The organism is Moraxella tetraodonis, assembly GCF_022359095.1.
GTDB lineage: Bacteria > Pseudomonadota > Gammaproteobacteria > Pseudomonadales > Moraxellaceae > Faucicola > Faucicola tetraodonis.
The window spans coordinates 1,614,802-1,845,487 of sequence record NZ_JACSYB010000001.1; the positions used below are offsets into that span (position 1 = coordinate 1,614,802).

184 protein-coding genes, 7 tRNA genes, 3 rRNA genes and 2 riboswitches (2 of these 196 running past the window's edge) are annotated in these 230,686 nt (G+C 44.2%); of the genes, 86 read left to right on the forward strand and 108 right to left on the reverse strand.

Translation table 11 applies throughout. The features are described 5' to 3' along the window. Positions 1 to 1,908: the 3' portion of a class 1a ribonucleoside-diphosphate reductase subunit alpha gene (gene nrdA / locus H9W84_RS07110; RefSeq protein ID WP_239742698.1), read on the forward strand. Its footprint begins 381 nt before the window's first position; 1,908 of the gene's 2,289 nt are visible here — the last part of the coding sequence; its start codon lies beyond the left edge, outside the window; it ends in the stop codon at positions 1,906 to 1,908. A gap of 181 nt (positions 1,909 to 2,089) precedes the next feature. Continuing rightward, positions 2,090 to 2,278, forward strand: a complete 189-nt coding sequence (locus H9W84_RS07115; RefSeq protein ID WP_239742700.1) for a hypothetical protein — start codon at positions 2,090 to 2,092, stop codon at positions 2,276 to 2,278. Here H9W84_RS07115 and H9W84_RS07120 read toward each other — a convergent pair. Continuing rightward, positions 2,275 to 4,038 carry a mechanosensitive ion channel family protein gene (locus H9W84_RS07120; protein ID WP_239742702.1) on the reverse strand — a complete coding sequence of 588 codons (1,764 nt, stop codon included), beginning with the start codon at positions 4,036 to 4,038 and terminating at the stop codon, positions 2,275 to 2,277. The genes H9W84_RS07115 and H9W84_RS07120 overlap by 4 nt on opposite strands. 202 nt (positions 4,039 to 4,240) lie before the next feature. Between H9W84_RS07120 and H9W84_RS07125 the strand changes: the two genes are divergently transcribed. Beyond that, complete coding sequence (locus tag H9W84_RS07125) at positions 4,241 to 4,678, forward strand: HIT domain-containing protein (RefSeq protein WP_036601311.1); 438 nt, start codon at positions 4,241 to 4,243, stop codon at positions 4,676 to 4,678. A 30-nt stretch (positions 4,679 to 4,708) separates the two neighbouring features. Further along, positions 4,709 to 6,061 (forward strand): adenylate/guanylate cyclase domain-containing protein, encoded by a 1,353-nt coding sequence (locus H9W84_RS07130; protein WP_239742704.1) that lies wholly within the window; start codon positions 4,709 to 4,711, stop codon positions 6,059 to 6,061. A gap of 139 nt (positions 6,062 to 6,200) precedes the next feature. Here the strand turns inward: H9W84_RS07130 and H9W84_RS07135 are convergent, their stop codons facing one another. The 4 genes from H9W84_RS07135 to recJ form a co-directional block, all read right to left on the reverse strand. Then, complete coding sequence (locus tag H9W84_RS07135) at positions 6,201 to 8,438, reverse strand: NADP-dependent isocitrate dehydrogenase (RefSeq protein WP_239742706.1); 2,238 nt, start codon at positions 8,436 to 8,438, stop codon at positions 6,201 to 6,203. Positions 8,439 to 8,819: 381 nt separating this feature from the next. Continuing rightward, positions 8,820 to 9,884 (reverse strand): TerD family protein, encoded by a 1,065-nt coding sequence (locus H9W84_RS07140; protein WP_239742709.1) that lies wholly within the window; start codon positions 9,882 to 9,884, stop codon positions 8,820 to 8,822. Positions 9,885 to 9,936: 52 nt separating this feature from the next. Beyond that, positions 9,937 to 11,022 carry a helix-turn-helix transcriptional regulator gene (locus H9W84_RS07145; RefSeq protein ID WP_239742711.1) on the reverse strand — a complete coding sequence of 362 codons (1,086 nt, stop codon included), beginning with the start codon at positions 11,020 to 11,022 and terminating at the stop codon, positions 9,937 to 9,939. Positions 11,023 to 11,307: 285 nt separating this feature from the next. Then, entirely contained in the window at positions 11,308 to 13,086 is a 1,779-nt protein-coding gene (recJ, locus tag H9W84_RS07150; protein WP_239742713.1) for a single-stranded-DNA-specific exonuclease RecJ, read from the reverse strand. Positions 13,087 to 13,428: 342 nt separating this feature from the next. Here recJ and H9W84_RS07155 point away from each other — a divergent pair, with 342 nt between their 5' ends. From H9W84_RS07155 to H9W84_RS07185, 7 genes are all read left to right on the forward strand, one after another. Continuing rightward, a complete protein-coding gene (locus H9W84_RS07155; RefSeq protein WP_239742716.1) occupies positions 13,429 to 13,917 on the forward strand; it encodes a hypothetical protein in 489 nt (162 codons plus the stop codon). Between the two features lie 260 nt (positions 13,918 to 14,177). After that, the gene (locus H9W84_RS07160) at positions 14,178 to 16,016 is read left to right on the forward strand and encodes a TonB-dependent receptor domain-containing protein (protein ID WP_239742718.1); all 1,839 of its coding nucleotides are present in this window, start codon (positions 14,178 to 14,180) and stop codon (positions 16,014 to 16,016) included. Between the two features lie 296 nt (positions 16,017 to 16,312). Next, complete coding sequence (locus tag H9W84_RS07165) at positions 16,313 to 17,569, forward strand: two-component system sensor histidine kinase NtrB (protein ID WP_239742721.1); 1,257 nt, start codon at positions 16,313 to 16,315, stop codon at positions 17,567 to 17,569. Positions 17,570 to 17,677: 108 nt separating this feature from the next. Then, the gene (locus H9W84_RS07170) at positions 17,678 to 19,456 is read left to right on the forward strand and encodes a sigma 54-interacting transcriptional regulator (RefSeq protein ID WP_239742723.1); all 1,779 of its coding nucleotides are present in this window, start codon (positions 17,678 to 17,680) and stop codon (positions 19,454 to 19,456) included. Further along, a complete protein-coding gene (locus H9W84_RS07175) occupies positions 19,453 to 20,451 on the forward strand; it encodes a serine/threonine-protein kinase (protein WP_239742725.1) in 999 nt (332 codons plus the stop codon). The genes H9W84_RS07170 and H9W84_RS07175 overlap by 4 nt, the downstream gene beginning before the upstream one ends. A 111-nt stretch (positions 20,452 to 20,562) precedes the next feature. Continuing rightward, a tRNA-Leu gene (locus H9W84_RS07180) sits at positions 20,563 to 20,647 on the forward strand. Between the two features lie 253 nt (positions 20,648 to 20,900). Further along, positions 20,901 to 22,052: an AAA family ATPase gene (locus H9W84_RS07185; RefSeq protein WP_239742727.1), complete on the forward strand. Its 1,152-nt coding sequence runs from the start codon at positions 20,901 to 20,903 to the stop codon at positions 22,050 to 22,052. 107 nt (positions 22,053 to 22,159) lie between these two features. Here H9W84_RS07185 and clpA read toward each other — a convergent pair whose 3' ends face one another. From clpA to proB, 6 genes are all read right to left on the reverse strand, one after another. After that, positions 22,160 to 24,619 (reverse strand): ATP-dependent Clp protease ATP-binding subunit ClpA, encoded by a 2,460-nt coding sequence (gene clpA / locus H9W84_RS07190; RefSeq protein ID WP_076774081.1) that lies wholly within the window; start codon positions 24,617 to 24,619, stop codon positions 22,160 to 22,162. A 393-nt stretch (positions 24,620 to 25,012) separates the two neighbouring features. Beyond that, positions 25,013 to 25,486 carry an ATP-dependent Clp protease adaptor ClpS gene (locus H9W84_RS07195; RefSeq protein ID WP_239742729.1) on the reverse strand — a complete coding sequence of 158 codons (474 nt, stop codon included), beginning with the start codon at positions 25,484 to 25,486 and terminating at the stop codon, positions 25,013 to 25,015. Positions 25,487 to 25,528: 42 nt separating this feature from the next. Beyond that, positions 25,529 to 26,389 (reverse strand): hypothetical protein, encoded by an 861-nt coding sequence (locus H9W84_RS07200; RefSeq protein ID WP_239742731.1) that lies wholly within the window; start codon positions 26,387 to 26,389, stop codon positions 25,529 to 25,531. A gap of 289 nt (positions 26,390 to 26,678) precedes the next feature. Continuing rightward, positions 26,679 to 27,746, reverse strand: a complete 1,068-nt coding sequence (argC, locus tag H9W84_RS07205) for an N-acetyl-gamma-glutamyl-phosphate reductase (protein ID WP_239742733.1) — start codon at positions 27,744 to 27,746, stop codon at positions 26,679 to 26,681. Positions 27,747 to 27,767: 21 nt separating this feature from the next. After that, on the reverse strand, positions 27,768 to 28,877 hold the full coding sequence (gene hemE, locus H9W84_RS07210; protein WP_239742735.1) for a uroporphyrinogen decarboxylase: 1,110 nt from the start codon (positions 28,875 to 28,877) through the stop codon (positions 27,768 to 27,770). A 102-nt stretch (positions 28,878 to 28,979) separates the two neighbouring features. Beyond that, positions 28,980 to 30,128, reverse strand: coding sequence for a glutamate 5-kinase (proB, locus tag H9W84_RS07215; protein ID WP_239742737.1), 1,149 nt, complete (start codon positions 30,126 to 30,128; stop codon positions 28,980 to 28,982). A 314-nt stretch (positions 30,129 to 30,442) separates the two neighbouring features. Here proB and H9W84_RS07220 point away from each other — a divergent pair, with 314 nt between their 5' ends. Next, positions 30,443 to 31,324 (forward strand): DegV family protein, encoded by an 882-nt coding sequence (locus H9W84_RS07220; protein ID WP_239742740.1) that lies wholly within the window; start codon positions 30,443 to 30,445, stop codon positions 31,322 to 31,324. A gap of 74 nt (positions 31,325 to 31,398) precedes the next feature. On the opposite strand, the gene obgE is transcribed toward H9W84_RS07220, so the two are convergent. From obgE to H9W84_RS07240, 4 genes are all read right to left on the reverse strand, one after another. Further along, positions 31,399 to 32,619, reverse strand: a complete 1,221-nt coding sequence (gene obgE, locus H9W84_RS07225; protein WP_050325079.1) for a GTPase ObgE — start codon at positions 32,617 to 32,619, stop codon at positions 31,399 to 31,401. 150 nt (positions 32,620 to 32,769) lie between these two features. Further along, complete coding sequence (locus H9W84_RS07230) at positions 32,770 to 34,122, reverse strand: glyceraldehyde-3-phosphate dehydrogenase (protein ID WP_239742741.1); 1,353 nt, start codon at positions 34,120 to 34,122, stop codon at positions 32,770 to 32,772. 126 nt (positions 34,123 to 34,248) lie between these two features. Further along, positions 34,249 to 34,842, reverse strand: a complete 594-nt coding sequence (locus H9W84_RS07235) for a lipocalin family protein (protein WP_007114965.1) — start codon at positions 34,840 to 34,842, stop codon at positions 34,249 to 34,251. Positions 34,843 to 35,170: 328 nt separating this feature from the next. After that, the gene (locus tag H9W84_RS07240) at positions 35,171 to 36,202 is read right to left on the reverse strand and encodes an NUDIX domain-containing protein (protein ID WP_239742743.1); all 1,032 of its coding nucleotides are present in this window, start codon (positions 36,200 to 36,202) and stop codon (positions 35,171 to 35,173) included. Positions 36,203 to 36,354: 152 nt separating this feature from the next. Between H9W84_RS07240 and hemP the strand changes: the two genes are divergently transcribed. Further along, complete coding sequence (gene hemP, locus H9W84_RS07245) at positions 36,355 to 36,519, forward strand: hemin uptake protein HemP (RefSeq protein WP_007114963.1); 165 nt, start codon at positions 36,355 to 36,357, stop codon at positions 36,517 to 36,519. 120 nt (positions 36,520 to 36,639) lie between these two features. Here the strand turns inward: hemP and H9W84_RS07250 are convergent, their stop codons facing one another. From H9W84_RS07250 to orn, 3 genes are all read right to left on the reverse strand, one after another. Next, complete coding sequence (locus H9W84_RS07250; RefSeq protein WP_239742745.1) at positions 36,640 to 37,404, reverse strand: SDR family NAD(P)-dependent oxidoreductase; 765 nt, start codon at positions 37,402 to 37,404, stop codon at positions 36,640 to 36,642. An 86-nt stretch (positions 37,405 to 37,490) separates the two neighbouring features. Then, a complete protein-coding gene (locus H9W84_RS07255; protein ID WP_239742747.1) occupies positions 37,491 to 39,200 on the reverse strand; it encodes an AMP-binding protein in 1,710 nt (569 codons plus the stop codon). A 318-nt stretch (positions 39,201 to 39,518) separates the two neighbouring features. Next, positions 39,519 to 40,070 (reverse strand): oligoribonuclease, encoded by a 552-nt coding sequence (gene orn / locus H9W84_RS07260; protein ID WP_065252875.1) that lies wholly within the window; start codon positions 40,068 to 40,070, stop codon positions 39,519 to 39,521. A gap of 183 nt (positions 40,071 to 40,253) precedes the next feature. Here orn and rsgA point away from each other — a divergent pair, with 183 nt between their 5' ends. From rsgA to H9W84_RS07285, 5 genes are all read left to right on the forward strand, one after another. Then, the gene (gene rsgA / locus H9W84_RS07265; protein ID WP_144917854.1) at positions 40,254 to 41,324 is read left to right on the forward strand and encodes a ribosome small subunit-dependent GTPase A; all 1,071 of its coding nucleotides are present in this window, start codon (positions 40,254 to 40,256) and stop codon (positions 41,322 to 41,324) included. A 131-nt stretch (positions 41,325 to 41,455) separates the two neighbouring features. Next, positions 41,456 to 41,884: a rhodanese-like domain-containing protein gene (locus tag H9W84_RS07270; RefSeq protein WP_007114958.1), complete on the forward strand. Its 429-nt coding sequence runs from the start codon at positions 41,456 to 41,458 to the stop codon at positions 41,882 to 41,884. A gap of 132 nt (positions 41,885 to 42,016) precedes the next feature. Then, positions 42,017 to 42,277: a glutaredoxin 3 gene (gene grxC / locus H9W84_RS07275; RefSeq protein ID WP_036589920.1), complete on the forward strand. Its 261-nt coding sequence runs from the start codon at positions 42,017 to 42,019 to the stop codon at positions 42,275 to 42,277. 152 nt (positions 42,278 to 42,429) lie between these two features. Beyond that, a complete protein-coding gene (secB, locus tag H9W84_RS07280; RefSeq protein WP_050325070.1) occupies positions 42,430 to 42,861 on the forward strand; it encodes a protein-export chaperone SecB in 432 nt (143 codons plus the stop codon). Positions 42,862 to 43,176: 315 nt separating this feature from the next. Continuing rightward, on the forward strand, positions 43,177 to 43,977 hold the full coding sequence (locus tag H9W84_RS07285) for a pteridine reductase (protein WP_239742749.1): 801 nt from the start codon (positions 43,177 to 43,179) through the stop codon (positions 43,975 to 43,977). Positions 43,978 to 44,053: 76 nt separating this feature from the next. Here the strand turns inward: H9W84_RS07285 and H9W84_RS07290 are convergent, their stop codons facing one another. From H9W84_RS07290 to folD, 6 genes are all read right to left on the reverse strand, one after another. Beyond that, the gene (locus tag H9W84_RS07290; protein WP_239742751.1) at positions 44,054 to 45,406 is read right to left on the reverse strand and encodes a S1C family serine protease; all 1,353 of its coding nucleotides are present in this window, start codon (positions 45,404 to 45,406) and stop codon (positions 44,054 to 44,056) included. 250 nt (positions 45,407 to 45,656) lie between these two features. After that, complete coding sequence (gene lysS, locus H9W84_RS07295) at positions 45,657 to 47,204, reverse strand: lysine--tRNA ligase (RefSeq protein WP_239742753.1); 1,548 nt, start codon at positions 47,202 to 47,204, stop codon at positions 45,657 to 45,659. 96 nt (positions 47,205 to 47,300) lie between these two features. Continuing rightward, on the reverse strand, positions 47,301 to 48,395 hold the full coding sequence (prfA, locus tag H9W84_RS07300) for a peptide chain release factor 1 (protein WP_060994394.1): 1,095 nt from the start codon (positions 48,393 to 48,395) through the stop codon (positions 47,301 to 47,303). Positions 48,396 to 48,540: 145 nt separating this feature from the next. Further along, complete coding sequence (locus H9W84_RS07305) at positions 48,541 to 49,686, reverse strand: beta-ketoacyl-ACP synthase III (RefSeq protein WP_239742756.1); 1,146 nt, start codon at positions 49,684 to 49,686, stop codon at positions 48,541 to 48,543. 249 nt (positions 49,687 to 49,935) lie between these two features. Beyond that, entirely contained in the window at positions 49,936 to 50,646 is a 711-nt protein-coding gene (locus tag H9W84_RS07310) for a class I SAM-dependent methyltransferase (protein ID WP_239742758.1), read from the reverse strand. 150 nt (positions 50,647 to 50,796) lie between these two features. Continuing rightward, entirely contained in the window at positions 50,797 to 51,666 is an 870-nt protein-coding gene (folD, locus tag H9W84_RS07315; RefSeq protein WP_036589930.1) for a bifunctional methylenetetrahydrofolate dehydrogenase/methenyltetrahydrofolate cyclohydrolase FolD, read from the reverse strand. Between the two features lie 223 nt (positions 51,667 to 51,889). Between folD and H9W84_RS07320 the strand changes: the two genes are divergently transcribed. Continuing rightward, positions 51,890 to 51,963: transfer RNA gene (locus H9W84_RS07320), tRNA-Cys, on the forward strand. 162 nt (positions 51,964 to 52,125) lie between these two features. Then, a tRNA-Leu gene (locus H9W84_RS07325) sits at positions 52,126 to 52,212 on the forward strand. A 91-nt stretch (positions 52,213 to 52,303) separates the two neighbouring features. Here the strand turns inward: H9W84_RS07325 and tfpB are convergent. The 3 genes from tfpB to H9W84_RS07340 all read right to left on the reverse strand — a co-directional run bounded on the left by tfpB (position 52,304) and on the right by H9W84_RS07340 (position 57,483). Next, on the reverse strand, positions 52,304 to 54,076 hold the full coding sequence (tfpB, locus tag H9W84_RS07330) for a type IV pilus assembly ATPase TfpB (RefSeq protein WP_239742760.1): 1,773 nt from the start codon (positions 54,074 to 54,076) through the stop codon (positions 52,304 to 52,306). A 107-nt stretch (positions 54,077 to 54,183) separates the two neighbouring features. After that, on the reverse strand, positions 54,184 to 55,653 hold the full coding sequence (locus H9W84_RS07335; RefSeq protein WP_239742762.1) for a DHA2 family efflux MFS transporter permease subunit: 1,470 nt from the start codon (positions 55,651 to 55,653) through the stop codon (positions 54,184 to 54,186). A 186-nt stretch (positions 55,654 to 55,839) separates the two neighbouring features. Next, positions 55,840 to 57,483, reverse strand: a complete 1,644-nt coding sequence (locus H9W84_RS07340; protein ID WP_239742764.1) for an ATP-binding cassette domain-containing protein — start codon at positions 57,481 to 57,483, stop codon at positions 55,840 to 55,842. Between the two features lie 141 nt (positions 57,484 to 57,624). Here H9W84_RS07340 and H9W84_RS07345 point away from each other — a divergent pair, with 141 nt between their 5' ends. Together H9W84_RS07345 and vapC are read left to right on the forward strand one after the other, a co-directional pair. Then, positions 57,625 to 57,828 carry a type II toxin-antitoxin system VapB family antitoxin gene (locus H9W84_RS07345; RefSeq protein ID WP_060994389.1) on the forward strand — a complete coding sequence of 68 codons (204 nt, stop codon included), beginning with the start codon at positions 57,625 to 57,627 and terminating at the stop codon, positions 57,826 to 57,828. Then, positions 57,825 to 58,235 (forward strand): type II toxin-antitoxin system VapC family toxin, encoded by a 411-nt coding sequence (gene vapC, locus H9W84_RS07350; RefSeq protein ID WP_007114941.1) that lies wholly within the window; start codon positions 57,825 to 57,827, stop codon positions 58,233 to 58,235. The genes H9W84_RS07345 and vapC overlap by 4 nt, the downstream gene beginning before the upstream one ends. Position 58,236: 1 nt before the next feature. Here vapC and H9W84_RS07355 read toward each other — a convergent pair whose 3' ends face one another. The 8 genes from H9W84_RS07355 to prmB form a co-directional block, all read right to left on the reverse strand. Further along, positions 58,237 to 59,259, reverse strand: coding sequence for an ABC transporter permease (locus tag H9W84_RS07355; RefSeq protein ID WP_239742766.1), 1,023 nt, complete (start codon positions 59,257 to 59,259; stop codon positions 58,237 to 58,239). Beyond that, entirely contained in the window at positions 59,259 to 60,308 is a 1,050-nt protein-coding gene (yejB, locus tag H9W84_RS07360) for a microcin C ABC transporter permease YejB (protein ID WP_239742769.1), read from the reverse strand. Before yejB ends, H9W84_RS07355 begins: the two co-directional genes overlap by 1 nt. 47 nt (positions 60,309 to 60,355) lie before the next feature. Beyond that, a complete protein-coding gene (gene gloB, locus H9W84_RS07365) occupies positions 60,356 to 61,156 on the reverse strand; it encodes a hydroxyacylglutathione hydrolase (RefSeq protein ID WP_239742770.1) in 801 nt (266 codons plus the stop codon). Positions 61,157 to 61,169: 13 nt separating this feature from the next. Continuing rightward, the gene (locus H9W84_RS07370) at positions 61,170 to 63,020 is read right to left on the reverse strand and encodes an extracellular solute-binding protein (RefSeq protein ID WP_239743717.1); all 1,851 of its coding nucleotides are present in this window, start codon (positions 63,018 to 63,020) and stop codon (positions 61,170 to 61,172) included. Between the two features lie 187 nt (positions 63,021 to 63,207). Beyond that, positions 63,208 to 64,311: a 3-phosphoserine/phosphohydroxythreonine transaminase gene (gene serC / locus H9W84_RS07375; protein WP_239742773.1), complete on the reverse strand. Its 1,104-nt coding sequence runs from the start codon at positions 64,309 to 64,311 to the stop codon at positions 63,208 to 63,210. Positions 64,312 to 64,432: 121 nt separating this feature from the next. After that, entirely contained in the window at positions 64,433 to 65,299 is an 867-nt protein-coding gene (locus H9W84_RS07380) for a hypothetical protein (protein WP_239742775.1), read from the reverse strand. Between the two features lie 75 nt (positions 65,300 to 65,374). Continuing rightward, positions 65,375 to 66,478, reverse strand: coding sequence for a chorismate synthase (gene aroC, locus H9W84_RS07385; RefSeq protein WP_239742777.1), 1,104 nt, complete (start codon positions 66,476 to 66,478; stop codon positions 65,375 to 65,377). 150 nt (positions 66,479 to 66,628) lie between these two features. Then, positions 66,629 to 67,651, reverse strand: coding sequence for a 50S ribosomal protein L3 N(5)-glutamine methyltransferase (gene prmB / locus H9W84_RS07390; RefSeq protein ID WP_409455453.1), 1,023 nt, complete (start codon positions 67,649 to 67,651; stop codon positions 66,629 to 66,631). A 685-nt stretch (positions 67,652 to 68,336) separates the two neighbouring features. On the opposite strand from prmB, the gene H9W84_RS07395 reads away from it, so the two are divergent. Beyond that, complete coding sequence (locus tag H9W84_RS07395) at positions 68,337 to 69,794, forward strand: L,D-transpeptidase family protein (RefSeq protein ID WP_239742779.1); 1,458 nt, start codon at positions 68,337 to 68,339, stop codon at positions 69,792 to 69,794. A 138-nt stretch (positions 69,795 to 69,932) separates the two neighbouring features. On the opposite strand, the gene H9W84_RS07400 is transcribed toward H9W84_RS07395, so the two are convergent. Continuing rightward, complete coding sequence (locus H9W84_RS07400; RefSeq protein WP_138017971.1) at positions 69,933 to 70,154, reverse strand: hypothetical protein; 222 nt, start codon at positions 70,152 to 70,154, stop codon at positions 69,933 to 69,935. Between the two features lie 424 nt (positions 70,155 to 70,578). Here H9W84_RS07400 and H9W84_RS07405 point away from each other — a divergent pair, with 424 nt between their 5' ends. The 8 genes from H9W84_RS07405 to yaaA all read left to right on the forward strand — a co-directional run bounded on the left by H9W84_RS07405 (position 70,579) and on the right by yaaA (position 77,089). Continuing rightward, positions 70,579 to 71,037, forward strand: a complete 459-nt coding sequence (locus tag H9W84_RS07405; protein ID WP_007114930.1) for a hypothetical protein — start codon at positions 70,579 to 70,581, stop codon at positions 71,035 to 71,037. A gap of 145 nt (positions 71,038 to 71,182) precedes the next feature. Further along, complete coding sequence (gene rpsF, locus H9W84_RS07410; RefSeq protein WP_007114929.1) at positions 71,183 to 71,611, forward strand: 30S ribosomal protein S6; 429 nt, start codon at positions 71,183 to 71,185, stop codon at positions 71,609 to 71,611. A gap of 15 nt (positions 71,612 to 71,626) precedes the next feature. Then, positions 71,627 to 71,854 (forward strand): 30S ribosomal protein S18, encoded by a 228-nt coding sequence (gene rpsR / locus H9W84_RS07415; RefSeq protein WP_036594162.1) that lies wholly within the window; start codon positions 71,627 to 71,629, stop codon positions 71,852 to 71,854. A gap of 15 nt (positions 71,855 to 71,869) precedes the next feature. Beyond that, positions 71,870 to 72,328, forward strand: coding sequence for a 50S ribosomal protein L9 (rplI, locus tag H9W84_RS07420; RefSeq protein ID WP_065252950.1), 459 nt, complete (start codon positions 71,870 to 71,872; stop codon positions 72,326 to 72,328). A gap of 274 nt (positions 72,329 to 72,602) precedes the next feature. Next, positions 72,603 to 74,024, forward strand: a complete 1,422-nt coding sequence (gene dnaB, locus H9W84_RS07425; protein WP_239742781.1) for a replicative DNA helicase — start codon at positions 72,603 to 72,605, stop codon at positions 74,022 to 74,024. Between the two features lie 27 nt (positions 74,025 to 74,051). Next, positions 74,052 to 75,137 (forward strand): alanine racemase, encoded by a 1,086-nt coding sequence (gene alr / locus H9W84_RS07430; RefSeq protein ID WP_239742785.1) that lies wholly within the window; start codon positions 74,052 to 74,054, stop codon positions 75,135 to 75,137. A 126-nt stretch (positions 75,138 to 75,263) separates the two neighbouring features. Then, positions 75,264 to 76,184: an ornithine carbamoyltransferase gene (argF, locus tag H9W84_RS07435; RefSeq protein WP_096489138.1), complete on the forward strand. Its 921-nt coding sequence runs from the start codon at positions 75,264 to 75,266 to the stop codon at positions 76,182 to 76,184. Between the two features lie 98 nt (positions 76,185 to 76,282). Further along, positions 76,283 to 77,089 (forward strand): peroxide stress protein YaaA, encoded by an 807-nt coding sequence (gene yaaA, locus H9W84_RS07440; protein WP_096489139.1) that lies wholly within the window; start codon positions 76,283 to 76,285, stop codon positions 77,087 to 77,089. Between the two features lie 236 nt (positions 77,090 to 77,325). Here yaaA and groL read toward each other — a convergent pair whose 3' ends face one another. Together groL and H9W84_RS07450 are read right to left on the reverse strand one after the other, a co-directional pair. Further along, entirely contained in the window at positions 77,326 to 78,966 is a 1,641-nt protein-coding gene (gene groL / locus H9W84_RS07445) for a chaperonin GroEL (protein WP_239742787.1), read from the reverse strand. Positions 78,967 to 79,137: 171 nt separating this feature from the next. After that, the gene (locus H9W84_RS07450; protein ID WP_198001374.1) at positions 79,138 to 79,431 is read right to left on the reverse strand and encodes a co-chaperone GroES; all 294 of its coding nucleotides are present in this window, start codon (positions 79,429 to 79,431) and stop codon (positions 79,138 to 79,140) included. Between the two features lie 402 nt (positions 79,432 to 79,833). On the opposite strand from H9W84_RS07450, the gene H9W84_RS07455 reads away from it, so the two are divergent. Continuing rightward, complete coding sequence (locus tag H9W84_RS07455; protein WP_007114917.1) at positions 79,834 to 80,529, forward strand: DUF3108 domain-containing protein; 696 nt, start codon at positions 79,834 to 79,836, stop codon at positions 80,527 to 80,529. Positions 80,530 to 80,801: 272 nt separating this feature from the next. Then, positions 80,802 to 82,205: an outer membrane protein transport protein gene (locus H9W84_RS07460; RefSeq protein ID WP_239742789.1), complete on the forward strand. Its 1,404-nt coding sequence runs from the start codon at positions 80,802 to 80,804 to the stop codon at positions 82,203 to 82,205. Between the two features lie 51 nt (positions 82,206 to 82,256). Here H9W84_RS07460 and H9W84_RS07465 read toward each other — a convergent pair whose 3' ends face one another. Further along, positions 82,257 to 83,147, reverse strand: a complete 891-nt coding sequence (locus H9W84_RS07465) for a LysR family transcriptional regulator (RefSeq protein WP_095356087.1) — start codon at positions 83,145 to 83,147, stop codon at positions 82,257 to 82,259. Between the two features lie 247 nt (positions 83,148 to 83,394). Here H9W84_RS07465 and leuC point away from each other — a divergent pair, with 247 nt between their 5' ends. From leuC to H9W84_RS07490, 5 genes are all read left to right on the forward strand, one after another. After that, positions 83,395 to 84,813, forward strand: coding sequence for a 3-isopropylmalate dehydratase large subunit (gene leuC / locus H9W84_RS07470; protein WP_065252956.1), 1,419 nt, complete (start codon positions 83,395 to 83,397; stop codon positions 84,811 to 84,813). A gap of 9 nt (positions 84,814 to 84,822) precedes the next feature. Then, positions 84,823 to 85,473, forward strand: coding sequence for a 3-isopropylmalate dehydratase small subunit (leuD, locus tag H9W84_RS07475; protein WP_239742791.1), 651 nt, complete (start codon positions 84,823 to 84,825; stop codon positions 85,471 to 85,473). Between the two features lie 285 nt (positions 85,474 to 85,758). Next, a complete protein-coding gene (locus tag H9W84_RS07480; protein WP_239742793.1) occupies positions 85,759 to 86,397 on the forward strand; it encodes a hypothetical protein in 639 nt (212 codons plus the stop codon). A gap of 146 nt (positions 86,398 to 86,543) precedes the next feature. Beyond that, positions 86,544 to 87,614 (forward strand): 3-isopropylmalate dehydrogenase, encoded by a 1,071-nt coding sequence (leuB, locus tag H9W84_RS07485; RefSeq protein ID WP_239742794.1) that lies wholly within the window; start codon positions 86,544 to 86,546, stop codon positions 87,612 to 87,614. Between the two features lie 221 nt (positions 87,615 to 87,835). Then, complete coding sequence (locus tag H9W84_RS07490; RefSeq protein ID WP_239742796.1) at positions 87,836 to 89,155, forward strand: L,D-transpeptidase family protein; 1,320 nt, start codon at positions 87,836 to 87,838, stop codon at positions 89,153 to 89,155. A 54-nt stretch (positions 89,156 to 89,209) separates the two neighbouring features. On the opposite strand, the gene H9W84_RS07495 is transcribed toward H9W84_RS07490, so the two are convergent. The 6 genes from H9W84_RS07495 to ruvC all read right to left on the reverse strand — a co-directional run bounded on the left by H9W84_RS07495 (position 89,210) and on the right by ruvC (position 94,632). Then, on the reverse strand, positions 89,210 to 89,434 hold the full coding sequence (locus H9W84_RS07495; RefSeq protein WP_099834211.1) for a hypothetical protein: 225 nt from the start codon (positions 89,432 to 89,434) through the stop codon (positions 89,210 to 89,212). Positions 89,435 to 89,537: 103 nt separating this feature from the next. Further along, positions 89,538 to 90,047 (reverse strand): peptidoglycan-binding protein LysM, encoded by a 510-nt coding sequence (gene lysM / locus H9W84_RS07500; protein WP_239742798.1) that lies wholly within the window; start codon positions 90,045 to 90,047, stop codon positions 89,538 to 89,540. A 282-nt stretch (positions 90,048 to 90,329) separates the two neighbouring features. Beyond that, complete coding sequence (locus H9W84_RS07505; protein ID WP_065252962.1) at positions 90,330 to 91,433, reverse strand: calcium:cation antiporter; 1,104 nt, start codon at positions 91,431 to 91,433, stop codon at positions 90,330 to 90,332. Positions 91,434 to 91,519: 86 nt separating this feature from the next. Then, positions 91,520 to 92,917 carry an MFS transporter gene (locus tag H9W84_RS07510; RefSeq protein WP_239742800.1) on the reverse strand — a complete coding sequence of 466 codons (1,398 nt, stop codon included), beginning with the start codon at positions 92,915 to 92,917 and terminating at the stop codon, positions 91,520 to 91,522. Positions 92,918 to 93,038: 121 nt separating this feature from the next. Then, positions 93,039 to 93,899 carry a formyltetrahydrofolate deformylase gene (gene purU, locus H9W84_RS07515; RefSeq protein WP_007114904.1) on the reverse strand — a complete coding sequence of 287 codons (861 nt, stop codon included), beginning with the start codon at positions 93,897 to 93,899 and terminating at the stop codon, positions 93,039 to 93,041. Between the two features lie 130 nt (positions 93,900 to 94,029). Beyond that, the gene (gene ruvC, locus H9W84_RS07520; RefSeq protein ID WP_060994366.1) at positions 94,030 to 94,632 is read right to left on the reverse strand and encodes a crossover junction endodeoxyribonuclease RuvC; all 603 of its coding nucleotides are present in this window, start codon (positions 94,630 to 94,632) and stop codon (positions 94,030 to 94,032) included. 222 nt (positions 94,633 to 94,854) lie between these two features. Here ruvC and H9W84_RS07525 point away from each other — a divergent pair, with 222 nt between their 5' ends. The 4 genes from H9W84_RS07525 (at position 94,855) to H9W84_RS07540 (ending at position 98,513) form a co-directional block, all read left to right on the forward strand. Then, positions 94,855 to 95,490 (forward strand): FxsA family protein, encoded by a 636-nt coding sequence (locus tag H9W84_RS07525; protein ID WP_060994365.1) that lies wholly within the window; start codon positions 94,855 to 94,857, stop codon positions 95,488 to 95,490. 280 nt (positions 95,491 to 95,770) lie between these two features. Continuing rightward, the gene (locus H9W84_RS07530; RefSeq protein ID WP_060994364.1) at positions 95,771 to 96,478 is read left to right on the forward strand and encodes a CoA transferase subunit A; all 708 of its coding nucleotides are present in this window, start codon (positions 95,771 to 95,773) and stop codon (positions 96,476 to 96,478) included. 17 nt (positions 96,479 to 96,495) lie between these two features. Next, on the forward strand, positions 96,496 to 97,125 hold the full coding sequence (locus H9W84_RS07535; protein WP_239742802.1) for a 3-oxoacid CoA-transferase subunit B: 630 nt from the start codon (positions 96,496 to 96,498) through the stop codon (positions 97,123 to 97,125). Between the two features lie 173 nt (positions 97,126 to 97,298). After that, entirely contained in the window at positions 97,299 to 98,513 is a 1,215-nt protein-coding gene (locus tag H9W84_RS07540; protein WP_239742804.1) for an SEL1-like repeat protein, read from the forward strand. A 71-nt stretch (positions 98,514 to 98,584) separates the two neighbouring features. Here the strand turns inward: H9W84_RS07540 and rnt are convergent, their stop codons facing one another. From rnt to H9W84_RS07555, 3 genes are all read right to left on the reverse strand, one after another. Continuing rightward, positions 98,585 to 99,313, reverse strand: coding sequence for a ribonuclease T (rnt, locus tag H9W84_RS07545; protein ID WP_239742806.1), 729 nt, complete (start codon positions 99,311 to 99,313; stop codon positions 98,585 to 98,587). Positions 99,314 to 99,357: 44 nt separating this feature from the next. Next, positions 99,358 to 100,440: a dihydroorotase gene (pyrC, locus tag H9W84_RS07550; protein ID WP_239742808.1), complete on the reverse strand. Its 1,083-nt coding sequence runs from the start codon at positions 100,438 to 100,440 to the stop codon at positions 99,358 to 99,360. 238 nt (positions 100,441 to 100,678) lie between these two features. After that, a complete protein-coding gene (locus H9W84_RS07555; protein WP_239742809.1) occupies positions 100,679 to 102,106 on the reverse strand; it encodes a hypothetical protein in 1,428 nt (475 codons plus the stop codon). Positions 102,107 to 102,581: 475 nt separating this feature from the next. On the opposite strand from H9W84_RS07555, the gene H9W84_RS07560 reads away from it, so the two are divergent. Next, complete coding sequence (locus H9W84_RS07560) at positions 102,582 to 110,621, forward strand: hypothetical protein (protein WP_239742811.1); 8,040 nt, start codon at positions 102,582 to 102,584, stop codon at positions 110,619 to 110,621. 70 nt (positions 110,622 to 110,691) lie between these two features. Here H9W84_RS07560 and ruvB read toward each other — a convergent pair whose 3' ends face one another. Both ruvB and H9W84_RS07570 read right to left on the reverse strand, forming a co-directional pair. Continuing rightward, complete coding sequence (gene ruvB / locus H9W84_RS07565; protein WP_062331309.1) at positions 110,692 to 111,675, reverse strand: Holliday junction branch migration DNA helicase RuvB; 984 nt, start codon at positions 111,673 to 111,675, stop codon at positions 110,692 to 110,694. Positions 111,676 to 111,769: 94 nt separating this feature from the next. Then, on the reverse strand, positions 111,770 to 112,222 hold the full coding sequence (locus H9W84_RS07570; protein WP_239742813.1) for a hypothetical protein: 453 nt from the start codon (positions 112,220 to 112,222) through the stop codon (positions 111,770 to 111,772). Positions 112,223 to 112,627: 405 nt separating this feature from the next. Continuing rightward, positions 112,628 to 112,744: riboswitch (glycine riboswitch) on the forward strand. A gap of 31 nt (positions 112,745 to 112,775) precedes the next feature. After that, positions 112,776 to 112,915, forward strand: a riboswitch (glycine riboswitch). A 139-nt stretch (positions 112,916 to 113,054) separates the two neighbouring features. Here H9W84_RS07570 and gcvT point away from each other — a divergent pair. The 6 genes from gcvT (at position 113,055) to H9W84_RS07600 (ending at position 120,725) form a co-directional block, all read left to right on the forward strand. Further along, positions 113,055 to 114,188 carry a glycine cleavage system aminomethyltransferase GcvT gene (gene gcvT, locus H9W84_RS07575; RefSeq protein WP_239742815.1) on the forward strand — a complete coding sequence of 378 codons (1,134 nt, stop codon included), beginning with the start codon at positions 113,055 to 113,057 and terminating at the stop codon, positions 114,186 to 114,188. Between the two features lie 114 nt (positions 114,189 to 114,302). Beyond that, positions 114,303 to 114,689 carry an MliC family protein gene (locus H9W84_RS07580; RefSeq protein WP_050325026.1) on the forward strand — a complete coding sequence of 129 codons (387 nt, stop codon included), beginning with the start codon at positions 114,303 to 114,305 and terminating at the stop codon, positions 114,687 to 114,689. 235 nt (positions 114,690 to 114,924) lie between these two features. Then, a complete protein-coding gene (gene gcvH / locus H9W84_RS07585) occupies positions 114,925 to 115,305 on the forward strand; it encodes a glycine cleavage system protein GcvH (protein WP_007115930.1) in 381 nt (126 codons plus the stop codon). A 134-nt stretch (positions 115,306 to 115,439) separates the two neighbouring features. Then, the gene (locus H9W84_RS07590) at positions 115,440 to 116,174 is read left to right on the forward strand and encodes a nitroreductase family protein (protein WP_239742817.1); all 735 of its coding nucleotides are present in this window, start codon (positions 115,440 to 115,442) and stop codon (positions 116,172 to 116,174) included. Between the two features lie 107 nt (positions 116,175 to 116,281). Further along, positions 116,282 to 119,164 carry an aminomethyl-transferring glycine dehydrogenase gene (gene gcvP / locus H9W84_RS07595; RefSeq protein ID WP_239742819.1) on the forward strand — a complete coding sequence of 961 codons (2,883 nt, stop codon included), beginning with the start codon at positions 116,282 to 116,284 and terminating at the stop codon, positions 119,162 to 119,164. Positions 119,165 to 119,333: 169 nt separating this feature from the next. Then, positions 119,334 to 120,725: a GntP family permease gene (locus H9W84_RS07600; RefSeq protein ID WP_239742821.1), complete on the forward strand. Its 1,392-nt coding sequence runs from the start codon at positions 119,334 to 119,336 to the stop codon at positions 120,723 to 120,725. A gap of 90 nt (positions 120,726 to 120,815) precedes the next feature. Here the strand turns inward: H9W84_RS07600 and H9W84_RS07605 are convergent, their stop codons facing one another. The 3 genes from H9W84_RS07605 to H9W84_RS07615 form a co-directional block, all read right to left on the reverse strand. Continuing rightward, positions 120,816 to 122,027, reverse strand: coding sequence for a ribonuclease D (locus tag H9W84_RS07605; protein WP_239742823.1), 1,212 nt, complete (start codon positions 122,025 to 122,027; stop codon positions 120,816 to 120,818). Between the two features lie 82 nt (positions 122,028 to 122,109). Further along, positions 122,110 to 122,718, reverse strand: a complete 609-nt coding sequence (recR, locus tag H9W84_RS07610; RefSeq protein ID WP_239742825.1) for a recombination mediator RecR — start codon at positions 122,716 to 122,718, stop codon at positions 122,110 to 122,112. 146 nt (positions 122,719 to 122,864) lie between these two features. After that, positions 122,865 to 123,194 carry a YbaB/EbfC family nucleoid-associated protein gene (locus tag H9W84_RS07615; protein ID WP_007115923.1) on the reverse strand — a complete coding sequence of 110 codons (330 nt, stop codon included), beginning with the start codon at positions 123,192 to 123,194 and terminating at the stop codon, positions 122,865 to 122,867. Between the two features lie 143 nt (positions 123,195 to 123,337). On the opposite strand from H9W84_RS07615, the gene H9W84_RS07620 reads away from it, so the two are divergent. Further along, positions 123,338 to 124,102 (forward strand): NAD-dependent deacylase, encoded by a 765-nt coding sequence (locus H9W84_RS07620; protein WP_239742827.1) that lies wholly within the window; start codon positions 123,338 to 123,340, stop codon positions 124,100 to 124,102. Between the two features lie 98 nt (positions 124,103 to 124,200). Here the strand turns inward: H9W84_RS07620 and H9W84_RS07625 are convergent, their stop codons facing one another. Further along, entirely contained in the window at positions 124,201 to 125,442 is a 1,242-nt protein-coding gene (locus H9W84_RS07625; protein WP_239742829.1) for an O-succinylhomoserine sulfhydrylase, read from the reverse strand. Positions 125,443 to 125,599: 157 nt separating this feature from the next. On the opposite strand from H9W84_RS07625, the gene H9W84_RS07630 reads away from it, so the two are divergent. The 3 genes from H9W84_RS07630 to dusA all read left to right on the forward strand — a co-directional run bounded on the left by H9W84_RS07630 (position 125,600) and on the right by dusA (position 130,023). Continuing rightward, a complete protein-coding gene (locus tag H9W84_RS07630) occupies positions 125,600 to 127,312 on the forward strand; it encodes a phospholipase D family protein (RefSeq protein WP_239742831.1) in 1,713 nt (570 codons plus the stop codon). Between the two features lie 299 nt (positions 127,313 to 127,611). Continuing rightward, complete coding sequence (locus H9W84_RS07635; protein ID WP_239742833.1) at positions 127,612 to 128,934, forward strand: MFS transporter; 1,323 nt, start codon at positions 127,612 to 127,614, stop codon at positions 128,932 to 128,934. Between the two features lie 120 nt (positions 128,935 to 129,054). Beyond that, entirely contained in the window at positions 129,055 to 130,023 is a 969-nt protein-coding gene (gene dusA, locus H9W84_RS07640) for a tRNA dihydrouridine(20/20a) synthase DusA (RefSeq protein ID WP_144917973.1), read from the forward strand. Between the two features lie 17 nt (positions 130,024 to 130,040). Here the strand turns inward: dusA and H9W84_RS07645 are convergent, their stop codons facing one another. The 4 genes from H9W84_RS07645 to H9W84_RS07660 form a co-directional block, all read right to left on the reverse strand. Beyond that, complete coding sequence (locus H9W84_RS07645) at positions 130,041 to 130,775, reverse strand: CPBP family intramembrane glutamic endopeptidase (RefSeq protein ID WP_227715593.1); 735 nt, start codon at positions 130,773 to 130,775, stop codon at positions 130,041 to 130,043. Between the two features lie 29 nt (positions 130,776 to 130,804). Continuing rightward, a complete protein-coding gene (locus tag H9W84_RS07650; RefSeq protein WP_201666041.1) occupies positions 130,805 to 131,728 on the reverse strand; it encodes an alpha/beta fold hydrolase in 924 nt (307 codons plus the stop codon). A 2-nt stretch (positions 131,729 to 131,730) separates the two neighbouring features. Next, positions 131,731 to 132,813: a signal peptide peptidase SppA gene (gene sppA / locus H9W84_RS07655; RefSeq protein WP_239742835.1), complete on the reverse strand. Its 1,083-nt coding sequence runs from the start codon at positions 132,811 to 132,813 to the stop codon at positions 131,731 to 131,733. A 91-nt stretch (positions 132,814 to 132,904) separates the two neighbouring features. Next, positions 132,905 to 135,763, reverse strand: a complete 2,859-nt coding sequence (locus H9W84_RS07660) for a ComEC/Rec2 family competence protein (RefSeq protein ID WP_239742837.1) — start codon at positions 135,761 to 135,763, stop codon at positions 132,905 to 132,907. Between the two features lie 102 nt (positions 135,764 to 135,865). On the opposite strand from H9W84_RS07660, the gene H9W84_RS07665 reads away from it, so the two are divergent. Beyond that, positions 135,866 to 136,690, forward strand: a complete 825-nt coding sequence (locus H9W84_RS07665; RefSeq protein ID WP_083102214.1) for a YdcF family protein — start codon at positions 135,866 to 135,868, stop codon at positions 136,688 to 136,690. Here the strand turns inward: H9W84_RS07665 and lolD are convergent. Both lolD and H9W84_RS07675 read right to left on the reverse strand, forming a co-directional pair. Further along, positions 136,687 to 137,364: a lipoprotein-releasing ABC transporter ATP-binding protein LolD gene (gene lolD, locus H9W84_RS07670; protein ID WP_007115912.1), complete on the reverse strand. Its 678-nt coding sequence runs from the start codon at positions 137,362 to 137,364 to the stop codon at positions 136,687 to 136,689. The genes H9W84_RS07665 and lolD overlap by 4 nt on opposite strands. Positions 137,365 to 137,373: 9 nt before the next feature. Next, a complete protein-coding gene (locus tag H9W84_RS07675; RefSeq protein ID WP_239742838.1) occupies positions 137,374 to 138,609 on the reverse strand; it encodes a lipoprotein-releasing ABC transporter permease subunit in 1,236 nt (411 codons plus the stop codon). 480 nt (positions 138,610 to 139,089) lie between these two features. Here H9W84_RS07675 and H9W84_RS07680 point away from each other — a divergent pair, with 480 nt between their 5' ends. Both H9W84_RS07680 and H9W84_RS07685 read left to right on the forward strand, forming a co-directional pair. Then, on the forward strand, positions 139,090 to 140,067 hold the full coding sequence (locus tag H9W84_RS07680; protein ID WP_239742840.1) for a hypothetical protein: 978 nt from the start codon (positions 139,090 to 139,092) through the stop codon (positions 140,065 to 140,067). A gap of 271 nt (positions 140,068 to 140,338) precedes the next feature. Next, complete coding sequence (locus tag H9W84_RS07685; RefSeq protein ID WP_239742842.1) at positions 140,339 to 140,620, forward strand: hypothetical protein; 282 nt, start codon at positions 140,339 to 140,341, stop codon at positions 140,618 to 140,620. 35 nt (positions 140,621 to 140,655) lie between these two features. On the opposite strand, the gene H9W84_RS07690 is transcribed toward H9W84_RS07685, so the two are convergent. After that, complete coding sequence (locus H9W84_RS07690) at positions 140,656 to 141,045, reverse strand: SCP2 sterol-binding domain-containing protein (protein WP_036597947.1); 390 nt, start codon at positions 141,043 to 141,045, stop codon at positions 140,656 to 140,658. A gap of 524 nt (positions 141,046 to 141,569) precedes the next feature. Here H9W84_RS07690 and ccoN point away from each other — a divergent pair. The 4 genes from ccoN to ccoP are packed head-to-tail and all read left to right on the forward strand — an operon-like array spanning position 141,570 to position 145,018. Continuing rightward, the gene (gene ccoN / locus H9W84_RS07695; protein WP_050325701.1) at positions 141,570 to 143,042 is read left to right on the forward strand and encodes a cytochrome-c oxidase, cbb3-type subunit I; all 1,473 of its coding nucleotides are present in this window, start codon (positions 141,570 to 141,572) and stop codon (positions 143,040 to 143,042) included. Between the two features lie 10 nt (positions 143,043 to 143,052). Further along, on the forward strand, positions 143,053 to 143,670 hold the full coding sequence (ccoO, locus tag H9W84_RS07700) for a cytochrome-c oxidase, cbb3-type subunit II (protein WP_050325700.1): 618 nt from the start codon (positions 143,053 to 143,055) through the stop codon (positions 143,668 to 143,670). Continuing rightward, entirely contained in the window at positions 143,670 to 143,843 is a 174-nt protein-coding gene (locus H9W84_RS07705) for a cbb3-type cytochrome oxidase subunit 3 (RefSeq protein ID WP_065252991.1), read from the forward strand. Before ccoO ends, H9W84_RS07705 begins: the two co-directional genes overlap by 1 nt. Then, entirely contained in the window at positions 143,840 to 145,018 is a 1,179-nt protein-coding gene (gene ccoP, locus H9W84_RS07710) for a cytochrome-c oxidase, cbb3-type subunit III (protein WP_239742843.1), read from the forward strand. The genes H9W84_RS07705 and ccoP overlap by 4 nt, the downstream gene beginning before the upstream one ends. A 90-nt stretch (positions 145,019 to 145,108) precedes the next feature. Here the strand turns inward: ccoP and H9W84_RS07715 are convergent, their stop codons facing one another. After that, on the reverse strand, positions 145,109 to 145,462 hold the full coding sequence (locus H9W84_RS07715) for a Spx/MgsR family RNA polymerase-binding regulatory protein (RefSeq protein ID WP_239742844.1): 354 nt from the start codon (positions 145,460 to 145,462) through the stop codon (positions 145,109 to 145,111). Positions 145,463 to 145,557: 95 nt separating this feature from the next. Between H9W84_RS07715 and leuS the strand changes: the two genes are divergently transcribed. The 7 genes from leuS (at position 145,558) to H9W84_RS07750 (ending at position 154,208) form a co-directional block, all read left to right on the forward strand. Next, on the forward strand, positions 145,558 to 148,218 hold the full coding sequence (leuS, locus tag H9W84_RS07720; protein ID WP_239742845.1) for a leucine--tRNA ligase: 2,661 nt from the start codon (positions 145,558 to 145,560) through the stop codon (positions 148,216 to 148,218). A gap of 131 nt (positions 148,219 to 148,349) precedes the next feature. Next, the gene (locus H9W84_RS07725) at positions 148,350 to 148,916 is read left to right on the forward strand and encodes an LPS-assembly lipoprotein LptE (RefSeq protein ID WP_239742846.1); all 567 of its coding nucleotides are present in this window, start codon (positions 148,350 to 148,352) and stop codon (positions 148,914 to 148,916) included. A 28-nt stretch (positions 148,917 to 148,944) separates the two neighbouring features. Continuing rightward, the gene (gene holA / locus H9W84_RS07730) at positions 148,945 to 149,964 is read left to right on the forward strand and encodes a DNA polymerase III subunit delta (protein ID WP_239742847.1); all 1,020 of its coding nucleotides are present in this window, start codon (positions 148,945 to 148,947) and stop codon (positions 149,962 to 149,964) included. Positions 149,965 to 150,271: 307 nt separating this feature from the next. Next, on the forward strand, positions 150,272 to 151,582 hold the full coding sequence (locus H9W84_RS07735) for an efflux RND transporter periplasmic adaptor subunit (RefSeq protein WP_239742848.1): 1,311 nt from the start codon (positions 150,272 to 150,274) through the stop codon (positions 151,580 to 151,582). Between the two features lie 78 nt (positions 151,583 to 151,660). Continuing rightward, entirely contained in the window at positions 151,661 to 153,643 is a 1,983-nt protein-coding gene (locus H9W84_RS07740; RefSeq protein WP_239742849.1) for a MacB family efflux pump subunit, read from the forward strand. 269 nt (positions 153,644 to 153,912) lie between these two features. Further along, positions 153,913 to 153,988 (forward strand) — tRNA-Lys (locus tag H9W84_RS07745). 144 nt (positions 153,989 to 154,132) lie between these two features. After that, positions 154,133 to 154,208 (forward strand) — tRNA-Lys (locus H9W84_RS07750). Between the two features lie 244 nt (positions 154,209 to 154,452). On the opposite strand, the gene H9W84_RS07755 is transcribed toward H9W84_RS07750, so the two are convergent. The 5 genes from H9W84_RS07755 to H9W84_RS07775 form a co-directional block, all read right to left on the reverse strand. Then, positions 154,453 to 154,731, reverse strand: a complete 279-nt coding sequence (locus H9W84_RS07755; RefSeq protein ID WP_239742850.1) for a hypothetical protein — start codon at positions 154,729 to 154,731, stop codon at positions 154,453 to 154,455. Positions 154,732 to 154,950: 219 nt separating this feature from the next. Then, positions 154,951 to 156,972: an NAD-dependent DNA ligase LigA gene (gene ligA, locus H9W84_RS07760; protein ID WP_239742851.1), complete on the reverse strand. Its 2,022-nt coding sequence runs from the start codon at positions 156,970 to 156,972 to the stop codon at positions 154,951 to 154,953. A 154-nt stretch (positions 156,973 to 157,126) separates the two neighbouring features. After that, positions 157,127 to 158,080 carry a cell division protein ZipA C-terminal FtsZ-binding domain-containing protein gene (locus tag H9W84_RS07765; RefSeq protein WP_239742852.1) on the reverse strand — a complete coding sequence of 318 codons (954 nt, stop codon included), beginning with the start codon at positions 158,078 to 158,080 and terminating at the stop codon, positions 157,127 to 157,129. A gap of 158 nt (positions 158,081 to 158,238) precedes the next feature. Then, the gene (gene smc, locus H9W84_RS07770; protein WP_239742853.1) at positions 158,239 to 161,886 is read right to left on the reverse strand and encodes a chromosome segregation protein SMC; all 3,648 of its coding nucleotides are present in this window, start codon (positions 161,884 to 161,886) and stop codon (positions 158,239 to 158,241) included. A gap of 230 nt (positions 161,887 to 162,116) precedes the next feature. After that, on the reverse strand, positions 162,117 to 162,296 hold the full coding sequence (locus H9W84_RS07775; protein WP_239742854.1) for a hypothetical protein: 180 nt from the start codon (positions 162,294 to 162,296) through the stop codon (positions 162,117 to 162,119). Positions 162,297 to 162,636: 340 nt separating this feature from the next. Between H9W84_RS07775 and hemF the strand changes: the two genes are divergently transcribed. Then, entirely contained in the window at positions 162,637 to 163,638 is a 1,002-nt protein-coding gene (gene hemF, locus H9W84_RS07780; protein ID WP_239742855.1) for an oxygen-dependent coproporphyrinogen oxidase, read from the forward strand. Between the two features lie 67 nt (positions 163,639 to 163,705). Here the strand turns inward: hemF and gloA are convergent, their stop codons facing one another. The 3 genes from gloA to H9W84_RS07795 all read right to left on the reverse strand — a co-directional run bounded on the left by gloA (position 163,706) and on the right by H9W84_RS07795 (position 166,819). Next, entirely contained in the window at positions 163,706 to 164,200 is a 495-nt protein-coding gene (gene gloA / locus H9W84_RS07785; RefSeq protein ID WP_007115888.1) for a lactoylglutathione lyase, read from the reverse strand. A 240-nt stretch (positions 164,201 to 164,440) separates the two neighbouring features. Beyond that, a complete protein-coding gene (locus H9W84_RS07790; RefSeq protein ID WP_060994471.1) occupies positions 164,441 to 165,082 on the reverse strand; it encodes a carbonic anhydrase in 642 nt (213 codons plus the stop codon). 120 nt (positions 165,083 to 165,202) lie between these two features. Next, a complete protein-coding gene (locus H9W84_RS07795) occupies positions 165,203 to 166,819 on the reverse strand; it encodes a DUF2252 domain-containing protein (protein ID WP_239742856.1) in 1,617 nt (538 codons plus the stop codon). A 365-nt stretch (positions 166,820 to 167,184) separates the two neighbouring features. Here H9W84_RS07795 and potA point away from each other — a divergent pair, with 365 nt between their 5' ends. From potA to H9W84_RS07815, 4 genes are read left to right on the forward strand one after another with little or no spacing between them, the layout of a single operon-like run. After that, complete coding sequence (gene potA / locus H9W84_RS07800; RefSeq protein WP_007115885.1) at positions 167,185 to 168,372, forward strand: spermidine/putrescine ABC transporter ATP-binding protein PotA; 1,188 nt, start codon at positions 167,185 to 167,187, stop codon at positions 168,370 to 168,372. After that, complete coding sequence (potB, locus tag H9W84_RS07805) at positions 168,365 to 169,297, forward strand: spermidine/putrescine ABC transporter permease PotB (protein ID WP_239742857.1); 933 nt, start codon at positions 168,365 to 168,367, stop codon at positions 169,295 to 169,297. The genes potA and potB overlap by 8 nt, the downstream gene beginning before the upstream one ends. Before the next feature lie 11 nt (positions 169,298 to 169,308). Then, positions 169,309 to 170,112, forward strand: a complete 804-nt coding sequence (gene potC, locus H9W84_RS07810) for a spermidine/putrescine ABC transporter permease PotC (RefSeq protein ID WP_239742858.1) — start codon at positions 169,309 to 169,311, stop codon at positions 170,110 to 170,112. A 10-nt stretch (positions 170,113 to 170,122) separates the two neighbouring features. Beyond that, positions 170,123 to 171,274 carry an ABC transporter substrate-binding protein gene (locus H9W84_RS07815; protein WP_239742859.1) on the forward strand — a complete coding sequence of 384 codons (1,152 nt, stop codon included), beginning with the start codon at positions 170,123 to 170,125 and terminating at the stop codon, positions 171,272 to 171,274. 80 nt (positions 171,275 to 171,354) lie between these two features. Here the strand turns inward: H9W84_RS07815 and gorA are convergent, their stop codons facing one another. The 3 genes from gorA to H9W84_RS07830 form a co-directional block, all read right to left on the reverse strand. Beyond that, positions 171,355 to 172,725: a glutathione-disulfide reductase gene (gene gorA, locus H9W84_RS07820; RefSeq protein WP_239742860.1), complete on the reverse strand. Its 1,371-nt coding sequence runs from the start codon at positions 172,723 to 172,725 to the stop codon at positions 171,355 to 171,357. Between the two features lie 134 nt (positions 172,726 to 172,859). Beyond that, positions 172,860 to 174,083, reverse strand: coding sequence for an McrC family protein (locus H9W84_RS07825; RefSeq protein ID WP_239742861.1), 1,224 nt, complete (start codon positions 174,081 to 174,083; stop codon positions 172,860 to 172,862). Continuing rightward, a complete protein-coding gene (locus H9W84_RS07830; protein ID WP_239742862.1) occupies positions 174,080 to 175,375 on the reverse strand; it encodes an McrB family protein in 1,296 nt (431 codons plus the stop codon). The genes H9W84_RS07825 and H9W84_RS07830 overlap by 4 nt, the downstream gene beginning before the upstream one ends. A gap of 208 nt (positions 175,376 to 175,583) precedes the next feature. Here H9W84_RS07830 and H9W84_RS07835 point away from each other — a divergent pair, with 208 nt between their 5' ends. Beyond that, complete coding sequence (locus H9W84_RS07835; RefSeq protein ID WP_420846668.1) at positions 175,584 to 176,933, forward strand: MFS transporter; 1,350 nt, start codon at positions 175,584 to 175,586, stop codon at positions 176,931 to 176,933. Between the two features lie 100 nt (positions 176,934 to 177,033). Next, the gene (locus tag H9W84_RS07840; protein WP_239742863.1) at positions 177,034 to 177,612 is read left to right on the forward strand and encodes a DNA-3-methyladenine glycosylase I; all 579 of its coding nucleotides are present in this window, start codon (positions 177,034 to 177,036) and stop codon (positions 177,610 to 177,612) included. A gap of 58 nt (positions 177,613 to 177,670) precedes the next feature. On the opposite strand, the gene H9W84_RS07845 is transcribed toward H9W84_RS07840, so the two are convergent. Both H9W84_RS07845 and rarD read right to left on the reverse strand, forming a co-directional pair. Further along, positions 177,671 to 178,249 (reverse strand): BLUF domain-containing protein, encoded by a 579-nt coding sequence (locus H9W84_RS07845; RefSeq protein ID WP_007115875.1) that lies wholly within the window; start codon positions 178,247 to 178,249, stop codon positions 177,671 to 177,673. A gap of 100 nt (positions 178,250 to 178,349) precedes the next feature. After that, positions 178,350 to 179,327, reverse strand: coding sequence for an EamA family transporter RarD (gene rarD, locus H9W84_RS07850; protein ID WP_239742864.1), 978 nt, complete (start codon positions 179,325 to 179,327; stop codon positions 178,350 to 178,352). A 174-nt stretch (positions 179,328 to 179,501) separates the two neighbouring features. Here rarD and H9W84_RS07855 point away from each other — a divergent pair, with 174 nt between their 5' ends. After that, the gene (locus H9W84_RS07855) at positions 179,502 to 179,969 is read left to right on the forward strand and encodes an Lrp/AsnC family transcriptional regulator (RefSeq protein ID WP_203172142.1); all 468 of its coding nucleotides are present in this window, start codon (positions 179,502 to 179,504) and stop codon (positions 179,967 to 179,969) included. A 29-nt stretch (positions 179,970 to 179,998) separates the two neighbouring features. On the opposite strand, the gene H9W84_RS07860 is transcribed toward H9W84_RS07855, so the two are convergent. Next, positions 179,999 to 180,466, reverse strand: a complete 468-nt coding sequence (locus H9W84_RS07860; RefSeq protein ID WP_239742865.1) for a threonine/serine exporter family protein — start codon at positions 180,464 to 180,466, stop codon at positions 179,999 to 180,001. 48 nt (positions 180,467 to 180,514) lie between these two features. Beyond that, a complete protein-coding gene (locus H9W84_RS07865; RefSeq protein WP_313062859.1) occupies positions 180,515 to 181,402 on the reverse strand; it encodes a threonine/serine exporter family protein in 888 nt (295 codons plus the stop codon). Positions 181,403 to 181,804: 402 nt separating this feature from the next. Between H9W84_RS07865 and H9W84_RS07870 the strand changes: the two genes are divergently transcribed. The 3 genes from H9W84_RS07870 (at position 181,805) to H9W84_RS07880 (ending at position 186,669) form a co-directional block, all read left to right on the forward strand. Continuing rightward, on the forward strand, positions 181,805 to 184,186 hold the full coding sequence (locus tag H9W84_RS07870) for a YgiQ family radical SAM protein (RefSeq protein WP_239742866.1): 2,382 nt from the start codon (positions 181,805 to 181,807) through the stop codon (positions 184,184 to 184,186). Positions 184,187 to 184,696: 510 nt separating this feature from the next. Next, the gene (locus H9W84_RS07875) at positions 184,697 to 184,909 is read left to right on the forward strand and encodes a DUF2905 domain-containing protein (RefSeq protein WP_239742867.1); all 213 of its coding nucleotides are present in this window, start codon (positions 184,697 to 184,699) and stop codon (positions 184,907 to 184,909) included. Between the two features lie 113 nt (positions 184,910 to 185,022). Continuing rightward, complete coding sequence (locus tag H9W84_RS07880; protein ID WP_239742868.1) at positions 185,023 to 186,669, forward strand: vWA domain-containing protein; 1,647 nt, start codon at positions 185,023 to 185,025, stop codon at positions 186,667 to 186,669. A 72-nt stretch (positions 186,670 to 186,741) separates the two neighbouring features. Here H9W84_RS07880 and upp read toward each other — a convergent pair whose 3' ends face one another. From upp to H9W84_RS07910, 6 genes are all read right to left on the reverse strand, one after another. After that, positions 186,742 to 187,377: a uracil phosphoribosyltransferase gene (upp, locus tag H9W84_RS07885; RefSeq protein ID WP_065263959.1), complete on the reverse strand. Its 636-nt coding sequence runs from the start codon at positions 187,375 to 187,377 to the stop codon at positions 186,742 to 186,744. A gap of 159 nt (positions 187,378 to 187,536) precedes the next feature. Beyond that, positions 187,537 to 187,650 (reverse strand): 5S ribosomal RNA (gene rrf, locus H9W84_RS07890). 96 nt (positions 187,651 to 187,746) lie between these two features. Next, positions 187,747 to 190,605, reverse strand: a 23S ribosomal RNA gene (locus tag H9W84_RS07895). A gap of 398 nt (positions 190,606 to 191,003) precedes the next feature. Continuing rightward, positions 191,004 to 191,079: transfer RNA gene (locus H9W84_RS07900), tRNA-Ala, on the reverse strand. Between the two features lie 85 nt (positions 191,080 to 191,164). Beyond that, a tRNA-Ile gene (locus H9W84_RS07905) sits at positions 191,165 to 191,241 on the reverse strand. A gap of 161 nt (positions 191,242 to 191,402) precedes the next feature. Then, positions 191,403 to 192,934, reverse strand: a 16S ribosomal RNA gene (locus H9W84_RS07910). The 16S, 23S and 5S rRNA genes sit together here with 2 tRNA genes alongside, the layout of an rRNA operon. 585 nt (positions 192,935 to 193,519) lie before the next feature. Here H9W84_RS07910 and ccoG point away from each other — a divergent pair. Both ccoG and H9W84_RS07920 read left to right on the forward strand, forming a co-directional pair. Continuing rightward, a complete protein-coding gene (gene ccoG / locus H9W84_RS07915; RefSeq protein WP_050325858.1) occupies positions 193,520 to 194,944 on the forward strand; it encodes a cytochrome c oxidase accessory protein CcoG in 1,425 nt (474 codons plus the stop codon). Between the two features lie 125 nt (positions 194,945 to 195,069). Next, the gene (locus H9W84_RS07920; RefSeq protein ID WP_239742869.1) at positions 195,070 to 195,636 is read left to right on the forward strand and encodes a FixH family protein; all 567 of its coding nucleotides are present in this window, start codon (positions 195,070 to 195,072) and stop codon (positions 195,634 to 195,636) included. A gap of 153 nt (positions 195,637 to 195,789) precedes the next feature. On the opposite strand, the gene H9W84_RS07925 is transcribed toward H9W84_RS07920, so the two are convergent. Next, positions 195,790 to 196,713: a PHP domain-containing protein gene (locus H9W84_RS07925; protein WP_420846652.1), complete on the reverse strand. Its 924-nt coding sequence runs from the start codon at positions 196,711 to 196,713 to the stop codon at positions 195,790 to 195,792. A gap of 191 nt (positions 196,714 to 196,904) precedes the next feature. On the opposite strand from H9W84_RS07925, the gene H9W84_RS07930 reads away from it, so the two are divergent. The 4 genes from H9W84_RS07930 (at position 196,905) to H9W84_RS07945 (ending at position 199,602) form a co-directional block, all read left to right on the forward strand. Beyond that, positions 196,905 to 197,468, forward strand: coding sequence for an inner membrane-spanning protein YciB (locus H9W84_RS07930; RefSeq protein WP_007115181.1), 564 nt, complete (start codon positions 196,905 to 196,907; stop codon positions 197,466 to 197,468). A 12-nt stretch (positions 197,469 to 197,480) separates the two neighbouring features. Further along, positions 197,481 to 197,783, forward strand: a complete 303-nt coding sequence (locus tag H9W84_RS07935; protein WP_076777104.1) for a YciI family protein — start codon at positions 197,481 to 197,483, stop codon at positions 197,781 to 197,783. Between the two features lie 65 nt (positions 197,784 to 197,848). Further along, complete coding sequence (locus H9W84_RS07940) at positions 197,849 to 198,277, forward strand: SH3 domain-containing protein (protein WP_239742870.1); 429 nt, start codon at positions 197,849 to 197,851, stop codon at positions 198,275 to 198,277. A gap of 44 nt (positions 198,278 to 198,321) precedes the next feature. Continuing rightward, entirely contained in the window at positions 198,322 to 199,602 is a 1,281-nt protein-coding gene (locus tag H9W84_RS07945) for a TIGR03862 family flavoprotein (protein ID WP_239742871.1), read from the forward strand. A gap of 24 nt (positions 199,603 to 199,626) precedes the next feature. On the opposite strand, the gene H9W84_RS07950 is transcribed toward H9W84_RS07945, so the two are convergent. Beyond that, positions 199,627 to 200,976 (reverse strand): APC family permease, encoded by a 1,350-nt coding sequence (locus tag H9W84_RS07950; RefSeq protein WP_239742872.1) that lies wholly within the window; start codon positions 200,974 to 200,976, stop codon positions 199,627 to 199,629. 146 nt (positions 200,977 to 201,122) lie between these two features. Between H9W84_RS07950 and mnmC1 the strand changes: the two genes are divergently transcribed. Beyond that, on the forward strand, positions 201,123 to 203,216 hold the full coding sequence (gene mnmC1, locus H9W84_RS07955) for an FAD-dependent 5-carboxymethylaminomethyl-2-thiouridine(34) oxidoreductase MnmC1 (RefSeq protein WP_239742874.1): 2,094 nt from the start codon (positions 201,123 to 201,125) through the stop codon (positions 203,214 to 203,216). A gap of 1 nt (position 203,217) precedes the next feature. Here mnmC1 and H9W84_RS07960 read toward each other — a convergent pair whose 3' ends face one another. From H9W84_RS07960 to H9W84_RS08010, 11 genes are all read right to left on the reverse strand, one after another. Beyond that, positions 203,218 to 204,027 (reverse strand): glycosyltransferase family 2 protein, encoded by an 810-nt coding sequence (locus tag H9W84_RS07960; protein ID WP_239742876.1) that lies wholly within the window; start codon positions 204,025 to 204,027, stop codon positions 203,218 to 203,220. Next, positions 204,024 to 204,848, reverse strand: coding sequence for a beta-1,6-N-acetylglucosaminyltransferase (locus H9W84_RS07965; protein ID WP_239742878.1), 825 nt, complete (start codon positions 204,846 to 204,848; stop codon positions 204,024 to 204,026). Before H9W84_RS07965 ends, H9W84_RS07960 begins: the two co-directional genes overlap by 4 nt. A 4-nt stretch (positions 204,849 to 204,852) precedes the next feature. Continuing rightward, entirely contained in the window at positions 204,853 to 205,854 is a 1,002-nt protein-coding gene (locus H9W84_RS07970; protein WP_239742880.1) for a glycosyltransferase family 52, read from the reverse strand. Then, positions 205,851 to 207,107: an oligosaccharide flippase family protein gene (locus tag H9W84_RS07975; RefSeq protein ID WP_239742881.1), complete on the reverse strand. Its 1,257-nt coding sequence runs from the start codon at positions 207,105 to 207,107 to the stop codon at positions 205,851 to 205,853. Before H9W84_RS07975 ends, H9W84_RS07970 begins: the two co-directional genes overlap by 4 nt. Further along, a complete protein-coding gene (gene pseI, locus H9W84_RS07980) occupies positions 207,107 to 208,159 on the reverse strand; it encodes a pseudaminic acid synthase (protein WP_239743731.1) in 1,053 nt (350 codons plus the stop codon). Before pseI ends, H9W84_RS07975 begins: the two co-directional genes overlap by 1 nt. A gap of 35 nt (positions 208,160 to 208,194) precedes the next feature. Beyond that, positions 208,195 to 209,877: a UDP-2,4-diacetamido-2,4,6-trideoxy-beta-L-altropyranose hydrolase gene (pseG, locus tag H9W84_RS07985; RefSeq protein ID WP_239742883.1), complete on the reverse strand. Its 1,683-nt coding sequence runs from the start codon at positions 209,875 to 209,877 to the stop codon at positions 208,195 to 208,197. Beyond that, on the reverse strand, positions 209,874 to 210,548 hold the full coding sequence (gene pseF / locus H9W84_RS07990) for a pseudaminic acid cytidylyltransferase (RefSeq protein WP_239742885.1): 675 nt from the start codon (positions 210,546 to 210,548) through the stop codon (positions 209,874 to 209,876). Before pseF ends, pseG begins: the two co-directional genes overlap by 4 nt. Beyond that, the gene (gene pseC, locus H9W84_RS07995; protein WP_239742887.1) at positions 210,548 to 211,741 is read right to left on the reverse strand and encodes a UDP-4-amino-4,6-dideoxy-N-acetyl-beta-L-altrosamine transaminase; all 1,194 of its coding nucleotides are present in this window, start codon (positions 211,739 to 211,741) and stop codon (positions 210,548 to 210,550) included. The genes pseF and pseC overlap by 1 nt, the downstream gene beginning before the upstream one ends. Positions 211,742 to 211,821: 80 nt before the next feature. Continuing rightward, positions 211,822 to 212,820 (reverse strand): UDP-N-acetylglucosamine 4,6-dehydratase (inverting), encoded by a 999-nt coding sequence (gene pseB / locus H9W84_RS08000; RefSeq protein WP_239742889.1) that lies wholly within the window; start codon positions 212,818 to 212,820, stop codon positions 211,822 to 211,824. 39 nt (positions 212,821 to 212,859) lie between these two features. Next, positions 212,860 to 214,125 carry an exopolysaccharide biosynthesis polyprenyl glycosylphosphotransferase gene (locus H9W84_RS08005; RefSeq protein ID WP_239742891.1) on the reverse strand — a complete coding sequence of 422 codons (1,266 nt, stop codon included), beginning with the start codon at positions 214,123 to 214,125 and terminating at the stop codon, positions 212,860 to 212,862. Continuing rightward, positions 214,125 to 215,924 (reverse strand): PglL family O-oligosaccharyltransferase, encoded by a 1,800-nt coding sequence (locus H9W84_RS08010; RefSeq protein WP_239742893.1) that lies wholly within the window; start codon positions 215,922 to 215,924, stop codon positions 214,125 to 214,127. Before H9W84_RS08010 ends, H9W84_RS08005 begins: the two co-directional genes overlap by 1 nt. Before the next feature lie 469 nt (positions 215,925 to 216,393). On the opposite strand from H9W84_RS08010, the gene H9W84_RS08015 reads away from it, so the two are divergent. Beyond that, the gene (locus H9W84_RS08015) at positions 216,394 to 216,867 is read left to right on the forward strand and encodes a pilin (protein ID WP_239742895.1); all 474 of its coding nucleotides are present in this window, start codon (positions 216,394 to 216,396) and stop codon (positions 216,865 to 216,867) included. 216 nt (positions 216,868 to 217,083) lie between these two features. Here the strand turns inward: H9W84_RS08015 and H9W84_RS08020 are convergent, their stop codons facing one another. From H9W84_RS08020 to gspG, 12 genes are all read right to left on the reverse strand, one after another. Then, positions 217,084 to 217,500 (reverse strand): type IV pilin protein, encoded by a 417-nt coding sequence (locus H9W84_RS08020; RefSeq protein WP_239742897.1) that lies wholly within the window; start codon positions 217,498 to 217,500, stop codon positions 217,084 to 217,086. Next, positions 217,500 to 218,093: a type IV pilin protein gene (locus H9W84_RS12120; protein WP_076774020.1), complete on the reverse strand. Its 594-nt coding sequence runs from the start codon at positions 218,091 to 218,093 to the stop codon at positions 217,500 to 217,502. Before H9W84_RS12120 ends, H9W84_RS08020 begins: the two co-directional genes overlap by 1 nt. A gap of 9 nt (positions 218,094 to 218,102) precedes the next feature. Beyond that, a complete protein-coding gene (locus H9W84_RS08030; RefSeq protein ID WP_239742899.1) occupies positions 218,103 to 222,131 on the reverse strand; it encodes a pilus assembly protein in 4,029 nt (1,342 codons plus the stop codon). 86 nt (positions 222,132 to 222,217) lie between these two features. Then, the gene (locus tag H9W84_RS08035; protein WP_239742901.1) at positions 222,218 to 223,075 is read right to left on the reverse strand and encodes a pilus assembly protein PilX; all 858 of its coding nucleotides are present in this window, start codon (positions 223,073 to 223,075) and stop codon (positions 222,218 to 222,220) included. A 21-nt stretch (positions 223,076 to 223,096) separates the two neighbouring features. Then, complete coding sequence (locus H9W84_RS08040; protein ID WP_239742903.1) at positions 223,097 to 224,026, reverse strand: PilW family protein; 930 nt, start codon at positions 224,024 to 224,026, stop codon at positions 223,097 to 223,099. Then, positions 224,026 to 224,589 carry a type IV pilus modification protein PilV gene (gene pilV, locus H9W84_RS08045; protein ID WP_239742905.1) on the reverse strand — a complete coding sequence of 188 codons (564 nt, stop codon included), beginning with the start codon at positions 224,587 to 224,589 and terminating at the stop codon, positions 224,026 to 224,028. The genes H9W84_RS08040 and pilV overlap by 1 nt, the downstream gene beginning before the upstream one ends. Next, positions 224,586 to 225,134, reverse strand: coding sequence for a pilus assembly FimT family protein (locus H9W84_RS08050; RefSeq protein WP_239742907.1), 549 nt, complete (start codon positions 225,132 to 225,134; stop codon positions 224,586 to 224,588). The genes pilV and H9W84_RS08050 overlap by 4 nt, the downstream gene beginning before the upstream one ends. A 326-nt stretch (positions 225,135 to 225,460) precedes the next feature. Then, positions 225,461 to 226,204, reverse strand: a complete 744-nt coding sequence (locus H9W84_RS08055) for a ComF family protein (RefSeq protein ID WP_239742909.1) — start codon at positions 226,202 to 226,204, stop codon at positions 225,461 to 225,463. A gap of 8 nt (positions 226,205 to 226,212) precedes the next feature. Beyond that, positions 226,213 to 227,478: a phospholipase A gene (locus tag H9W84_RS08060; RefSeq protein WP_239742912.1), complete on the reverse strand. Its 1,266-nt coding sequence runs from the start codon at positions 227,476 to 227,478 to the stop codon at positions 226,213 to 226,215. Between the two features lie 155 nt (positions 227,479 to 227,633). Then, positions 227,634 to 228,215, reverse strand: a complete 582-nt coding sequence (locus tag H9W84_RS08065; RefSeq protein ID WP_239742914.1) for a DUF3465 domain-containing protein — start codon at positions 228,213 to 228,215, stop codon at positions 227,634 to 227,636. 105 nt (positions 228,216 to 228,320) lie between these two features. Then, positions 228,321 to 230,492 (reverse strand): cytochrome c biogenesis protein CcdA, encoded by a 2,172-nt coding sequence (locus H9W84_RS08070; protein ID WP_239742916.1) that lies wholly within the window; start codon positions 230,490 to 230,492, stop codon positions 228,321 to 228,323. Positions 230,493 to 230,672: 180 nt separating this feature from the next. Beyond that, on the reverse strand, positions 230,673 to 230,686 hold the 3' end of the coding sequence (gene gspG / locus H9W84_RS08075) for a type II secretion system major pseudopilin GspG (protein ID WP_420846653.1). Its footprint extends 424 nt past the window's final position; only the last 14 of its 438 coding nucleotides appear in the window; its start codon lies off the right edge, out of view; it ends in the stop codon at positions 230,673 to 230,675.

Here is a 230,686-nt window from a genome sequence, read left to right on the forward strand (position 1 = left end):
GAAGAATTTGATATACTCAATGACTATATTGACCACAACCGTGATTTGAGCTTTGCGTATGCCGCCGTCAAACAAATGGAAGGCAAATATTTGGTGCAAGACCGCGTCACCAAACAAGTCTTTGAAAGCCCCCAATTTTTGTACATGCTCGTCGGTATGTGCCTGTTTGCCAGTTACGACAAACAATATGATAAGGCGGCGCGATTAGATTATATCAAGCGCTTTTATGACACCACGTCCACTTTCAAAATCTCACTACCAACGCCAATCATGTCGGGCGTGCGTACCCCATCGCGTCAGTTTAGCTCATGTGTACTAATTGAATGTGATGATAGCTTAGACAGTATCAATGCCACCACCAGTGCCATCGTGCGGTATGTGTCACAGCGTGCCGGTATTGGTGTCAATGCGGGTCGTATTCGCGCATTAGGTAGCCCAATTCGTGGCGGTGAAGCGCAGCACACCGGCTGTATTCCTTTTTACAAACTATTCCAAACTGCCGTCAAATGCTGTTCACAAGGCGGCGTGCGCGGTGGTGCAGCGACCTTGTTCTACCCGATTTGGCATTTAGAAGTGGAAAATCTGCTGGTGCTCAAAAACAACCGCGGCGTGGAAGACAACCGTGTTCGCCATATGGATTATGGCGTACAAATCAATAAAACCATCTATCAACGTTTGATTAAAAATCAAAACGTGACCCTGTTTTCACCATCGGATGTACCAGGTTTGTACGATGCTTTCTTTGCTGATCAGGCCGAGTTTGAGCGTTTGTATGAGCAATATGAGCAAGATGAATCTATTCGCAAACGCAGTGTGCCGGCGCAAGAGTTGTTTAGCCTGATGATGCAAGAGCGTGCCAGCACGGGTCGTATCTATGTGCAAAACGTTGACCATTGCAACACCCACAGTCCGTTTGACCCAAGTGTCGCGCCAATTCGCCAATCCAACCTATGTATGGAAATCGCGCTACCGACCCAACCGCTTGACAACATCAATGATGAAAGCGGTGAAATCGCCCTTTGTACGTTATCAGGCATTAATTTGGGTGAAATCAATCAATTAGAAGACATCAAAGAGCCAGCGGAACTGATCGTGCGTGCGCTAGATGCCTTGCTTGACTACCAAGACTACCCTGTCACCGCTGCTAAAAATGGCTCTATGAAACGCCGCACGCTGGGTATTGGTGTCATCAACTATGCCTATTATCTTGCCAAAAACGGTACCAAATATTCAGATCCTACGGCGCTGGGTTTAACCCATCGCACTTTTGAAGCCCTACAATATTATCTGTTGGTGGCGTCCAATAAACTGGCTAAAGAGCAAGGTGCTTGTCCTGCATTTGGCGATACCACGTATTCACAAGGTATTTTACCGATTGATACGTATAAAGCAGATATTGATGCGATTTGTAATGAGCCGCTTCAACTTGACTGGGAAGCACTGCGTCACGATATCAAAACCCACGGTCTTCGCAACTCAACCTTGACCGCCTTGATGCCATCAGAAACCTCTAGCCAGATTGCTAACGCAACTAATGGCATTGAGCCACCTCGCGGTCTGGTATCTGTCAAAGCATCAAAAGACGGTATTTTAAAACAAGTGGTACCTGAGATTGATAAGCTCAAAGATCAATACGAGCTATTATGGCAAATGCCAAATAACAAGGGTTATTTGAGCCTAGTAGCGATTATGCAAAAATTCATTGACCAAAGCATCTCAGCCAATACCAACTACGACCCAACCAAGTTTGAAGATAGCCGTGTACCGATGAAGGTGATGATTCAAGACTTGTTGATGGCGTACAAATTGGGCGTTAAGACGCTGTACTATCATAACACCCGTGATGGCGCAAATGATGCCCAAGACGACCTAGAAAATGGCTGTGCTGGCGGGGCTTGTACTTTATAAAAGAGTACTTAGGGATAATACTGATGGATTATCCCTAGTTTTTTATTCAGTGATTTATGTTCAGTAAATACAAACAAAAATGGCATAACCCATTAAATTGATTAATTAAATTATTTCAATGTAACATCTAGGCTTTTATTATTAAAAGCCTAGAAATTTTTCTTACATAGGATATTTGAACTTGAAAAACCCGTTGATTGTTTATGCCATTTTACTGATGAACCTTACCTCGTGTGCTTCTTTACCGCAAACATACGACAGTCCGATTCCTGTCTATGTTGACTTGGGTGATGCGATACCTGCCACCACCCTGCCCAATTCAAATTCAAACTCAGATTTAAAAACCAATGTCAAAACTATGAGTCACTAAGGCTTGGTATCAGGCTTGTCCGATTGTGCCAGTTTTTCTGACCCCGCCACTTTATCTTTCACAGGTACAGTATTAGCAAAATTTGAATAGGTAATATCAATCGGTTTGCCCATCATCACACGGCTGGTCGGTAACGCATTTTTGAGACCCACTTCTTTCATCATCTCCGCGATTTTTAAAATCATATCAGTTTGTTTTTGATTAAAATCCATCGCCCCTTTCACATTGAGATAGCATCGCACTTCAACCAGATAAGCGTCTTGCTGAGTGCCAGAGATACGCACTTGATTCCACACACTGTTGGTGTCCGGATGATTGGTGATATAAATTTGTGTTTGCTCCATAAATTCACGTAATTTATCGATGTCGCTATCGCGCGAGATATAGAACACTTGCGAAAAATGAAACATATCGCGCTGTGAGACATTTTCAATACTCATCGATGAGAAGTTACCATTGGGAATCGTTACCACCGTGCGATCGGTGGTGCGCAGACGGGTGGAGCGGATACCAATGTCTTCAACCGTACCTTCTTGCGTGCCAAAGCGGCAGTAGTCGCCCACATTGACAGGCTGGTCAGCAACGACCGATACACTGCCGACTAAATTTTCAACCGTTTTTTGTGCACCCAACGCCAACGCCACACCACCAATCCCCAATGCGGCAATACCTGTGGTTAAGTCGTAGCCTAGATTACCCAAAATCACAATGGTCGCAATCGCAATCAAAATCAATTTTACCACTTTTCGCAGCAGATTTAGGACAGATAGCCGCTCTGGATGATGGTTATTGCTGGCATAGTTTTCTGCACGTTTAAAAATCAAATCCAAAATACGTAAAATCAACCATACCATGGATACCCAAGATAAAATATCGGCAAGGTTGGACGCCATATTGCGCACAACCAAATTAATACCCACCAAAATCATGGCTTCTTTGATAATCACCGCTGTCAGCACCATTGCGGCAGGCACAACCACGCGTCCATCAATCGGAAATTGCTTTTCTTTATCTGGGTGGGTCGCTAGATAAATTCGCGTGATAATCATATATAAGATTTGGCTAATCAATAGACAGGCGAGATAAGTTGCTATCATGAGCGCAATCACTGCCGCAATGTGCCCAAGACTATAGCCTTTAATATCTTTCTCAATCCATTGTTTGGGAATATACTTTTCTACTAGTGTCGGCTGGGTAACGAGTGATAACGACGCAACTTCTTGCAAGGTTTGTTGTGAAATCAGCCAAATATTGGTGCCGTTAGATTGTTTGACACGCTGCATTAAGATATCGATACTCTTTTTGTCAGCGGTGGGATTGTTGATCTCCCCGACCTTATCGAGATTGGGCGCTAGTTTGTCATCGAGATTGCCGGTAGGGTCATTGCTAATTTGTAGCTGCTCGTTGATGCGTCCGCCGCTATCGAGTGCCGATTTTAAAGATTCGAGCGTGCCACTGGGGTCTTTGGTAGAACTTAAATCCACATAACGGCTCGCGAGCATCCAATCACTTTTTGCCAAGGCTTGAATAAAGCCTTGCACGCTGCCGCGCGGGGTGTCACGCCCAAAGGTATCTTGTGGGGTTGCCGTGCTGTTGGCACTACTGGCTGATTTGCTGCTATCAGCCGCCCATACCGTGGTGGGTTTGACACTGGTGATAACCATGAGCAAGGCAAACAATGCCATCATAAAACAACGGCGGTATAAAGATGGTGCATCAGCATGACGCTGACATTGGTTAAGAGACTTTGACAACTGCATAAACTTCCCAAAATTTTTAAAACGCTAAAACATAGTTAGGCTAAATAAACGGCCTTGATTTATGTTTTAAGAAATCCTAAATTGCAATGCGCTTATTCTGAATAAAGTATTTCGTCTTGTAGGTATAACTGCTAAAATACGCGCATTATTTGATTTTATCAGTTTTAAATTCCAAAAACACTTTTAAATGCATTGAGTTATTATGTTTAATTTACATCCACAACTAGCAAAAGATACTTTTTTGGTGGGCGAATTTCCGTTATCTACTTGCCGCTTGATGAACGACTGTCAATTTCCTTGGTTGATTCTAATTCCGCGTGTACCCGGTATCAAAGAATTATATGAACTGTCCGCCAGTGACCAAGCCCAATTTTTACGTGAATCTAGCTGGCTATCAAGTCAGCTTGCCAAAACTTTTCAAGCCGACAAAATGAACATCGCCGCGCTTGGCAACCAAGTACCGCAATTGCATTTTCATCATATCGTGCGCTACCAAAATGACATTGCTTGGCCCAATCCCGTATGGGGCAATCCAGCCATCCCCTATACCCCTGAGGTGCTCAGCCATATGCAGCAGACACTGATGATGGCACTGCGGGGTCATCGTGATATGCCATTTGATTGGCAAATGAACGTCTAAAAAAATTTACTATGAGGTAGACGAACTAAATTGCGTGAATCCATTCAAGGTCTTTCGACCAATCTAAAAATTCCGAAATTCATTGAACTGGCGGCATTTTTTATTTTATTGCTTACCTTAACCTCTCTTGATGTACCGCCTATTTATCATACGCTCAGTATTTTGCTGTTGGTAGCGGGCGTTATTGTCACTACGTTGAGTGTTATCCGTCCCCATCACTACATTACTTCGGCCAGTGTATTAACCCTGATGGCGTTGGCAACGGGTATGTTGCAGTTTAACTATATCCCAAGCCTTGCGTTATGGTTGTTGATTTTAATTCGCCTGATTTTTTCAGACACCAAACATACTGTTTCGTTGGTATTATTAACCGTAGCAGTAGGTCTACTTAGTCTGATATTCGCGCACTTTTTATTACCTGCCATTAGTTTGTCGGCCAAGCAAGAAGATATTTTAAATTTTGTCATCGTATTTACCGATATCTTGATTGTTGGTTATCATATTTGGTCCATGGTAGTTCGCTTACGCCAAAAAAATCAAATGCTTGCGCAGCAGCAGGCACGGATTGATACCTTAGTCAAGGTAACCAATAAATTAACCCGTTTTTTGCCGCCCCAGATTTGGCAGCCCATTGTCAAAAATAACACCAAGGTTGAAGTCATTAATCAACGTCGCAAGCTAACTATTTTGTTTTCGGACATTGTTGGCTTTACCGATTTGTCGGATCATATTAGCTCCGACCATTTAGCCAATATTTTAAATACTTACCTTGACCGTATGACCCAAGTGAGCCAAAAATATGGGGCGACCCTCGATAAGTTTTTGGGTGATGGGTTATTGTGCTATTTCGGCGATATGGGTGGTAATGACCGTGATAACGCGATTGCTTGTGCCAGTATGGCCATCGAGATGCGCCGTGAGATGGAAGTACTGCGCCACCAGTGGCGATTACTCGGTTTTGAAGGGCTGCATGTACGTATGGGTATCAATACAGGGTATTGTTATGTCGGTAATTTTGGCAGCCGCAATCGTATGACCTATACCGTGGTTGGAAAAGAGGCCAATTTTGCCTTTCGCCTTGAAACTGCCGCGCAAAACAATCAAATTTTGATCAGCGAAAGCACGTTTAATTTAATTGGTCATGTCCATCATTGCCAAGCCGTGGGGCAACTTAAGTTTAAGGGCTTTCAAGATGCCATGAATGTGTGGGAATTGCTCGAACCCAACAGCGAATCTATAGAGCAAACCGATTGGGTGGACTTTAGTTTACCTGGGTTTAATTTGCATTTAAATTTTCATGATATTCGTAATTATGATAAAAATGATATTACTAACCAGCTAAAATCTGCATTGGCGCTTGTTGAAGAAAAGCACAAACAATGATGTTGACGGTTTTGGCTTACCCATTTTTTAGCTCAGCTATACTCTTAGCTTAGCTATGTTCAACCATTTACAGATACTAAAAAAGCCAGGCACTAAAAAAGCCGAAGCATCCAGCTTCGGCTTTTTTTATACTATTGAATTAGGCATCAAACGAAGCCAATGCTTGGTTAAATGTCGCACTTGGGCGCATCACCTGGCTTAGTTTTTGTTGGTCTGGTTTATAGTAACCGCCAATATCTGCACCTTGACCTTGAACATCATTTAATTCAGCAACGATTTTGTCTTCATTTTCTGACAACGCTTGAGCAAGTGGCGCAAACTTGGTTTTAAGCTCGCTATCTTGGTCTTGGTTCGCCAATTCTTCTGCCCAATATTTGGCTAGATAATAATGGCTGCCACGGTTGTCGAGCTCACCGGTACGGCGTGACGGTGATTTGTCGTTATCCAACAGTTTACCCGTTGCCAAGTCTAGGGTTTTTGCCAGTAATTTTATCCGTGGGTTGTTTTCTTTAATGCCCAAGTCTTCTAAAGATACCGCAAGCGCCAGCATCTCGCCGAGTGAATCCCAGCGCAAGTGGTTTTCTTCAACCAACTGCTCGACATGTTTTGGGGCTGAACCGCCTGCCCCTGTCTCATAAAGACCACCGCCTTCCATCAATGGGACAATTGATAGCATTTTGGCTGACGTGCCTAATTCTAAAATTGGGAACAAGTCAGTTAGGTAGTCACGCAAGATGTTACCTGTGACTGAGATGGTGTCCAAACCACGCGCCACACGCTCAAGGGTGTAACGCATCGCACGAACTTGAGACATAATTTGGATATCTAGACCTGCGGTATCATGCTCTTGTAAGTATTTTTTAACTTTCTTGATAAGCTCATTTTCATGTGGGCGGTATGGGTCAAGCCAGAAGATAGCTGGCATGCCTGAATTACGTGCACGCGTCACTGCCAGTTTTACCCAGTCACGAATTGGCGCATCTTTGACTTGACACATACGCCAAATATCGCCTTCTTCAACATTTTGCGACATCAGTACTTCGCCTGTCTCAATGTCAGTGATATTGGCAACGCCTGCCTCTGGGATTTCAAAAGTTTTATCGTGAGAACCGTATTCTTCCGCTTTTTGTGCCATTAAACCTACGTTTGGTACGGTACCCATGGTCGCTGGGTCAAAGTTGCCATGCCATTTACAGAAGTTGATGACTTCTTGGTAAATACGGGCAAAGGTCGATTCTGGCATCACCGCTTTACAGTCGTAAGGCTTGCCATCCGCTGCCCACATTTTACCACCGTTACGAATCATCGCTGGCATTGAGGCATCTACAATGACATCATTTGGCGAATAGAAGTTATCGATTCCCTTCGCTGAGTCCACCATTGCCAACGCGGGGCGATGTTCTTGACAGGCATGCAGGTCACGGACGATTTCTTCACGGATAGTGGTCGGTAGGGTTTCGATTTTTTCGTATAGTCCTGCCATACCGTTGTTAACATTAATACCTAGTTCGTCAAAGGTTTTGTTCCATTTTTCGAATGCATCTTTGTAATATACTCTTACGCAGTGACCAAATACGATAGGATGTGATACCTTCATCATCGTGGCTTTGACGTGTAGAGAGAACAGGATTTTACCTTCGCGGCAATCTTCTAGCTCTTTTTCATAAAACTCGATTAAGGCTTTTTTGCTCATAAACATCGAGTCAATCACTTCACCGTCTTGTAGGGCAACTTCAGGTTTTAGCACCAAAGCTTTGCCACTGTTGGTGATGAGTTCCATTTTGACTTTACGCGCTTTATCAAGGGTCATTGATTTTTCGCCATGGTAAAAGTCCCCTTCTTCCATGTGAGAGACGTGGGTTTTTGACCATTGTTTCCATTCACCCATTGAATGCGGGTGTTTTTTGGCATAGTTTTTTACGGCAGCGGGTGCACGGCGATCGGAGTTACCTTCACGTAATACGGGATTTACCGCAGAACCTAAACATTTACCATAACGGGCTTTGATGGCTTTTTCTTCGTCTGTGGTTGGGTTTTCTGGGTAATTAGGAATGTTGTAGCCTTTGGCTTGTAACTCTTCAATACATTCTTGCAGCTGAGCCACTGAGGCACTGATATTAGGCAATTTGATGATGTTGGTGTCTGGGTCTTGGGTCAACCGACCAAGCTCAGCAAGATTGTCGGTCACTTGTTGTTCTGGGGTCAGATAGTCGGAGAACTCTGCCAATACACGCGCGGCAACGGAAATATCGGTTTTGGTGATTTCAACGCCAGCAGGCTTGGTAAATGTTTCAATGATAGGAAGTAGTGAATATGTCGCCAGTAGCGGTGCTTCGTCAGTTAAGGTATAGATAATATTTGACTTTCCACTAGCCATAGAGAACCTCTTTTATATGAATGTTAATTGAGACACTAGATGATGCATCTAGCAGCGTGAGAAATTTCACAGTAAGTATTACTAATTAGGGGATAAAATGTGATTGACCATTTTAAACGCAAAGTATACGGTTACCGCATAATGAGTCAATAATGTATCTAGGAATACCTATATTTAGGAGAAAAATAATGCAGATGCGATGTATCCCTATCGATTAAGACAATCCCTTTTGTTGCTCATAGTGTACCACAGTATCACGGTGGCGAATATATCCAATCACTGACAGACGCCATGGCAACGTCGTCAAATGTATAAATTTTTGGCTCTCAAAATACTTGGTGATTTTACTCAGGAGAATTAAAGAGTAAGCTTACATCCAAGTCATCTGGCCGTACGTACCAATTTTTCACTCACTTCTTTTTCAATTAGCGCCATCTTGTTATTATCTAAAGGTTGATGCTCGTTGTTGTAGCGCCAGCTATCGGCAGAACGGGTCAGGCTGGCAAACCATAAGGCCTTCGTATTACTTGGCAGTTTGGTAAAAGCCAACTCACTAATCACATTACCTTCATCATCACTGAGCTGACAAGACGCTTGTTTCGCTTTGCTAAGCGCATAGCCGTGATAAGATGACACAATCATCACCACATGAAATACTTGCGGCGGAAGCTTACTTAAAAAAAGCACCATACTTTCTTGGTTTAAGTTGGCATCATTGAGTTTTGTGCTTTGATTGTTGTACGGGTCTTCTTTGCGGTCATCGATAGCGCCTAATGGTTTTTTGCCCAATAATTCATCACCTTGATGACGCACTGATTGCGCTTTATCACGGACATTTTTGAACCAAACGGTTTCGATTACCTCGCCATATCGGTTACAAAGTAAGCAGGATAAGTCTAGGTCGATGGCTTGCGTGCGTTTTTTAAATTTATTGTAAAGCCCTGATTTTGGCATCTGTGTGTGCTGCCATTGCACGGTAAAATACCACTGCTTGAGTACCACATCCATATGTTCGATGGCTGTCCCTGTCGCCGTTTTATCATCTTCAAGCTGATCGTCTTGGGTGATTGCTAGCTGATGACTTTTTTGCAAAATCTTGTCATCAGTCATGGGGTTGATTTTTGGCACTTTGTGTAGCGAATGGTGCAGCGGTGAGGTGCTTGTCACTACCGCGTCATTGGTGTTTTTATCGGTCAAATTGGATGAGTTGGCAGGCGCTTTCACTTCAACCGATGGTGCTGGCATTGGGTCAGCAAACTGCGCCGAAATAATCTGGTACGTCTCTGTGGTAGTGCTGGGTGTCAGATTATCAGGCGATTTGGCAGCGGTAATAGGTGAATCGTCCGTCAAATCACTGTATAAAATCGTGGTTTTTGGCTTGCTAGGCTGCTGTGAACTGGTGTCGGTGGCAGTGGCCTCAAGGGTGTTATTATCAGTATGTTTCATAAGTTTCTCGAAAAATCGGACAAAGTAGTTAGTTTACTTGGGCGTTTGTTAGTTATTCACTTATTTTTTGAGCGGTGGGTTGTTGGTCGGGCGTTTGTCGATTAGGCGTTTGGGTTTCAAAGACGGCGATTGATAAAATCTCAGGCTCGATTTTTCGCAGTCCTTTACCAAAACCGCGTAGCCACCATACCAGTTGGGAGGTCATGTTCACTGTGGCTGTGATATGCAATCCTTCGTCGTCTTCCCAGCTTTGCTGATCAGTTGATAATGGGCTTTCAAGCAAACTTGCCCCCGATAACGGATGAAACAGTAACTGCACTTGCTGTATGGGGGGCTCGTGGTTGTTTTTTTCGCTCTCAGGCATGAGTTTTTGGAACAACGGGTAATTAAACCCCATCGCGCCTGTATTGATGTAATTGTCTAAATTAAAATCTTTCGGGGTTTGCGCATCGCTTGCGCTCACTTCTGCACTTTCAAAACGGTGCAAAGCAAATTGGCGCACATCGTCAGACGCTCTGTCATTTCGTGAGGCAATCAAGTAAATCACCACACCACGCTGCACAATGGCTAGCGGATTTAAGGTGTATTTTTGCGCTTCCTCTCGCCCACGCGCTTTATAACAGGCGATGAGTTTTTTATTTTGAAACAATGCATCATAGATGGCGTCTTTGGCAGCCGGATTGACCGATGGCGGGATGAGCGGCTGATTGGCTGACAGGATACGCACTCTATCAAGCCAAGTATTTGCCACTTTGCTTTCTTTTAGTTGCCGATTCGCTAGGTCAAACCACGGAATCAATTCATCTAAAATAGCGGGGGGTAATAGCTGGGTCAAATTATGGCGCATCATGCTAAACGCCACCGCTTGCGACAAATTCATATGTGGCAAGCTTTGCATCGGTGCATCTTCACGCCAGCGCCAACCTTGTGGATTGGTGTTATTTTTTTCAATCGGAAAACGCGTTGCCAAAGCGTTTAAATCTCGCTGAATGGTTCGCAAACTGATATCAAAACCCATCAAATCAAGCTGTTCTTTGATATGGGTTGTACCAAGCCAACGCTTGCGATCCAGCTGTGAGAGGATTTGCCATTGCCGAGCCGTCGTTGCGGTTGCATTGTTGGCAAGGGATTTACTCATGGCAATTCTCCATACGCAGGTAAAAGATAGATAATTAAAAAACAGCCAGTTAAAAGATATCTAGTTAAAAGACAAACGGTTAAATCATAGCCAGCTAAGCGCCAAAGTCTTACTAAAATTTAAAAAAATTAACGCTAAAAATTAACACCTTGATACCTGCATAATTTAGCAAAATTTAGCGCATTATAGGTAATAAATTATATTAACATGTCATTTTATGTCGTTTATCATCTTTATTGGGTGTTATGGTTATCAGATTGTGTATGAATGAGTAAAAACGCTTGTCTAGAGTAGCACACCCTTTTTTACCCTTAACTGCAATTTGGTTTGTCCATTAAATAAATTTTTCTCAAGCTCATAGAGTAAATGCACTTTTGACACACTGCGATTAATGGCAGACAAAGCTATCGCGTCAAAGTCAGCATTAAACCAAATCGCTTCGATAGTAAAAGGGACATCGGGATACGATAACCATAATTTTAAATGCCGCTCTTTTAACACCCGATAATCTTGCACCACAAACACCCCATCAAATATCGGTGGCACAAAACCATGTCCCCAAATAGCCAACGTCTGCAAGCTATCTACAAAATCGACCGTGAATTCACCAGCTGTCAACTCGCCATCGCTATATAACGTCTCTGCAAATACCTCATCAGCCACCGCTGCAATTACCTCATCAAACGCTTTACAAAACGGCTCAAAGTTTTTTCGTTTGATTGTCAGACCTGCCGCCATCGCATGCCCGCCGAAGTGGCTAATAAGTTCGGGATAGGTTTGCGCGACTGATTCAATGGCATCACGGATATGAATGCCTTCAATGGAGCGTGCGGAGCCTTTGATAGAATCATCATCTTCAATCAATGACGTATCCGCAGGGGCAAACACGATAGCAGGCACATGGTAGCTTTCTTTTAGCCTGCCTGCGACGATGCCAATCACCCCTTGGTGCCACTCATCTTGATACAAAATAATACTGCGTTTGCGGTGCGTTACTTGATTTACGGCGCTTTGCTCAGATGGATTCTCAAGCGTCCTCAACACACTATCGGCTTGTTGTCGCATGCCCTGCTCGACTTGGCGGCGCTCTTGATTGAGTTTATCGAGCTGATGCGCAAGCCGCTGTGCTTCCCCCCAATCATCGGTGAGTAAGCAGTCAATGCCAATCCGCATACTATCCATACGACCTGCGGCGTTGATGCGGGGTCCTAAAATAAAACCAAAATCTTGAGCCGTGATGTCGGCTGCCTGCCGACTCGCCTGTTCCAATAATGCCAAAATACCCACACAGCAACGACCTTGCTTGATGGCTTGGATACCTTGGTGCACCAAGATGCGATTATTTTGGTCTAATACGCCCACATCCGCCACCGTACCGAGTGCTACCAAATCAATATAGCGACTCACTTGGGTGGTGGATTTATTAGCTTGGCGCCTGACCTTGGCAAGATTGCCTAGCACATAAAATGCCACCCCAACCCCTACCAATGATTTACTAGCAAAATCACAGCCCAGCTGATTGGGATTGACCACGGCATCGGCGTTTGGTGTCGCCTGCGTCGTCAGGTGATGATCGGTAATAATCACCGTTAGCCCTTTGGCTTTGGCAAGCTCGATCCCCGCATGACTAGAGATACCATTATCAACCGTGACAATCACATCAGGATGATAGGTTTCAATACCTAGCGCAACAATTTCTGGCGTCAGTCCATAACCGTACTTAAAACGATCAGGCACCAAAAACTCAACCTGCGCACCCATTTCACGCAACACTCTTACCATCAGTGCAGTGCTGGTCGCGCCATCACAGTCAAAATCACCCACAATCAGTATTTTTTGCTGCGTATCAATCGCCTTGTCAAGTAGCGCCACTGCCTTGGTAATGCCAGTCAGCGAATTTGCAGGTAACATCTTATTAAAGGCGGTGTCTAAATTTGCCACATCTTGCACGCCTCGCCCAGCCAAAACGCGTGCTAATGTCATCGATGTCTGCGCCAACGGCTGTAAATCACGGGGAATATCGTCAATATGGGTGGCACTAAAACGGGGAGTCACAGTCAACATAAATTTATCATGGTTGTCAAATAAAGTATAGAGAACAAACTAGCATAATGAGAGTGAATAGGCAAAATTACAACAGCAAAACGGTGAAAAACATCCCATCAGCTTTCATAGTAATTCGTGCGTTTTGCATATCGTAATAATGCCACTACAAACCATTAGCATTTTTTTGCAAAAAGATGCTTATTCATACCTTTACACTCAGTTATAATCAAACCAAAGAGTCATCACTTACCATTAATGAAACAGTATCACCGACCATTAATGAATAATCACCTCTTGTTGCAAGTGTTTTGCAATACTACCTTTACTATTGATAATTGAAATTTTTTAGAAGGAAAAATTATGTCAGCAGAAAATTCGACCAAAACCATCGACCCAAAACTTGATTTAGAAAAAATCAAACGCGAATGCGAGGCGATGATTAAAAGTAAAGCCAAAATATCGGCAGCAGCCGCGGTTGTCCCAGTGCCGCTGCTAGACGTTGCGGTGGATGCCACGCTGTTATCAAAATTGCTACCTGAAATTTCTGCTAAATTTGGTTTAATTGAACCTGCTCAAGCAGCGGTAGATTTGAACAACGGCGCACAAATCAACCAATTAAAAGATAAAGCAGTGGATTTTGCAGGGCTAGTGGTGACGCGCAGTATTGCTAAAAAAACTTTCCAAGGTTTTGGTAGTCGTATTATCGCCAAGCAAGTCACCAAATTTGTACCATTTGGCGGTCAATTAGTGGCAGGGACGATTGGGTACTTGATGTTTAAAAAAATTGCTGAAAATCACATCAATGAATGCTACCAAAAAGCTAAAAAATTACAGCAACAAGCCAGCTAATTGTTGCTACGAAGGCTTTTATCAAAACCCCTTTAGTTGCTAAAGGGGTTTTTTATTGAAAAATCCTCAGGCTTTGATGAGCAATGACCAAGCAAAAGTAATAGCTTATGTAACGATATTTTTCTACAATGTGTCTTTAAACTATTTTTTTGGGTCAAGTTATGCGTTATACCTGTCAAACATCACCGCGTTTTATCAAAAAGCCATTTTTTAATATTCATCCAATAACGCAAAGCGTTTTGGTGATTATTGGCATGTCCATGACTGGTGTTAGCGCTCATGCAGCGACTAGCGAAGCTGCTAATGGCGAAGCTGAAACGACTTTGCCGAGCCTTACCTTTACTACCACGGCAACCAAAACGCCGACGCTTGTCAAGAATACCATCGCCCAAACCACCGTGATTGATGAAGAACAATTACAACGTTATCGCGGTCAAAGCGTGATTGATGTACTTCGTGGACAAGGTGGTATATATGTTACTCAAAATGGTGGGGATGGTGCGAGCAGTGGTGTCAGATTGCGTGGTTACTCCAATAGTCAAGTCTTAGTATTAATCGATGGGATTCGTTACAGCTCTGCAACCGCAGGTGGAGCAGCATTATCGCTGTTACCAGTCGACCAAATCGATAGAATAGAAATAGTTTATGGTGCTTCTGGCTCAAGTCTTTATGGCTCAGATGCGATGGGCGGCGTTATTCAAGTCTTTACCAAAGGTCAAAATGCTCAACAATCAAATATAGCCTTGACCTTGGGTGCAGGTTCAGAGGACAGCTATAAAGGGCAAATTACAGGACAACTGGTTAATTCTGCAACGACTTTAAGCCTTTCTACGGGTTATGAAAAGACCAATGGCATTGACGCGACGAAACCCTACGCTCAGTTCGGCATACATCATGCTGACAAAGACGTTTTTGAGTCCAAAAACGCAAGTTTGGTCGCCAAACATAAAGTCAATGACAATGTTGAAATTGGAGCAACAGGATTATTTGCAAAATCCACTACAGATATTGATAATGGTTCAGAAGTGCCAAACGCATATGCTGACCAAACAAACGCGGCTGTCTCAGCTTTTGCCGATTATCAACAAGATAAACTGTCTGCCAATATTAAATATGGTCAAAGTTATGATAAATCTACCACGTATGATGGTGCAGATTGGCAAACAGGTCGCCTAGACGATGTAATCAATACGACTCAGAAACAAGTAACCATACAGCTTGGCTATCAGTTGCCACTCGGTAAGCTTATCGGTGGTTATGAGAATTTAAAACAAGAAGTTGATAGCTCTAATGATTATGACGTGACTCACCGCACTATCAACAGTGAGTTTTTGGGATATCAGCTCGCTCAAGATAAATATGATGTGCAATTAAATGTGCGTCACGATGATAACTCACAATTTGATAGCAAAACCACCTACAATGTGGGCGGTGCGTATCGTCTTAGCCCCAACACTCGCATTGGTGCATCATACGCAACCAATTTTCGTGCCCCCACATTCAACGATTTGTATTGGCCAGGCTCAGAAAATCCCAACTTAAAACCTGAAACCAGCAAAAATGCAGAAATCTTTATTGAAAACAGCAATCATCATCAACACACACGCGTAACAGCCTATCAATCTAAATTTACCGATAAATTAGCTTGGGTAACCACCGACCCACTTACTTATGCAGGTCAAATGCAAAATATAGATAAAGCGGATATTAACGGTATTTCGTTAACCAGTGACTGGCAGTTAAATAATACTTTATTTGGTCTAGGTTATGATTATCTAGATACTGAAGATAAAAAAACGGGCAAAGAATTAATTTATCAACCCAAAAACAAAGGTATTGTTTACCTAGGCTATCAACAGCCAAAATATGACATTCGAACGGAGCTACAACACGTCGGAGAGCGTTATCGTGATGCCAACAATTCACAAACTCTAGACAGCTACACCTTGTTGAACCTGACTGGGAATTATTATGTCAGTCCCAACCTAACCATTAGCAGCCGACTTAACAATCTCACAGATAAAGATTATGAGACAGTTTATGGCTATCGACAAAAAGGCATTAATTCCTTCATCTCACTAACCTACCAATGGTTTTAATTTTTATATCTACAGTACATCAAAGGGCATATATTTTATGCCCTTTTTTTATATCCCTTTTTTATACTTCTTTTTTTAGCAATTACGTTTTAACTTTTGCACTATTTTGGTTCAAAATATATCATACTACGATTAGCACGTTGCTATAAATGAGTGATTTTTTTATATTCAATGACTGATTTGCTGCCCATCATTCTATTATTTATCTGTTGTGACAATGATCCAAATATTTTCCAATAAGTTGTTGGCATTTAAATTGCACTTTAACCATTGCTCAAATTTGTGGTAGTTATCCAATGACCCATCCTACTTTTTTACATAGTCTTGAATCCAACCAGAATCTGTTTGAGGACATGTTCAATAACCTACTATCGGGGTTAATTGTCGCTGACAGCAACTATGAGTGCGTCTATATCAATGCGACGGCTGAGCAGATTTTGTCAGTCAGTCAGCCCCATTTACTTCATAAAAATGTTATCGATATTTTAACCCCCGCAAACTATGAAAAATTACTAACGCAAGCACCAGAGCAATCATCCACGGATGATGACCCGATAACCCATAAAAAAACCAAAGCACAGGCCAAATTGGCGCTACAAAACCAATTTGAACATACCAAAAAAATGTACCAAGCCTTTATCCATCATGATTGCACCATTTTGGGGCTAAGCACCCAAGGGATTGGTGCACCATTATTGGTCGATTATGGGGTTTCCCCATTAGAAACCGAGGCGGGTTTTTTCTATTTGATCGAAATTTGGGCAAAAGATCGCGAAAGTCGTATTCAACAAGAACAATATCAAAATCACCAACATTTGATAACCCGTCAAATGATTCGCAGTATGGCACATGAGGTCAAAAACCCTTTAGCCGGCATCCTTGGGGCAAGCCAACTGCTTGAGAAGAATTTTAATCAAATCATGAAATCTGATGGGATTGTCCGCTATATTAACGACACCAAGGCGCAAAAGGTCGCCAATTATCTCAGTATCATCATGGATGAGACCAGACGACTCAATAACTTGGTGACCCAATTGCTGGGTGCGCCAAATTTGCCCAACTGGCAAGTAATCAACGTACATGAGCCCCTGCAGCATGTACTAACATTGGCAGAAATACAAAACCCCAATATTAGTCTAGTCAGAGACTTTGATTTATCGTTGCCAGAAATCACCGCTGATAAAGACCAGCTTGTACAAGTATTTATGAATATCGTCAATAATGCGATACAAGCGCTCAATGAAAACGACATTGTATCGCCTAGCATCACGGTAAAAACCCGTATTCAGCACCAACAAACCATTGGCGATATACGACATAAAAGCGTCTTGCGCGTCGATTTTATTGATAATGGCTTGGGCATTGATAGTGAGTTGTTACCGCAAATTTTTTATCCTTTGGTCACAGGACGCGCCAATGGTACGGGGTTGGGACTGGCACTTGCTCATGACATTATTCAGCGCCATCAAGGGCAAATCAGTGTGACCTCTCAGCCAGGTGAAACCCTATTTACGATTTTTTTACCTTGGCAAATTCGACAAATAACCAAATGACCAATGGATAGTTTAACCCTGATACACCACAGCATCATGACTGATCGGCTATGAATTTTTCAATCAATAATGTTTAAACCAATACAGTTTCCCATATAGGGTTTTTATATGACTTATACCAATAATAAAACGCCAACCACCGAGCCTATTGTTTGGGTCATCGATGACGACCAAGCGCTACGCATGATTTTGGAAGATACGCTGACAGATAGCGGGTTTCAAGTGCAAACCTTTGGCAATGCGCAATCGGCGTGGCGGCTGCTACAAGATAGCGGGCAAGACAGCCAACCGAAGAGTGACAATAGTGCCTCCCTGCCCAGCGTCATCGTTACCGATATTCGAATGCCGATGATGAACGGATTGGACTTTAGCAGTAAAATCAAACAAGCCTTTGCACAAATTCCTGTCATCATCATGACCGCGCATGCCGATGTGCAGTCTGCAGTGGATAGCTATCAATCAGGCGCGTTTGATTACTTACCCAAGCCGTTTGAGTTGGATGATGCCATTGCCATGGTGAAAAAAGCTTGCCTGCAAAGCCAGTCAAACCAAACACAAAAGCGCAGTAAGGCTGAGAACTACAACGACTCTCTGATTCGTGATTCACAGCAGCCGCCAACTGAACCCGTGGCAGCCGAGCCAGAAAAAACCACCACCAACCCATCGGGCATCATCGGGCAATCGATTGCCATGCAAAAAGTATTTCGTGCGATTGGTCGCTTGTCGCATATGCCGATGACAGTACTCATCACAGGCGAATCGGGTACGGGTAAAGAGCTGATTGCCAGTGCCTTACACGAACATTCGCCACGCAAATCCAAACCATTTATCGCCCTCAATATGGCGGCGATTCCGCATGATTTGATTGAAGCTGAACTATTTGGTCATGAAAAAGGCGCGTTTACGGGTGCGACTACCACGCGCCAAGGGCGTTTTGAGCAGGCGCATGGCGGCACTTTATTTTTGGATGAAATCGGCGACATGCCTTTACCGACCCAAACGCGTTTGCTGCGCGTCTTAGCAAATGGTGAGTTTTACCGTGTCGGTGGGCTCAAACCCATTAAAGTCGACGTACGTATCATCGCAGCGACCCATCAAAACCTAGAAACTCTGGTGCAGCAAGGCAAGTTTCGTGAAGATTTGTTTTATCGGCTCAATGTCATTCGACTGGCGCTACCTTCCCTACGTGAGCGCCGCGAAGACATTCCGCTGTTAATCGATTTTTTTATGCAAAATATCGCCAAAAGCATGCATACCTCGACCAAAACCATCACGCCGTCTGCGATGCATATTTTGCAAAGCTATCCTTGGCAAGGTAACGTGCGTCAACTTGAAAATACCTGCCGCTGGCTCAGTGTGATGACAACAGGGCAAACCATTCAGCCGAGTGATTTGCCACCCGAGATTTTACAAGCGTTTGAATTACAAGATAGCAAGCCTGTAACTACGCGTGAGCCCAATACACATACGACACATAACTATCAGCCTGACACTCAGTTTGAGGCACCTGCTAGCGAACATCCGTCATCTTTGCCAGCTCCGAGTAACAGCCCCAGTGCTAGTGCTAATCTGAATGTCCATTCGAGTGAGCTGCCAACGCCTTTATCCGCTACGACGGTCATACCGACCTTGCACGCACCACAAACTGGCGCAACCGCAGATTGGATCACGCCACTGCAAATTTGGGCACAACAAGCATTGGCTGAAGGACAGTATGACATATTGCAAACCGCTTATCCGATGTTTGAGAAATGTTTGCTTGAAGTGGCACTCGCCCATACTGCTCAACATAAAGGACAAGCGGCTGACCTACTGGGTTGGGGGCGCAATACTGTGACCCGAAAATACCAGCAGTTGATTGAAGGCAGACCCGTTAAGCCATCATGATTGAGACAAGGTCAACTCACCCAGCACTGGTTATCATAAAAAATGGCTGTCAGTCGCTCGTTACTGACTTACAGCCACTATCACCTTCAAATCCACTCAACCATACCGAGCTTTGGTATGGGGTATGGCATTCAACTCACTCCCCGCCTACTGCCGTTGTCGTTAAACAATTACTACCTCACTTTAATGCAACCAATCTCGCCCATTTTGAGCAGGAAATTAACGCCCTTCATCATTGCCAAAGTCTAGCGATTTACAGCACCCATGCGACAAGCGGCATTCCCACGCTGTATGCTTCAAACCTTCTACCTGATACCCTCATCTTTGACCAACAGCAGCCGCAGCAATCTGTTAGTCCGTGTCTAATCATGTCGTATCATCCAGGCGAGACGTTAAAATCCTTGATATATGCGCATGCTAAATTGCCAATACTTAATCTTCCGCAAAAAATGACCATTTTTTTACATAGTTGCCAAGTGGTCAACCGTCTACATCAATTTGGGCTGATGCATTTGGATCTCAAACCCGCTAACTTTATTGTAAAACCCAATCTTGAGGTGGTGTTAATTGATTTTGGTCTGAGTGATTTTAGTTTTAGTGATATTGATTTCAATAATATTGCTCTTAGCGATGCTATGGCAAAAAATACCTCACTCAACTGCAAAACTTACACTGCTGGTACGCCTGCCTATATGAGTCCTGAGCAATTCACAGGACAGCCTGTTGACAAGTTTAGCGACTACTATAGCTTGGGGGTGGTATGGTATGAATTATTGATGGGATATCTGCCTTTTATGGCAGATGATTATCCTGGTTGGGCAATCGCGCATTGCCAACAGCCCGTGCCTTTTTTAGGCCCAAATCATCAGCTATCAGAATTTGCTTGCCAAGCTTGCCAGCCTTTTATCGACAAGCTGCTGGCAAAACGCGTGGAAAACCGTATTAATGACTTATCGAATATTATCAATGCGCTAAAAATTTTACTTAACCAATAAAAAAATGCGATTTTTTTAAAAAACCCCTTGCCAAAGCGAAAATTTTCTATATAATAGCCAACCACAAAGACACTGATACAAATATTGAGTCAACACTTTGAGGCAACTCATGGGGCTGTGGCGAAATTGGTAGACGCACTGGATTTAGGTTCCAGCGCCGCGAGGTGTAAGAGTTCGAGTCTCTTCAGCCCCACCACTCAAATCGGTATTAGTTAAATTAACCTGCCTCTCGCAGGTTTTTTTATGCCTAAAATTCCTGTCCATCTTATCTCACCATTGCTTACTGTTAGCCAGTATGTTGCTCACTGTATTGCTAAAAATTTTTTAACTGATTGCCAACTAGCTACTTTTTAGCTTGCATCTAGTATTAACTGCCCCATCTCTATAGTTAGCTTGTTTATTGCTAACTATGTTAATTTTTCTACTGCCTTTTACAAGCCTATATTCCTATGAAAATTTTACAATCGCCCTATTACCAGCCGCGAAAGCTGCTCAGCGCCTCCTCTGAGCCGCCCTATACTGTTCAACTTATTGAAGACAACATCCAATACGCTAGCAAATATAACCCTTTTGAGTCGCTACTCGATGATATTTTCCCTGGGGTGCATGTTGGCAACCATGATATGGTGATTCGCAAAGAGCAGCTTAAAGATTTTGAGCGTTGCACCGATTTTACTACCGTCGCCTATTCGCATAAAAATAATACCTTGTATGAGCGTGAAGCTTGTTATTTTCATCCCAAATATGAAGTGTTCATGCTCACCAATGAAGATTTGTCAAATGACTATGACGAATACATCTTTGAGTCAGGCTTGTTAAAAGTCGTCAGTATTTACTATATTTCGACCAATCCGCATTCGGCGGCAAGTGTCAAAAACGTGTTTGATGAATACTTGCAAAAGTATGTCTCGCAAGAGGCTAAAGTATCGATTTTACTTAAAGAAGTCCATGGTTTTGTGTTTAAAACCCATCGTATCAAGCCATTTCCCATCAATTTAGATACCATGTATCACGAGGATTTTCTGCCTGTGCATCAGCATATCAAAGAGTCACTCAATCACGATGGTAAAGGCGTGGTACTGTTGCATGGCGTGGCGGGCTCAGGTAAAACCAACTATATCAAATGGCTAACCAGCCAAGTGCCTAATAAAAAATTCATCTTTGTGCCCACTACTATGATTGGGTATTTGACCAACCCTGAATTTATGTCACTATTGGTGGATAATAAAAACTCGGTATTAGTGCTTGAAGACTGTGAAAACTACATTGCCGAACGTAGCATTGATAACGCCAATACCGATGTGGTATCGGCGATTTTGAACATTGCTGATGGTATGCTGTCGGATGTGTTGGAGTGTCAGTTTATTTGTACCTTTAACTCCGATATCTCAAAAATTGACCCCGCGCTGCTGCGTAAAGGTCGATTGATAGCTGAGTATAAATTCAAAGAATTGTCCGTTAAAAAATCCAACGCGTTTTTGGCATCGATTGATAAAGCTATCACCGTCAATAAACCGCACTCATTGGCAGAGCTAACCAACATGGATCATCTGTCCTATCGAGAGAAACAAGCAGAAAAACCCAAATTTGGTTTTGTATAATCATTAATTATAATCATTAGCGATGGTCATTAAATATAGTCATTAAACATCATCAGTAGGCATAAAAAAAAGGAGCTCAGTGGCTCCTTTTTTTATACTAGACATTACTAAACATTATCGATTTGCTTTTCATCAATGGGCACAAGCTCAATCGCTGTTTTATCGGCATTCATACGAATCGACACCGTACCGCCATTGACCAGATCACCAAATAATATTTGCTCTGCCAATGGTTTTTTGATTTCATCTTGAATCAAGCGGTTCATTGGGCGTGCACCCATGAGACGATCGTAACCTTTTTCTGCCAGATAATTTCTGACCTCATCATCAATTTCAAGCACCACTTTTTTGTCATCGAGCTGGGCTTGCAGCTCAACCAAGAACTTATCAACCACAGATACAATGACATTTTGATCCAATGGGTTAAATTGAATGATGGCATCTAAACGATTGCGAAACTCTGGGGTAAACATCCGTTTCATCGCTTCACTATTGTCGCGGCTATGGTCTTGTTTGGTAAAGCCCATGCTGTTGCGACTGATGCTATCAGCACCGACATTGGTGGTCATGATCAGTATCACTTGTTTAAAGCTTGATGTACGGCCGTTATTGTCAGTGAGCGAGCCATGATCCATCACTTGAAGCAGTAAGTTAAATACATCAGGATGGGCTTTTTCAATCTCATCTAGCAATAGTACACAATGCGGGAATTGATTGATTTTCTCGGTTAATAAACCACCCTGATCAAAGCCCACATAGCCTGGCGGTGCCCCAATCAAGCGTGACGCCGTATGTGCTTCCATATACTCAGACATATCAAAACGAACCAGCTCAATGCCTAACAAATTCGCTAACTGACGACTGACTTCAGTTTTACCGACACCCGTAGGACCGGCAAACATAAACGAACCAATCGGTTTATCATCTGGTTTTAAGCCTGCACGTGACAACTTGATGGCATCTGCCAAGTTTTTGATGGCTTCATCTTGACCAAACACCAGATGTTTTAGGTTGCTTTCAAGATTTTGCAGCACCGATTTGTCATCCGTTGAGACTGATTTTGGCGGGATGCGCGCAATTTTTGAGATAATGTATTCAATTTGCGGGACATCAATCACCACTTCGCCATCTTGTTGTGCCGCATCAATTACTTTATTATCGGCTTCGCTTAACATAGCTTCAGGTTCGACAACACCATCTGCTGCATGGCTAGCATCCAAATCATCGACAAGTGCGTCTTCATCCACCACAGGCTGATTTGATAGCTTGTCATTTGCGACGGCATCAACGGATTGATTGCTGTCCACACTAGATTCAACCTGATTTTCAGCTTGTTTTTGCAGGCGAACAAATGCACCCGCTTCATCAATCACATCAATGGCTTTGTCAGGCAAAAAGCGTTCGTGAATGTGTTTTACCGCCAAATGCACAGCACTTTGTAGCGCCTGATCGGTATAACTTACGTTATGGAATTTCTCATATTGTTTTTTCAGACCGCGTAGAATATCAATCGTTTCATCAATCGATGGCTCGTTAACATCAACTTTTTGGAAACGACGACTTAAGGCATGGTCTTTTTCAAACACTTGGCGGTATTCGGTAAAGGTGGTTGAGCCGATACAACGCAGCTCACCTGATGCCAACGCAGGTTTGATTAAATTTGACACATCCATATTGCTGCTCATCGATGAGCCTGCGCCGATAATCATATGGATTTCATCAATAAATAAAATCGCATTGGGCTTAGCTTTTAAGGCATCTAATAGCGCTTTCATCCGTTTTTCAAAATCACCGCGGTATTTTGTACCGGCAATCAGGGCACCAATATCTAAACTATAAACCACACAGCCTGATAATGGTTTCGGTGCTTTGTCATTGACAATTAGCCATGCCAATCCTTCAGCAATCGACGTTTTACCCACCCCTGGGTCACCCACCAGTAGGGGATTATTTTTGCGGCGACGGCATAAAATCTGCGCGGTACGCTCGATTTCTGCTTGGCGACCAATTAACGGATCAGTGCCGCCCGTAGAGGCTTTTTGATTGAGATTAATGGTAAATTCAGTCAATGGGTCTTTATTAGCTTTTTCACCCGTTTCTTCAGTTTCAACACTAGTTAATTTGTCGCGTACTTTTTTGTCTTGGCCATGCGATAGGTACTGGGTTAACTCAAGCCGCGTAACCCCTTGTTTTTTAAGCAAGTATACCGCGTAGGTGTCATGCTCTGAGAACATCGACACTAGCAAATCTGAACCTTCTACCAAACGGCTGCTGGCAACCGATTGCACATGAAAAATCGCACGCTGCAAGATACGGTCAAAACTGCGCGTTGGTTGTGGCGAGTAATCTTCGTTGATATCGACCGTTGGGGTATGTTCATCAATATACTGGGTCAAATCTTTGCCAAGCTGATCCACATTGACTGCACAAGCCACCAAGGCTTCTACCGCATTTTCATTTTCTAACAGTGCCAATAGCAGATGCTCGACCGTTAAATATTCGTGTGCACGCTGTTTTGCGAGTGTCACTACCAACCGCAACGTGCTTTGTAATTCTAAACTTAACATAAGATGTCCTTAATACTTGTCACCGACGGTTTTTGATTTTGTCCTACTTGAAAAATCATGCGTTATCTAATTGATTGGTTTGACGTCGTTATTGCTATTGATGGTTATTTGCGTTGATGTTTTCTCAAGTTTCATTTGCCGTCACCTCAGCACCAAATATCTTATGGATATCTGGCTAATCATGCTAAGTTCGGTTAAAAGGAAGTAAAAATGAAAGATGACAAAATGGGAAAAATCAAAATCATTACGTTTAATATAATGACATTGCTAATAAATTCAAGTGATAAAACGTAGTTAATGGCGGGTTTTAAAATGGCAAAAAATTCAATGATGAATAAAAAATAGAAAGGAGGTGCCACCAAAAATAAAACGGGGTTAAATAGCAAACTGCCACTAACCTTGTGGTTCGATTTGACTCAGTAACGGATAGCCTGCCTGACGCGCTTCACGGTTGACGGCTTGGGCTTTGGTTTCTGCGATGTCCTTAGGGTATATACCGGCAATTCCTTTGCCTTGGTGATGAATGGCAAGCATAATACTGATAGCTGAATCTAGCGTATGTTTAAAATGATTTTGTAAAACATCCACCACAAATTCCATTGGCGTATAGTCATCGTTATACATGACCACCGCATACATCTGTGGTTTTTTAAGTTCAGGGTCAGCCAATAGCACATCTTCGACGGGGTCGGTATTTGGCTCGCCTTCTATGTCGGTCAAACGGGCTGGCAATGAATTTGGTGATTGGCTAAGTGGCTGTTTAGGGGACTGTGTTGGCAACCATGCCGGTAGATGCCAATCCATATTCGTGGTGGTTGGCTGTGATACGACTGATTGACGAGAAAAATTAAGCGTTTGAAGCATCATTAATTGAACATTTACCTAAGATTAGATTAAACATTGATTATACTACTTTGCAGCAGTCGTTGCGGCAGGTTTTTGCGTATTGGCTGTGCTTGCTACTGGCGTGCTGTCGGTCGAACTCACGGGTCGTTTATCCGCTTCAGGCGTTTCTTCAAGCGTATATGGCATGTTATCAATCGGTTGACCGAGTTGCCAATCATACACTTGCTCAGTTTTTTGGTTGCCGGCGGTTAATTCAAGTTTCACTTGTTTGGGTACAAAGTTTTTGGGCATCAAAAAACGCCCGCGAATTCTTGCAATCCCATGAATCGAATAACTATTGGGTTGCAATGGCACTTCGACCATATTAACTTCATCGAGCAAGGTCAATTTTGGTATCAAATTTTTTGGCTGATTTGACGGATCGACCATACCGACATCAAAGCGGTATTCATAGGCATTTTCTGGCAACGGTGCGATTTTTGCCCCGATGACTTGTAAACTCATACCGCCTTTTTTAGCAAGCGACGTGGTTAAGAATTGCTGACCTTGTTCAAGCTGTAAGTTGGTCACTTTTAGATCTTGAATATCGGTACGCAATGCTGATAGGTTCGCCAAGCTGATATCACGCTCTTGCTGCGCGGTGGTTAATTGGCTTTGCAACGTATCAGATTTTAGCTTTAATGATTTGATGTTTTCTGCTGAGATTTCAAGACCTGCGGCGGTTTTTTTCGCTTCTTCAGCAGCAAAGCTTAAGCCGCGATGATAACCAATGCGTTGACCTAATACCAGTGCAATGATGGCAACTAACAACAAACTAACCCCAAACGCAATCAACCACCCAGACACCTTGTTGGGTTGGGCAATATAATTGCGTTGTGCTTCTGGCAAAGATTGAGAAGAGTTATGATCTTCGGGCAAATCCATAGAGATACTCAAATTGAAAAACGATCAAAACATGGATAATCACAGTACTGATGATAGCTCAAAAAGGGTTGATGAATATGACATCCATTAAAGCGAATCCCATTATAAACAAAAATTATGATGAATTCAGCTAAATTTATTAACCGAAAAAATAATAAAGTTAGCCCATTTCATCATAGCGTCATATTTTTTTGACTAAAAAAAATAAAGCAATGCTTGTTATGGCATTAATATTTCTAAACAGGCTGACCATAAATAGCTTAAGAAAACAACTTATTAAAGAAATAATTTAAGGCACGACGGCGACCAATGCCAATCCTGTTTGCTCTGCAAGCCCAAACATCACGTTCATATTTTGCACGGCTTGTCCTGCCGCACCTTTGACCAAATTATCTTGTACCACCAAAATTGTCGCCATCGGGCTATTGTCTAGTGTTTGCACCGCAATTCTTAAATAATTGCTACCGCGTACACTACGGGTATCTGGGTACATCCCTTTTGGCATGACGTCTACAAAATATTCATTTTGATAGCTGGTTTCATATAAGGATTGTAAATCCAATGCTTGACCTGCCGCCGTCAAGCGAACATGAATCGTGGTAAACATACCGCGAATCATGGGTACTAAATGGGGTACAAAGCGGATATCATGCGGCTGAAAGCGCTTGCTTTGACCCAATATTTGGTCAATCCCTTGGGTAATCTCTGGAGCGTGACGGTGACCTGCCACGCCATAGGCGCTAAAACTATCCGATGTCTCGCTAAATAATAAATTCATTTTGGCTTGGCGACCTGCACCTGAGACGCCTGATTTGGCATCAATAATAATCCAAGGCTCAATCAATGCCTGCTGCTGGCTGTTTTGGGCATCGATTAGCGGTTTTAACCCCAAAATCGCCGTGGTGGGATAACAACCTGGGTTGCCAATGACCTTGGCTTTGGCAATGGCATCACGATTGACTTCGGGTAACCCATACACAGCGTCTTTTAAAATATCGGGGCAAGCATGTTCAAGTTTATACCAAGCTTCAAAATCTTGTAGCGACTGCAAACGAAAATCTGCCGCCAAATCGATGACTTTAGTACCATTTTCAGTTAAAAATCTGGCATGCTTCATCGCAACGCCGTGTGGCGTAGCAAAAAATACCACATCACATGCTGCTAATTTTTTTTCATCCAAATCCGAAAACGTTAAATCGGTCACGCCCCGCAAACTTGGAAACATATCATCGACGCGCCTGCCCGCTTCTGAGCGCGATGTCAGCATCGTAACTTGTGCCTGTGGATGACGACTCAATAGTCGAATTAGCTCTACGCCAGTGTAGCCTGTGCCACCGACAATACCTACTTTGATCATGGTCGTCTCCTGATATTATTATTAAAGTTTATATTCATGCACCGCATCAATAAAAGCTTTGGCATGGTCAGGATTAACCCATTGGTTAATGCCGTGACCTAAGTTTGCTATATAGCCTGTTTTATCACCGAGGCTGTAGGCGTCCTGTAGCATCAAATGCGTCTGCTGGCGAATATGCTCAGGCGATGCAAATAATGTCGCGGGGTCAAGATTACCTTGCAGCGCGATGCCTGTATGCAGCTTTTTGTGCAATTTGGTCAATGCTTTTTGCTGTTCAAAGACGATGCTGCGGGCTCTATCCAGTGGCATCGTCCAATCAAGCCCTAGCGCATCCGCGCCACTATGGCATTGGGTATCTAACCACAATCCGCCACCTTTGGTAAACAGTACTACAGGTACCTCTGGGTATGTTGCTTTGATTGCCGTCACAATTTTAGTGTTGTAATGGTGTGAGAATTCAACAAATTGGCGGTGTGCCAATGCCCCGCCCCAACTATCAAAAATTTGTACTAACTGTGCCCCTGCTGCTATTTGCGCTAGCAAATAATCAATCACGGCATCGGTGATTTTAGCGAGCAGCGCATGCAAGGTCTCAGGCTCGCCATACAACATGGCTTTGGCATAGCGGTATTCTTTAGAACTACCGCCTTCAATCATATAGGTCGCCAGCGTCCACGGACTACCTGAGAAGCCAAATAATGGCGCACGACCTGCCAGCGCATGACGAATACTGGTCACCGCTTTCATCACATAGTCGAGTGCATCTGCCATCACGACGTTTGGCAATGCTTCAACCTCTGCCATGCTTCTGACAGTTTTGTGAAATTTTGGACCTTCCCCTGCCTCAAAATACAGACCCAAACCGAGCGCATCAGGAATGGTTAAAATATCACTAAACAAAATCGCCGCATCCAACTCAAAACGGCGAAATGGCTGAATGGTGACTTCCGTCGCCAAATCGGTATTTTTGCAAAGCGATAGAAAATCACCGGCTTGGGCACGGGTTTGTTTATACTCAGGCAAATATCGACCGGCTTGTCGCATCATCCACACAGGGGTCACATCCACAGATTCAAAACGCATGGCTCTTAAAATGCGGTCATTTTTTAACATCGGAAAGTTATGGGTCATGTCATTGCCTTTAAAAATAATCTTGGATAAAAATACTATTGGGTAAAATTAATATTGTATCAGTCTAAAAGTAGTTAAATTTCAATCAAGAATTGTCGAAAATTATACGATAATCGCCATATTATCACGATGTACCATCACGTGCCGTTCCTCATTTTTACCCAAAATCGCTTCGATGTCGCTATTGCGTTTGCGAGCGATGCGCTTAGCTTCATTTGATGAGAAATCCACCTGACCGACCGCGATACGCACCCCTGTTTTATCAACGCACTCCACCACATCGCCCTCATCAAAATCACCTTGCACTTCAATCACCCCGACAGGCAATAAGCTTTTGTTATTTTTAATGATGGCATCCACTGCGCCATCGTCAATCACCAAGCGACCTGCCATACGCAGATGCGCGGCTAGCCATTGTTTTTTGGCAATGCGTTTATCATCGTCATTGGTGGTGAGCATCGTACCTAAGGATTCCCCTTTGACCACGCGATTAATCACGTTATCGATGCTGCCGCTGACAATCACGGTGGGACAACCACCCATTGCCGCAAGCCTTGCCGCACGAATTTTGGTCATCATCCCGCCACGACCCAATTTGCCGCCATCTCCCGCCACGTCAAACAAATAATCTGCCATTGCCCGTTCGCTCTTAATCAGCTTGGCATCCGGGTTGGTGCGAGGGTTATCGGTGAATACGCCTTGCTGGTCGGTCAATATAATGTATAAATCGGCTTTGACCATGGCTGCCACCATCGCACCTAGACTGTCATTATCACCAAATTTGATTTCATCGACACTGACGGTGTCATTTTCGTTAATGACCGGTAGCACTCGCCATTCAAGTAGCTGATTTAACGTATTGGCGGTATTGAGATAACGATTTCGATTGGCAAGATCGTCATGTGTCAGTAGCAACTGCGCGCTTTGTACACCATACTGAATCAACGCCGACCACCAAGTTTCAATCAAGCCCATCTGCCCAATGGCGGCGCAGGCTTGCAAGGCTTGTAGTTTTTTGGGGCGTTCTTCCAAATTCATCCGCACCACCCCTTCTGCCACTGCTCCTGAGGACACTAGCAATACTTGGTAGCCTTCATTATGCAGCTTGGCAATTTGCTTCGCCCATTCATAAATTGCGGTGCGATCCAAGCCTTTACCATTATTGGTCAGTAGCGATGAGCCAATTTTTACCACAATGGTGTTGGACTTAAGGGCTTTTTTAGTTGAGCTAGATGAGGCGGTGGCAGTCATAAGTTGGCAGTCATAATCAGTCAAGTGCAATTTTTTAATCAAATTAAATGCCATAATGGCTTGGCTGAGCATTGTAACAATTTTTACTGGCTTTATAAATGCTAATTCGATGCCGGTATCCGTTAAATATCACATGTTTTTATCATACGCATTTTTATCCCAATTAAGTAGCAACCATTGGAAAAACAAATTGACATTGTCAACTAAAAAATATCGACTTGAAGTTTTCTCAATTTAGATGAGGATAACTTGCTATCAACTTTGCTTTTATATAAATTTGCTCATCTTCATGGGCTACTGGGTTTATCAAATTTATGAAAAGAGCTGTTGTCACCACTTCCTCATCTTGTCTTGAAGCCCTCGGATTGTCGCAAGGCATGGACATTCTGCGCTTACACGTAAACATCAATAACGTTGATTTTATCGATGGTAAAAATATCACCAGTGAACGTCTAGCAAGCATTATGAAAACCAACCTCAAATCGGTGGCGAGGACATTTCCGCCATCCATCCATGAGATGCATCTGTTGTTTAATGATTTGATTGCTCGCGGGGTCACTGAGGTATTTGTTTGCGGCATCTCGTCCAAATTTAGCCAAACTTTGCCCATGCTCGAAGAACTCAAAGTACATTATGCCAATCGTCTGCACATCTTTGTGTATGACACCAAAACACTTAATATTGCTGAAGGGGCGCTGGCGTACGAGGCAAAAGTGTTGATTGAGCAAGGTGAATCGTTTGAAAACGTGGCAAAAAAACTTGACGATTTGCGACGTCGCAGTGAGTTTTTATTTACCCTCAGCGACTTGGACTATATTATTCGCAACAAAAAATTGTCCGCCCCTGCCGCCTTTGTCGCCAACTTATTTGATATCAAACCGATTATGCAAATTAATCAAATTGGCGAGATTGTCGCGGTAGAAAAAGTGCGTAAGCTTGAAAAAACCCTGACTACCATGGGAAAAACCGTCGAAAAATTTGCCGCAAATCAACCCGCGTTTATCTATTTGACAGATACGGGGCATCATGAAAGCACCGAGTATCTTAAATATTTATTGGCGACCCATTTTGGTTGGCATGATTTGCCTGTCATTCGCGTGTCGACTATTTCGCTTGCCAATCATGGCTTGATGGGAACAGGCATTGGGGTGTTTTATGGTGAATTACCCCACATTGTCAAAGCATTAAAAAAATGACCTGTCCTTATCTAAATTTATCTAATAAAAAAGGTTAGCCCGCGCTAACCTTTTTAAAGCTATTTCAATCACCGCTAAGGTGCGTAGACCACTTCCACGCCATCATCGTCATCGTAGTCGTCGTCATCAAAATCATCTTCATCCAATGCGCGACCTTCACGCTCAGCTTTACGTTTGGCACGATACGCTTCTTTTTGTTCTTCCGTATTGGCGCGCACTTCCGCTTCCAGTCGTTCAAAACGCAAACGCTGACTTTCAGCAAAGTCGGGATCGGTTTCTTCCATCTCGCGCTCTTGCTCGATTTCGTTCATCAAATGCCAAACCACGGCATCAACCCCTTCCCCGGTGAGCGTGGAAGTACGAAAAACCATCCCTGTCCAACCAAGCTCTGCCACGATGTGGGTGCAAAGTTGGTTTAATGCCTCTTCAGGCACTTGGTCGATTTTATTTAAAATCAAAATCTGTGGCAGTTTTGACAGCTCTGGCGAGAATTTTTCTAACTCATTAAAAATCACTTGGGCATTTGCCACAGGGTCGCTACCATCAATGGGCTGTACATCGACAAGATGCAATAATCGACGTGTACGAGCGACGTGTTTTAAAAAGCGGATACCCAGTCCTGCCCCTTCAGATGCGCCTTCAATCAGACCTGGGATATCTGCCATGACAAACGAGCGGTGTTTACCCACATCCACGACACCTAGATTGGGCACCAAAGTGGTAAACGGATAATTGGCAACTTTGGGTTTGGCAGCAGAGACTTGACGGATAAAGGTGGATTTACCCGCATTTGGCAGACCAATAAGACCCACGTCCGCCACCACTTTTAGCTCAAACTTCAAGACTTTTAATTCGCCTGGGAAACCTGGGGTGGCACGTCGTGGTGCTTGATTGGTGGAGGTTTTAAAATGGGTATTGCCTTGTCCGCCGTCACCGCCTTTGGCAATCCTCGCCGTTTGCCCTTTTTTGGTCAAGTCCGCTAACACTTCACCTGTTTCGGTATCAACCACGGTGGTACCGATGGGCACAGATAGATAGATATCATCCGCGCCACGACCTGAACAGTTTTTGGCACCACCATTTTCGCCGCGCTTGGCATCATAGCGACGCGTAAACCGGTAATCGACGAGGGTGTTGGTGTTGTCGTCGCACACCACGTACACATCACCGCCTTTGCCGCCATCACCGCCATCGGGGCCGCCTTTGGGGACGTATTTTTCTCGGCGAAAACTGACGATACCATTGCCGCCATCGCCTGCTTTGACTGTTACGATTGCTTCATCGATAAAACGCATTGAAGACTTTCCTTAAATTCTTGAATAACCAAATATTATAGCATGAATTTTAGCAAGAAAAATTTGAACAATCGATGTTTAAAATTTTATCCAATAAAAAACCGCCCAAAATTGAGCGGTTTTGTCATCGTCCTTAACGCTTAGGAACACTTAGGCATTTTTTGCCATGGTTTCAGCGACACGCAATACTTGGGTGCTATAGCCCATTTCGTTGTCATACCATAGGTACATCACGGCACGGTTGTCTTGCGCAAGCGTAGATTTGGCGTCCCAAATCGCCACTTTTTCGCAGCCCACAAAGTCGGTAGAAACCGCTTCATCCGAATCTGAATAAGCAATTTGCGCTTGCCATTGTTCGCTCTCAGTGGCTTCTTTGATAAAGGCATTGAGTTCATCGCTTGAATTGACTGGGTTTTTGAAATTCAAATTCAAAATCGCAAGGCTCACGTTTGGCGTTGGTACACGTACCGAGCTACCTGACAATTTGCCTTTTAGTTCTGGAATCGCTTTACTGACCGCTTTGGCAGCGCCTGTGCTAGTCATCACCATATTTAAGGTTGCAGCACGCCCACGACGCTCGGCTTTATGGTGGTTATCAACCAAGTTTTGGTCATTGGTGAACGCATGGATGGTTTCCATGTGACCGTTTTCAATGCCGTATTTATCGTTTAAGAGTTTGAGCGTAGGGGTAATCGCATTGGTGGTACAGCTTGCCGCTGACACGATGGTATCACTGCCGATGGTGTCATCATTGACATTATAAACGATGTTTTTGATATCACCCGACGCTGGCGCAGTCAATAGCACTTTTTTGGCACCTTTTGACTGTAAATGCTTGCCAAGACCTGCTTCATCTTTCCATTTACCGGTGTTGTCAATGATTAAGGCATTGTCGATACCATAAGACGTGTAGTCGATTTCGCTTGGGTCAGAAGCATAAATGACTTTGATGAAACGACCGTTGGCGATGATACCGCTGTTTGCTTTATCAACCACCACTGAGCCATCAAACCAGCCATGTACCGAGTCACGCTCAAGCAAGCTTGCACGTTTTTCCAAATCGGCTTCACCGGCTGGACGAACGACGATGGCTTTTAATTGTAAGCCTTTGTCTGAGGCAGGACGGCTCATCAGCAAACGAGCCAAGATACGACCGATACGACCAAAACCATACAACACGACATCTGTCGCAGGCACTTCCTCACCGCTAGTAAAGCTGCCGGCTTGTTTGCCTGATTTTAGCGCTTGACCCAAGTCCACCGTGGTATGGCTTAGATTTTGGTCGTTTAACGCGGTGGCAAAAGCGAGTGTATCAGCGATGTTAAGGGCGTTTTTGTCATGATGAGCGATGATATCAACAAGGTTTAGGGCAATGCGGTTGCCAAAAAACAACACATTGACGCCTTTATTGGCTAGGGTATTTAGCTCAACTAGTAACTGAACCGCTTGGGCTTCTTGATTTTTGCGAGTAGTGAGGTGGTCTTGGTAAAGATTGGCAGACATAGTATGACCTTTTTTTGTGAAGGAAAAATAAAATCTGTGGAAAATGCAGCAATAAATAAACGCCTAAATTGTAACGGAATTTAGGCGTTTTAGCAATTTTAAAGCAGGGTGTTTCAACTACCTAGCTTATCGGCTATTTTGTGCGGTTTTTTGCAATTTACTGACATCGTAGCCTTGAGATTTTGCGGTAGCGACCATTGTTTGATAAGTGTCTTCATCTATCGTGGGCGTGCGTGACAAAATCCACAAGTATTTTTGATTTGGCGTACCCACCAACGCATGGTTATAATTGGGGTCTAAAGCAAGCACCCAATAATCGGCTTTACCAACAGGCAACCAACGCAGTCCTTGCGGCAAGAAAGTAACTTTAAGTTTACTGCCACTGTCGCCATTTTTGGTGGCTTCACCAATGCTTTGCATGGGTTTGCCATCTTTGCCCATACATTGGTTATTGACTTCCACCTTGCCTGTCGGTTGTAGGGTGTAAGTGGCGGTGACATCACTGGCACAGTTACGCTGAAAAAACATCGGCAAACGGGCAATTTCGTACCATTTGCCCGCATAACGGTTTAAATCAACGCTTTGCACTGCCTGAGCTTTACCAACGCCTGTGGACTTGGCGGTGGTTTCGGTTGTCGGTGTAGTGGAACAAGCACTCATCGCAATTAATGTACCTGCAATACCTGCCGCTGCTAGCGTTTTTTTACTCATTATTTTCATTGTCTATATCACCTTATTTTACTCAGTGTTATTGCGCATTAAAGTAGTCATTTTAGCCCAAAATAAACGCTCAAACGGTGACTATTGGGGCATTTTTTGTCAGCCAGTTGTTACAACGAATGCGCTATTGTTAAATAGCAAACGCCCAAACGCTTATGGGCTTTTTTCATTAGGTTAAAGATTGTACACAGTTTCGCTAACAAACCAACTCAGTTAAAAAGCAAGTTAAAAAAGCAAGTTAAAAAAGTAAATTAATAAAGCAAATCGCTCTACCGCCCACAAAGTATGTCACCAAGTTGTAACAAAAAGTCAACCTGTTGGCTACTTTTTATACCTTGTCGACCAATAACCGAATACCCGCGATTCCCATCGCCCCATGCTCATAGGCGGTGGCTAAATCTGCCTGCCCCACCCCGCCCAGCGCAAACACCGGCACATCACAGATTTTTGCCAATTCACCCAAGGTTTGCCAGCCCATGCCCCCACTTTGAAAGGTTTCTGGATGTGTCGGTGTGGCTTTCACCGGGGATAAAAAACAGCCCATGACAGTATGCGAGGTTGCCAAGGCATTTAATCTGCTTAGGCTATGTTGGTCATGGCAACTGGCAAAATAGCGATAATTTTTTGATAAACTTGAGAAATCCAGCGTCATGAGTTGTTGGTGATTCAAATGTACCATGCCGTTTTTTAACCACGCATCTAAACGCTTAAATAAGCGCTCAGGTAAGCACTCAAATAAGCACGCTAGTGTTGCATATTGAATAATCGGGGTGATATCCGCCCTTATCGTTAGCAAGCCATCAATTATAGCGGTGGCATTTTCATCGCTGGTTTGCGGGCGAAGATAACAATGGGCATCGTCGGGCAGTTTTTGGCTATAAAAATCAACCCACTTATCCACACTAACAAAGCTATCTAAAGGCTGCGTGATATAAATCGCACGAGGCAATTTTAACCACTCTAAAATGCGGGCATTGGCATCGGGCAGCGGGTACTGATTGGCGACTAAGTCTGACTGGTGCACCCATGTGACCGCTTGACCCTCCTTGCCTATACCCTGTTGTAAACCATCAAACTGGGCTTGACTCACTTGAATTTTAAAAACGTGCAATGCCACGCTTTTATCAGCATAATCATGGCGTATCACCCCCATTTTGACTGCGGTATTTTGCGCGATATCCAAGCCAATCTCTTCATGGACTTCACGGACTAACCCTTGTTTTGGGGTTTCATCTGGCTCAATTTTCCCCCCAACAAATTCATAGCGATTGCCTTGGTGTTGATTGGTATGGCGAAATCCCAGTAGATATTGATTGTTAAAATGTATCACCGCGACTGCCACATTAACGACTTTTGACATATTTTTCTCAAACTGTTGATTGTTACCCATTATAAAGCATTAGATTTGATGAAAAAGTGAAAAAAGTCACTTGACGACCCATTAAATATAAATGATAATCATTATCAATTAAAAACACTATTCGCCCCACTTCCAGAGAAAAGGAGTATCCTATGCTACATTTATTAAATCGCGCCAATCTCATCCAACAAAGTTCCTTGCCTACGCTATATTCCAATCATTTATTTGCGCTGACCAAAGAGATTCGCATTCAGCATGACGGCGAAGAATACCGTCTTCGATTGACCCGTAATAACCGCCTAATACTCACCAAATAGTCCCGGTGAAATTGTTAATAAAAAAAAGCCAATCTTCCTCAGAGTGGCTTTTTTAAATGGTTAAGTTGATAGTCTCTGTTGCCAGTCACTGTGCCCAGTGACTGGCAACAATCGCCTGAATTAACCCATGCGAATAGCGCCGTCCAAACGAATGACGTCGCCATTGAGATAGCTATTTTCGATGATGTGTACCACCAATTTAGCAAATTCTTCTGGGTTGCCCAAACGTTTGGGAAAAGGCACGGCTTGCTCAAGACTGGTACGGGCAGCTTCTGGCAGGCTTGCCATCATCGGTGTGCCGAACACCCCTGGGGCGATGGTCATGATACGTATTTGATGGCGCTGCAGCTCACGCGCGAGTGGCAAGGTTAAGCCCACCACACCTGCTTTGGATGACGAGTAACTGCCCTGTCCGACCTGACCATCGAATGCGGCAATTGAAGCGGTGTTGATAATCACACCTTTATCTTCATTACTGTCTGCAGTATTTTTTGCCATCGCCGCCGCCGCCAGTCGCGCCACATTAAAAGTGCCGATGAGGTTAATCTGTATACCACGGGCAAAGGTGGTTAAATCGGCTGGATTGCCTTCTTTGTCCAGTAATTTTTGCACCACCACGATACCAGCACAGTTGATTGACCCTGATAATTTACCAAATTTGGTCACACCCACCTCAATCGCGTTTTTGACATCCGCTTCGCTGGTGACGTCACATTTTGCAAAAATCACGTTGTCGCCCAATTCAGCCACTAATTTATCACCGGCTTCTTGGTTCAGATCGGCGATGATGACATTTGCGCCATGCGCCACCAAATAACGGGTTGTCGCTTCACCTAGACCTGACGCGCCGCCTGTGACTAAAAATGTATTATTTTGTAATTGCATTGTTTTTCCGTTAATCTGTTATTTTTTGTTGATAAAAAAAGCCTAGCTAACGCTAGCTACTCTTTTGCATAGGGATAAAATTTTTGTTAGTGCGCCACGCTCATGCTACGCAGCATAAAACGCTGCACTTTACCGCTTGGGGTTTTTGGCAAGGCATCGATAAACTCAACGATACGTGGATACGCATGGGCAGATAACCGTGCATGCACCAAGCTTTGGATGTCTTTGGCTAACTGGTCATTAGCGCTATAGCCGTCTTTGAGTACAACATAGGATTTGATGATGTGACCGCGTATGTCATCTGGCACGCCAATCGCCGCGGTCTCGGCTACCGACGGGTGTTCCATTACCGTATTCTCGACATCTGTAGGACCCACGCGATACCCTGCGGTGGTAATAATATCGTCATCACGCCCGACAAACCAAAAAGTGCCATCATCATGCTGTTCGACCATATCGCCCGTCAGATAATAGCCATTTTCAAACGGATTCTTTTCGTTCCACGTATAGCCTTGGAAAAATAAGGATGGCGAGTTTGCCACATCAACAGCTAGCTGACCTTGTACGCCTGCGCCTACTTCATTAAAGTTTTCATCGAGTACCGCCAAGCGATAACCTGGCAATGGCATACCCATTGAGCCAATTGGCTGATCATGGGTTAACTTATGATGACAGCAGCACGCCATCCCCAATTCGGTTTGTCCATAATGGTCAAGAATAGATGCGCCAAGATGGTCATTAATCCACGTCACCACTTCGGTATTTAACGTCTCACCCGCTGAGCTAATACGCGTCAATAGCGGTAACTCATCAGCTTTATTGTCAAAAACACCACTTGATTTCATCATACGAAATGCGGTGGGCGATGATGCTAAATTAGTGATTTTATGATTTTTGATAAAATCTAATGTATGCTTGGCATCAAACCCTGACTCATTAAAGTGGGTAGTAGCACCCACTAGCAAAGGTCCTGTAATCGCATAATACAAGCCATAGGCCCAACCTGGGTCAGCCATATTCCAAAACTGATCATTATCGCTTAGACCCACTGCGTGTACCATATACAAATAAAATGCGGTTAGCGCTTTAACTGGTACTGCCACACCTTTTGACTTGCCCACGGTACCTGAAGTAAACATTTGCAAAAAAGGATCTTCCCCTGTTAGCATCACAGGTTCAAAGTCTTCCCCTTGCGCTGCCATTAGGCTATCAAAATGCCAATCCCCATATTGTTTGGCGGCTTGCTCGCTACCCACCATTACCATGTTTGGTAGTGGGTTTATGTCATTGAATTTTTCACGGTTATGGCTGTCGGTGAAAACCACTTTGGTAGCGGCTTTTTCAAGGCGATATTCAATCGCTTCGACACCAAATGCGGTAAACAATGGCTGATATACTGCACCAATGCGCCATGCACCCACAATCACTGCTAACAAAGTCGGTGTACGGGGCAGCATGGTTGATACCCGATCGCCTTTTTCCACCCCCAAAGAAGTCAGCAGATTTGCCATTTTACCGCTCAGTTTATCGAGCTGCGCATAAGTGATTTTATGGATATTACCTTGAGTGTCTTCATGCACTAGCGCGACTTTATTTGCCTTATCAGACTGGGCGTGACGACCAACACACTCCACATAGGCGTTGATACCATTGATGCGGCAACCTTGCAGGATTTGCTGTTCAAGTTCGTCGATATTAAATTGGTCAATGTAGCTTTGATACAGGTAGCTTTGATAGCGGTAGTTTTGATAATCAGGATGGGTAGATTGCGGGGTTTGGGTGTCAAGATTGTCCATGACAGGCTCCTAATGTCGTCCATGAGATAGGAATGAGTGCCAGTGTCAACGGTCACCCACTGGCTTAAAATAACGCTGACTTGAAATAGCGCTGACTTCAAATAAATTTGGCTTAAAATAAATTTGAGTTGATACAACCAGTTTTTTGACGATGGGCTCGCAACTATTACTGATTTACACTCGCTCTGATTTACTTTTATCTAGATTTACTTGTACCAAGTCAAGCTAACAAATTCCTTTTGTCAGCTTATGATGCCTAAAATTTTGGATAATTTCAAGTATTATGATATGAATTGTATCGTTTTAAAAATTTTACTGTTAACCAATAAATTTAAAAAAGTGCTCTTTATAATGGCGCAATTCACGAATCGAATCACGGATATCATCAAGTGCCAAATGATTTCCTTTTTTCTCAAAGCTTGACAAAATATCGGGGCGCCAGCGATAAGCCAACTCTTTGACCGTTGACACATCTAAATTGCGGTAATGAAAAAACCGTTCAAGCGTTGGCATTTGACGTGCCAAAAACCGTCTGTCTTGGCAAATCGAATTGCCACACATCGGTGAGCGTCCTGATTCGACATATTTACTCAAAAATGCAATGGTTTCGGTTTCTGCTTGAGCCATCGTCACGTTACTACGGCGAATACGGTCAATCAGTCCTGATTGCCCATGTTGGCGCGTGTTCCAATCATCCATGCTGTTGAGCACAATGTCAGGCGTATGGATGGCAAACACAGGACCTTCGGCTAAGATATTGAGTTCACTATCAGTCACTATCGTCGCTATCTCGATGATGGTATCGTTGAGGGTATCTAGACCTGTCATCTCAAGGTCAATCCAAATCAGATGTTTTTTATCAACCGCCATACTGTTGCCTTTTCATACTCTTTAACAAATAATCCGCCATCTTAGCAGATTTTACAGGTAAAATATCGGTTTTGTTGGCGATTGCTCATGCGTGCTCATGTAGCGAGTCTAAAGATATTGCAAAATTTTATAAGGTGTTAGTATGGTAAAAAACCCCCTAGTGGCTGATGTAGTAGATAGCGTATGGCGTTAATCCGTAAACGTAAACTCACTGACCAGCAAACCCGCCGCATCCAAAAACAACAAAAATCCCAGCAAGTGCTGGACGATGCCCAGCTGATGGATGGCATTGTTGTCGCAAACTTCGGCAAGCAGCTCGAAGTTCAAGCCACTAGCCTACCGCAAACCCTGCCTGAAAAACCGATTGTCGCCGCTGACGAGCCAGAACCGTTTTGGCAACCCATCACCCTGCACAGTGTTTGGCGTTGTCACACCCGTACCAACTTGCCACTGATTGCCACTGGGGATAAAGTCCGTTTTGTCGCTGACCCAAATACAGGGCTTGGACGCATTGAAGCGATTTATGATAGACAAAGCATCATCAACCGCCCCGATCGTTATCACAAGCTCAAGCCCATCGCCGCCAATGTTGATATTTTAGCAGTCGTATTTGCGCCGCTGCCGCTACCGTCTGCCCAGCTGATTGATAGGTATTTGGTGGCTTGCCATCACTCAGACATCACCCCATTGCTAATTTTAAATAAAGCCGATTTGTTGGCAGATGGTAGTCATAACGAAGTGTTAGAGCTACTGTCAGCCTATCAACAGCTTGGCTATGCCACCTTGGTGACCCAATCAAATGGTGATTTAACCGAACTAAAAAACACCGTTGCCGGCAAGAACGTAATTTTTGCTGGTCAATCAGGGGTTGGCAAAAGCAGCTTGGTCAACCAGTTATTGCCTGCTGCGGGACAATCAGTCAATGAAATTTCAACCATTTCACAGTTGGGTCAACATACTACCACCACTAGCCGATTTTTAGCGTTTGACCCGATGGCGCTCAGCAAAGGTGCCATTATTGATACGCCCGGTATTCGCGAATATGGGCTTTGGCATTTGACCCCTGATGATATTTTGCAAGGCTTTATCGAGCTTGCGCCGCTTGCCCTCTACTGCCGTTTTCGCGATTGCAAACACACCGAGTCCACGCCCAGTTGTGCGATGTGGCAGGCGGTGTCAGAGGGGCAAGTGCTAGCAAGGCGGGTGGAGAATTTGGTGCTTCTGCAACAAGAAGCGGCCTCGCAGGATTTTTAAGCTTGCGATTTTAGACTAAATATTAGACTAAATAAAAGTTTCTTAAAATTGACAACTACCGTTATAATACAGTCAATTTTTTATGGGCAATCGAACGATAATTTTGACGACATGCCCCTGTGGAGGATATCTTGGAACGTTGGTTTGAGTTTATGGGTCATCACCCATTTTTATTTGGCACCATGTTTGTGCTAATTGTGCTATTTTTTATGCTTGAGAACAAACGCGGCGGCAAAAAAATCAATCCAAATGCAGTGGGCTTGATGGTCAATAACCAAAACGCTCAGCTGATTGATATCCGCCCACGAAAAGATTTTGAAAAAGGCTATATCAAAGGCAGCCGCAATATCCCGTTTACTGAGCTAAAAGATCACGTTGACGCACTTCGCAGTGCTGACCATCCTATTATCATCGTTTGCCAAATGGGTATGACCGCGGGTACCGCAGTGGCAATGATTGGTAACGACAACGTTTATCGTCTCGATGGTGGTATTACCAATTGGCAAGCCGCAGGTTTACCTTTAGTGGTAGAAAAAACCGTGTCCGGCAAAACCAAATAAGATTGGTTGGCTGTTCACAATTTGAAATTTAAATCGCCAAGCCCCATAACCATCAATAACGCTTTTATCTCATCGGTATCTGATAATAAGCTTTTAACCCATTTTAAAAAATCTAGAAATAAGGAGATTGTTATGGCTATGGTGAAAATTTATACCACACCGACGTGCCCCTACTGTATGCAAGCTAAAATGCTATTAAAAAACAAAGGCCAAGCATTTGAAGAAGTTAACATGTATGATGTGACCACAGAGGAACGTCAGGCGTTGGCGCAAAAAACCAATAATTACCGTACAGTACCGCAAATTTTTATTGGCGATAATTTTATTGGTGGTTATGACCAACTCGCTGGTCTTGAGCGTCAAGGCAAACTTGATGGTCTATTAGCGGATTAACATTTCGCAGATTAAAAAATTTTACTAGACTTTACTAGATAAATAACCCCCATTATAAATACAGTTGATAGTTTTTAGACTAGTTTTTAGAAAAAGTTAAAGCTGTCATATTGTTATAATCAACGTAAAAACAGTTAATTGAGGACACTACCATGGCAGACGAACAAAACTTACCACAACTGGCGCTAGAACGTATCTATGTTAAAGATATGTCATTAGAAGTACCGGGTGCAGAGGTATTTACCCGTGAATGGCAACCAGAGCTTGATATCAACCTATCAAGTGCCGCTGAAAAATTGGACGATGACCACTACCAAGTAATATTAACCGTTAATGTGACTGCCAATAACGGTGGTGAAACCGCGTTTATCGCAGAGGTACACCAAGCGGGCATCTTTATGTTGCAAAATATCCCTGAAGAACAATTGGGCGCAATTTTAGGTGCGTATTGTCCAAACGTATTGTTCCCTTATGCCCGTGAAGTGGTCAGTGACATTGTGACCCGTGGTAGCTTCCCACAATTATTACTTGCGCCAGTCAATTTTGACCAAGCCTATCAACAAACGCTTGAGCAAGGTAACTAATTTTTTTTAAAGTTAACTATTTTAAAGCTAACTAATTTTTAAGTGTCAAAAATTAAGAGCAGGATAAGCCCTGCTCTTTTTTTATGTAAATTTAAGGTAAATCGTTAGGACTTGGTGCGCCATTTGGTGATGCTTTGGCTAAAAGCATGGGTGCTTTGCTGATAATCCTGCAGCGCTTGATAAAGTTGTGTCGCTCGTTTAAGGTGTGTGATAATCATGGGGTATTCCAAAAAACCCAACCCATTGGGCTTATATGAATTAAAGCATGAATGATTAAAACGACAAACCGCTTAATCAAATAGACATAGGTAGCAAATGATGTTAAATCCAGCCGCGATGAGCGGAGTATCCAATCCGTGCCGTGTGGCGTGTGTCACAGGTGGCGCCAAACGAATTGGTCGGGCGCTTGTGCTGGCACTGCACCAAGCCAATTATAATATCATCATCCATTACCACACCAGTGAATCAGAAGCCATAGAACTTGTTGATTACTGTAATGCCATTCGTCCCCAGTCAGCAAAAAGCGTGCAAGGGGATTTAGAGGATTTTGAAACGCTGCCACGATTGACTTGGCGAATAATCAACAGTTTTGGTCGATTGGATTGTCTGGTTCATAATGCCTCACGGTTTTATCCGACGCCCTTTGGTCAAATCTCTGAGCAAGACTGGCAAAATTTATTTTTGACCAATGCGCAAACCCCGTTATTTATCAGCCAATATTTATATCCTTATCTAAAAAAATCGCAAGGCTGCATTATCAGCATTTTGGACATTCACGCCAATGGCAAGCCATTTGGGGGTTATACGGTCTATAACATGGCAAAAGCCGCGCACCAAATGATGGTGCAGTCGCTAGCAATCGAACTAGCGCCCGATATCCGCGTCAATGGTATCGCGCCGGGTATTAACATTTTACCCATAGAGGGCTCTGAGCAAGCGCTCACCGCTGAAACGATTGACAAAATCTGCCGCGCCGTACCGTTAAAAAGAATTGGCACACCGCAAGATATCGCGCAAGTGGCGGTATTTTTGGCAGCTGCCCCGTATATCACAGGGCAGATTATTGCAGTGGATGGCGGTCGTGGTTTGACCTTAGCTGGTAATGAAAGCAGGTAATAACAGTAGGCAGCCAGAGCAGGTAAAGTACCCGGCTAGCCACAACGCATCAAACTTTTGAAGTTTTGAATAACGTTTAATGATGTTTTTTCAGTAATTCCATTAACTCTGCTCGAATATCATCCTCATTGGTGGTGCCATTTTGATTAGCACTATCATTGTTTTGGTCAAAGTTTTGTGACGTGGGTAGCTCGGTCAAAGCCTCTTGGGGTTGTCTTTCACCTAGGGTCACATTGACGCTGCTTTGTGCTTTATTACGCATCACTTGTAGATTGACCACACTGTTGGGTGCTTTACGTGCGACCAATTGAATCAGTGTATTGGCATCATTGACAGGTTTATTATCCATTGCGGTGATGATATCCCCTTTTTGCAAGCCCGCTTTGGCGGCAGGACCATCGGGCATCACGTTCATCACTTCAACGCCCTGGGTGTCATCACCTAGCTTGGTTGGGTCTTTCATCGAACTTTGTAATTCAATCCCAAGCCAGCCGCGATGCACTTTACCATCTTTAATAATGCCATTCATCACAAGCTTGACAATCTCGGTAGGAATGGCAAACCCAATGCCCATTGAGCCGCCCGAGCGTGAAAAAATCGCGGTGTTGATACCAACCAGCTGACCATACGCATCCACCAGCGCACCCCCTGAGTTACCGGGATTGATAGCGGCATCGGTTTGGATAAAATCTTCCACCGTGTTGATACCGAGTCCCGTGCGCCCCGTTGCCGAAATAATGCCTTGGGTGACGGTTTGACCGACCCCAAACGGGTTGCCAATTGCCAACACCACATCACCCACTTGGGTGGACTGTTCACGAAATCCTAAGGGTTTCAGCCCTGTCAAATCAACTTTAATCACCGCCAAATCACTTTCCACATCGTTGCCGATGACTTTTGCCGTTGCCTTACGACCATCATTGAGCATCACGATAATGTTATCGGCTTTGGAAATCACATGCGAGTTGGTGACGATATAGCCATCTTGCGAAATAATGACACCCGAGCCTAAATTGGTATTATCGCTTTCGCCATTGGGGATACCGTGATATTCAAAATAGCGGCGCATCATCGGGTCATTCATATAGGGATGCTCCTCGATTTTTTGCGTGGTATAGATATTGACGACTGACTGGGCAGCGACAGCGACAGCATTGTGATAAGAGGCCACCGCAGCATTTGGATTATCACCGAGTTTTTTAGTATCGACAGGCTCAGATTTGGGCGGCTGCCAACTGGGCTGACTGGCTACCACTGCTTGATTTTTTTGCCAAGGCAACTGTGGCTTGGTCATCATCCACAAGCCCGCCAACAGGACTAGTAGTAACAGAATCCAAGGGAGGATTACATTAAATTTGTTAGGTTTACGATACGTAGGCGGCAAAACAGGTGGGGTTTCCAAAGGCTTGTCTGAACGGGGGTCTGTCATAGTCAACGTTTCTCAACGATAGGTCAGAAAATAGACGGTTTTGAGCGAAAAATACAGTTTAGTCTAACACTGATTATTTGGTGAGTTGAGCCGATTTTTTATTAGTTTTGTTTCAAAAGATATCTTTGATATTACTGTCTTTAATGACGGCTGGCTTCGATGAGGACTGGATTATCATAAAAAAACCGCAGTCACCATAATGACTGCGGTTTTGAAAGCTATCGCTATATTAACGCTGTATTGGTATTTTTTAGACGTCTTTACGGCGCATATGCGGAAACAAAATCACATCACGAATACTCGGTGCATTGGTAAATAACATCACTAAACGGTCAATACCGATGCCCTCGCCTGCAGTCGGTGGCAAGCCATAGGACAATGCTTCGATAAACTCTGCATCATAATGCATCGCTTCATCATCGCCTGCGTCTTTCTCAGCCACTTGTTGTTTAAACCGCTCGGCTTGGTCGATTGGGTCATTAAGTTCGCTAAAGCCGTTGGCAATCTCACGCCCGCCGATAAACAGTTCAAAACGGTCAGTAATTTCACTATTGTCATCGTTACGGCGTGCTAGTGGGGAAGTTTCGGCAGGATATTCTGTGACGAAGGTTGGTTGACGCAGTTTGGTTTCTGCGGTTTCTTCAAAGATGATGGTTTGCAGTTTACCAATCCCAAATATGTCTTTAACGTCTTGTTTGAGTACGTTTTTGGCATAATCCGCTAGATAATCACGGTCTGCAATTTTGCTCATGTCAAAATTATCCGCGTATTTTTCAATCGCTTTGGTCATTGGTAAGCGTTCAAATGGGGCTTTAAAACTAATTGCTTCACCTTGATAATCAATCTCCGTGGTACCTAAAATATCGTTTGCCAGTTTTTCAAACATATTTTCGGTCAATTTCATCAAATCCTCGTAATCGGCATAGGCTTGATAAAACTCAATCATGGTAAATTCTGGGTTATGACGCGCCGATACCCCTTCGTTACGAAAATTACGGTTAATCTCAAACACACGCTCAAAACCACCGACGACTAGACGTTTTAAGTATAACTCTGGCGCAATGCGTAAAAAAAGCGGCATATCAAGCGCATTATGATGGGTGACAAATGGACGAGCCACAGCGCCCCCTGGAATGACATGCATCATCGGGGTTTCGACTTCCATGTAACGCTCATTTAGCATATACTCACGAATACCAGCAATGACTTTACTACGGATAATAAAGGCGTTACGGCTGTCTTCATTGGTCATCAGGTCAAGATGACGGCTACGATAGCGAGCCTCAGTATCGCTTAACCCATGGAATTTGTCTGGCAGTGGGCGTAGTGATTTGGTCAATAACTGTACTTCGGTGGCATGCACAGATAATTCACCGGTGTTGGTACGAAATACATAACCTGTCACGCCAATAATGTCACCGATATCCCATGTTTTAAAGTCATTATAAATCTCTTCGCCCAAGTCGTTTTTGCTGACATAGGCTTGGATACGCCCTGTCATGTCGGCAATGGTGACAAAGCTGGCTTTACCCATCACCCGTTTGAGCATGATACGACCGGCAACAGTCACCATCACTTTATCGCTGTTTGCTAATGCTTCTTTGTCTTTATCAGCAAATTGCTGTTGCAAGTCTTGGGCATATTCTTTGCGTTTGAATTGGTTTGGGTAAGGGTTTTTACCGGCTTGTTTGATTAAATCAAGTTTGCTGTGACGTTGTTTGATAAGTTCGTTGACGTCTTGGCTGTCTTCCACATGCGCTTCGGTTGCTGCATTTTCAGTTTGGTTTTGCTGTGACATGATGTTTTCCCACAATTTTAGTTACACTATCAAAAGTTAAAATTTTTATGCCAAATGGTAAAAATAAAGTTTTATCCTATTAATCCAACATACTCGTTATTCTTCCCCACTCACCGATGCCATCAAATCGGCTTGGTGCTCACGCAGTAGGCTGTCAAGTAACTCATCTAAGTCACCCTGCATAATGGCATCGAGTTTGTACAAGGTTAAATTAATACGGTGGTCGGTCATCCGCCCTTGGGGAAAATTATAAGTGCGAATGCGCTCCGAGCGGTCACCACTACCGACCAAATTGCGACGCATATCACTTGACGCATCGATTTGTTTTTGTACTTTTTCTTGCTGAATTTTGGATACTAGCATTTTCATGGCTTTATCGCGGTTGGCGTGTTGGCTACGCTCTTGCTGACACTCGACCACCGTGCCTGTTGGAATATGGGTAATACGCACCGCAGAGTCGGTTTTATTGATATGCTGACCACCTGCCCCACTGGCACGATAAGTATCGATACGCAAGTCGGCAGGGTTGATATCCACGGTATCATCAATCTCAACCTCTGGCATCACCGCGACCGTGCAAGCCGAAGTATGTACCCGTCCTTGGCTTTCAGTCTCTGGCACCCGTTGCACCCGGTGTGCACCCGACTCAAATTTTAAACGACCGTATACACCCGTGCCCGATACGCGGCTGATGATTTCTTTATAGCCGCCATGCTCACCTTCGTTCTCGGACAATACTTCCACTGTCCAACCTTGGGTTGCCGCATAACGCTCATACATACGGAACAAATCCCCACTAAAAATCGCCGCTTCATCGCCGCCCGTCCCTGCTCGAATCTCTAAGAAGGCAGGCACTTTATCATTCGGGTCTTTAGGCAGCATCATCACATTGAGCACGTCTTCAAGCTCATTGATGGTGTCTTTGGCGGCTTGGATTTCTTCCTGCGCCATTTCTTTCATGTCGCCATCGCCCGTTGAATCTGACAGCATCTCTTCAGCGGTTGCCAAATCTTCTTCCGCTTGGCGGTATTTGCCCCAGACATCGACCAGCGCTGATAAATCACTGTGCTCAACCGATAATTCACGGAATTTTTTGTTGTCATTCATGGTTTCTGGCTCAGACAGCATGGCGGTGACTTCTTCGAAACGGTCAGACATTTGGTCAAGGCGAAAACGTAAAGATTCTTTCATAATGATGGCTTAAAAGTTTTGGCTTAATTTAGGGCTTAAAAGTTTTGGCGCAATGTGCGCTTAAAAATAAAAATGGCAAAATAATCGGATATTTTGCCACATTTTGGGGGGATTTGCATGGGTTTCGTGAGAGGCAATAAAAAGCTTAGACTTTTTTGACCAACACACCCCCAATTGAGTAACCTGCGCCAAACGAGCAAATCACACCCAAATCACCCGATTGCATATTTTCTTGGTGCTTGTGAAACACAATCATAGGACTGGCTGAGCTGGTATTGGCATATTCTGCTAGCACCATAGGCGCGATTGATTTATCCGCATCTTTGCCCAACACGGTGCGTAAAATCAAATCAATCATGTTGGCATTGGCTTGGTGCAGCCACATTTTTTTGAGCTGTTGTGGCTCAACGTGGTTTTTATGGAGCAGCTCAAGGATTAAATTGGACACGGCAGGACACACTTCACGAAATACTTTGCGACCTTCTTGCAAGAACAATTTGTCGGTCACAGGCGCGTCGATATCAGGATACATCGGCGTGCCAGCGGCTAAGAATTCACTGCGGTCCAAAAAGCCGTATTCATTTTTAATATTGGTTGAAAACTGGGTAAACAGATGACTATCTAAAATTTCATAGCCTTTGGGTGTGGCGAGCTCTTCAATAATCGTCGCCGTTGCCACATCCCCAAAGATAAAGTGGCTGTCACGGTTGCGCCAGTTAAGGTGCGCTGAGGTAATTTCGATATTGACCATGGCGACACGTTTGGCAGTGCCAGATTTAATTAGACCGACCGCTTGGGCGATACCAAAGGTTGCTGCGCTACAGGCGACGTTCATATCAAAGCCAAAACCGCCTTGCATACCAATATATTGCTGAATTTCGATGGCGATGGCAGGATACACGCGCTGGAAATTTGAACAAGCAACAATAATACCGTCTAAGTCTTTACCTTGTAAACCTGCATTGTCCAGGGCTTGTTTCAGTGCATCTAGACCCATTTCTGCCATGATGGACATCTCTTCGCCAAGCTTGCGATAAGGAATCACAGGCGCCATGATATCTGGGTTTAAAATGCCGTCTTTTTCCACCACATAGCGGGATTTGATACCTGAGGCTTTTTCGATAAATTCAGCCGTCGAATGCACAAGCGCCGTCTTCTCACCACGGGCGATGGCATCGGCATTTTTGGCATTATAGTTATCAACGTATTGGTTGAAAGTAGCGACCAACTCTTCATTACTGATGCTGTAAGGCGGGGTATATAATCCTGTGGCAGTGATACAAATACTCATATTAGGATTCCTTTTCTAAACGTAAAACGGGGAGGCAATCATCTAGCTGTTATCATCAATAATGATGGGGATGATATTCAACTGCTAGATCATTAAAAATAAGGGGTGTGGCTTATTATGCCTTGAAAATAGCGATAATGCGATAACTATGTTACAAATTATTTCATAGCCTTAAAAATACAGAAAGCAAAGGCGAGGGTTTTTTGCGGGCATACACTCCATACTACTGTGTCCCTACTACTTTCTCAGTCAATCGGTGCTGCGATAAAGCACTACTTGGTTAAACTGCTTCGCTTCATCCATATCAGGCAAGGTGGTTGTGTTATCTAACGTCGTTACTTTGTGGTAGTGCGGGTGAGCAAAGTTTTTGACGCGGCTATCAGCCACCCAAACCTCATGCGCGTATTGTAAGAACACATCTAATAACGGCAGATTGGCTTTGTCATACAGCACATCCGCAACCAACAGCACATCGACTTTATCCATGCCCAATTGCTGTTTTAACTCAAATAAATTATCTAGCAGCTCAGCCGTTACCCCATTTAATTGCGCATTGGCTTGGCAGCTAGTTAGGCTCACGCTATCAATATCACAGCAAATGACTCGTTTGGCACCGGCCATTTTTGCGGCAATACCGACAATCCCCGACCCTGCGCCAAAATCCATCACCACTTTATTGCGCACCATCTGTGGCTGCTGCAAAATATACTGCGCCAACACTTGCCCTGACGCCCATGCAAACACCCAATATGGACAATTATTCCACAGATTTTCTATCACCGCTGGCGTCAAATCTTCATGACAAAAATCTGCATCAATAAGCCATAAATAAAAAGGTTGATTCGGCTTAGATAATAATGGCACGTATGTCTTGGCAAGATTAGCGCTAGGCAACACTTGCTGCAATGCGGTAATCAGTTGGTGAAAAACGGTTGATGGGTCAGAAGTATTTGATGGCATTGAAGTTTTATAGGGCGAATTTTTATAAGCGGAAGTTTTAACAACAGTCACGTAAAGATTTCCAGTCATAAGTCATGGTAAAAAAATGAATACAAAAAAAATGTACAAAAAAAGGAAGCTTTAACCACTCCCTTTTTTAATTCAAATCCATTATTTTGCTGCTGCTTTTTCTGCCGCTTCTACCGTTTGACGGATGAGTGTATTGATGGTCATTGGACCTACGCCACCTGGCACTGGGGTATAACTTGAGGCAATAGCTTCGATACCTGTCAGCTCAATATCACCCACGCCACCGCTCGTGCCATCCGCATGGGTGCGCGGATGAAACCCTGCATCGACCACCACGGCGCCCGATTTAATCCAATCTTTTTTGATAAGTTCTGGTTTGCCGACAGCACCCACCACGATATCCGCTTGTTTGACCAATTCTGCCAAGTTTTGGGTACGTGAGTGGCAAATGGTCACAGTACAGTTGGCATTTAATAGCATCATCGCCATCGGTTTACCCAAAATCGCGCTACGACCCACGACCACCGCATGCTTACCAGCAAGCTCAACGCCGTTTTTTTCTAATAAATACATAATGCCTTGCGGGGTGCAAGAACCATACGCAGGCTCACCCATCGCCATATTGCCAAAGCCTAAACAAGTCACGCCATCCACATCTTTTGCCAGTGCAATGGCATCAAAACAGGCACGCTCATCAATTTGGCTGGGCACAGGGTGTTGTAGCAAAATCCCATGTACGTCTGGATTGTTGTTAAGCTCGGCAATTTTTGCCAATAGTTGCTCGGTGGTGGTGGCTTGTGGCATGGCAACTTTTAAGGAATCCATACCCACACGTTGACAGGCATTGCCTTTCATTTTGACATAAGTTGCCGAGGCAGGGTCATCACCCACCAAAATCGTTGCCAAAATCGGCGTGCGTCCAGAGTCTTGTTTTAACTTGGCAACCCGCTCGGCAAGTTCAGCTTCCATTTGTTTGGCATACGCTTTGCCATCTAACACTGTCGCAGTCATGGTGGTTCCTCAATCAATAACGAATCGGTCAACAAAAAGTCGGTTAGCAAAAAATTTGCGTTATTTTAACCGATTTTGCGGTGTGATAACATCCATTGAAAATGTTTAACCGCTAAATTAGCGCTCAAATACCCTTCACAATCCTTCATTACATTGCTCAAATGGCTAAAAAAGTCCTTGCACTTTTAAAAATTTTTGCTATCATAGCAAACCTAAATGAAATGGCTGGGTAGCACAGTGGCCATGCATCGGATTGCAAATCCGCGGACGCCGGTTCGATTCCGGCCTCAGCCTCCATTTTCATTTTGCGGTACTATTGTTTTGTTATTATTGATGAGCGATAAACGCGAAAAAATATCGTAAAAAAATTGCTTGCAAAGTTAACAAAACTGATTATAATAGCACCCACTTCTGACACAGACACCACACGACGCCAATCGTCAGTGCTGTGACTACCCTGCCCGGGTGGTGAAATTGGTAGACACAAGGGATTTAAAATCCCTCGCTCTTACGAGCGTGCCGGTTCAAGTCCGGCCCCGGGCACCATTGATTAAGCCTAAACTTTTACGTTTAGGCTTTTTTGTTGCCGGTTATTTTTTAACTTTTACTTTTTGTCTTTCAAATAATGGGTAGCCGCCTAAGTTAACGGCACCACTCTCATCACTTCTTCAAACGTGGTAATACCTTCGGCAATCTTTTTTGCACCTGCCAGTCTTAACGGCTGCAATCCATCTTGGTAGGCTTTTTGCGCGATTTGCGACAAGTCAGCGCCTTCGCTAATCAATTTTTTAAGCGCATTACTAAGCACCATGATTTCATACACCCCTACTCGCCCAAGATACCCGGTATTACGGCAATGTTCACAGCCAACGGCATGATTGATGCTATCTGGGGCTGCGGCTTTCCAAGGACTGACTAACGCTTGCCAAGTCTGCTGCTCAATGTCATTCATGGGTTTATTGGATTTACAATGCGGGCAAAGGGTACGCACCAAACGCTGTGCCATGATGCCCAAGATAGTCGCTGAGGTTAAAAACGGCGCCACGCCCAAATCATGCAGCCTCGTCAACGAACTGGGTGCATCATTAGTATGTAAGGTCGATAACACCAAGTGTCCAGTCAGCGAGGCTTGTACCGCCATTTCTGCGGTTTCGGTATCGCGAATCTCGCCAATCATGATGATATCGGGGTCTTGACGCATCAACGAGCGAATACCGTCAGCAAAGGTCAAATCAATATTGTTTTGAATTTGCATTTGGTTAAACGACGGCTCCACCATCTCAATGGGGTCTTCGATGGTACAGACATTGACTTCTTCTGTCGCCAGTTTTTTGAGGGTACTGTACAGCGTCGTGGTTTTACCCGAGCCTGTCGGACCTGTGACCAAAATAATGCCATTAGCTTTACGGGTCATGTCATCCCATTTTTGCAAATCTCGCCCTGTCAGCCCCAACTGTTCAAAAGAGCGCACCAGTACTTCTGGGTCAAATACCCGCATCACCAATTTTTCGCCAAACGCAGTGGGGAGCGTCGATAACCGTAGCTCGGTTTCTTGACCTTTAGGGGTACGGGTTTTGAGCCGTCCGTCTTGCGGTTTACGTTTTTCAGCGACATTGAGTCTTGCTAAAATTTTTATCCGAGCCACTACCGCGGTCATAATCCCAGTCGGCATTTGATAAACCGTATGCAAAATACCATCGATACGAAAACGCACGTTGCTTTTATCTCGGCGCGGCTCTAAGTGAATATCACTGGCACGCTGGTCAAAAGCGTATTGTAATAACCAATCGACAATTTTGACGATGTGTTGGTCATTGGCATCGGGGTTTTCAATATTGGCGGCATTGCCCAGTTGTAATAACGCTTCGACATTGGTGATATCGGCATCTGCGCGTTTTTGCTGATGGTTTGCCCCCGCAATGGCTTTGGTGACTTGATAAAATTCTTGGCGATAGCGGTTGATTTGCTCGGGACTGATTAATACGGTTTTGATTTTTTTGGGCGACACGATATGCGCAATATTGAGCTGCCAATCTTGATAAAATGGCTGGTCAGTACCGATTTCCACCGTATCTTGGGTGACGGCGACTGGCAAAATGTGCTGCGAGCGCGCATATTCAAATGACATAATTGATGTCACTGAGGGCACATCGGTTTTCAGCGGGTCAATACGTACATAATCAACGCCTGCTTTTTGTGCCAACCAGCGATTGAGCTGGTCAAGACTGAGCGCGATGTGCGTGGTTTTATCGACTAGATGAAAGCCTGCAATCACTTGCAGGGGATGCAAGGTTTTGCGGTTATGGGTCATCACCAAATTATAATCACGTTGGTCAATGATGCCATCTTTTAGCAGTTCATCAAGACACCAACGGGTATCAATTATCATTGAAAAAGCATTGGAGAGCATAGGGTTTCCAAAACGATTGCGCCAATAGAATAGCAATTAGGGTCAATTAGGGACAATCGGGTTAAAGGATTAAAATTATCATAAAAATGAGTGAAATATAAGGCCGACTACTGGTATAGTCCTTTGCCATCAGATCGGTGCAACCGCAAAAAATACAGCCCAGATAAAATCGTCATGATACCCAAAATGATAAAACTGTATGAAAATGCGGTTTGCGTCTGTGCCAGTGAGGCGCGAGCGGGCGTCAGTAAATGTAACAGCATCGCCCCAAAGCCAATCCCAAAACTAATCGCCAACTGTTGGTTGACCGACAATAAACTATTGCCACTGCTGGTTTGACTTGGGCGAAGCCGTGCGATACTGATGGTATTCATTGTGCTAAATTGTAGCGAATTACACGCCCCCATAAAAGTCAAAAATGGCACACTTAACCAAATCGGCGTGGTTTGATTGAGTTGTGATAGCAACATAATATTAACGCCAATCAACAAGGTATTGCCCGCCAATGTTTTACGATAGCCAAATTGCTTCACAATACGCGTGACCAGCGGCTTGGTCAACAGTGCGCCCACCGCCATCGGTGCCAACATCCAACCCGCTTGTGACGGCGAATAGCCCTGCACCACTTGCAGCAGTAGCGGCAGTAGAAAAGGAATCGCACTCATCCCCAAACGGGTCAGCAAATTGCCAACGATGCCCACTCGAAAGGTACGCACTTGAAATAAATCCAAGCCAAATAGCGGTTGTTGTCCATTACGCGATTCTGAGTATTTGGCGTGATAATAATAGCCAATGAGCAGCATAATCGCCAATAAAGCAACCATCACGGGAAAAACCGCTGAAGCCAGATTATCGGCATGAATGTTATTGGCAAACTCGAGCGCAAAGGTAAAGCTTGCCATCGCGCCACCAAACAGCAAAAATCCAAGTAAGTCCATACTGGGATTGCGCTGTAGATAGTTGGGCATCAGTTTCCACCCTGCCCACATCCCCAATGCGCCCATGGGAATATTAATCAAAAAAATCCAATGCCAGCTTGCAAGCTCCACCAAATACCCCCCGACCAAAGGCCCAATCACTGGCGCAATCATCGCAGGCATCACCGCATAATTCATCACCGACAGCATACGTTCTCGCGGATAGCTTTTAATCAGCGTTAACTTGCCCACAGGCATGAGCATCGCACCGCCCAATCCTTGCACCACGCGAGAAAAAATTAGGCTATTGAGCGTTGGTGACACCGCACACATCATCGAGCCTGCAGTAAACACGCCAATCGCCACCATAAAGGTGGTCTTAGTGCCATACTTATCGGCAATAAAACCACTAATCGGGGTAAAAATTGCCAAAGTGAGCGCATAGCTAATCACTGTCCACTGCATTGATAACGCAGGCTGATTCAAATCATGCGCCATCGCAGGCAAAGCGGTATTGAGCACCGTTGAGTCTAAGATTTGCATAAACAAGGCGATTGCCACCACGATTGGCAAATATTTGGTTTGCGCGGGGGTCAAGGCAGCTATAGCAAATACGTCATGCTGTGGCTTTTTGTCTTCGGTAATGATGGAATTTGGCATGGTTAACTTTTAACAATTGCTAAAGGGGCTGTAGTGAAGTGCATGTAATCAAGTCGCTGTATAAGTGCTTGTAATAAAATCACTAGGGTTAAATGACTAGGATAAATTGGCTATACTCAAACAAACTTACGTAACAACATGGTTCACGATAATTGTTAAATTTCTAATGTTTTGACAGCAAACCCGCTAGTTTTCACCGCTGTGCGCAATTAGGGCAGTCACATACTGATTTTGTGGTTGGCTGAAGATATTGTCTGTCGTATCATACGCTTGTGTTTCGCCATTTTTCAATACTAGTATCGTTTGGCACAATGCCTTAACCACGTGCAAATCATGGCTGATAAAAATATAGCTTAAGCCAAAGTTTGCTTGAATATCTCGCAATAACTTCACCATTGCCACTTGGGTGCTGCTATCAAGCGCCGATGTGGGTTCATCGAGTAACAAAATTTTGGGCTTCATCACCAATGCCCGCGCGAGTGCCACCCGCTGACGCTGACCGCCTGAAAGTTCATGCGGATAACGACTGATAAAATCTCGTGGCAACCGCACCGTGTCTAAGGCGGCTAATACCGCTTTTTCACGCTCCGTTTTTGCCATACCTTGGATGGTTAGCCCTTCTTCAATTATTTCAAACACACTAAACCGTGGATTGATACTGGCATACGGGTCTTGAAATACCATTTGCATATCCGAGCGATACGGCAAAAAGGCTTTATTCGACAACGCTAAAACGTCCGTCATGTGAGCATTGGCTGACAGCAAAATCTGACCTTCAACTTTGGCAGCATTCGCCAATAATTTGATAAGTGCCAAAGCAGTGGTAGTTTTGCCAGACCCAGACTCGCCCACTATACCCAAGGATTGACCTTGTGCAAGGGTCAAATTTAACCCTTTGACCGCCTCAAACCATTGGGTGGTTTGACCCAATATATTATTTTTTTGGGGAAAAGCAATCGTTAACGCTTTAACTTGCAAAACGCTGGGTGAATTGTCAATAATTGGCAAACTTTGTCCAAACTCTTGATAAATCAATGAGCGAGTATAACTCTGCTGCGGCTGGTCAAAAATCGCTTGGGTCGTCCCCTGCTCCATAACCTTGCCTTGCTGCATGACGATGAGGTTGTCGCTGTAGCGTTTGACAAGGTTTAAATCATGGCTAATCAAAATCATCGCCATGCCACGTTCATTTTTTAGGCGGTTGAGCAAGCCCAAAATCTCATGACGTAAAGTCACATCTAGGGCGGTGGTTGGCTCGTCTGCGATAATAATGTCAGGGTCTTGCGCAAGTGCCATCGCTATCATGACACGCTGGCGTTGTCCACCCGACAGCTCGTGCGGATAGCGGGCAAGTTTGCTTTCAGGGTCGGCAATATTGACTTGGGAAAGCAGCTCTAGGGTACGCTGTCGCCAGTGTTTTTTTGCCACGCCAGCCAGACTTAACGATTCGGCAATTTGTTTGCCCACCGTGTGCAAGGGGTTTAAGGCGGTCATCGGCTCTTGAAAAATCATGCCGATGCGTTTGCCACGGATTTGGCGGAAGATATTTTCGTTTTGTTTGGTCTGACTTTTATTGCTTAGGCTATTATTTTCAATCGGTAAACTGATTGCTTGGTCAGTTTGGCTGTCGGTTAGATGGACTTGTCCTGTTATGCTTAGGCTATTTGGCAATAGTCCGAGTAAAGCGAGGCTTGAGATGGATTTACCAGAGCCCGATTCGCCGACAATGGCGAGGGTTTCGCCTGTGTGCAGGGTGTAAGATAGGTTATCGACCAGCGTTTGGGTGGCGGATTTGATGGTTAGGTTTTTGACTTTGAGTAACTCGCTCATTTATCATTTCCTTGAATGGTCGAACTTTTATCCGTATGCACGAGCGTCCCCGCCACAAAACCTGAACTCATATTTTTATCCTTTTAACTATTTATTAAAATGTGTATAATATCAAAGAATCATACACAAAGGCGAAATGATATGCGAACTAACATCATAATAGATGACAATCTAATGCAACAGACCCTACAAGCCACAGGCATTAAAACTAAAAAAGAAGCCGTCGAACAAGGGCTAAAGCTACTCTTGCAAAAAAGCCAACAACAAAAAATCCGTGACTTACGGGGCAAACTGCATTGGGAAGGCGACTTATCCGAAATACGTAAAACAGGTGTCGAAGCGTGAACTTGCCTATCATCGCTGATACTAGCGTTTGGATAGACTATTTTAACGGTCATTCAACACCTCACACCGATTTTTTGGACACGCAGCTTGAGGCAAGTAATGTGGCGATTTTTGACGTGATTTTGATGGAAATTTTGCAAGGTTTTCGCCTTGATACAGACTACAATCAAGCCAAAAATGCCCTTGATAGTTTATTATGTTACGATATTTTAAACCAACAAAATGCGATTAAATACGCTGATTATTACCGCCAATTACGCAAACAAGGCATTACCATTCGTAAAGCCAATGATGTGATGATTGCTAGTTTTTGCGTTGAACATCAATTACCCCTGTTATTTTGCGATAGGGATTTTATTCCGTTTACTCAGCATTTTGGGTTGATTGCTGCATTGAATTTTAGTTAATTCAAGACTGCCGTGGGTCAAACGCATCTCGCAGCGCTTCCCCAATAAAAATCAGCAGCGACAACACAATCGTTAAACTAAAAAACCCAGCCAAAGCGAGCCACGGAGAATCCAAATTATCTTTTCCCTGTGAGATTAGCTCCCCCAAAGACGGCGAACCTGCAGGCAAGCCATAGCCCAAATAATCGAGCGTGGTGAGTGCCGTGATATTTGCCGTCAAAATAAACGGCAACTGCGACAGGCTCGACGACATCGCATTGGGCAAAATATGGCGAAACATAATCTTGCCATCACTCACGCCCATCGCCTTGGCAGCCCGCACATAATCAAAATTTCTCGCTCGCAAAAACTCGGCACGCACCAGACCAACCAGCCCCATCCAGCCAAAGAGCAGCATTAAGCCAAACAATACAAACACACTTGGGCTAAAGAGACTGACCAAAATAATAATCATAAACAGCTGTGGTAGACCGCCCCACACTTCCATCAGCCGCTGCCCCACCAAATCCGTCCAGCCGCCAAAATACCCTTGCACCGCCCCTACGGCAATACCAATGATTGACCCTGCCACCGTCAACGCCAACCCAAATAATAGCGATACACGCAAACCATACAATACCCTTGCCAGCACATCTCGACCTTGGTCATCGGTACCGAACCAGTTTTGGGCATTGGGTGGGGCAGGAAACGGCACATCACGACTCACACTTGGCGTTTGGTCGGCAAACGGTATCACAGGCTCAATCATATAGCCATGTTGGTTGATTAGGTCTTTGACCACAGGGTCTTGGTAGTTGGTTTCGGTTTCAAACACACCGCCAAAGGTGGTTTCGGGGTAAGACTTGACGATGGGAAAATACCAGTGATTTTGGTAATTAACCAGTATTGGCTTGTCATTGGCGATAAGGTTTGCCCCCATGCAGGCAAGAAAAATCAGGCTAAACATGATGAGCGAAAAAAATCCCAATCGATTACGCCGAAAGCGGTGAATGCGGGCTTGCCAAACAGGATGTTTTATCAGCATTAGCGACCCTCAAAATCAATACGGGGATCAATCAGATGATAAGTTACATCACTTATCAACTGCAAAATCAGCCCCATCAAGGTAAAAATAAACAACGTGCCAAAAATCACCGGATAATCGCGTTGCCCAATCGCTTCAAACCCCAGTCGTCCCAAACCATCCAAGTTAAAAATTACTTCAATCAAAAAATTGCCGGTAAAAAATATTCCTACAATCGCCGACGGCAAGCCCGCAATAATAATCATCATCGCATTGCGAAATACATGACCATATAGCACTTTTTTTTCGCTTAACCCTTTACTGCGAGCAGTCAACACGTATTGTTTGTTCAATTCTTCCATAAAACTAAACTTAGTCAAATACGCGAGTCCCGCAAACCCGCCAATCGTGCTTGCCGTGATGGGTAATGCCAAATGCCAAAAATAATCTTTGATTTTGCCAAACGTGGACAGTTTATCAAAATTCTCACTCACCAAGCCTTGCAGCGGAAAAATCTGCCAATAACTCCCCCCTGCCAACATCACCAGTAACACTACCGCAAGCACAAACACAGGCACGGCATAACTCACCGCAAGGAGCAATGCGGTGGTTTTATCCATCAGTGAATTATGGCGTCTGGCTTTGGCAATCCCCAGCGGCACAGCGATTAGATAAATCAGTAGCGTACTCCAAAGCCCTAGCGAAATCGACACGGGCATTTTCTCCAAAATCAGCTGTGACACAGGTTTGCCTTTAAAAAATGAGGTACCAAAATCGCCCTTGGCATAGCTTGTCAACATGAGCCAAAACCGCTCGGGCGCGGGTTTATCAAAGCCGTATTGTTTTTTGATAGCCTCGACCATGTCTGGCGATAAACCGCGACTGCCTTGATAAGTGGTCGTCGACAGTTGGGTTTGGGTTGAGCTGTGTTTTTGTTCTGCTTCAATTTGGGATATTTTTTGCTCGACAGGACCGCCCGGCGCCGACTGGACAATGGCAAAATTGGTGAGCAGAATCAAAAACAAGGTGGGGATGATTAATAACAGCCGTTTAACAATATATTTGCCCATGGTTATCCCTCATTATTAGCCTTAATTGTTACCTTTAATTGTTGCCATTAAAAGTTATTTTTTAGTTGGCGTAAGGCTTTAAATATCTCAAACGGACTGTCATCCTCAATGCCTGTCTGCGTTTGTACGGTTTTTATCATCTCATCACTGGGTGCAATCACTGCACGCATAAACGGATTGATGGCTTTTTCATCGGCAAGCGTGGTTGGCAAGGTTGGCGTATTTTGCTGGCGTAACTCACTGTCATGCGCTATTGCCTGTGCAATGGCTGGGTTATTGGGCTCGATAAACTGGGCAAATTTTAGATTGGATAGCGTATATTCATGGGCAGGATAAAATAGCGTTTCATCGTCATGTAACTGCGCAAAACGGTCAAAGCTTTCAAACAACGTCTCAATCGTGCCGGTGAAAACGCGGCCACAACCTGCGCGAAATAGCGTATCCCCACAAAAAATATGCAGACAGTTATCAAGCGTCACTAAGTACGCTAAGTGATTTTCGGTATGCCCTGCCACCTGCCACACCTGCACAGGACTGCCCCAAGCGGTTAATTCGCGCCCTTCAGCGACAGCGATTAGATTGTTGGCATTGATTAATGGGTGAATATTGACGTGTGCAAAAATCTGTGCGTTTGGAAACGCATTTGCCAATGCTGTTACGCCGCCGATGTGGTCGCTGTGATGATGGGTCACCCATATTTGGGTGATGGTTAGATTTTCACGGTTGACAAATTCTATAACAGGCTCAGCATCGCCAGCATCGACAATAATCACTTCTTGTATTTCATCATTGATCATCGCCCAAATGTAGTTGTCAGTGAAGGCCGGGATTGGGTGGATTTTTAGCATTTTTTATTCCTAATTATTTTCCTAAATACTGCATGACTTGTGCTTGTTTATCTTTGTTCGCCCACCAATAATCGATGCCGATGGCATTGCTTGGCAGCGGCCCATGCTCATAAAATTTCCAATACGCCACATTGTCAGTATGCTTGCCATAAGTTGGCACGACATAATAGCCCGCCCGTAGCAGACGGTCTAATACTTTGCTGTATAGCACAATATCGTCACGATTCTTCGACACTATGAGCTTGGCAATCACCGCATCAATGGCTTTGTTTTTGATACCCGCTGAGTTTTGGTTGCCTTTTTCGTCTGCGGCTTGTGAGCCCCACATATAGGTTTGCTCGGCGCCAGGTGACAAACCTTGTTCAAACCTATCGATAATCATGTCGTAGTCGTATTTGCGAGTGCGCTCTAGGTACTGGGGCACATCGGCTTGGCGAAAGCTTGTTTCAAACCCGAGCCGCTGCAGGTTACGTAAAAAAGGCAACACAATGCGCGCATTCTTGTCATCGGCGGATAAAAATTCCAGTTTGGCGGGCTGACCATTGGGCTGATACAGCTTCATATTTTGGTATTTAAAACCTGCTTGTAGCAGCAATTCACGCGCTTTTAATAAATTGTCGCGATTAAATCCATCGCCAGTTGATTTGGGGGCTTGCCAATCGCTTAAAACAGCCTGTCTTTGAATGGGCTCAAGGTCAGGTAATAGCGGATTGATAACCGCCAGCTCTTGGGGCGTTGGCGTGCCAGTTGCGGCAAGCGCTGACCCATGAAAAAAACTTTGCAAGCGTTCATACTGCCCATAAAACATGGTTTTATTGAGCCATTCAAAATCATACGCCAGTGTCATCGCTTGGCGCACCCGAATGTCTTGAAAAATCGGTCGGCGCAAATTCATCACAATCGCTTGCATTGGTACGGGATTGTTATTGGCGATTTGCGCTTTGATGATCATGCCTGCTTTGACGGCAGGAAAGTTATAACCCGTTGCCCATGTCCGCGCTTTGTTTTCGGCACGGAAAAAATATTCGCCGGATTTAAAGCCTTCAAATGCCACTTCGGGGTTTTGATAATACACATACTTAATTTGGTCAAAATTATACCGACCGACATTCACTACCACGCCCGCTTCAGGTTTGGCGCCCCAATAGTTGGGGTCACGCACATAGGTAATGGCGCGTCCTGCATCGATTGTGCCGACTTTATACGCGCCACTGCCCATCAGTGGCGTCAGTCCGACTTTATCAAAATAGCCATCAATCGATTTTTTTGACCAAATCGGCATTTGCGCGACGGTCAGTTTGATTTCTTGGTTGTCTTTAGATTTAAAAATAAATTTGACGGTTTGTCGATCGATCACTTGGGTTTCTTTGACATCGGATAGGTAACTACGCATACTCATCACGCCTTTTGTGAGCAGCGCATCCATACTGGCTTTGACATCTTGCGCCGTCACAGGCGTGCCATCCCAAAAATAGGCTTTGGGGTTGATGTGATAGATAACCCAGCTTGGGTCATCTGGGTCATAAGTGACTTTATCCGCCAGTAGTGGGTACTGCACAAACGCTTCAGAGAGCGAGCCTGTCATCAAACTTTCAAACAAATAATCGGTGCCGGTCACAGGCGTACCGACATCAATCCATTTATTAATACTGTCAAAAGTGCCGATGGCAGATAGGCTTAACACACCGCCTTTGGGGGCGTTGGGATTGGCATAAGGTAAATGAGAGACATGGGCAAATTGCGCGGTGCTGTTGTGAGCGATAGACGTGCCAGTGATGATAGCAGTATTGGCAGCAGAGGCTACCACTAACAAGCCCAGCACCCAGTATTTTTTGCCGACTGTCTGGCGAGTGACTGCCCTCATCCAGTGGGCTGGTCTTATCATCCTGTCTTTTTTCACTTGCATCCCCCTGACCCCTTCAACTATTTTTCAAAAAACCTTGGTATTGCTAGCTGTTATCCCTCATATGCCCCACACCCGCTAACTATAAAAAAGACTTAACAAGCATTTTAGCTGTTAAGTCTTAATGTAGCATGATTGTCAAATCTTTTTATACGCTAGTTTGTTCAAACTGCTGCATAAATTTGATTAACTTTTCAATGGTCGCCAAATCAATCGCGTTATAAATACTGGCGCGCATGCCACCCACTGTACGGTGCCCTTTAAGATTCAAAAATCCTGCTTCGTCGGCTTTAGCTAAGAAGGTTTTATCAAGTTGACTATCTGCCAAGGTGAAGGGTACATTCATGATTGAGCGGTTGTCTTTGTTGACAGGGTTTTGATAAAAATCGCTTTGGTCGATAAATTCATACAGCTTTTGCGCTTTTAACAAATTTTGTTGATAGATTGCCTCGACACCCCCTTGCTCAAGTAACCACTCAAACACCAAACCTGCCAAATACCAAGAAAAAGTTGCTGGGGTATTGACCATCGAATCATTATCGGCTTGGTTTTTATAGTCCAAGATACTTGGGCAAACCAAGTTGGCATGACCGATCAAATCATCACGGACAATCACAAGCGTCAAACCCGCAGGACCGATATTTTTTTGCGCACCTGCATAAATCAGTCCAAATTTTGATACATCTATTGGGCTAGATAGGATGCAAGATGACATATCCGCCACGATGGGTACATTGACCGCTGGCACATCAAACATCGCCAAGCCATTAATGGTCTCGTTGGGGCAATAATGGAAATAATCGGCGTTGTCATTAAGTTGCCAGCTATCACGTGGAGGGACAATAGTATAGTTGCTGTCTTTGGCAGAAGCGACGACATTGATTTTGCCTAGCCCCGCTTGCTCATAGCGTTTGGCTTCGCTGATGGCTTTTTTAGACCAAATGCCGGTGTCTAAATAATCAGCCTCCCCTTTGAGTAAATTCAATGGAATGGCTGAAAACTGCAAGCTTGCGCCACCTTGCAAAAATAGCACTTTATAATTGTCAGGAATGTTCATCAGCTTGCGCAAATCCTGCTCGGCTTTTGAGGCAATGCCCACAAATTCACTGCTACGGTGGCTCATCTCCATCACCGACATGCCTGAGCCCTGCCAATTTAACAATTCGGCTTGCGCTTTTTGCAGCACTGCAGTCGGCATAGATGCTGGGCCTGCACAAAAGTTAGCAACACGTTGATCAAAGCTGACACTCATAGCACGTTCCTTTTTATCGTGTGAAATGTTATCGTGTGAAATGAAATAAAAAAATACTTTACCACAATATGGCTAGTCGATGAATCATAAAGATAAGTCATCAATCGGCAGCTCATTGGGTTTAACGGGCTAGCAACTGCCAAAGTTGGCGTTTTAGGCGATAATCATCGAGCATATCCAGCAGATACGGCAGACGCTGTATGGGTTGTTCATCTAGACAGTCAGGCAATGGCGTCAATGCCCCCACCTTGGGATTGCCTTGATTAATACGATATAAAAATCCTGAAAACCCTGCGACCGCCATCGGGTAGCTGCTCATTAATTGCACCGTGGCTTTGGGTAAATGTTGGCTATCGGTGAGCAAAGGAAAGTTAAAAAAATGTGGTGACGCTTTTAACCCATCGATGATTTGTTGCCATAACTGGTGTTGGCGGCTGTCCGTCTGCAAAAAACGACTGTCAACCACCAGTGTCCACTCACCCACCACTATCGCCTGCACATCAAAACTGGCAGTGAGCAATTCATCATTGAGCTGTTCATTATTGAACAGTTCATCACTCTGCCCGGCATCACTGTACCTATCACTATTTGGCGCAGGGTCACTTTTTAAAGGTGAATCATGCAGTAAAGATGAATAATTCGGTAAAGGTAAATCATGGGGTTGAAAATTTGCCAGATTCGCTGGGGATAATTCTACGGTGCTCTCAACGGCATCATCCGCAATAACAGGATGATTGATGTCTGGCGTTGTAGCAATAGGCGCAAGTTCGCTAGTTGACCCAGTTTGAGCGGGTTGTAACTGCTGTGGCATGGCAGCAAGGGTCTCAACCGCTTGATAGGAAGAAACAACCTCAAAATCTTCTAGATTAGCAAACGTTTTGACAGGGCAATCTTGGCGCACCCAACGCGTAACACCCATCTGCGCCAGTATTTCGCTTTGCCAGGCATCGTACTGCTGCTCATCAAGGGTAAGGTCAGGTACAGTCATACCAATGTTAACTCAAGTTGAATGGGGCAACGCCGTGTGGCAATCTTATGGCAACCAAATACCCCTATTAAAAAATTATACAATCGGGGTGAGCGGCATAGTGACATCTGCATTTTGCCCACGATGACGCAGATAATGGTCTAACAGCACAATGGCAAGCATGGCTTCTGCTATCGGCGTAGCACGCACACCGACACAAGGGTCATGGCGCCCTTTGGTTAGCATCTCTACTGCATTGCCGTGAACATCAATGCTTTGACCCGGCGTGGTGATACTGGCAGTAGGTTTTAGCGCAATACTTACTACAATCGTCTGACCCGATGAAATCCCCCCTAAAATTCCCCCGGCATGGTTGGCATTAAAGCCGTGCAAGGTTAACTCGTCGCGAGACTCATGCCCAAACTGTCCCGCCACTGCCATGCCATCGCCAATTTCAACGCCTTTGACTGCATTGATGCTCATCATCGCATGCGCGATATCCGCATCAAGCCTGTCAAACACAGGCTCACCCAATCCCACGGGTACACCCGATGCCAATATGGTAAGCTTTGCGCCACAGCTTGTTCCTTGCTCACGGCATTGGGTAATCAGCTGCTCAAACTTTGGCAAGGCGTCTATATCTGCACAAAAAAATGGGTTGCTGTTGACAAAGTCCCAATCAATCGTATCTTCAGGTATCTGTTTGGCAACCACATCACCAATCTGGGTCACATAACCGCGGACTTCTACCCCCAGCCGTTGTTTCAAATATTTCTTGGCAATCGCGCCCGCTGCCACTCGCATTGCCGTTTCGCGCGCTGATGAGCGACCACCGCCACGATAATCGCGAAACCCATATTTCATGCTATAAGTATAATCGGCATGGTTGGGACGAAAGGTGTCTTTAATATCGCTATAATCTTTGGATTTTTGGTTGGTATTGCGAATGAGTAAGCCAATCGAGGTACCTGTCGTTTTACCCTCAAACACGCCAGAGATAATTTCAACTGCATCGTCTTCACGGCGCTGGGTCGCAAATTTTGAGGTACCGGGCTTACGACGATCCAAGTCAATTTGCAGATCTGCTTCGGTTAAAGGCAACCCTGGTGGCACGCCGTCAACGATTGCCATAAGTCCTGCGCCATGTGATTCGCCACAGGTGGTGACGGTAAAAACTTGCCCGATGGTATTGCCTGCCATTTATGCTCCGCTTACTATTTCATGAATGCTTGCAAATAAAATCATGGATTTGTTACACACTGTTCATATATTGTTTTTTTAGCCATTATCTAACTCGTTAAATCCTCAAGCCTAATCAACCAGTTAAAGATAGCAACCCTAAACGACTGCCTATTGAGATACACTCACATACTGCTCAAAATATGCCCGATTTTCCATCAATTCATCATAATCCATGGCAAAAATCCCATGCCCGCCATGTGCAAAGGTTAACCAATCAAACTGAATTTCAGGATAGGCTTGGCGCAGTGCCCATTCACTATCCCCCACCTCGCACACCAGCAAGCCGTCACGAGTCAGATAATCTGGGGCGTTGTATAAAATATGATGCACCAAATCCAAGCCATCTTGTCCCGCTGCCAATGCATGGTCTGGCTCATGCAAGAACTCGGGTGGTAAATCTGCCATCGTCGCCGCATCAACATACGGCGGGTTGGTCACAATCAAATCATATTGATTTTCTGCAGGCACTTTTTCAAATAAGTTTGACTCAATCAAATTGACTTGATGGTTCATATGGTGATGTTCCACATTGACCGCTGCCACTTCTAGCGCGTTCTTGTCGATATCACTGGCATCGACCATTGCATCAGGGAAACGGCTTGCCAAGGCAATGGCAATACAGCCTGACCCTGTACACAAATCGAGCATACGCTCTGGTTGTGCTAACTGCTTATCATACAATCCATGGTCATGAAATTTTTTGTCATTAGTAGTGCCACTGATTTTTTCAACCAAATCATTGGGCTCAAAATACGGATAAAACTGCTGACGAATCAGCTCAGCAATTGGCGAGCGTGGAATCAATACCCGCTCATCCACATAAAATGGCAAATCGCAAAAATAAGATAAATTAATTAAATAGCTCAAAGGCTTACGTTCTACGATACGGCGCTGCAACAATGTCAACACTTCTGATTTTTCGCTATTGGTCAGGCGACAATCTAAAATTTGCTCATCGGCAGACCAATCAAGCGACAAGGTTTGTAGCACAATGGCAGAAGCTTCAGCAAACTCATCTGTGGTACCTTGCGCGACTACCACATCATGCTCGCGTAATTTACTGACCCCAAAACGGATAAAATCGCGAATCGTTTTTAGGGTTTGGTGTGCTTCAGCAAACTCTTGTTGCATGGTGTCAAAGATGTCATCTGATTCGCTTTCTTCATCCATATCAAGTGTTTGCAAATCGATTTGCAAATCATCAAGGTTTTGTAAATCTTGATTTTGGTCAAAAGATGGCGTGTGAGAAACATTGGCTGATGCAAATGGCGATGATGACATAGTGGTTAACCTAAAAAATTTTGAATTAAAATTATAATATACTTTGATTTTTTTACAAATTATTTAACGAGCTAAAGTCATTTAACAAGCTAAAAGGTCGCAGATTTGTACAATCCAATTTTTCATCATTGAGCTGTTCAATAAACATGGTAAAAATAACTGTTGCGCGCATGGCTAAACATTTTAAACACTTTTTTAGCTTAACCTTGCTATAAAAATACCGCTTGGTTAAAAAATTTTACCATTGTCTATCGTGCGATTTGTTAATGTTAGACTTAAAGCATGTAAATTCGCCTATGGGACAATTTATCTATACAACAATTTAACAGCGTAAAAATTAAGTGGGCAGCGAGGTTTCATGGCGCAAGGCTGTTAAACACCTTGGCAAACGCTACTTAGACAGCCGTGCTGCCAACAAATGAACCATTGCCCGAAAAGTTGGTTTTTATAGTATAATTGCTGCCAATTTATACTTTTCTTGTACGTTATATTGTCCCTTATTTTTATTTGTTATTGCCGATTATTGAGTCAATCTATGAAAAAATTTGTACTATCTACCCTAGCTTGTCTGATTGCCAATCAAGCATTTGCAGCCACCAACACGGTCTCAGACACCACTACCGCCAAAACGGCACCCGCCACCAAAGCTGTGACCAAAACAACGACCACGACTAAAACTGCCACAACCAAAGCGGCCAGCACCTCTACCGCAGCCGCGACTGCTATAAAAACCACTACCGATAGTAAAACGGCTAAAAAATCGCAAAGCAAAGCCGCAACCACTACTGCTAAAAAACCGCAACCAGCCAAGTCCGCAGCTAGCGTCACACAATCTACCACCACGCCGAAACTCGCCTCGGCTACTGCGGTGACGGCGGCAAAACCAACGGCAGCAGCAACCGCAATCCCAGCCACCACCACGGCATTAGGCATTAAAGAAGATGCCACCCAAACAGGTATCGATAGTGACTATACTTCGGGTGCAGGTGTCGCAGGCGCGAGCTCTGAAGAAGTCAACAATACTACGACGGCTGCGCCAACTTTTGACCCGACGACGGTAGGTAACAATAAAACAGCAACGACACCTGCCAGTTTTTCTACCCTAAATTTGTCTGACTACGCACAGCTAGTCAATAGCGCCGACTGGAAACCTGGTCAAAATGTTAACTCAGCAACGACCTTAAAACTTCAAGCCTTGTTAGATTGGAATCATGCTTCACCGGGTCCGATTGATGGCGGCTGGGGTATGAATGCCAAAAAAGCGCTCAAAAATTTCCAAGCCATGCATGGACTACCCCAAGATGGTCGTATGAGCGCGGAAGTTTGGAAACTGTTAAATGAAAAAATCCCTGCCAATCAGCCTGTGTTGGTCGGTTATACCTTGACGCAAGAAGATATTAAAGGTCCGTATCAGCCAACACCGAGTGGTAGTGAAGCCAAATCTAAAATGAAAGGTCTATACTATCAAGACGTCCAAGAAATGTTGGCTGAACGTTTCCACATGGATATTCGCTATCTTAAAAAGCTTAATAGCGATAAAAAATTCACCGTGGGTGAAACCATCACCGTCTTTAACCCAGGCGCGCCGCTCAATGAGAAAATCACCCGTTTGGTTGCCAAAAAAGCCGACAATATCTTATACGCTTATAATGGCGATAGATTAATTGCCACTTATCCTACCACGGTCGGTAGTAGTGATACACCGTCTCCTACGGGTACCTTTAGTATTGTCAATCGTGTTAAAAACCCTTGGTACCGCGCCAGTAGCGGTGAAGGCAAAGATAAAAAAGTGTTTATGTTGCCACCAGGACCCAACGGTCCAGTCGGTGTGGTATGGATGGGACTGAGTAAACCCTCATACGGGATTCATGGCTCGCCCGTTCCTGAAGGTATTAGCCGTCAGGCCTCGCATGGCTGTGTTCGCTTAACCAACTGGGATGTGCTTGAAGTGTATGCCAATGTTGATACAGGCACTAAGGTAGATTTACAGTAGCTGTTGAGCCACAGCGTTTAGCACCACAGTTTAGCGTGAGTGCTATACTCTTTTAACCTTATTAACCATAAAAAAACCGCTTAACTATTATTAGTTAAGCGGTTTTAGTGATTTTAGTTGTTTATCGAGCGTACTTTGTTATCGCGCAACTGGGGTTACTGGGGTTTTGGCAATATTCAGTGTTTGCATTTTTTTGGCGACAATCCATGCAATTGGAATAGATAGGATTAAGCCAACAATCGCTGTGGCTATAATGTGTGGAATTTGGTCAAAACCAGTTACCAGCGCAATGGTCATTAGAACACCGATAGTCACACCAGAAGCGATTGTAAAAATTACGCTAAATAATTGCCAGTTCATAACAACTCCTTATCATTGCGTAAATAGATGTATTTGTTACGTATAGTTATAATCCAATCCCACACTCAAAACAAGGAAAAAAAAGATTAAACAAATGCACGACCTAAAACAATTGGTTATCAATTCCACATTTTTAGTAAGGTTTAATTTGAATGAAATCTATTGAGAAATCTAAAAAACTGGCGTTTTTTTCCGATTAATATTACCGAGGTCGAGGAATTTAATTGGCTTTATAAGCATTAATGAAAAAAAATTCCACCCAGTTTTTTAAGTTTGATGGCATATTTTTTAGTAACTATTTTTAATAACTATGACCCAATAACATGACTTGGTTAAAAAATTGTGGTAAAGAAATCTTCTGTAATCTGCTATGTTAGCGGTGTTTATCAATTGTTTAACACATTAAAGGACAGGAGTATTTAACATGCATCAACAATTTTCTTTTTTCGCCGCTATTAAACCATCTACTAAACGCAGAGCTACTAAACGCCTAAGTCTAAGAAGTGCCGCTGCAGTAATTGGCTCAGCCCTTGCCTTGGGCGGCTGCGCCTCTACCACAGGTAGCGGTGTGATGGATGCTAATAGCACCATCGGCACTGCCAACAATGTCGGCATGGCGATATTTAAAGCCGCGGTGAATCAACAATGCCAAACTCAATTACAAAATAACCAATACTGGCGCTTGGGCAGCGTGTTGATGACTTCCGACAAGCAAGCAGAGGTAGCGAGCAATGTCTGTAGCTGCGTCAGCGAAAAAGCCCCGCAGTCCGTCACCATTGTCGATTTGACCACAGCAGCGGTTGACCCGACCGCGCGCAATGTCATTGTGGCGCGTGCGGTATCGAATACCTTGCAGCAATGCGTGGGCGAATTTGTTAAGTAAATATTAACTTGCTACTGAGTGTGCGCTACTATATAATAGCGCACCTTGTTTATACCAATATAGTTAGATGATTCTAACTTAGGTGCATTCAATCTCCTTGCTGTTGACACGGGGTCAACGGCTGTTTAATCCGTGAGGAGTCTTTATGAGACATTATGAACTGGTATTATTGGTTCACCCAGACCAAAGCGACCAAGTGGTTGGCATGGTTGAGCGCTATATCAACTTAGTAAAAGAACAAGGTGGTGCTATCCATCGCCTAGAAGATTGGGGTCGTCGTCAATTAGCTTACCCAATCAACAAAGTTCACAAAGCGCACTATGTGCTATTAAACATCGAAGCGGGTCAACAAACCCTTGATGAGCTTGAAGAATTATTCCGTTATAACGATGCTATCATTCGTAGCTTAGTTATCCGTCGTGACGAAGCGATTACTGAAGAATCACCATTAGCAAAAAGTGCTGAAGAAAAACGTGCTCGTAAAGCTTCACGCCGTAACGATACAGCTCAAGATGACTATCAATCAAATGATGATGAGTCAGAAGTTGATGCTGAAGACAACAACGACGAATAATTAAGGAGACTAATCATGGCACGTTTTTATCGCCGCCGTAAATTTTGCCGTTTTACTGCTGAAGGCATTACCCATATCGATTATAAAGATATCGAAATCCTAAAACAGTATGTCACTGAAAGTGGCAAAATCGTACCAAGCCGTATCACTGGTACTTCAAACAAATATCAACGCCAATTGGCTGTAGCAATCAAACAAGCACGTTATCTTGCGTTGGTTCCTTACACTGACAGCCAAAAATAAACCGAGGAGTGATATATGCAAGTTATTTTATTACAACGTATCGCTAACCTAGGTAAACTAGGCGATACTGTTAATGTAAAAGCAGGTTACGGTCGTAACTTCCTTGTACCACAAGGTAAAGCATTACCAGCCACTGCTTCTAACATCGAAAAATTTGAAGCACGCCGTGCAGAACTTGAAAAAGTAGAAGCTGATGAATTAGCGGCTGCTAATGCCCGTGCTGAAGCGCTACAGGACGTCAATGTTATCATCCGTGCAAAATCAGGTGATGAAGGCAAACTATTTGGCTCTATCGGTACTCGCGATATCGCCGATGCCTTAACCAAATCTGGTTTACCTGTTGACCGTTCAGAAGTTAAATTGCCTGAAGGTGCATTACGTCAAATTGGCGAATACAATGTTGACATTCAATTACATCACGATGTAATGACCAACATTCAAGTCACTATCTTGGCAGAAGATTCAGCTGCTTAATTGATAGTTTACTTTAAAAAAGAGATGGCTTTGCTGTCTCTTTTTTTTATTGTTTGCGGCGTAAAAATTCAACAAGAAAGCCTAAAATTCAAGCTGATTTCATTCAAAAAAATTGCCGTTTTTTTATATTTTTCTCATTAGAATTTGGATGGTTTTTTCGGTATATTGACTGTTCTGTTTCGATGCGTGTATTAGACTCACAATTTGCAAGCGATAACTTTTAGCAAAATTTTGCCCTTTCAAACCATTTAAAATAACTTTATCACAGGTCATCATGGCAGACGATAAAACCAAAGAGAACGATCTTAAAAATACTTCGCTGACGCAGCACCAACCGCACAGTATGGACTTAGAAAAATCCGTCCTGGCGTCGCTGATGAGCCTTGAAGAGTCGTTTGATCGCATCTCGGATATTATTACCAAATATGATTTTTATGCACAGCGCCATCAATATATTTTTGATGCCATCTCTCATCTTGCCAATGCCAATGAGCCGTATGATGCCACCATGGTAATGGACTGGCTCGATATGCAAAAACTGCTTGAGCCCGCGGGCGGCAGCGATTATCTAGGCGATATCCTATCGCAAAGCCCAGCGACACTGTTTAACCTGACTGCTTATGCGCAGCGGGTAAAAGAATTCTCGACTTTACGCCAAATCATCAAAGCCGGCAGCCATATGCTAGAGCTTGCCTTTGACCCAAAAAATCAAAGTGTCAGTGATATTTTAGACACCGTTGAAAGCGAAATTTTTGCCATCAATGAAACCCATAGTCGCCAGTCAAAACACAAGGGTCCTACCCAACTAAGCGATGTTATTACCAATGTCGTCGATAATATCCGCGAACTTAAAGACCATCCTGAAGGTATGATTGGGCTTAAGACGCCGTTTGAAGAACTCAATAATAAAACCCAAGGGCTGCAAGCAGGCGATCTCATTATCGTGGCAGCACGTCCTTCGATGGGTAAAACCACGTTTGCGATGAATTTAGCAGAAAGTATTTTACACAATACCGATTTGCCGGTGGTGGTGTTTTCGATGGAAATGCCTGCCGAGTCAATTGTGATGCGTCTATTGTCCTCTTGGGGCGCCATCAACCAAACCCATTTGCGCTCAGGTCAAATGAACGAAGACGAATGGGGTAAACTTTCTAACGCCATCGCCCATCTGCATGCTAAAAAATTGTATATCGATGACAGTACGGCGCTACCGCCATCTGAGGTTCGTTCGCGCTGTCGCCGTATTGCCAAAGACAATGATGGCAAACTTGGGATGGTAATGGTCGATTATTTACAACTGATGAAAGTCCCAGGCTTAGGTGACAACCGCGTAGGTGAGATTTCGGAGATTTCACGAAGCTTAAAAGCGCTTGCCCGTGAGATGAATTGCCCTGTGGTGGCTTTATCACAGCTAAATCGGAGTTTGGAGAATCGCCCCAACAAACGCCCGATTATGTCGGACTTACGGGAGTCGGGTGCCATTGAGCAGGATGCCGATTTGATTATGTTCATTTATCGTGATGAGGTTTATAATGAAAACAGCGATGCTAAAGGCACAGCTGAAATCATTATTGGTAAACAGCGTAATGGACCTATTGGTACGGTGCGCCTATCCTTTGAAGGGCAATTTACCCGTTTTGGTAACTTAACCCCTGAATTTTACCAAACCGCTTCCTTTAGCGAACCTGATGAATAAAAATTTTACTGCAACAAGGTCAAGATTGTGCGTCAAACCAGCATCACCATCGATTTAGCAGCGCTTACCCATAACTTACAACGCGTCAAAGATTATGCCCCTACCGCCAAGGTATTAGCCATGGTGAAAGCCAATGCCTACGGGCATGGCGCCGTCAACTGTTTACCCGCCGTAGCACAAGCCGATGCCCTAGGTGTCGCTTGTTTGCAAGAAGCGATAGAACTACAACAGGCGGGCTGGCAAAAATTAATGGTAGTGATTGAAGGCGCGTTTTCATTAGCAGAATGGCAATATTGTACAGCGCATCAAATCCAATGTGTGCTGCACCACCAACGCCAATTAGACTGGGCGTTGCAGCAGCCTGCAAAAACCGGCGCAACCGTCTGGCTAAAACTAAACACTGGCATGAACCGCCTTGGCTTTACATCGGATGAAATCAAGGAAATTGCTCAGCAATTAACTAGCTCAGGCTATGAGATTGTTTTGACCACCCATTTTGCCAACGCTGATGCCATCGATCATCCCAATAACCAACAACAATTTGAATTATTTGATTCAACCTTACAAATGCTACGTGACCAAGTCAACCCAGCAATTAAAGGCTCATTGTGTAATTCAGCTGGGATTGTCAACTGGTCAGACCGCCATTATGATTGGGTACGCCCAGGGATTATCTTGTATGGGGCAACGCCTATAAATCATGCCACTGCCAAACAGCTAAATCTGCAACCCGTCATGCATTTTAACGCCAGCATCATGGCAATTCATACGCTAAAAGCGGGCGATAGCGTGGGTTATGGTAGTCGCTGGACTGCCCAAGCCCCAGCGCGCATCGGCATTATCAGTGTGGGTTATGCTGATGGTTATCCAAGGGTGATTAGCGATGATGCGTATGTCGTGGTCGCAGGTCAACAGGCGCCTATCATCGGTCGCGTGGCGATGGATATGTTGATGGTTGATTTGACCCATACTACTGAGGTAAACCTTGACTGCCCTGTCCAGCTTTGGGGGAACGCACCGACCATTGATGAAGTAGGTAGCTGGAATGATACCATTAGCTATGAGCTGTTAAGTGTGGTCACCCGACGTCCAACGTGGATTTATCAGTCGTAACTGTTAACTATGTGACGAATGTTAAAGTGACACAAATGCGTCAATTTGCTAGACAGTTTGGATAAATCCGCTATACTGATAGTTTACTGTAATGTTTATTGACAAAATTGGGATGTAGGACAGGCAATGAGTACCCGCCATTTTTTGACGTTATTGGATTTTAGCAAAGAAGAATTAATGCAAGTAATTAAACGCGGCAGTGAACTGCGTTTGATGCAGCATGAAGGGGTTATTTATCAGCCTTTTGTCGGTCGTACCTTGGGGATGATTTTTGAAAAATCGAGTACCCGTACCCGTATTTCGTTTGAAACAGGAATGGGACAATTTGGCGGCCATGCCATATTTCTATCACCTCGCGATACCCAGCTAGGTCGTGGCGAACCGATTGAAGATTCAGCACGTGTCATCTCACGCATGGTCGATATTGTCATGATTCGCACCTTTGAACACAGTATTGTTGAAAAATTCGCCCAGTATTCGCAAGTGCCTGTTATCAATGCACTCACTGACGAGCAGCATCCTTGTCAGCTACTAGCCGACATCCAAACCTTTATAGAGCACCGTGGTAGCATCGAAGGCAAAACAGTGACTTGGATTGGGGATGGCAATAATATGTGCGCTTCTTTTATCCATGCTGCGCATCAATTTGGCTTTCAACTGCGGGTTTCCGCGCCTTATGGGTTTGAACCCAATGCCGACCTCATCAAGCAGTATTCGCACTGTGTTGAGCTGGTCGAAGATGTTAATGAAGCGGTCAAGGGCTCGCATTTGGTCGCCACCGATGTATGGGCAAGTATGGGGCAAGAGAGCGAGCAAAATACTCGTGCGCGGCGATTTGCCCAGTATATGGTGACCCGCTCATTACTGGATAAAGCCGATCCAGACGTCTTGTTTATGCATTGTCTGCCTGCCCACCGCGGCGAAGAAATCTCCTATGATTTGCTTGAGGATCCGCGCGCTGTGGTATGGGATGAAGCCGAAAATCGTCTGCATGCCCAAAAAGCGCTGATGGAATTCTTGTTAACCGATAAAATCAAACTCGCCTAGTCTATGTGGCTTGGGCGTTATCTTTGCGCCCTGCGCTGCCATTATCATTATCTTAACCGCTCTAATTCTTAACCGATAAAGTAAACGGAACATACCCCATGTACTTTGTGCTCTCGCCTGCCAAAAATCTGAATAAAAAAAATGATTTACCTTTTGATTTTAGTCAACATTACACCCAGCCTGCTTTGATGGCGCACGCTTGCGAATTGATGAGTGAATTAAAAACATTAGCGCCAACCGATTTGTCGGCGTTGATGAGTATCTCAGCTAAACTTGGGCAATTAAATGCCGTGCGCAACCAAAATTGGCGATGGGATACTACCCAGCCATTTAGTACCGATCATGCTGACATACCTGCTAAAGCGGCGCTGTATTTATTTGATGGTGATGTCTATACAGGTTTGGCAGCGAAGCAAATGACTGAACAACAAGTCCATTATGTCAATGAGCGATTAGGAATATTGTCTGGGTTGTACGGCTTGTTAAAGCCGCTTGATTTGATGCTACCTTATCGCTTGGAAATGGGCACAAAACTAAAAAATCCTAGAGGCGATAATTTGTATCAATTTTGGGGCGATACGCTTGCCAATCTCATCAATCAACGCATGGCAGAAAATAAACACAAAGTTTTGGTAAACTTGGCTTCCAACGAATACTTCAAGGCGGTTAATCCCAAAAAAATCAGCGCGGATATTATCACGCCCCGTTTTGAAGACGGCAAAGATGGTCAATATAAAGTGGTAAGTTTCTATGCCAAAAAGGCACGCGGCTTGATGGTGCGTTTTGCCGCTGAAAATCAGCTGACAACCGCGCAACAGTTAAAAGACTTTAACTTGGAAGGCTATCAGTTTGTTGAAAATGCTTCAAGCTCAACTGAGTATGTTTTTAGACGGGATAATGATTAACTGCGCCGCCATTTAACGCAAAATATTCGCCCATAAAATCCACTGACCCTATCTTTTAGCACAGTTTCATTGAATATACAGAATAAACCGATGATTTTGGCTTGTGGTAGCAGATTGTCCAGTAATTCCATCGTCATGGTTGTAATAATTTCTCCTAATTAAAAAACCCCATTAAACTGAAGTTTAATAGGGTTTTAATTTTAGCTAAATGGCTTGAGTAGGATATAATCTTTAGATTACATCATGCCGCCCATACCACCCATGCCGCCCATACCACCCATGGCAGCAGCGCCAGCGTCGTCTTTTGGCAGGTCAGTAATCATTGCTTCTGTCGTAAGCATCAAGCCTGCCACAGATGCTGCGTTTTCAAGCGCTGAGCGAGTGACTTTGGCTGGGTCTAAGATACCCATTTCTAGCATATCGCCGTATTCACCAGTCGCTGCGTTGTAACCGTAGTTACCTTGACCGCCTTTGACTTGGTTTACCACCACAGATGCTTCATCACCTGCGTTGGTCACGATTTGACGAAGTGGTGCTTCCATCGCACGGCGTAGAATGTTGATACCCGCTGCTTGGTCGTCATTGTCACCTTTGACATTATCAAGCGCAGAGATAGCACGAACCAATGCCACACCACCACCTGCTACAACACCCTCTTCAACGGCAGCACGAGTTGCATGCAAAGCATCATCCACACGGTCTTTTTTCTCTTTCATTTCAGTTTCAGTCGCCGCACCGACTTTGATAACTGCCACACCGCCTGCGAGTTTAGCAATACGCTCTTGTAGCTTTTCTTTGTCATAATCAGAGGTTGATTCTTCCACTTGGCGACGGATAGAGGCAACACGATCATCGATTTCAGTTTTTTGACCGGCACCATCGACAATCACAGTGTTTTCTTTACCAACCGTCACTTTTTTGGCAGTACCTAATACTGATAAATCCGCCGTTTCTAAGCTCATGCCCAGTTCTTCTGATACAACTGTACCACCCGTTAAGATTGCGATATCTTGAAGCATCGCTTTACGACGGTCACCAAAACCAGGGGCTTTGACAGCACAAACTTTTAAACCGCCGCGCATGTTATTCACAACTAAAGTTGCCAAGGCTTCGTTTTCAACATCTTCAGCAATGATCAGTAAGGCTTTACCAGATTTCATCACGTTTTCAAGCAGTGGAATCAACTCACGGATATTGCTGATTTTTTTGTCGACTAACAAGATTAATGGGTTTTCTAGTTCAGCGGTCAACGTATCTGCTTTATTGGCAAAGTATGGGCTGATGTAGCCACGATCAAATTGCATACCTTCAACGACTTCAAGGGTATCTTCAAAGCCTGAACCTTCTTCAACTGTGATTACGCCTTCTTTACCCACTTTTTCCATCGCTTGAGCGATTAAGTCACCGATAGTTTGGTCAGAGTTAGCTGAGATAGAGCCAACTTGTGCGATGGCTTTAGTGTCATTGGCTGGGGTTGAAAACGCGTGGATTTGTGCAACAACAGCACGTACACCTTTATCGATACCACGTTTTAAGTCCATTGGGTTCATGCCAGCGGCAACTGATTTCATGCCTTCTTGCAAAATCGCTTGGGCTAAAACAGTCGCTGTGGTAGTACCGTCACCTGCAACATCATTGGTTTTACTTGCAACTTCACGGACCAGCTGTGCACCCATGTTCTCAAATTTGTCATCAAGTTCGATTTCTTTAGCCACTGATACGCCATCTTTAGTGATGGTGGGTGCGCCAAAAGATTTGTCGATAACCACGTTACGACCTTTAGGGCCTAATGTCACTTTAACCGCATTTGCCAATACGTTGACGCCATCAATCATTTTTGCACGGGCATCAATACCAAATTTTACATCTTTAGCCATGTTAAATTCTCCAAATTATAAATTTTTATTTGTATAAGGTAGTCCAAATTGCTACCACGGTTGCTATCAATTACTTTACCAAGTACTTAACCAGTTAGATTAAGACCAGGTAAATTAAGACTAAGTAAATTAGCTTTTGGGTAAAAAACGATTGTTTAAAGTAATGACTGATTAACCTTCAATCACACCTAATACATCACTTTCTTTCATAATCAATAATTCTTCACCATCTACTTTAACCGTTGAGCCGGCATATTGACCAAAGAGTACTTTGTCGCCGACTTTGACATCGAGCGCACGTACATCGCCGTTTTCACGGATTTGACCATTACCTACTGCAATGACTTCACCTTGAGAAGGTTTTTCTTGGGCACTGCCTGCTAGTAATAAACCGCCAGCCGTTTTTTGTTCTTCTTCGCTGCGACGCACGACGATACGATCATGTAAAGGACGAATTGCCATAATCTACTCCATAAATTAACTGTTAAATTATTGTTTGAAAGCCGTAGTTAGCTTTGAAAGCTGTGATCAGCTCAGAGGTTAGCTCAAAAGACCACCGCTATTTTGCCGACCACAAAAAGATGATAACTATCTGTTTACATAAATAATCCTATGCTTATCACATGTTATCAATTCACTGTCTAACAGTGGGGATGTCTGCCAATTTGTTCAAGCAGAAAATTACGAAATTTTGCAATTTGTTGTCAATTTTTTAACTACCTAGCCCAAACACTTCATAAAGACTGTCGTTTATTGCACAATTACAATCTTTTGTTAACTGGCTTGTATTTGCTTGCCGTCAATACTACTGTATGCATACCAAACAGATTTAACCTTATCTTATGAACGTTATTTGATGGATGAAACATGAAAAATTCTTTAGTAAAAAAGCTAGCCGTAGGTATTTCACTCGTGTCAGCGATGGCTATCACCTCTATGGCGAATGCAGCAGTTGCCCCTTTTAATGCAACCTATAATTTTAATATTGAAGGCAAATACAATGGTACCGCAAGCCGTGTATTGACCCAAACTGGCAATCAGTATTTTTATAACGTTAATGCAAGTGTCGGTAAATTAGCCAGTGCCAAGCAAACCGCCAATTTTGTCAATGCCAATGGCGCTATCTTACCGGTGAGCGCATTAACACAATACAAAATTTTGGGGACGGGTCGAACTACCACCTTGAACTTTAATAATGCAAAAAAACAACTGGTTACCAATTATAAAGGTCAAAACAAAGTCATTGCTTTGCCACAGCCTGCCTATGATGATTTAAGTTTGGAAATTCAAATTCGGGAAGATTTAAAAGCAGGCAAATTCCGTGGTAACTATTACATGGCAGATCGCAATACAGTTGAAGCAGTGCCCTTCAAAAAATCTGCCATGACTCGCATAACCGTGCCAGCGGGCACTTTTGACGTGGTGCGTATCGATCGCGTGCATGATGATAAAGACCGTCAAACCAGTTTTTGGTTAGCTCCAAAACTTGATTATCTACCTGTTAAAGTCGTTCAAAACAATGATGGTAGAAAAATGGAAATGAATTTGGCTAGAGTAAATTAATACTTTGTCATGTTTTGACTCAAACACCGATTATATTAATCGGTGTTTTTCTATGTTTATGTTACTGTAAATACGCTATTAATGACTTATCAGGTCAGAAATTGGCGTCATTTTTGTAAGCCATAAGTTGTCAAGGCGTAAGTTTTTAACTATTCTTTGTAGGTCCATTGGAAGGCCTCACTATCCTGTCTAAGTTTTTCATACCTTTTAGCAACCTTTAGCAAGCTCTCCAATTCGCACCTTATCAATATCCATGTAAAAGGGAGTATTTCATGTCATTAAGATTGCAATCCTTAACACTCGCTATTGCCAGCATTTCATTTGCTAGCGCTGCCCATGCCGCAGGGCTCGACCGCTCAACTCAGCCAAGTTGGGGTTTTACCCAAGATGGCACTTTTGCTTACATCGAACGAATCACCATCGACCCATCGATTAGTGGCAAAGACAATGCGGCCACCACCCCTTCGCCAACTACGTATGAAGAAGGTCGCGATATTAATAACATGGCGCTAAACTATGATTTTATCAATTATGGGGCAAAAGCAGACGTCAATGATAAAGTCAGTGTGGGCGTGTTTTTTGACCAGCCATGGGGCGCGGATGTTGAGTTCACAGGCAATAACAACTTTGTCAATGGTACAGTCAGCCCGCAGCAGGTTATTGGTGCAGGACAAGCGGCGTTAGCCGCCGCCACAGCTGCAAAAACCGCCGCCGCCGCTTATCAAGCAGATCCCACCAATCAAACACTCGCGTATAATGCGGCTACCGCGCTTAAAGCCGCACAGCAAGCAGGGGCAGTCTACAATCTAGCAACCAATATCGCTCAGCACCCCAACGAAGGTACCAACGTCTCCGTTGATAGTAAAAACTTCACAGGTTTGCTGGGGGTCAAATTTGGCGAAAAAAATAACTGGCAAGTATATGGCGGGCCGGTATTACAAAAATTAGAAGGTGAAGTGCATTTACGCGGTAAAGCCTACAATTCTACCCAAGGTTATGATGGTATCTTTGCCCAATCGAATGGCTATGGTTGGATGGCAGGTTTAGCCTATAGCAAACCTGAGATTGCGCTTAAAGCGGCGTTGACTTATCGCTCTGAAATTGATCATGACACCGTAGCGTATGAATACATGCCTGCAACTGGCGAATCAGGCAGTTATGACATGACCATCACTACCCCAAAATCCGTGAATGTTGACTTTCAGACAGGTCTAAACCCAACCACGCTATTGACCGCAAAACTGCGCTGGGTGCCTTGGAGTGATTTTTCAATCAAACCGCCTCTGTATAATGCAACGACCAAAAAAGCCACCGGCGCGGATTTTAAACCCCTATATCCCAATGGTTTAAACTTGATTGATTACTCAGATGATGGCTGGGCAGCAGAAGTAGGCTTGGGTAAAAAATTAAGTAATCAATGGGCGGTATCAGGCTCAGTGGGTTGGGATAGCGGCGCGGGTGATCCCACCACTACATTAGGACCTGTGGAAGGTCATTGGAATGTGGGTCTAGGCGCCAAGTACAATGTTACACCCGAAGTCGCCGTGTCGGCAGGCGTGAAATATTTGATGTTTGGCGATGCCAAATCAAAAATCCCCAATGGCGATTTAGTGGGGGATTTCCAAAACAACGATGCTTGGATTTACGGGCTGCGTTTAACTTATCAGAAGAAGTAAGTCCCATAAAAAAAGCCTATCACATCGATAGGCTTTTTTTATGTCGAACCATTAATCGCGATGTTTACCATCCACCTCTAATCCCAACATGTCAAGCAAGGCTGCCATGCTTGCAGATACCGTGATATTGGGGTTGGTGACCAAACCCAAATAGCGTTGCAACTCAACGGGGGTATCCATATTAATCGGCTGTAAATCTTGATTGACTAACGTCTGCGGCAACACCGACCAGCCTAGCCCAACCGATACCAACATACGAATCGATTCTAGCGGATTGGTGCTCATCGTGGCATACGGTTTTAAGTTATATTTGGCAAATTCAGCTAAAGTGATTTGGCTGGTAAAGGTATTGGCGGCGGGTAAAATCGCTGGATAATTTGCCAATTGCTCAAGCGTCACGTTCATTTTATGCGCCAGCGGCGATAAAACACCCGTCACAAAATGCAGCGGATCTGACCATAGCATATGATAATTTAGACGTTTATCATACACAGGGGGTAGCGTTAAAAAAGCCAATGACAAGTCGCCATCTAGGACTGCTTTATGCGCTTGCTCGGAATCGACAAAATGCACTTCAAGCTGTACCGCAGGATAGCTTTGGATAAATTGTTTGAGGACAGCTGGCAGATGATGTAAGCCAATATGATGACTGGTACCGATAATCAGTTTGCCTGATACCGTTTGCTGGCGGTTTTTAAGATTAATTTTTAGATTATCGTAATCATCTAGCCAGCGTTTGGCATGGGGTATCAAGTCATGCGCCGCTTGGGTTGGGATAATACCACGACCCACAGTATCAAAAAGGGTGACATCAAATTCGTCTTCTAAGTTTTTGATACGCTTACTTACTGCAGGCTGTGTAATAAATAGTTTATCAGCCGCCTGCGAGATACTACCTGTTTGCATAACCGCTAAAAAAGTATTTAAATTTGTGGTATTCATCTTTCCCCCAAAACTAAAACCCTACCATTTGATATAAATAAAAGTTTCATTCTTTAAAAAATACATTAAATAAGATTATAAGACAACGTATAGACAAATACAATTTATTTAATCGCTCAATACATTCCTAAAATTTTTATAAAATATAAAAATCATCAATTAAAATTATCATTTTTCTTTGTTATAATGGCGTTATTGTTTACCAAATTATTACGCCCTTTTATAAAAAAACCATAGGATATGTGTCATGGCAGCGCAAACGCTTTATGATAAACTTTGGCAAGACCATTTAGTCAATCAACGAGACGACGGTTCGAGTCTTATCTATATCGACCGTCATTTATTACACGAAGTCACAAGCCCACAAGCATTTGAAGGCTTGTCATTGGCAAATCGTGACCCTTGGCGTTTGTCAGCAAACGTCGCCACCCCTGACCATAATGTCCCGACAGTGGCGAGCGAACGTAAAGAAGGGGTGGCAGGCATTAAAGATGATGTCTCTCGATTGCAAGTAGCCACACTCGATGAAAACTGTGCCAAATTTAACATCACTGAATTTACCATCAATGACGTGCGCCAAGGCATTGTGCATGTGGTAGGCCCAGAACAAGGTTTAGTGTTACCTGGGATGACCGTGGTGTGTGGCGACTCACATACCGCAACCCATGGTGCGTTAGGCTGTCTTGCCCACGGCATCGGTACTAGCGAAGTTGAGCATGTATTGGCAACGCAGTGTCTTGTGCAAACCAAGATGAAAAATATGCTTATCAAAGTCGATGGCAAATTGGGTGAAGGTGTCACCCCAAAAGACGTGGTACTAGCGATTATTGCAAAAATCGGCACCGCGGGTGGTACAGGTTACGCCATTGAATTTGCTGGCGATGTGTTCCGTGACATGAGCATGGAAGGACGTATGACCGTGTGTAATATGGCGATTGAAGCCGGTGCACGCGTTGGTATGGTAGCCGTTGATGACACCACGATTGAATACGTCAAAGGTCGTCCTTATGCGCCTACCGGTGAAATGTGGGATAAAGCCGTGGCTTACTGGCAAACCCTGCACTCAGATGCCGATGCTGTATTTGATACCGTCATTGAGATGGCAGGCGCGGACATTGCACCCCAAGTATCTTGGGGTACCTCCCCTGAAATGGTGGTGGATATCAGCGCGCACGTCCCTACCCTAGATGCGGCAAAAGATGACGTCCAAAAAGACGCTTGGACACGCGCTTATGAGTATATGGGTTTGACCGCGGGTCAACCGGTTACCGACATCAAAGTCGATCGGGTGTTTATCGGCTCTTGTACCAACTCACGTATTGAAGATATTCGCGCAGCGGCGGCTGTTATCAAAGGTCGTAGAGTCGCAGATAGCGTCAAAGAAGCGATTGTGGTAGCCGGTTCTGGGTTGGTTAAACAACAAGCAGAAAGCGAAGGGCTGGATAAAATCTTTACCGCAGCGGGTTTTGAATGGCGGGAGCCAGGCTGCTCGATGTGCCTCGCCATGAACGCAGATAAATTGCAGCCAAAAGAACATTGCGCCAGTACCTCCAATCGTAACTTTGAAGGTCGTCAGGGCAATGGCGGACGCACCCATTTGGTCAGCCCTGCGATGGCCGCCGCTGCCGCATTAGCCGGTCATTTTGTTGACGTGAGAAATTATTAAGGTAAAACTATGAAAAAATATACCCTTGAGCAAGGCATTGTCTGCCCACTTGATCGCTCTAACGTGGACACCGACCAAATCATTCCAAAACAGTTTTTGAAATCTATCAAACGCACGGGGTTTGGTGCCAATTTATTTGACGAATGGCGTTATTTGGACGAAGGCTATCCTGGTCAAGACAATAGCAAACGCCCCATTAACCCTGACTTTATTTTAAATCAGCCCCGTTATCAAGGTGCTAATATTTTGCTTGCGCGTAAAAACTTTGGTTGTGGTTCAAGCCGTGAGCATGCCCCTTGGGCGCTCGAAGAATACGGTTTTCGCACGGTGATTGCGCCAAGTTTTGCCGATATTTTCTACAACAACTGCTTTAAAAATGGCATGTTGCCAGTGATTTTAAGCGAAGATGCGGTCAGTGAATTATTTGCCGAATGTTTTGCCCAAGATGGCTATCAATTAACCGTGGATTTAGAAAACCAGCAAGTGATTTCCCCCTCAGGTAAAAGCTATGCGTTTGACGTCGATGAATTTCGTAAGCACTGTCTGCTCAACGGTTTAGACGATATTGGTCTGACATTACAGCAAGCTGATAGTATCAAAGCGTATGAAGAAAACGCCAAACAATCACGCCCTTGGGTATTTGGCACAGGCGCGGCTTAAAGTGCTACTTGGTTAGGTAAATGTACAATGTCAGTAGCGTTTCATCATTGATGATTTATCATTGATGGTTTATTCATCATGTATCCCAACCTGCGTATAAGTCGCGTATAAAAAAGGCATTTTGACAAAGGTTGGGATATTGGTTATGTTAGTCACATTTTAGCTTGCCTATGACTGTGTTTAAATCATGGCATCATCCGCCATGATTATCATCATCTAACTATGGCAGGCACCCTGTTACTGCAATTTTTTAATTGCTTTTTTTGATTTGAGGGAATAACGACCATGATGTTCACTAAGCGCTTTTTTCACCCTGACTGTTTGCCTTTTGTAGCCATTGCAATTTGTTCGGCAGTGGCACTATCCGGCTGTCAATCAATGACGAAGCAGCCAAGCGCACGTGCCAAACCCTCAGTGGTAACAGCGCCGCAACCGATTGCTACAGGCAAAAGCACACTAAAATGTACGGGTATTTATGCCTGTGAAATCAGTCGCATTGGCACGTTGTCAATTATCAATCAATCGACTCACACCCCGAGCGCTACACTTGGCAACTATAGCTCAATGACTAGCCCAGTGACCGTCACACCTTTGATCAATAAGCCGCAGAGCAAGTCTACTATACCAAATTACTTGGTAAGTTTTCCCAGTGGTCAGCACATGGTTGCCACCCGTTTTTATTTGGATGACGATTTGACGGCGGTTGAGAGTTTTAGTTTTATCCATCGTTTTGAAAGCGGTAAACGTTATGAGCTCAAAGCCTACCGCCAAATTCAAAAGACCGATTATAGTTTGCTAGCGCAGTCTGCCCCAACGCCACTGTGTATTGATTTGTATGAAAATGCCAAACTTACCAATCAATGGTGTAAAAAACCCAATCAGCAAGGCGCTTTATCGAATGAATTTATAAAGATTGCTTTATAGATGCCCCTAAAAGCTTTTCTCACAAAAAGCTTTATCCAAGAAAGCATCATTCAATAACGCCTGATTCAATTATTTTTTAAAAACTAACAAAATTTTAAAAGCTGCGTTGTCAGCAAAAAGTTGTGGATTAACGTGAAGGAAGTAACATGACAAAACAAATCGCCGTATTACAAGGTGATGGTATTGGTCCTGAAATCATTGGACAAGCTGTCAAAGTATTGGACAAATTAATCGAGCAAGGATTAGACGCCCACTATGAGTATGGGCTGTTAGGTGGCTCAGCGTATGATGCGCATGGCTCACCCTATCCAGAAGCTACCCAAACCCTGTGCCGCAAGGCTGATGCGGTATTACTCGGTTCTGTCGGCGGCCCACAGTATGACAACCTTGAACGCTCAGTGCGCCCTGAGCGTGGATTACTGGCGATTCGTAAAGACTTAAATCTATTTGCCAATCTTCGCCCAGCCATTCTTTACCCAGAGCTTGCCAATGCCTCAACTTTAAAACCTGAAGTGGTATCTGGCTTAGATATTTTGATTGTCCGTGAGCTCACCGGTGATATTTATTTTGGGGAACCACGCGGTATTCGCACGCTTGAAAACGGCGAGAAAGAAGGCTACAACACCATGAAATACAGCGAATCAGAAATTCGCCGTATTGCCAAAGTCGCTTTTGAAGCCGCGCAAAAACGCGGTAAAAAACTCTGCTCAGTTGATAAAGCCAACGTGCTTGAGACCACAGAGTTTTGGAAGCAGATTTTCACCGAAGTCGCTGCCGAATACCCAGATGTTGAATTGACTCACATGTATGTCGACAATGCAGCGATGCAGCTGGTCAAAGCCCCAAAACAGTTTGATGTGATTGCCACCGGCAATATTTTTGGCGATATTTTGTCAGATCAAGCCTCGATGCTGACTGGCTCTATTGGTATGCTGCCATCCGCGAGCTTAAATGACACAGGCAAAGGGCTATATGAACCATCGCATGGTTCTGCCCCTGATATCGCCGGTCAAAATAAAGCCAACCCATTGGCAACCATTTTGTCATTGGCGATGCTGTTACGTTATAGCCTCAATGATGAAGCCCGTGCCACACAGGTTGAGCAAGCAGTGCAAAAAGTATTGCAGCAAGGGTTACGTACGGGCGATATCTTTGAACAAGGCACCACGCTGGTTTCTTGCTCAGATATGGGTGATGCGGTCATCGCTAACTTATAATATTTGATTATCCTAATTTTTATCGTGCGTTAAAGGTAGTGTTAGCTGGTCTAACCTGCCTTTTTTTATGCCATTTTTGCCAACATTTTTTTGAAAAATTTGTAAAATCCTGCTTATCTTCAACCGAGTTTTGCTATAGTATGCCATTATCGTTTCTCTAAAACTTCGATGACCTTTCATCCCATCCTCCCTTGCTAAATTTTTCTTAAATTTCAATGACTATGTCTTCTTATTATAAAATTTTACCTTGCTTTACAAGCATCGTGCTTGCTATCAGTTTATCTGCCTGTCAACAGTCACCCAATCAAGCGATGGATGTACCTACAGTTCCGACAGCAAGTACTACAGCTAGTACTGCAGCCAGTACAACCGCAAGTATCGCTGCCTCTTCGCCTGCCCCAACACTAAAAGCCAATGTCAGTCAACAGTTTATTGGCACAAGCTTGGTGCAGCAACGACTGAAACAAGCCTTGCCAGAGATTGCCTATACCACTGATAATTTACCAATGGTTGCCCAGCAAGTAAACCAAGTGAGTTGGTCACCCAAAGGCGCTATTGAATTAAAAACCATGCCTGCCTCTGCGGTGGTGGCGTCACAAGCCGCATCAACCCCGCCTGCCTCAGCGACCCCATCTGTGACGGGTTTTCAATCAACTATTGACTATGCTGCGCTCAAACAATCGGCTAATGACAATCCGTCATCCGTGGCTAACAAAGACGCGTTACCATCAAAACAAGTGTCCATTAAACCTGATGAACTGCTGGTATTTAAGACCCAAGCCCTGCTTAACTGGCATGGGCATAGTGTGGGTGCACTGACAGGAATAATGAATAAAAATACCATCAAAGCGATGCAGATTTTTCAGCAAAAACACAATCTGCCCGTAACCACCACGATGAATGAAGCTACCTGGTCGGCATTAACCAGCAACGAGACGTTAAATAAGCAGCCGATTTTTATCAATTATCAGCTAACGCGCGATGATTTGGTGATTACCAAAGCGCCCAAAGACATGCAATACAAATCAGCGCGTGAAGCAGTAGCTGAAAAGTTCCATATGAGCCAAAAACTGGTGAGTCGATTAAACCCCACCACGCCACTCAAAGCGGGTAACATTATCACTGTCTACAATCCTTATCAGCCCAATATGACAGAAGTGACTAAGGTTGTGAGTGATAAAAAGAAAAACATTCTATACGCCTATGCCGCTAGTGGTGAGCTTGTTGCAAGCTACCCAACAACCGTGGGTTCGAACTACACCCCCTCACCGTCTGGCAGTTTAAAAGTTAAAAATCGGGTATTAAACCCCACCTATAATACTGATTTTTCTTCCAAAGAAAAGTGGCTACCACCAGGACCCAACAATCCTGTGGGGCGCGCTTGGATTGGGTTATCAAAACGGAGCTATGGTATTCATGGCTCGCCTGAGCCTGAGTTAATCAGCGCACAAAAATCACACGGTTGTGTGCGTTTGACCAATTGGGATGCCCTAAGTCTGTATGGCACGATAGCCGATGGCGCAGACGTGGTATTTGAATAAGTTTATATCGTATGACCGTCAAATAAACACCCCAAAATTTGGGGTGTTTGGTTATTACGACTCCTGTCGCCAAACTTGTTTTCGCAAATCCTGCTTGGTCTGCCTGCGTTGTTTCTTACGGGCGATTTCGACATCGTCTTTTTCATGCAGTCCGCCTTTTTGCAAAAGCGGATTTAACGCCAAGTAATTACGGGGTTTAACAGCCAAATTGGATTGAGCGATTGACGGATTTTTCTCCAGTCGCTCACCCAATTTAATTAATTGTTTTTGGTTTTTCATGGTTTATCCTTAAAACTTTATTTATCGATATGCAAATTTTTTTATAAAAAAACCAGCGACAGGAGTAGGAGTCACTGGTTTTTTAAAAGGCTTAAGGTAAAAATTAAGCTGGGATACGAAGCACTTGACCTGGATAGATTTTGTTTGGGTCAGAGAGTAATGGTTTGTTGGCTTCAAAGATTTTGTTGTATTGGTTGGTATCGCCATACACTTCTTTTGAAATTTTTGACAGCGTATCGCCTGATTTCACTGTGTACATACGAGATTCTGGCTCTTGCGTCGCAACCGTGATGTTGTCTTCCACTTGTGCAACATACTGTACATTACCTGCCGCTAGAATGGCTTTTTCGCGCTCTGCTTGGTTAGCAGCAGAACCATTAATGGTTACTTTGTCAGTGTTACCGTCATAGTTGACTGATAGATTGTCAATTTTGGCATTTTGTTGGATGCGCTGAATCAATAAGTTTGCAATCTCTTGTGCAGATGGCTCATTAGAAGCTGCAGGCGTTGCGGTTGGTGCAACGTTTGATGCGGGTGTCGATGCTGGCGCAGCGTCTTTGTTACGATGAAAGATTTTATCACCGATGTCTTTTGCAAAGCTAAATAGTCCCATTTGTTTTTCCTTATGTTGTAATATTTTAATGCACAATTTTTAATGTATGGTTCGTTGAAACTCTTAAATGATCGTTTCAACACCTCAAATGACTAGAATGACCTCTAATCACTACAACGATAATCGTGTTAAGTATGGCGTTATTCTAGTTGCCCTCTAGATTATCAAAAACTTAAATTAATGAGCATAAGTATTTAGTAAAGGAATGTTACTAATTGCAAGTATCCTTTCATTTATTTATTACGTCATTTATTACGCCAATTTTCTATGCCATTTATTCCTTTAGGGGATAATGGAGAAAAACACAAAAGTGGCTAACATGACCAAATGGATGATGCCATGTAAAAAAGTGGTGCGCCCGGTACTTAAAGTATTGATGGTTATCATCAGCGTAATAACCAGCATTAGCCCTTCTTTGGCAGACAACCCAAACATGACGGGCGTTGCTGTGAACATTGAATAAAGCGCGATAACAGGAATTGTCAACGAAATAGACGCCAAAGCCGAGCCTAACGCCAAATTTAAACTGTTTTGCAGTTGGTCGTTGTAGGCAGCTTTTACCGCAGCAATAGATTCAGGCAACAGTACCAAAGCAGCAATAATAATCCCTAGCACAATTTTTGGCATACCCATCGCCAGCAGCGCCGCTTCCATCGCAGGCGACAACATCTTAGCAAGACCCACGACCGTCACCAAACTGAAAAACAAAAATCCTACACTCATCGCCGTGGTTAGCGTATTATCACTGTGATGCTGATCATCTACACCGTCGGCAATAAAATAATCACGGTGACGAATGGTTTGGGTAAAGATAAATGCGGCATACAAAATCAAACAGCAAATCGCTACAAACAGCAGCTGAGCGCCAATCATAAAACCGCCTGCGGCAGAGGTGGTAAAATTGGGTAAAATAAATACGATTAATGCAATCGCCAATAACACACTAATTGCCGCTTTACTGCCATGCAAACTATAACGCTGTACGTAATTTTTGATACCACCAATCAACAGGCAAATACCAATAATCCCGTTACAAATCAGCATCACTGCTGCAAATACCGTATCACGGGCAAGCACGGCGGCATCGGTGGGTGTGCTACTACTCATGAGTGCCAAAATAAGTGCCACTTCAATCACAGTGACCGCCAATGCCAAAACCAACGTACCAAAAGGCTCACCCACTTTGTGAGCAATCACCTCAGCGTGATGTACGGCAGCAAAAACTGACCCCATCAAAAAAATCGCCGTCACGGTATTCATGATGATACCCGAGGGATGCCAAATCAAATGCACCGCAAGCACTAAAGCGGCAATACTTGGCGACAATAACGTCCAAATGGGTAAATTGATATTATATTTTTGGTTCAGCCAAAATGTTTTCGCCATATCCCCTCCGCTCTATCTATATTTTCTAATTTATCATATAAATAGATAATATGGTCAAAAATATTAAAATTCAATTAAAAATGAAATTATTTCTCATTATTTTGTAATTTATGCCAGTAAATTATTGGTAAAAGGCACACAAAGCCAATCAACATACTCACCAAAAAATGCCATTGATAGCCCAAAAAATGCGCCATATAGCCGCTGGCAAAATGCGCTGAGCCGCCCAACACCGTCAACAGACAAACCTGCACGGTAAAATCACTCCCCGCATTGGCAGGGCGTGAATAATGCATAATGGTTGTGAGCATCGCAATCAGCGCCAACGATGCACAAAAATGCTCCAGCGCATTGACAACATATAGCCACAAAAAATCCGTCAGTAACTGATGATAAAACCCATAAGCGACCAAGCCATACAACCCTGTGGTCAGCGCTTGGGCAAGATTAAAATATAGCAGTGACGTAAAGCGAGTGAGTCGTTTCATCAAAATTGTGGCGACCCCTGCCCCAGCGACTGAGGCAGCCGAGCCCAAGATGGTTGCCCAAAAACCAATTTGCTGCAAGTTGAGTCCGACATCGACCATCATCGGTTTGACCATACCGCTTGAAATGCCATCAGCAATTTTATAGGTCAATAACACCCCTAGCCAAGCCAGCATCTCCCGCGATGACCAAAAATACTGATAATGGTGGCTAAGGTAATTTTTTAGTGCCTTAAAACTGCCAGATTTTGCTGCCTGTACTTGTTTTTTGGAAGGTTCAACCGGGGTGTGCGCGTTCTCTTTAAAAAACACAATGGGCACGGTATTCATTGCCACCAAAGCCGCCATGGCAAGAAAACTGTTGCGCCAGCCCCATTGCTCGAGCAGCATTAGTAAAACACCGCCACCGACAATAAGTCCCAGCCGATAGCCGATGACTTGTACGGCATTGCCTTGGCTCTGGCGATGATGGTGATTGGTCGTCTGATTCACCGAATCAGGAGTACGCGCAGGCATATCATGGGTTAGCGGTTCTTTGGGCGCCATAGCCGTTTTAAGCAAACGGGTTGCTAGCCCATCGGTCGCCACATCGTGTGTCGCCCCAATGAGGCTTAAGGTAAATAACATCCCGTACAATGTCATCACCGAACGGGTTTGTGCCAAATTATGCGGTTCAAAAAATGCCACCGCAATCAGGATGACTATCGACAGCCCTTGCATCGGCAAAATCCAGCTTTTGGCGCGTCCGATTTTTTGTGAATAATAGCCGTCCACGACAGTAGCCCACAGGAATTTAAGCCCCCAAGGTACCAAAATCAGCCCTGACCAACCAATGGCAACTAATGAGACTTTGTATTCACGTAAAATCGCTGGCAAGGCTTGGGTGATAAATCCTGCGGGCAAGCCTTGAGCCAAATATAAGGTGAGCAGTAAGCCTAAGGTTTTATAATGAGTCAAATGAGTGTGGGATGGTGGCGCTGGCGACTTTGATAACGGCATAGGACTACCACAGGTAGATTATTTTTATAGTCAATTATTTTTATAGTCATGAGAAGGGCGTAAAACCTACGCCCTCATATAACAAGATAAACTGCAATGATAGCAAATAACGGATGAAAAATTAGTTAAATACCACCGTTTTATTGCCTGTGACAATCACCCGGTTTTGTAGATGCCAACGCACGGCACGGGTCAGCACGCTACGCTCGACATCTTGCCCAATCGCCCGCAATTCTGCCACATGGTGGCGATGGCTGACACGGTGCACGTCTTGCTCAATAATCGGTCCTTGGTCAAGGTCGGCTGTGACATAATGCGCGGTGGCACCAATCAGTTTGACCCCTTTTTCATAGGCTTGGCGGTATGGATCAGCACCGACAAAGGCTGGCAAGAATGAGTGATGAATATTGATAATTTTCATGTGCCAAGCGGCGGTAAATTCAGCGGACAAAATCTGCATATAGCGCGCCAGCACCAACAAATCACAGTCTTTTACCAGCGCTTGAATCTCGGCTTCTGCTTCTACTTTGTTGTCTTTGCTCACAGTCACTTGATGAAATGGCACACCAAAATTTTCTACCGCTTGGCGCAAATCATGGTGATTACTGACGACACAGGTAATCTCACAATCTAGTTGCCCTTGTTGCCAGCGCCATAGCAAATCAAGTAGCGCATGGTCGTATTTGGACACCAAAATTGCCACTTTTTTACGTTTGCTGTTGTCAAATAGTTTCCATTCCATTTGATAGATGCGAGCGACGGTATGCTCAAAACTGCCTTTCATGTTGTCGATGATATTGTCTAAATCATTGATGGCCATTTCAAGGCGCATAAAATATTGACCACCTTCGGGTTCAGTCGAGTATTGGTCAAGGCTGATAATATTGGCGCCATAACGATAAAAAAATTCGGATACAGCTTGCACAATACCTGCGCGGTCTTGGCATTTAATCAATAAAGTTGCAGTGGCTAGTTGGCTCATGAGGTACTTCTTGTGTTCAATTTTCAAAAGATGCCATTGTAGCGATTTTTGTGCTGACAAAGAAGTCTAAACCCGTCAAAAGCCTTGTTGGATATAAAAATTTTCTTGAGATTCGTTTACCCTCTGCCTTTTAACTTAAATTACCCAAATCAACTTCGGTCAAGCGCCAGCGCCCTTTTTTCTTTGAGCGTCCACCTGCGCTTTGACCAGCGATTACCGCTGCCCCACCGAGCAATTTATTCAGTGTCTGACTATGATAGGCATGACAAATCGCACACGCCAAGCCATCTGCCGCATCCGCTTGCGGCTGTATCTCAAGGCTCAACAAGCGCATCACCATAAGCTGAATCTGCTCTTTGTCTGCCGCGCCATAGCCACATACCGCTTGTTTGATTTGCCGTGCGGTATATTCAGCAACTTGCAAATCTTTGGCAACCATGGCGGCAATCGCTGCACCCCGCGCCTGCCCAAGCTTGAGCGCGGTGTCGGGGTTTGATGCCATAAATACTTGCTCGATGGCGGCGGTCATGGGTTCATTGGTGTATTTTTGATAATGCTCAACAATACGGCTAATCCCATCAAATATCCGCTTGAGCCGCTCGGGCATCGTTTCCCCTTGGCTGTAAGCATGAATCGTGCCTGCATCCAAATGTTCAAGTTTATCCCCACTTAACCGAATGATGCCATAGCCTGTCAGACGCGAGCCTGGGTCAATACCAATAAAGATGCTCATAAAAGATGCTCGTAAAACATGCTCGTACAAAAAGATACCCACAAAAAAATTTTGCTAAAAATGCCGTCAAATTATAGCATTTATCAAAAATTTAACGAAAAATTTGCTGAATTTCAAAAAACTATTTGATAGTTTTATTCATTACCCCCATCATTATTGCATTGGTTAATGATTCATCGTTTGTTCTTTATAGTTTATTCACAATTTAGGAATCGTATTTTCATGGGAAATATAGTTGGGATTGCCATTGTCTGGTTGATTATTGAGATGCTAGTTTGGTATCTAATCGCACAATTTGTCAGTGGCTGGTGGGTGTTTTTGTGGTTTGTGGTGGCCGGTTTTGTGGGTGCAGCACTCATTAAAAAAGGCATAGCCACTTTAAAACCGATGGCTGGACAAGCCCAAGCCGCTATGCTTAACCCTGCCATGCGTCCCAATGAAAATTCCGTGGTGAAAGCGATTGCTTTTGCGGTGGCAGGTATCTTATTGGTACTGCCAGGTATTTTGAGTGATATTGCGGCACTTATTGTGTTATTACCTGCGGTACAAAATAAGTTCAAAGCCTTTGCCAAAGACTATGCCACTAAAAACCCAGAAAAATTGATGCAAATGATGGCAAGCAAAATGGGCGGTATGGATCCCTCAAAAATGGGTGGCTTAGGGGGTCTTGGCGGCATGGGTGGACAAAACCCGTTTGGCAGTCAAAATCCATTTGGTGGTATGGGCGGACAAAATCCTTTTGGGGGCTTTGGTAGCAAAAATAACAATGGCGGTAAATTTGGCACGACCATTGACGGACAAGCCAAAACGGTCAACTCGAACGCCAAACGCATCACCCGCTCTGCCAATGATGACTAGACAATGGATAAAAAATTGACTGTTAAACATTGATAAATTTAAGGCATCCCTAGTATGCCTTTTTTTTATGCCCTATTTTTGCGAAAAACTGGGTTTACTTTTTGCAAAAATTCATGCAATGTGATTTACTTAAGACGAAATTTGTTATATAAAATCTATAACGATACGATTTATTTCGTTTTGGAATTTTTAGGTTTGAGCGTAATTTTTATTTTTGGTAAATGTTTTTATTTTTGGTAAATAATATTAGCAACATTGGTTAGCAACAAGGAGTGAATGTATGACCAGCAAAGTATATGACAGCGCAGCTTCGGCACTTGAAGGCGTCATCAAAGATGGACAAACGATTGCGGTTGGTGGTTTTGGTCTGTGTGGTATCCCCGAAGCTTTAATTGAAGCCTTGCGAGATAGCGGCGTTAAAGATTTGACCTGTATCAGCAATAACGCTGGTGTCGATGGCTTTGGTTTGGGATTATTGCTAGAGACTCGCCAAGTTAAAAAAATGATTGCGTCGTATGTGGGTGAAAACAAAGAATTTGAACGGCAGTTTTTATCGGGTGAATTGGAAGTGGAATTGACCCCACAAGGGACACTGGCAGAAAAACTGCGTGCCGGGGGTGCGGGTATCCCTGCGTTTTTTACCGCAACTGGCGTAGGCACCCAAATTGCTGAAGGTAAAGAAGAACGTGAATTTGACGGTCGTCAATATATCCTTGAGCGCTCATTAGTCGCTGATGTGGCACTGGTCAAAGCCCAAAAAGCCGATAAAGCGGGCAACTTGATGTTCAACAAAACGGCGCGTAACTTTAACCCAGATGTCGCCACTGCAGGTAAAGTCACCATTGTCGAAGTTGAGCAATTGGTGGAAACTGGCGAGCTAGATCCTGACCAAATTCATTTGCCGGGTATTTATGTGCATCGCATCGTGGTCAATGCCAACCCAGAAAAACGCATCGAAAAAGTGACGACCAAAGAACAGACAAACTAGGATATAAGGAGATTACCATGGCATGGACTCGTGAACAAATGGCACAAAGAGCCGCAAAAGAACTACAAGACGGCTTTTATGTCAATCTAGGTATCGGTTTGCCAACCTTAGTGGCGAACTATATTCCAGAAGGCGTCAACGTTTGGCTACAATCAGAAAATGGGCTGCTTGGGATTGATGAATTCCCAACACCTGATAAAGTTGACCCCGATCTAATCAATGCAGGTAAACAAACCGTCACCACAGCGACCGGTGCGAGCTTTTTCTCAAGCTCACAATCATTTGCCATGATTCGTGGCGGCAAAGTCAACCTTGCCATCTTAGGGGCGATGGAAGTTTCAGACAATGGCGATCTTGCCAACTGGATGATTCCTGGCAAGATGGTCAAAGGCATGGGCGGCGCGATGGACTTGGTCGCAGGCGTTCAACGCGTCATTGTATTGATGGAACATACCAACAAACATGGCGAGCCAAAAGTATTGGCTGAATGTACGCTACCCCTGACAGGCAAAAAAGTGGTGAATCGTATCATCTCTGATTTAGCTATCATGGATGTGACCGATAGCGGTCTAAAACTGGTTGAGCTGGCAGACGGTGTCACGTTTGAAGAATTACAATCAAAAACGCCTGTAGCCATTGCCCAATAACACCTGCAAAATAACAGCGCTATCACAAGTCAGCGTGTGATTGCCATTAAAAGGGCAGTGAAAAAAGACAATAAAAAAGGACAGTGACGCTGTCCTTTTTTATTGTTTTGGCTTTTTTACTTTCTGTTATTTGTCCTCTATAATGACATCACTATCAACATTTATCCAACACCATGATTGCATCTCGCTTCTCTCATTCCCAATTTGTCACCGATGAAGACAATCCGCTGATTGATCGTAAATATCCCAATGAGATGGCAGCCGATGACGGCGTGGTATTGCCGCAAATTTATCGGTTTGACTTTACCGAGGTGCCAGATTTTAGCCAAACAGTGATGCAAATCACCCCGGTGATTGATGCACCCAATATCATGGTTATGCCGAATGATCATGAAGCAGTAACAGAAAATGTCACCCCTGCTACTGATAAATCTTTACGCGTGGCTCAACAAACTGCGTCATCGGCGGCGCCCACTTCGCTCAACAACCCCCTTACTTCTCAATCGCTAACCAGCAAAATCCCATCAAAAACACGCTCAAATCGCCAAGTCATTGCGCAAGCAAGAGCCCAAGCCAAACAAATTGAACAGCAAAAACAACAACAAGAACAGCAACGCCAAGCACAGGAAATCGCGCGCTACAGGGCAGAAGTTGAAGCCGCACTACTCAATCCCACACTGCATGAAGGACTGCTCAATCAGCGCAAATCCATTGCCGAATCACAGGCAGTGGTCAACAAACATGCGATTTTTGGCGAGCTTGCACAGGATTTGCAGACCATTCAATGGCTTGATTCAGACATAGCAGAACAAAGCCGAGCAATGTATGAAAAAGCGGTTGCGCTGATTCAAACAGCGCAATCAAGTGGCAATTTATTAGAAAATAATGTATTAGAAAATAGTGTACTTGAAGACAATGTAGCAGCAGAAAATATAGTCGAAAACACTATATCAGCAGACAATTTGGCAAAAGCCGTACAATTAATTGATGAATTTGCCGAGAATGGTCTTGCTGATGCATTGCTGCGTCGAGCGCTGTGGCTATTTGAAGGCAATCACTTACTCAAGATTTCTCAAAACTCCCAACAAGCTTTGCTATTGTTGCAACAAGCAGCCTCGCAACAAGACAATCGCGCGGAGAAATTACTCAGTAAACTCTACTATGCAGGACATGGGGTCGAGCAAGATAGAGAGATGGGCAAATACTGGCTAGAGCTGGCTGCGGCACATGGTCACCCTGATGCCATACGAATTTCACAAGGTATTGCCACCCTGTCATTACTCAAGCAAACCCAACGCGAGGATACTAGCTATGGCAAAAAAATGGCGCTTGCGACTGCGGCGCTGATTATATTCATGATACTGATATTTGTGGCAGTTAAAGTTTAAAGACTTGGATGAATGCCGTGATTTGGATGTTAAACAAGGTTAAATATCCCAATCACAGTATTTAAAAAAATTTAGCCATCCGTTGGGTCGTCAGATGGCACTAGTACGACCTCGTCATCGCTATCCTGACGCTCATCATGCTCCTCATCATTAGCCTCATCGCTCGCCAAGTTTGGTGTCAGCAGCGGATAATTGTTTAAGATATAACAAAACAATTCAGCCGTTTTTTGGGTGTCATATAAGGCAGAATGCGCTTCATTGCCATCAAATTCTAGTCCAGCGAGTTTGCACGCTCTCGCCAGTACCGTTTGACCAAACGCAAGCGCGGATAAGGTGACGGTATCTAACACGGAGAACTGGTGAAATTGGCTTTGATTTTTGCTATTGGTACGCTCAATTAAAGCATTTAAAAAGCCCAAGTCAAAATGCGCATTGTGCCCTACCAAAATACATTTGGTACATTGGGTCGATTGACGCACCGTTTTTAAATATTTAAAAATACGGCGAATGGCGGTTTTTTCATCTTCGGCAATGGCTTTTCGCATCGGGCTATGCGGATTGATACCGGTGAATTGCAGGGCGCGCGCTTCAAGATTTGCCCCTTCAAACGGCTCAATATGGGCATTGATCGCCTCACCTGGGTAAAAACGCCCGCTATCATCCATCAAAATTGGAATACAGGCAATCTCAAGCAAGGCATCGGTTTTTGGATTGAACCCTGCTGTCTCTACATCCACCACCACGGGCAAGTAATTGCGAAAACGGTTGGTAATAGTCATCGATTCAGTTGTGGCGGTCATACGTTACCTTGCGGAAAAAAACAGAAAAAATAAAGGGTGAACAATCATACTGCTAAATTAAATGGCATCACTTTCCAGTCCAGCGTTTGCCCAGCCATCAGCGGGGTCAAATCTTTACCGTCAAGATAAGGATAATGCTCGGGAACTTGCCAGGCTTCACGCACCAAGGTTACTTTATCACTATTGATAGGCAAGCCATAAAACTTTGCCCCGTGAATACTGGTAAAGCCTTCTAACTTGTCAAGTTTGCCCACGCTGTCAAAGGCTTGCGCATACAAAGGCAGCGCAATCGATGCGCTGTAACAGCCTGCACAACCGCAAGCATTTTCTTTGGTATGTGTCGAGTGGGGCGCAGAGTCAGTGCCAATAAAAAATTTGGGATTACCACTGGTTGCCACATCAAGTAATACTTTTTGGTGACTTTGGCGTTTTAAAATCGGCAAGCAATAAAAATGCGGTTTAATCCCGCCCACCAGCAGGTGATTACGATTAAACAGTAAATGCTGCGGGGTAATCGTCGCTGCGACATTTTTGCCCTGTGACAACACAAAGTCAGCGGCATCACTGGTGGTGATGTGTTCAAAGACGATTTTTAGTTTTGGAAATTTATCAATGAGATTGACCATCACTTCATCAATAAAGCGTTTTTCACGGTCAAAAATATCAATATGATGGTGCGTCACTTCACCATGCACCAACAGCGGCAAACCCAACGCCTCCATCTTGGCAAATACATCGGTGCAGTTATTGATATTGGTCACACCATCGGCTGAGTTGGTGGTCGCACCTGCAGGATATAACTTGACTGCTTTTACTACACCGGAATCAACAGCGGCTTCGATGTCTGCTGCCGTCAGTGACTCGGTTAAGTAAAGCGTCATCAATGGCTCAAATTGCTGGGAGATACTGTCATTGGGCACTTGCGCCAAAATACGCTCACGATAAGCGATAGCATCAGCGGCTGTTTTGACGGGTGGCACCAAATTTGGCATACAAATGGCGCGGCGAAAATTGGCCGCAGCATGTGGCACCGTCGTGGCAAGCGCCTGCCCATCCCGTAAATGAATGTGCCAATCATCAGGTGCGGTAATAGTAAAATTATTGATAGGTGCAGTCGCTGCGCTCATGATTTCCTCGAACAGTTTTGAGAGTGCCTTAAAAAAACAACGTCAAAAACCGATAATTGAAGCGTTGAAAAACTTGTGCATGATAGCAGTTTTAGCCAAAAAACGACATGAAAATATTCGCAAGCCAAGTACACTGACAAATAATACGTCAGTTTATGTCGTTTCGATGATTGTGTTAATGGGTTTTGGATTTACTACTGGGTTTGTTATTTGCTTTATTGTTTATCTTATTATCCACCTAGTTATTCGCTTTGTTATCCACTTTTTTATTCGCTTTGTCATCTGCCTTATTATCCATCGTGTTATTTGCTTTTTTATCAGGCTTTTTAGCGGATTTTTTGTCAGTAGCCGTTGTTGACGATGAGACTTTCTGCGCTTTTTGTGGCGCTTTTTGTTTTACAGTTTTATCGTTAGTCGCTGATTTTTTGCTAGCGTTAGCGTTTTTTTCAGAGGGTTGCTTGCCGCCTTTGGTCGCTAAGTTAGCTTTTTTAACATCTTTTTTAGAGTCAGCATTAGAATCATTGCCAAAATCAGGGCTGGTCGTTTTTTTGCGCTCTTTGTTAAGCTGCTTTTTGTCGGATTTTTTCGTATCTCGCGCTTTTTCAGCGTGCGCTGAATGCTTATTATCTTGTGATTTTTGATTATCTCGCGGTTTATTATTCTCTTGTAATTCAGAGATAGCTGCTTTTTTGCTAGGCTCAGTCATTGTTATCGGATTAGTCATATCCGCTATAGAGGCGACTTTTACTATCGCCACATCGTGATAAACTGGGTGTGCCACTGACATTTTTGCTGAGGGTTGGGTGGCGGCAGGCTTATCTTTGACGCTCACCAATGCGCCTACCCCGCCAAAAACGGCGACAGACAATACAGTGGCTGTCGCAATCCAATTTTTTTGTAGCTTATCTATCCAATAAGCGGGTTTGCGAACTTGTGGTTTGGCAAAAATATCGCTGGTTGAAAGGGCTGTTTGTGCGTTTGATGTCACCGCTTTACTTATTTGGAGTTTACCGTTTGAAATCACATGTTGATTGAGGTGAGCATGCGGGATGGTTATTGGCGCAATTTTAAAAAAATTGGACGCTTTATAAATAGTTATTTGCTGGACAATATGCTGTTGATAGATAGGCAAATCCGCAATATTTTGAATTTTTGACCATTTTAATTGCTGTTGATGTATTGCTTGAAAACTGACAGCGCGCCTAAAATCCACTGCATTCATCAGCCCCGTATCTTCTGGTGACATAAAAAAAACCGGCTGCATCGCAAGCCACTCAGTAATCTGCGCTGAGTCTATGTTGTTTTGTAGTGAGCTTATCATATTTGCCAAATTTATCAGCGCCAATGCAGTGATGGTTTGCCAGATAGTTAACAGGTTATCTAAAGGCAGATGGGTTTTTTCCAGTAGCACGCCGGCAATCATGGTTTTTTGGGTTTCATCGTCAAACAACTGCTCAAAAATCGATAGGCTATTTTTAGACAGTTGTTTTAAGGTTACAAAGTTGATGCCTTTTTCAGTCAAATTTTTTGTAACTAAACTAGTGAAAAATTCGGAGGTAAAACTATTTTTATCTGTTACCTGTGCCAAATTTTGATGGATTAATGACAGATTTTGCTGAATTTTTGCCGACAATTGGTAAAGAACGACTTTTAACAGCTCAGGCATGACTTTTTTTAGATAACAAATTGATACGTGTGACCCATCTGCTACTATTGGCAGCAATGGTGGCAGAGTGTTTGCCCAAAAATGATATAACGATATATGGTCAATGATATTACAAGTTGTGGAAAGATTTTTTGACAGCATACTTTATCACTTAATTTACATTTTTTGGCATTGGGGTGGTTAGTGAGTTTTTAGCAATATCGTAGATGCAGGGCAACTTCTTTATACGCCCTCTAAAAAAATAGCGTTAAATTTAGAAATCTTGTTGACACCTTACCATTTTAATTCGATTAAATTCATCAAATTATGATTAGAATTTGTTGTAACTTTTGTGCAAACTTAGTAAAGTAGATAGCATCAAAAATTATATTTTAGCATCAATCACGTAACATTTTTTGCTTATCGAAAAATTGGTAATTTTTTTATATCTATCGATTTATTTAGCAGCCTTACTTACTGTCTCTAGGATAACTTTATGGCTATCTCTACCAACCTAATCAAGTCCTTTCAACTCTCTGCATTGACGACCGCACTTGCCCTCGCGGGTTGTGGCGGTGGTGGCGGTAATGATACATTGCCGCCGCCTGTGAAAACAGGTACGGTCAGTGTCACTAACCCAAGCACGGGTACAGATTCGACCACTACGACCAATCTTGCCAGTGTCAAAAAAGTTCAATTAGTCAGTACCAGTTCTGATTTTTATATGAATGTTGGCGATAGTGTAGAGTTAACTGTCTACGCCTTAAACAGTAACAATATCGGTGTTGCTAGTGTCCCGGTAAGCGTTCAGATTACAGACCCAAGCGTAACAGGCGTGTTTAGTGGAATTAGTCCAAATTTAGTCACTGATGACACGGGTAAAGCGGTTATCAAACTTGATATTAAGTCTTTGACCAATGATCAAAAAAACTATTTAAAACAAAATGGTTTGGTTGTGACTACCACAGTAGGTACAGTTTCAACAAGTAAAACCCTAAAAGGCACCGATGTTAATACCACGACCCCAACGCCTACCGTGACTGTCAGTAATTTACTATTAATTAGCGACAGCCAAAATATTACGTTGGTAAAAGGTACGAAAATTAATGTTACGGCATTAGCAGTGGATAAAGACAATAATATCATTCCGAACACGACCATCGATTTTAATATCGGAAATTCAGTTCTTAGTGGTATTTTTGCTAATAGTAATTTAAGTGTGTTAACCAATGACAGAGGTGAAGCAATTTTGGAGTTAGAGCTCAAATCCTTGTCAGCTGAACAAATAAGTTATCTGTTAAATACTGGATTAACCATTAACTCAACTGCGAGAACAGGTAGTGTTGCATCCAATACTATTAATTTAAAGGGAGTCGAGCAAGGTAGTACGACGACTAAGCTAGATGTGCAAAAGGTCAATCTAACGACACCAAAACCCAACTTTAATGTACAAGTTGGTGAAAAATTCACAGTTACTGCTTCAGTGTTAAACAGTTCAAACACTGGTCTAGGTGGTGTACCTGTCCAATTTAAACTTGATGACCCAAGTACGACAGGTGTTTATGCGGTTTCTGATACCTCTAATGTGGTAACAAATGCCAGTGGTGAGGCGACCATCGAGCTTGAAGTAAAATCTGAAGCTGCTAAAGCTAAACTATTGTCACAGGGCATTAATATCACAGCCACTGCAAAAAATACGACTGGCACTACCCCTGTTGACGTAACAAATAAATTAAATATCTTGGGTAAAGACCCCGCATTTAATGAAAATATTACTAAGGTTTCAAAAGTCGGTCTTTCTTCTAGTCTTACTAACAACGAGTTTGATTTAACAGTCGGTAATACCTTTACTGTGACTGCCAATGTGTTAGATGCATCTCAAGGTGCGTTAGCTAACGTACCAGTGACATTTACCTTACCTGGACTAGATCAAACGGGTATCGCTAATTTGTCGGGCTCAACAGTCACCACTGATGCCCAAGGCAAGGCCACTATTAATTTGTCCCTTACCTCTCTTAATGCAACTCAACGTAGTTACTTAATGAGTAATGGTTTAACTGTTAACGCATCAGTTGCTAATGGTACTAGTGTTGCACCTATAAAATTATCAGCGAAACAATCTTCCACCCTTCCTGTTACGGTTGAAAGTGTTTCAGTCGTAGCAGATAGCGATAATATTTTGATGACAGCGGGTAGCACTGTAAAAGTCACTGCCATCGCACTGGATAAAAATTTTGGTGGATTGGCGAATCAAACTTTAACGGTTAAAATTCCAGACCCATCAGCTACGGGCGTGTACAATATTACAGGCTCAACGATTACCACTGATTCAAAAGGCGAAGCGATTTTTAACCTGCAAATCAAATCTGCCTTAACTGCTGCACAAAAACAGGCACTGGCTAATGGTTTGGTAGTTGATATCACTGCCGCCAATGGCAAAACTAGTCAAATCAAATTATCGGCAAAAGCAGTCAATGATGTCGTAGTTTCAAATGTTAACTTAACTTCCAATGTCACCAATATTCCCCTATCTGTGGGTAGCCAGTTCACAGTTACTGCTAATGTGAGCGATGCACAAAACGGTACCATTGCCAACTCACCAGTAACTTTTAGCCTACCATCTTTAGCGGATTATGGTGTGACAAGTTTGTCGCCATCAACCATTATTACCGATGATAAGGGTCAGGCTATTATTACATTGCAAGTTCAGTCGCTGACTGATACCCAAAGAGCCAACTTATTAAAAGGCTTTACCATTAATGCCACTGCCAATGGTAAAGTGGCACCTGCGCTTACTTTAACAGGCATGGATACTATCAAGCGCTTTGATGTAAAAGCAGTCAATTTATCAAGCCCTATCAGTAAATTTAATATCAAAACAGGAGAGCGATTTACGGTTACTGCATCTGTATTAGGTGCTAACAATACAGGTATAGGTGGCGCTCCTGTTGAGTTTACTATTGATAATCCTAGTTTGACTGGTGTTTATGCTGTCTCTGATACGACCAATGTTATTACTAACGTAAATGGTGAAGCGACTATTGAGCTTGAAGTTAAGTCAGAAGCCGCTAAGCAATTACTGTTAACTGATGGCGTAACTATCACTGCGATTGCTAAAAACACGTTAAATAATCCACCTGCTGATATCAGCGGCAAGAAAACTATTCTTGGCACCGATCCAACGTTAAGTGCCAATATTGCTAAAGTCAGTAAAGCTTTATTAGTATCTAGCGTGAACCCATTTGATCTGACGGTAGGGAATAAGCTGTCAATCACAGCATCCATCGCAGATGCTAACAATGGCAAATTAGATGGTGTACCTGTTAGTTTTACCTTACCTGATTTAGATAAAACAGGTATCGCTAATCTGTCAGGTTCTACCATCGTCACGAATGCCAATGGTGAAGCAATCATTAATCTTGAAATTAAATCATTGTCTGCAGACCAACGTAACTATATACTTACCAATGGCTTGACAGTTAAAGCCGCAGTGCCTAATGGTACAGTAATTTCACCGCTACAGCTCTCGGCTAAAAACGTTACGACGCCTGATAATACAATTGATTCAATTTCAGTTACGGCTGATTCCAACAATATTATTATGGCGGCAGGTAGTCGTGTACGTGTCACCGCTGTTGCACTTGACAAGAATTTCGGTGGGATTAAAGGCCAAAACCTAACCGTCAATATTCCAAATCCAGCATTAACAGGTGTCTTTAATTTAAGCGGCTCTACCGTTACTACTAATGACAAAGGCGAAGCCATTATTGACCTTGAAGTTAAAACAACCTTGACTGATGCTCAGAAAGCCGCACTTTTAAATGGTTTAAATGTAACTGTAGCCGCACAAAATGGTCGACAAGGTGTTATTAATCTTGCTGCCAAAGCGGCCAATGAAGTATCGGTAAGCACAGTTAATCTAACAGGCTCAAATATTCCTTTAACCATTGGTAGCCAAGTTAAAGTGGTCGCTACTGTATTAGACGACCAAAAAGGTGTCGTTAAAAACACGCCTGTCACGTTTACTCTGCCAAGCTTTGCAGATACAGGTGTAGCCAGTTTATCCGCTTCTACGGTATTAACAGATGATAAGGGTGAAGCGGTCATTACTTTAGAGGTGAAATCGCTTACAGATGCGCAAAAACAAGCATTACTTAACGGTTTTACCATCAATGCCACATCCAACGGTAAAGCTGCACCTGCCTTAATATTAAAAGGCGTGGATACCAGTGTCAAACGCCTTGATGTCAAATCGGTCAAATTAACATCGCCCGTTAATCCATTTAATATCAAAATTGGCGAACGCTTCACTGTGACTGCGTCAGTACTCAATGGTAATAATACTGGTATTGGCGGGGCACCTGTTGAATTCAATCTGCTAACTAACCCATCCGTATCGGGTGTGTATGCAGTTTCTGATACCTCAAATATCACCACTAATGCCAGTGGTGAAGCCACGATTGAGCTAGAAGTCAAATCGACAGCTGCCAAAGACTACCTGATTCAAAACGGTATCAGCATCCAAGCGGTATCTAAGAATACCATGAACACGACACCAGTTGACGTTAAAGGTAATATCACCTTAAAAGGCATCGATCCTTCAGCAGTGCCAGTCGAAGCTAATATTGCGTTAGTCAAACAAGGTGCATTGAGTAGTAGTTTATCTAATAATATTTTCGATTTGACCGTGGGTACTACCTTTGATATTACTGCGTCGGTAGCAGATGCCAATCAGGGTCCATTGAGCAAAGTACCTGTCACTTTCTCATTGCCAGGGTTGGAATCAACGGGTATTGCTAATTTATCAGGGTCAACGGTTACTACCGATACGCAAGGCAAAGCCGTTATCAAGCTACGTATTGACTCTTTATCAAAAACCCAACGTAATTATCTACTTACCAATGGTTTAGTAGTCAACGCGACAGTACCAAATGGCACCAAAATTAATCCGATTAAACTCACTGCCAGAGATGCAGGGATTGATAGCGTCATTACCTCTATCGCTGTCACCGCTGATAGAGATGATATTTTGATGATGGCAGGCTCTAAAGTCCATGTGACTGCTTCTGCATTGAATGGTAACTTTGGCGGAGTCGCTGCCAGTGATTTGACATTTAGCATTCCAGATCCAGCGTTGACTAATGTCTTTAATATCACGGGTACAACCGTGAAAACGGACGAAAAAGGCGAAGCCAGTATCGATTTAGAAGTCAAAAACTTATTAACCGCTAGCCAAAAAGCCTATCTACAAAATGGTCTAAAAGTTAAAGTCACTGCCCCAAGTGGCGCTGTAGGTGAAATCACGCTAAAAGCCAAAGCCGTCAATGAAGTGAGCATTGATAAAGTGGTCTTAGAGAATTTCCCAAATACGCCAGTCGTATTGAGCCAAGGCAATGAGTTCATTGTGATGGCTCACACAGTCGATGCTCAAAACGGTGCTGTTACCAATGCGCCTGTTACTTTCAACCTACCAGACCCGACAACCACTGGCATTGTGAGCTTATCGCCTTCTACAGTATTGACCAGTGAAGTCGCTGCACCTGTAGAGCCGATGATTGGCGAGCGAGCAGTAATTATCCCTAAGGGGACAGCTTATATCCGTTTACGCGTGATAGACCCAGCCAAAGCGGAAAAATTGATTGCAAGTGGCTATATGGTAAAAGCCGTATCTAACGGTAATGTAACACAAACACTCAATGTACCTCTCACCAAAACCGCCGCACAACCGACAGTGAATGACATTGCTAAAGTCAATTTGGTTACAGATGTTAATACGCTAACTACCAATAATGGTGATACAATCAACGTGACTGCCCAAGTGCGTGATGCCAAAAATTTCAGCCTAGCGAACATGCCAGTTAGCTTTACGCTATTGGATGCGGCAGCTGCAACGGGTATAATTAATACCACCCCACTTCAGACAACCACCAATGCCAATGGTGAAGCGGTATTAACTTTAAAAGTCGGTGCACTCACCCCAGACCAAAAATATTATCTACAAACCAGTGGCCTATCATTTAAAGCAACTGCCGGTGCTATCACTAGCTCAACGGTCACCTTAAGAACCCAAGAAGCGATTACGGCCAATAGCGTCAACACATTGTTATTAACCAGTGATTCAGCAATTCAATTGGCTATTGGCTCAAAAGTCAAAGTCACAGCGCTGGCAGTAGATAAAAACGGCGCCGTCGTGCCAAATGCGCAAGTCAGCTTCAAAGTTCCAACGGATTCTGGCTTGGTCAATAACACAGGTGCGGTTGTCAATACTAACGCCAATGGTGAAGCAACCATTGAAGTTGAAATCAAAGACCTTGCCAAGGCAACGACTGCTTTACAAAATGGTTTAGTCGTCACTGCCCAATCTGGTGTGTCTGTAGGTACGACCACTATCGTCAGTGCAAGCAGTCAATCAGCAACCCAAGCTTACAATGTATTTGTCAGTAAATCTAAAGATGAACTGAGAACTGGTAATGATAGCCTGTCAATGACTATCCGAGTAACAGATATTAATGGTGGTATTAAGGCAAATGTGCCAGTTTATCTACAAATTCTTGAAGATGGCATTGCACGTGGTTTATCATTTAACAAAGTTTCAACCTTAAAAACAGATGATAAAGGACTTGTCACGGTTGATTTATCACAAAATGATATTGGTCTAGTTTCTCGACTCAATGGCACTGGCAAAATCAGCGTAATTGTAAACGATGGTGTATACAGAGCTGAAAAAGAAGAAGTCACAATCCCAATTACAGGCACGACGATTGATAACTTATTTGTTTCTAATAAAGAAATCAGTGCTACCACTAACAGCACTATTTCAGCAACAGCTTTAGATGGTAGTGGCAAACCATTTGCTAATACCAAAGTTGAACTATTGTTGAGTGATAAGTCATTAGCCACGCCTAAATTTTATACCACAGATGCACAGGGTAAGTTTACCTTTACCGTTTCTCAAGCAGAACTCGGTGGACAAGCAACCAAATATCCGCTATCAGTGAAGTTATTTGGTACTAATTCACAAGGCGTTGAGATTAGCTCTTCACCAATCGCTTTGACTGAACTGAAGGTTGTCAGCCAAACTGAAACCAAGTTAGAAGTAAGCGCCAATAATGTGTTAATGGCAAATAATGAAATCATGGTCAATACCACAGGTCAAATTACGATTTTAAGACCTAAAGATAAAAATGGTTTTGCTATTCCTAACTACGTCCCTGATAGCGATCCTAATAAAGATGCAGAGAATAGAAAGAGAGCCACTGTTTATTTATCAACCAATAAAGGTACATTAAATGGTCAAGGTACTAGAGTTGAAGGTTTAGTCCAACAACGTACTAATAATGAGGGAGTACTTGAAAACTACGTTAATTTTACAATTAGCTCGCCTGTCGCAAACACAGCCAATTTAGTACTTGAATACAATGGTGAGCAAGTATTTACAGATAGCATTAGCTTCTTAACGGCAGATGTTAAAAAGCTATTACTTCAAATTGAGCGTACAACATTATCGACCAATGGCGAAACCAATGTGATTGCCACTGTTAAAGACTCAAACGACTTGCCTGTTAAGAATGCGATTGTTGAATTTTCACTTGTTCAAGACGCTTCAGGTGGACGTCTCGAGAAAGGTTATGCCATTACAGATGATAGCGGTAATGCAATAGTTAAATACTATTCAGGTCGTACTCCAACAGCAAACGATGCTGTGCAAATTCGTACGACGGTTAATTCAATTCAGGTAAATGGCAATGCACAAACAGTTACCCCATTGACTTCCGAAATTAAAACCTTGACTGTACAGACCAATGCGACATTTATTGGTTTCGGTTTTGCTGATAAGATTCGCCAACATCCAGATGGTCGCAATATTTACTATGTTTACGATGGTTCTATTTTTGTTAATAACAATATTAGTCAGCCAGCTGCCAATCAGCCTGTGTCAGTGTCGATTATTCCTGTACAGTATCTGTTAGGAGAATACTATGTAATTCCAAAAATACCAGCTGTACCTGAAGTAAAAGATGATCCTAACACTGCTCAAGATGAGTCTAGTCCAGCAGTACCTGAAGTTCCAGCAAAATGGGGAATTAGACATTATGACAGTTGGGGCGTTACCACACCTGGTGCTGTAATGTGTCTTAACGAAGATGCCAACAACAATGGTATTTTGGATGCTCTAGAAGATGCTAACAAAAATGGTAAATTAGACCCAATTAACCCAGCGACTATATTATCTGCCAGTGGAACTGAGCTAGTGAATGGTCAAACCATGATGACTGATGCAACTGGTAAGCTTGATTTTAGTATTCGATATACTAAGGAGTCTGCTGGTTGGTGGATAGGTATGATTAAAGTTACTACCAAGGTAAATGGTACTGAATTTGTCGAATACCGTACGATTACTTTACCAACCGCTGAAGAAGACGTATCTGAGCCTGATGCAACACCACCACTTCGTCCAAACTGGATCAGTCCATTTGGTCTTAGAACACAATTTAATGGTTATAAATATATTAACAACAATCCATACTGTTACTGATTTGTAGTCAGTAAAAAACCCCTTACACAATGTAAGGGGTTTTTATTTGTCACTCCAAAAATTCAAAAAACTAAGTCAACATCCGCCCCCGTGCGGTGCGTACGATATAGCCTTGCTGAATCAGATACGGCTCAATCACATCTTCAAGCGTGCCTCTATCTTCTGCCAAAGCCGCCGCAATCGACTCAACCCCCGCAGGCCCGCCATTAAAACGCTCCTCTAACATCTCAAGATAACGTCTATCAAGATTATCAAGCCCGCGTTTATCAACTGCGAGCATATCGAGTGCGCTATGCGCAATTTCAGCGGTGACGGTGCCATCGCCTTTAACTTGGGCATAGTCGCGTACGCGGCGTAGCAACCGATTGGCAATACGCGGTGTACCGCGCGAACGTCTAGCGACTTCCACTGCCCCTTCTTTGGTCATAGGCACGTTAAGCAATCCAGCCGATCTTGTGACAATGGTCGTTAAGTCCTCTACATTATAAAACTCTAATCGCTGTACGATGCCAAAACGGTCCCGCAGTGGCGAGGTCAACAAACCTGCTCGCGTGGTCGCAGCCACCAAAGTAAAAGGCGGCAAATCAAGCTTTATGGAGCGCGCAGCCGGTCCTTCGCCAATCATAATATCAAGCTGAAAATCTTCCATCGCAGGATACAAGATTTCTTCAATCATCGGGCTTAAACGGTGAATCTCATCAATAAACAGCACATCACCAGGCTCTAAATTGGTCAGCATCGCTGCCAAATCACCCGCGCGTTCAAGCACAGGACCAGACGTTGAGCGCAAATTCCCGCCCATCTCACGGGCGATAATGTTGGCGAGTGTAGTTTTACCCAGTCCAGGCGGTCCAAATATCAAGGTATGGTCGAGCGCTTCTTTTCTCGATAATGCCGCGTTGATAAACACGCCCATTTGTTCTTTAACCACAGGCTGACCGATATATTCAGCGAGTAAGGCTGGACGGATATTATTGTCATTTTGATCTTCTGAGCGCCCCATCGGACTAATCAGACGTTGCTGCGAATTGGCACTTGAAAAAGGTGGAATCATAAGTATTTGACACTAGTTGCAAGTTTTAACAGGGATAATAGCACTGGCAAATCTTGCCAGTGCTATGGGATATAGAGAGAAAAAGTAAAAAAAATTAAGGCAACACACGGTACAATGTCATATCACATCGGGTGCCTTTACTATCCTTGCACCACTGCATTTGCTCGCCTTGCTGTTTGACATAAGCAACCAAAATATCGCCGGTCTGATCAACGCGATTGCCAGAACAGTCTGTTGCATTGTTATCATATTGGGTCTGAATCGCTAGTGCAGGTAAGCCATCCCCTGTGTCAGCGTATAAATATTTGCCGTACGTAAACTCCTGACCGCTTGAACCGATAAATTGCTGATCGCGCCCAAAATTATAACGCTCTTGGCAATTTGGCTGCGCAGCGTCGGTTTTATCAAGACGTAGCTGCCACTGTCCTGCAATATTTGGCAAAATATGAGTTGACACTTGCGCCACTTGCTGTTGGGTTTTGCTATCATCGGGCAACGTACCCCCCATGGCTAGACTGGTTAAAATGCCTACCAACGAAATATTCATCAAGTCCATCGTTATTTTATTCCTGTTATCATGCCATCTTTATAAGGTAAAAAATAAGGTAAAACTCAGCTCATCTACCCATTGTTAATCAATAGTGACTGTTAATAATTTTTGGTATTTGGAGTTAATATTCAAAGATATTCAAAATGTTAAAGGCTAAATTATTCTGCTTTTAATGGGGTCAGCGCGCAAAAATTTAACCCAAAACCACAAAAATTATTTAAGCACTTTAACTTTATTTAAATACTTCAAGTTTCATATTCATCAGTGGCTTTAATCATACTTGCTTTTGGCTTTATTTGCTATAACACAATAATGCTCATAATCCAGTATTGCCAAAATATGAGGCGGTCATAAAATCTGTGCAAATTTGCTTGTCAAAAAGTTAAAAACCCAGCATAATAACCGAAGATTTCAGGAGAGAATGTTGTTTTGTTTTTCATCAAATTATGAAATACCAAAACCATCACCGAAGGCGTAAAGACCCTATAATCGCTCAGGTAAAAGGACTGGAATCGTAATTTTTGGCAGTGGCATATGCACTGCATCAAAATATAACAAATCTGGAGAGTGTATTGCTTTGCAATACCACCGAAGGGGAAAAGATTGACTTGTCTATCTGTACTATAAGCTATACTACAAGAAATTGACAAGTCGATTGAAAATCTCAGGTAACAGGACAGATAGGGCTGATAGCTACCGACATCAGGTTGGATTAGTTTTAGTGCTCTATTGATGTGCGATGTTTGGTTTTGGCGTTTTATCCCACGCTGTTAAAACATCAAATAAACCATCAAGCCGTTATTTGATTTTACCCATTCAAGGATTTGCCATGTCAGCCACAGACAAGCCTTTAAACCGCACCCCTTTTTATCAATCCCATATCGATAGCAACGGCAAAATCGTTGACTTCTCTGGTTGGGAATTGCCTATCCATTATGGCTCACAGATTCAAGAGCATGACGTCGTGCGTACGGATGCGGGCATGTTTGACGTGTCCCATATGGTCGTGACTGACATCGCCGGCAAAGACGCCAAAGCTTGGCTGCAAAAACTGCTCGCCAATGATGTCGCCAAACTCAAATTTGTCGGTAAAGCGCTTTATTCTGCCATGCTAAACGAAAACGGCGGCGTGATTGATGACTTAATCGTTTACCGGATGAACGATGCAGAGACCGAGTATCGTATCGTCTCAAATGCCGCCACCCGTGATAAAGATTTGGCACAATTTGACAAAGTCGCCAAAGACTTTGCTGTCACCATTACCGAGCGCCCAGAACTTGCTATGCTTGCGGTGCAAGGCCCTAATGCCTTGCATAAACTGAGCCAAGCCAAACCGAATTGGGCAGATAGCCTAGCCACCTTAAAACCGTTTGTGGGCAAAGATTTGACCGACATTGAAGGCGCAGATTGGTTTGTGGCGCGCACCGGTTACACGGGTGAAGACGGCGTTGAAGTCATTTTGCCACAAGCGCAAGCCTCAACATTTTTTACCTTACTCAAAGACCATGGCATCGCCCCAGCAGGATTAGGTGCCCGTGATACATTACGTCTTGAAGCGGGCATGAATTTGTACGGCCATGAGATGGATGAAACCATCAATCCATATGAATGCGGTATGGCGTGGACGTTGGCGGTAAAAGAGGATCGGGATTTTGTGGGTCGTGAAGCGATGCAAGCCAAACAAGACCAAGCGATTGCTGAGGGTAATGACGTCATGCAAGTAGGCTTAGTGCTAGAGTCACGTGGGGTACTGCGTGAAGGCATGACGGTAACGCTAGACAATGGCAAAACTGGGGTAATCACCAGCGGCACTTTTAGCCCAAGCCTAAAACAATCGATTGCGATTGCGCGTATTCCAAAGACGACGGATACAGCAGCCACCGTTGATTTGCGGGGCACAGCGACGCCAGTACGTATCATTTCGTTACCGTTTGTTAGAAATGGCAACAAACAATTCAACTGAGATTTTATCATGTTATGATGGATTTAGCGCTTATTAATGAACAACATTCAAATAATTAGTCAGCGTAATTTGAAAAATCGATAATAAATTCATCATACTTTAGAAGGTAAAATCATGAAAAAGTTACTCTTTGTTGTACCGTTTTTAGCAAGTTTGGCAGCCTGTACCTCAACCCAAGTTGCACAGCCCAGTCCGTCACAAGTGTTGGCAGTTCAAGCAAATTCACAAACCTTTAAATGTGACAACAACACTGAAGTTGTGGCATTCTATGGTGAAGAAAACGGCAGCAATGTCGCTAATTTAAAAATCACCTCGCCAATGCTCGGTCTAAACCAAGCGGCGATGGTGTTAAAACAAGATGTCTCAGGCTCGGGTAATCGTTATACCTTGTCAAATGCCACCAAAACTACCATGTATGATTGGGGCGTTAAAGGTGCAGAAGGTGCGTTAACCGTGACCTCACAAGGTCGTGATTATAACTTTGTGTGTAATGCTATTTAATCCGATTTACTCTTTAAATGGGTTAAACTGCTAATTTGGTTTTCAAGTTTGGTCGATATATAGTGTATCGACCAAATTTTTGTTACTCAGTTTGTTAAATTACTAAGCTTTTTAAATTATTAAACCTTTGAATTATAAAGCTTTTTAAAACTGGTTAGTAAAAAGGCGCCAAGTGTGACTGCTTGGCTAACAGCCTTTTATTTTCACCCCTACTTTCGCTTTGAGGAAAATAGTTATGAGCAATATTCCAGCAGATTTAAAATATGTGGCTAGTCATGAATGGTTACGCCAAGAAGAAGACGGCACTATCACCGTTGGTATTACTCACCATGCCCAAGACTTGCTCGGTGACATCGTGTATGTTGAATTGCCTGAAGTGGGTGAACACGTTGACGTGGATGCTGAAATTGCCGTGGTCGAATCGGTGAAAGCTGCCTCGGATGTCTACGCGCCCATCGCTGGTGAAATCCTAGCGGTCAATGAAGCCTTGGTAGATGCTCCAGAAACCATTAATGAAGATCCTTATGGCGAAGGTTGGTTCTTTAAAATCAAACCAGACAATGCCGATGATTACCAAGGCTTGATGGACGCAGACGAGTACCAAGATAGTATTTAATTATCTTTATCTCATTGCTTTTATCTAATCGTCGTTATAGAGCCTAGCACTAAGGTAATCGCTTGATTACCTTAGTCTATTATCCTATCAATTAACTGTAATGCATCCTTTATTTTGTTAACTTGAGAGCTGCTATGTCAACACTTACCCCGCTTGCTGACCCAAAACAAGCCAGTTTTTATGAGGTGGTGAGCACTCGCCGTTCGGTACGACGCTTTACCAAAACGCCCATCAGTGATGAGGTGCTCAATGCTTGTCTTGATATGGCGATGTTAGCGCCTAGCTCAAGTAATTTACAGCCTTGGCAATTTTTTGTGATTGAATCAGAAGAAAAGCGCCAAAAAACTGTGACTTATTGTATGAGCCAAAATGCAGCAAAAACCGCCAATAAGCTGATTGTCGTGGTCGCTCGCACTGACACGTGGCGTCAACATGCCAAAGACAATATCAAGTATTTTCCTGTCAAACCTGTACCAAAACCCGTGCAAGATTATTATGGCAAGCTCATTCCGCTGACCATGACGCGCGGTGTGATGAATGTGTTCACCCCTACTAAGTGGGCGCTGACCCAAGCCACTCGTAAAGTCAGAGGTGCGATGGTTGACCCCATCTATGATGCTGACGATCTCAAAAACTGGGCGCTCATTAGCACCTCACTGGCTGCCGAGAATTTGATGCTTGCCTTGCGTGCCCACGGTTTTGATAGTTGTCCCATGGGAGGATTTGATGAGCCACAACTCAAAAAATTGCTTGACCTCAATGAAGAGCAGCATATTTGCATGGTAATTGCTGCCGGTGAGCGCGACGAACGTGGTATCTATAGTGAGCAATACCGTTTTGAGCGTGAGCGCTTTATCGTTAAGGTGTAATATCGTTAAAGTGTAATTTTTATCCATTCAACCGATGTTTGTCATGTTAGCCATGGCAAAACCTGCTATTTTTTTCAATGTTTTATCAGACGCTAAAGGAAACTTGAATGAGTCAACCGTCTTTTCAATCATTTGCTGATTTATTCCAATCATCAGAATTTATTCATCGTCATGTTGGTATTAGCCAAGATGAAAAAGAAGCGATGCTAAAAGCCGTCGGCGCTGACAGCATGGCAAGCTTTATTGAACAGACGGTGCCAGCTTCGGTACGTCTTAGCAAAGAGCTGGATTTACCCCTCAGTATGACTGAGCATGATGCCTTGGCAAAGTTGCGCGGTTTGGCGGATAAAATCAAGGTCAATAAAAGCTATATTGGCTTAGGCTATTATCCGACTCGCCTACCTGCCGTCATTGCGCGCAATGTGCTTGAAAACCCAGGCTGGTACACGGCTTATACCCCTTATCAAGCAGAGATTGCCCAGGGTCGTTTAGAGGCATTACTCAACTTCCAACAAGTTTGTATTGACTTATCAGGTCTTGAATTGGCGGGCGCAAGTTTGCTTGATGAAGCGACGGCGGCGGCTGAAGCGATGGCGATGGCAAAACGCGTGGGTAAAAGTAAATCTAACCAATTTTTTGTTGATAGCCGTATCTACCCACAAACCTTAGATGTCATCAAAACCCGTGCCAAGTATTTTGGTTGGGATATAGTGGTCGGTGATTTCGACGTTGCCAAACAGGGTGATTTCTTTGGCGCGATTTTCCAATACGTGGGCGCGCAAGGCGATGTGGTTGATTTAACTGATATCATCAGTGCAGTCAAAGCTAAAGGCACGCAGACAATCGTTGCCGCTGATGTGATGAGTCTGGTACTTCTTAAATCACCAGGTAGCATGGGTGCGGATGTGGCACTGGGTAATACCCAGCGTTTTGGCGTGCCGATGGGCTTTGGTGGTCCACACGCGGCTTATTTTGCCTTTAAAGACAGTGCCAAGCGCTCTGCCCCAGGTCGTATCATTGGCGTATCGGTGGATGCCCAAGGTAAACAAGCCTTGCGTATGGCACTACAAACCCGTGAGCAACATATCCGCCGCGAAAAAGCCAACTCAAATATTTGTACATCGCAAGTGCTGCTAGCCAATTTGGCTGGGATGTATGCGGTGTATCATGGTCCTGAAGGCATCAAACGTATCGCCACCCGCATTCATGCGTTAGCCAGTGCTTTTGCCCAAGCCATCAAACAAGCTGGCATGTCGATTGTGCATGAGCAGTTTTTTGATACCGTGTTGGTTAATACCGAAGGTCAAACTGAGCAAATTTATCAAAATGCCCTCAATATCGGCTATAACCTGCGCAAAGTAGACGATAACCATATCGCCATTGCCTTTAACGAAACCAGTGACGCAGCGGATTTTGGTGTACTCACGCAGTTATTTACAGGCGTAGCCGCTCAATTATCCGATGATATCAGCTTATCTTTGCCAGCATCATTGCTACGTACCGATGCGATTTTAACTCATCCTGTGTTTAATCGCTATCACACCGAACATGAAATGCTGCGTTATTTGAAAAAGCTAGAAAACAAAGACTTGGCGATGAATCACAGTATGATTTCGCTGGGTAGTTGTACCATGAAACTTAACGCCACTAGCGAAATGCTACCGATTACTTGGAATGAATTTGCCAATGTGCACCCATTTGCACCTCGTGAACAAGTGGGTGGCTATATTGAAATGATTGAAGGCTTACAAGAGCAACTCAAAGCCATCACAGGGTTTGACGCTATTTCTATGCAGCCAAACTCAGGCGCATCAGGCGAGTACGCAGGACTATTGGCGATTCGTCGTTATCATGAAAGCTTAGGTCAACCCAATCGTCATATCTGTCTGATTCCGCGCTCCGCACACGGCACCAATCCTGCCACGGCACAAATGATGGGGATGGAAGTCGTCGTGGTAGCCACCGATGAGCGTGGTAACGTTGATATTGCCGACTTGACTGAAAAAGCGGAAAAATACAGTGACAATTTGGGCGCCTTGATGATTACCTACCCTTCGACGCACGGTGTGTTTGAAGAAGGTATCCGTGATATCTGCAACTTGATTCATCAACACGGCGGTCAAGTGTATATGGATGGCGCTAACATGAACGCGCAGGTCAGCATGATGCAACCTGCGGATGTCGGTGCTGACGTCCTACACATGAATTTGCACAAAACTTTCTGTATTCCACACGGCGGCGGCGGTCCTGGCATGGGTCCTATCGGCATGAAATCACATTTGGCGCCTTTTATTGCCAACCACGTCGTATCTGCGGTGCCCAATGCCCAAGATGGCATGAGTGCGGTATCGGCTGCCCCGTTTGGTTCAGCCAGCATCTTGCCTATCTCATGGATGTATATCACCATGATGGGTCGTGATGGCTTGGTGCAAGCGACAGAAGCTGCGCTATTAAATGCCAATTACACCGCTATGAAATTAAAAGACCATTACCCCGTGCTTTATAGTGGTGAAAACGGTCGCGTCGCCCATGAATGTATCATTGACATCCGCCCACTAAAAGCCGAAACAGGTATCACCGAAGTTGATATCGCCAAACGCTTAATGGATTACGGGTTTCATGCGCCTACCATGTCTTTCCCCGTGGCAGGTACTTTGATGATTGAGCCGACTGAGTCGGAAAGCAAAGAAGAGCTAGACCGCTTTATCTCAGCCTTAATTCAAATCAAAGCTGAGGCGATGAAAGTTAAAAACGGCGAGTGGCCAGCAGATAACAACCCACTGGTGAACGCACCACACACCGCGCAAGTGGTAACCGGTGACTGGGATCGTCCATACAGCCGTGAAGAAGCCGCCTATCCACTTGCCTATGTACGTGACAATAAGTTTTGGCCATCGGTGAGCCGTATCGATGATGTGTATGGCGACAAAAACTTAATCTGTTCTTGCCCCGATATCTCAAGCTATGAGAATGGTGAAATCGCAGAGTAAACCTCAATCAATACTTACCGTATTTATTACAAAAGCCATGCAAAAATGTGTGGCTTTTTGCTATAAAGCCAATTGCGAGTCAAAAGAATTCTGTTATGATGCAGGGGACTCAAAAAAATTGTAATCACTACGCGTGACTTTAAACCCATAATAAGTCAAGGATGACATTATGTTTAGTACCATTGCGATTATTATTTCGCTATTTCTATTAATGTATTTTGCCTATCGCGGCTATTCTGTATTAATTTTAGCGCCCTTGATGGCAACCCTAGCGGTGGCGCTATCAGGCGATATTCTAAGCTCACTACCTATCTATACCACCGTTTTTATGAAAGCGTTGAGTGGCTTTCTATTGAAGTTTTTTCCCATATTTTTGCTCGGGGCGGTGTTTGGTCAGCTCATGGCAGACTCTGGGGCTGCCACAGCGATTGCCAGAACGGTGGTTAGTAAATTAGGCGCGAATAAAGCCATACTGGCTGTGGTTTTGGTCTGTGCGATTTTAACCTATGGCGGTGTGTCGCTGTTTGTGGTGGCTTTTGCCATTTATCCGATTGCTAAAGATTTGTTCAAGTCAGCAGGGGTGCCAAAAAGGCTAATTCCAGGGGCGATTGCGTTAGGGTCATTTACCTTTACTATGACAGCGTTACCCGGGACACCGGCCATCCAAAACGCCATTCCCATTCCCTATTATGGTACCAATGCCTTTGCTGCACCCATACTGGGTATTATTGGTTCGCTTGTGATGTTTGGCTTGGGCATGCTGTGGCTGCAACGACGCGCCCATAGCGCCAAAACGGCTGGCGAAGGATATGGTATTCATGAAGATGATGAGCTGCACGCTGATAACCTAGACCCCCATCACACCTCTTTTATGGTGGCGATGATTCCTTTGGTATTGGTCATCGGCATCAATGCCTTGTTAACGTATGCGGTTTTTCCGAGTATGGATTTCTCTGCACTGCAAACGCAGTTTAAAGACTTGGATATAAAAGGTGCTTTGGGACTTTGGTCAATCATTATCGCTTTAGTCACCGCGATTATTGCCTTGATTGTGCTGCGTTTGGGCAAATGGACGAACTTGCAACACAGTCTTAATAAAGGCACTTACAGCTCCATGTTGCCTATTTTTAATACAGGCTCAGAAGTCGGTTATGGTGCGGTGATTGCGACATTGGCGGGGTTTGCGGTGTTACGAGATAGCGTATTAAATCTATCGCCCAATAACCCATTAATCTCAGAAGCCGTGGCTATGACCACCTTAGCGGGCATCACCGGTTCTTCTTCTGGCGGCTTGAGTATCGCGCTGCCCATTTTAGGCAAAGAATATTTGGCGCAGGCGGTGGCGCATGGCATCGATCCTGAATTATTGCATCGGGTCGCGGTGATGGCAGCAGGTGGCTTAGACACGCTACCCCATAGTGGTGCGGTGATTACGTTATTTGCCATTTGCCATTTGACCCATAAGCAATCTTATAAAGATGTCGCCATAGTGACGATGGCAATTCCGCTGATTGCGGTGACGGTGGTGATTGCTTTGGGTACCATGCTGGGTTCGTTTTAAGCGGTTTATTTTTAACCTGTTTATTTTTAATCGGTTTATTTTTAAGCCATTTAGTAGTAAAAAATCCCAATCAGTGTTGGGATTTTTTATTTATTCAGTGGTCGTTTCATGCTCGCTAGATGCCGAGTTATTGGCAATCACCGTATCTAAAATGGGTAAAATCTCTGCCATAATCCACGCTTTGCGCCAGCCACTCAGCCAAGGGCTCAATGCCGGTTTTTCTGCTGCGACAGCATAAGCATACAGCTCTGACAGCCATTTTTTTCGCATCAATACTGTCTCATCAATTGACAAGGTTTGCCCATGCTGTTTGATGGCTTTATCCAGTTGTTTTTGCACATCGCTAGACAGACTGCGATAGGGTAAAGGCAATAGAGCTGGATAGGCTGCGTCATCTTCTTTACGTACCTTATCAATCAGCGTCAAAATCTCTTGCCCATACATGCGAATCACATTGGGCTTGATACTGGTAAAACTTAGCTGCTTCATGCTAAAAGGCGGTTTTTCGACGATTTCACGGAGCGCCTGCGGGCGCAGGATAAAAGTGCGTGGTCTATTGATTGATTTGGCAAGTTGTTCGCGCCATTCGCACAGAGTTTGCAGCATGGCGAGTTGCTCGCGATTATCGCGGTAATCAGCCACACTCAAGTACAAAGCGTTATCAGGCATGCTAAAGTTGGCAAAAATTTCTTGGGTATAGCTTTGGCAGTCTTCAACCGCATATTGCCATAAACCTTGCTCGGTCAACTGTGTCTTGATGGCCGCAAACATCGGCAATAAGTAACGCACATCGTCTACCGCATAGCTTTCTTGCTCAGGTGTTAATGGGCGCTGCAACCAATCTGATTGGCTTTCACCTTTATCTACATGCACAGCAATTGTTTCTTGCAGCGATTTTTGATAGCCAAGCGAATTTTCACCGGTCAAAAAACCCAAACCAATTTGGGTATCAAACACATTGCGCAGCGCAGGCAAGTTGGAGAGTAAATAATAAATCCCCAAATCTTCGCCACACGCATGTAACACCACGGTGGGTATATCCGCTAACACTTCCCAAAACTCTTCTAAATACAGCTTGGGCGCGTCAATCAAATAAATCGCCTCACCCGTATTGATTTGGATCAGCGCAAGAATGGGAAAAAAAGTGTCGCGCTTGATGAACTCAGTGTCTAACGCAATGGTATCGACTTGCTCTAGGTCATCGAGCAGGGCAAAAAGCGCGTCCTGAGTTTTTACCCAATGGATTGGCAAGTCATGAAGTTGTTGTAATTGGGCTGGGCTTAACGGATTTTGGATGAGCATAACTTGGGTCTTGTGGACGGATAATTTAAGCGTATTTTATGATGAATCTAAGATTTTGTCTTGTCAAACTGATGAAAATATTTTATAACCGTCCACGATTTTGCAGGGCTTGACCCAGTGTCATACTATCTAAATACTCAAGCTCGCCGCCCATCGGAATTCCTTGGGCAATCCGGCTGATATGAGTGACGTAAGGCTTGACCGCTTCACTGATAAAATGCGCGGTGGTTTGCCCTTCTACAGTGGTACTGGTTGCCAAGATGATTTCTTCTACGGGAGTTTGCGCGGCTTGGTGTTGCTTTAACAGCCCAATCAGCTGATTGATGCCGAGCTGCTCGACACCAATGCCATCAATGGGTGATAAATGCCCGCCAAGCACAAAGTATTTACCGTTAAAATTGGCGGTTTGCTCGATTGCCATCATGTCTGCTGCCGTCTCTACGATACAAAGCACGCGCTCATTGCGGCGCGGATCGCTACATATCGGGCAAATATCTTCATCTGATAAACCACGGCATACTTGGCATTGTTTGATATCATGCATCGCCACAATCAAGGCTTCGCCCAGTGCTTGACCTTGCGGGCGCTTATAGCTAAGCAAATGCAGTGCCATGCGCTGGGCAGATTTGGGTCCGACCCCAGGTAGTACTTTGAGTTGTTTTACAAGTTCATCAAATTTTGGCGTAAGCATAGGCGCATTCTTATAAAAATGATAAAAAATAAAAAAAGCTGACAATCAATTATCAGCTTTTTATGGGGGTTTGCCTGCCTAATCGCAAGGCAATTTTCCACTATTTTATAGCGCTACTTTATAACCATAGTATAGTCCTAATGGGTTTAAAATAAACCATTCATGCCGGGTGGTAAACCCATGCCATTGGTGGCACTCGCCATTTCAGTCTCGTGTAGTTCATCGGCCTGACGCACGGCATCATTGATAGCAGCCGCAATCAAATCTTCAATCATATCAGGGTCGTCTTGCAGTAGGCTTGGATCGATTGATAAACGTTTGACCACATGGCGACCATTCATGGTGACTTTCACTAAGCCACTACCCGCTTCGGCATGCACTTCTTTTTCTGCCAATTTTTTCTTGGCATTTTCAACGTTTTTTTCGACTTGCTTTTGCATCATTTGCGCTTGTTGCATGAGGGCTTGTAAGTTCATGAGTGTTCCTGTTTGTTTCTAATGTTGGTGGCTCATTGTAGCGAATTTGACCGCAAACTGTCTATTGCTAATCGTTAGCCCAAATTTTTAACATACAACTGCTAATCTAAAATTACTCACATAAAAAAACTATGACTATTACTATGACAACAACTACACCCGCATCGCTAGAGGTCGCTCTCTATAAAGCCGCTGATGTTATTAAATGCGCCCAAAATATTGCCATCCTGACAGGGGCAGGCGTCTCGGCTGAAAGTGGCATTTCGACTTTTCGGGATAAACTTACCGGACTTTGGCAACAATACCAAGCCGAATATTTGGTGAGTGTTCAAGCATTTGAAAATGAGCCTGCATTGGTGTGGCAATGGCACCAATGGTGGCGTGGACAAATCGCCGATAAACAGCCCAATCCTGCCCATTTTGCCTTAGGTGAATGGCAAGCATTGGCAAAAGAGCAAGGCAAAACTTGGACGCTGTTTAGCCAAAATGTCGACAATCTGCATGAGCAAGGCGGTGCCACGGTGGCAAAACTGCATGGGGATTTGGCCAAAAATCGTTGTCATGATTGCGGCAAACCGTATACCAAAGCGATTGCTATCACAGACACTGAGTTAAAGCATTGTGAATGCGGCGGTTTGATTCGCCCGGATATTGTGTGGTTTGGCGAGATGTTGCCCCAGGAGGCTTGGCAAACAGCAGAAACGGCAACGCTCAATTGCGACGTATTGGTGAGTATCGGCACATCAAGCGTGGTCTATCCTGCGGCGGGCTTGATTGATTTGGCAAAACAACAGGGTGCAACCGTCATCGAGATTAATCCCAATCCGACCCAGAACCCAGCGGTTGACATCGTGTTACCCGACAACGCGGGAAAAATATTGCCGTTGCTGGTCAATGCGCTGAAATAAAAAAGTTAGATAAAAAAGCGCAATAAAACAGTGACATAAAAAAGCCAGTAAATTTTGCTACTGGCTTTTGGGTTCTGGCTAGTGGCTTTGGGTTTATATCAGGCGAGTGTATCCAAACCGCGTTTTAAATCAGCGATAATATCATCGACATCTTCAAGCCCCACCGAGAAGCGAATTAAGCCTTCGCTCACGCCTGCCTCGATTCTTGCTTCAGGTGTCATGCGAAAATGCGTCGTCGTCGCAGGATGGGTAATGGTGCTTTTGGCATCACCTAGGTTATTGGTAATCGAAATCATGTTGGTACTATCGATAACATGCCAGGCTGCCGCTTGGTCAGCCACCTCAAAGCCAATAATGGCGCCAAACGCACCGCCTTGTACATTTTTGAGTGCCGTGTGTTGGCGTTTGGCGATGTCATGGGATGGGTGATCGGGCAACCCTGAAAAATGCACTTTGCTGACTTTTGGGTGATTGTGCAAAAATTTAGCGATTTGATTGGCATTTTCGCAGTGGGCTTTCATACGTAGCGACAAGGTTTCTAGACCCTTTAGCAACACCCACGCATTAAATGGCGATAGACTAATCCCGCCGGTACGCACTACCCCAAAGGCTTTTTCCATTAATTCATCGTTGCCGACCAATGCACCGCCTAGCACACGGCCTTGACCGTCAATATATTTACTGGCGGAATGCAATACCACATCCGCACCCAACATCAAAGGTTTTTGAATGGCGGGGGTTGCAAAGCAGTTATCGACGATTAATAGCGCATCGTGATCATGCGCCAGCCTTGATAAAAAGCTTAAATCGGCAATTTGCGCCAAAGGATTGGAGGGGCTTTCGCAGTACAGCACCTTGGTATTTGGCTGCATCGCGTTTTGCCAAGCGTCATTGTCAAAGCAGTCGACATAACTCACCTCGACGCCAAACGCTTTAAAGTAGGTATCAAACAGGGCGACGGATGAGCCAAATAATTGCTTGGCTGCTAGCAGATGGTCACCGGCTTGCAAGTACGCCAAACACATGGTCAAAATCGCGCCCATGCCTGATGCGGTTGCAACGCAGCGCTCGCCTTCCTCTAAAGCTGCCAATCTACGCTCAAAAGCGCGCACCGTCGGATTGGTATGGCGCGAGTAGACATTGCCTTTTTTATTACCATTAAAATGGTCGGCGGCATCGGCGGCATTGTTGTATACGTAGGAGCTGGTGGTAAAAATCGCTTCGTTATGTTCGCCTTCATCGGTACGGTGGTAACCGCCCCGCACGGCGATGGTTTGGTCGGCATAGTCTAGGCTTAAATCAAGTGCATCACTTTGCCAGTTGGGGTCTAATTGGGTCATAATGTTACATCTTTTGTGCATCAAATAAATTATGATAGCATAAGTTGGATTTGACGGTGGCTTTCAAGTCAGTATTTTATGCAAAAACGCCATGACAACCAACTTTTCTTAGGTGAGTGCCACGTTAATCAGTGATTTTTTTAAAAGGATTCAGGCTTTGGTAGCAGCATTTTATTCATCATCTGTTGGCTTTGTCAGATTAGTGTTGGTCACCTTGGTATCGCAAAAACTCACGCCCAAGATTGTGACATTTTGCTTGCCATTGCTATTTACGCTGCTACTTACGCTACTTACCGCTTGCCAAATGCTGCCGAACAACCCTCATATCGCCGCTACGCCAACTGTACCAACGCAGCTGACAGGTGCGCAAAAATTTTCCGAAAAATCGCGTACACAAGGTCATTATTTAATCAGCCGTATCAGTGCCAGCAAAAACCCCTCACCAAGCAAATTTTCCGGTTATTATCCGCTGATTGATAGCAGTGATGCGTTCGCCTCACGCAGTATTTTGACCGAAATGGCTCAGCAAACCATTGATATCCAATACTATATTTGGCACAACGATGCAGCAGGGCAATTGATGCTTAAAGACTTGTACCAAGCCGCCAATCGGGGTGTCAAAGTACGACTGTTACTCGATGATTTAAACACCAATCCTGAACTTGACCAACAGCTGCTTGCCTTTGCTGCGCATGCTAATATCCAAGTGCGATTGATTAACCCCAAAGTGGTGCGCGGCTTTACCCCCGCCAATTTTGTGGTAGCACTGCCCCGCTACCAACGCCGCATGCACAATAAAAGCATGACCTTTGACCGCCAGTTATCCATCATTGGTGGGCGCAATATTGGCGATGAATATCTGCGTAAAGATAGCATTGCTGAGTTTGCTGATTTGGATGTTTTGCTTGCCGGCAAAGTGGTCAACCAAATCAATGAGAGTTTTGAAGATTATTGGGATAGTCCTCTATCGTATGATATCGAGCGTTTGGTCAAACCCTCAAAAAACCCCGATCGTAATAAAAGCGATGAGCCATTTTTGGGGACTTTGACCGCGATTGCACCGATCAACAGCCAGTCCCATCTGCATAAAAGCTCGCAACTTTATCGGGTACAAAATGGCGCAATAGTTGACAAACAACTGTATAACAAAAAAATCCAATTTCGTTGGCAACCAATGCAGTTTTTGGCAGATGATGTCAAAAAACTACTCAACCAAGATGATAAAGATAGCCGATTGGTATCCAAGCTTCGGGCACGTATTGGCACCCCAAAACAGCAATTGACCATTGTCTCATCGTATTTTGTACCCACTGACTTGGGCGTGCTGCAACTGAGCAAACTCATGGAAAACGGGGTAAAAATCAATATTTTTACCAACTCGTATGAATCAACCGATGTGCCTATCGTGCATTCTGGGTATAACGTGGCACGCGTGCCGATGCTCAAAGCAGGAATTGGACTGTATGAGCTAAAATCCTCTGCCGATGCAGACTTTCGCCGCAAAAAACGTAGCTTATATCGCAGTAAATACAGCACCAGTTTGCATACCAAAGCTTTTGCCGTGGATGACAAATATACTTTTATCGGTTCTTACAATGTGGATCCGCGCTCTGCCAATATAAATACTGAGCTTGGTGTGCTGATTGAAGATAAAGCGCTTACCAAATCCTTCCATAATACGTTCGATAACTCCATGCTCAATGTCAGTTACCGCGTGCATCTTAAGGATAATGAACAACTGACGTGGCAAACCCATGATGATAAAACCAATAAAAAGCTTATCACTTTGGATAAAGAGCCGCACATGACGTTTGTAAATGGACTTTGGCTAAAGATTTTTTCGGCATTGCCATTTAAGCGCTTATTGTAAGCAGCTATATTACAAAAAACACACATTTTTGGTAGTAAAAATAGTACCAAAATCACTATAGTATGCGGTTTCAAAAAGTAATATATCTCAACTGTTAAATCATGACGTTTGCTTGTAGTATTTATTTAAATAATTAAATTTATTACAGTTTTGATAAATTACTGTTCAATTTTTCAAGTGATTCAATTTATCGGATGAATACTGACGAATTTAATTTTTTAGCACGTTAAACAACCTATTTTTCCATTGATTATAAAGCTTGCAAACCTTTAGCCAGCTTCTAGGTAATATTGTCGACTATGCCATTTTTTCATGATGCCAACGAAGAAATTAGGGATTTAAATCGCTACGAAAAAAACGTGGTGTATTTAACGATTTTTGGGGCTTTTTTTGCTTCCTTTGATTTTACGATTTATTTTTATTTTAATGATAGTATCAATCAAGCTTTTTTCCCAGAAAATATACCTGAGTCGTTAAAGTCGATTTGTTTTTTGCTGCTGATTTTAGCCGGTTACATGTCAAGACCGCTAGGCGGTTTGATATTGGGTGATATCGGCGATCGTTATGGCAGAAAACCTGTGTTGCTGTATAGTTTGCTGTTGGTGGGTGCGTCTGGTTTAGTGATTGCCTGTTTGCCTACCTATCATCATATCGGTGTGGCAGCGATTGTTCTCATGCTATTATTGCGTTTAATTCAAGGCTTTGGCTATGGCGCTGAGGTGCCCGCTTCATGGGTATACATTGCTGAGCATATGCCACGGCGTCAATTAGGGTCAGTGTGTGGCGGTCTTATTAGTGCACTGATTTTGTCGACTTTGATGGGCAATATTTTAAGCTCCACGTTATCAAATATGCTCACCCCTACCCAGATGCAATCGTATGGTTGGCGTATTCCTTTTGTCCTCGCTAGTATCGGTACGCTATTTGCGGTGCTGTTACGAGCCAAGCTTGAAGAAACCCCGCTTTGGCTGATGGCTAAGTCTAAAAATCGCTTGGTTAAACGTCTGCCAATACGCCGAGCTATTATCAAATACCGTTATGGTACGGTGATGACGCTGGGTTTGTCTTGGTTTACCGCCAGTATTTATCTGACGATTTATTTGCTTTTGCCGATTTTGGGCATCCAGTTTTTTGATGTCGATACCAGTTTGATGATGATATCCAATGGAGTGGGTATTATCTTTGGTGGATTGGGGGCGTTAACCTATGGTTATTTTGCCGATCGTTTTAACTCAGGTCGTGTATTTACTTTAGGCTGTATATTTTTAAGCATTGCCAGTGTTATTTTCTTTGTTTCACTAAAAAACAGTAGCGAGTTACTACTGATTAACTATGCGATTTTAGGGTTTTTCTCTGGCGTGATTGGCTTAGTCCCAAGTATTTGTGTGCGTCTGTTTCCAGTGAGTGTACGCCTAAGTGGTATTAGCTTTACCTATAACGTGGCGTATGCATTGACAGGCGCATTATTGCCTGTGCTATTGGTTTATTTTTCACGTAAATTAATGCTTTCAAGCGCCTTGTATCTGGTGTTTGTCTGTGTGATTGGCATTATCATGGGTATGTTGTTGACTAATTTGCATGGTTTGTATCGCATGGAAGATAAGCGGCTGATGAATTCCTAAGCTTTTTCATCCCTGATAGTTGTTTTACCATCGCTTTTTTTAGTGCTTTCTTTGACAGATTAGCTATAGATTAGCCACTTGTTTGAATATTTGCCTATGACACTGCCTATAACCCTGCCTATGACCACAATGCAGCATAAACGATTGTCCACCGCACCGATGATTGATTGGAGTACACGCGATTACTGTTACTTTGCTCGATTATTCAATCCTTATACTTACCTTTATACTGAAATGATCAGTACCTCGGCGATATTGCAGGGAGATACAGACTATCAGCTGCGATTTTATCCCAATGAACATCCTTTGGTGCTTCAGCTTGGCGGCTCAAATCCTGACGAATTGGCGCGCTGTGCAAAAATCGGACAGGACTATGGTTACGATGAAATTAACCTAAATGTCGGCTGCCCGTCCGATCGGGTACAACATTACAAAATCGGGGCGTGCTTGATGGCAGAGCCCAAATTGGTGACAGATATTGTCTCTGCCATGCGTGATGCGGTGGATATTCCCATCACTGTCAAGCATCGTATTGGCATTGATAATTTTGATAGTTATGAGTTTATGGCGGATTTTGTAGATCATGTGGTGAAAGCAGGTTGTCAGCATGTCATCGTCCATGCGCGCACCGCTTGGCTACAAGGCTTAAGCCCTAAACAAAATCGTGAAATTCCGCCCCTTCGCTATGAGGATGTGTACCGCTTAAAGCAGGATTTTCCCGATGTATTTGTGGAAATCAATGGCGGTATCACCACTATTGATGAAATCAAAACCCATCTGACGAAAGTCGATGGTGTGATGATTGGGCGTGAAGCTTATCACAACCCTTATATTCTAGCCGAAGCCATGCAGCTGTGGGACGAGCCAGTACCTAGCCGAGCGGATATTTTTTATCAATTACTGGATTTTTTGGCAGCCAGTGACGCGCGTGGCACACCATTGACGGTCATTATGCGCCATTATTTAGGCTTGTTTCAAGGATTGACAGGCAGTCGTAAATGGCGTCAGGCACTTAGCGGGCAAAAATCCCTCTCGGTTGCCCAAGTTCGTGAAGCGGGTGAAGCGGTTTTGGCGTTAAATGCGGGTTAAAAGTTAGCTAAAAAAGACTAACTGTATAAATACTGCCACATCGCCAAGCCATTATTCATCATATGCAACACCACAGGCAATAACAGTGACCCTGACATGATACGCCCATAGCTAAATAACATCGCTAGACAAAAAATCCCCAACAACTCGACCACCCCGTATTGCATATGAATCACCGCAAATACAATACTGGTCAGCACACTGGCACCCCACATACCGAGCTTTGAGCTGGCAAGCCCTGTCCACATAAACCCGCGAAATATCACTTCTTCATAAATCGGCGCAAATACCACCATCGCCAGCACAAGCAGCCACCTTGGATGTGCGGACTCGGCAAGATTGTCCATAAACATCATGGGCTCGCGACCCAGCCAGACGGTGACTAGATTAATGATAACATTTAGCACAATCAACAGCGCGCCGCATTGTAACAACTGATACCAAGTAAAGGATTTAAGGGCAAGATAATCTTTGACACGGCTGTTTTTGAATCGAATAAACAAATAAACGCAGCCTATCACCATGGCTAAGGTAAAGCCTAACGATAGACTCATTAACGTGCCGTTTTCACTGCCCTGCAACACTTTTTCAGCGATATCCAAATCTGCTGCATCTTGTAGCACCCATGGTGCAAATAACACCACGCCCATCAATTGACTGGCAAAAAACACCGCCAATAACACCATAGATAGCACAATGGTCTTTGGCAAATCATAGATGGGGGTGCTAGGCTGTAACGATAAATTTTGCACATTAAACCTTTGAATGGCTATTGGTTTTGTTACTGGATATCATGATTGACTGAGTAAATAAGCGCTTTGATTCGTTCAAACGTACTGGCTGGGTATTCTAGCGGGAACATGTGCCCCCCTTCATGCACTTCAAAATCAATGCCCATACGCTGTTTGACCAGCGCAGGAAACCCGCGTTTGAAAAACAGGCTATCTTTACCAATTATTTGCTTGGCAGGGACAGCCGGCGGATGGTTAGGTTTTTGCCAGTAAAGTGAGGGATTAGTGCGAAACACCGCTACTTCCACCGCTTTTGGAATGGTAAGCGTCACTTGCCCATCTGCCGTATCAGTCAAGCCATAACGAATAAAATCATTAAAACAGCGCTCATCAAAGTGTCGATAGAATGCTTTATGTCGCAGATGCTCGTAGGCAACTTCACGGCTTGGCCAGATGTCACGGCGATGGCTTGATAGACCTGCAGGCGTGAGCCTATCTACCAACCGTGGGCTAAAGCGTTTTGCCCAATGTAGTGCCATTGAATAGTAGCCATGAATGAGCGGTGGGTCTAAGGCAATCACTTGGCTAAATAGCTCGGGCGCCTCATAGCTGGCTTGCAGTGTGCACAATGCGCCAAGCGAATGCCCTAGTCCGATGACCTTGGTTTGCCCGCGCGCGCTTAGGTGCGCTTGAATGCTATCAATCACTTGTTGGGTCAGTTTTTGCCAATGATTATCAACCGGATAACGCGGGTCAATCCCTAACGCTGGGATATAGACAATATCAAATTCATCACTCAGCAAATCAAACAGATATTGATAGGTTCGCGATGGAATACCATTGGCATGCGCGAAGTGTATCAGCGGTTTTTGCCCTGTCACTTCTATCGCTGTTATCCCCTCTATGCCTGTCGCTAGCGTTGGGGCAGAGGGCAAACCATTGGCTAATGGATGCTGACTCGTCTCAGATGACATGGTTATTGCATCCCTTTATCATTTGCAGCCGCTTGAGTTAATTGGCTGGCAAAGCCTTTGGAGACCGTTTCGCCAAACCCATAGCCGATTTGGCTAGCAAATTTACCGAACACTTTTTTCACCGGGTCTTCTGGGTTATATTCCACTACATTGTCTAGTTTTAGCTGAGACTCAAGGGTACTGATGCCGCCTTTTTTATCCGCCAAACCGAGATTAATCGCTTGCTCACCACTCCAAAACAACCCGGAAAAAAGCTGATTGGCGTCAGGATTTTTGAGGCGATTGCCGCGACCTTGTTTGACAGCATTAATAAAGTGGGCGTGGGTGTTATCAAGGACACCTTGTACATGCTGGCGCTCAAACTCGGAGAGCGGGCGACTCATGCTTAAAATATCTTTGTGCGCACCGGCTGTCATGGTGCCATCTTTAACGCCTAGTTTATCCATCAAACCTTGGACATTGTAGCTTGGCATAATCACGCCGATTGAGCCGACCAAGCTTGAGGGATTGACCCAAATTTCATCAGCTGCAGATGCGATATAATACGCGCCTGAAGCACCCATATCTTCGATAACGGCATACAGTTTTTTGTTAGGATGGGCTTTTCTCAATTCGGTCATGGTTTGCCAGATTTCATCGGATTGTACAGGCGAACCACCCGGTGAGTTGATGCGTAACGCCACCGCTTGCGCTTGGTCGTTGTTAAACGCTTCCGTCAATGCTTCGCCCACCGCTTGACTATTGGCTTCATTGTCGCTGCTGATAACGCCTTTGACATCGACGACGGCTAAATGCGGTTTGCTCATATCGATATCACTCACGCCACTTTTGGCAGAGCCACTACAGCCTTTTGCCACTACCGCGCCAAATAGTAGCACATACCCCAAGGTGATAAGCTTAAAGAAAATACCCCAGCGTCTTGCACGGCGCTGCTCCACAAGGCTTGCCATCAGGGTTTTTTCTAGCAATTGCCATTCTTTGCCTGCGTATGGCGCATTGGGTGGCAAGTTTTGTGCATGGTTTGGTTGAACAGGTGGCTTTGACTGTGAGGGTTGGTTGGGATCGGGTGGCCAATTATCTGACATAAAAGTTCCTTAGCAATAGGTAATTTACCGCCCATGATAGGGGGAAGCGGTCAAAATTACAATCACTGCCTTGTAGCCAAATCGTCAAGTATCAGTCCGTATCATCTGGGGTAAGCGTGTAAATTACCGCGCCCACTTGATCGGCATACAGGACTTCGAATGGGTGGTCTGCAGGCTTATCCACTGACCAACTAGCCAGCGATAATTGGCTATCTTCGCCCAGTTTTTGCGACTTATACGCGCCTGTGACCACATGCAGTAAGGAAGGTTTAGTCAACGCTAGCCACGATGGTTTAATGGATAACGTATAGGGCTGAATGAGTAAATGGGTCGCCGACACCGTGCATAATTTTTCAGTCATTTGCATGGGGATATCGCTATTTCCTGCCAACATCAGCACATCGTAGGGCTTTCTAGTTGGTGGCTTGAAACGAATGTGAATATAACAGGTTTGGGTCGCTAGCTTTTGCTCATCGGTTAAGGCTAAATCCAAGTGCCATCCCGACACCGCTGTCACTTCCAAGCCATCTTGTTGCCAACGTTGGGCGGTTTGGCAGCTGCGGGGTGTAATCGCACGAAAACTTGCAGATACAGCCTTATCTGTCACATCAAGCCTGCTGTGTTCGACATCATACCCTGCCAGCCAGTAGGCTTTAATAGGTACATGGGTTGCCAGTTGTTGCACCAGCTCATTGACACGAACACTGGGCGTTTGACTAATCACGCCAGTTAATCGGTGAACCTGCTGATTTGCCAACAGCGGATAAATATCACGGTTCAACAGCGAACTGATTTCTTCATCAACTGCAACATTACGGATAGCTGGTTTGGTTTTCAAAAAATTGGGTTTATCCGCCTGCGCAGCTTTGATTTGGTTATCGGACAAAATCAGCCAGCTATCATCGCCTTTCTTTAATAAACTAATCACCAGTTTAGGGTTATCACCAACTGCTAGAGTCGGCTTGTTGTTATTTAGGCTGCGCTGCTGCAGTGGCAATAATATCAACAAGATAGCCAGTGGCAACATCAGCATTCTAGGCAACAAGCCTTTTAACAACCCCAGTAGCGCAATGAACAAACACAGGACAAGCTGCGTTTGTGACAAGGCAAAAAATGATTGTTTGGCAACACCCGTGTCGATAAGTTGATTGAGCAAAAAGTGAAATACATTGAGCAGGGTTGTTAGCATCGACCAAATGATTTGGCTCAGCCAATCCCCTACCACAGGTAGCCAACTAACGACGCCTGCCAACATATCCAAGGGTACAACAACCAACCCTAAAAATGGTACGGCTAGCAAGTTTACCAAGATGCCAATGACGGATACTTTGCCAAAAAACCAGACCACGATGGGCAGCATCCAAAAAAATAGCCAAATTTGCAGTTTTAATAACGCCTTGAATTGATGGCTTATAATTTTAACAAAACCACTCAGCACATCGCTGCGTGCAGTAGGCGCTAGTAACTGACTAACATTGTTAATTTCAGCGGCGCTAACTGTCCCTATTGTCTCGCTAAATTTTAACAGTAAAACCACCGCCACAAAGGACAACCAAAACCCTGCTTGCCCGACTGCTGTCGGTTCTAGCCAAATCATGCCTAGCGCAACCCAAGCCAACAGCCGATAAGCAGAAAAATTAACCAATAACTGCTTCGACAGCGTGAGTAGTAACAGCATCCAAAATGTCCGCTGCGCAGGTATTTCAAAACCCACCAGCAGCGCATAAAACCCTGCCATCACCACACTCACCCAAAGCACCAACAAACTACTCGGTAATTTGACCAATAACTGCGGCGCAAGCCATTTAACGAGCCATAATAAAAGAATGGATACGATAGCAGCGAGCATCAACACATGCGGGCCTGAAATTGCTAATAAATGGCTAATCCCCGTGACTTGATAGCGATTCTTAAGGTCGCTATCCATCAGGCTTTTATCACCCGTTAACAATCCCAATAAGATTGCGTGGCTTTGAATAGCGCTTTGACCAGAACTTTGACTAGCACTCTGACTAGAATTTTGACCAGAACTTTTAAGCACGGGTTGGGCAATATCGTTTTTAGCATTGACTATAGAGGTGGATTGTTTCAGATGGGCTCTATGCAAATTGGCGAGGATTTTTTGGCGTAGTTGCCAGCGCAATTTTTCAATAGCAATAACCGTACGGTCTGTGACATGAGATGGGTTAAATTCCCGTAGGCTCGTTTTTTCAATACCGATGATCACTCCTTTTGCTTGCACACCCCGCTGTCTTAACCATTGCGCTTCATCAAATCCTAGCCTGAGCGGTTTGGCATTGCTGGGTAAACTTGTAGGCTTAGGCTTTGCAATGGGCTCAAGCTGTAATTTTACGTTAAGCTGCATGCCAGGTCTTAGCTGAGATAAGGGCGCTTCCCAATCAGGGTTGTCTTTGATGTTAGCGGTAATGAGTGCCGTTAGCGGTGGTTGAGGGGTTGCTGATGCATCAGCATCGCCGTCCTTATCAATGCGGACTTGCAGGATTTGTTTGATAAAACCATTGCCAATTAGGGCATTATCATTTGATAATCGGCTCATTTGGCTCACCGTATCGCTGATCTGATGCGATTCAACGATAGCATCCACTGTGACCGCTGAGGGCAATAACGCGTTTTCATACCGCTTGTAATGATATAAACCATAACTGGCACTCAACATGAGCGTCAGCAAAAAGATAAAACTTGCTAACAGCGGCAAGGTAAAACGGTAGGCTAATGCAGGGTTTGGTGACGCTCGTTTTAGCTGTTTACGGTTGCAGCCATGGTATAAACCTACATTGATTAGCAGCGCTATCAATAGTACTACTGATAACATCTGCCAAATTTTTGCATCATAACTGGCTAGCGCAGAACCTATCATCAAGGGTTGATTTGCTAGTGTATTTACCACTAAAAAACCCAACAAACTGGCAACCGTGATGAGCCAAATCATGTTTCATCCTTGATAAAGATAGCGATAGCTCGCTACTTCCCTTACAATTATCGAATGAACGATATAGTAAAACAAATAGCAACTTTTGGAAATTATTAATCGATGTTGACTCAATTTAGTAGCGGCAATGACAATGCCTCAGTGTTCGGCAAAAAAAGCATCCAAATCAGTCTAGGGATTGCAGGATTAATACTGGTTGTTGACTGTGGGCTATTGCTGGCCAATCGTGTTTTTCATATTGGCACCCTAGTACCATTGGGCATAGGGCTAATTTTTTTAGCCCATGCGGTATATTGGGAGCGTATCCAACTTTATTTGGCATCACAGCCGTCACTAAAAAAATTATGGCAGCTGATTTGGCTATTATTTTTTGTATGGTTGATAAGTTTTTGTGTCTTTGTCAGCTATTTAAAACAGCACTTTAATACCGATAACCATCCTAAAGCAGCGCAAGCGATTATTGTCTTAGGTGGCGGAACAAAAGATAATAAGCCGACCGATGCGGTAAAACTGCGGTTGGATAAAGCATCTGAAGTCATCAAGCGTTTTGCAAACGCAGTTGTGATAACCAGTGGTGGTTTTGATGCGGGGGAGGATGTCAGTGAAGCCAAAGCGATGGCGGACTATTTACATGACACCTATGGTATAAGCTTAGCGCATATTGCGCTTGAAGAACAAAGCACCAGCACCGAGCTCAACTTTGTCAATAGTAAAACGATTTTAGCGCAGCAAGGGATTGCCTTAAATCAACCGATAATCGCAGTCACCAGTGATTTTCACACCTTGCGCGCAAGCCTTATTGGCAAACGACAAGGATATACCAATTTACAGGTAGTCGGGTCTGACACTCCTTGGTATATCCGTCCAAATGTGTGGTTTCGCGAATACTTTGCTTTTATCAGCGGCTGGCTACTCGATGAGTATTAAGCCACCCACGTGCCATTTTGTAAGGCCAATTGCTTATCCGCCAACTGCGCCAATTGCCGGTCATGGGTGACCATCAACAGCGCGGTATTAAAATCTTTTTGTAGCTCTGACAGAATTTCAAACACCGCCTGTGCATTGGCGTAGTCTAAGTTCCCTGTGGGCTCATCTGCCAGTATTAATGAAGGCTTTGTCACCAGCGCCCTAGCAATCGCCACCCGTTGACGTTCACCGCCAGACAGCTCGCCTGGGCGATGGGTCAACCGATGTCCCAATCCTACTTTTTCCAGTAATTCAATAGACTGTTGACGCGCTACTGCGATTGGCACTGCTTTTCGCATCAATAGCGGCATTGCCACATTTTCAATGGCAGTAAACTCCGCTAACAAATGATGAAACTGATAAATAAAGCCCAAATGCTGGTTACGAAGCTCACCGCGCTGGGTTTCATTCAGATCATTGATGCGTTGCCCATGAAGCCAAACTTCCCCACTGGTCGGCACATCTAAGCCACCCAAGATATGTAGCAAGGTACTTTTACCCGACCCGCTCGTGCCAACAATGGCAATGCGCTCGCCACTGTTAATACTGATATCCAAATGATTGAGCACATTCGTGGTGGTTTTACCATCTTGATAGGTCTTGGTAATATTGTTTCCTGTTAAAATTGCCGTCATGGCTCACTCCTATTCATAACGCAATGTTTGAGCCGGTTGAATGCTAGCTGCTCGGCGTGCTGGATAAATGGTTGCCACAAAACTTATTACCAGTGAGGCTGCCACGATGATGGCTACGTCTTTCCATTCAAGTTGTGAAGGTAAATAGTTGACAAAATACGCATCAAATAAATGTAACCCAAATAAACTATTAATACCGCCTACCACATCGCTCACGGTCAACGCTAAAATCACGCCCAAAATAGTTCCCGCGACGGTACCAATCACCCCGATAAACAATCCTTGCACCATAAATACTTGGGTTATGAGCTTAGGCGACGCACCAAAGGTTTTTAAAATCGCAATGTCCGCCTTTTTATCAGTCACCAGCATCACCAAGGATGAGACGATGTTAAATGCAGCAACCAAAATAATCAAAAACAGCAATAACCCCACCATGGCTTTTTCCATTTGGATGGCACCAAATAAATTCCCATGCGTTGATGTCCAGTCACTAGGCATAAGCATATTGGGTGCTAGGCTCGCGGCTTGCTGAGCCACTTGTGGTGCGGCAAACAAATCCTTTAGCTTCATGCGAATACCTTGGGCCCCCGCAGGCAGACGCAATAACGTAGCCGCATCATTCATCGGGATGAATGCCATAATATTGTTGACTTCAGGGCTGATATCATACACCCCAGTGACGGTAAAACGCTTGAAGCGCGGAATCACGCCAGCAGGCGATGGCGAAGCTTCTGGTAACACCAAGGTGACCATATCGCCTTGTTTCACCCCCAGTGAATCCGCCATTTGCTTGCCAATCACAATGTCAAATTGACCTGCCCTTAGACTATCGACACTACCACTTTCCATATGCTGATGAATAATCGAGACTTTTTTCTCATAGCTTGGCTCAATACCTGTCACCATGATACCTGCCACTTGTCCATTCGCGGTGAGCATACCCTGTAATTGGATAAAAGGTGCGACGGCTTCAACTTTGGGGTTTTTTTGAATCGTTTGCGCTAGCGTCTGCCAATTTGGGATAATTTCACTGGCAGTGACGGTGGCTTGCGGCACCATCCCCAAAATACGACTCTTAAGTTCGCGGTCAAAGCCATTCATCACCGATAACACGGTAATGAGCACAGCGACGCCAAGCGTCAAACCCACCATTGAAATCAAAGAAATAAAAGAAATAAATCGGTTACTTCGCTCAGCACGGGTATACCGTAATCCTAAAAACAAAGCCAACGGTCGAAACATAGCATTCCTAAAAATTATCACTATTTTGATGATACAAGCAGGCAATGAAATAGCTTATGTCTAAAACCATTATTCAAGCCTGCTAAAAGCGTGTTAGTCTGACACATTTTTTTACCGTTTTGGCAAAAGTTTTTTTGCAATTTTGCTAAAAATTCGCAGAATCAAACATATCTGCGCAATAAATTGTGGATGTTTTAAGCAAAATAAGGTGAAAAAATTCTGCATGTCCCCATTAACATAGCAGAATTAAATTTCATCCCTGCTTAATCAAGGGTTAATCCATTGTTAACAGATAGGTTAATAGCTGATACTCGTTGATTTAATCAGGATGATTTGAAGGCTGATATTAGCCTATTGATAGCTGATAATGTAATCATTAAAATTTTGATAAATATCGTGACAGCTGTTTAGTTTATTAAGTTTGTTTGTAACATAAGCCTGTTGTTACTAATAAACCTGTTGTTACTTAAAGGACGTCTTATGACCAATACTCACCAACCCTCTTCTTCAAATGCCCCCAATACGATTAGTCTAAACTGTGATCAAGTGGTTGGTCATGCAGATCACTGGTCATGTTTTACCAACAATATTCCCGATGACGTCCCAAATTGGTTGCAATCGCATATCGATACTGCCACTCTCCCTACCCCACTAAAGACTACCAACGCCACGTCTTCGCATATTTTACTATCGGGTAATCAGCCAATTCATGTCAATCAAGTGATTGAAATTGATAGCAATCGCTCACCCAAACGTTTGATTAATGCGTTTCCTTGTGTCAATAGCCCGTATGGACAATGGGTCACTATTGAAGGTGTCTATAAATGTGACAATCAGATAGAGGCGATTTTGCGCTTAAAAACTGATGACAATACCGTGCTGTATGTATTTGACCAGTATTATGCCATCAATGCGCACAACTATGAAAAAAATCACCGCTACTTAATCAATCTGAGTGCATTTGCTTACACCGTAAGCTTGAGTAACCGCTCAGAAACTATTGTGGTTGATGAGCCTGAAGCGATTCGCTATCACCGCGCTTTTAATGATATTTTGACCAAAAATAATAACGTTGCCCCAAAAGACCTTGAAGCCCAAATCGCCGCTTGGCAACCTAGCGAAAACGACTTGCCGCTGGAGCCAATTGAAATCAACGTCGGTCATATGTGTGCTTATTTATTTGGTGAAACCATCGGTCAACAAGATGAAGCCTGGTGTCAAGGTCAAATTATTGGCAAACAGACTGCTAGCTTTAACGACGTTGAATTTGTATTGCTTGATGTGGTGATATTACGTGAAAGCCTTGATAATCCTGTTGTGATTCGTTTAGCGGTCAATGCCGATAACATCGATGCGACGATTCAAGTTAACGATTATATTCAAGCCAATATTTGGCTACAGGGGACTATTTTTGTGGAAAACCAGAAAAAAGCAGCCACCAATTACAGAGCGTTTTAAGCCATTCCCCTGTAAGATTATTGATTAATTTTCTTGAAGCCACTGCCGACTATGACAGTGGCTTTGTTATTTTGTAAATAAATGTAAATTTTGCGCGTTATTTTATTTAATTCATTGAGTTGACTATAATTTTATATTATCGTTATTTTAAGTTTGATTTTAATCAATTTTATCAATCAACATCATAAATCCTATAGCGGCTCAACAGCCTACCCAACATCATCCGCTAACGTTTATGAGTGTTCTATCAGTTATTTTGGGAAGATGACCCATGCCAAATCAGTCGACTAAATCCGCAGTTTCTACTTCAGACGCTATCCAAGCCCAGACTGGATTGGTAAATCACAGCCCACTCCCACTATCTGCTCAAACGACCTTAGCAGCCCAAACCACCTTAGCCACTCAAACTAGCCCAGTCAATGGTCTGATGGTTTATACCACAGGTTTGCTACTGTACCCCACCCAAGGACGCGATAAAAAAAATCACCGAATATTATCGATGATTTTCTTTGTGCTCGGGGTGTTAGTGATATTTCGGTTAACACACGGATAATGCGCGCAATATCCAAAATTATTTGATTAGCCCGATTACACTTGTGTATTGGCTAAGATGTCTTTGAAAAGCTGTTTTTGCTCAGCGCTTGGGCTTGCGGTTTGGATTGACATTAATTGTCCCATATCGCCTTCGACGCGGATTTTGCCAGACATAAAGGCTTCCATCGCACGGTTCATATCACGATCTAAAAATATCGCTTTTAAGGTATCGGCATCCAGTTTTAAGGTGGTTAAAGCGCCATCTTTCAAACCCTGATGAATTGTCCCATCGTAAAAAGCTGCATTGACTTCTTGATTGTCGCTATCGGTGACTTGTAAATTAATCGACATATTTTTAATCGCGGGTGGGAGATTTAGGTCACCTGCTTTGTTAGTTAATTCGTCAACTTTATCAAACCATTCTTGTGTTAAAATTTTAGCCATTTTAAATCCTCATTGTCGTTAGTTGTATTAGAACTTGTGCATCTTACCGAGATTTTGTAAGAATGACAATTCTCTAACCCATAATAAACCTATTTATAGAACAACGATAATGGCGCTCGGTTAACCATTTTTAGCATTGTTACTAGATAGTGTATGGGATGTTAAAAAAAATCCCCACAATTTACATGGTTTTTTTTATTTTTCATATTATAATAGTTGGTATGTAATTTTTTTTTGCGGTATGAACGTTACATTAGATGATATTTAGCAAAGATTAAGTTACAATACTTGGTGAGAATCGTGAGTTTGAGCCTATTTTACTGCTTGTAAATTTACTGTTTTGCGTCAAGATTTAGCCGCTAATTTCTTTAAAATTCATCGTGAAACTAGCCACTAAACAGTTAGCCTATCTTATAAAAAAATAACTAGTGCCAACGTATCTGACCTGATAGTTTTATTGACAGGCACAAAGGAGATTTCTGCTTAAACTTGTTGATAATATAGGCTGTAAAGGAAATCATCGAATGAATTTACAAAACACAGCAATACCTATTACCGATGATTATGAAGTGGACATCATTAAGTTGTTCTCAATCATGGCGGTAGTATACGGTATTATCGGTATGGCAATTGGGGTGTTCATTGCATCACAATTGGCATGGCCTGCCCTCAATTTTGGTATCCCTTGGCTAACATTTAGCCACTTGCGTCCATTGCACACCAACGCGGTGATTTTTGCATTTGGTGGTTGTGCGTTATTCGCAACTTCATATTATATCGTTCAAAGAACGTGTAAAACGCGTTTATTCGCACCTTATCTAGCCTGGTTCACCTTTTGGGGATGGAACCTTGTTATTGTTGGCGCAATTATTACCCTACCCTTGGGTTTAACCTCAGCGAAAGAATATGCTGAGCTTGAATGGCCCATTGATATCTTAATTGCCGTGGTGTGGATATCTTATGCTATTGTGTTTTTTGGTACGTTATTGAAACGCAAAACCTCGCATATCTACGTTGCTAACTGGTTCTTTGCTGCATTTATTTTGACCATTGCGTTACTGCATATTGTCAATAGTATGTCAATCCCTCTGAGTTTCTGGAAGTCATATTCCTTGTTTGGCGGTGCGACTGACGCTATGGTGCAATGGTGGTATGGTCACAACGCCGTAGGTTTTTACTTAACAGCCGCGTTTTTGGGTATGATGTATTACTTTGTGCCTGTACAAATCGGTCGTCCTGTTTACTCCTATCGTTTATCTATTATCCACTTTTGGGCGTTAATTGCGTCTTATATGTGGGCGGGTGGTCACCATCTTCATTATTCAGCACTCCCTGACTGGGCACAGTCTTTAGGGATGGTATTTTCTATCATTTTATTTGCGCCTTCATGGGGCGGTATGATTAATGGTGTACTTACCTTATCTGGTAGCTGGGACAAACTTCGCACAGACCCTATTATTCGTTTCTTGATTGTTGCACTGTCATTCTATGCGATGTCAACGTTTGAAGGTCCGATGATGTCAATCAAAACCGTCAATGCGTTATCCCACAATACTGACTGGACGATAGGTCACGTGCATTCTGGTGCGTTAGGCTGGGTTGGTATGATTACGGTTGGTTCATTATATGTATTGATTCCACGTATTTGGAACAAACAAAAAATGTATTCAACTGACTTAATCACCACGCATTTTTGGCTGGCTACCGCAGGTACTATTTTCTACATCGTATCGCTTTGGATTTCAGGTATTGGTCAAGGTATGATGTGGCGTGCTACAAATCCAGATGGAACGCTGGTGTATAGTTTCGTTGATACTGTCTTGTTCTCGCACTATCCTTACATTGGTCGTGCATTTGGTGGTTTATTGTATGTCACAGGTATGGTCGTTATGGCTTACAACGTCTACAAAACTATCACGATGCCAAGCACTAAAACTGTTGAAGTAGCGGATACCACTACACCTGTAGTAGAAACTGCTACCGTAAAACAGATTTAAGGAGAGACTCATGCAACTCAATCACGAAATTATTGAAAAAAACACGGGTCTTTTAGTTATCCTAATCGTTGTAGCTATTAGTTTTGCAACTTTGGTAGAAATCGTGCCATTGATTTATACCAAAGAGGTTAACCAACCTTTGCCCAATATGAAGCCATGGACCGCACTTGAATTAGAGGGTCGTGATATTTATATTCGTGAAGGCTGTCACGTTTGTCATACCCAAATGGTTCGTCCTCTTCGGGCTGAAGTGGAACGCTATGGACCTTACTCGCGCGCAGCTGAATCCGCTTGGGATCATCCCTTCTTATGGGGTTCTAAACGTACTGGACCTGATCTTGCGCGTGTGGGCGGACGCTATTCTGATGACTGGCAACGTGAACACTTGATTAACCCACAATCATTGGTACCTGAGTCTGTGATGCCATCATTTGCTTGGTTAGCAAAAAATGACGTTAACCCTGGAGAAGTACAAGCAAAAATGCGTCTATTCCGCGACCATTTCGGCGTGCCTTATAGCGATGCTGATATTGCAGGTGCACCCGATGCGGTACAAGGTAAAACTGAGCTCGATGCTGTTGTTGCGTATTTACAACAACTGGGCACTGCAATGAAAGGTCAACGTTAATGTTGGGCACATTACACAGTATCGCAACGGTCGCAGCGTTTATCGCTTTTATTGCGATTGTTTGGTGGGCTTACTCGCCAAAGAATCGCAAACGGTTTGAAGAAGATGCAAAACTTGCGTTAGATGACGAAGACCTAACAGAAGCATCACAACGCAATAAGGATAAAAAATGAGTGGATTTTGGAGTTTTTGGATAACCCTATTTTCCATCGCTTGTTGGGCTTGGATTTTGTGCTGGTTAGTCGGTGTATTGGGTTATCGCCCAAACATGTCGGATGACGGTACTACAGGCCATGAATACGATGGTATCCAAGAGTTTGACCGTCCATTACCAAAATGGTGGTTAGCAATCTTTTGGGGTACATTAGCTTGGGCACTACTATACATGCTATTGTTCCCATCAGTAATGCCAGGCTCTTGGAAAGGTATCACTACGGTAAAAGTAGATGGTCAAGATGTTCCTTGGACCAGTGCTAATGAATTAGCATCCGATCTTGAACGCAATAATGCCGTATTTACTGGCACGTTCAATGATAAAATCTTAAAAGACAAAGCAGTAACGGCGCAAATTGACAGCCTTGCTAAATTACAAGCGCAGCAAGCTAAAAATGCAGAACCGAATGCCGAATTAAAATCGCAAATTGATAAAGGTATTGTAGGACTGGCACCTGCCGTTCTAAAACTCTCTCAAGATCCGCAAGCGATTAAAATTGGTCAGCGTTTGTTCTTACAAAACTGTTCAGTGTGTCATGGCTCACAAGCGCATGGTGCACCCGGTTATCCAAACTTGACGGACAATGACTGGATTTATGGCGGTACACCCGATAAAATCTTGTTAACCCTTAATCATGGTCGCGTGGGTGGTATGCCAGCTTGGAAAGCGCAAATTGGTGAAGACGGTGTTCGCGCCGCAGCTGAATACGTATTATCACTATCACCCGGTCATGGCTCAAAAGAAAATGGTCAGTTGAACCAAACTTTGGTTAATCAAGGCAAGGCTATTTTTGATACCAACTGTGCGGTATGTCACGGTAAAGATGCCAAAGGTAATCATGATGTCGGTGCGTTGAATCTTACGGATGACACTTGGTTATATGGTGGCGACCGTGAAACGGTTCGTACGACGTTACGTAATGGTCGTGCCGGTGTGATGCCACATTGGGATACCAAACTGGGTAACGAGCGTATTATGTTATTGGCAGCGTATGTTTATTCATTAAGCGATCATAAACAAGATGGTTCTGTGATGACCCCACAAACTATCGTCAATAAAGAACGTGGTGCAGCCTCTACCCCAGTTGAAACTGCAAATGCGGTAAAATCTGCGGTGGCTAGTGCGGTAAAATAATTTTTACCCACTACTTAAAAAAGCGAGTTTTAGTTACTCGCTTTTTTATTGCGGATTGACTTTTCCTTGTCCCTCTTTACTTGCCTAGTTTTACATGCCTAGTTTTTCAAAGGCAGTTTCATCAAAACCAATGATTAACTCATTGTTTGAGACGACAATCGGGCGTTTGATGATACTGGGTTGCTCTGTCATCAAAGTGATGGCAAACTCGGTATCGGCTTTGGCTTGGGCTTTTTGCGCATCGCTAAGGTTGCGGTAGGTTGTGCCTTTGCTATTCATGATTTTGTCGATACCAACTGTTTCGACCCAATGTGCTAATGTCGGTTTATTTATCGCCTGTTTTTTGTAGTCAAAAAATTCATACTCCAAACCCAGTGCAGTTAATTTATCAAACGCCTTTTTCATGGTGCTACAGTTTTTGATACCGTAGATGGTGATGCTCATATTACCTCCTTTTTTTATCGCAATTTTTACGGTTTTAAGCTATGCTATGGGGCTTAATATACTTTCCCATTCAAATACTGCAAATTCAGACCATTATGAGTAATTCAGCTTTAACCAGTCAATACCAACCCCAAGAGATTGAGCCCGCCCAACAACAAAAATGGGAACAGCAAAATCGCTATCAAGTAAATAATGCGGCATCTGATAAGCCGTCACGTTATTTGCTGTCTATGTTTCCCTACCCCAGTGGCAAACTGCATATGGGGCACGTGCGCAACTACACGATTAGTGATGTGTTGAGTCGTTACTATCGGTTGAAAGGTTATGAAGTATTGCAGCCAATGGGCTGGGATGCGTTTGGTATGCCTGCAGAAAATGCAGCGATTGCCAATGCTGTTGCCCCTGCTGCGTGGACGTTTTCAAACATTGATAACATGCGCGCACAGCTTAAATCATTAGGACTATCGATTGACTGGTCACGTGAATTTGCTACTTGTACGCCCGAATACTACAAGTGGGAACAATGGCTATTTGTACAACTGTTCAAAAAAGGCTTGGTATACAAAAAACTCTCAACTGTGAATTGGGACCCTGTTGATAATACCGTCCTTGCCAATGAGCAAGTGGTGGATGGTCGCGGTTGGCGCTCAGGTGCGCTAATTGAAAAACGCGAAATCCCCATGTACTACTTTAATATCACCGCCTATGCAGACGAGCTGTTAAATGATTTGGATAAGCTAGAAGGTCATTGGCCACAGCAAGTGATTACCATGCAGCGCAACTGGATTGGTCGCTCTGAAGGCATGGAAATTCATTTTCCCTATACCTTAAATGGTGAAGAAAAAACCCTAGATGTATTCACTACCCGTCCTGATACCTTAATGGGCGTGACTTATGTATCGGTGGCAGCTGAGCATCCACTGGCAAAACACGCTGCCGCGACCAATCCTGCCCTACAAAGCTTTATTGAAGCCTGCAAAAAAGGCTCAGTTGCCGAAGCAGACTTAGCCAAAGCTGAAAAAATGGGTATGGATACGGGTCTGACTGTCACCCATCCGTTGACCGGTGAGCAAGTGCCTGTTTGGGTCGCTAACTATGTATTAATGAGCTACGGTTCTGGCGCTGTCATGGCAGTCCCTGCGCATGATGAACGCGACTTTGAATTTGCCAATAAATACCAGTTACCTATCAAACAAGTGATTGACCTAAAAGAACCACACAAGCAAGGTCAACAGTTTGATGCGACGACTTGGCAAGACTGGTATGGCGATAAGCAAAATGGCGTGGCTATTAACTCGGGTGAGTTAGACGGTTTAAATTTTAAACAAGCCTTTGACAACATTTTAACCCAACTTGAGCCAAAAGGCTTGGGTAAAAAAACCATCAATTATCGGCTACGCGATTGGGGAGTATCTCGCCAGCGTTATTGGGGCTGCCCAATTCCGGTCATCAACTGCGCCGACTGTGGTACAGTACCTGTCCCAGAAAATCAGCTGCCTGTGGTATTACCTTTAGATGTAGTGCCCGATGGACGTGGCAATCCCCTCAATAATCTTACTTCATTTACCGATGTCAACTGTCCATGTTGCGGCAAGCCTGCCAAACGTGAAACCGATACCTTTGATACTTTTGTAGAATCAAGCTGGTATTACGCGCGTTTTGCCTCACCCAATTATACCGATGGGATGATTAATAAAGTCGCCGCCGATAAATGGCTACCTGTAGATCAATATGTAGGTGGTGTTGAGCACGCCGTGTTACATTTGCTGTATGCGCGTTTTTTCCACAAACTCATGCGTGATGAAGGCTTGGTGCAGGGTGATGAACCCTTTGCTAATTTGCTCACCCAAGGCATGGTCTTGGCGGGTACTTATCTTCGCGAAAATGCCGATGGTAGCAAATCCTATTACTTTCCAGAAGAAGTTGATATCCGCTACAACGACAAAGGTCAGCCTATCGAAGCGACCTTAAAAGCCGATGGTCAGCCTGTCAAAATTGGCAAAATCGAAAAAATGTCGAAGTCAAAAAACAATGGTGTCGACCCCCAAGCGACCATTGATCAATATGGCGCAGATACGGTTCGACTTTACACCATGTTTACCGCACCTGTCGACCAGACGCTTGAATGGATTGACGACGGTCTAAAAGGTCCGTATAACTTTTTGAAAAAAGTCTGGCGTTATACCATCGAGCATGCCGAAACATTGGCGCAGCAATCTTTAACCGCAGCAACGCTATCGGTGAGTGACGCCCAGTCGCTTAGTAAAGCCGCTAAAAGTCTACGCCGTAAAACACATGATACGATCGGCAAATTAGATGACGCGTTTGGCAAAAACTTGGCGCTCAATACGCCTGTGTCATTTTTAATGGAGCTGTCGAACGAACTCACCGCGTTTGACATTCGTTCAGACAGCGATTTGGCGGTAGCCAATGAAGCACTGGTGACGTTATTGACCTTGCTCACCATGTACGCGCCGCACATGGCAGAAGTCCTACTTGAGGAGTTAGGGATTGATGTAATGACGCTAACTTATCCAACCGTTGATACTTCAGCCTTGGTACAAGACACTATTACCATGGTGGTGCAAGTCAACGGCAAAATCCGTGGTCAAATGGATGTGGCGCCAAATAGTGACAGCGAGTGGTTAAAAGCCGAAGCGAAACAACTCGACAGCGTCGCTAAATTTATCACCGGCGATATCGTCAAAGAAATCGTGGTGCCCAATAAACTGGTCAATATTGTGGTAAAAGCCTAATTGACCATAAGGGCTTATTGGTGACCTAAGCCCTTTTTGACCTTAAAGCTTTATCTTGACGCTTTATAATAAAGCGTTATCACAAGCAATACCGACAATCATAGACGGGTAACTAACAGACAGGTAACTATATGAATCAGCCATTTCTTCGTATCCTCCTAAGCAGTGTGTTACTGACGCAGCTACCTGCCTGTGGTTTTCATTTGCGCGGGTATGACGCGCCCATGTCACAAAATATCCCGACCACTGAGCTGATTTTTCACAATAGCCCAGAAGCCTATGCGGTCAAAAATTCGTTAAAAAAACAACTCGACCAGCTGAGCATTAACACCCAAGATAGGGTGATTGATAACAAGGCAGCCAACCAATCAAATGACGCCTTGCCTGCCAGTATTGAAGTCAAAAACATTCGCCTGCAAAACTACCAGCTACGCGGTATTTTGACCGAAATTCGCATGGTGCTAAGCGCAGAGGTGAGCTATCGCGCCATTGAAAATGGTCAACCCCGCACGCTGACCAATACGATTCAAGTACAGCGCAGCTATCAGTATGACCAAGGTGTGGTAGCTACCGACAATCCCCAAGCTGAGCAAATTAAAGTATGGTTGTATGACAACCTGGCGCAGCGTATTGCTGACCAATATGTCGCACTGAGCCTTCCTAAAATCACCAAAGTGCCTACCGCAACCACCCCCTAACCTACCTAACCTAATTGATAACACGCTGATGCAGTACAATTTTTTAAATGCCTTTCAACATCTCAAAAACAGGCAAGACCCCGCTACTGGGGTGTGGCTAATGCATGGCGATGAAGATTTGCTGTCACAGTGGCTGATAGAAAAAATGTCGCCCAATTGGCGGCAGCATAATATGGCAATTTCGCGCATGGATATTACCAGCGCCAAATCATGGCAAGCGGTTTTGGCAGAGCTAAGCAGTCTGTCACTGTTTGACGACAACAAAGCCATTATCGTTCACGGTAATCATAAACCCGATAAAGAGGCGTTGGCAGAATTAGCGCAATTTGCGACAAGCAATTCGAGCAATTGCTTAGTCATTATCAGTGATAAATACGATAAAAAAAGCCAAAGCAGTGCGTTTTTTTCGCTTTGCGACAACTTTGGTCAGGTCATCGAATGTCATCTTTATCAAGAACAGCAACGCGAACAACTGCTACAGCAACACGCGCAAGACTTTGGGCTCGAACTCACCAAACCCGCTTGGCAAATGCTGATGGCACAAACTCAGCATAATTTGCTGGCAGCTTACCAAAGTCTGTGGCGACTCTCCTATCTCTATGCTATAGCAGATGCGAATCCCCCTACCCATTTTGTGACCATCGATGAGTCTCAGCTGTTTGATGGGTTGGTGAGTCAATCTATGTTTACCACCTTTGATTTATCGGATGCCATGTTGGCAGGTGATATCGCGCAGGTTGCAAAAATCTTACAGCAACTCAAAGCCAGCGAAGAACCAGAGAGTTTGGTGTTATGGATGATAGCCAAAGACATGCGCAATATTTTAAGCTTGCAATCAGGGGCAAGCTATCAAAGCCTCGGCATTTGGCAAAGTAAGCAACAGCTGTATAGTAAAGCCCTGCATCGTCATTCCCATGACGCCACCCGAAACTGGTCGGATGCACTGTACCAAGCCGACCAAGCCATCAAAGGTCTGGTGCAACAACCAGCTTGGGAGCTCCTCTACCAACTCGCTTTTCGCCTAGCGGGTCAACCCCTATTTCACTAATTGCTTTAAAAGTTACTTTTAAAGTTGCTTTTAAAAATGCTTCGCAACCTTTGCAGATTTTCGAACAGCACGCCCATCAAGTCACCGTACAATCCACTATCCCCAAATTTTTAATGCGTTTTTGTTACTCATAACATTTATTTTATAATCCAGTAAGATTATGTCGTTATAATTAAAAATCCTTGCGACTTACCTATTTTTATTGCAATTTATTCTCATTTAGCTTTTAATGCTCAGTGGTAAAAAACTTTGTTTGTTCACTTTTAATTTTTTTTCAATTGTTTATCCCTTGATAAGGCTTGGCACGATGACCGCTACCCAAAAAAAATGGCTCAAATGGGCAATCTTAAGTTTGATCGTTATTTCGCTGGCAGCGTTAGCTTATTGGTACTTTAAACCCAAACCCCAAAAACCCAATTACATCACCGCCAATGTCGAACGTAGCGATATTGAAAACAGTGTGATGTCGACGGGCAAAATTGAAGGCATTAAACAAGTGGATGTGGGGGCTCAGGTGTCAGGGGAAGTAACAAAATTGTATGTCGAGGTTGGTGATACGGTCAAAAAAGGCGATGTCATTGCTCAAATTGACCCAGTTACCCTGCAAAATACCTTAACCACGCAGCAGGCTACTTTACAGCAAAGCAAAGCGAATTTGGAAAGTACCAAGTCCGCCTATCAGACCAAACAAGCCGCGCTTGCCACAGCGCGAGCCGACTTGAAAGGTAAAATAGCAACCTTGCAACAATCGCAAACAGAATACAATCGCCTAAAATCCTTGCTTGCCATGAATGCCATCTCCAAACAAGAGCTGGAGCAAGCGGGTACCGCTGTCAAAACAGCCCAAGCCAATGTAGACAGTGCCAAAGAAGCGATTGCGACTGCCCAAGCAAATATTGCCTCATCGCAAGCCGATATTGTTAGTGCACAACAAACCATAAAAAAATCGCAAACGGACGTCAATACGGCTGAAAAAAATCTTGGATATAGCCAAATTGTTGCCCCAATGTCAGGCACGGTGATTTCTATCACCACCAAACAAGGGCAAACAGTAAACGCCAATCAATCAGCCCCCACCATTGTGACATTGGCAGATTTGAGTAGTGTGCGCGTGAAAGCCAAAATATCAGAAGCCGATGTCGTTAACCTAAAAGTAGGGTTGCCTGTTTATTTCAATATCATTGGACGCCCAGATAAGAAATACCAAGCCACACTGTCGACCATTGGACCTGCGCCCGATGGTACTACCGCCAGTGATTCATCGACGTCAACGGATTCGGCGATTTATTATATTGGTTATTTTACTGTCCCCAATCCCGATGGCGCGCTACGCATCAATATGACAGCGCAAGTCTATATTGTTGAAAACAAAGTCAATAATGTGCTTAGCGTACCGGCTGCAGCAATCAAAAATGACCCAAAAATAGGCAGTTATGTTGAAGTCGTACAAGCCGATGGTAGTACCAAAAAACAAGCGGTCAAAACAGGTGTCACCAATCGTATTACCACCCAAATTCTTAGCGGCGTCAACCAAGGGGATAAGGTGGTTGTGGGTCAAGCAGCGGTGAGTAAATCAAGTTCATCATCTAAAAATAACGGTCGTCCACCGATGATTTAGTCATCGGTAGATGAGAACCCTAGATTGTAAACGTTGATTGTAACCTATGACGCATGCTAACTGTGAGATACACGGCTGATGATAACGCAAGACACCAAACAACCTATTATGGAAGTGAAGGATTTAATCCGCGAATTCCCTGCAGGTGATGAAAAAATTCGGGTTTTACATGGGATTGACTTGACCATTTATGAAGGCGAAATGGTCGCAATTATCGGTCAATCAGGCTCTGGTAAATCCACCTTAATGAATATCTTAGGCTGCTTAGATCAGGCGACTGCGGGCAGTTACCACATCTATGGCAAAGCGGTGGACAAACTTACCGCAGACGAACTTGCCGAGCTTCGCCGTGAGCATTTTGGCTTTATTTTTCAGCGCTATCATTTACTCGGTGACATCAATGCCCAAGACAATGTCGCCGTCCCTGCCGTGTATGCAGGGATGCCCGTGCGGCAACGTGAAGCGCGCGCCACCCAATTGTTAGACGACTTAGGGCTGGCGGCAAAAACCCAAAATCGCCCTAGCCAACTCTCCGGTGGTCAACAACAGCGTGTGTCTATCGCTCGTGCCTTAATGAATGGTGGCGACATTATTCTGGCTGATGAACCGACTGGGGCATTAGATAGCCAATCGGGTAAAGACGTGATGGCAATTTTAAGAAATCTAAATAGCCAAGGTCATACCATCATTATGGTGACCCACGATCCTTCTATCGCTGCCCAAGCCGAACGCGTGATTGAAATCAAAGACGGACGCATCCTCAAAGATTATTATACCGATAATAGATTTGATAAAACCAAAGAGGTTCAACACCTAAATTTTGCCAAAAAATCTGGTGTGACCGCGTTTTTGGACCGATTATCTGAAGCCTTTAAGATGTCCGTTTTGGCGATGAAAGCGCATAAAATGCGGACATTGTTAACCATGCTAGGTATTATCATCGGTATTGCCTCTGTGGTATCGGTAGTGGGTCTAGGACAAGGTTCTCAACAAAAAATTCTCAATGATATTAGCTCCTTAGGCACCAATACTTTAACCATACGAGATGGCTATAAATTTGGTGACCCTCGCCGTAAATACCATGATGATAATTTAACAGATGCCGATGCCAATGCTGTCGCAGAACAGCCGTATGTGCAAAGCGTCAGTCCACAAGTCAGCAGCAATAGCGCCACCGCCCGTTACCGTGAAACAGAAGCTTCTGTAAATGTCAGTGGCGTGGGCAAAGATTATCTAACGGTGAAAGGGGAAAAACTCGCACTTGGGCAAACCTTTAATGACAATAGTATCACCTCGATGACCCAAGATGTGATTATTGATAATAATGCAAAAACCGCCTTTTTTGCCAATGTCAGCGATCCCATTGGTGAAGTGATGTTGGTGGGTAGTGTGCCCGCTCGCGTCATCGGTGTATTGCAGCCGTCTGAGCAAGCTTTTGGTCCAAGTTCAGACACCCCTACCCTATATATGCCTTATACCACTGTGATGCGTAGAATGGTTGGCACCAGTCATGTAGATAGTTTTATTGTGCTACTAAAAAATACTATCTCGTCTAGTGCCGCTGAGCAAGCTGTTTCTGATTTGATAGAGCAGCGACACGGCACCGATGACTTTCGTATTCAAAACTCTGATTCAATCCGTCAGACCATTGAATCCACCACAGGCACGATGACACTACTGATTTCGTCGATAGCCATTATTTCTTTGATCGTGGGGGGTATTGGCGTCATGAATATCATGCTCGTCTCAGTCACCGAGCGCACCAGTGAAATTGGTGTGCGTATGGCAGTGGGCGCAAGGCAATCTGATATCATGCAGCAGTTTTTGATAGAAGCGATTTTGGTGTGTATCTTGGGCGGGATTTTAGGTATTAGCCTAGCGTTTGCCATCGGCGCTTTAATTAACAAATTTGCAGGGGGTAATTTCCAAGTGGTGTATTCAACCACTTCCATTGTAGCGGCGGTGGTGTGTTCCACTCTCATTGGTGTGGTTTTTGGGTTTATTCCGGCGCGCAATGCCGCCAGACTCAATCCTGTTGATGCCTTATCAGGTGGTGAATAATCAGGTGGTGAATAAAAGTTTTATCACCTATTTAGTCATCATCTAGCTCGTCAATACCTATCTAATTAGACTTATCTAATCAAGACTAGATAAGTTAAAGGTATGATAAATCGATGAATTTACGCCTGTATTTTGATGCACATCCTTAGTTAAAAAATTTGTGCAAAAAGGCTTGCAAACTAAGATTTAATGCGTATAATATGCACTCACTTAACGGCAATAGCCAAAATAAAAACGTGAAAATCGTTTTGTATTGCCTTAAAAGTTTTGGATCGTTAGCTCAGTTGGTAGAGCAGTGGACTTTTAATCCATTGGTCCCGCGTTCGAGTCGCGGACGATCCACCATATTTTGAAAGTTTCACAATGTCATTTTATGAATTTGACTTGTGAAATCAAAATTGCTTTGCAATTTTTTAATGCTTTAGCAAATCATAGATTTGCTCTTGCGAAGCTAAAAACGTCTCCCAGACGTTTTCTTAACGCTTCTCAGGATCGTTAGCTCAGTTGGTAGAGCAGTGGACTTTTAATCCATTGGTCCCGCGTTCGAGTCGCGGACGATCCACCATATCCAAAGCCCTTATCGAATTGATAAGGGCTTTTTTTATACCCTTGATTTTTAGCGCTATGATTTAGGCTAGCAGTTTAGGTTAGACAAATAAAAATTAACGGCTCTACTTCAACGCATCTTTGATTGCATCAAATAGCTGGCTTAACGTTTAGCAAAGAAAAAAGCCAAACCATTAAAGGTTTGGCTTTTGACAGCATCGCTATTGGATACTGTAGATATAGGCTATGACTCTTAGTATAGCTTATTTTTGGTATGGATAGTTAGGTGATGTACTTAATACATAGCCTGTTGCCCCGCCCGCTGCTGCACCGATTGCCGCAGCTTTACCGATGTCGCTACGGTCGCCATCTGATTTTGCCAGTGCACCTAATGCTGCACCCGCTACCGCGCCTTGCGTCGCCGCGCGAGAAGAGCCTTGGGTAGTGACGCGGTTGCCATAGGCATCAGTGGTTGCACACGCTGTCAATGCTGTTGAACCAACAAGTGTCGCAAGTACCGCAAGTGTTTTAAGTGATTTCATACTTTTCTCCAGTAGGGTTTCCATTTGCTAAAATATCAAGTGCTTTTAGCAACTTACAGAAGTTATATTAGCGTAAATTTTTCACCCTATTGTTATGAATAAAGACTGATTTATACGTGTTTTGTAAGTAACCTTGCTATATAGTTTGGGCAGCGAATAACTTACTCAAGGTTGCGTTAACTTATTCCACAATACCAGTTCTACTATATTAGCTATGCATTAGGCATGATAACTGTTTAATAAATCGGTGAATTGCGCCTCAGTCACCACTTTCACCCCCAGTTTTTCGGCATTGGCAAGTTTACTACCCGCTTTCTCGCCTGCGAGCAGTGCGGTGGTCTTGGCAGAAACGCTGCCTGAGACTTTTGCCCCTAATGCTTGTAGTTTGGCTTTGGCTTCATCGCGTCCCATGCTTTCAAGGGTGCCTGTAATGACCCAACTTTGACCTTTAAGCGGCTGATTGCCTTCAGGCACTTGGCTGACAGGCTGCCAATGAATACCGGTTTGTAATAATCGATTGATGACTTCGATATTGTGCTCGGCACGAAAAAACTCAAAAATCGAGTCTGCGGTTTTTTCACCGACATCGGGGGTTTTTTGTAAGGCTTCAATACTCGCTGCCATGAGCGGCTGCAAGTCGCCAAATTGCATGGCTAAATTCATCGCCGTGCTCTCGCCTACGCCACCAATACCCAAGGCAAAAATAAACCGCGGTAAGGTCGTATCTTTACTTTTTTCAATGGCGGCTAGCATATTTTCGACAGATTTTTCCCCCAATTTTTCAAGGTTGATAAGCGCGTCGCGGTGATTGCTCAGCGCATAAATATCTGCGACATTTTTAACAATACCTTGCTCAAAAAAGTTAATCAACCAGCGCTCACCAAGCCCGTCGATATCCATCGCTTTACGACTGACAAAGTGAATCAGCGCTTCTTGTTGCTGGGCTGGGCAAAATAGCCCACCGGTACATCGTGCCAGCGCTTCACCTTCTGGCATGATAACGGGTGAATCACACACCGGGCAATGCGTCGGCAGGCTCACCACTTGGGCATTGGCGGGGCGCTCGTCCGTCCAAACGCGCGTAACTTTGGGTATGACATCACCGGCACGGTGTACGCTGACCATGTCCCCTGCTCGAATGTCTAAACGCTGAATTTCACCGATATTATGCAGGGTCACATTGCTCACAGTGACGCCACCGACATTGACAGGTTCAAGTTTGCCCACAGGCGTCAACTGACCTGTGCGCCCAACTTGCCACTCAATCGCATTTAGACGCGTCATCACGGTTTCGGCAGGGAATTTATAGGCAGTTGCCCAGCGTGGCTCACGGCTTAAAAAGCCCAGTTGCTCTTGCAAGGCTAAACTATTGACCTTAATCACCGTGCCATCAATTTCAAAGGGTAAGCGACTGCGTTTTTCAATCACCGCTTGATAATACGCTTGCAGCTGCGCGGCTGTTTGCACGATTTTGATATCGCTAATGCTAAACCCCAACGCTTTTAGCCAAAAAAGCGCATCGGATTGGGTGGTAATCTCAGCGGGTAAGCCTTGATTGACGGAATAGGCATAAAACGCCAGTGGACGACTTTTGGCGATATTTGGGTCAAGTTGGCGCAAACTTCCCGCAGCGGCATTACGCGGATTGGCAAAGGTTTTCTCCCCTTTCGCCTGTGCATCACGATTGAGCTTGGCAAACCCTGCTTTGGGCATGAGTACTTCGCCGCGCACTTCTAGCCGTGGTATATCAATCGCCAGCTGCAGGGGTAGATTTCGAATAGTACGCACGTTTTGGGTAATATCTTCGCCCGTTTGACCATCGCCGCGCGTGACCGCTTGGATAAATTGCCCGTTTTGGTACAACAGTGAAACCGCAAGCCCGTCAAGTTTGAGCTCGACTTCATATTCGGGGTTTTGCTGATTGACTGCCAAACGGTCATTGACCCGCCGCATAAAATTCTGTAAATCGTCAAAGGTAAATAAATTACCCAGTGACAGCATGGGTATTTGGTGGGTGACTTGGGTAAAAGATGGCAACGGCTTGTCGCCTACTTGGTTGGTAGGGCTGTCGCTTTGTACCAATTGAGGATACGCAGTTTCTAGTGCCACCAGTTCTTGGCGAAGTTGGTCGTATTCGCTATCTTCTAACAGCGGATTATCTAGGACGTAGTAAGCGTGGTTATGTTGTTTTAGCTGTGCAATGAGTTTGCGCATTTGCGCAGTAATGGCGGCTGTGTTCATAATTATGATGATTTAAAAAAGATAACGGATATTTTACAACAAAGTGATGGTTTACTTGGTCAATTTTTCAGTCATCAGGTCAGTCAAAACAATAAAACTTATAACCATAAAAAAAGGCACTCACGAGGAGTACCTTGTTTCATTTTAATAAAATCTATCGACCAAAATTAATGGCAAGCTCGCGCATGGCTTGGGTGTTTTCTTTGTTAATCGGCTCGCCTGTGTCGTCATATACCGTGGCATTTAAGTCATTGGCAAGCAGTCCTGCGATACTCATCATGCTATCAAAGCCTTGAACAGGGCGTGGGTGTGGTAGCGATAAAAATAATACCAAGCCTTTCATGGTTTGCATCGGTAGTCGATTGAGATCGAACGGTGAAATACCTTCATTATCAATCATCATCAGACTAAACCACAATAAGCCTGTCCCGTCTTTGTTTTCGTAGCGATGGAACATATTCATCGCACCAAACTTCAAGCCATACTTGTCAATCAGCTCTAATAAATAATCGCCTTTAATGTCGACAAACTGCTGATTGGGAAAAATACTGATGTTGATATTTTGAATGGCGTTGTTGAGTGGGCTGTTTTGTTCTTCGTCAATTTGCGCTTGGATATGGGTGTCCAAAATTGGGCTGTTATCGGTAAAGCTGTCATTTTTTAGCTGATTTTCATCGAAAGTATGCACAACAGGGCTGATAGTCTCTGTGGCATTGGCAAGCATGCTAAAAGCGTCGTTTTCGTTTTCCACAAATGTATGGGTTTCTGCCAATAATTTGTCATTGGCAGATTTAGTGACATTAGCATTGGCATTGGCAAAACCGCCATTGGCTGGATAGTTATCTAGGTGCAACTCGGTATCGTCAGCGCTTAGCTGTACTTCGCCTTTAGGATTGTCGGGTGTAATTTCCGCTTTAAACAGCTGGCTTTCTTCGGGCTCAGGGCGCTGATGGCGTGGAATAATAGGTAGACCATCTTTGTCATGTTCAATCGCGTCAGTCGCTAATACATCTTGGTTTTTTTGACGAATGGATTTTAGTAGCGTGTAAATACCCCAAACGATAGCAACAACCGCAAGAATGATAAGAATAAGCTGAGTGATAGACATAAACAACGACCTTTGAGAAAGACGATAACGACCCTGTTTGTAGTGTAAAAATTTTTACATTGGTATTTTTGCCGTTATACTATCATGACTTCATAAAATCAGCTAGAAAAAACCGTGACAAGGCTTGACTTTTTGCGTATTTGACAGGTGAAAATCGCTTATGCCAAATAAGCTTCCACCTCAGTCATATCCACACTGACCAGCTTGGACACCCCCGCCGTTGGCATGGTCACACCTTTGAGCTCATCGGCAATTTGCATGGCAAGTTTGTTATGACTGATAAAAACAAACTGTACGTCTTTGGCAAGCTGCTCAATTAAGCGGGTAAAGCGCGCGACATTGGCATCATCGAGCGGCGCATCGACTTCATCGAGCACACAAAATGGCGCGGGCTGCTGTTTAAAAATAGCAAAGATTAAACTTAACGCCGTTAAGGTCTTCTCACCGCCCGATAACAGCGCTAGCCGGCTGTTCTTTTTGCCTTTCGGCTGCGCCATAAGCTCTAGCCCTGACTGCCAGCCTTTGCCGCTGTTATCTTTGTCATTGGTATGGTCTGATAATACTAGCTGCGCTTGCCCGCCGCCGAACACTTGGGTAAATAGCTTGTTAAGTTCGATATTAACTTGGGTCAACATATCCATAAAAAGCTGTTTGGTCTGACTGTCAATTTGCTGGATAGCAAGTTGCAATTTGTCAATACTGGCGGTCAAATCCGAGATTTGCTCAGCAAGGGGCGCCAAGCGACTGTTCACTTCACTGAGCTCAGCCACCGCAGCATGATTGACTGCCCCAAGATTAAGCACCTGTGATGCTAACTGATCGAGTTGTCGTTGTAGTTGCTCGCGTTTGCTGCTACCCAGCAACTCAATATTGTCAGTTTTTGGCACGGCAATTTTGCGACTAGTCAATTGCTCACCAATCAATGCCACGTTTTGTTTTGCTAGTGCCCATGCGGTGTCGGTGGTGTGATATTGCTGTTGTAGTTGGCTTAACTGCTGCTGAGACTCTTGCACACCCAATTGCGCTTGATGTAGCTCGGTTTCCATGGTTTTTAAGGTCATTGTCAATTGCGTAACGCTGTCATTGGCGGTTTGCAGTTGTGTCGAGTCCACCGTGAGTTGCTGTTGTAGCTGGGGCAAGCGTGCCTGCTGCTCGCTAATTTTATGACTAAGCAGCTGCTGCTCACTGGTGAATCTTGCTTGGTCTTGGCAAGCTTTGGCAAGTTGCTGCTCACTTGCGGTGATTTGCAATTTTCCGGTTGCCAGTGTTTGGGTGATGCGATTTTGTTGTTGTTCTAGCTCGCGCTGCTGACTGGCAAACTGATTTAAGCGTTCATCGAGTGACTGGCGCTCGCTGATTTGCTGCTGTAATTGCGGTTGTAAATGCGAAAGCGTGTTGCTTAGCTCATGAACCCGCTGTTGTTCTTGCTGCAATTTGTCCGCAAAACCTAGCCCCTCTTGTTGTAGACGCTTGCTGTCACTGTCGAGGCGTTTTTTATCTTCATTAAGTTTATCGAGTGCGGATTGATATCGATACTGCTGTTGTAGTTTTTGTTGCTGGCATTGCTGTTGTTGCTGGGTTAGGCTTAGCAGTTGATTACGCGCGGTTCGGTCTTGGGCTTGCCATTCTTGCAGACTAACTCTCGCTTGTTGCAAGCGATCGGCTAGACGCTGTAGTTGCGGTTGTTGCTGCGCTAAGTGTTCATCAAGCTCTTCAATACGGGCTTCATTCATCAACTGCTGGCTAAAACTGATAACCTGCTGACCCGCATCTTGCAACAAATGGCTTAGGTTAATCAGCAGCTGCTCATTACAGAGTATCAGCTGTTGCGCTGATGTCTGCACCAGCAACCAATCGCCCGTTGGTAAGTTATTGATCAGCCCTTTATCCTGCACATCTGCCCAGTCAAGTGGCGTCGCACTGATCCAAACCTGCTGAAAAATAGCCAGATTGGGCGCCGCAATCAAAGCAGACAGTGGCAAACAACCTTCTATTAGATGGCTGTTCGCTGTGTGATTTTTCGAGGTGTGATGTAAAGTTGGTTTATTATCAATAAACAGCGCATTGTCATGGATGATTTGGGCAAAATCTTGGTCAGCCGCGATAGACCATTTGGCAAATACCGTAACTAAGGTATCAAAAACCTTGGCATACCCCTTACCTGTTTCGGTCAATTGCAGTTGACTGATAAGTTTTGGCAAACTGCTAGTATGTTCTTGATTGGCTGACTGGTGGGTAACTTGGGCAAGGACAGTTTCTTGTTGGGCTAGCAAATTTTGTAGTGTCGCGTGCTCGGTTTGCCACGCTTGGTACTGCTGCTCAGCTTGGCGATGCTGACGGGTTAAGCTGTCAACTTCATCGGCTTGGTCAGCGATAGACTCTTGACGGGCGATGATATTGACTTCAAGACGTTCAATCTCATCACTGATTCTCGTCATTTGCGTGTCTAGCTCGTTGTCATCAAACGCTGCAAATTGCTGGTCAAATGTGGCCTTAGCAGTCTGCCATGCCAATACGGCTTTGTCATGTTCGCTTTGGCGTTGTTGTTGGCGCTGTTGTTGGCTGGCATGGTGTTTGAGGGCGTTTTCACTGACGGCAAGATTTTTTTCTACGTCTTGCTTTTGCTTATTTAATGCCACTAAATTTTTCGCAATTTTCTCACGCTGCTGTTTGCAATCATCTTGTTCATCACGCAATTGGCGCAACTGTGCGGTGAGCTGTTCAAGCTTTGCAGGTAAGCCTTCAATACGCATTTGTGCTTGCTGTTTTTGTGCTTGCAACGCTTGTTGATACTCAGCAAAACGACCCAATTCAACATTGAGGATATTAAGGCGTTGTTGGTCATTGGCAAGGGCTTGTTCAGCTTGTTTCAGTAGACTTTGCGTTTCATGCTGCTGCTGCCAATAATCCTTAGCAAGATTTTGCTCGGTTTGTAGCGTGTGCTGTTGCTCAGTCAGAGCCTGCTGGGCAAGTTGCTGCTGCTCGATTAATCCTTCAATCAATACTTGCTGAGCATCCACCCGCTCACGCATCGCTTGAAAATCTGCCGCGAGTGTTTGCTGTTTTTGCCACGCCTGCCCATAGTCATCGATGAGTAGCTGTTCACTGATCGCCTGCTGCGCTTGTTGCCATTGCTGGGCTTGTTGTGCCGTTTTGGCTTGTTTTTCTAGGCGTTTTTGTTGGCTGGTCAGTTCGCTGACCATATCATGCAGCCGCGCTAAATTATCGCTTGCGGTATCGAGCTGTTTTTGGGTGTCATCACGCCGGCTTTGGTAGCGCGATACGCCCGACGCCTCTTCAATAAACTCTCGTAGCTGCAACGCATTGGCATCAATGATGCGCCCTATCATACCTTGCTCAATCACCGCATACGAGCGCGCGCCAAGACCTGTGCCCAAAAAAATATCGACCACATCACGGCGGCGTACTTTGGTGCCATTGATAAAGTAATCGGATTTGCCTTCTTTATTGATTTGCCGACGCACCGATAATTCTTGATACAGATTAAGCGCGTGGTGGATGCCGCTGCTACCATCTTCGCCGTGGGTATGTTCGAACACCAATTCTACGCTTGCCAAGCTTTTGGCGGACTTGTCTTGCGTGCCTGCAAAAATAACATCACTCATCGCGCCGCCACGAAGCTGCTTGGCGGAGGATTCGCCCAGCACCCAGCGAATGGCATCAATCACATTGGATTTGCCGCAGCCGTTGGGTCCGACAATCGCGGTAATGGTTTTGGGGAAATGAAACGTTGTAGGATTGGCAAAGGATTTAAAGCCTGCCAGTTTGAGCTGTTTTAACCGCATGTTGCTAGAGTGTAGGTATCAAAAAAAGGCGCTTATTTTAGCAAAATTTTAGCGATTATTCATTAAATCTATGCTGACTTGATCTATGCTGAATTGGTACACAGAAATCAGGCTAAACCTGCTAAAGCCTTAAGCTGATAAATCTACCATGGCATAAAAAAAGCATAAAAAAAGCATAAAAAAAACCGCTAAGTGGATTAGCGGTTTTATCAATCATATTCTCGCCACTATTATTTTGCCGGTGACGCAGTAGCAGTCGCTGTATTTGCCGTTGCAGTCGCTGTATTGGCAGGTACAGACGCTATTGTGGTGGTCGTCGTCGTGGTAGTGGTTTCAGTTTTGGCTTCTTCTTTTTTACCACAGCCCACAAGGCTGATGACTGTCACTAATGTGATTAATAATTTATTCATAGTTTTCTCCAAAAATGGTTAATGTAATCATCCATCTGATAACTTGATAGTCCGATAACTATATGATCCCAATAACTATATCACTAAATCAATCAGTATCACTCGGCTAATCAGTTTATGAAATCTCAACTTAATTTTATCAAGACGTTATGGCATTTTATGAGTTTTCTGACCATTTGGGTAGCGGCTGTGACGATTTTTTTAAGGGTTTTATGTAAATATTTATGCGTATCATCAGTCAATACGCCCAATTTTACCCACGCGATTATGTGTTACAATGATTATTAAAAATTAACCACTAAAATTTAATCGCTAAAAATTTTTAAAAGAACTATTGCTTATGTCTATGCTGCTCTCCTCACACAATGTTCAAGCCGTTCGCGCTTATTTACTTGATTTACAAGATCGTATTTGCCAAGCGCTAGAACACCAAGAAGCCACTGGCGGCTTTAATCTATATGCTGAAGGTGCCAGCAATGCCAAATTTGTCGCCGATGTTTGGGAAAGACCCGCGGAACAAGGCACTCATCAAAATTTGGGCGGTGGTCGCTCCAATGTACTTCAAGGCGGCAAAGTGATCGAAAAAGGCGGGGTGATGTTTAGCCACATTGTTATCAACCATCTGCCAGCCACTGCCACCGCTCGCCACCCTGAACTTGCCGGTCGCCAAGCGCAAGCACTCGGTGTCTCGCTGGTGATTCATCCGACCAATCCCAACGTGCCAACCAGTCATGCCAACGTGCGCATGTTTATCGCCGAAAAAGAAGGCTACGAGCCGATTTGGTGGTTTGGTGGTGGCTTTGATTTGACGCCGTTTTATCCTGTGATGGAAGACTGCGTGCATTGGCACCAAGTGTGTTATGATTTGTGCGCGCCGTTTGGGAGTGACGTTTATCCCAAGTTTAAGGCTTGGTGCGATGAGTATTTTTATTTAAAGCATCGTAACGAACAACGTGGCATCGGCGGCTTGTTTTATGATGATTTGAACACCCTTAGCATGGGTTGGGATTTTGATAAGTGCTTTGCCTTTATGCAGGCGGTAGGCAATGGCTATCTTGAAGGTATTATCCCAATTTTTGAGAAACGCAAACACACGCGCTATACCGAGCCGCAGCGTAATTTTCAGTTGTACCGTCGCGGTCGCTATGTCGAATACAATCTGGTGTATGACCGCGGCACTTTGTTTGGCTTGCAATCAAACGGGCGCATTGAGTCGATTTTGGTCAGTCTGCCGCCGCTCACGGGCTGGGAATATCGTTATGAGCCTATCGCAGGAACGCCTGAATTTGAACTCACGGATTTTTATCTAAAACCCAGAGATTGGTTGAACCTCAAGGCTTAATAAGACACAATCTTAATAAAACACAATAAAAAAGGGCAATCACAATTGCCCTTTTTTTAATGGGCGATTAACCCATTAAGTTTGGTTGTACGATTTCTATCCAGTATCCATCTGGATCCAAGATGAAGGCAATATCTTTCATCGCGCCTTCTTCAGGGCGTTTTTTGAAGGTGACTTGATGTTGCTCAAACCAAGCCACCGCTTCTTGTAGATTTGGCACGGCAAAACAAATATGCCCAAATCCTTGTGGTTCGCTGTTGCCACTGTGATAGTGAAACTCTGCATCAGACTCCGTGCCATAATTATGGGTCAATTCTAGCACCCCTGGCTGACTAAAGGTAAATGCTGCTAGCGCGGCAGTATCGGTCGGCAAATTTGCCACCTGTTCATCGGTAAGCTTTGCCAAAAAATACAAATCAAATTCCGCTTGTGGATAGCGTTTGGTTTGTAGTAGCGTCATGCCTAATACATCTTGATAAAAAGCCAAAGACACTTGCGGGTCTTTCACCCTAAGCATAGTGTGATTAAAGATAAACCCATTGGTAGCAGACAAGTTTGACATAGTGATCCTTATTGTAATATGCCTCTAAAAGAAAAAATGTTAAAAGAAAAAGACGTTGACTAAACTTCATTAATAGCGACAGTTTGCCAAAAATTCAATACTTTTTAATTTTACTTAACTTTTGGGTAAAAATATAGCCCTCATTGCTAATAACATCATGGTTCATAACATCATGGCTAATAACATTACGCTTAGGTAAGCTGCTCAATTCACTATTTACTATTCGCTATTCAATACTGGCTACTCAATAAAGGTCACTTTACCGGTGTCCAAATCATACACCGCCCCAACAATAATTAAGCTACCATTATTAACCGCATCTTCAAGAATACGAGAGCCGTGTTTGAGTTGGGTGACTGACATACGCACGTTGGCTTTAATGCCTCGATTAATCAACTCTTGCGCGTCAATGTCTTGTCCATTGGCGGTATAGATTTCATGCAAGTTGTAAACACTGGGACGAATACGGTCAACAATCGAACGTAAATTGGGCGAAAACTGCTGATCAGGATTGATCAGTGTCTCCACACAAGCCGTCACCGCGCCGCAATGTGAATGACCCAACACCACGACTAACTTGGTACCGAATTTTTCAGTGGCAAACTCAACCGAGCCAATCTGAGACGGCGCGACTACGTTACCTGCTACACGAATGACGAATAAATCACCCAAACCTTGATCGAAGACAATCTCAGCGGGCACGCGCGCATCAGAACAACCCAAAATAATCGCAAACGGTTCATGCACATGGGTGAGTGCATTAGACGCTAGCAAGGTTGATTGGGGGTTTTGCACATTCTCTACGAATCGTGCGTTGCCTTGTTTGAGCATCTCGAGCGCTTGCTCGGCAGTTTCGGGACGCGGTAAGTGACTGTTTGGCATTTGGTTTTCTCCTTTCACCCTGTGATAATAACGAACTTTTTGATGATATAAAACGCGATATTTTTTATCATTTTAAACTTTTTAAGACTCAAAAATTTTTTTAAGATGGTTGTATAGCTACTATAATACCTCATCGCCTGCCACAGTAATATGCCCATCGGCTATTTGGTTCATAAATTGCGCATAATCTTGGGCATTGCGAGCGGCAGTTTGCTCGGCATACGCTTGCATGACAGGGATGATTTCACTACCATTGCCCAGATAGCCCATAAGCGTATCGGCATTGCCCGCTTTGGTATGCGCATGCGCCAAGGCATGGCCACAGCTTTCGATATATTCATAAAAATGGGCAGCCGTCATGGTCTCAAGAGACGCCGAATACTTCATGTCCCGCAGCTGCCTGACATAAAAATCCATCTCAAAGTTATTGAGCGATGCATAGCCCAAGAAAATATCACTCGATGCCTGCATCAATTGTTGCCCTTCAACCACGCGTTTGCCTTGATGGCTAAATTGTTTTGCCAGTAAGGGTGTCAAGATAGACGCTTTGGCTTGCTTCATTTGCAATATCAGCGGCTCATGGTCGGCATCTTGGAATAATGCCACCGCACACACGGTACCGACACTCCCCACCCCAACTACTTTGAGCGCCACATCGGTAAAATCATACCGGTCAAACAATACTTGTCTATCTGACTTCAGGGTATCTCGATAAGCGTCAAAAAAGGCGTGGCTACCGGCAAAAAAAGGCTGTCCTCGGTGTGGTGGTCGCTGCAATTCACCGTCCGTTTTAAACGCACGTAACCCTGTGACAGTATCACGCTCAGTCAATTTTGGCAGCATTTTTACCGCATCATTTTTTTTGGCTTTTTCAAAATCGGCGTGACGGCGTTTACGAACAGTCACGTCTTCGGTATTTGCCAATATTTTATGGGTGTCGATTTTTTCATACCACACTTGTAGCGGTGACAAGCTGCAATGCGCTTCTAATCCATCAAGGTAACTGGTCAGCAGTTTTTCTATCGCCTTATAGCCCACCGATTCTACATACTTAAAACTTTGACTGGCGATTAAAATACTGGCAACCATTCGCTGCAAATCCCATTCAAATGGCGCAACGATGGTTTCATCAAAATCATTAATGCCAAATAATAAATTGCGTTCAGGACTGGCATAACCGCCGAAATTACTGACATGACAATCACCGCAAATCTGCTGAAACAGCCCAGAATGTTGCCCCTGCCATGCTTGGTCAAACAGCATCAAAGCGGGCATCCCACGAAAAAAAGTAAACGGTGATACACTCATGCGCTTGGCTCGTATGGGTAATAACGCTGTCAACCGACCTTGATTGGACCAATGATAAAGACTGAGCGCGTCGATGGCAGTCGGACGTTGGCTGATGGCAGCCAAGGTTTTTAATGGGTACGCCTTACGCTGCTGTTTGCCAAGCGCAATACTATCTGCTTGGGTTAATAGCTTGCCTTGGTAGCGATGGCGCGTCAAATCCACACACTGAGCATGCTGTAAGGATTTGGGCAGAGCAATAGCGATGGGCAGCGCGGCTGTTGTGTCCGTGGCCGTTTTTTTGGTAGATGATTTTTTTGCGGGTATTTTGTTAGCCGTGGTTTGAGAAGCCGTATTGTTTGCGCCTGTTTGAGTGGTTGTTGTTTGAGCATTTGTTGTTTGAGTGGCTGTTTGAGTCGTTGGGTTTTGAGGCTTTTTTTTGCTAGGCATGGCGTGTCTCTTAAATTTTCAATCGGTAAATGTTAAATCGGTCACTGGCTAAATTATCGTCACATCAAAGTCATTCAAGCTTGCTATTTTAATGGCTTTGGTAAAAAGTTACGTTGCTTATTTGTGCCAAATCAACCCCTTATTCGCCACTAAAATTAGCCACTAAAATTTTATGAACAGTAGGTCAATTTTCAGTAACATTTTTTAATTTTAGCCGTTATACTGAACGCAACTTTTAACTGTATTTTCACAGGTGAAACTATCGAAAAACTCTGTATTTATGTTGTCATGCTGATTGCGCTTTGACCCTATCATAAATATGCCATTTTAGCCCGCTATTTTAGCCTTGCCGTGAGATTGTGCCTATGTCTGCATCAACGTCCGCATCAACGCCACAAACCACCCTAAACGCACCATCAGCTATGCCTGATAGCGCCCAGCCGACCAACCAAAAACCTGTACTACTACAAATCCGTCATTTATCCAAATCTTATGGCGACACCCAAATTTTGCAAAATATCAATCTAGATATTTATGACGGGGAGTTTTTGACGCTGCTGGGTCCTTCTGGCTGTGGCAAAACTACCCTACTACGCTTGATTGGCGGGTTTGAGCTGCCCAATGCCGGTAGTTTGCAGTTAGAAGGGGTTGATATTGCAGGCTTACCTGCGGAAAAACGTCCGATTAATACGGTGTTTCAGCAGTATGCCCTGTTTCCGCACATGAACGTGTACGACAATATCGCCTATGGACTAAAACTTAAAGGCGTGCCCAAAACCGAAATCGACCAGCGGGTGCGTGAAGCGCTGGCAATGGTACAACTTGACCATACCATCAATCGTCGTCCGCAAGATTTGTCGGGAGGTCAGCAGCAGCGTATCGCCATCGCCCGTGCTGTGGTCAATCGCCCAAAAATGCTGCTACTTGATGAACCTCTATCAGCGCTCGATGCCAAACTACGTGAGCAAATGCAATCAGAACTCAAACGCTTGCAGCGTGAACTGGGTATTACCTTTGTGTTCGTGACCCACGACCAACAAGAAGCCTTGTCGATGTCTGACCGGATTGCCGTCATGAAAAACGGCGTATTCCAGCAAATTGATACACCCATTGGTATCTATGAATCGCCTGCCAATTTATTTACCGCAAGCTTTATTGGCGAAACCAATTTGTTTAAAGGTAAAGTGCTAGAGGTCAACCCAGCCACCATCAAAGTGGAAGTGGTTGAGCAAAATGACGGCTTTCATCCGATTCGTGAATTACCCCGTCCAAAATTTGACGTGCAAGTCGGTCAAAATGTCAACTTACTGCTGCGTCCTGAAGATATCCGCGTGTACTACACCCATGAAGGTCATGAAGGCTTAATCGGCAACGTGGTAGACAGTGCTTATAAAGGCAGTACCTTAGATTCTGTGATTCGATTAAAAAACGGTAATATCGTCAAAACGTCAGAGTATTTTAACGAAGACGATCCAAATTTTAACTATAAACTGGGTCAAGAAGTGCGTATTGACTGGGTCGATGGTTGGGAGTGGATTTTGCCAGATGAATAATACTACTTCACCTTCGACTTCTAGCGTTTCGACTACTACCGCGTCTGCCCCTGTTATTACAAAGCAAGGCGGGCGTGGCTTTCAGCGTGCGACCCTGTTTGTGATTTGGGCATGGCTGATTATTTTTGCCCTGATTCCCAATATCTTGGTGATTGCCGCCAGTTTTTTGACCCGTGATGAAGATAAGTTTTTAACACTGCCGGTCACCATGGGCAACTATATTCGATTGATTGATCCGCTTTATTTAAAAGTGTTTTTGCATTCGCTGTCGATGGCAGGGATGACGACGATTATCTGTTTGCTGCTCGGTTATCCATTTTCCTACCTGGTCAGTAAAGCGGATAAAAAATGGCAGTCATTATTGATGTTATTGCTAGTGATTCCGTTTTGGACCAACTCATTGGTGCGGCTGTATGCGGTGAAACTCATTATGGCGGCCAATGGTCTGCTCAGCACCATGCTGATTAACCTTGAGCTTATCAACGAGCCACTGCAAATTTTATATACCCAAAAAGCGGTGATTGGCGGTTTGGTATATTTGCTGTTTCCGTTTATGGTACTGCCCCTGTATGCGGTATTTGTGGATTTGCGTGATGATTATATTTTGGCATCCAAAGATTTGGGCGCTAACAAGCTACAGACCTTTTGGCACGTGATTTTGCCGCTGACTACGCCAGGGATTATTTCAGGGGTATTGCTGGTACTGTTGCCTGCCATGGGCATGTTTTATGTGGCGGATATCTTGGGCGGTTCGCGCAACTTGCTGGTGGGTAATATCATCAAATCACAGTTTTTGGATGCCCGTGACTGGCCATTTGGTGCCGCGGCGTCCGTGCTATTGACGCTTGCCATGGCACTGTTGATTATCGCGTATCGAGCCAGTAGCAAACGCATTGGCAAAACTGACTACAATGAAGTGGCATAAGGGGGACGGCTATGTCTAATACTATAAAATGGCTGTCTCGCCTGTATTTGACCATCGTATATCTGCTGATGTTCTCGCCGATTGCGGTGATGGTGATTTTCTCGTTTAATGCCTCAAAAGTCGGCTATCAATGGGGCGGTTTTAGTACCCATTGGTACAGCGAGTTATTTAGTAATGCCGCGATGGTACAAGCTGCCATCAACTCGGTCATATTGGCGGTAGTGGCTGCGACGATTTCTACTGCGATTGGCGGTTTGACGGCGTTAGCGTTACAGCGTTATGACTTCAAAGGTAAATCGATACTACAAAGCTTGCTATTTGTGCTGATGATGTCACCTGAGATTGTCTTGGCGATTTCGCTATTGGCGTTGTTTTTGATTGTGGGGATACAGCTGGGTTTTGTGACGTTGCTAATTGCCCACATTACCTTTTGTCTGCCCTTTGTGGTGATTACGGTGACTGCGCGTCTATCTAGCCTCGATACCCGCGTGTTGGAAGCGGCGCGTGATTTGGGTGCCAATGAATTTACCATGATTCGTACCGTGCTTGTACCGATTATTTTGCCTGCGATTTTGGCGGGCTGGGTGCTTGCCTTTACCCTATCACTTGATGATGTGGTGGTATCGACGTTCAATACAGGACCTGATTTTGAGATTTTACCCTTACAGATTTATTCGATGGTGCGTGTTGGGGTAAAACCTGAAGTCAATGCCGTTGGTACAATCTTGCTCGCAATCTCGCTACTGGGTCTGATTATCTCGCAGTTATTACTTGCCAAAAAGTCGATGAATCTACCATCGACCCAAAAACGTTAAGGAGACTTATATGATTTCTCGGATGCTCAATAGAAGACGTTTTTTAGGGTATGGTTTATATGGTTTAGGTGTGGGCGGCGCCGTTTTAACAGGGGGGCTGGCAAGTAATCTAACGGGTTGTCAAAAAGCGAGCGAAACCGCGACTGGCACTGCCGCGTCTGCGCCTACTGCCAGTCAAGGTGGCAAGGTTGTCAATGTCTATAACTGGACGGAGTATATCTCTGACCAAGTGCTTAAAGATTTTACCGCAGAGACAGGCATCGACGTTATTTATAGCACCTTTGATTCTAACGAAGCCATGTATGCCAAGCTCAAACTGATGAATGGCAGTGGTGAGTATGATGTGGCGTTTCCAGGGACGGATTTTGTCGACAAAATGCGTAAAGAAGGGATGCTTGAGCCGCTCGACCATGCCAAATTAACCAATTTTGGCAACCTCGGCAAAACCTTTATCAATGCCCCTTTTGACCCTGAAAACAAGTTTAGTATTCCCTATCTGTGGGGCTCATCAGGCATTGCAGTCAATACCAAACGCATTGCTAAAGCAAGCTTGAGCAGCTGGAATGACTTGTGGAAGCCAGAGTACGAAGGGCGCGTGATGCTGATGAATGACATCCGTGACGTGTTCACCATGAGTCTATTGACCCTTGGCTATAACGGCAGCACCAAAAACCCTGAAGCCATCAAACAAGCGTATGAAAAACTCACCAAGCTGATGCCCAATGTGCGCACCTTTAACTCAGATGCACCACGCATGCCGTTTATGGAAGGGGAAACTTACTTGGGCTTGGCTTGGAACGGTGAAGTCATCATGGCGCAAGACCAAGGGATGCCAGAGCTGGACTTTGTGTATCCAAAAGAAGGCGCTATTATGTGGATGGATAACATGGTCATCCCCAAAAATGCCAAAAACAACGACAACGCCCATAAGTTTATCGATTTTATCTTGCGACCCAAATACGCTGCCATGATTAGCGAAGAAATCGGCTACGGCTCGCCCAATGAGGCGGCGAAAAAAGAAATGCCGCCTGAGCTTGCCAATAATCCGATTGTGTATCCGCCAGCTGATTTGCTAAAACATGCCATGTTCCGTGAAGACGTAGGCGATGAGATAATGGCGCTGTATCAGCAATACTGGGATAGGCTCAAAGTGGATATGTAATTTTTCAATAAGCGGTCATTAAAAAACTATAAAAAAAGCGGGCTTATGATTAAGTCCGCTTTTTTACCCTAAAAATCTGCTTAGCGCATGGTGACAAACTCTTCTGAGCCAGTCGGATGAATCGCCACCGTGTCATCAAAGTCACGTTTGGTTGCGCCCATTTTGATAGCAACAGCAAAACCTTGAATCATCTCATCGACGCCAAAACCTACGCCATGCAAGCCCACCACTTTTTCCTCCTCACCCACACAAATCAGCTTCATGTGGCACGGCTCACGGTGCTTGGTCACTGCACTATACATCGGGGTAAAACTGGATTTATAGACTTTAACCGCATTGATGCCATAGCCTTTGACCGCCTCTTCTTCACTGAGCCCCACCGTACCAATCGGTGGGTGGCTAAAAATCACGCTCGGCACTAGATTATAGTCCAAATGCTCATTGGGTTTGTTGTTAAACAAGCGCTCAGATAGTCTGCGACCTGCTGCCACAGCCACTGGGGTCAATTGAATACCATGTTCGATGATGTCGCCCACCGCATAAATCCCTTCGACATTGGTATTTTGATAGGCATCGACTTTAACAAAGCCTTGCTCATTGACTTCAACGCCTGCTTTATCAAGATTGATGGTATCGGTTGCAGGTTCGCGACCCGTTGCCCAAATCAAACAATCCACCGTCAAGGTCTCATTATTTGACAATTCAATGCTCAATGAGCCATCTTGGTTTTTGCGTATTTGTTGTGGCAGCAATCCATAATGAAATTCAATACCATCATCGTGCATGATATGAGTGAGCGTGGTGACAATGTCGGCATCGAAGTTTTTGAGCACCCGCTTGCTACGCACAATCAGATGGGTCTTTGAGCCCAATGCATTCATCACCCCTGCAATCTCGACACCGATATAACCTGACCCCACAATCGCTACCCGCGGTGGCAACTCGGTCAAGTCAAAAAAACCATCCGAGTCAATACCCAACTCTGCCCCTTCAATCGCTGGGCGAACAGGTCGACCGCCCATCGCTAGTAAAATATGGTCAGCGGTAATGGTCTCTACCGTGCCGTCATTTTTATATACCTCAATTGTATGTTTATCGGCAAATTTGGCAAAACCATGAATCACATCGACTTGGTTATTTTTGAGACCATTGTTGTACGACTGATGAATACGGCTGATATAAGCTTGGCGACTTTGTACCAATTTGGCAAAGTCAAATTTCTTGACGTCCAAATCAAAGCCATAGTCAGGCGCATAATGATGTATCGCTGCTGCAATATTGGCGCCATACCACATCACTTTTTTGGGCACACAGCCAACATTGACGCAAGTACCGCCTAGCTGCTTGGCTTCAATCAAGGCACATTTTTTACCATAACTGGCAGCACGGTTGATGGATGCAATGCCCCCTGACCCACCACCAATCGCGATATAATCATAATGTTTGCTCATAATTCTTCCTGTTTTTTGATGATTTTCAAAGTTATATGTGGCTATTTTACCAAGTTTTGGTGGCGAGAAAAGTTGTTAATTCTCACCTTTCTCATTGATAAAATAAAACAAATCAGCGCTTTTTTTGAATAATTTTAATGAAAAAGGGTTAAACACCCTTGCCTCACCGCAAAAGGCATCAGATAAAATCGGGTTTTTTTGGGTTGGCAAAATTCAATCGGCTGTGCCATCAATTGCGTGCTTAGTGTTGGGACAATCAGCCAAGCTTCATCGGCATCAAATTCACTGGCGTAGGTAAGTAGTTGGTACATGTCTGCCAAGCTTATGTCGTTAAAAGTAGCAGTTTTTTTCCATTTCACATCGGCGATAATGAGTTTATCGGCAGACTTTAACCAAATATCGGGTTTGATGGTTAACCCTTGCTGCACAGTCAATGGCTGTCTTTTTTGCTCAACTAGCTCAAAATTCTGTGCTGCAAATTGTTCTTGGATTTTTCTGCCCACCCATTTTTCAAAGGCAAATGGCATATTCACCAGCCAAGTTGGGGTCAAAAACTGCCCTTGGCTGCTGGCTTGTTGTAGCGTCAGCAGCGCATAACAAAAGCTGATAAAAGTATAATTACGCTGGGCAGTCAGACTGGGCAACGCGGTCAACTCTTGTAGCGCTTGAGAAAATAAGCTGCCGTATAAGTCTTTGGCAACGGTAGCCACTGCCTGCCATGGGCTCGGTAATGGCATAGCCATGCTGCCAATCACACGCTCGATGGTGGTTTTTACCAAGCGATTGCCAGCGGTATCCATCGCAAAATTTTCAGTCTGATGATAAAACTTATGCGGCTGGTGGAAGTTATGCTGCAATTGCTCTTTGACCAGTAATTTACCCTGCAGATAGGGCTGATTTTGCTCAAATTGCTGATATTGCTGATTGGGCACATACTGCACAAATCCCTGCCAAAAATACGCTTGTAGCCACTCGCTAAGCGATAGTGAATGATTGCTGGGTGGAGGATTGGGGGCTGGAGGATTGATGAGTAGTTGATTGGCTAGATTGGGTAACGACTTGGGCAATAAGGCTTGCCACACCGCTGTCAGCATCTGTTGCACCCATTGACGGGTTTGGGCAACTTCATCGGCATGGGTGATTTGGGCTTGTGCAAGTTTTGGCAAAATCTCCACTTGCCCGCCACTGGGCAACCCAATCACACCGATATAGTGGCGCACTTTGAGTTGCCACTGCTGCTGTTTACGCTCAATGCGAAACACGTCAAAATTTTGCTCGATAAGCCAGTCAAAATCCTGCCCATCGTCAAAATCTGCCGCGGTCAAGCAACTATGTTCAAACGTGATGATGGTTTTCATTGGGCGCTTTGATAGATTGCAAGATAGCTATTTGGGTCATCAAGCGCCCGGGTATGGATGTCAAAACCCGCTTGCTGCGCCATAAATCCAGTTGCTTTTTTGTTGTCAACTAGCCTGATAAAGGTTTGCCCAAAGATTGCTTGCAGGATTTGTCCATGCTGCTGGCAGGCTTGGGCAACTTGGGGGATGATAGAGTGGCTAAACGCAGCGCTTAACGCGTGCAGCGAATCAATACCCCACAAAAAACTATGCCCTAACTGGCTGTCTTTTGCCAAATTTTGCGAGATTCTTTCATTGAGTGCAGTCAACAGTTTGGCTAAATCAATCTCAATCCCATTTGCCATGACTTTACCCAGCAACTGTGGCTGTGGTTGACATTCAATAAATTCAAAACGGCGGCGAAATGCCATATCGAGCGGCGCCAATGAATGATCTTGGCTGTTCATGCTGGCGTAGATATCGACATTGCTAGGCACGCTAAACGGCTGACGCGAATACGCCAAATTCACCGATAAGCTATCTGTCTGTCCTGCGCGTTTACTCGGTTCAATCAAACTCATCAATTCCCCAAACACGCGGGCGACATTGGCGCGGTTGATTTCATCAATCAACATGGCATAACGGTGACTAGGGTCATGTTTGGCTTGTTGACACAGTCTAAGAAATGCCCCTGACTCAATGCGATAGCTCATCTGCCCATTGTCCGCGATGTGGGGACGAATGCCTTCGACAAATTCTTCATACCCATACGCTTGATGAAAACTGACAAAACTAAAGCGTTCTAGCTTTGGCTGTAAATAGTTGGGCTGAAACTGGCTGTGAATTGCCGCTTGGTAATCATCAAGCTTGTTTTGCAAATCTGCTAATAACGGTAAGCTGTCTGCTAATAAAAACCAATTACTGCTATCGTCTTTATCAAAATACGATTGGCTAGATTTATTTTTTACCAATACATTTTTGGAATCTGCAGGACTAAATTGCTGTAGCGTTGACCATGCTGTATTAGCAATTGCCTTTTCGCGGTGGTTAATTTTTAGCTTAGTAACAAAGAATAAGTTGTTAGTAATTTCAGCAACTTTAAGTAATGACTTTCCCTTTTTTCTTTCATCTAAAAATACTAAACAAATCACCTCTCGCCAGCTTAGTGGCTTAAGCAAAGCTTTTAGCAATTCATCCGCATTGGCTACTGGCAATATCTCGGTATATTGTTTGGCGATTTGTTGCAGTTGGTAGGTCTTGCCTGTCCCTGCTACGCCCGTATAGATAATATTTTTTGCTAGCTCACGAATCATGGTTACCTCTTAATTTTTAATGTCTATTTTGTGATGGCTTATTATGGATAAGCTGACGAAATTTATCAAATCAGCGATTAATAACCAAATGTTTGCATCACCTTAACTATTTTTATCAAGTTTTTGACAAATTATGATTTATAATTCATTCCAATATTTTATGTATCTTAATTTTCACTTAAACTTTTATTATCTAAGGAGGGATGACATCATGACAACCGCTTCAACCGCGCACCCTGATCATCAGCATATCGCGCTACGCAATGACCCAAAAAAGGTCGCCGTGGCATCCATGATTGGTACGGCTATTGAGTTTTATGATTATTACATTTATGCCGCTGCGGCGGTATTGATTTTTAATACCCAGTTTTTTGATAAAACCGATGAAAAAGCGGCGATGCTTTATTCGCTTTCGACGTTGGCATTGGCGTTTATTGCCCGCCCTTTCGGCTCAGCGTTATTTGGTCACTTTGGTGATAAACTCGGTCGCAAAAAAACCTTGGTGGCCTCTCTGCTCACGATGGGTTTATCAACCGTAGCGATTGGTTTGCTACCAACTTATGCCCAAGTAGGCGTCATTGCCCCATTATTGTTATGTTTACTTCGTGTGGGTCAAGGGATTGGGCTTGGCGGTGAATGGGGCGGTGCTGCCTTGGTCGCCACCGAAAATGCGCCAGAAGGCAAACGTGCTTGGTATGGTACTTTCCCGCAGTTAGGCGCGCCGATTGGGTTGTTTTTAGCTAATTTAGTGTTCTTTTTACTCAGTTATTTTTTAGGAAAAGATGCCTTGGTCGAGTGGGCATGGCGCATCCCGTTTCTTATTTCAATCGTGCTTGTGGGTGTGGGTCTCTGGGTACGTTTAAGCCTGCATGAAAGCCATGTATTCCTTACCGCTGAAGCCGAAGGCAAAAAAGTTAATGCCCCTGTGTCAAAAGTCATTACCCAATATTGGCGTCCGATTATGCAAGGCACATTCTTGATGGCGATGACTTATGTAATTTTTTATATCATGACTGCGTTCGTACAAGCCTATTCAAAAAGCCCGGCAAAATTATCTTCTTTTGGCTTCCCAACAGGGTTAGGTATTGCCCCAAATACCTTTACTGGCTTTTTATTGGTGGCTGCGATTGTGTTTGGTCTTTTTACCAGTATTTCAGGGATTGGTGCGGATAAAATCGGTCGTAAAAAATGGCTGATTGGCGTGACTATATTATGCATGGTGTTTGCCTGCTTTATGCCCGCATTGCTCAGCAATGGTACACCAACCACGGTATTTATTTTCCTCATTTTGGGCATGGCATGTATGGGTATGTCGTTTGGTCCAATGGCAGCGCTATTACCAGAGCTGTTCCCCACCGAAGTACGGTATTCAGGTGCGTCACTGGCTTACAATCTAGCAGCGATTGTGGGTGCATCGATTCCTGCGATTTATGCCATCAAAATCAATGAGCAATATGGCATGAAAGGTGTGGCTATATATATCGTTATTAACGGTTTGATTTCTCTCATCGCGTTACTCTCAATTAAAGAAACCAAAAATATTGATTTGATGGACTAAAAGATAGATTAGAAGATAGACTAAAAACTGATAGCTCAAAAACGCTGGCAAATGCTGGCGTTTTTTTGCCTAAGGCGGTTATAATAAGACTTTCAATACCATGAAACATAGGATGAAAGCCTATAACCGCTGTGAATGGTGCGGCACAGACCCACTTTATCAAGCTTACCACGACAATGAATGGGGAAAGCCCAGTTATGATGACCGTCATCTATTTGCCATGCTGTGTTTAGAAGGTATGCAAGCGGGACTCAGCTGGATTACCATACTCAAAAAACGCGAGCGTTATTACCAAGTATTTGCTGATTTTGACCCTGCAATTATCGCACAGTTTGATGATGCCATGGTCGATAGTCTCATGACCGATGCTGGGATTATTCGCCACCGCGGTAAAATTAAAGCCATCATCAACAATGCCAAATGCTATCTAAAAATCACCGAAACGCAATCTTTTAGCGATTATCTTTGGAGCTTATCGCCCAGCGGCTTGGCAAAAATACCGCAGGATAACCACCCAAAAATATTTGCTGATATCCCCAGCAACACTGAATGTTCAGATAAGATGTCAAAACAGCTTAAAAAAGACGGGTTTAAATTTGTGGGCTCGACGATTTGCTATGCGTTTATGCAAGCAGTCGGCATGGTGAATGACCATGTAGCGGCGTGTGATTTTCGGTAAGCGAGTTCAATATTCAATAGCGGATAACATATTTCTCGATGCTACAGATTTCTCGGTGCTACAGACCCCAAAATAGGCTAAAACTAATCAAAATCAATACCAGTAAAATGCTTTGAACCAATAAAAAATGCTGATGCACTTTGAGCAATCCGCGCAGACTGATGCCATAATGACTGACATTTTTGAGAGAATAGCTTTGAAAATCCACCAAGCTACGGCGATGATATTGTGACCGCATGACCTCAACAAACTTATCAGCCGCTGCCGCTGTTGACCCAGCTGACAATAGAGGTAAAAACGCATTGATAACATCTTCATGCGTTTCTGGGTTATTGATATTGACCATCAACATTTGCCAATCTTGAAACAGCCGTTGTTCGATTATCCCTTTAGACTTGAGCGTGACATCGCGGTTGCGCCCATCACGCTGAATGTTACCAAATAATTGCTCAATCGCTGATTTTTCGCCTTCAATGTACTGAAAAAAATAGCCATTACCAAAGCACAAAAAACCGGTAATTTGATGGGCAAGGTTCTCACGCTGTGCCACCGTCATGATATCAGACAGCGTTCTAGGGGTTACGCCAGCTTTCAACGTCATACGGCTCACATAAGTTAGATAATGAATTTGCCCCAAGCAGCACCTCAGTCTTTATGGTTTTACAATTTTTGTTCAGCGCAATTTTAACAATTTATTACATACTAATCCATCCATTAAATCAAGAATATTTGCTTACCTAATCACAAATAGCGGTTGAGTGGTTATTTTTGGACGCTCGCATTGCATTTACGATCATCAGCAACACCCCTACCCAAATTAAAGCAAAACTGGCAATCATGGTACCATTGACAGCTTCATGCAGCACAAAAATGGACAATAAAAACATCAGCGCAGGTTCAAGATAACTGAGCATACCAAAGGTGTTCATCGGCAACACCTGACTGGCTTTGAGATTGGTCTGCATGGCAAGCGCACTAATCATACCCAGTCCAATCAATAGCAGCCCCATTGTCATTGACCCAGTGACTATCGATATACTGCTGTTTTGCCATAATAAAAAACCTAGGGCAATCGGTGCAATCACTGACAAATCAACGAACAGCCCCATCAGTGCCGGCACCCCTTGCCAGCGGCGCAGTCCATAATAAATCGGATACGTCAAACACACCCATGCAGTGACCCACGATACACTCCCCGCGAGCCAAAATTGCAATCCTACCCCTGCCGACGCAGCGATAATCGCCGCCCACTGCAATCGATTTAAGATTTCTTTAAACACCACACAGCCCATCAGTACCATCATCAAGGGAAGCAAAAAATACCCCATTGCGGTATTGACCGCCTGTCCATTGATAGGCGCCCACATAAACAGCCACAGCTGACTTGCCAAAATCGGTGTCGGCAACAGCAATAAAATCCATTGTTGTGTGTTTAATGCCATCAAAAACGCTTTGAGCTGCCCAAAACTTTGCGTCACGGCCAACAACCCCACCAACCCAAACCACATCGCCACCATGCGCCACAAAAAAACTTGCGTGCCTGACAACGGCGCAAGCCAGTGACTATACAGATACAGCACGCCAAACAACACATTAGAAATCAATGCCAACACCACCCCAAAACGTAACTTTTTGGCAGCGGTAGCGGGCTGAGAAGTTGTTGCCTTGTGCTGGACAACGATAGACGATGGTGATAAAGCGCTGGAGACTGACATAATTGACCTTGTTATATTTTTGCTTTTGCGGTTAAATTGCCAAGCAGTATAACAATTATTTTTGGTAAATTATTTCAAAATACCCCTATTTATGATAAATTAACATTAATATAAGATAAATTTGCTATATTTTTCTCAATTTGTCTTATTGTATATTTTTAGAAGGACATGGCTATGATTCATGAAATCGATGATATCGATAAACGTATTTTAAACTTATTGCAAGAAGATGCGACGCTACCACTAAAGAACATCGCCGAAAAAGTGCATGCATCGGTAGCGACCTGTCAGCGCCGTATCCAAATGATGACAGAGACCGGGGTGATTACTCGCCAAGTGGTGATTGTCAACCCCACCGAATTGGGCTTTGATTTAAGCGCGTTTGTGCTGATTGAAATGGAAAAACAAAATACCGCGCTGCAGCATGGCTTTGAGCGCTTGATGAACCGATTGCCCAACGTCATGAGTTGTTATGAAATCTCAGGGGATTATGACTTTTTGCTATTGGTACATGCCAAAAATATGGCGGAATATCACCGTTTTACCCAAGATAATTTAACTTATGAAAACAATGTCCGACGCTTTAAAAGTCAATTTGTGATGAATTTCTCCAAGGTAGGCACTAAAATCCAGTTAGATTAGTTAGATTACTGCGCCATCAGACAATGGGCTCAAACAATGGGCTTGGTGCGATACCAAAATGACGTTGGCAACGAAATGCCAAACACCAACGCAGCGGTCACAAATATCGCATTGAAGCTAAAATCCATCATTTGGGTAAATACTTGTGGATTGTAGCCATAGTAGCCTAGCTGTACAAAGCTAATCATAGCTTTGTACGCGGTAATCCCTGGCATCATACACAGCATGGCAGGCACCAAAATCATTTTTGGGGTGAGTAAATATTTTTTTGCCAAATAAATTGCCACAAAGGATGAAATACCCGCTGCCACAAATGTCGCTATTATCAAATTGACTGACAGTTGTTTTAAGAGTTCTCTAAGTCCGTAACCCAGCACGGTCAACAATAAGCATTGCCAAATATAGCGGCGCGGCACATTGACAAGCAGTGTCCAGCCAAGCGTCATCAAGCAAGCAAAAGTTGCTGCGCGTATCAAGGCAGTCGCATCAATCACCATTTTTTACCCTGCCCAATATTGGCAATAGAATTTTATCAAACGCTTTCATCAACCCACGCCCCAATGACTGATATTTAGTAGTAGCAATGACAGCACGATGCCGATACAGCTCGATAGCGTCAAGATAATCACAAACATAAAGCGCCCGATACCGATGTTCATATAACCCTTGAGCATATCCGATAGCGAATTTATCAAAGGAAAACTGGGAACCAACCAAAGCACACTTGATGCCATGGCAATATGCGGGTCGTTACCAATCCCCAATAACAGCGCAGTACTGGCGAAGATGGAGCCAAAACACGCCGCTATGAGCGCGGATATAAAGGGATTAAAGTTGCGGTTACTCAGCCATAGCCGCAGCGAATACCCCATCATGCTCGCAATAAAAGTCACCAAACACACCAGTATATCGCCCCCTGCCAAATACGCAAAGCAGGCACACGCCACACCGACCATCGTCGCGACCATCTTGGCAGGATAAGTGCCGCGATCAATCTCATCAAATCGATAAGTCGCATGCTCTAGGGTACTCGTCACCGGCATACTTTCCAAATCCAGTACAATTCGCTGAATTTGCACAATGATATTGACATTGATGGCATGGGTGGTTGACGCGCGCAGGGTGGTAATACAGCGGTTATTATAAATTGTGGTGATGGTCAAGCCATTATAGGCAATCCCGCACTCCACACTAGCCAACCCCAACGCTAACCCCAATCGGCGGCACAAATCTGTTACCGTTGCCGACTCTGCCCCATATTGCATGAGTAGCAGCCCACAGCGCACACACAGACGGGTGATTTGCTGCTGGTGTTCATACGCCATATACGGCAACCGCCGTCTAGGCTTCGGCTCTGTCGGGGGCGAAAGCTTAGTAGGCTCAGGTGTTAGCGGATCAAGCGCTTCTAGGGCATCAGCAAAAGTATCGGTCATAGCATCATTTTAACAACCTTGATATCTCATTCTAGCATTAAACTAGCATAAAATCAGGGCGAATCAGTATTGCTTTATTGATTAAAAAGTTGATTGAAAAATTGAGTAAAAGTTGAAAATTACCCGTTGTTTAAAAAGATTTTATTTACTTAAAAAGCTGCCATTGGTTTGTTTTGGTTTAAATACTAGGGCGATATTCAATACCTTCCATTTTAATCATAATATAGCCATTTGACAGTCATTTTTTCCGTTAATTCTTACAAAAATACTGAATCGCTTTACCCTTTAATTAAACCCGACTAATTTAATCAGGTTTTTTTGTTATTTCACTCCATAAAGCCCCATCGCAAAATTGATTCATGATAAAATGAGCCATATTCATTTTATTTACTATCCAAGCCTATGTCCGCCGAAACTATTGCCAACAAAGCCTTTAAACAAGGCACCAAAGCCCTATTTGACTATGATAAACACTGGGCAAGCTGCTTCGAGCCTGCGCCATTTTTGCCGATGAGCCGAGCCGAAATGGATGCCCTGGGTTGGGATGCCTGTGATGTCATTATCGTCTCAGGCGATGCCTACGTCGATCACCCAAGCTTTGGTATGGCAATCATCGGCAGATTGCTGGAGTCGCAAGGCTTTCGCGTCGGTATCATCGCTCAGCCAGACTGGACGAGCAAAGACGCTTTTATGACCCTTGGCAAACCGACCATCGCGTGGGGCGTCACTGCAGGCAATATGGACAGCATGATTAACCGCTACACCGCCGATAGACGCATTCGCAGTGACGATGCCTACTCGCCGGACAATGCCCCCGACAAACGCCCCGACCGTGCGGCTGTGGTATATAGCCAGCGCTGCCGTGAAGCCTATCCCGATGTGCCCATTATTTTGGGCGGGATTGAAGGCTCGTTGCGCCGTATCGCCCATTACGATTATTGGTCAGATAAAGTGCGCCGTAGCATTTTGATGGATAGCCGCGCTGATATTTTGCTGTATGGCAATGCCGAGCGTGCGATTGTCGATGTTGTACATGCACTTGCCAAGGGTTACCGTTTTGAAGACCTTGCCAAAGTGCGTGGCACCGCGTATCTGTCGACACAAACCAAAAAACACTGGCAAGCCGATATGATAGAAATCGCCAGTAACGACGTCGACACCGTTGGGCGCGTTGACCCGATTATCAATCCGTATGTGATGATGGAAGATGTGGGCGACTGTCACATCGAACAAGAAAAAACCCTTGAGAGTCAATACAAAGGGTTTGTGGCAGATAAAGTCGAGCACAAGGTGCTCAATGCTGATAAGGTCGCTGAAAGCCAAGACATCCAAGTGGTCAATCTCAAAGACCCTAATAAAAACGCCTTAAAACACAAACGCCCGTTGCCGCCCCGTGACAAAACCGTGATTCGCTTGCCCGACTTTGAGCAGGTCAAATCCGACCCGGTACTTTACGCCCATGCCAACCGCATTTTGCACCTAGAAACCAATCCGCATAACGCCCGCGCCTTGGTGCAGCGACATGGCGACATTGATGTATGGCTCAATCCGCCGCCGATTCCACTTACCATGGAAGAGATGGATTATATTTTTGATTTGCCGTATGCCCGTCTGCCCCATCCTAGCTACGGCAACGCAAGAATTCCTGCCTACGACATGATTAAATTATCAGTCAATATCATGCGCGGCTGTTTTGGCGGCTGTACCTTCTGCTCGATTACTGAACATGAAGGACGCATTATCCAAAACCGCTCAGAAGAGTCTATCCTGGGCGAAATCAAAAAAATCCGCGACACCGAGCCGTCATTTACCGGGGTAATTTCTGACCTTGGCGGACCGACTGCCAACATGTACTGTCTGCATTGCAAAGACGATGCCATTGAGAAAAACTGCCGCAAACCGTCCTGCGTGTATCCCGATATTTGCGACAACTTACTCACCGACCACAGTCATCTCACCCAACTGTACCGTAAAGCTCGTGATATCAAAGGGGTGAAAAAAATCCTAATTGCGTCAGGCTTGCGCTATGATTTGGCGGTCAAAGACCCCGAATATGTCAAAGAATTGGTCACTCACCATGTCGGCGGATATCTCAAAATCGCCCCCGAACATTCCGAAACCAATGTACTCTCCAAAATGATGAAACCGGGTATGGGAACGTATGACACCTTCAAGCAGATGTTTGACAAATACAGCCGTGAAGCAGGTAAAGAGCAATATTTGATTCCATATTTTATTGCCGCGCACCCTGGCACCACCGACACCGACATGATGAACTTGGCAATTTGGCTCAAGCGCAATGGCTTTCGTGCCGACCAAGTACAAGCCTTTTACCCAAGCCCGATGGCAACTGCTACTACCATGTACCATACTGCCAAAGACCCGCTGCATAAAGTCACCCGTGACAGCGAAGGGGTTGAAATCGTCAAATCGGGCAAACAACGTAAACTACACAAAGCATATTTACGTTACCATGACCCCAAAAATTGGGCACTGCTGCGTCAATCGCTTAAAGACTTGGGGCGTGAGGATTTGATTGGGCATGGCAGTCAGTGCTTGATACCGCCGTACAATCCCAAACTTGAGGGTGAAGATGTTTACCAATCAGCTCGTAAGAAAAATAGTTCTGCCGCTGGTGATTCGGTCAAACGTACGAATAAAGATAGTACTGCGAAAAAATCGGGTAAAAAACCAACACCGACCAGTTTTGGTAAAAAACCGAATCCGAAAAAGGGTAATTTCCAAACCCAACATACGGGCTTGCCGCCGCGGAAAACTAAGTAGTTTATGTCATTCATGGCTTGTAGCGCATTTCTACAAGCCGTCTTATTTATTTTTAAATTGTTTCAATTTTAATGAACGTCTAAAGCTTGATAGCAATTTTATGTTTTTTGCATGATTAAAAAGAGAGTGTTTAGCCCCTTTAACTTGGTTTGGACTTTGATGATTTCTAAAAGCACCCAATTTGATTTTGGTGTTTTCTTCGAATACCGTAATCGTTAAATGCAAAATAATTATCTAGAAATAACCTATAGGCTGAATGGATTAAATCATTCTCATGCCTGATGGCTGCGTTATATTCACCTTCTGTCTAAAACTCCAATGTATTGCTCCGAATAAAGACTCGAAGCCTCAAAAGTTATGTGATAGCCTTTCTTTTTGATAAAATATTCTCAATAAAATTTAAATTTTTATTTTTACATCAAGCTTACATCATAACAACTAAACACAGCACTAAAAACGTTAAAAAATCATTAAAATACAAACCATTATAATAATGAAAAGGTTTTCAATATGGCAAAAATTTTAATCGGCTTAGGCATTTTAATGCTCATTATTGGGCTAATTTGGCACTTTTTCCCCACCGCCTTTAATTGGTTTGGTCGTATGCCTGGCGACGTTAATTATCGCTCAGAAGGTGGCGGCTTTAGTTTTCATTTTCCCATCGTCACAATGATTATCGTGAGTATCATTCTTACTATTATTCTTAACCTATTTAACCGCTGACACCGTGCTAATCACAGCCATGTCTAGCGGGTTTTATCGCAAAAAACTGCCTTTTTCATCAAAAAATGTCGTAAACTGTGATTACGCCAGCCACGATTGAAAAGGAGTTAGTCATGCAGCGCGACATTTTTAAGCCAACACTACTGAGCCTCGTCATCGCCCAAAGCTTATTGACGGCGTGTAGCCCCTCACCGTCAAACAACCGTGATACGAGCCCTGCCACACCTGTTATCGCCTCACCAACGCCCGTGGTTGCTGCGCCTGCCATGATGATGGAAGCGGCAGCAATGACCAAGATGGCGCGCTACTCACCCATCATGCCGATGCCGATACCACAGGGTAATAGCGAAAAATATCAGCACCTTGCAGTCAACCCCATTCACCAAACCGCCACCGATGCGGTTGCCACTTTTAGTATCGATACCGACACGGGCAGCTACGCCAATGTGCGCCGTTTTCTCAACAACGGACAATTACCGCCCACTGATGCGGTGCGTATTGAAGAGCTTATCAATTATTTTAACTATGATTTTTCACAAGCCAAACGCCTTGCCAACGCCCCTTTTTTGGTAAGTACCGAAACGGCTGCCGCACCTTGGCGTGCTACCAATCGTATCATCAAAGTGGCTATCAAAGCAGATGACCCTACCATCACCAAACAAAGCGTCTTACCGCCTGCCAACTTGGTATTTTTGGTAGATGTATCGGGCTCGATGTCAGACAACGATAAATTACCACTGGTCAAATCTTCGCTAAAAATGCTCACCAGACAATTGAGGTCGCAAGATACCATCAGTATCGTGACCTATGCAGGTCATACCCAAGTGACGCTTCCTGCCACCAAAGGTAGTGACACCGACAAAATATCAGCCGCAATTGATAGCCTAGATGCCAGTGGTTCGACCAATGGCGAAGCAGCGATAAAGCTGGCTTATCAACAAGCAAAAATCCACTATAAAAAAGACGGCATCAACCGCATTTTGATGATGACCGATGGGGATTTTAATGTCGGTGTATCGGACGTCGATGAAATGCTAGATATTATCCGCCGTGAGCGTGATAGCGGTGTGTCACTTTCCACGTTTGGCTTTGGTGAAGGCAATTTAAACGACCACATGATGGAACAAGTCGCGGATAACGGCAATGGTAACTATAGCTACATTGACAGCCTGTCTGAGGCCAAAAAAGCCTTGGTAGACGAAATGTCAGCCACCTTCAATACCGTAGCAAAAGACGTTAAAGTCCAAGTGGAATTCAATCCCCAGACGGTTAAAGAATGGCGGTTGATTGGGTATGAAAATCGTGTCCTTGAAAAAGAAGATTTTAACAACGATAAAGTAGATGCAGGTGAGCTAGGGGCAGGCAAATCTGTGGTTGCGCTGTTTGAAATTACCCCTGTGGGGCAGCAAGGTTGGCTAGACGATAGCCGTTACCAAGCTCACCCTATCAATCACACAGGCAAAAATACTGAGTTAGGGTTTTTAAAACTTCGCTATAAAGCCCCAAATAGCAAAACATCAACGCTTTTGACCCTGCCCATTAGCAATCAGACCCAACAGCCAAGCAATGAGCTGGCATTTGCGCTAAGTGTGGCAAGTTTTGGTGAAACCCTCAAGCAAAGCAAATACCTCGCTAATTGGCGACTAAATGACAGCAAGCGACTCGCCCAAGCCAATATCGGCAACGACCCACAAGGTATTCGCCGCGAATTTATTAAGCTTATCGATTTAGCCGATAGCTTACAACCCATCAAAAAATAGCCACTATGCAACTGTCAATAAAAAAGCTAGATAAATCATCTAGCTTTTTTACTAATTTTACTATTTTGCTCATCAGTGCTGTTTTGTGCCAAAAATTTTATCCCCTGCATCCCCAAGCCCTGGGATAATATACCCCTGTTCATTCAAATGGCTATCGAGGGCTGCGGTAAAAATCTTCACATCAGGATGGGCATCATTCACCGCTTTTACCCCTTCAGGCGTTGCTACCAATACCAAGGCTTTAATATTTTTACAACCGTGTTTTTTCATCATATCAATCGTTGCTACCATACTACCGCCCGTGGCAAGCATAGGATCTAAAATCAACGCAGGACGCTCATTAATATCTTTGACCAATTTTTCAAAAAAAGGCACGGGCTCAAGGGTATCCTCATCACGTTGCAATCCAACCATCGAGATTTTAGCCGTGGGAATAAGGTCTAAAACCCCATCAAGCATTCCTAAACCTGCGCGCAAGATAGGTACAACAGTAACCGTTTTACCTTTGATTTGAATTCCTTCTATTTGGTTACCTTCCCAGCCCTGAATGCTGATTGTTTCTATGGGAAAATCACGGCTTGCTTCATACGCCATCAAACGGGCAAGCTCTTTGGTTAAGGTACGAAATTTATAAGTGCTACTATCTGCCTCGCGCATCAAGGATAATTTATGCTTAACTAAGGGATGGTCAATAACGGTAATTTGCATGGTAACACTCACTTTAAATTTCACACCAAAAATTTTCGCCTATTTTACCCAAAGTCTGCGATAAAAACATTAATTTTCTATTCTGAGTTTTTCTCTGAGTCTTTCAGGGATGCAAAAAAACACCCCCTTACTAATGTAAGGGGGTGTTTTGGAATAGGGAGCTGACGATGACCTACTCTCACATGGGCGAACCACACTACCATTGGCGCATTGGAGTTTCACTTCTGAGTTCGGGAAGGGATCAGGTGGGACCTCCAAGCTATTATCGTCAGCAAAGGGGGATAGAGGAATGAGTTATTAAAAGTAAAGTATCAGCTATATCAAGCGAGGTGAATATCGTTATTACCTACAAAGCCATTTAGGCGTTGTATAGTCAAGCCAAACGAGCAATTAGTATTGGTTAGCTACACATATCACTATGCTTCCACACCCAACCTATCAACGTCGTAGTCTACAACGGCTCTTTAGGGAAATCTAATCTTAAGGTGGGCTTCCCGCTTAGATGCTTTCAGCGGTTATCCCATCCGAACATAGCTACTCGGCAATGCGACTGGCGTCACAACCGAAACACCAGAGGTTCGTCCACTCTGGTCCTCTCGTACTAGGAGCAGATCCTCTCAAATTTCCAACGCCCACGGTAGATAGGGACCGAACTGTCTCACGACGTTCTAAACCCAGCTCGCGTACCTCTTTAAATGGCGAACAGCCATACCCTTGGGACCTGCTTCAGCCCCAGGATGAGATGAGCCGACATCGAGGTGCCAAACACCGCCGTCGATATGAACTCTTGGGCGGTATCAGCCTGTTATCCCCAGAGTACCTTTTATCCGTTGAGCGATGGCCCTTCCATACAGAACCACCGGATCACTAAGACCTACTTTCGTATCTGCTCGACTTGTGGGTCTCGCAGTTAAGCGCGCTTTTGCCTTTATACTCTTCGAACGATTTCCGACCGTTCTGAGCGCACCTTCGTACTCCTCCGTTACTCTTTAGGAGGAGACCGCCCCAGTCAAACTACCCACCATACATTGTCCTCAGCTCTGTTAAGCTTGAGTTAGAACCCCAACATTACCAGGGTGGTATTTCAAGGATGGCTCCACAGACACTGGCGTGCCTGCTTCAAAGCCTCCCACCTATCCTACACAGGTAAGGTCAAAGTTCAATGTAAAGCTGTAGTAAAGGTTCACGGGGTCTTTCCGTCTAGCCGCGGGTACACAGCATCTTCACTGCGATTTCGATTTCACTGAGTCTCTGCTGGAGACAGCGCCGCCATCATTATGCCATTCGTGCAGGTCGGAACTTACCCGACAAGGAATTTCGCTACCTTAGGACCGTTATAGTTACGGCCGCCGTTTACTGGGGCTTCGATCAAGAGCTTCGCTTACGCTAACCCCATCAATTAACCTTCCAGCACCGGGCAGGCATCACACCCTATACGTCCACTTTCGTGTTTGCAGAGTGCTGTGTTTTTAATAAACAGTTGCAGCGGCCTGGTATCTGCGACTGCCAATAGCTTTGTAGTGCGTGACTACTCACCATCGGCAGCGTACCTTCTCCCGAAGTTACGGTACCATTTTGCCTAGTTCCTTCAGCAGAGTTCTCTCAAGCGCCTTGGTATTCTCTACCTGACCACCTGTGTCGGTTTCGGGTACGATTTCTTTATGACTATCGCTTAGAAGCTTTTCCTGGAAGCAGGGTATTTGCCACTTCGCTGTACAAGTACAGCTTGCTATCAGATCTCATTAATAGTCTAGCGGATTTGCCTACTAAACCTAACTACATCCTTCCACTTGGACAACCATCGCCAAGCTGGCATAACCTTCTCCGTCCCTCCATCGCATCATAAACAAGTATCGGAATATTAACCGATTTCCCATCGACTACGCCTTTCGGCCTCGCCTTAGGGGTCGACTCACCCAGCCCCGATTAACGTTGGACTGGAACCCTTGGTCTTCCGGCGAACGGGCTTTTCACCCGTTTTGTCGTTACTCACGTCAGCATTCGCTCTTGTGATACCTCCAGCATGCTTTACAACACACCTTCACAGGCTTACACAATGCTCCCCTACCACTTAATTGAAACAATTAAATCCGCAGCTTCGGCTCCTAGTTTGAGCCCCGTTACATCTTCCGCGCAGGCCGACTCGACTAGTGAGCTATTACGCTTTCTTTAAAGGATGGCTGCTTCTAAGCCAACCTCCTAGCTGTCTGTGCCTTCCCACATCGTTTCCCACTTAACTAGGAATTTGGGGCCTTAGCTGGCGGTCTGGGTTGTTTCCCTCTTGACGACGGACGTTAGCACCCGCCGTCTGTCTCCCGGATATCACTCATCGGTATTCGGAGTTTGCATCGGTTTGGTAAGTCGGGATGACCCCCTAGCCGAAACAGTGCTCTACCCCCAATGGTGTTCGTCCGAGGCGCTACCTAAATAGCTTTCGGGGAGAACCAGCTATCACCGAGTTTGATTAGCCTTTCACCCCTATCCACAAGTCATCCCCTGGCTTTTCAACGACAGTGGGTTCGGTCCTCCGGTAACTGTTACGTCACTTTCAACCTGCTCATGGATAGATCACTCGGTTTCGGGTCTATACCCTGCAACTAGACGCCCTATTAAGACTCGGTTTCCCTACGGCTCCCCTATTCGGTTAACCTTGCTACAGAATATAAGTCGCTGACCCATTATACAAAAGGTACGCCGTCACGGAACATGTCCGCTCCGACTGCTTGTATGCACACGGTTTCAGGTTCTATTTCACTCCCCTCACAGGGGTTCTTTTCGCCTTTCCCTCACGGTACTGGTTCACTATCGGTCAGTCAGGAGTATTTAGCCTTGGAGGATGGTCCCCCCATCTTCAGACAGAATTTCTCGTGTTCCGCCCTACTTAATATGCTTCTTATAACCTTTCGAGTACGGGATTATCACCCTCTACGATTGACCTTTCCAAGTCATTCCTCTAAATTATAATCAGTCGGCTCCTCCCCGTTCGCTCGCCGCTACTAGGGGAATCTCTATTGATGTCTTTTCCTCGGGTTACTGAGATGTTTCACTTCTCCCGGTTTGCCTCGTAAATAAATTTACGATACCTGTCTTATGACAAGTGGGTTTCCCCATTCAGATATCGCCGGATCACAGGATATTGCCGCCTCCCCGACGCTTTTCGCAGGCTGTCACGTCTTTCATCGCCTCTGACTGCCAAGGCATCCACCATGTGCACTTCATTACTTGACTATACAACCCTAAATAGCTTCATCTGTTGCCAAATGAGTGACAGCTATTACTTGCTTTGCATCTCGAAATAATTCGAGATTTCAAGCAAGTGCTTACTGCACTTTTCTATTTGAGTTATATTCGTAATGGTAACGATCTTCACCTATGTTTACGCTTGATTCAGTTCTCTTTACTTTTAAGTAATCAGTTGTTCCAATCATTTCTTTGGGTCTGATTGGCTGATTACTAAGGTTAATTATCTTCGTTGGAACTTGATAATTAACCCAGACTCATTTCTCTATGTTGTTATTGAATTATCAGACCTTCGTCAGGTCATGATTTCTGATAAAACAGATTGAAGTAATCTCTTAATTCACTGACTAAATTACTCTGTCTGCTTTATTACGTTAAGCTAATTATGGTGGAGCCAAGGAGAGTCGAACTCCTGACCTCCTGCGTGCAAGGCAGGCGCTCTACCAACTGAGCTATGGCCCCTGAGCAAGGATCAGCAAAGCATCGCTTTGCCCGAGCGCAAGAGAATTTACGAAGTAAATTCTAAAGCATTTAACCTCTGGTTAAATGGTGGGTCTAATAAGACTTGAACTTATGACCCCTGCCTTATCAAGGCAGTGCTCTAACCAACTGAGCTATAGACCCCGAAAGCCGTTAAAGCAAAGCACCGCTTTGCTAGGCTTGAGCCGAAAATCCTTTAAATAGGATTTTCGCTAGTAACCTTGCAAAGTAATGTTTTATTTACTTGGCTTATTAGCTTACTACACAAGAACAACTTGCTGTGAATTCTCACTTAGTGCTTTAGTTAAGGAGGTGATCCAGCCGCAGGTTCCCCTACGGCTACCTTGTTACGACTTCACCCCAGTCATCGACCACACCGTGGTAAGCGCCCTCTTGCGTTAGGCTACCTACTTCTGGTGCAATAGACTCCCATGGTGTGACGGGCGGTGTGTACAAGGCCCGGGAACGTATTCACCGCAGCATTCTGATCTGCGATTACTAGCGATTCCGACTTCATGGAGTCGAGTTGCAGACTCCAATCCGGACTACGATAGGCTTTTTGAGATTAGCATCACATCGCTGTGTAGCAACCCTCTGTACCTACCATTGTAGCACGTGTGTAGCCCTGGTCGTAAGGGCCATGATGACTTGACGTCGTCCCCGCCTTCCTCCAGTTTGTCACTGGCAGTATCCTTAAAGTTCCCGGCTTAACCCGCTGGCAAATAAGGAAAAGGGTTGCGCTCGTTGCGGGACTTAACCCAACATCTCACGACACGAGCTGACGACAGCCATGCAGCACCTGTATGTGAATTCCCGAAGGCACTCCCGCATCTCTGCAGGATTCTCACTATGTCAAGACCAGGTAAGGTTCTTCGCGTTGCATCGAATTAAACCACATGCTCCACCGCTTGTGCGGGCCCCCGTCAATTCATTTGAGTTTTAACCTTGCGGCCGTACTCCCCAGGCGGTCTACTTATCGCGTTAACTGCGCCACTAAAGTCTCAAGGACCCCAACGGCTAGTAGACATCGTTTACGGCGTGGACTACCAGGGTATCTAATCCTGTTTGCTACCCACGCTTTCGAATCTCAGTGTCAATATTATGCCAGGAAGCTGCCTTCGCCATCGGTATTCCTCCAGATCTCTACGCATTTCACCGCTACACCTGGAATTCTACTTCCCTCTCACATATTCTAGCACCACCAGTATCACATGCAGTTCCCAGGTTAAGCCCGGGGATTTCACATGTGACTTAATGAGCCACCTACACTCGCTTTACGCCCAGTAATTCCGATTAACGCTCGCACCCTCTGTATTACCGCGGCTGCTGGCACAGAGTTAGCCGGTGCTTATTCTGCAGGTAACGTCTAATCTAATGGGTATTAACCATTAGCCTCTCCTCCCTGCTTAAAGTGCTTTACAACCAAAAGGCCTTCTTCACACACGCGGCATGGCTGGATCAGGGTTGCCCCCATTGTCCAATATTCCCCACTGCTGCCTCCCGTAGGAGTCCGGACCGTGTCTCAGTTCCGGTGTGACTGATCATCCTCTCAGACCAGTTACAGATCGTCGCCTTGGTGGGCCTTTACCCCACCAACTAGCTAATCTGATTTAGGCTCATCTAATAGCAAGAGCTTGCGCCCCCTTTCACCCGTAGGTCGTATGCGGTATTAATTCGAGTTTCCCCGAGCTATCCCCCACTACTAGGCAGATTCCTAAATGTTACTCACCCGTCCGCCACTAATCATATCTAGCAAGCTAGATAATCATCGTTCGACTTGCATGTGTTAAGCCTGCCGCCAGCGTTCAATCTGAGCCATGATCAAACTCTTCAGTTTAATCTTTCTATCTATTGTCATCGCTATGCGATGTCAATAGATTTAATTTGTTGACTCAATTATTTATACTGTCTTTGCTCAAATAAACTTACGAGTATCTTCACTCTGACAATACAATTAATAAAGTCTTAATTTTATCGCCCTAAGTGAAAATCCACACAAGTTGTTCTTGTGTTCGTTGTTATTTAGTTCACAACATCATCGGCTGATGTCGTTAAGAAGGTCGCTATTTTAACAGCTTATTTTGTGTTGTCAATAACTTTTTTCTTTAATTTTTTATGACCGCTCAACTTATATCTATATTAATTTAAGTTGTTGTTTTTACTACAGTTTGTGGCTGTAGTCGCTGCCAGTGAGTGCGTATTATACGCTTTTCTTTTTACCTGTCAATACCACTACGAAAAGTTTTTTCATTTATTTTGCAGTTATTGATAATTCCCTTTATTTTGTGGGTATTTACTGCCATTTGATATATAATTGAATATATTGTTTAAGCAATTTTTCGTTAGGCGATGTTCGGTGGTTTTGCGGTTGTCGTCTTTCATTTTTTTTATGTTCATGTCAGAAAATATGTGAGGGCAAACAATGTCTGTACAACCTCCTTCCCCTGCTGGTAATGATTTTAGACTTCCTGTTCACCAAGTAGATGCCACTAAAAAACGCGTACACCCCCGTTTTGTGACGGGTTTTTATCAAAACATCCGCGTTGTCAGTATGTATTTTTTATTGTTGTTGTTTTTGGTGTTACCATGGATTCGCTATGGCGGACACCAAGCAATATGGTTCGATTTCTCGGGTTCTAAGATTGTGCTATTTGGGCTAACTTTTTTACCCCAAGACGTTTTTATTTTTGCGTTTTTCTTTATGGTTGCTGCCTTTTTATTGTTTATGGTGACCGTTTATGCCGGTCGTGTGTGGTGTGGCTATGCGTGTCCACAGACGATTTGGACGCATATGTACCAATATACTGAGAAGCTTATCATCGGTGATCGTAATAAGCAGTTTAAGTTAGATAAAGCGCCTTGGAATGGCGAAAAAATCATGAAACGCGGCTTGGTGTATCTGATTTGGTTTATCATGGCGTTGGTGACTGCATTGACGTTTAGTAGTTATGCCGTTGGGACTGATTATCTTTATCATAGTTGGCAATGGTTTGGCGTTATTCCTGTGCCAGATTGGACACCGCTAACTTGGGTTTCGGTACTTATTTTTACCTTTGCGACGTTTGCCAATGCAGGCTATATGCGTGAGCACTTTTGTACCCATATTTGCCCCTATGGCCGCTTCCAAAGCGTGATGTTCGATAAAGATACGTTGATTGTCACCTATGACTATAAACGTGGTGAGCCACGTGGCGCACGTAAAAGAGGCGGTGAAGATGAGAACTTAGGTGACTGTATCAACTGTTTGATGTGTGTGCAAGTGTGTCCGACGGGTATCGATATTCGTGATGGTTTGCAAGTTGAATGCATCCAGTGTGCGGCCTGTGTCGATGCGTGTAATGACATCATGGATAAAGTTAATAAACCACGCGGTTTGATTCGTTATAGTACCGAACGCCAATTGGTAGAGAATGAGCCAAGTAAAATTTTGCGTCCACGGTTTTTTGCTTATTTGGCGGTAATTACGTTGTTGATTGGGACGGGGGTTTATTTTTTAACCAGCCGTGTACCGCTACAGATTGATATACGCCGTGACCGTAATCAGTTGTCGTCAATCAATGCGCAAGGTTTGGTAGAAAATAACTATATCATCAAAATCACCAACAAAACCCAGCAAGACCATGATTATGCGGTGACATTGACACCACAACCCGGCTTAAAACTTGATAGCCGCTTTAAAACCATTCCATTAGAAGCAGGCGAAAGTTATGACTTCCCTGTCAGTGTGCTAGGCGATCCAAAAGTGATTACCCAAAGCAATATCCCTATCCAAATGCAAGTGGTGAGCGTGGATGATGGCGGTAAATATAAAGCGGTAAAAGATAACGTGTTTACCACCGATAAATAAGTTTGATTGCCTAAAAAAGCTGATTTTGATAATCGGCTTTTTTTGTGCCAAATTATTGGCGCACGTTATTGGGTACGGGTTTTTCTGCTATACTAGCTTTTTGATTGTTATCTGCTGAGTGGTCTATGGCAACACCGACAAATTCTCCTGCTTCATCAACTTCTAATCAGTCGATATCCAAACTTTGGTATAAAAATTATATGGTTTGGATTTTTGTCATTGGTCTGCCGCTATTTGTGGTAGTCGCCTGTATCTGGTTCGTGTTTTACTCGGTGAGAATCCAAGACTCTACTGTGCGTGATGACTGGTACATGGATGGTAAGACCTTATATGCGGATGTGTCCAAAGATAAACTGGCGCATGATTTGGGGCTAACCGGTCAAATGATAATTAGCCAGCAGTCCGTCAATTTTAAACTTGAGGCGCCCGCCGGTGACAAGTTTAACGCACCTGAGCAATTGGCAGTGGAGATTTCCCATGCCACCCAAAAGCAAAAAGACCGTGACATTATCGTCAAACGGTTAAGTGATGGCAGTTATGCGGGCAATGTACAGCTAGACCCGTCTAAAGGCAAATACTATATTGTAGTGCATGACCCAGCCAATAGCTGGCGACTGCGTGCAATTGAGGAGTTGCCGATGGCGAAGTCGATTGCCTTTAAGCCACTGACCGCGTTTGACAAAAAATCTTAGTTTCAGTCAACTAATTACAGGCACTTGGTTACAGGTACTTGGCTTCCTTGTACCTTTTATAAATATCGTCATCAGTAAAAATGCCAAAAAAGCCTGCTGGCTATTTAGAAAACCCTGCTTGTTAGTTAAAAAATGGTAACTGAGGGTAAATTTTTAGCAACTCTCCCAAATCCCCACCTGCCCTTCATGCAATTTTGGTACACCGCCAAGCACCCGCCAAGGCATGGTGCTGCCGTGAAAATCACTACCGATAGACACTTTTAACCCATGTTCTTTAATGACCCGATCCACCATATGACGCGTTGAAGTCGGTTCATTGCTGGCAGGCAATTCCACTGCATCGCCACCGCTACTGGCAAAATCTGCAATCAGTTTACGCACTTTGTTGGCGGTTAAATTATAACGGGTCGCATGAGCCAAAGACGCTTTGCCACCACAGTCATGAATCAAATTGATGCAATCTTTAAGCGATAAGCCATCGAGTGCCACATAGCAAGGTTTATGGTCAGCCAAATAGCCAGTAAAGGCTTTTTGCACATCACTCACCAAACCTTGATCCGCCATCACTTTGGCGATATGGGTACGACCGACCGCTTGCGGATTACCTTTGGCTTGCACTAACACAGCCTGCCAAATTTCATCCATCGGGCGTTTAAAGGTACTTGCCACACGCTCGCACATCGCATAGCCGCGCGTTTCTCGATTGGCTTGGATGGCAGCGAGTTTGCTATGCATTGTTTCAATATCACTAAAGCCGTACCCCAATACATGAATCACTTTTTCATTTTGGGCAGGTTTTTTGGAGTAGCCGCCCATGACACGATGACGACAGCTGATTTCAACACCGTGAATCAGCGTCATACCAAGACTTTCAGCGGTTTGGCGCGCCTCAAGGATACCAAGTACCGTATCATGGTCGCTTAAGGATAATACTTTCACCCCTTTTTCATGCGCTTTTTGCACCACTTCGCTTGGGCTAAAAGTGCCATCTGAGCAGGTACTGTGACAATGCATATCAATCGGAAGTTGGGTATAAATAGGACTGCTAGACAAGATATCGAGATTTAAAGAATTCACAAATACGCCTTAATTACAAAAGCTGGTTGCCAACAATAGGACAAAAAGGGGTTAAGACAAAGAGGGGTTAACTCTGCGCTGGCTTACTCACAAGGGCACGTGGTGGATGAAGCAAGGAAAATCGCAAAGTTACTTTTCGATTTTAGCATATCCGTGTAAACTAGCGGCTAAGATTTTTGTTAGAGATGACTATGAGCGGTTTATTGGATTTGCTACCTTTACTGGCATTTTTTTACTTTTCCAAACAGCAAGGGGTATTGGCAGGTGCGGCGGCGTTATTGATTACCACACTGGTGGTATATGTCGTGCATTTTGCCCGGCAAAAAGGCAAGCTCAATAAACAGCAGTGGGTCACGCTGATTTTAACCGTGGGATTTTGTGGGTTAAGCTTAATTTTCCATGACGAAGCATTTTTAAAATGGAAATCAACTGTCATCAATAGCGTGTTTGCAGTTGCCCTCATTATCAGTGTCGCGATAGGTAAACCGCTATTAGAGTTGGCAATGAAAAATGTGTTTCGATTGACCCAATCGGGCTGGAATAGACTCACCCTCGCTTGGGCAGGGTATTTCTTGCTGATGGCAGGTTTGCAATATTATTTTGCGTTTTTTACCAACAACGATACTTGGATTAATTTTAAAAGCTGGGGATGGATACCGGTGATGCTGGTGTTTTTAATCGGGCAATTTGTGTTCTTAAAAAACCATCTAAATCCAGATATACAACAACAAATCAATGATAAAGGAAAAAACTAAAGGAGAATATGGATGGCACTTTATATTATTATCGGTCATGACGTTCCTGATAGCCTTGAGCTACGCAAACAATTCCGTTCTGCTCATCTTGAGCGTCTTACGCGGTTAGATGAACAGCGCCGTCTAATCATCGCAGGTCCTACGCCAATTGTACATGGAGAGCCTGAAATGAGTGGCAGTGTATTGGTCGTGGATTTTGACAGCGATGAAGCCGTGCAAGCTTGGGCAAGCGAAGAGCCTTACTTATTAAATGGTGTATATAGTCATGTGGATATCAAACCTTTTATCCAAGTTTTTCCTAAATCAGTGAGTTAATATTGGGTTTATCAGTTGTTTGTAGTACATAATTGGCAAAGTCTGGGTGGTGATAGGTGACAAGCATGAAAAATTTGGTGGGCTCTTTGGCAAGCGGCGCAGTGTTATTGACGGTATTACAGGTGACAAGCCTGACCCATGCAGCACCGCAAGTTGTCGTCACTGACCCAAAAACAGGACAACCGCTCGCCAAACAGCCAGAGATTGCCTCAAGCGTTGCCAGTAGCACCTCACCGATGCAAAACCCCAAACAACCTACCCTTGCCCAGCTCAACCAGCCCACTGACAGCCAGTTGTCCAACGCCAACCAACAACTCTTGGCAAAAAATGCTGAATTACAAAACCAAGTCGATAGTTTAAATACGCAGGTCAAAGTGCTTGTCAATGAGCGCAGTGGACAGATTTTTATCTACGGGGCGGTCACTGCACTGCTCAGTGGTATACTTGGTATCGCACTGGGCTGGATGGTCGCGGGACGTAAAGGTCGTTGGTAGTCGACTTTATAAGCCTACTACTATAAGCCTGACATTGACTTACTATGATGCCAAATAACCAAGCCGACCTGCCAAAAAAGCCCACTGTCGCCATCATTGGCGCAGGTCCTGCTGGCCTGATGGTGGCAGATTATCTGCGCCAGTTTGATGTCACAATCCACGTATTTGAACAAAAACCTTCCCCTGCCCGCAAACTATTGATGGCGGGTAAATCTGGACTCAATATCTCGCACGCTGAGCCTGTTGATACCTTTGTCACACGTTATCAGCCCAATGATTGGTTAACGCCGTATATTGAAGATTTTAATGCGACGCATATCCGTGATTTTATGACCCGCTTAGGGATTGAATCTTTTGTTGGCTCGACAGGGCGCATCTTTCCTACCATGATGAAAGCCTCGCCACTATTGCGGGCGTGGTTGCAAGCGCTGCAGCAGGACGGCGTAACGTTTTTTTATCGGCATAGCTGTGACAACATTGAGGGCAAGGAAGCGACTTTTTCGGTAGCGCATGAAAGCGGCAACCTGACTGTTAGCCAAAGCTTTGATGCGATTGTGTTGGCAACGGGCGCGATGTCATGGTCGCGGCTCGGTAGTGATGGCAAATGGCAAGCATGGCTCAGCGATACAGAATTGACGCCGTTTTATGCCAGCAATGTCGGTATCTGTCGCCCACTGTCGCAGCCTTGGTCGGCGCATTTGCACCGCGATTTTGGCAAAGCGTTAAAACGCGTGAAAGCCCAGGTGGCATTGCCCAATGGCAAAATTGAGCAGGGTTTTGGTGATATTATTCTCACCCATTATGGCATGGAAAGCGGGCTGATATACCGGCTCAATCGTGCTATGCGTGAGCAATTAAATCATACGGGCAAGGTATCACTACAACTTGATTTACTGCCTGATGTGGCTGACGAAAAATTATTGAGTAGTTTAAAAAACCCCAAAAAACAATCGCTAGCTAACCTGTGGCGAAAGGCAGGACTTGATCCGGTCAAAATCGCCTTACTCAGAGAAATCGTCGCAAAAACGCACTGGCATAATGCCGATAAGATGACAAAGGCAATCAAACAGTTAACCGTAGAATTTGATAGCTTTCGACCGATTGAAGAAGCAATTAGCTGTGGCGGCGGGGTAAAACGCACAGCATTAACCGAGGATTTTGCGCTAAAATCCAATCCTTATGTATTTTGCTGTGGCGAGATGCTTGATTGGGATGCGCCAACGGGTGGCTATCTGCTGACGGCTTGTTTTGCCACGGGTCGAGCCGTCGGACAAGGCGTGGCGCAGTTTTTAGCGTTATCCAAAAAATTGACGCAATGCACTTGATATAAGGTACTTGACATAAGGTACTTATCGACTGTGCAGATAGCGACTGTAAAGGTAGGCAAGCAGCAGCACAAGCGCACAAATCGGTAAGCAGACAGGCAAGAACAGCGGATTTTGCATACCGCCGAACACTACCATCAATGAGCCCAATGCCGCCAAAATTGGCGATATCACACCCAATAATATACTTTTGATATGACCTTGTTGCCATAAGCGAAACACCGCAAAGTAAAATACCAAATACAGTAAGTAACTCACCACAATCGCGATTTCTGAAATATCCATATCGCCTAGCAGCTGATGTTTCATCGCCGCATAGTGCACAGCCGCCCAAAACATCGATAAGGCAAAACCTAGCAGCGCTGAACCAATCGATAGCTGATAATTGGGCGACACGTCACGCAATTGCGCGCTAAACGGAATCAATGATTTGAGCGCTAAAGAATGGGGCAGACGAATCAGCCCTAATACCAAGCCATTGACTGTACCCATCACCGAAATCACCACAAATACCAAAAAGGCTTTGGCAGCGGTTTCGCCAAATAACTGGGTCGCCACCACATAGACGCTTTCATCACCCAATGCCATCACTTGTGCGGCGCCTAGATACGAGGTGAGTCCAACAAAATACAGTAAATAGCCCAATAAAATCAATATAGGCGCAACAACTAAGGCAATCGGTAAATTACGTTTGGCATGTTTGATTTCCCCTGAAATACTGGTAGAGACCACCCAACCATCAAATGAAAACGCAATCGGACCAATGGCACCGAGCCATGCCAAAGACTGCGTCGCTTGACGCGCGGATTCATTTGGATAGGTTAATGCAGCCACAGGGTCACCATAGACAAACGCCATCACCCCTAGCACAAATAACGGAATTAATTTAACGACAGTGGCAAAGACTTGAAAACGCCCTGCAAACACCGCTGCCATCACATTAAACAGATAACAAATGACAAACCACGTAAGCCCAATGCCCATTTGTAATTCAAGCGATGCCTCTTTTACCCCAAATAACAGGGCGGTGTAAATACCCACCACCCACGTCACCACCACACCAAGTGTGGGGTAATACAAAAACAATTGAAACCAGCCAATCATTGTAGAAAAATGTGGACTGACAAATTCATCGGCATAGCCAATCAAGCCGCCGTGCGCATCGGTACGTTTTGCCAGCTCAGCAATCGATAGCGAACCAAAAATAATCGCCACTGCCGCCAATACAAAAACCACCACGCCCAGCGCCACATTGCCATTGGTATATTTTAAAACATTGTCTGCCTTAAAAAATATCCCTGAGCCAATCACAATCCCCACAATCATTGCCAATGCGGTGATTAAGTTATAACGCCCGTTAGTTGATTGATTCATGTTGTTACCACACCCAAAAAAAGCTGCATGCCATGTTGCAACGATAAAAAATCAGTTATGCTATACCCCCTAATCGCTGTTTTCAAGCCTTGTATTAGTAATATTTTACTTAGCACTAACTTTTAGTTATTTATTATGGGTCACTGATGCCACAATCTAGCCAACGTCCTGTCACAAACTCAAGCACTACCCCAGCATCAACCATTCAAACCGCCAAACTGCACTGGCAGCTAGACGATAACGGCGTGACTGTCCCCCTCTCTAGCGAATTTGGCGATGTTTATTTTTCCAAAACCGATGGCTTGGCAGAATCTCGCCATGTTTTTATTGATGGCAACGACTTAACCAATAGCCTCACTAATTTGAAGAACTTTGAACGATTTGTGATCGGTGAGATTGGTTTTGGGACAGGGCTTAATTTCTTGGCTATTTGGCAACTTTGGCAACAAATCAGACCTGACAATCATAGCCATTTACATATCATTACCACCGAAAAATTTCCCCTACGCAAAACTGACCTTGAACAAGCTTTAAGCGTGTGGACAGAGCTTGCTGGGTTATCACAACAGCTCATTGACAACTATCCACCGCCACTGGCTGGCTGCCATCGTTTGAACTGGTTTGATGAACGATTGACGATTGATTTATGGCTTGGCGATGCGACGAGTAGTTTGTCACAAGTGACTGGGCAAGGTAAAGTCGATGCGTGGCTGCTTGATGGGTTTGCGCCGAGTTGTAACCAAGAGCTTTGGTCAGAGAGTTTATTGGCTCAAATTGCAAGGTTATCCAAACCTCACACGACTTTGGCGACATTTAGCGTGGCAAGCGCAGTCAAACAGGGGCTAAAACATCAGGGTTTTACCTTAGCCAAACGTAAAGGCTTTGGCAAAAAGCGAGAAATGCTCACCGCAAGCTTTCAACCTAAGTTAACATCCGCCAATTTTTGCGAGGTTTATTTTCGCTATAACAAAAAAATTAAACCATTTTTTGTCACCCTACCCTTTACTGACACGTTTGAATCCCGACGTCGTCAGCGTCGAAAAGCCAATAACGTTAAAGGCTTTAAACTACCCAATTTTTCTGCTATTACAAAACCGCTGTCTGTGGCGGTGATTGGCGCGGGTGTGGCGGGGTTAAGCAGTGCGTATGCCTTAGCCGCCCGTGGACACAAGGTCACCATTTTTGATAAAGCGCAACCATTGGCAGGGGCATCGGGCAACATCCGCGGTTTTCTTGCGCCAAAACTTACCAGCCTAAAACGCCTTGAAACCAATCTACATGCGATTGGTTATTTGGCAAGCTGTCGATTTTACCCTTATTTGACCGCACAGACCGGTATTAACATCCTACAGACCACCGGCTGTTTGGATTTACTCTCACACAATCGCTTACATCTTGATGAAGTCAAAGATTTTCCCATTGAATTTGCCCGTTTATTGACTGCTGAACAAGCCAAAGCAAAAGTCGGTTATGAGGTTGGGCAAGCGATATTTTTGCCCAATGCCGGGTTAATCACTACCGCAAACTTTGCCAATGCTGTTTTAGGCCACCCCAATATCAGCTTTCAAACTGAGGAATTAACCTATTTTCAGCAAGCCTATTTTCAGCAAGATTGCGACCAGGTGCTATTAACATTCACTGAGCGTCAGCAGTTTTTTGACCATGTGATTTTGTGCATGGCTTTAGACACCTGCGATTTTCTACCCACCATCAAACGCTTTAATCACAGCCGTGGGCAAGTGACGTGGTTTGCTGTCGATGCGCATGATAAAGCACAGTTGCCAAAACTGCCGTTAAAGTATGGCAGTTATTACGCCAGTTTTAACGAAAACAGTAAACGCCATGTCATGCTTGGGGCAAGTTTTGTCAGGGATACCTTGGATACTGCACCAGCAGTTGCTGACCATAAGATGAATGTGGCAGATTTGGCGGATGCGGTGCCCGATTTGGTCAATAACACCGATATATTTACCGTCGAAAAAAACATACCCCATTGGCAGGGTCGCGCCAGTATCCGCAGCCAAACCGTGGATTATCTACCCCTAGTTGGGCAGGTTTGGCAAGCGGGTTATGAAAGCAAAAGCCGAGTCTGGAGCTTTTCGGCATTGGGGTCAAAGGGCTATGCTTATGCGCCGATTTGTAGTGAGTTGCTGGCGGGACTGATGTGTGGAGAAGTTTTGCCATTGTCTGAAAAGATGGTCAACAGTTTAAGTCCCAATCGCAAGGTCATTCGACGCTAAGTTATTTTCTCAGCAGTTTTTGATAAACCAAACTGCGTAAACTATTTGGCAATAATCGCACCGGTAAGCGAATGGCGAGGTTTTTAAGCAGTTGCGCAATAGGCAAAAACCCTTGTTGATAAAAGCTTTGCTGAATAGCCCACTCGTAACGGGCATACGCCAAGCCCCCGCGCCGTTCATACATCGCCTCCCCTGCCCGTGCATATACCAGCACCTCTGGCAAATTGGCAAACTGATAGCCAGCGACCAATAACCGTACCCACAAATCATAATCTTCAAACAGCGGCGCATGCCGATAGCTACCGACCGCTTGTACTGCAGATTTTTTGAAGGCCGCGGTCATGTGGTTGATGGGATTGCGCGACTTGGCGGAGGCAAAAATCGCCTCGTGTGAGGTTGGCACCGTGCGAGATTTTTTCCCCTGTGATAGCTGCTTTTCAAATTCAATGATTTGCCCGCCCAACACGTCAATTTCGGGATGATTTTGGATAAAGTTGATTTGCTGCTCAAAGCGGTTAGCCACACAGATATCATCCGTATCCATGCGCATCACCCAGTCATGTTGACAAGCGTTTAGACCTGCATTCAAAGCCTGCCCAAGTCCCACGTTTTTTGTTAAAGCGATAATCGTTAACGGTAGTTGCGGCTTAAAATCTTGTACCACTTTTTGCAATGCCACATTGATGGGACCATCAAAAACCAACACAACCTCAGCAGCTTGGCGTGTTTGGCTAACCAAGCTAGCTAGACATTCGGTCAGAAATTCGGGTTTTTCTTTGTCGTATAGGGACATCAGTACAGAAAATTTCATGTTAATTCACCCACCCAAGTCAATGCCACATCCTTTTTTACTTTACGGGCAAACCAATAGCCATTAAATTTCGCCTGCTCAAGCTTTAATAAATCCAAATAAATCGGGCTATTACCATTATTTACATTTTTGTCAAAAATAATTTGTCGGCGGTTATCATTACTTAGGCGAATTTGATTGGTTAATTTTTCAGTAATTAGGGTTTGAAAAAAATGCTCATCGGGTACCAGTTTTTGACGGAAAAAATCACTGTATTCATCGGTAAAAGGCATAATTTTCTCCCAGTCTGCACGCGTCACTGAAAACCATTGTGAGCCAAAATAAATGGGTGAGTGATAAGTTTTTATTTTTGCCACGCCTTGTTGCAGTTTGGTGATGATTTTGCCCGTCAATTGCCGTTGCCAGTTGCTGTCGGCATGGGGACTGTCCATAATAAAGCGATACGCACACTCTGGCGCCAGCTTGCAAGCCATCATCGCCTGAAAATCAAACCGCTGTTGCCACTGTTTTTCTATCACTTCAAATGGTTGTAACACCACATCTTCACCGCTTACCAAATGAAAATAAGCATTGTCCTCATTGACAAACGCCGTTTCAAACAATTTTAATGTCGCTTCAATTTGGCTAAACCCGCCCCAACGCACCGTTATTCTATCTTTGAGCAAAAATACATTGGCTAGCTGTGCAGTCTCAGCGTCAGGAAAATAATCAGATTTAGCATCTATATGTACATAAAAATTGACGTTTGGCTGAATTTTCGCCAGCTTAATAAAATAACTGATATCTTGGTGGGCTTGGATAAGTAAGGCGTGTTTTTTCATGCGGTTACCCTTTGAACCCAGCTAGATTAACTGCGTCATCTAAATTAATGAGGGTAAAACCACGACTGGCAAGAAATTCATACGCATCAGGGAATTTATCCCACAGCGCTTGGGTATACACCATAAATACTTGGGTGCGGGGAAATTCTTTGAGCGAGAACACAGCAGTGCTGATAAAGGTATAAATTTCAAAGCGTTGATGGGGGTTTTGTTGCAATGCCTCGCTTAGATAATCTTCAATGATTTTATCGCTATGAATCACTGGCAAAAGATGGCTAAAATCCAAATTTTCTCGCGGGTGCGGACAAAATGCGTCAAGGTGAAATGCCTTGACCATTTTTTCTACAATATCAGCATAAGCTTTGTCACCGATAAAATTGTCGAGGGCTTGCCCCAATAACAGCCGTTTTACCGGCAAATTCTCATCAGGCTGATTATCTACTTTATCAAACAAATAAACCGGCTCGGTAGCGTCTATGATATTTTTTTCCTGGGGAAAAATGGTGAAATGTTTTTTGGATATAGCCAAAATACTAGGGATACTGGGATAAGTAATGCCCACGGCGTGTTTAAACAGTTGTAGTGGCAAGGATTTTGGTAACGGTTGAAAATAGCTAGAATTGGGGAAAATATTGGCAGTGCCATCATCAAAGGTATACAGCTGTTGGAATTTTACTTTAGAAACAACGTATTGCAAAAACAACACGTCAATACTGGCAAGATAGACGTTTTTGATAGGTTTTTGCCAAATATCAAGCGTGTTAAGTGTGGTTTTGATGCGGTTTAGGGTGGCAAAACGCTCGCCCCAGGTTTTATTGTTCAGTTCGATAAAGGCGGATTTTTCGCAGACCTGCTCAAGTTGTTCAAAATAATAGCGATGTTTAGGCTCGCTTTTTGAATGGACGCCATACGGCAAATAAAGCCCAATAAAGGGGGTACTGTGTTGCTTAATAATTTGCTTGGCAATCAACACTTGCAAGGGGGTGATACAAATAATGAGATTCATGGCGTTTTTTTGACCTTTTCCACCTGCAGCGTATAATAATATAACAACGGCAAAATCACCACGCCACTAATAATAGTCGCATACGGCACCACCGCCAGTGATATGCCACTTAACACCCACAAGGCAACCAAATACACGACCGTTGAGATGACGGAACACAGCGAGATTTGGGCGCTTTTGGCATGATAAAACAAAAAATTCACCAACAATAAATACGGAATTATCAGCGAAAACGCCAGTACAAACATCACCACATAATACTGGCTTTGGGCAAAATCTGCCCCCAATAGCCACGCCATCAATGACGACGGCATCGCCCACGCCATGGCAGTCAACATAACAGGCACCATCAAACTCAGCCAAAACAATCGATGCAGTTGCATCACTGTCATGCGCTGCGATTTTAGCCGTTCATATAAGTGAGGCACCAGCGCAGAATTGACCGCCATAATCACAATGGTCAAGCTACTAGCGACTTGCACCCCTGCCGAGTATACGCCTAGCTCATGACTGCTAAACCGCTGGTGAATCAACACTCGGTCAAGTTGCCCTTTGATGGTATAGCTTAATCCATGTAACAGCAGCGGCAAGCCTAGCGTTAAAATATAGCCAAGTCCCAGTTTGAGCCGTTTTGGGGTAAAGCGAAATTTGATAGCAAATTGGTATTTTGCCCACGCCAACGCTGCCACAAAAGTGAACCCATGCGCCAAGATGATTGCAATAAGACGCTGGGCAACTTTATCGGTGGTATCGCCAGCAAAAAACTGAAAAATCATTACCGTCCATAGTAAATTGCCCAAGGCTAAGCCCAATTGGATGGTCAGATAGCTAAACGGGCGTTTTTGGCATTGCCGCAGTGCCAGTTGGTTTTGCACCAAGGTTTGCAAAAAGGCAGTAAAAAAGCAGTAAAATAACAATTCGCTATGTAACAGCCAGCTAATCGCTGTGCCAATCAGCAGCACGCCCACGCTATATAGCCCACCCGCCAGTAAAATATTGCCCAGCCCATGCCTGCCATACACATAAAAATAACGGGTCAAAGCGCCATTTTGCGACAGACTCATGGCGATTACAATAAATGCCGTGAGCGATAAATAATAAGACAAATCACCAAAGCCCGTTGTGCCTAATACCCGTGTCAAATAGGGCAATAGCAAAAACGGCACGGCTTTGGCGGTCATCTCGCCCACCACATAAATCAGGCTGTCTTTGAGCAAAGCAGAGTGTGTTAAACGTTTGATTTTATTTAACATTACCTTTCAAGAACATCCCATGAGGTAGCGGTATTAGCTTGGATATCCGTTAGCACTTTTTTGCCCATTAATTCATCATAAAACTTCGGGGCAAGCCCAAAACCAGGGCGAACGCTACGGATACAGCTTTCATCAATCACATCCCCTGCCGTCATGTCTTTGACAAAATACAGCGAACGGCGAAATTGTACATTGCCAATTTCGCTTGATTTACGACCGTAATCGACTTGTCCCAACGCTTGCCAAGCGGTTTTACTGTCACGGCAGAGCGCGGTGAGTTCGTCTTTTTCCAGTGAAAAACTGTCATCCGCCCCGCCGCCATTGCGGTCTAGGGTGACGTGTTTTTCAATGATACACGCCCCCAATGCCACGCTTGTCACGGCGGTGGTGTTGTCAAGCGTATGGTCGGATAAGCCAATCGGCACGCCAAAACGGCGCTGCATATCGACAATGGTACGCAGGTTATAGTCCTGTGCGGGGGCTGGGTAACCACTCACGCAGTGCAATAACGCAAGCTGCTTGCAGCCGCCATCACAAGCGGCGGCAACCGCCTCAGCAATTTCGGCTTGGTCTGCCATCCCTGTGGAGATAATCATTGGCTTGCCGGTACTTGCTACATATTTGATAAGCGGTAAATCAATGGCTTCAAACGAAGCGATTTTGTACGCTGGCGCGTTCAAATCCTCGAGCAAATCCACCGCAGTAAAGTCAAACGGTGAGCTAAACATGGTGATACCGACTTTGTGGGCGTGCTCAAACAATGGTTTATGCCAGTCCCACGGCGTGTAAGCTTCTTGGTACAAGTCATATAAGGTACGCCCGTCCCACAGTCCCCCATGAATTTGGAAGTCAGCGGCGCTGCTGTTGAGGGTGATGGTATCTGCGGTGTAAGTTTGCATTTTGACCGCATCAGCCCCGCACGCCTTTGCCATGTCAATGATACGGTAAGCGTTATTGATGTCGCCGTTGTGGTTGGCGGACATTTCAGCGATGATGTATGGTGCATGGTCAATACCGATTGGACGGTTGTTAATGCTAAAATTTTGCTTCATATTTTGATTCATAGATACCCCACTAAGACCCACCCCTAAAATAAAAAATCTTGCGATTTTAATTCAAACTCAACCACATCATACACTTTTTCACCCACACCAAAATGCTGTTGTAACACGCCTGTTTCGCTAAATCCCAATTTACGATGCAACGCCAATGACGCAGTATTATATGCCAGCACTTGCGCGGTGATTTTGTCAATGTCGGTGGTGTTGAAAATCTGTGCAATCGCCAAAACCCCCAACGTAAAGCCAAGCCCCTGCCCTTTTGCACTATTAGGGGATAAATAAAACCCCCAACTGGCGGTTTTTTCATTCTGGCTTGATGAATTAGGATTTGACGCATTAGGGTTTGGCGTATGGGTGTTTGCCAACTGCAGCGTTTGGTATTTATCTACCGTCACTTGGGTAACATTGACTAGCCCCATTGGCTCACCAGCAACTTCAAAAATTAGCAAATGCACATTGGCACGGTCAAGCTGTTTGCGATACCACTCTTCATGGTTAGCAAGGGCAATTTCATCTTGCCCAAACATCCACTGGCGCACGTCGATGTGATTACGCCATTGCCAAATCATCTGGGTATCGGCTTGGGTGGCTTGCCTCACTTGACAATGTTGAAATTTTTGCGCAAATTCAATCCAGTGCGCAACCCGTTTTGCCCCCTGCCCATCGACCAACTTGGCAGATTGCCGGCTGAATTTTTTATAATTGTCGGTTAATTCGCTCAACAAGCGGGGCAGTTGCTCATCCAATGTAGCCATGTCAGTCACCACTTTGACCACGTTTTTATCTGCCAACGCTTTGGCAATCACCTGCTGGTTATCGGCAAGCACAATCAGTACCATCGGTAAGCCCAAACAACAGCGCTCCCAGGTGGTGCTGCCTGCAGCCCCAATCGCAAGGTCAGCATTTGCCATCAGTTGCGCCATATTAGTCACATTAACAAGAACAGCACACGCAAAACTTGCGTGTTTGGCAAACCTTTGCACACTTTCGATATGCGGTGCGGTTTTGCCCATGACGACAGTCACGTTAAATGATTGCGTAGATTGTTGGACAAAGGTATTAAGACTTTGCAAAATCTTGAGCGTGACATTATCATTATCGACACCGCCAAGATTAACCAATATATGTTTGGGCGGCTGTACGCTTTTACGTCTGTTTAGGCTCATCGCTCGCCAGCTGGCAAACTCATCCCGTAATAGTGTATAACGCGTGCCTAGTAATAGCTGGCAATGACTTGGTACAAGCGCTTGATAATCTTCGTTTTTTCGCCCAAAATTTTGGTCGAGCAAAATCTCACAGTCGTGCGTTCGGTCGGCTAAATCGTCAATGGCTAAAATTTTAAGGTTTGGCAAAAGTCGTTTGGCTTGCTGCTCCCAGTTTTTGCCAATCGCATAATGGTCGATAATCAGCCAATCTGGCTTTAACGCTTGCAAGATAGGTTGACACTCGGCAAAATCATCGCTTTCACTAATCCCTAGCCATTCGCTATGGGCATGCTGTTTGATAAAATCTGCAGTCTCACTTTTGGCTAATAGCTGCACCGCAAAACCTTTTTGCCCAATCAAATCCGCCAAATGCCCGTCATGCTCCCGACAAATAAACGTGATGTCATGTCCTTGCTGTTTTAACCGGTCAGCGAGCGTGAGGCAACGCATGATATGACCGCTACCCATCGTTAAACTTGCGTCTGCTCGGACCACGATCTTCATGCTCGCTCCAATTGCGCTTGGTACAGGCGCTCAGCAAATCGCCAATCGTTCTCATCATCAATATCGACAACACTGTATTTTGGCAGCACATAGCCTAGCGCATGATTATGGATTTTATCCTCGCCGAGCCATGCCTCACGACCGCCCCAATAAAACTGACCTGCGTCAAAATACGCCTGCGGCAAATCTTGGGTTCTGGTGAGTTCATGTTGGCTAAACATGCTCGACACTTCACTGGTATCGCTTAACTTCAGTGAACGTAACACATTGGATTCAAACTCTAAAACCGGAAAACAATACAAACTGTTGGATGACTGCCAGCGCTCAAAACTGTCGGTTAAATACTGCGGTTTTAATAACGGCGTACAGGGGTATAGACAGCAGATATGGCTAGCTTTTGGCACGCTCTGCAGTACATGCCGAATCACCGCAGCGGTAGTGGCGTAATCATCGGCAAGCTCGGCAGGTCTTTGGCTGACAGTGGCACCATGGTGTTGAGCGATATCGGCAATAGCGCCATCATCAGTGGAGACGATAATCTGCTCAAACAATTGGCTGTTTTTTGCCGTTGCAATGGCACGAGCCAGCATGGGTTTGCCACAAAAATCTTTGATGTTTTTGCGGGGAATGCGTTTACTACCGCCACGCGCAGGGATGATACAGACCTTCATTATGCTAATGCCTGAGCCAACGCTATCTTTAAGGCATCCACCACTTGCGCTTGCGAGGCTTCGCTTAAGTCATAATATAATGGCAAACTAATCGCTTGGGCATAGTAGCGCTCGGCATGGGGAAAATCACCTTGTTTAAAGCCCAACTTGGCATAATACGGCTGGGTATGCACTGGAATATAATGCACATTCACCCCGATATTTTGCGCCCGCAAACTGTCAAACACTTGCTTACGCGTTTTGCCACTGTCTGTTGTCAGTTGAATGGGATACAAATGAAACCCCGAATAACTAGCAGGATTGCGATAAGGCAACATAATCGGTAAATCTGTTAATAATTCATCATACCGCTTGGCAAGCTGGTGACGGCGAGTGACAAAGTCATCCAAATAGTTCATTTGACTCACCCCCAATGCCCCTTGCAATTCGGTCATGCGATAGTTAAAGCCCAAATCAATTTGCTGATAATACCAACCACCGTCAGGTTCGTGGGTCATTAGATTGGCATCACGAGTGATACCATGACTACGCAGTAACTGCATTTTTTCCGCCAATGCCGGGTCATTCGTTGTTGCCAGTCCGCCTTCTGCGGTGGTAATGATTTTGACAGGGTGAAAGCTAAACACGGTAATATCGCTAAACTCACAATTGCCGATAGGTTGCTTGTGATATTTGCCACCAATGGCATGGGAGGCGTCCTCAATAACCTTAAAGCCATATTGCTGTGATAGCGCATGAATGGCCGCCATATCACAGGGTTCACCGGTGAAATGTACGGGAATGACTATTTTTGGCAAGCGGTTTTCAGCATCGGCAAGCTGTAACTTTTCTGCTAACGCGTTGATAGACATATTGAGCGTTAGCGGATCAATATCCACAAAATCAATGTTAGCACCACAGTACAATCCACAGTTGGCAGATGCGGTAAAGGTAATCGGCGTCGTCCACAGCCAGTCGTCTTTACCCTTTTCACCTTGACCAAGCCCCAATGCCAAACAAGCAATATGTAGTGCTGAGGTCGCACTATTCACCGCCACGCCAAACTTTGCCCCCGTATAGGTAGCGACTCGTTCTTCAAATGCTGGTACTTGACTACCTTGGGTCAAAAAATCAGACTGTAGCACGGCAACCACCGCATCAATATCAGTTTGGGTGATATGCTGACGACCATAAGGAATAAATTGATTTGCCATAATATTTGCCATAATATTTGCCCAAGGGGGGTTATTGAGTGGGTTCGTTATCAAGTGGGTTTGTTATCAAGATTTAGCGATTAAATTTTACCAATTTTTGCTTTGTTGGTTTCAATCCATTCTTTTAGTTGTCCAGTTGTCATCCACTCACTGTTATTATCACTGGCGTACACGAAGCCTTCTGGTACCTTAACACCATCTTTGATACGCTCAGGCGTTTCATCCCAGCCATTAATCGCAGGCAAGATTTTAAAATGCTCGGGATATTCGTAGGTATGAAAAGAATCTTCGGCACTAATCATTTGCTCATGCAATTTCTCGCCAGGACGAATACCAATGATTTTCTGCTCAGCAGTGGCAGAAACGGCAGTTGCCAAATCTAGCATGGTCATAGAGGGAATTTTTTTGACATAAATTTCGCCGCCCACCATGTCGTCAAATGCGTGCCAAACCAGCTCCACACCTTGCTCAAGCGAAATCATAAAACGGGTCATACGCGGGTCTGTGATGGTCAGCACGCCACTGTCTTTAATTGAGAGAAAATACGGAATCACCGAGCCACGACTCCCCATGACATTGCCATAACGTACCACCGAAAAGCGTGTGCCATGCTCCCCTGAATAGGCGTTGCCTGCGACAAACAGTTTGTCCGACGCCAATTTGGTCGCGCCATATAGATTCACGGGACTGGATGCTTTGTCAGTCGATAAGGCAACGACTTTTTTCACCCCTTTATCAATACAGGCGTCAATTAAGTTCATTGCCCCGTTGATATTGGTTTTGACACATTCAAATGGATTATATTCGGCGGTGGGCACGATTTTGGTTGCTGCGGCATGCACCACATAATCCACCCCATCAAGCGCTCGATATAGACGGTCTTTATCACGCACATCACCGATAAAAAAACGTACACGCGGGTCGCCTTGGTACAGTTTTGCCATTTCCCACTGTTTCATCTCATCACGCGAGAGGATAATCAATTTTTTGGGATTGTATTTTTCAAGCGTCATCGGCACAAAGGTATGCCCAAATGAGCCTGTCCCGCCTGTCACTAAAATGGTTGAATTGGTTAACATAGTGCACTACCTATTATGGCTAAAGTTATTTGTCGCAGTTTATCTAGCCCCAAAACCTGTCAGCATGGTTTGAATGGTTTTGAGCACAATCAAGATATCTAATGCAAAAGAAATATGTTTAATATAATAAAAATCGTACTGTACCTTAAGCGCTGTCTCATCGGTATCACTGGCATAGCCTTGTGTGACCTGCGCCCATCCAGAAATACCGGGTTTGACGATATGTCGATAATTATAAAATGGGATGGTTTTTTCAAAGGTTTTGACAAAACTTAGCTGTTCAGGTCTCGGTCCAATCAGGCTCATATCGCCTTTGAGCACATTCAAAAATTGCGGCAATTCATCGATACGGGTTTTACGAATAAACTTACCGACCTTAGTCACACGCGGGTCATTTTGTTGCGCCAGTTTTGCCCCGTTTTTTTCTGAGTCAAAGCGCATACTGCGAAATTTATAGATTTTAAACAATTTGCCGCCTTGCCCGACCCGCTCTTGGACAAATATCGCCTTGCCCGGACTTTCCAACCGTATCGCAATGACAGTGATCACCGCAATCAGCAATACAAAGGGTGAGACCAACAAAATCGCTATAATATCAATCAGTTGTTTAAACCATAAATAGGTTTGAGAAGGCAACAGCGAGCCCAACTCGTTTTCATACAAATGATGAATTGGCAGACGACCCGTCAAAGACTCATACACTTGGCGGTTATTATACACTGGTCTGCCCTGTAACGTTTGCTCGGTTAAAAACCGCTGCCAGTCTTCATCGAGTGCAGGCGATGACAGGTCTGCTACTATCGCTTGCACTTTTTTGGATTGTATGGCATCCAAATGCGGTTTTTCAAGGCGCAGCCAATGGATCTGAAAAATTGCTTCAAAGTTTTGACAATGTCCCAGTGGAATATACGCCATATAAGGTTGGTGCGCTTTTTGCTCAAGTAAAAACGATAAAAAGAAAAATACTGCGCCGATAACGCCCGATAAGCCAAAGTAATATAGCGAATACGGCAACCGAAAAACGATAATCACCATGCCTAACAGCATCATCACCAACAATAAAGTTGGCAACACAAAACTGATGGAGCGTTGACCTGGAAACTCGGTAAGTTTGCGCAGACCAAGGGTAACTAGCAAGACACCCAACGTGGCTAACACCATACTATTAAACTCAGTAATCAGCCAGCGCCCCTGCAAAAAACGCATTCGCCACATCAGCAAGGCGGGCAAAATTACCACCACCCCCCAACCCACGATGAGTCGGAACGCGATATTTTGCCATACTAAAAAAATTACCCGCTGCATTATGGTTTGAGTCCTGTCTTTTCAGGATTGGCGTCTCGCCATTGTTGAAACTCACGGTATAAAGCGGCAAATGTCGCAGGATCTTGTTTGGCAAGATTACCCAAGTCAGTATCCACATTGTCACAATCCGACAAATTTTTTACCATGACACAAGCCGCTTTGATATGTGTTAATGCCGCTTGCTGGTCACCTTTATAGGCTAAGAACTGTGCATAAGCTAATATATTATACTGGGAAGAATCGGTATTGAGCACCTCTTCAAAGATGGCTTCTTTTACGCTTGCCTGATGGCGATTAATCGGCACTTGCATGGCAAGGATGCGGTCATGATAAGCGCTAAAGCCAAACACCTCATTTTGGTAATCAATTCCTTTGTCTTGGTTTAGATGATTGGTATGCTTGATAAAGCGGTTATAATCCAAATAATTAAGCTGAAAATATTGCCAAATATAGTAGCCTGATAACATCGCCAAACCAAGCATGACAACAGACATGGCTTTTCTTAGTTTGGGTTGCCACGCAAGTTGCCAGTTGCGCTGTTCAATCAACGCCAAAAACAAGGCAAAAACTGCGAGATAACGAAAATACCATAACGGGTATTCTACACTGGCATACAAGATACTGGCGATGACAAACGCCAGTGCAATCGCGCTTTCGCTGCTATGACGCAGATGAATCGCCCGCACCAGCACCCAAACAATCGGTACAAAGCACAGCGCGCCTAACACCCCTAGCTCCGCCAAAATCATGGTGGCAAAATTGTGGGAATGGTCGGCAATCTCTGGCCATTTAAAATATTGGGCATAATCAACGCTTGCGCCCATGTAGTTGTTCCAGCCGACTCCTGTGAGCACATGGTCATGAAATATCATCATGGCGCGTTCGCTCATCGCCGAGCGGTTCCCCTGCCCGCCCGCCATACGACTCACCGCCCCAAGCTGATTAGCACTGCTATAATTACTAATCCAGCTTGCGCCCATATAGTACAGCACAAATACAATAAGACCAAAAACGCTAGCCGATAATTTGCTTTTCCACGCTATCGGCTGGGTCAAAAAGAAAATGGGAATCACCGCCAGCATCATCACCAGACCCGCCCGACTTTGGGTTAAGGCAAGCCCGATGGTAAATATCACAAACAATAGCATCAAGCCAAACCGCGCATATTGTCGGTATCGACCAATCAGCCACTGCGGTGCATTTAACCTTTCTTGAAACGACTGCTGCAGTTGATAAATCACCCCACACAGCGCCAACACAAACGCGTAGCCTGCGTGGTTGGCTTGCCCAAAGTTGCCATCATAGCGTCCGCCATTGGCATTACCGCGCGCAATCACCCAACCTTGATAATCAATCTGATAGCCGCTCATCTGCATCATTTGAATCATAAAGGTGACGATTGCCATGAGATATACTGCAATAAACAAGCGGTTTAATAAATTCGCTTTATTTTCAATATTGGTCCCTATCAAAGCAGTCAAGGCAACGACCACCAAGCTTATCACGGGGAATATCAGCGCATCGGGGTAAGCGATATGGTTGAATAATGGCTGACATCCAATCAATAGCGCTAGCAGCAACCAAGTGAGCACAGATTTGCTAAACTTTGTAATCGGGTTTTGCCAAAAAAAAGCCGCGACTGCCAAACTCACAAACCCAAATGCGGTGGCATTGACCACAAAATCCCGACCCAGTGGCGAGTGCCAAGGCATGAGGTACGTCAAAATGGCTAACCCCATGAATAGGGTAAATAGACGAATATCTTGATTGGGGGTTTGGGGTGGCGTAGATGACAGCATAGGATTTTCGTATGGGTTAAACGCAAAAATGCTAAACAAGGTAGTTTAGCATTTTTTATAAAATAAGTATTCGATTCAGCAATGAAATTTATATCTTGATACTACCAAGGACGCCTGTCAACGACTTTAAGAATTTTTTAATTTTTTGTAGCCCATAAAACTATCATATCTGTTTGGTAAGCTTTCAAAGGTAGAAATTTACGCTATCACTATACCCAAACAGAAACAAACAATAGGTGATGCAAATCACCCCATGACAATATTTGTCGAAAGTATAAAATCCAACCTGACAATATTTGTCACTTTCTAATAAAAATAGGGAGATGAATTTATAGTGTGAATTTTTTTATGGATAAGGTGATGTTTTCCTATATAAATCTTCTATAATAAAAATTGGCACGTTTAGTGCTAATATTAAAATAGCTTACAAAGCTTATAATTAAATTAATAACATTTGTGGAGAATGTTTATGAACGCTCAAAAAGGTTTTACCCTTATCGAATTAATGATCGTTGTCGCCATTATCGGTATTCTTGCAGCAATTGCGATTCCTGCTTATCAAAACTATATTGCCAAATCTCAAGTTTCTGCTGCTCTTGCGGAGATTGCTGGTGCTAAAACTGCTTATGAATTAAAAGTTAACGATGGTGTGCAAATTACTAAACTAGCAGATATTGGATTTAATGCAGCTTCTAGTGAGCGCTGTACTTATACTGTTGATACTTTTGATGCAACTACTGGTGCATCTAATGTTGGTATTTCATGTAAGCTAAAAGGTAGCCCGCGTATCGCTAATGAATTTATTAACTTACAACGCACAACTGATGGTCAATGGAAGTGTATTACAAGCTTAGATTCAACAAATGCTCAAGAAAAACAATTTATTCCCGTTAGCTGTACTACAGATGCAACTAATGCTAAAGCAGGTACTATTGTTAGTTAATTATCTTACATAATTAAAAAACGCATCAAATCTGATGCGTTTTTTGTTTTAACTCAAAATTTTCCAATAATAGTGAATTACACTTTTCCAGCAGTTTCTTATAATCTTGTTTCAGCTACTCATAATCACTTTTCACCGCCTTGGTCACTATTTTATATCACCCCACATGAATATTGTCTATACTGCCAAAAATTGTTCAATGCCTAGCTTAATAAGCTAGTTATTCCACTCTTGACCTGTACCACATGAGGTATTTCGGCATTTTATCCCTTGCGCGTTTAGCGTGAGCGTACCATCATTTGCCATCTGCGATGAACTAATAGGTGTGGCTGTAATTTTCCAACGGTCAGTGAGGGGGGTGGGTGCTAGGGTGATGGTATATAATGCTGTACCACTTCTAGGGAAGCTCCCATTGAGTCCCGCGCCTGCGTTCGTGAAACTGCCTTGTGCCAGTTTACGCGATTCAATTTGCGAGGCGATATTTTGCATCTCAGCCATCATATCGGTGCGTTTGGTCTTGATGACGTAGCCCTGATAGCTTGGATACGCAATCGCCGCCAATATACCGATGAGCGCGACCACTATCATGAGTTCAATTAGGGTAAAGCCTTGTTGGCTATATCGATTTTTCATTACCATGTCTCCGAGTTATTACCGCAATCTGAAGAAGTTATTGTCACATTCGTATCAGCGTTGTTGATTTTACACTGAGCTCCTTCAGAATTAAGTAAAATTTTCTTAGCACTTGGGAATTTATTAGTGTTAGGTATTGCCAACATTGCCCAATTACGTCCTACAGCCAACGTACTATCGTCTATAGTTGTGCTAGTATTCACTAAACTTTTATCTTCCCTTGATGTAGTGGTGCTACTGCCTGCGGTTGTCGTAGTTTTGACTATACTTGCTAGGGTAATTTTATAGTGATAATTACTGCTGTTACTATTGGCAGGGACATAAATAGTTTTATTATCTGTTTCATCATAATCATAACTGGTTGTACCATCACTAGCAACTTTGGCAGGTTTGAATCCTTTATAAGTCAGTGCAGTCGCCCGCCAGCGATTGAGCTCAATCTCTAGCTGCTTCATTTTGGCTTGCGCTTGCGATTCGGCATTACGGATAGCATATTGCCGATACGATGGGATAGCGATACTGGCGAGTATCGCAACCATCGCTACCGTTACCATCAGTTCAATCAGCGTAAAGCCTTTGTTAGCAGTTTTCATAGCTATCCATTAATTAAATACTTCGTACCAAGTTTTGGGATATAAGGTATAGCGTTCTCTATAGAGGTATTCTGCTGCCGAGCCATCGCCGCCTATCTGAGTGATTGATGTATTGCCACCAGCGACTTGTCGGGTTTTGAGCAAACTTGTGTCTTTTCTATTATCTATACCATAGCTAAAGCGACTATCCAAGGTCGAGCGTTGCGTCAGAGAGGTATTACCAATCAATAATCGGATATTTGTTTTACTACTGCTATAAGGTCCCAAAGTCAACTCCTGAATACCTTGCCCCGCCTGCAAAAAGCCGCCTGTTCCCGTGGTAGATGTATCGTCCATACAGACACCGTAAGGCAAACAGTAAAGCTCACGTTCTGACCCACCCACAATTTGAGCCGAGCAAGGGTTTGCCTCTCCATATGACATATCGGGGTTATATACCGTGGTATATAACATACTATTGATGACTTCTGACTTGCCTACGCCTTTGTTATACAATACATTGGCATAACCATCAAAGCGGGTCAGCGGGTAGTACCAGCCTTTTTTGCTGTTATTTTTGAGCGTATTGATAACGCCGTTTTTGGTCTCAAGTGAATAGCCCGCTGTGGGCATCGTGCCGAGGGCGGTGGGTACATTGACCAGATCTGTATCCGCTAGATCCACCACGGTTTGTTTGTTGGCATTGGTCGTGGTAAAGTCATTGGCAAAAAAGATACTATTGGCTTTGGTAACATCGTTATCGATGATGCCGTAGAGTCTATCTGCCTTATCAATGGGGCGTATTTTTGATAGGGGTGAACTGCGGTCACCTGAGATGACGTTGACCATGGCAAATAATTTACTATTATCATCACGGAAGAAGCTGACCACAGGTCGTTCATAGAAGCGTAAGTTATATTTGGCATCGGCATTGGTGGTAATCGCCCCCAACGTATTGGCAATGGCGTATCGTGGTTGCAAGATACGGGTAACACGCTGGTTGCTAAAGCTGGTTTGTACTGCTGGGGTATATTTATTGTCTGTTGTTGATTTGTTATAAGTATTATCACCTGCATTGGTAAAATCTGCACGGAACACTTGCCCACCCAAATCCGCAAAATAGATACCATCCATATAGCCATCGTTGTTGCGGTCAAGGACGGTAATGCCGCCTACGATGCTGTTATTTAGGTTGTTATTGGTGGTATTAGACGTGCCTTTACTGTTGGCTGTTTTGGTAGCTGACCAAATAAGCGCACCCGTTTTGGCATTTATGATATAAACAGCATTGCCCAATGCTTCTCGGTTCGTGGTACGGTTACAGCTGCTACCACGTTGGTTGGTTAAAGTAGAGGTAATCGTACCCACTTGGTAGTTTTCATCTTCATAGCAGGTATCATAGCCACCGCCAAAGATAAGCACATCGGTGCCGGTATCGGTGGCACTGGTTTTGATTTTGGCTTTGGTGGGTTTTGACCATATTTGTCCCATACGATCAAAGCCTGAGGTACTTGCATCAATCGAAAAAAGCATGGTAGGACTATCATAATTACTCAGATTAAGTCCATAGAACCCCTCACCGCCCATCCGTAGCCCGCCATAGGCAAAGACACCTTTTTGAGTAGTACCCGATCCTGACGTATCGATATTGACTCTTTTACTAGGGAAGTCGTATTTGTAGTCGGCAGTTACCAACCACGGTGCGTCTACGCCCGCTTTTGGTGCCCCAATGGCAGTTTGCGTGGCGTCTTTCACTAATGCATCGGGCTGACTGCTCATCATTTTGCGTAATATCACGGCAAATTTTTCTTGTCCACCACTACCGCTACCATAATTATCGGAATTGACCAAATGCACTGCCCCATCCATTGAGCCAAACAGTACATAATCATCTCTGCTGTCAGTTACCCGTCCATCATCATCTAAGGTAGCAGAATAAGATACAGCGTTCGGTGCGGAATGGATAGTTGCACCCACCACCTTGATTGGTGTTGTAGCATTGGCAGGTGTCAGGGTAATACCGCTTAGCTTTGCCACATCTGTACCTGTAGTGGCGACACTGATATTATTAAATCCCAAGAAGTTAAGGAGCTTTGTGACAGTATTGGTGGTGTAAGTACTGGTGTCATTAAAGGTATTACTATCGGTTATAGGATTGCCATCTAAGGTAAGTTTACCGTTCGTATTGACCGCAAATTTTCGTAGCTTAGTGGTGGTTGCACCTGTCGATGTCAAATCTTCGATATAGAGTGTGCGTACTGAGCTTATCCCTGTATTTGGGGTTTTAAGCTGAGCATAGAAGCCGCCTGAAGTGACGGCATTGTTTGCGTTGGGGTAGTCTCTATCACTCCATAGGTCTTGGGTGCTGGGGTTTAGGTCGCCGCTGACGCCAGTGAATAGTGGTTGGTTAGATTTACCGTTTAGTGTGCCAGCATTGAGATTGTATTTTTTGACGTTACCTGGCCAAATAACTTTAGCTTCAGATACTTTGGCTTCTACCATGGGATAATAGGCAACAGCAAGTTGGCTATCGACACGGTAGGGGTCATCGGGTATGGTAATCGTGCCTGATGGTGCGGCGGGAATTTCTTGATTTAAGTCGCTAACGAACTTCACAATACTATTAATGACATCATCCGTAGATTGTGCCGAATAAAAACCGCCTTCGCCATAACCGCCAACGCCTGGTAAGAGCGGATGTGATTTTGCACCCCAGTTACAAGCATTTTTGGCATCAGGATCGGTAATTAAACTACAGTTAAAATACGTATCCTGTTTATCTTGATAGATTGCAGGGCTAACAGGCAACGCCGTGTTTTGTGACAAAACTGGTACGTTTAATATACGTTGGATATTGGTATATTTTGAGAGATCAAAATCAGAGCCAAAGCCTACGACAGCTGTCTTAATATTTAAACCCTTTGGATTACTAGTAGTCGTACGTAATGCTTGGGCAAATGCTCCTACCTCTGGCATTCCATGACCATCCTGTGAACCATTAGGTAATGTGCCGTTACCCGCAGTAGGTACATTAAAGGCTGCTCCACTGCTCCCTAATGCGGCTCTCATTAAAGTTCGAGGATTATAGGAACTATTGGGCTCACCATCGGTCAAAAAGTAGATGCCTTGCCCATCACATTGGGAAGTAGTGCTACTTAGGGGTGATTGATACTTATTATTAGTTTTTGAAGTACTAATAGATTTATTAAAGCCTCGATCTAGTCGGTAACCTGAATAATAATTACCATAGTAATCTCTTGAACTCAATGTAGACCAGTCTGACGCCCTAAAATTTGAACCACTATAATAAGATGACCAAGTAACACAACTTGTTCCACTCCAATTAATACAATACTGATAGTTACCATTGGAGTTTCTCACATAATAGTTTTCATACCTATTTATACCATCATCCGTGGTTTCTCCCAACATGTAGGCCCCCACCTCAGCATAGGCATTGGCGGCTGGCGTACCATTTCCACCAAACATATTAGCCACTGCTGTCTTAATCTCTAGACGTTGGGCATTATCAAGTAATTTTGCAGGTACAACAATTTTACCACTAGTACCATCTGCGGTTTTAGTCGTATTATTACTATCACTTTGGGATGAGAATTGACCAATGCCAATCGCTACTTTATTTGAGTCTAACGCAGTGCTATCCATCAAAGCAAAAATCGCATCTTTTAGCCGAGTAAGTCTATCATAATATTTCCTATTGTCCCTACCTATACAATAGTAACGTCGATAACTTGGCGTCGTTGCAGAAGTATCATAAGTGCTGCTATAATTGGTTGTGGTATTAGCCACCCCATTCAAATCACAAGCATTACTTCCTGCTTGTGTTTGGGTCATACTCCCCGAGGTATCAAGCATCATCGTGATAGTAACTTTACCACCTTCAGCCGCCTTATAAATCTCTAAGTCGCCAATATTATTTTGGGCAGCATTAGACTGTGATGGCGGCATTATCATCAATGATACTACTGCCGCCACCAAATACCGCATACGTGGCAACAGCTTTTGCTGATAAGATGAACAATGGGGTGTAAATTTCATATCATCAATCCTTTTTCTATCGCTTTTTTAACACGCCAGTATAACGACATACAAGCCAAACCTTTACCGCATTATTGACTAACATATCAAGAGAGCTGACAAGTTAATTGACCCGACCCTTTCCCAAAATCCACACACTTGATGGAAGACGAATCATTTTGTACCTCTACCTGCTCAAATAACATCTTAGTTGGCGTACTGGCCTTATGCAAACAATCAATTAATGGGGTAGATGTGACTCCATTCGTGGTTATCGGAACGCTCGATTTGCTAAGACAACTAGTATTGTCATCTTTTGGTGCATTAAATACAGGTAATACCGACGTCGCCCGAAGATTAAAATTGAACTTTTTACTTGAACGATTCTCTATCTCTTTGCCAATCACCACATAAGAAAACACTTCTTGCTCACCTAACGATGGCGGTACAGACACGCTCATCTGCGTCATCACGGTTTGGCGGGCACTGGTGTATCCCGCTGGGCTGTTATAATCACAGATACCATTATTAAGACTACTCCATTTATCCTCCTTGTTGGCTGTCAAAACGGTAGCGTTACTAGTAAGGTATTTTTTGGTACGGGGGTTATAACAGTAAATAAACTCGTTACCTTGATTGTCGGGGTTGAGTAAAAAATGCCCGAATACCCCTGACACGCTCATGACATCTTTATACTCCTGAGAGGCCGGGCTACCGTTTACCATATTTTCTAACTTTTGGTTGGCACTGTCAGAAGATTGTAATAAAAGTGTGTTGATTTGGTCGGCGGTTGCTGTCTTTAAATCAGTACTACTACGGCGGACTGCCATCACACCTGCCAACATAATTAGCACCAAAAATAATAACACCACAATCAGAGCCGCTCCTTGCTGATGGCGGTAAGAAACCCCTATCATCGTCTTGGAGTGGGCTAAGCCAAGCGGTTTTTTACGGTTGTTTATCATACGCTTAGTCTGCCAATCAAATTATGAAGAAGACACCGCCACCACACGTGCATTGCGTAATAGCGTGGTAGACTCATAGGTTCTGCGTACCAATTTTTTACGAGTTGTGTCACTTTTTAGGTTTTGGGACTGCCCCAATAAGGTAAAACTTGTTATTTCATTGCTACCGATAATGGGCGTACTACCATGAACGATTAAGCCAATTTTGACGGCAATAATCGGTGGATGTGTGCCACTTAGACTCGTATACGTGCTACTGGGTAAATACATCATCTGATTGTTCGCATCTTGTACACCAAGTAGTATTTTAAATTGATCCACCCCCATGATAAACTCGCTACCACCAGTCCGATAATCAGCACTTAAACCTGTCACCGCCGTGCCCTCAATCCTACCCGCATCACAAACTAACGCCAAATTTTTGACAGCTCCTGTACTGTTATCGCCTGTCACTGAACGTAAAAAATAGCGTTCAATCACTCGCTGTTTATTCGCAACCTCGGCACTTTCACAGTCAAACATCGTTTGTCCTGTGGTGTTAGTAAATTGGATAGTTAATTGGTCACTATTAATATCTGTATTAGAATTACTCTCCCATTTCTTATCGCCTGCAGTATGAGTTAAATAAGGAAGAAACATTGCACTTGTCGTTGAACTTGTGCTCGGTAAACCCAGATTATCCCATGACAATACAATACCGCCATTGGGGGTAGTATCAGTAATTTTAGTCTCAGTATTACCAAGGTTAGCCAGTCTTAGATGGGCTTCTAACTGCTGCAAACCAAAAATGCTGGCTTCTTGTAGCTCACTGCCACTTTTTTGAACCGTGGTCGATTGCACATTGGTCAAGTAGATTTGTATAACAGCCGCCGATATCAATAATCCCAACACTAATGAAATCATCAGCTCAATTAAGGTAAAACCATGGGTATGTTGGTGATATCGTGCCATCAGTACGCCTCCATGATAAAACACTGAGCACCTGCTTTATACACACCATTGGCATCGGCACAATCATTCGTGCCTGCGCCTAAAGCTGCATTGGTATTACCCCAACTTGCCACAAAACATTGTCGCTCTTGCCCTGATAGGGTCGTGGTTACTGATGTCACTGTGTTAGTAGTTGTCCCTGTGCCAGGGCAAGTGTCTATTGAAATTTTTAGTTCATTGTCTGTGGCGTATTGCTTGATGGTTAAAGCGTCTTTAGTAGCCAATTGATCAACAGTGCAAGCTATTGGTGCAGTTGAACTATTGGTCATACAACTGGCGGTGGTAATATTACTTTCTGTTGGATTACCGTTAAGTGCCTTTTTAAATGCTGTAATACCATTAGGATTCGCTCGCATCATTTCTGCGCCACCCCGCATGACAGTTAAGGCTCGGGTACGCATCAAACTCTCATCGGTGGCTTTGACTGCGGTCATCTGCATCGCAGTAAATCCAAGCACCGCGATTGCTAACAACATCAACGCGACCAGCACTTCTATTAAGCCAATGCCTTGTTGTGAATTCATGAACAACTCCCATTGACGGCTGTTTCTTCTGTCGAGATACTACCATTACCATCTACTTTGACAATTGATTTTAGCAGTCCTTTATTAAAACAAACCCCATACCCCATTCCTAAGGTTATCTTCTTACGTTCTGTACTCTCTGTATCTGTGCCTTGATAAACGCCTTTATTAGCAGCAAAAGTGATTATATTAGGTGCATCAGATATCTGGGAAATATTGACGCTATTGTCAATTTGATACGTCTTAGACGTGCTATTACTAGCATTGACAGCACCACTAGTCAGGGTAATGCGCTTTGCTGCAGTATCAAGGGTTACAATAGTATTGCTTTGGGTTATTAGTGCTTGTGAGCGTGCTTCTTTAAGAGCATTTACAAAGACACTGGCAGCCTCTCGTGTTTTCGCTTGTTGTATCTGTCGCTGCATACTAGGCGCTGCCATCGCGGCAATAATAGCCATAATCGCAATGGTGATGACAAGCTCAATCAGCGTAAAACCTTGGTCATGATTTTGGTTACGATGATATTGTCTGTTAAAAACTTTCATCACGATACCCACCCATACCCCTTGATAAACGACCTATCATACCATGTTTACTAGCACAAACAATTCTAACATTAAAGCAAAAAACATACCTATTATCTCAGTATTTTTGTTAATTTTCATACCTCAAGCTTATTACCGATAGTTTACCTTACCCACTTATTGTTGCTAAGTGAATTAGGATGAAAGGGCGCTCACGTATTATCAAATCACTTTTAGCTTAGTATTTTAAAGAATCTTTCCAAAAACCCACTGGTAGCCCGCCTTTATCTGCGAGCTTTAACGATAGAGCGATGCAATTTTGGTCGCAAAACAGTGACAAGCAGGACCTAATGCAAAACTTTACCATGCAAGATTGAATACGCATGGATATGGGCAGATGGGTAATAATTTGTGAGTAGATTAGCCAATTCAGACAGGGTGGCGCCTGTGGTCACCACATCATCAAACAAAATCAAATTTTTGCTAGGGGGCATATCTGTTAGGGAAAACGCATCTTTGATATTATCTAAACGCTCTTCTCGGCTTAGACCCTGCTGGTGAGGTCGGTCAATTCGCTGCACACCCGTAAAAACAGGGATTTGCCAGTGAAAGCTTAGATAAGCGGTTAAAATGGCAAGCGGATCGAAGCCGCGTTGCCTAATGCGCTGTAAACTTGTTGGCACTTTAACGATTAAAGAGTTTTTTGAATGACAACCTTTGGGTATATGCAGTTGTCTGATAGCTTGAACCAAAACGGGCAGATGATGTAACTGCTGCCCATTTTTGTACCCAAGCATGATTTGATTGAGGGGATATTGATAGTAGCCGCTGGCTACGCCACGCAGTGACGTTTGCTTTAGTTGCAAATTAAAGCATGACGCGGACCATGCAAACTGGCTATGGCATGGCTGACAAAGAAATTGCTGTCGATTGAACCAATGCTCATGGTGACGCGGTGCTAAGTTATCAAAGCCTGCTGCAGCGCAATCATTGATGCCACATAATTGGCAACGGTGATGAACTTTCGCTTGATACACCAACGCCATGGCAAAGGGCAATCGCCACCAAGGCAAGGGGGCTACGATTGCCATAAACGCAGTTAAAGCCCTTTAAAATCATTGAACATGATACCAATACCGACATTGGTGCTCTTATGATTATAGTCTTGGATGTTTTCACCATAGCCATGGAATACTTGTAAAATCGCTTTCATACCGCCTGTCAATGGATAAGCATAATCCACCTGTATAGCGCCTTTATTGGTGCTTGGATTATAACGCATCACACCACCCACTGTGCTTTGGTCATTGAGCGGATACAACCAACGCACATCGCCATAGCCCATGTAGTCCCCGATATCTGGGTTATCCGAGTCTTTACTGTTTTCATTTGCGATTAGCCACAGTCTTGGAATCACAGTGAGTTTGCCCCACTCCGTCCCTGCCATCGCATAGATACGATTCCAAGAACGGGATAACGGGTCTGACTGTCCATTTGATTCATGCACTAGCCCCGCGCCCAACAGTCTTAATGACCCATTCCCAGGCAGATTACCCTTGATAGGCTGTGTCAAAAATATCTCTGGCTGGTAATCTGAGCTGCGAAAAGGTCTTGAACTTTTACCATTGTACACTTGCCAATAAGACTGCTGGGTATAGCCAAGCCACACATCGGCATTGGTATCAAACACATCTTGGGCAAGCTTGGTTTTCATTGAAATTTGCAGCTTGCTATCTAAGTGCTGCAAATAATCTTTCGATGCGCGAACATGATCTTGGGTGGGTGAATGGATGTCATAGTTTGGCGTCGCGTTGTACCAAAGCGGCATGACATACATAGGCAAATGTGGACGTATCGTCAGTATCCCTTTGGGATCATTTTTATCCAAGTCATATAACACACTCAGTGGCGTATATTTTTCAACATCTGTTGCAGTCACTCCCACTTGTTTTAAGATGGTTTTGTCTTGCTTGTTGGGTACCAAATGATCCAGTTTTTTTTGCTCATTTTTAGTGGGGGTCGTGACGGTTGTCGTTTGATTCACGGCTAACACTGGCACCGCTTTACCTTCTTTAATACTCACTTCCAAGGTTTTGGCAATATCAAGGGGCGCCTTGGCTTCAGGTTCGATTTTACCAACGCTTATCTTGTCAAAACAAGCCAACCGCGCGACATTGTCAGTGATTTTTGAACAGGTTAGCAGCATTTGTTGGTCAACGGGGATAACGGTCGTTTTTAGCGAAGTTTTTGCTGAAGCTCTTGTTGAGGATTTTGTTGAAGTTTTTGCATGCGTAGTTGCTGTAACTGTTAGTGTGGCTAGTATAGCAAGCGATAAAGAGGTACGGTAAAGCGTAAGTTGTGACATAGGTTGACCTTCTTACAAAAATATCGTTCATGATAGCAAAAATTGATGACAAATAGTTAACAAATGCATAATAATTTTTAACAGTAAAGTAAAGTTTTAATCAACAATTGGCTTGTCAATTATTGGTATTTCTATTGGTGCTGGTATTGGTAATTCTATTGATACTGCTGGCCTTTATACTCAAGCCAACCATCTTGATGACGGCTAGCGGGGTCACGGTGTGTCCAATGTACAACGCCACCTTTGTCGTTATAAATATATTCACCATAAAAACGAATGGGATTTTTGGCTTGAATGCCCTCGATGCGCGGTGCCAAATCAATATTATGGGCAATTAACACCGTGATGTTTGGGTAGTTATCAATTTTGACCAAAAATTTTTGATGGCGGCTACCCTCATTATCGTCTTTTAGCACTTTAATCACCGTACCACACCCTAATACCTGTCGTTTAACGCTGGGATTTTTGGCTTGATAAGCTTGATTAATGGCGGCATTGTTGCATTGAAGAGTTGTTACCTGACGTTTTTTGTCAGTATAACTTGCTGAATTTTTAGCCGTCTGTTGATTGGAATTTGAGCCAGCCAACGGTGAATTTGGGCTTGCTAACTGGCTATTTCCGCTTTGATTTTGGCTTGGCTGTTGGTCGGCATTGCCTGCATGGGAACACCCAGTGACAAAAATCAGCACCCCCAAAGTTAAGGGGATAGCTATAGACTTTGCTAAGTGATAGTTCAATTTTTATTTAGCCTTTATGGTTGGATGGGTCAATGAATCATTTGACTAAGTTTTCTTTAACTGAGTTGTTTTCTTGAACTGAGTTTTCTTTAACTGAGTTTAGACTTAATTTAATTGGGACAAGACTTGCTCAAAATCAGGGCGTTTGACCTCACCATTTTGTCTTGCTACCAGTTGACCGTTTTGGTAATACAACAATACAGGCGGACCGAACACGGCTAATTTTTTATAGATTGCTTGGCTATCCGGCGTATTGTCAGTCACATCAAGTTTGACAACTTGCCAGCTGGCTAAACTTTGCGGGGGGTTGGCAAAAAGTGTTCTATCCATGATACGACATTCAATGCACCACTCTGCGGTGACATCGACGACTAGCTTTGGATATTGCGTAAGCAAGGGTTCAAGCTCTGACAGTTTAGTGATTGTAATCGTTTGGGTGGTCTTTGTTGCCGTGAATGCCGATTGCCCTGAAGTATTCACAAGCTTGTTAAGCGGCTGCCAACTATCTTGACTACCTGAGGCAGTGCCTATCACAAGACACGCTGACCAAATCCATGCTAGCAATGCTAGTGCTTGAGTGAGTAATTGACCTTTTTTGCCCTGCCAGCGCCACAGCCATAAGCCAATCACAGCAAACCACAGCGCCCATAGCATCAGCATCCAGCTTGATAGCCATATACGCTCTATCATCAATAAAGCGACGCCAAATAACAGCAAACCAAAACTGGTTTTGACCCAGTTCATCCACTCGCCTGCTTTTGGCATAAAATTACCTTGGGTGGCGCCCAGTAAAATGAGCGGTGTGGATAGCCCAAGCCCCAACAAAAACAATGCGGCAAAACCCATCACAGGATCACCCAGTGCTGCCACGCCTGCCAACGCGCCTGCAAGGGGTGCCGACACGCAAGGGGAGACAACCAGCGCAGAAAACAAGCCTGTCAAGTAACTGCCACTTAAGCTACCGAGTCGATTTTCCCCAATTTGGCTGATTTTTTGGAACTTAACACGAAGCGCATGCGGCAGTTGCCAGCGAATGACATCCAACATGTACAGTCCAAGCAGGATAAATAACCCTGCAAAAATTAGCAAAATGACAGGGTTTTGTAGCCAGTTTAGTATACCCAAAGATTGCCCGAATAACGCAACCACTGCGCCCAAAATGCCATAACTGGTGGCAACACCCAAACCATAACTGCCCGTGAGTAATAACCCTTTTTTGGCAGATGGACGATGTTGACGCGCAACGATATTGGCTACAATCGGCAGCATAGGTAACACACAAGGGGTAAAAGCCAACCCCAATCCCGCTAAAAACAACAGCAATAACGCAACACCGCTATGCTTGGTCAATCCAAAAATATCTTGATTGCTAGCGCTAGCTGTCAAACTCGTTGCAACCGCCGCCGATGAAGCCGTGGGTTCAGTCATGACAGTTGTTTGGGCAGGTTGAGACGATGCCATAGATACGACAGGGTCGGATGCGGTTAACTGCGCTGTGGTTAAGACATCGGTCATTGCGGTTGATGCGATTTGCTGCCCCGTTGTGGCACTGCCACTGGAAATCGCTTGTTTGGCAGACGGTGTGCTAGTTGCCTCATCGACGGTTTTAGCAGGGGTCAAGCTAGCAGATTGCTGAGTCGTTATCGGTGCGGCATCATTGGTCGTCGCCACAGTATTGGTGACTTTTGCTTGCGCCGTTTTTGACGTCATTGTGTCTGATTTTTTTGCTGCAGTTTTATTGGCGGCTGGCAATTGGGTAATGACAAATTTGGTCTTTTCAGGGGGATAGCAAAGTCCTACTTTGGCACAGCCCTGCCATTTGACCGTAGCAGGTTGTGAGGTGATTGCTTTATCCGCGCTCAACGTGGTTGTGGCAGTAAAGGGGTGTTCAAACACAGGCACCCGACCAAAATCCGGGTCATCCACATAGGTCGGTACTGCACTAAATTGTAGCGGCGTTGCTGTTACCCCGTCAGGCAATTGTAAGGTTAATTTATCCCGATACGCATAATAGCCTGCTTTGACATCCACATGAATGGTCACCACTTGCCCTTTTTGCTCAGTATAGACTTTAAAAGCCTCATGCACCGGTAGCGGCTTGTCTTTGGCGGGCAAGCTGGGATTGTCATTACCGCCAAAAACGTCGCTTAAACTAATCGCTTGCGCGCTTGGCATGGTAAGGCTAGTGACAGCCAGTAGCATGCCAAGCAAAAAGACATGACGACTCACGGTTCGAAAACAAGATAAGGGCGTGGGCATAGGGGGTAGATTTTTCAAAGATAACTTCTCATACGTTTCAAATTCATAGGTTTTAAATTTATACGTTTCAGATTTATACGTTTTCAGCCACGTAATTATACTATGACGACTAATTTTAGCTAATCCCTGTCCAAAAACCTAGCAAAAAAAATCAGAGTGCCTGACTCTGATTTCGTTAACCCAGTGAAAACACTAAACTTATAACTTAGCAA

Bases quoted from the DNA above. Each gene is read 5' to 3' on its own strand.
- potA (WP_007115885.1), top strand. From the start codon at position 167,185: ATGTCTGCATCAACGTCCGCATCAACGCCACAAACCACCCTAAACGCA.
- H9W84_RS12120 (WP_076774020.1), bottom strand. From the start codon at position 218,093: ATGAAAACTGCTAACAAAGGCTTTACGCTGATTGAACTGATGGTAACG.
- ligA (WP_239742851.1), bottom strand. From the start codon at position 156,972: ATGAACACAGCCGCCATTACTGCGCAAATGCGCAAACTCATTGCACAG.
- hemP (WP_007114963.1), top strand. From the start codon at position 36,355: ATGCTACATTTATTAAATCGCGCCAATCTCATCCAACAAAGTTCCTTG.
- clpA (WP_076774081.1), bottom strand. From the start codon at position 24,619: ATGTTAAGTTTAGAATTACAAAGCACGTTGCGGTTGGTAGTGACACTC.
- H9W84_RS07975 (WP_239742881.1), bottom strand. From the start codon at position 207,107: ATGTTAAATAAAATCAAACGTTTAACACACTCTGCTTTGCTCAAAGAC.
- H9W84_RS08040 (WP_239742903.1), bottom strand. From the start codon at position 224,026: ATGGCACGATATCACCAACATACCCATGGTTTTACCTTAATTGAGCTG.
- dusA (WP_144917973.1), top strand. From the start codon at position 129,055: ATGACCACAATGCAGCATAAACGATTGTCCACCGCACCGATGATTGAT.
- secB (WP_050325070.1), top strand. From the start codon at position 42,430: ATGGCAGACGAACAAAACTTACCACAACTGGCGCTAGAACGTATCTAT.
- yaaA (WP_096489139.1), top strand. From the start codon at position 76,283: ATGTACTTTGTGCTCTCGCCTGCCAAAAATCTGAATAAAAAAAATGAT.
- H9W84_RS07735 (WP_239742848.1), top strand. From the start codon at position 150,272: ATGACCGCTACCCAAAAAAAATGGCTCAAATGGGCAATCTTAAGTTTG.
- H9W84_RS08030 (WP_239742899.1), bottom strand. From the start codon at position 222,131: ATGAAATTTACACCCCATTGTTCATCTTATCAGCAAAAGCTGTTGCCA.
- grxC (WP_036589920.1), top strand. From the start codon at position 42,017: ATGGCTATGGTGAAAATTTATACCACACCGACGTGCCCCTACTGTATG.
- H9W84_RS07790 (WP_060994471.1), bottom strand. From the start codon at position 165,082: ATGCCAAACAGTCACTTACCGCGTCCCGAAACTGCCGAGCAAGCGCTC.
- H9W84_RS07145 (WP_239742711.1), bottom strand. From the start codon at position 11,022: ATGAGTAAATCCCTTGCCAACAATGCAACCGCAACGACGGCTCGGCAA.
- recR (WP_239742825.1), bottom strand. From the start codon at position 122,718: ATGCTTACGCCAAAATTTGATGAACTTGTAAAACAACTCAAAGTACTA.
- rsgA (WP_144917854.1), top strand. From the start codon at position 40,254: ATGGCGTTAATCCGTAAACGTAAACTCACTGACCAGCAAACCCGCCGC.
- folD (WP_036589930.1), bottom strand. From the start codon at position 51,666: ATGACTGCGACAGTGTTAGATGGCAAAGCGTATGCCAAACAAATGGAA.
- H9W84_RS07685 (WP_239742842.1), top strand. From the start codon at position 140,339: ATGCCAAATCAGTCGACTAAATCCGCAGTTTCTACTTCAGACGCTATC.
- gcvP (WP_239742819.1), top strand. From the start codon at position 116,282: ATGAGTCAACCGTCTTTTCAATCATTTGCTGATTTATTCCAATCATCA.
- H9W84_RS07690 (WP_036597947.1), bottom strand. From the start codon at position 141,045: ATGGCTAAAATTTTAACACAAGAATGGTTTGATAAAGTTGACGAATTA.
- H9W84_RS07765 (WP_239742852.1), bottom strand. From the start codon at position 158,080: ATGTCTATCACTCAGCTTATTCTTATCATTCTTGCGGTTGTTGCTATC.
- H9W84_RS07605 (WP_239742823.1), bottom strand. From the start codon at position 122,027: ATGCTCATCCAAAATCCGTTAAGCCCAGCCCAATTACAACAACTTCAT.
- H9W84_RS07305 (WP_239742756.1), bottom strand. From the start codon at position 49,686: ATGAGTATTTGTATCACTGCCACAGGATTATATACCCCGCCTTACAGC.
- H9W84_RS07660 (WP_239742837.1), bottom strand. From the start codon at position 135,763: ATGATTTGGCTCATCACGGTTGCCAGTTTGTTGGGTTTTTTAGTGGTA.
- H9W84_RS07635 (WP_239742833.1), top strand. From the start codon at position 127,612: ATGCCATTTTTTCATGATGCCAACGAAGAAATTAGGGATTTAAATCGC.
- gcvH (WP_007115930.1), top strand. From the start codon at position 114,925: ATGAGCAATATTCCAGCAGATTTAAAATATGTGGCTAGTCATGAATGG.
- H9W84_RS07400 (WP_138017971.1), bottom strand. From the start codon at position 70,154: ATGAACTGGCAATTATTTAGCGTAATTTTTACAATCGCTTCTGGTGTG.
- H9W84_RS07405 (WP_007114930.1), top strand. From the start codon at position 70,579: ATGCATCAACAATTTTCTTTTTTCGCCGCTATTAAACCATCTACTAAA.
- H9W84_RS07380 (WP_239742775.1), bottom strand. From the start codon at position 65,299: ATGACTGTACCTGACCTTACCCTTGATGAGCAGCAGTACGATGCCTGG.
- H9W84_RS07590 (WP_239742817.1), top strand. From the start codon at position 115,440: ATGTCAACACTTACCCCGCTTGCTGACCCAAAACAAGCCAGTTTTTAT.
- proB (WP_239742737.1), bottom strand. From the start codon at position 30,128: ATGACTGCCACCGCCTCATCTAGCTCAACTAAAAAAGCCCTTAAGTCC.
- H9W84_RS07540 (WP_239742804.1), top strand. From the start codon at position 97,299: ATGATTGCATCTCGCTTCTCTCATTCCCAATTTGTCACCGATGAAGAC.
- gcvT (WP_239742815.1), top strand. From the start codon at position 113,055: ATGTCAGCCACAGACAAGCCTTTAAACCGCACCCCTTTTTATCAATCC.
- pseG (WP_239742883.1), bottom strand. From the start codon at position 209,877: ATGAAGATCGTGGTCCGAGCAGACGCAAGTTTAACGATGGGTAGCGGT.
- H9W84_RS07755 (WP_239742850.1), bottom strand. From the start codon at position 154,731: ATGAAATCACTTAAAACACTTGCGGTACTTGCGACACTTGTTGGTTCA.
- leuB (WP_239742794.1), top strand. From the start codon at position 86,544: ATGACAAAACAAATCGCCGTATTACAAGGTGATGGTATTGGTCCTGAA.
- H9W84_RS07465 (WP_095356087.1), bottom strand. From the start codon at position 83,147: ATGAATACCACAAATTTAAATACTTTTTTAGCGGTTATGCAAACAGGT.
- ruvB (WP_062331309.1), bottom strand. From the start codon at position 111,675: ATGATTCCACCTTTTTCAAGTGCCAATTCGCAGCAACGTCTGATTAGT.
- leuD (WP_239742791.1), top strand. From the start codon at position 84,823: ATGAAAAAATATACCCTTGAGCAAGGCATTGTCTGCCCACTTGATCGC.
- H9W84_RS07165 (WP_239742721.1), top strand. From the start codon at position 16,313: ATGACCCATCCTACTTTTTTACATAGTCTTGAATCCAACCAGAATCTG.
- H9W84_RS07855 (WP_203172142.1), top strand. From the start codon at position 179,502: ATGATTCATGAAATCGATGATATCGATAAACGTATTTTAAACTTATTG.
- gorA (WP_239742860.1), bottom strand. From the start codon at position 172,725: ATGAGCAAACATTATGATTATATCGCGATTGGTGGTGGGTCAGGGGGC.
- ccoP (WP_239742843.1), top strand. From the start codon at position 143,840: ATGAGTGGATTTTGGAGTTTTTGGATAACCCTATTTTCCATCGCTTGT.
- purU (WP_007114904.1), bottom strand. From the start codon at position 93,899: ATGAGCCAACTAGCCACTGCAACTTTATTGATTAAATGCCAAGACCGC.
- H9W84_RS07960 (WP_239742876.1), bottom strand. From the start codon at position 204,027: ATGAAATTTTCTGTACTGATGTCCCTATACGACAAAGAAAAACCCGAA.
- H9W84_RS07555 (WP_239742809.1), bottom strand. From the start codon at position 102,106: ATGCCTGAGCTGTTAAAAGTCGTTCTTTACCAATTGTCGGCAAAAATT.
- H9W84_RS07705 (WP_065252991.1), top strand. From the start codon at position 143,670: ATGTTGGGCACATTACACAGTATCGCAACGGTCGCAGCGTTTATCGCT.
- H9W84_RS07235 (WP_007114965.1), bottom strand. From the start codon at position 34,842: ATGAAAATAATGAGTAAAAAAACGCTAGCAGCGGCAGGTATTGCAGGT.
- gloA (WP_007115888.1), bottom strand. From the start codon at position 164,200: ATGTCAAACTTGTCTGCTACCAATGGGTTTATCTTTAATCACACTATG.
- upp (WP_065263959.1), bottom strand. From the start codon at position 187,377: ATGCAAATTACCGTTATTGACCATCCCTTAGTTAAGCATAAATTATCC.
- obgE (WP_050325079.1), bottom strand. From the start codon at position 32,619: ATGCGTTTTATCGATGAAGCAATCGTAACAGTCAAAGCAGGCGATGGC.
- rnt (WP_239742806.1), bottom strand. From the start codon at position 99,313: ATGACCGCCACAACTGAATCGATGACTATTACCAACCGTTTTCGCAAT.
- H9W84_RS07290 (WP_239742751.1), bottom strand. From the start codon at position 45,406: ATGACAGACCCCCGTTCAGACAAGCCTTTGGAAACCCCACCTGTTTTG.
- dnaB (WP_239742781.1), top strand. From the start codon at position 72,603: ATGGCAGACGATAAAACCAAAGAGAACGATCTTAAAAATACTTCGCTG.
- H9W84_RS07525 (WP_060994365.1), top strand. From the start codon at position 94,855: ATGGGAAATATAGTTGGGATTGCCATTGTCTGGTTGATTATTGAGATG.
- potB (WP_239742857.1), top strand. From the start codon at position 168,365: ATGAATAATACTACTTCACCTTCGACTTCTAGCGTTTCGACTACTACC.
- pseB (WP_239742889.1), bottom strand. From the start codon at position 212,820: ATGTTAACCAATTCAACCATTTTAGTGACAGGCGGGACAGGCTCATTT.
- H9W84_RS07530 (WP_060994364.1), top strand. From the start codon at position 95,771: ATGACCAGCAAAGTATATGACAGCGCAGCTTCGGCACTTGAAGGCGTC.
- rarD (WP_239742864.1), bottom strand. From the start codon at position 179,327: ATGTCAGTCTCCAGCGCTTTATCACCATCGTCTATCGTTGTCCAGCAC.
- H9W84_RS07490 (WP_239742796.1), top strand. From the start codon at position 87,836: ATGTCTTCTTATTATAAAATTTTACCTTGCTTTACAAGCATCGTGCTT.
- pyrC (WP_239742808.1), bottom strand. From the start codon at position 100,440: ATGAGCGCAGCGACTGCACCTATCAATAATTTTACTATTACCGCACCT.
- H9W84_RS07135 (WP_239742706.1), bottom strand. From the start codon at position 8,438: ATGGCTAGTGGAAAGTCAAATATTATCTATACCTTAACTGACGAAGCA.
- ccoG (WP_050325858.1), top strand. From the start codon at position 193,520: ATGTCTGTACAACCTCCTTCCCCTGCTGGTAATGATTTTAGACTTCCT.
- prmB (WP_409455453.1), bottom strand. From the start codon at position 67,651: ATGCAACAAGAGTTTGCTGAAGCACACCAAACCCTAAAAACGATTCGC.
- H9W84_RS07255 (WP_239742747.1), bottom strand. From the start codon at position 39,200: ATGGACAATCTTGACACCCAAACCCCGCAATCTACCCATCCTGATTAT.
- prfA (WP_060994394.1), bottom strand. From the start codon at position 48,395: ATGAAAGAATCTTTACGTTTTCGCCTTGACCAAATGTCTGACCGTTTC.
- H9W84_RS07930 (WP_007115181.1), top strand. From the start codon at position 196,905: ATGAGCGGTTTATTGGATTTGCTACCTTTACTGGCATTTTTTTACTTT.
- pseF (WP_239742885.1), bottom strand. From the start codon at position 210,548: ATGAAGGTCTGTATCATCCCTGCGCGTGGCGGTAGTAAACGCATTCCC.
- rplI (WP_065252950.1), top strand. From the start codon at position 71,870: ATGCAAGTTATTTTATTACAACGTATCGCTAACCTAGGTAAACTAGGC.
- H9W84_RS07935 (WP_076777104.1), top strand. From the start codon at position 197,481: ATGGCACTTTATATTATTATCGGTCATGACGTTCCTGATAGCCTTGAG.
- leuC (WP_065252956.1), top strand. From the start codon at position 83,395: ATGGCAGCGCAAACGCTTTATGATAAACTTTGGCAAGACCATTTAGTC.
- H9W84_RS07155 (WP_239742716.1), top strand. From the start codon at position 13,429: ATGTCAGCAGAAAATTCGACCAAAACCATCGACCCAAAACTTGATTTA.
- H9W84_RS07830 (WP_239742862.1), bottom strand. From the start codon at position 175,375: ATGATTCGTGAGCTAGCAAAAAATATTATCTATACGGGCGTAGCAGGG.
- H9W84_RS07285 (WP_239742749.1), top strand. From the start codon at position 43,177: ATGATGTTAAATCCAGCCGCGATGAGCGGAGTATCCAATCCGTGCCGT.
- yejB (WP_239742769.1), bottom strand. From the start codon at position 60,308: ATGGGCAAATATATTGTTAAACGGCTGTTATTAATCATCCCCACCTTG.
- H9W84_RS07185 (WP_239742727.1), top strand. From the start codon at position 20,901: ATGAAAATTTTACAATCGCCCTATTACCAGCCGCGAAAGCTGCTCAGC.
- argF (WP_096489138.1), top strand. From the start codon at position 75,264: ATGAGTACCCGCCATTTTTTGACGTTATTGGATTTTAGCAAAGAAGAA.
- orn (WP_065252875.1), bottom strand. From the start codon at position 40,070: ATGGCGGTTGATAAAAAACATCTGATTTGGATTGACCTTGAGATGACA.
- H9W84_RS07825 (WP_239742861.1), bottom strand. From the start codon at position 174,083: ATGAAAACCATCATCACGTTTGAACATAGTTGCTTGACCGCGGCAGAT.
- H9W84_RS07870 (WP_239742866.1), top strand. From the start codon at position 181,805: ATGTCCGCCGAAACTATTGCCAACAAAGCCTTTAAACAAGGCACCAAA.
- H9W84_RS07455 (WP_007114917.1), top strand. From the start codon at position 79,834: ATGAAAAATTCTTTAGTAAAAAAGCTAGCCGTAGGTATTTCACTCGTG.
- H9W84_RS07480 (WP_239742793.1), top strand. From the start codon at position 85,759: ATGATGTTCACTAAGCGCTTTTTTCACCCTGACTGTTTGCCTTTTGTA.
- H9W84_RS07665 (WP_083102214.1), top strand. From the start codon at position 135,866: ATGTTGACTCAATTTAGTAGCGGCAATGACAATGCCTCAGTGTTCGGC.
- leuS (WP_239742845.1), top strand. From the start codon at position 145,558: ATGAGTAATTCAGCTTTAACCAGTCAATACCAACCCCAAGAGATTGAG.
- H9W84_RS07580 (WP_050325026.1), top strand. From the start codon at position 114,303: ATGAAAAAGTTACTCTTTGTTGTACCGTTTTTAGCAAGTTTGGCAGCC.
- H9W84_RS07865 (WP_313062859.1), bottom strand. From the start codon at position 181,402: ATGACCGATACTTTTGCTGATGCCCTAGAAGCGCTTGATCCGCTAACA.
- H9W84_RS07620 (WP_239742827.1), top strand. From the start codon at position 123,338: ATGACAACAACTACACCCGCATCGCTAGAGGTCGCTCTCTATAAAGCC.
- H9W84_RS07310 (WP_239742758.1), bottom strand. From the start codon at position 50,646: ATGCCATCAAATACTTCTGACCCATCAACCGTTTTTCACCAACTGATT.
- ccoN (WP_050325701.1), top strand. From the start codon at position 141,570: ATGAATTTACAAAACACAGCAATACCTATTACCGATGATTATGAAGTG.
- rpsR (WP_036594162.1), top strand. From the start codon at position 71,627: ATGGCACGTTTTTATCGCCGCCGTAAATTTTGCCGTTTTACTGCTGAA.
- H9W84_RS07650 (WP_201666041.1), bottom strand. From the start codon at position 131,728: ATGTCATCTGAGACGAGTCAGCATCCATTAGCCAATGGTTTGCCCTCT.
- potC (WP_239742858.1), top strand. From the start codon at position 169,309: ATGTCTAATACTATAAAATGGCTGTCTCGCCTGTATTTGACCATCGTA.
- gloB (WP_239742770.1), bottom strand. From the start codon at position 61,156: ATGCTAAAAATCCACCCAATCCCGGCCTTCACTGACAACTACATTTGG.
- H9W84_RS07505 (WP_065252962.1), bottom strand. From the start codon at position 91,433: ATGGCGAAAACATTTTGGCTGAACCAAAAATATAATATCAATTTACCC.
- H9W84_RS07875 (WP_239742867.1), top strand. From the start codon at position 184,697: ATGGCAAAAATTTTAATCGGCTTAGGCATTTTAATGCTCATTATTGGG.
- H9W84_RS07560 (WP_239742811.1), top strand. From the start codon at position 102,582: ATGGCTATCTCTACCAACCTAATCAAGTCCTTTCAACTCTCTGCATTG.
- H9W84_RS07880 (WP_239742868.1), top strand. From the start codon at position 185,023: ATGCAGCGCGACATTTTTAAGCCAACACTACTGAGCCTCGTCATCGCC.
- H9W84_RS07795 (WP_239742856.1), bottom strand. From the start codon at position 166,819: ATGCCTAGCAAAAAAAAGCCTCAAAACCCAACGACTCAAACAGCCACT.
- H9W84_RS07355 (WP_239742766.1), bottom strand. From the start codon at position 59,259: ATGCTGATAAAACATCCTGTTTGGCAAGCCCGCATTCACCGCTTTCGG.
- H9W84_RS07970 (WP_239742880.1), bottom strand. From the start codon at position 205,854: ATGAATCTCATTATTTGTATCACCCCCTTGCAAGTGTTGATTGCCAAG.
- H9W84_RS07535 (WP_239742802.1), top strand. From the start codon at position 96,496: ATGGCATGGACTCGTGAACAAATGGCACAAAGAGCCGCAAAAGAACTA.
- H9W84_RS07495 (WP_099834211.1), bottom strand. From the start codon at position 89,434: ATGAAAAACCAAAAACAATTAATTAAATTGGGTGAGCGACTGGAGAAA.
- H9W84_RS07945 (WP_239742871.1), top strand. From the start codon at position 198,322: ATGATGCCAAATAACCAAGCCGACCTGCCAAAAAAGCCCACTGTCGCC.
- H9W84_RS07125 (WP_036601311.1), top strand. From the start codon at position 4,241: ATGTTTAATTTACATCCACAACTAGCAAAAGATACTTTTTTGGTGGGC.
- H9W84_RS08005 (WP_239742891.1), bottom strand. From the start codon at position 214,125: ATGCAGCGGGTAATTTTTTTAGTATGGCAAAATATCGCGTTCCGACTC.
- H9W84_RS07680 (WP_239742840.1), top strand. From the start codon at position 139,090: ATGACCAATACTCACCAACCCTCTTCTTCAAATGCCCCCAATACGATT.
- mnmC1 (WP_239742874.1), top strand. From the start codon at position 201,123: ATGCCACAATCTAGCCAACGTCCTGTCACAAACTCAAGCACTACCCCA.
- H9W84_RS07460 (WP_239742789.1), top strand. From the start codon at position 80,802: ATGTCATTAAGATTGCAATCCTTAACACTCGCTATTGCCAGCATTTCA.
- tfpB (WP_239742760.1), bottom strand. From the start codon at position 54,076: ATGCTCTCCAATGCTTTTTCAATGATAATTGATACCCGTTGGTGTCTT.
- H9W84_RS07740 (WP_239742849.1), top strand. From the start codon at position 151,661: ATGATAACGCAAGACACCAAACAACCTATTATGGAAGTGAAGGATTTA.
- H9W84_RS07240 (WP_239742743.1), bottom strand. From the start codon at position 36,202: ATGTCAAAAGTCGTTAATGTGGCAGTCGCGGTGATACATTTTAACAAT.
- lysM (WP_239742798.1), bottom strand. From the start codon at position 90,047: ATGGGACTATTTAGCTTTGCAAAAGACATCGGTGATAAAATCTTTCAT.
- H9W84_RS07160 (WP_239742718.1), top strand. From the start codon at position 14,178: ATGACTGGTGTTAGCGCTCATGCAGCGACTAGCGAAGCTGCTAATGGC.
- H9W84_RS07920 (WP_239742869.1), top strand. From the start codon at position 195,070: ATGGCAACACCGACAAATTCTCCTGCTTCATCAACTTCTAATCAGTCG.
- H9W84_RS07570 (WP_239742813.1), bottom strand. From the start codon at position 112,222: ATGAATATTTCGTTGGTAGGCATTTTAACCAGTCTAGCCATGGGGGGT.
- H9W84_RS07345 (WP_060994389.1), top strand. From the start codon at position 57,625: ATGCGAACTAACATCATAATAGATGACAATCTAATGCAACAGACCCTA.
- H9W84_RS07200 (WP_239742731.1), bottom strand. From the start codon at position 26,389: ATGGATTTGCCCGAAGATCATAACTCTTCTCAATCTTTGCCAGAAGCA.
- H9W84_RS07625 (WP_239742829.1), bottom strand. From the start codon at position 125,442: ATGACCCAATTAGACCCCAACTGGCAAAGTGATGCACTTGATTTAAGC.
- H9W84_RS07715 (WP_239742844.1), bottom strand. From the start codon at position 145,462: ATGAGCATCACCATCTACGGTATCAAAAACTGTAGCACCATGAAAAAG.
- pseI (WP_239743731.1), bottom strand. From the start codon at position 208,159: ATGAAGCAAAATTTTAGCATTAACAACCGTCCAATCGGTATTGACCAT.
- H9W84_RS08050 (WP_239742907.1), bottom strand. From the start codon at position 225,134: ATGAAAGTTTTTAACAGACAATATCATCGTAACCAAAATCATGACCAA.
- pilV (WP_239742905.1), bottom strand. From the start codon at position 224,589: ATGAATTCACAACAAGGCATTGGCTTAATAGAAGTGCTGGTCGCGTTG.
- aroC (WP_239742777.1), bottom strand. From the start codon at position 66,478: ATGGCAGGCAATACCATCGGGCAAGTTTTTACCGTCACCACCTGTGGC.
- H9W84_RS07510 (WP_239742800.1), bottom strand. From the start codon at position 92,917: ATGCCGTTATCAAAGTCGCCAGCGCCACCATCCCACACTCATTTGACT.
- H9W84_RS07170 (WP_239742723.1), top strand. From the start codon at position 17,678: ATGACTTATACCAATAATAAAACGCCAACCACCGAGCCTATTGTTTGG.
- H9W84_RS07395 (WP_239742779.1), top strand. From the start codon at position 68,337: ATGAAAAAATTTGTACTATCTACCCTAGCTTGTCTGATTGCCAATCAA.
- H9W84_RS07195 (WP_239742729.1), bottom strand. From the start codon at position 25,486: ATGATGCTTCAAACGCTTAATTTTTCTCGTCAATCAGTCGTATCACAG.
- H9W84_RS07840 (WP_239742863.1), top strand. From the start codon at position 177,034: ATGAAACATAGGATGAAAGCCTATAACCGCTGTGAATGGTGCGGCACA.
- rpsF (WP_007114929.1), top strand. From the start codon at position 71,183: ATGAGACATTATGAACTGGTATTATTGGTTCACCCAGACCAAAGCGAC.
- H9W84_RS07220 (WP_239742740.1), top strand. From the start codon at position 30,443: ATGAAAAGAGCTGTTGTCACCACTTCCTCATCTTGTCTTGAAGCCCTC.
- H9W84_RS07140 (WP_239742709.1), bottom strand. From the start codon at position 9,884: ATGAAACATACTGATAATAACACCCTTGAGGCCACTGCCACCGACACC.
- lysS (WP_239742753.1), bottom strand. From the start codon at position 47,204: ATGTCACAGCAAAACCAAACTGAAAATGCAGCAACCGAAGCGCATGTG.
- H9W84_RS07965 (WP_239742878.1), bottom strand. From the start codon at position 204,848: ATGAAAAAACACGCCTTACTTATCCAAGCCCACCAAGATATCAGTTAT.
- H9W84_RS07230 (WP_239742741.1), bottom strand. From the start codon at position 34,122: ATGTCTGCCAATCTTTACCAAGACCACCTCACTACTCGCAAAAATCAA.
- H9W84_RS07725 (WP_239742846.1), top strand. From the start codon at position 148,350: ATGAATCAGCCATTTCTTCGTATCCTCCTAAGCAGTGTGTTACTGACG.
- argC (WP_239742733.1), bottom strand. From the start codon at position 27,746: ATGATCAAAGTAGGTATTGTCGGTGGCACAGGCTACACTGGCGTAGAG.
- serC (WP_239742773.1), bottom strand. From the start codon at position 64,311: ATGAGTGTCAGCTTTGATCAACGTGTTGCTAACTTTTGTGCAGGCCCA.
- groL (WP_239742787.1), bottom strand. From the start codon at position 78,966: ATGGCTAAAGATGTAAAATTTGGTATTGATGCCCGTGCAAAAATGATT.
- ruvC (WP_060994366.1), bottom strand. From the start codon at position 94,632: ATGAGCATCTTTATTGGTATTGACCCAGGCTCGCGTCTGACAGGCTAT.
- H9W84_RS07815 (WP_239742859.1), top strand. From the start codon at position 170,123: ATGATTTCTCGGATGCTCAATAGAAGACGTTTTTTAGGGTATGGTTTA.
- H9W84_RS07175 (WP_239742725.1), top strand. From the start codon at position 19,453: ATGATTGAGACAAGGTCAACTCACCCAGCACTGGTTATCATAAAAAAT.
- recJ (WP_239742713.1), bottom strand. From the start codon at position 13,086: ATGTTGACTGTGACTCCCCGTTTTAGTGCCACCCATATTGACGATATT.
- H9W84_RS07950 (WP_239742872.1), bottom strand. From the start codon at position 200,976: ATGAATCAATCAACTAACGGGCGTTATAACTTAATCACCGCATTGGCA.
- H9W84_RS07340 (WP_239742764.1), bottom strand. From the start codon at position 57,483: ATGAGCGAGTTACTCAAAGTCAAAAACCTAACCATCAAATCCGCCACC.
- smc (WP_239742853.1), bottom strand. From the start codon at position 161,886: ATGCGGTTAAAACAGCTCAAACTGGCAGGCTTTAAATCCTTTGCCAAT.
- H9W84_RS07250 (WP_239742745.1), bottom strand. From the start codon at position 37,404: ATGCAATTACAAAATAATACATTTTTAGTCACAGGCGGCGCGTCAGGT.
- H9W84_RS07335 (WP_239742762.1), bottom strand. From the start codon at position 55,653: ATGCCAAATTCCATCATTACCGAAGACAAAAAGCCACAGCATGACGTA.
- H9W84_RS08015 (WP_239742895.1), top strand. From the start codon at position 216,394: ATGAACGCTCAAAAAGGTTTTACCCTTATCGAATTAATGATCGTTGTC.
- H9W84_RS07370 (WP_239743717.1), bottom strand. From the start codon at position 63,020: ATGAGGGCAGTCACTCGCCAGACAGTCGGCAAAAAATACTGGGTGCTG.
- H9W84_RS07860 (WP_239742865.1), bottom strand. From the start codon at position 180,466: ATGGTGATTGATGCGACTGCCTTGATACGCGCAGCAACTTTTGCTTGC.
- ccoO (WP_050325700.1), top strand. From the start codon at position 143,053: ATGCAACTCAATCACGAAATTATTGAAAAAAACACGGGTCTTTTAGTT.
- H9W84_RS08060 (WP_239742912.1), bottom strand. From the start codon at position 227,478: ATGTCACAACTTACGCTTTACCGTACCTCTTTATCGCTTGCTATACTA.
- H9W84_RS07775 (WP_239742854.1), bottom strand. From the start codon at position 162,296: ATGAATAAATTATTAATCACATTAGTGACAGTCATCAGCCTTGTGGGC.
- H9W84_RS07940 (WP_239742870.1), top strand. From the start codon at position 197,849: ATGAAAAATTTGGTGGGCTCTTTGGCAAGCGGCGCAGTGTTATTGACG.
- H9W84_RS07120 (WP_239742702.1), bottom strand. From the start codon at position 4,038: ATGCAGTTGTCAAAGTCTCTTAACCAATGTCAGCGTCATGCTGATGCA.
- lolD (WP_007115912.1), bottom strand. From the start codon at position 137,364: ATGACGGCAATTTTAACAGGAAACAATATTACCAAGACCTATCAAGAT.
- pseC (WP_239742887.1), bottom strand. From the start codon at position 211,741: ATGGCAAATCAATTTATTCCTTATGGTCGTCAGCATATCACCCAAACT.
- H9W84_RS07675 (WP_239742838.1), bottom strand. From the start codon at position 138,609: ATGTTTCGACCGTTGGCTTTGTTTTTAGGATTACGGTATACCCGTGCT.
- H9W84_RS08035 (WP_239742901.1), bottom strand. From the start codon at position 223,075: ATGATAAACAACCGTAAAAAACCGCTTGGCTTAGCCCACTCCAAGACG.
- H9W84_RS07600 (WP_239742821.1), top strand. From the start codon at position 119,334: ATGTTTAGTACCATTGCGATTATTATTTCGCTATTTCTATTAATGTAT.
- holA (WP_239742847.1), top strand. From the start codon at position 148,945: ATGCAGTACAATTTTTTAAATGCCTTTCAACATCTCAAAAACAGGCAA.
- H9W84_RS08055 (WP_239742909.1), bottom strand. From the start codon at position 226,204: ATGGCAATCGTAGCCCCCTTGCCTTGGTGGCGATTGCCCTTTGCCATG.
- H9W84_RS07615 (WP_007115923.1), bottom strand. From the start codon at position 123,194: ATGAACTTACAAGCCCTCATGCAACAAGCGCAAATGATGCAAAAGCAA.
- sppA (WP_239742835.1), bottom strand. From the start codon at position 132,813: ATGTCAGATAATTGGCCACCCGATCCCAACCAACCCTCACAGTCAAAG.
- H9W84_RS08010 (WP_239742893.1), bottom strand. From the start codon at position 215,924: ATGCTGTCATCTACGCCACCCCAAACCCCCAATCAAGATATTCGTCTA.
- hemF (WP_239742855.1), top strand. From the start codon at position 162,637: ATGTCTATGCTGCTCTCCTCACACAATGTTCAAGCCGTTCGCGCTTAT.
- hemE (WP_239742735.1), bottom strand. From the start codon at position 28,877: ATGACCCATAACTTTCCGATGTTAAAAAATGACCGCATTTTAAGAGCC.
- H9W84_RS08020 (WP_239742897.1), bottom strand. From the start codon at position 217,500: ATGAAAAATCGATATAGCCAACAAGGCTTTACCCTAATTGAACTCATG.